The following is a 230686-nucleotide window of genomic DNA, read 5'->3' as shown; positions in this document are numbered from 1 at the left end:
CCAAAAATGGGGTGTATAGCGCAATCCCAGCATTGATGAGAGTTTTACTTTTGTTTGCCTCCACACACTCTTTAGTTCTTCAAGTTTTTCTATTGATAGTGCAACAGGCTTTTCCATATATACGTGGATTCCTCTTTTCATAGCCTCAATTGCAAGCTCAGAATTTTTATAAAAAAATGTATTAATCACAGCAATGTCAGGTTTGAGATCTTCAAACATCCTTATAGGATTGCTATAAACCACAGGTGTGAATCCCATTTCATTTACTTGAGAATGTAACCTTTCAATATTCTCTCCTTCACATCCAGGAGAGATTCCCACAATTTGGGCATGAGGGTCTTCTTTTATTCCTCTTAAAGCATATACATAGTGTCCACTACTGCCTACTATGCAAATTTTCATTTAAAATCTCCCACCTTTTATTTAAATTTTTTTTTAAAACATAATTGTCTCAAATAATGACCATGCAAAGAGCTTATGCATCGGGCGATTGGGGTGATTTATAAAATTTGAAAGAAGATTTGTTGTGTCAACGCCACTGTGATAAAGCTTTTTCCATTTTTCATAACAATCACAAACTACAACCTTTTCCTTTTTGCAAAGCTCCTTAGCTGAATCCATGTAAAGATCTAACGTTCCATTGATTTGACTTTCCATATTTAATTTTGCCATCTCAATCAAAGGCAAGCTCTTTATAGCTGGTGAAATATAAGTATTTTTCATATTGGGAGTTAAAAAAATTACTTCAATATCGTGTTTTTTAAGTTCTATAAATATCCCTGCTAAACCATCTAAATATTCATTCAAATACTCTTTTCCTTTGTTACTATCATTTAATCCATAACAAACTACCACAAGGTCTGGGTTAAATCTTAAAACATCTCTTTCAAGTCTTTGTAAGCCGCCCTGTGCTGTATCACCACTTATGCCTGCATTGACAATATTAATTTGAGCAAATGGAAACATCATTGATAAGATTTTTTTAAATTGATTATGATAGACAGCTTCAAAATCGCACACAACTTCTAATGTTCTTTTTGTTCCTTCAATGACCTCAAAACAACCGTGGGTTATACTGTCACCCAAAAAGGCAATTGTAGGTATTGGACCGGAGTGATAATTTTCATTTTTTTGTCTAATTTTTTCTACAATTCGCATCATCTAAATCCACCCCTAATTTTTATATTGATGAGTTTTATATTGTCTTAATTTTATGTGTTATTGGTTCAATAACTTCACCTTCGAACAGCTGCAGGCTCGAAGTTGATACTTCAAGTGTGAGCTTTACCTTCTTTGAAGAAAGTAAATCAGAATCTACCTTCCATCTATAAGGCTGCCAGCACCTTGTACCTATAAATTCATCATTTATATAAAGACTTACACACTGATTTATGTTATCTTCAATAAAGAATTCCACAAAACCATTTTCAAAAGATGGCATTTGAACTTCTTTTTCGTACTTTATAAAACCAGCATAAAAAGGAATGCCATTTTCAAGGTCTTTACCAAAGCAGCCTTGAGTTGGAAGTTTGTCTATATGCCAGCTATCATCAACTTTGAATACACCTGCCGTGCTGAAGATATAAATGGGTGTAAGAAGTCCATCAAAAGACCTGCTAATCTTTACACATACACAAAGCTGATTTTCCCCCAGTTTAATTAAGTTGCTAATATCATATGCCAAATTAGTATGAGAATAAAATCTTTTAAGTACAAAATCTCTTGGTAAAATAGTATGATTGTTCAAAAGCACAACCCATTCACCTTTTATACCTTCATCTTCAATTACAAGCCAGAATTTTTGGCTTGCTGCATCTATAAAAAATGAAGTAGTGTATATTGCCTCAAAGCTTGGCAATGTTATTTCTTTTGGACATCCAAAGAAACTTTTTGTTTTTAGTGGTATTGGAATTTTTGCCTCTTCTATCTGATCAATTATTGGTTTTGGTGTAACTGGAATTTTTGAAGATATTGAATACTGTTCATTTTCGTTGTTGAAAATCAACTTTAAATTCCATCTGCCGAGCCTTAAAGGATTTAAACTCTCAATTGAAAATTCCCAAACAGTTGCAAGAGGGATTTTGTACTCAAAAACTCTCTTTTCAACATCATTTTTATGGTCGTTTTTCTTAACAAAACTTTTTTCTAATTTAATTAAATACGATTGAAAAGGTTCAAAATTCATGGAAAAAGTTATTTGCTTTTTATCTAAAGAATTTTCGAAATTTATTTCCTTATCAAGTTCTTGCGATGTCAATGGAACCGAATAAATTTTGTTTATTTCATCAGGCCTGTACCGCAAGTATACTTTGCAGATCTTCTTTTCATTAGTTGGGTTAATCATAAATAAAAAGTCGTGTTCTGCGTCCTCAAAGTAAGCACAGAGAATACCACGGTCATTAGAAGATTCATATGATATACTTACAGGCTTTTTACAAATCTTGTCAATTTTTGCTACTAAATCTTCTATATTACCAATGAAGATACAACTGTTAAGAAAAACTGTATTGTTCAATTTAGAACCTGTTTTATATGCTTTTGCGATGTCCATAGAATTTACTCCAAGAAAATTGCTAATATCTTTGGCAACATCAAAATCTTCGATGGTTTGGAATGGCAAACAGCCAATAAATACAACTTTACATCCTTTCAATATTAGATCTTTTATCTTCATGTAAGCCTCTTTTTCTAAATTGGTCACAGGTGGAATGATCAATAATTCAAATTTTTCATTGTCATAATAAATCTTCTGATTCCTGCATTCCAAACTTCCTACTAATGACTGGTCAATCACATAATAGTCTACATTTTCTTCTAAAAGAATTTGCTGAATTCTACAGAAATCCATCGAAATCTTCTCTTTTACTTCTTTGTCGTTAAAACAGGTCCACTGGCTTGTAATTGGATCTACTATAAGTACATCAACTTTTCTTTTACAATTTTTAAGCATTTTAGTTACATTTTCTACATACTCAGACAATATTTTTTGATGTTTCCACCAAGGCATTTGGAAAAAGGCTGAAGGTGGGGCATCGTGTTTTTTGAGTCCATCTGCACTATAATAAAAGGCATGGGGGACAAACATATCTATTCCCTGCAATATTAGCCAGTCAAATATCCATTTCATATCTTGCATTGTCATGCTCCAGCCAATACTGTGAAAGCATTCACACAAAACCCTTTCCTTTTTATAAAAGTGAGCGGCAGATGATGCTATCTTTGGATTTGCTCTGTAGTTTTCAGATACAACCTGTGGAATGTCACCAGCCTTTTGGTGCCCTGCATCTATTCCGGGAATGTCCATAAAAGCTAATTGTGAGCTTCTCAAAATTGGCTTTTCGCCCACATACAAAAGATTGTTCTGATGACACCATTCAAGAATTTGTTTGTCGTAGCTCTCAATAAATGTGTCCACAACAAGTTTCCAAAACTGATACCTAATTTTTGAACCGGCTGTATCAAATATGTCTGTGCAAATAATTTGAGGTAATTTTTCAATAAGATTTTCCCCATATGTTTGCTCAAAAAGCTTAGGAAGCAATTTTGACCAAGGAAGTTTGCCAGCAACTGGAGCTGTTTCATCTGTAAAAATTCCTTTAATTGTTTTTCCAAACTCATGACCCAAGTATTTTTTATATTTTTCATGAGTGGTTTGAATAAACAGTCTTACAGCATCTTTATTTAGAGGATCAATAAATGTCCCGAAATATTTAAAATTTTTTAATGGATACTGATAAAACAAAAATATCTTCCACTTTCCTTTTGGTACTTTCCATTTAAGTGCTTTTGCCCCATCTCCAACAAAGTATCTTTTCCTATTGTAAAACGTAAGCCCACTTTCTTGGTAAATGTGTTCTTTGTAGATTACACCAATATAATCAATCAAATCTATGTATTCATTCCATACTATAATATTGTTCCTTATTCTATAAGCTCTTGCTAATAACACTTCACACATGGGAATTTCAATGCAAATTTCTTCATTATCTTTTGCCTCAAACACTTTATAATCTAATATAAAAGCTTGATATTCAGGATGCTGAACAACTACTTCACCAGCTGAAATTCCACTTGGATAAGGATATTCATCATAAAGCCACACTTCCATGTTATATTTTTTTGCACATTCAATTGCAACAGAAACCTTTTCAAACCACTCGTGAGAAAGATAGGGTATTTCGAGACCTTGCCGTGGATGAATGAAGAATCCACCAATTCCTTTTTCATGCATCTGAGCTATTTGATCTGCTATTTCATCATTTTCCATTTTCCCATTCCAAAACCAGAATGGTTTTATTTTAAAGTTGATGTTCATTTTTTTCACTCCAAATTGTTTTAGTTGTATTTACTTTAAAGTTATTTATTTTAATTATACACAACAAAATAAAAAGAATCAATAAAAACAAATCAAAACCTATGGGTATTTCAAACAATGCTTTCTAAAGGCACGTGGTGAAGACATATTTACCACCTAATTTATTACAGAATAGAGAATAAAAAGTTCCTACTTTCTTTAATAAGTCTTCAAGAAGTAAAGTAGGGAACTGAAACACATGGGAGGAGACCAGAGTTTTAGAATCTATGAATTTTTCAAATGGTGTCCTCCCATTCATACCTTTACCATTATGAGGTCTAAAAAAGTTCCACGTATCCTGCCACCTTTGAGCTCGTTGAATAAAGTCATCTTTGTTTTTACATCTTTCGGCATGAATCATTAAAAAATATTCGTCATCTGCTCTATGTGAATTTTCAATTACCCCCATAAGATGTTTTGCTCTTGGTGGAATAGGATTTAGTTCTACACCCAAAATAGAAAACATCTCATTCCACTCCTTTAGCTTTCTTTCACTTCCTCCGCAAAATTCTTCTCCATTGTCCAATCGGATTTTTATTGGGTTTCTTACATTATGCGTTCTTAGCCATAAAGCCACCAAGGATATAAACATAAAGCCAAAAGCAGATGAAAGTTCATAGGAGTAGGCTGTAAATCTTGCTCTTGTTGCAATGTCTATCATGTTCCACTCATAGCAAGGTAAATTGTGTTTTTTCATATGTTCATATACCTCTTCAGGAAGACTGTCTTTATCTAAAAGATGTTTTGTATCAAGTTGAAATTCAGAAAATGGAATGAGGGCTTCATAATCGTACAAACTTCTTTCACCCTTTTTTGTCTTTCTTGATTTTTTTGGTATAGCATTTCTTTTGAGAATAGACTTTATTGTATTTTCGCTTATTTTAATACCATATTTTCTGAGCAGGTAAAGAGACAAACGTCTGTATCTGAAGCCAGTTCTTTTAGATTCCTCGATAATGAGATTTTCAAGTTCAGTAGAAAGTTTTCTGGGGCAAGTTTTAGGTTTTCTTGATTTATCCTCAAGGGGACCATATATTGCTCTTCTGACAGTATGTCTTGATACACCTAATATTTTAGCAGTTCTTGATACGTTTTTGTTATTATTTTCAAACACTTTTCGGATTAATTCCCTTGCTTTTTCGGGAGATATTTTTCTCATTTCATGATATGATATAATATTCATAGTAGGCTGTCCTCCCATCCTGGTAGTTTTTTGATTTTTCTTTTGAATGGGAGATTACACTTTTTAATTATATCAAACAGGATGGAGGCAGCCTCAATTCTTTTTATGAGTTTCTCCTCACTATTTTCGCACATTCTTTCGCTGTGGTAAATATCTCTACACCTATTCGAGACAATGCTTTCTAAAATTCTTGATTTAAGAGAGTTTAGGATGATAAAATAAACTAATAAAAGGTTATTATACAAAAGAGGGTGATAAAAATTCCAGCCACCATTAAAGACATTGCTCGCTACACAGGCTTGTCAATTGCAACAATTTCAAAATACTTAAATGGAGGAAATGTGCTTGAAAAAAATAGAATATTGATTGAAGAAGCCATAAAAGCTTTGGATTTTGAAGTGAATGAGATTGCAAGAGGCTTGAGGACAAATAAGACTATGACCATTGGTGTGCTTATACCTGTATTTGAGCAATTCTTTAGCACTATTATTTCAAGTTTAGAGACAATCTTGCTTGAAACAGGCTATAGTGTTGTTGTGTGCGACTATAAAGATGATGAGAAATTAGAAAAGGAAAGATTTGATTTTCTTTATAAAAAAAGAGTAGATGCTCTTGTAGTTGTTCCTACTTCTTTGAAAGGTTCTGATATAAGAAAAATTGTAAAAAGAGATATTCCAATAATAGCAATTGATAGACCAATTCCAGATTATGAGTGTGACACAATTGTTGTAAACAATTTTGAAATTTCATACAAAGCGGTGGAAAAACTTATCACTATGGGACATAGAAAAATTGGCATAATATGCGGTCCACAAAATATTTATACAGCAAAGGAAAGACTGAGGGGTTACATTGAAGCACACAAGAATTATAACGTGGAAATAGATGAGGAGTATATAAAATTCAGTGATTATCATAGTATGGAATCAGGATTTAAAAGGATGATGGAGCTTTTAGAGAAAGAGGACCCTCCTACTGCAGTATTCATTACAAATTACGATATGACTGTAGGGAGTATAATTGCTCTGAATGAAAAGGATGTCAAAATTCCTGATGAACTTTCTGTTATTGGATTTGATAGCATTGAAATAGCAAGAATGGTAAAACCACCTTTGTCTTTAGTACTACAACCAACAGAGGAAATTGGAAAGGCTGCGTCTGAACTTATTTTAAAGAGACTAAAAGGTGATAAAAGCGATTTCCCTCTCTTTAAAAAGTTGAATGCACAACTTTTAATAAAAAAGTCTATTAGAGAGATTAAATGTTGATTTTATTGGGTTTGAGATGATTTGAAGTGTTTTGACTTATTTTTTATTAAAATCTATTTCTGATTGACAAGAAATGAGCCAAAGAATATAATAAAATAAAAGTCAAACTTTTAATTTTATCGTATAATGTAAAACGTTTAGCATATAGTGAGAGAATTTTGGTGATAAATTACCTTTCCACTTTTATAGTAAATAGAAAAATATGATACACGATTGTGACTAACTGACAATTATATAAAAGTTTATAGCAAAAAATTAGGCAAATAATTTGACAAGTTTTTAAAAAAAGAGTGTATACTAAAAACAGAATAAATGATATTATAATTATTTTTGCAAAACAAAAGCTAAACGTTTCACAATCTTTCATTCCATTTCACCAATGTAGTTTTGCATCTCAAAAATTGAAAGAAAGGAGAAATAGCAAAAATGTTAAATGAAAGATTGAATGTTTTTATAGGTGAAAAAAGATTTGTTGAAGATTACCCCAAGGTGGGTATAAGACCAACTATAGATGGGAGATATGGTGGTGTTAGAGAATCTCTTGAAGAGCAGACAAAGAGATTAGCAAAAGCTGTTGCTGAGTTTATTGAAAACAATGTGTATCTTCCAAATGGCGAAAAAGTAAAGTGTGTATTACCTCAAATGTGTATTGGTGCTGTTGTAGAGGCAAGAATGGCAGATGAACTTTTCAAAAAAGAAGGAGTAGGAGTTTCCATAACAGTGACACCTTGCTGGTGTTATGGAACAGAGACTATGGATATGACATTGGATATTCCAAAAGCTGTATGGGGATTTAATGGTACAGAAAGACCAGGTGCTGTATATCTTGCTGCAGTGTCTGCTGCTCACAATCAAAAGGGAATTCCTGTTTTTAAAATCTATGGCAAAGATGTTCAAGACAGAGACGACTTTTCAATTCCTCAAGATGTTCAAGAAAAGATTTTAAAGTTTGTAAAAAGTGCTTTGGCAGTTTCTATAATGAAAAATAAGTCTTATCTTTCAATTGGAAGTGTATCGATGGGAATTGCAGGTTCGATTGTTGATCCTGACTTTTTTGAGGACTATCTTGGGATGAGAGTTGAGTATGTTGACATGTCAGAGATAATAAGGCGAATAGAAGAAAAGATATACGACCAAGAAGAATTTGAAAGGGCAATACAGTGGGTGAGGAATAATTGTAAGGAAGGAGAAGATCCTAATCCACCAGAGAAAAGAGTTGACAGAAAAAAGAAGGATGAGGTATGGGAATTTGTAGTCAAGATGGCTATAATAACAAGAGATTTAATGATTAGTAACAAAAAGCTTGAAGCATTAGGTTATCCCGAAGAAGCACTTGGACATAATGCAATTTTAGCAGGATTTCAAGGACAGCGGCATTGGACAGATCATTTCCCAAACGGTGACTTTATGGAAACAATTCTTAACTCCTCATTTGACTGGAATGGACTTAGACAGCCTTACATACTTGCAACTGAAAATGACAGCTTAAACGGTGTATGTATGTTATTTGGGCATTTACTTACAAATACAGCTCAGATTTTTGCAGATGTTAGAACATATTGGAGTCCGGATGCTATTTACAGAGTAACCGGATGGAAACCAGAAGGACTTGCTCAAAATGGGGTTATTCATCTTATAAATTCTGGTTCTGCAGCATTGGATGGAACAGGTCAGCAAGAGATTGACGGCAAGCCTGCTATAAAGCCTTTCTGGGAAATTACCGAGCAAGAAGTTAAAAAATGCTTAGATGCAACAAGATTTTGTTATGCCAATTTGGGATATTTTAGAGGCGGTGGATTTTCGACTAAGTTTGTAACAAGAGGCGGCATGCCTGTTACAATCTCAAGATTAAATATTGTTAAAGGTTTAGGGCCAGTCCTTCAAATTGCAGAAGGCTGGACAGTAGAACTTTCTGCAAATGTTCATGAAATACTTGACAGAAGAACAGACCCAACATGGCCCACTACATGGTTTGTACCAAAACTAACTGGCAAGGGAGCATTTAAGAGTGTATATTCTGTGATGGAAAACTGGGGAGCAAATCACTGTGCAATAACATATGGGCATGTAGGAGATTTATTTATTACACTTGCGTCGATGCTAAGGATTCCAGTTTGTATGCACAATGTTGAAGAAGAGAGGATCTTCAGGCCAAGCGCTTGGAGTGCGTTTGGAACAGAAGACTTAGAAGGTGCTGATTTTAGAGCATGTAAAAATTTTGGCCCACTTTATAAAAAATAATTTTTGTACAAGGAGGTCTCTCTTTAAATGGATGAGTATTTTAAAACTATCCAAAAAGGTCCCTTTGAAGCAACTTGGGAATCTTTAAGACAATTCAAATGTCCTCAGTGGTTTTTAGATGCCAAGTTTGGTATTTGGGCGCACTGGGGACCACAGTCTGTACCAATGTATGGGGACTGGTATGCAAGAAATATCTACAGAGAAGGAGAACCACAGTATTACTACCATTGGCGAAAGTATGGGCATCCTTCAAAGGTTGGTTACAAAGACATTGTTCAAATGTGGAAGGCTGAAAGGTTTAACCCAGAGGAATTAATTGATCTGTATATAAAAGCAGGTGCAAAATATTTTATTGCTCAGGCTGTTCACCACGATAACTTTGATAACTGGAATTCCCGATACCATAGGTGGAATGCAGTAAATATGGGTCCTAAGAAAGATATTGTTGGAATGTGGTGCAGAGCTGCAAGAGAAAGAGGACTTCCATTTGGTGTATCAGAACACTTGGGTGCAAGCTTTTCGTGGTTTGCACCAAGTAAAGGACATGACACAAAAGGACCATATAAGGATGTTCCATATGATGGAAATGACCCTGCCTATGAGGATTTTTATCACCCAAATAGGGACGAGTATGAGCTAGAAAAACAGTATGGAAAGATTGTCAATTGGTACTCGCCAAACCCACAGTGGCATATGAAATGGTTTTTAAGAATAAAAGATTTGATCGACCAGTATGAACCAGACTTTTTGTATTCAGATGGTGGTGTTCCATTTGGTGAGACTGGGTTGAGTATTGTTGCGCATCTTTACAATACAAGTGCCAAAAATCACGGTGGTATAAATCAAGCAGTGTACACTCAAAAAGACACAAATCCAGAAGTCTATAAAATTGGTGTTTTGGACATTGAACGTGGATCAGCCGAAGATATTCTATCTCATCCATGGCAGACAGATACATGTGTAGGTGGCTGGTTTTATGATGTAAGAGCTGTATATAAAACCCCGCAACAGGTAATTGAAATGCTTATTGATATTGTCAGCAAAGGTGGAAACCTTCTTTTAAACATTCCGCAAAAACCAGATGGCACGTTGGATGATGAATGTCTTTATATTCTTGATGAGATTGCAAAATGGATGAAAGTAAACGGAGAAGGTATATATGCAACACGTCCATGGATAAGATATGGAGAAGGTCTGACAAAAGCTCAAGGTGGAGCTTTTCAGGAGAAAAAACTTGAGTGGACGCAAGAGGATTTTAGATTTACACAAAAAGATGGAAAAATTTTTGCCTTTCAAATGAAGTATCCAGAAGATAACAGAGCAATCATCAAAAGTTTGGGACTATCAAGTGGTATTTTTGTGAAAAAGATAAAACTTTTAGGGTTTGAAGGTGAGCTTGAATTTGAACAGTTAGAAAACGCTTTGGTCATCAAATTGCCAGAAAAATGCTATAGCACAGGATATCCACATTGTTTTTGCATAAAGTAAAAACTTTCCTTTTTCAGGGCTATTCCGAAAAAAGACGGAATAGCCCTGATGTGATTTTATATGTTCCTTAAAAATTTTTTGCCCTTAAAATCAAATTCACAATGCTCTTTGTAGTTTCTTTCAAAAGCCGTGGTGCTTCTTTGAGACATCTGTCAAGCGATGATGCCATATCAACAATAGAGAAAATTGAGGTTATTCCTTCTTTTGTGTACTCTTCAAAAGGACAATCAATAGACCCTGAAATAACAATTACCATCTTGCCAAGTTTAACTCCAAGTCTTGCAATTCCAATTGTAGATTTTCCAGATAAGCTTTGCCTGTCAAATCTTCCTTCACCAGTGATTATAATGTCTGCCCATTTAACGTGTTCTTCAGCGTTCGAAGCGCTTAGTATATAATCTATTCCCGATACATACTGAGCGTTCAAAAAAGCCAAAAGTGCAAATCCCAAGCCTCCTGCAGCACCAGCTCCGCTGGATAGCGACATGTCTTTTCCAAGATACTCTTTAGCGACATTTGCAAAATTTCTAAGTCCCATATCAAGAAGCTTTACAGCATTTTCATCTGCCCCTTTTTGAGGTGCAAACACATACGCTGCACCGTTTTCTCCGTATAATGGATTTGTAACATCGCACAGAACTGTAAATTTTACTTTGCGAACATCTTTTAAAAATTCTGAATCATCTATCTTTTTTATTTTTATCAGGTTTTCTCCGATTGGTTTTAATTCCTCTCCATTTTCATCTAAAAATTTCATTCCAAGTGCATTTAGCATTCCTGTGCCTGCATCATTTGTTGAAGAGCCGCCAATGCCTATGAGGATTTCTTTAACTTTCTTTGAAATTGCGTATTTGATGAGCTCACCAACACCATATGTTGTTGTGTAAAGAGGATTTCTTTCTTCATCTTTTAAAATAAGAAGACCTGAACATTCTGCTATTTCAATGATTGCTTTGTCTTCAAAAAATCCTATTCTGCTTTTGATCTTCCTAAAAAGAGGGTCATTTACCTCAACCTCTTCTATTTTGGCACCAAAAATTTTAGATAGAGCTGTCAAGGTTCCTTCTCCACCGTCGGCAAGCGGAAGCTGAAAAACTTCTGCGCTTTTGTCAACCTCAACAATAGCTTCTTTTATTATCTCAGATGCGACTAAAGCGTCAAATGACCCTTTATATTTATCCGGTGCAACCAAATATTTCAATAAGATTTCCCCCTCTCTTTAATGCAGAGTTTACATTTATATTTTACCAAAATTCTTGTCAGATGCTTTGTATTTTTAGATTGAAGATACTCTTGAGTCTATTTTAAAAATACTTGTCCAAGCAATTGACATTGACAATATAATGTATTAGAATATTTAATGTTTTAAAATGAGGCCCCGAGTATGAGTTGATAATATAGATTTTCAGAAAACAAAATTTCAGAAGGAGTGAAGAAGAAAGCGATGAAGACATACCTTGCAAAACCAAACGAGGTTCCAAAGAAGTGGTATGTTATTGATGCAACAGGAAAGCCGCTTGGAAGACTTGCAGCAAAAATTGCTGTGATTTTGAGAGGGAAGCATAAACCCCAGTTTACACCTAATGTTGACACAGGTGACTATGTGATTGTTATAAACGCTGAAAAGGTTGTTTTAACGGGAAAAAAGCTTGATAAGGATGGATACAGATATCACACAAAGTATCCTGGGGGACTTAAGTTCATACCATATCGCAGACTTCTTGAAAAGCATCCGGAGAAGGCAATTGAGATTGCGGTGCGCGGAATGCTTCCTAAAAATAGGCTGAGAGATAGGTTTATGAGAAAGCTCAAAGTTTACAGAGGACCAAATCATCCACATGCAGCGCAAAAGCCAGAAGTGCTGGAAATTTAGTTTTAGTTAGGGGAGGATATGAAAGTGGCACAGATAAAATACTATGCAACTGGTAGAAGGAAAACTTCTGTTGCTAAGGTTTGGCTTTCACCTGGAAATGGCAAAATTATTGTGAACGATAAGAACATGGAAGAGTATTTTCCTCTTGAGACATTGAGAATTATTGTAAAGCAGCCATTGACACTTACTGAAACTCTCGGTAAATATGATGTAATTGCAAAGGTTAAAGGCGGCGGTCTTTCTGGTCAAGCGGGTGCAGTAAGACATGGAATTGCAAGAGCGCTTGTGCTTGCTGACCCAACTTTAAGACCGGTTTTGAAAAAAGCAGGATTTCTTACAAGAGACCCGCGTATGGTGGAGAGAAAGAAATACGGTCTCAAGAAAGCAAGAAGAGCACCCCAGTTCTCGAAAAGATAAAAGAATTTTTGCAGCTCCTTTTTCCAAGGGGCTTTTATTTTTGCAATTTAGAACTTTTTCTCTTTCACCTATTGACAATTTACACTCAAAAGAATATAATAAAATCGTAATTGCCAATGGGGGCATACCAAAAAAGGTATGTCCCCATTTTGCATTTTAGGCGGATATAGACTTTCAAAATAAAATTTGGGGGTGTTTTGGATGAACTATGCAGACATTGTATGGGTTTTAATTTCAACTGCTTTGGTTATGCTGATGACACCAGCAGTAGGTCTTTTTTATGGTGGTATGGTCAGAAGAAAAAACCTTCTTTCTACAATTACCATGTCAGCACTGACTCTGGGCCTTATCAGCATTGAATGGGTTTTGATCGGTTATAGCATGGCTTTTGGACCTGATAAATTTGGTTTTATAGGCACTTTAGATTGGGCAGGACTAAAAAATGTAGGTTATAAGCCAAACCCTGACTATGCGGGTAGCATTCCACACCTTTTGTTTATGGCATTTCAGATGATGTTTGCAGCAATTACTCCTGCACTTATTGTAGGTGCTTATGTTGAGAGAATAAAATTTAGCAGTTATATACTTTTTACATTGCTATGGTCAATATTTGTTTACAATCCAGTTGCGCATTGGGTGTGGGCAAAAGGTGGATGGCTCAAAAACTTAGGAGCTTTAGACTTTGCAGGAGGTACTGTTGTGCATATCACTGCAGGTAGCTCAGCTCTGGCGCTTTCCCTTGTGCTAAGAAAAAGAAAGGACTTTGGCAAAGTTCAGATGGAGCCAAATAATATTCCTTTAACACTTGTTGGTGCGTTTTTACTTTGGTTTGGATGGTTCGGGTTCAATGGAGGTAGCAGCCTTGCTGCAAACGAGATTGGTGTCAACGCATTTGTTGTCACAAATGTTGCGGCAGCCTCTGCTGCAATTTCCTGGATGATTATAAGCTGGCTTTACAAAAAACCAAGCGCAATTGGAATTGCAACAGGTGCAGTTGTTGGGCTTGTTGCAATAACACCTGCATCAGGTTATGTAAACTCCCTTTCAGCAATTGTGATTGCTGCAGTTGCTTCCATAATATCATTTTACTGTATTAGACTCAGAGAAAGATTAGAACTTGATGAGACTTTAGATGTTTGGGCTTGCCACGGAATGGGTGGAACTTGGGGGGCGCTTGCAACAGGAATATTTGCAAGCAAGGCTGTAAATCCGGCAGGAAACGATGGGCTCTTATTTGGTAACTACAAGCTGTTTTTTGTTCAGCTTATCTCGGTGTTAATTGTTTGGGCATTTTCGTTTATTATGACCATAATAATTTCAAAATTGCTTGACAAAAGCATAGGTTTGGCTGTGACATATGAAGAGGAGACTGTTGGTCTTGACATATCTCAGCATGGCGAAGAGGCTTACAGCGGAATTTAATTTTGGGGGTGTTTTGAGATGAAAAAAATAGAAGCTATCATAAGAGAAGAAAAGCTCAACGACCTCAAGGAGTGCCTTGAAAAAGAGGGCATATACGGAATGACAGTTATGAGAGTTAAAGGAAGAGGCATACAGCGCGGTATCACCTTGCAGTGGAGAGCTGGAAGCTATACCGTGGATCTTCTTCCTAAGGTTCTGGTAATGATTGTTGTGAGTGATGAGAAGTTTGAAAAGGTGATCGACATTATTTTGGACTGCTGTTCAACAGGAAATCCAGGGGATGGGAAGATTTTTGTATCAGAGGTAAGTGAAGTTATAAGGATTAGTAGCAAGGAAAGAAACGTAAAGCTGTAGAGTTATTTTAGATTTAAAAATCAAAAGGGCTATCTTGCTAAGAAGTTTAAAAATAAGACTTTTAAAGCAAGTAGCCCTTTTATTTTTTCGAAAGTATGCTTTTATAAATCTCAAATTGCATCCTTGCCATATTTTCTGCAGAAAACTTTTCTTTTGCTTTTTTAGAAAGAAGCTGTCCAAATTCTTTGATAAGGTCTTTATTTTGCAAAAGAATTTCTATCTTTTGAGCAAGCCCTTTATAATCTCCAGCGTCAAATAAAAAACCATTTTTACCATCTTCAATCAAGTCTGGCACTGAACCCACTTTGCTTGATATACAACACTTTTCAAGTGCTGTTGCTTCTAAGATTGAATATGGGAAAGTTTCAGAGTATGAACTTATGACATTTATATCTATGCTATTAAAAAAGTCATATGGATTTTTTATACTGCCAAGTAGAAATACCCTGTCATTTAAATTGTATTCACTTATCATTTGCTTTAAAAATTCCTTTTGAGGACCACTTCCGCCGATTAAAAAAATGACCTCAGGATATTTTTTAGCTATTATATTGGCGGCTTTTATAAATACATCTAAACCTTTTACCTTGTATAACCTGCTCAAGTTTCCTATAACTATTTTGGAGTCAAATACTTTTCTATCAAAAAACTTTGATAAAAATTCATCCTTTTGCACATAATGTATCTCTTTTGAAAAGTCAAAACCATTGTACAAAAGAAAAATTCTATTTTCTTTCACCCCAAGTCCTTTTATTTTGTCAATCAATGCAGATCCCACAGAAATAAAATAGTCAAATCTTTTTAAAGAAAGTTTATTAAGAAATGAAAACACTACTCTTTTATAAAAAACGTCCTGAAAATCTAAATCAAAGTCGCTATGTACTGTTGTGATAAATGGCTTGTTTTTGATTTTTCGTTTTAAAAACATTCCAATAAAATTTGCTCTTGCACCATGACAGTGAATTATATCATAATCTTCAGCTTTAACGATATGCGCAATTCTGTCAGCCACACTCAAGTCAAATCGAGAGGATTGTTGAATAACATCTATATCAATTCCAGCATTTTTTACCTCTTCATAGAATTGCCCGTACATGAAACATATAATTTTAAGACTGACAAGATCTTTTAGTTTTGAACACAGGTTTATTATATGTGTCTTTGCTCCCCCTGTATCACCACCGCTTATAAGGTGCAAAACTTTCATTTTTGAAAAACAGACCTCCTCAACTTAAGTACCTATCGATTAGATTATATCATAACTCTTTATAAAAGGGTGAAAATGTGATAAAAATATATCATGTGGATTTGAAATGATTTTAAGGAGAAACTAAAATGAAAACAAAAAGCATTTATGTTTGCCAGGAGTGCGGCTTTAGAACCTCAAAATGGCTTGGAAGATGTCCAAACTGTTCAAGCTGGGATACCTTTGTGCTTGAAAGAATGGACCAAAACAAAAAAGAAACTATCTCTATTACAAAAGAGAATTCAGCAGTATTAAAACTTTCTAATGTCAGCACAAAAGAAGAAAGATTTTTATCTGGCATAGAAGAGCTGGACAATGTCCTTGGTGGCGGATTTGTAAAGGGAGAGCTCATTTTGCTTGGTGGTGAGCCGGGGATTGGAAAGTCAACTTTGCTTTTGCAGGTTGCAAATATATTAAGCGAAAGAATGAAGGTTTTATATGTATCAGGCGAGGAAGGAGCAAATCAGCTAAAACTTAGGGCTCAAAGGCTCAATATAGATGGGAATTTTGATGTTGTGTGTGAAACCAATTTTGATTTGATAAAAAATATTATCTTGGAAACAAAACCAGAGTTTGTTATAATTGATTCTATACAAACCATGTATATACCAGAAAACCAGTCAGCACCTGGAAGTGTAACCCAGGTCAGAGATGTGACAATGCAGCTTTTGAAAATTGCAAAGACGTATAAAATAACAGCTGTAATTGTGGGGCATGTCACAAAAGATGGTCTTATTGCAGGACCAAGGGTTTTGGAACACATGGTTGACTGTGTTTTGTATTTTGAAGGAGAGAGGTTTAACACTTATAGAGTAATCAGAGCTTACAAAAATAGATTTGGTCCTACAAACCAGCTTGGAATTTTTGAGATGACAGACGGTGGACTTGTTGAGGTAAAAAATCCTTCAAGCATTTTTTTGGAAAGCTCCTACAATGTTGAGGGTGTTGCTATTTACTCAGCAATAGAAGGAACAAGGTCTATTCTTTTAGAGATACAGGCACTTGTAACTCCAACATCTTTTGGCACGCCAAGAAGGACAGTGACTGGAATTGATTATAACAGATGCGTGATGCTCTGTGCTGTGCTTGAAAAGAAGATGGGATTTGCGTTAAATGTTCAGGATATATATGTAAATGTAGCAGGTGGATTTAAGGTTTCAGAGCCCTCAGCAGACCTTGCTATTGTATGTGCCATAGCTTCAAGTTATAAAGGGGTTCCCATTGGAGATACTGTATTAATAGGTGAAGTGGGTTTGACAGGCGAGATTAGAGCTGTGTCTAATATAGAAAAAAGATTGAATGAAGCAAAAAAGCTGGGATTTAAAAGAGCAATAATTCCAAAAAGAAATATGGAAGCGATCCAAAATGATGGTATGATTGAAGTCTTTGGTATGTCAAATATAGAGGAAGTCTTGAATTTTATATTTTAGCTAATAAAGAGAGTTGATTGGAAAATGCTTTTAGAAGAGCTCAAAAAGATGTTAATTTCCGAGGGTGCAAGTGATGTAGGGTTTTCTTTTATAAATCCATACCTTCCAGAAGAGCTAAAGATATTTAAAACATGTATAACAGTGGTTATAAAGCTTTCAGATGCTATTGTCAACGAGATTATAGACTCACCGACGTTTACATACTATCATCACTACAAAACTGTAAACAACCTCATTGACCTTTTGACTTTAAAAGGTGTGCTGTTTTTAGAATCAGAAGGATATTTTGCCATGAGCGTTGCTGCATCACAAAGTGTCCACGGTAAGGACAATGGGTTTTCAGGTGTGCTGTCACACAAGATAGGAGCGGTACTGTCTGGCATGGGGTTTATTGGCAAGAGTAACCTCTTTGTTCATGAAAGATTTGGACCACGCGTGCGACTGGGTACAATTTTAACAACATATAAACCAGAAAATGGAATTAGAAATAATATTATTAAGCCAAAATGTGGAGATTGTAATCTTTGTGTTGTGAGCTGTCCTGCACAGGCAATCTACGGAAGGACATGGTATTTAGGTATTAAGAGAAACGAGATGATAGACCCCCATGCATGCAGCAGTTACATGAAGGAAAAGTTTAAATTCATCGGTCGTGGTCAGGTGTGCGGCATATGCATGAGGGTCTGTCCTTATGGAAGTGAAGTAAAAAGATAGGCACTATCTTCTGAGCTGGTAAGTGTGGCAATTTGTTTTTTCTTTTGTTCCCTGAGCAGAAGACCCGCCGCCATCTACAGAGACTTCGATAGATGGAGCGGTGCATCTTTTGTTATCCCAGTACATGCAGTCTGATACATTGCATGTGATTCTGTCTGGCATTTTCAATACCTCCATTTTGATTTTAATTTGCAACTTTCAAGGTTTATTTTCTGCAATAAAACTTGAGTTTATTCAAAATAATAAATTTGGGTGAGAAAAAAGAATGAAGAATATTGTAATATCAGGATATTATGGACAATTGAATACTGGTGATGAAGCCATACTAAGGGTTTTGATAGATAGGCTGAGAGAATATGAAAGACAAGAAAATGAAGATTTAAATGTTGTTGTTCTTTCATCAAGACCACAACTGACAAGCAAGATTTACAGTGTAGACTCTGTCAATAGAAAAAAGATTTGGGAAGTTGTAAAAACCATAAAAAGATGTGATATATTTATTTCCGGTGGAGGAAGTCTTTTTCAAAATGAGACAAGCAACAGAAGTCTTTATTATTACCTCTTTCAAATTTTTCTTGCCAAGCTATTTGGCAAGAAGGTGTTTATTTTTTCTCAAGGGATAGGACCAATAAAAAAGTGGTATAATATTTTGATTTTCAAGCATATAATCAAACTTGCTGATTATATTACAGTGAGAGACTACGATTCTTTTGACCTTTTACACAGACTGAAGCTTAAAAACAAAATAGACTTGTCAGCAGACCCTGCATTTTTACTGAATCCTTGCTGTGAAAAAAGAGTAGAAAAATTATTGCAAACTTATAACATAGATTTGAGCAAAAAGACGATAGGAATAGTAGTAAGGAAATGGAAAAAGGAAAAGGATATGACCGACAAAATTGCACAGATTGCGGACATTCTTATAGAAAATGAAGGATATAATGTAGTTTTTATTCCTTTTCAGGGTAAGTGGGACATAATAAAGATAAATGAGATCATTTCAAAAATGAAGAATAAACCATATATTCTTTCTGAGAGTTTTCAGCCTCATGAACTTTTAGGTATTTTTAGATGTTTCGACCTAATAGTTGGTATGCGTCTTCATAGTCTCATATTTGCATCTAAAATGAACAAGAGGTTTGTTGGAATATCGTACGATCCCAAAATTGACAGTTTTCTTAAAATGTATGGTTTAAAACCGGCGGGATATGTTGATAGTTTTGATGTAAACAATGTTCTTTTAAATATCCAGTATATGCTCAATGAGTCAAAAATTCAAAAGAAAATTGAACAGATAACAATCAATATGATTCAAAGAGCGGAAAAGTCTTTTGAGATTTTAAAAGAGGCTTTATCAACAACTAGAAAAAGAAAAAACATTAATATTTTGGGTGTGAGAATTGATTGTATTAATTTTAATAAGGCAAAGAAAAAATGTATTGACTTTTTATCTTCATCTTCACCCAAAGTAGTATTTACACCCAATGTAGAGATGATAATGCTATCTCAAAGGGACGAGAAATTTAAAAAAATTTTGAATTCGAGTGATTTAAATGTACCTGACGGAATTGGGGTTGTTTGGGCATCTAAATATTTTGGAGAAAAACTGTATGAAAGGGTCACAGGTTTTGACCTGATGATGTCTTTGATGCCAGAGCTTGAGAAAAAAAGAGCAAGAGTATTCTTACTTGGTGCAAAACCAGGGATTGCTGAAAAAGCGAAAGAAAATCTTTTAAAACAGTTTAAAAATTTAGAAATTTGTGGGATTTATCATGGATATTTTAGTGAAGAAGAGAATAACACGGTTGTGGAGATTATAAATTCCTCAAAAGCAGATGTTTTGTTTGTTGCAATGGGCATGAAAAAACAGGAAGAATGGATTTACAAAAATAAAAAGAAACTCAAATGTAAGCTTATTATGGGTGTTGGTGGCAGCCTTGATGTTTTGTCAGGTGAGGTAAAAAGAGCACCCAAAATGTTCCAAAGACTTGGACTTGAATGGTTTTATAGACTGATAACCCAGCCATGGAGGTTCAAAAGGATGCTTGCACTTCCTAAATTTGTATTTGTTGTTTTGAAAAACAGAATATTTGGGGGAAGATAAATGCTAAAAAAAATTTTCAGAGTTCTATATGAATATATTGCAATAACTTTTGGTTCGCTTTTGGTTGCACTGTCGTTAAATCTTTTTCTTGTTCCAAATAAGATTGCAGCTGGTGGTTTTTCGGGTATTGCAACAGTTGTGTATTATGTTTCTCACTACAAGCTTCCTGTTGGTATGACCATGCTTGCATTAAATATTCCTGCCTTTATTCTTGGTGTTAAAACAATTGGCGTGGACTTTGGTGTAAAAAGCATTTATGGGACAGTAATACTTTCAGTGCTCACAGACACTACAACATTTGTGCCATGCATTACATATGATAAGCTTTTGGCGTCGGTGTTTGGTGGAGCGCTAATGGGGATAGGTCTTGCCATTGTTTTACTTTTTGGTGCAACAACTGGTGGCACAGAGATGTTGGCAAAGATTATTCACAAATATATTTCGTTTATTTCTGTTGGTCAGATTCTTTTAGGGCTTGATGTAGCTGTTATTGTACTTGCATCGGTTGTGTTTAAAAGCTATGAACTTGGACTTTGGGCAATTTTAACTCTCTTTGCATGTTCAAAACTGATTGATGCAATACTTGAAGGTGTTAACTTTGCAAAGGCGCTTATAATAATATCAGATAAATCTGACATAATTGCTGAAAAGATTTTAAAAGAGCTTGACAGAGGTGTGACAGGTCTTCATGGCATTGGCATGTGGACAAAAACAGAGAAAAATGTTCTGCTGTGCGTTGTAAAAAGACATGAAGTTAGTCGTGTGAAAAACCTTGTAAAAAGTGTGGATAAGCGTGCATTTGTAATTCTGACAGATGTTCGTGAAGTCTTAGGTGAAGGTTTTTCTGTTTGAGTTAAAAATGATCAATATGATATAATGTCAATATGATATAATATAAAGGAAAAAGATAGTTTGAAAAAATCATTTTAAAGGGAAAGTCCAAACCAAATATTGTATTTTTGCAAAGGAGGTTTAAGAAAGACAATGGATAGAGCAAAAGAACTTGAACTTAAAAAAATAGCAACTGAGATAAGAAAGAGCATAATTATTCAAACTGCATCTGCAGGCTCTGGTCACCCTGGCGGTTCACTTTCTGGTGTTGAAATTTTGACATATCTTTACTTTGTTGAAATGAACATTGATCCTAAAAATCCAAAGGACCCTAACAGAGACAGGTTTGTTCTTTCTAAAGGACATGCATCGCCACTTTTATACGCAGTTTTGGCTGAAAAGGGTTTCATCAGCAAAGATGAGCTTACAGGTTTTAGACAGATATATTCAAATCTCCAAGGCCATCCTGACATGAAAAAGATACCTGGTGTTGAGATGTCAACAGGGTCATTAGGTCAAGGGCTTTCTGTTGCAAATGGTATGGCATTGGCTGCAAAGCTGGATGGGAAAAACTACAGAGTTTATGTTTTGCTTGGTGATGGTGAGATTCAAGAAGGTCAAATTTGGGAAGCTGCGATGACTGCTGCACATTACAAGCTTGACAATCTGACAGCCTTTTTAGACCACAATGGGCTTCAGATAGATGGAAAAATCACAGAGGTTATGTCACCCGAGCCTGTTGATGAGAAGTTTAAGGCATTTGGCTGGCATGTTATAAAAATTGATGGGCATGATTTTAACCAGATTGAAAAAGCTGTAAATGAGGCAAAAACAATAAAAGAAAAGCCAACAATCATAATTGCTGAAACAGTGAAGGGCAAAGGCGTATCATTTATGGAAAATGAAGCTGGCTGGCATGGAACAGCACCAAATAAAGAGCAGGCACAAAAAGCTTTAGAGGAGCTACAAAAGCAGCTAGAAAGTTTGGAGGTGCAAGGATAAGATGGCAAAGATAGCGACAAGAGAAGCATATGGTCAGGCATTGGCTGAGTTTGGTGAAGTATACAAAGACATTGTTGTACTTGATGCTGACCTTTCAAAATCAACAAGGACAGAGATTTTCAAAAAGAAATTTCCTGAAAGGTTTTTCAATATAGGAATTGCAGAACAGGACCTTATGGCAACAGCAGCAGGACTTGCAACATGTGGCAAGATTCCGTTTGCAAGCACATTTGCAATCTTTGCCGCTGGAAGAGCTTATGACCAGGTGAGAAACTCAATAGGTTATCCACATCTAAATGTCAAGATTGGAGCATCACATGCTGGTGTGTCCATAGGTGAAGATGGTGCATCTCATCAGATGCTTGAAGATATAGCATTGATGAGAGTAATCCCTGGGATGGTTGTGCTTTCTCCTTCTGATGCCGCATCCACTTATGAGTGTGTAAGACTTGCAATCGAGCATGAAGGACCTGTTTATATTCGCTTGGGAAGACTTGGGGTTGAGGAAATTTACAAGAAAGGTGAACTAAAACTTGAGCTTGGCAAAGGCATTGTTCTTCAAAAAGGGACAGATGTTGGAATTTTAGCAACAGGGTTAATGGTTCATGAAGCAATAAAGGCTGCAAAAATGCTGCAGGATGAGGGATTTTCAGTATATCTTGTTGACATGCCGTGCATAAAACCAATTGACATTGATTTAATTTTAGATGTTGCAAAAGTCACTGGCTGTATTGTTACAGCAGAAGAGCACAATATCTTAGGTGGTTTTGGAAGTGCTGTTTCTGAGGTTTTAATTCAAAACTATCCTGTACCAGTAAAAATGGTTGGTGTAAATGATGAGTTTGGAAGATCAGGTAAGCCTGAAGATGTTTTGAAATATTATAAACTCACTGCTGATGAGATAGTAAGTAAAGCAAAAGAGGTTATGAAGATGAAAAAGTAAAATATTATTAATAGATAAAAAGCTTAGATAAAAAGCTGCCGCAAGTTTTGGATTGCGGCAGCTTTTTATTTTGTTGTGGTTGTGGTAAAATTTATTTGATATTACCCTATTGTTTTTATTGAAAACATACAATAAAGTGAGGAAATCACAATGGATGAAAGGTTGAGGCTCAAAGAAAAGGTTCAACATGGCAGTGCGGTGTTTCCTATAAATGTATATGAAAAAATATTTGTTCACGAAAACAATACTCTTCTACCTCACTGGCATGATGAATTTGAAATAGTATATCTTGAAAAAGGAACAGCAAGTTTTAGAGTTGATGGCAAAGAGTATTTTTTGGGTCCAAAACAGTTTTTATTTGTCAACAGTGGTTCAATTCACGGTGGAAAAGCAGAGGATAATCCCGAGCCTTATGCAATTGTATTTAGCTTAAGCATGCTCTTTTCCGAAGGTCCGGATATATGCAAAAGCAAATATTTGCAATCTATTTTAGAAAGGAAACTGCTTGTTCAAAATAGTTTTGAGGACCATTATGTCGGAGAACTAATTTCGAGCATAATAACAGTGTGGAAAGAAAAGCCAAAAGGTTATGAACTTTTGGTAAAAGGTTACTTGTTTGTTATATTTTATCATCTTTTTAATAAGGGATATATAACAGCCGATAGTACAGTCAGAGAGCTTGATTTGAGACTTGAAAAGATAAAATCCGCACTTGATTATATCAATTCTAACTATTCATCTGATCTCAATATTGACTTGCTTGCAAAGCTTACAAACCTGAGCAAATTCTATTTTTGTCGTCTTTTTAAGGAGATTACCCATCTCACACCTGTTGATTACATAAACAAGTTCAGGGTTGAAAAAGCAATAGAGCTTATCAAAAACACAAACATGAGTATTTCTGAAATTGCCTTTGAAGTGGGCTTTAATAATGTGAGCTATTTTATAAAAGTGTTTAAAGAGTATGTGGGTGTTACTCCATTCAGATACAAGAAAAATATATTGTGTTGATATAATTTTCATTTCGCTCTTCATATCGGCAGTTACATTTCTTTTATAGAAGCAATCATTTTTATTAGATTAGTTTTCTGAGTATTGAAAAATTTGATTTTTGTATTGATTATAGCAAAGTTTTTATACTTTTTTGCAAAAACGTATGAGAAGTAAGGAAGGAGGTTTTATATAATAAATTTGAGTGTTTTAGACCTCTTTAAAATTTCTACGAATAAACAATTGGTTAAAAACAAGTAGGGGGAATTAACAAAATGAAATTTACAGACGGTTTTTGGCGTGTAAAAGATGGAATAAGATTATATCATCCAGCCCATATATATGATTACGAAATTTCGAAAGACTCAACCACAATTATTGCGCCAGCTCAATTTATTACAAACAGAGGACAAACCTTACAAGGTCCTGTTTTCACTATACGTTTTTCTTCACCTTTTGAAGATGTTATAAGAGTGCAAATTTGGCACTACAAGGGTCAAAAAGATAAAAAGCCATATTTTGAATTTTATAAAGAAGAAGGATATTGCCCTTTGATAGAAGTTTTTTCGGAGAGTATAGTAATAACAAGTGGAAAGCTAAAAGCTGTTATTAATAGAAAAGGTGAATGGAAAGTAGCATATTACTACGAAGATAAATATCTAACAAGAAATGGTTATAAATATCTTGGTTACGCAATCATGCCTGATAATACTACTTACATGAGGGAACAGCTTTCTTTGAGTGTTGGAGAGTGTGTTTACGGGTTGGGCGAGAGGTTTACTCCTTTTGTTAAAAACGGACAAATGATTGATATGTGGAACGAAGATGGTGGTACGAACTCTGATCTTGCATACAAAAACATTCCTTTTTACATTACAAACCGTGGATATGGTGTTTTTGTAAATGACCCAGGACGAGTGTCATTTGAAGTAGCCACAGAGAATGTCGAGAGAGTTCAGTTTTCTGTGGAAGGTGAATATTTGGAATATTTCATAATTGGCGGTAGCAACATGAAAAATGTTTTAGAAAATTACACAAAACTCACAGGTCGGCCACAGCTTCCTCCAGCATGGTCTTTTGGACTTTGGCTTACAACCTCTTTTACAACAAGCTATGATGAAAAGACTGTTACAAACTTTATAGATGGAATGATTGAAAGGGATATTCCACTTCATGTGTTTCATTTTGACTGTTTCTGGATGAAAGATATGCACTGGGTTGATTTTGAGTGGGACAGAAGGGTTTTTCTTGAACCATCACAGATGCTAAAGCGTCTAAAAGAAAAGGGAGTAAAAATATGTGTTTGGATAAATCCCTATATATCTCAGCTTTCTAAACTGTTTGACGAAGGCAAAGAAAAAGGGTATTTTTTGAAAAAGCCAAATGGTGATGTATGGCAGACAGATGATTGGCAGCCTGGTATGGCAATTGTTGATTTTACAAACCCTGAGGCGTGCAGGTGGTATTCAGAAAAGCTCAAAGAGCTAATTAAAATGGGAGTTGACTGTTTTAAGACAGATTTTGGTGAAAGAATTCCAACAGATGTTGTTTATTTTGATGGTTCAGACCCTCAAAAGATGCACAATTACTACACCTATCTTTACAACAAGACAGTATATGAGACGCTTCAAGAAACGTTTGGCAAGGGAAATGCAGTTGTTTTTGCAAGGTCAGCGACAGTAGGAAGCCAGAAATTTCCTGTGCACTGGGGCGGAGACTGTTTAGCTTCATATGAGTCCATGGCAGAGACACTCAGGGGTGGCCTTTCACTTTCACTTTGCGGGTTTGGTTTTTGGAGTCATGACATAGGGGGGTTTGAGAGTACAGCAACACCAGATCTTTACAAGAGATGGGTAGCATTTGGACTTTTATCTTCTCACAGCAGACTTCATGGAAATTCTGCCTATAAAGTTCCATGGCTTTATGACGAAGAGGCGGTTGACGTACTTAGGTTCTTTACAAAATTAAAATGTAAACTTATGCCATACATCTTTTCAGCGGCTGTAGAGGCAACAGAAAGAGGGATTCCAGTCTTGAGGCCAATGGTCTTAGAGTTTCCGGACGATCCTGCTTGTCTTTATCTTGACAGGCAATATATGCTTGGAGACAGTCTTTTGGTTGCACCAATCTTTTCAGAAGATGGATATGTTGAGTATTATGTGCCAGAAGGGATTTGGACAAATATCCTGACAGGTGAAAAAGTTGAGGGTGGCAAGTGGAGAAAAGAAAAGCACGGCTATTTTAGCCTTCCACTTTTAGCAAGGCCAAATACTGTAATCCCAATGGGAAGTGTAGACACAAAGCCCGATTATGATTATGCTGATAATGTGGCGATGAATATTTATCATATTGATAGTGGGGAGACATTGAAATCTCAGATAAGAAATGTAGAAGGTAAGGCAGAAATTGAAATTGAAGTGAGAAGACACGGAGATGTTATTTATGTCACAAATATAAGAGATTCAAAAAAAACATGGAGTCTATATTTTGATTCTCTAAGGATAGAAGTTATATCTGGAGCAAGTGTAAAGGTCGACAGTAATGGTAGTAAGATAAATGTATATTCTGACACAGCTGTGTTAAAAGTGATTTAATTTTTTATTGCTTATGTAAAAATATTTAAGTTAAAATAAAAGTATAGTTAACTCCCATGTGGTGAAAAAATGAAAATATGGCTGACAAACCTTAAAATGCGTAAGAAGTTCATATTAGCATTTATCATATCAGCTTTTATTCCCCAAATTGTTTTGGGGATTATTCTTTTTTTAAATCTTCATGCTATAGCACTGGAAAATGCTATAAACAATACAAAAAGAAATGTTCAGGACGTGAAGAAAAACCTTTTAGATGTTTTGCAAAATGCTGTAGATATTTCAAATAAGCTTTATCTTGACAAAAAGCTTTTAGACATCCTTTCTACTGAATACAGTGATGTTTCAAAATTATATGAAGATTATACATCGTATAAAGAGTTTTCGAACTTGCTTTCTATTTATAATAAGAATATTCATCTCATAAAAGTCTATACTTTCAATCCAACATTACTTGACACTGGGGAATTTGTAAAGGTAGATAACTATATTAAGAAACAAAGATGGTTTATCCACGCTTTAAAAGAGGACGGTAAAATATTATGGGAGCTTATATTTGACAACAGCCCATTCAGACCTCAGTATTATTTTAGTTTGGTGAGGTTACTTAAAAATTCTTATGGCGAAAAAGTCGGAGTGATGGTAATTTACATAAAAAAAGAGAAAATTGATGAGATTCTTTCTCAAAATGAAAATACAATTGTTGTTACAGATAAAGGAACTGTAGTTGCAGCAAAAGATGAAAGTTTGATTGGTAAAACAATAGATATCAAAGCTTTTGAGGATGGCGATAGATTAATAGAAAATGTGAAAATAAATCAGAGAAATCTTATGGCTCTTGTTGGAACTATTGCACCAAATGAGACGGGAGGGAATTATCTAAAGGTTATTTCTTTCTTCTCTAAGAAGGAGATTTTTAAAGTACCAAATAAGGTTTCATTTTTTGCTTTTGTGGTGATTACAGTAAATTTATTAATTTCGTTATTTCTGATGCTTCTTTTTTCAAAGTTAATTACTGATAGACTAACTATATTAAACGAAAAGGTAAATCAAATTTCTCACGGAAAACTTGATACCAGCATAGAGATTTTGGGGAAAGACGAAATCGGACAGCTTGCAGAAAATGTCAAAGAAATGGCAAAAAATATCAAAAATCTTATTGAACAGGTTTATTTAGCCGAGATTCAAAAGCAGCAAATGATCACCAAACAACGAGAGATTCAGTTTGAGATGCTCTGCAGCCAAATAAATCCCCACTTTATATTCAATACTCTTGAGGCTATTAGGATGAAAGCATTTTGTAGTGGGCAAGAGGAAATTTCGCACATTGTATATCTTCTAAGTAACTTATTAAGAAAAAGCATAACAGTAAGTTCAGAGCTGATTTCACTAAAAGAGGAAATTGAATTTGTTCAACAGTTTTTGGAGATTCAAAAATTCAGGTTTGGTGATAGGATAGATTTTGATATTCAGATAGATGAAGACCTTTTCAATCAAAAGATACTACCTTTTATAATTCAGCCTCTTGTAGAGAATTCAATAAAACACGGAATCGAACCGAAAGTTGGAAAGGGTTATATTAGTATCAGAATTTTCAAAAGAGATGAAAAAATTGTTATTAGAGTTGAGGATAATGGAATCGGAATGAAAAAAGAGGAATGTGATAACTTAATAACCTTACTCAAGTCAGACCAAAAAGATGCTCATGTAGGTCTTAGAAATGTATACACAAGATTGAAATTGTTTTATGGTAATGAATTTGAGTTTTTAATCAAGAGTGAGTATGGAAGTGGAACAGTGGTTGAAATAACTGTTCCAAGCAAGGGTGGTGAATAGAATTTGTTTAAGGTGGTTCTAATTGATGATGAGCCGATAATAATTGAAGGACTTAAAAAGATATTGGACTGGCATGCGCTTGGGTTTGAAATAGTTGCAGTTGCATATGATGGAGTAGATGGTTTTTCCAAATTGCTTGAACTAAATCCTGATGTTGCTCTTATTGACATACGTATACCTGGAATTGATGGGCTTTTGTTAATCCAAAGATTGAGAGAAAAAAATATTTCAACAAAAATTATTATTCTTTCAGGTTACTCTGAGTTTGAATATGCCCGAAAAGCTGTGGAACTTGGAGTGGAGAGTTATCTTCTAAAACCTATTGACAAACAACTTCTTGAAGAGAAACTTATGGCAATCAGGGAAAAACTGGAGGAAGAATTTAAAATAAACCGGGCATTTTCAGCTGCTAAGAAACTCACAAGGGAAAAAGTAGTTGAAAAATTAGTATTGGGTACTTTGAAAGATACGGAGATAGAGTATATGAATAAATTCTTTGAACTTCAACTTCCCTGGAAAAAGTATCAGGTTGCCATAATTCAGCTGCTAAATGAAAATAGGAATTCTTGTGAGATAAATCAAACAGTCTTGCAATTAAAAGAAAAGGTGGATTTGTTTTTGAATAAAAACTCTTGCGGTTTTTCGACAATTATAAACAACAATATCTGCATACTTTTCAAAGACTTTTGGTATCCCTTCAATAGTAGAAGCATTAATATTTTAAAGGATATGCTCATGAAATATACGGACGGTCAGATTATTATTTCAATTGGAAGTGAAGTAGAAGACTATAGAAATATTAAAAAATCGTTTGAAGAAGCCAATGAACTTTTAAAAAAGAGATTTTTATTGGGCTACAAAGGTTTAATCTTTATAAAAGAAGCTATTTTTCGATATGATAAAACTGAGAAAGAGTTTGATGATAAGGAGAATGCTTATGCATTAGCAGTAGCAATTGAGTTTGAGAATTTTGAAAGGATTAACAATATATTGGAAAATAAGGCAGATAACTTGATAAAGAAAAATGCATCTGAAGATGAAGCAAAAAGCAGTTTTTACAATTTCTTTGTTGATGTTTTGTATAAACTTTCTCAGAATCAAGAATACAAACAAATTGTCGAAAAGTATCTTACACAAGAAATTTTTAAAAACTTATTTACCCAGAAGACTTTAACTGAGTTAAAAGGACTTATAAAGTATTATTTTACTTTAATTGCAGAACAAATAAAAAAACTTCATTCAGACAATTTCAAAGTTCAGGTTGAAGAGTTTATAAAAAGAAATTATTTTATTGACTTAAAGCTTGAAACATTGGCAGAAATATTTGGCTACAATTCATCCTATTTTAGTAAACTTTTCAAAAAAACATTTGGTGAGAACTTTTCATCTTTTATCGAAAAAGTCAGAATTGAGAAAGCAAAAGAGCTATTAGAAAATGGGAAGAAAGTTTCAGAAGTTGCCAAAAAGGTTGGATATGAAGATATGGACTACTTTTGTTTAAAATTTAAAAAGTATGTTGGATGTTCGCCTAAGAGCTATAAAGAAAGTTTAAAAAGAAAATAAAAGAATTTATTAAATTTATCTATAAGCCCGATTAATGGGCTTTTTATTTTTTAAAAAACATGGACAAAAGTATAGGGTATAACATGTCAAAATATTAGGGTATAAATTTTATAATTTTGACTTTAAAATTATCATTGAAAATCAAGCTCAAAAAAAAATACCGTGGAGGTTTATAATGAATAAATCAAAATTGACCAAAACATTGTGGAAACAAAGATATCTAATCTTAATGATATTTCCATTTATTGTTTGGTTAATAATATTTAGATACATACCCCTTTGGGGATGGATAATGGCATTTCAAGATTACAGACCTGGAAAACCAATTTGGCAACAAGAGTGGGTAGGTATAAGATGGTTTGCTGAGATGTTCCAGGATCCTGATTTTTATAAGGCTATGCGAAATACACTGATAATGAGCTTTATGGGATTAGTATTTGGCTTTCCGCTGCCAATAATGTTAGCTTTACTTCTAAATGAAATAAAGAATATGGCATTTAAGAGGACTGTCCAAACAATTTCATATCTTCCCCACTTTGTTTCGTGGGTTGTTGTTGCAAGTTTGGTAAGTGAGATTTTGTCCCCAAGCGGTGTTATAAATCAAGTCTTGCAAAAACTCCATTTGACAAATTACCCGATTATGTTTATGGCAGAACCACGTTATTTTTGGTGGATAGTTACATTTTCTGACATTTGGAAAGAACTTGGTTGGAACACGATAATTTATTTAGCAGCGATAACTTCAATAAATCCTGAACTTTACGAAGCTGCAACTGTTGATGGTGCAGGAAGATTCAGAAAAATGATAAATATTACCCTTCCCGGAATAATGCCAACCGTTATTGTTCTTCTTATTTTAAGCATAGGAAATATAATCAATATAGGTTTTGAAAGACAGTTTCTTTTAAGAACAGCAGCAACAAGAGAAGTTGCGGATGTCATTGACCTTTACATTCTTTCGTATGGAATTGGCACAGGTAGATATTCTTTTGGCACAGCTGCAGGTGTTTTCAAATCAGTAGTAAGCCTTACACTTTTGGTTTTTGCAAACTGGCTTTCCAAAAAGACAACTGGCTATAGGATGATGTGACAGAGTTTAAAGATTTTTTGAGGAGGATCTTTTGAAATGGGAAAGAAGACAGCAGGTGATATAGTATTTGAAGTTTTTAACTACACAATAATGATAATTTTGGCAATTATAACTTTGTACCCATTTTTGCATGTCCTTGCTGTATCATTAAATGACCCTTACGATGCAATAAAAGGTGGGATAACTATCTTTCCCAGAAAATTTACATTAGTAAATTACATAGAGACTTTAAATTATCCTCAAATTCCATGGGCTGTATTTATAACTGTATTAAGAACAGTGGTTGGAACAGCATTAGGAGTACTTTCGTCAGCTATGGTTGCCTATGTTATAAATCGAAAAGATTTTATTGCAAGAAAACCTGTTTCGATAATGTTTATTATTACTATGTACATTGGTGGGGGACTTATACCTGAATATATGCTCATGCGAGGTCTTGGACTTATGAACAATTTCCTTGTTTACATTCTGCCGGGGCTTATAAGTCCGTTTAATGTGATTGTCATAAAATCTTATATGGAGGGTATTCCTTCCGATGTTGAAGAGTCTGCAATGATAGACGGTGCTAATGATTTTTTGATATTCTGGAAGATAATATTGCCACTTTGTGCACCTGTAATTGCAACTATAAGCTTGTTTATTGCTGTGGGACATTGGAACTCATGGTTTGATACATACCTTTATTGCTCAAGTGAACCAAAGCTTACAACCCTGCAATATGAACTTCAAAAGATTTTATCAAATGCAGCAGCTTCATCTCAGGTAGATTACTACAGTAACCTTGACCCAAACAGAACAATGAAAGTAACTCCTCATTCTCTCAGAATGGCAATGACCATAATTGTAACTATGCCAATATTGTTCGTTTATCCTTTTGTTCAAAGATATTTTATTCATGGGATGACAATTGGTGCTGTAAAGAGCTAAGAAAAATTTGCGGCTTTTAGCTGGAAAAAACCAGCTTTTAGCATAAAACAAAAATAAGGAGGGTTAAAAGAACTATGAGGAGTTCAAAAAGGTTACTTTCGATTTTATCAATTGTAGTGGTTATAAGTTTTATATTAGGAATTGGCATTATTGGAAATGCTGGAAGTTCAAAGCTTGTGAAGCCACTCAAACCAACACCCGAAGCAAAAAAGCCAATTACTCTCACTATGTACAGTGCTGAAACAAACCCAAATGACGATGGATTTAAGTCACCAGTTGCACAAAAGATAAAAGAACTTACAGGTGTTACATTAAAGATTGAGTATGCCATAGCTCAAGGTGCTGGTCAACAAAAAATTCAGCTAATGGCTGCAAGTGGTGATTATCCAGACCTTGTGTATGCAAAAGGAGACTTACAACTTCTTAAAAATGCTGGTGGTATTGTACAGTTAGATAGTTTAATAGAAAAGTATGGTCCCAACATTAAAAAAGCATATGGAAAAAATCTCAAGAGGCTTAGATGGAGTCCTCAGGATCCGCATATATACTGTTTGGGGATAACAACAGATAATGATGCAACACTTGATGTAAATGGTGGATTTATGGTTCAGCACAGAGTAGTAATAGAACAAAATTATCCCAAGATTAGAACAATAAAAGATTTTGAAAATGTAATAGTAAATTACTGGAAAAAACATCCTACAACAGACGGACTTCCAACCATTCCTTTGACACTTAGTGCTGACGATTGGCGAACGGTTATTTCTGTTACAAATCCAGCTTTTCAGGCAACAGGTGCACCTGACGATGGAGAGTTTTATGTTGACCCAAAAACTTTGAAAGTGATAAGACATTATAAACGTCCAATTGAAAAAGAATATTTCAAATGGTTAAATCACTTATGGAACGCAGGAATTCTTGATAGAGAGACATTTGTCCAGAAAGACGACCAGTATAAAGCTAAAATAGCATCTGGAAGAGTTCTTGCTTTAATTGACGCAGGTTGGGCAGTGGGTGAACCAATCACTGCTCTCAAAAAAGCAGGCAAATACGAATACACATACGGCTATTATCCTGTTACAGTTAATGAAAAGATAAAACAATGTCCGCCTGATGTAAAAGTTGGATACACAGGTGGCTGGGGTGTTGCTATAACAGTAAAGTGCAAAGATAAGGTGAGAGCAATTAAGTTCCTTGACTGGATGTGCACCGAAGATGCTAATATCTTAAGACAATGGGGTATTGAAGGTGTTCATCACACATATATAAATGGTAAGAGAGTATTTACACCAAAATATGACCAGATGAGAAAAACTGATCCTACATTTGGAAAAAAGACTGGGATAGGTCCTTACATTTACCCGTTCCCGAGACTGCCTAATACGTATATTGATTCAACAGGAAATCCAATTGCACCTGACACGAGAAAAGAAGATATAAGAAAGAACTATAGCGATGTTGAGAAGAAAGTATTGTCTGCATATAAAGCAGAGATTTGGAAAGACTTATTCCCAAAATCAAATGAGTATCCAGAAAAAACATGGGGTTATCTCTGGATGATTTCAATTGATGATCCTAATATCAAAACAATTAACGATAAAATCTGGAATTATACACTTTCGACCATTCCAAAAGTTGTAATGGCAAAAGAAAAAGACTTTGATAAGGTATGGAACGAATTTTTGGATGGTTTTGAGAAGCTTGGAAACAGCAAGGTTGAAGAATATTATACAAAAAGAATCAAGCAAAACATTGAATTGTGGACAAAATAATAAAATTTGCCACAGGAGGCTGCTTTTTCTAAAGTCAAAAAATGAGAAAGCAGCCTCTTTAATTTTTTTACGTTATGTATTATAAAATATAATTATAATCTCACATTCTAAAGAGGGAATTTTTAATGCTGCAGGATATATTAAAAATCATATTTGCAATCTTAGCAGGTGGAATTATTGGTATTGAACGTGAAAACGTCCACAGACCGGCAGGGTTCAGAACACACATTTTAGTCTGTGTTGGTTCAACACTTGTTATGATGACGTCTGAGTATATCTATGATATTTATTACAAAGGGCATGCAAACATAGATGTTGCAAGGCTTGGCGCTCAGGTCATCTCAGGAATTGGCTTTCTTGGTGCAGGTACAATAATAAAAGATGGCGCAACAGTAAAAGGTTTGACAACTGCAGCAACTCTGTGGGCTGTTGCTTGTATTGGGCTTGCAATTGGAATTGGTTATTATAAGGGTGCATTTTTAGCAACAGCAGCAGTGTATCTTACTTTGATTCTATTGAAAAAATTTGAAGTAAGATTTGTATCAAAAGGAATTTTAAGGACAATTACTGTTGAGGGACAAAACTTGAAAAGTTCTATTCAAAAGATAGACTCAATTTTGACTGCACATTCAGTTACAATTAAAGATATTAAATTTATGCATGAAGAGACTGAAAAGGTTTGTTATAAGGCTTTAGTTTTACCGGATACCAGCGTCAATCAGCTTATAACAGACCTATATCTGATTGAAGGTGTGAGCCGCGTAACTTTTGAGTAAAAAATACTTTTAAAAAAATTGTAGTGTGGTATAATTATCAATCAGAAAATTAAAAAGTATAAAGAAAAGAAATGGAGGCAGGGCAGAATAAGGTGACAAAGGAGGACCAGAGCAAAACACCCTTATTTGATGCTGTAAAAAGACATATTGAAAAGAACATAATACCGTTCCACGTTCCAGGGCACAAATATGGAAGAGGTCTTAAAGAGTTTACCGATTTTGTTGGACAAAACGTCATGCTAATGGACTTAAACGGTATGGAAGACTTAGACAACGCAAATAACCCAATAGGAGTCATCTATGAAGCCGAAAAACTTTTTGCAAGCGCGTTTGGTGCCCAGTATGCATATTTTTTGGTAAACGGTACAACATCGGGTGTTCAAACAATGATAATGTCGGCGTGCGAACCTGGAGATGAGATAATACTGCCTCGAAACGCACACAAAAGTGCATTTGGCGGGATAATTCTAAGCGGGGCTATACCTGTGTATGTGCAACCAGAGGTCAATGAAGAGCTTGGGATTACAATGGGTGTTACAATTGAGAATGTAAAAAAGGCAATCCTGAAACACCCTCATGCCAAAGCAGTTTTTGTTATAAACCCCACATATTATGGAATTGCAAGTGATTTGAAGTCCATAACAAGGACAGCGCACAAGTTTGGAATGGCTGTTTTGGTAGATGAAGCGCATGGTGCACATATGGGATTTCATAACGATTTTCCGCTCACTGCAATGGAAGTTGGAGCAGATATGAGCGCAGTTTCAACACACAAAACAGGTGGGTCGCTAACGCAAAGTTCAGTACTTCTTCTTAGAGGGCACAGGATTCAACCAGAAACTGTAAAGCAGGTACTAAATCTTACTATGACAACAAGTTCATCTTACATTTTGATGTGTTCTATAGACGTTGCGAGAAAACAGCTTGCAATGTATGGTGAAGAGATGTTAGAAGAAACTTTGCGACTTGCCAGAATGGCAAGAGAAGAGATTAACAAGATTGAAGGGCTTTATGCATTTGGTAAAGAGTTGATTGGAACACCGGGAGTTTATGATTTTGATGAGACAAAACTTGGGATAAATGTCAGAAGACTTGGTATAACTGGATATGAAGCTGAAAGAATTTTGAGAGATGAATATAACATCCAAGTGGAGATGTCTGACCTTTACAATATACTGGCTATAATCTCTTTGGGAGATACACAGGAGAGTGTGGAAAAGCTAATTGAAGCTCTTCGCGATATGGCTAAAAAACTTGGTGTCAAGGATGTAAAGACACCAACAATAGTTTTGCACTCACCACAGGTGATTGTGTCGCCAAGAGATGCCTTTTACAGCTCTAAAAAGGTTGTTGATCTTGACAATGCAGTTGGTGAAATTTCGGGTGAGATGGTCATGGCGTATCCGCCTGGAATACCACTTATTTTGCCGGGTGAGAGAATTACAAAGGACCTTGTTGATTATATAAAACTTTTGAAAGAAGAGGACTGCCAGCTTCAGGGCACAGCCGACCCTTATGTCAATACAATAAGGGTACTTGGAACAGCTGATTAATAAAGAGAGCACTTTTTGGATATTTTAAAAACATATTTGGAAGAGAGTGAGGACAGGTTGCTCAGTCCTTTAGTATATGCTTATATTGGAGATGCAGTATATGAGTTGTTTGTAAGAAACAAAATAGTAGCTGAAAATCCAGATTTGACCCCTTATCTATACTATCTTAGAACTACCATGTATGTGAAAGCTTCGAGTCAAGCAATGGCTATAAAAAAAATATATGAAGAGCTTGATGAAGATGAAAAAAGAATTGTAAAGAGAGGAAGAAATGCAAAACCAAAAACGATTCCTAAAAATGCTAAATTGAGTGATTATAAATATGCTACAGCCCTTGAAGCTTTAATCGGTTATCTCTATCTAGAAAATAACATTGAGAGATTGAATTATATCCTTTCACAAACGTATAATATAATAACTGAAGAATGCAGCAATGCTAAAAATAATTATTGACAGTACAAGAAAGGAGTTTTTCAAATGATTGCAGGATTAATAATTCTGCTATTGGTTATTTTATTTATACCTTTTTTAGTAAAAGCAGTTGAACACAATTTAGAATATTTCTTATTTGTAATGGGTATTATTGGTGTTATTATTTCTAAACAGATGAATTTAAAGTTATTTGAACACATACTTCAAAATAAATTACTCTACTATATAACTTTTGCAGTTTTAATAGCAGGAATGTTGTTTTTCTTCTTTAGAAATAAAATTAACAGATTAATAGATGTGCTGACTAATAAAATTTCAATTCAAATATTTACTTTTATTATAATTGTTATCTTGGGTTTAAGTTCAAGTTTTATTACTGCGATAATTGCTTCATTATTATTAACCGAAATTATGCATCATACACCGCTTGAGAGAAATACCAAATTAAAAGTTATTGTATTAGCATGTTTTGCAATAGGATTTGGAGCAGCATTAACGCCAGTGGGTGAACCATTGGCGACTATTACTATTTCAAAGCTCAAAGCTGATTTTTTCTATTTAGCAAGGGCAATTGGATTTGAAATTATTATCACAATATTACTTATGGCATTTTTGGCAGCCTTGATTGTTAAAAAGGCAAATAAAGTTGATAAAGATGAATATATAGAAAATACAGAAGGTATTAAAGATGTTTTTTTGAGGGCATTTAAGGTTTTTGTATTTGTGTTTGCACTTGAGCTTTTAGGAACAGCTTTCAAACCATTGATAGATTTGTACATTATAAAGTTGGATGCAAAAATTCTTTACTGGGTAAATATGATTTCTGCTATAGTGGACAACGCAACCTTGGCAGCAGCTGAAGTTTCTAAAGAAATGACGAATGAACAGGTGAGGGCGATTATTCTTGGAATGATTATAAGCGGAGGAATGTTAATACCTGGTAATATCCCAAACATAATATCAGCAGGGAAATTTAAAATAAAAAGCAAAGAGTGGGCGAAAATTGGAGTTCCAATGGGTTTGATTTTAATGGTCATTTATTTTATTATGGTGTTTATAGTTAAGGTGTAAGAATTTGAGTTTTTAGGATTTAATATTAGAAAGGAAGATTTAGTTATGTATAACATTGATAAAATACTGGAAATTATTCCTCATAGATACCCTTTTTTGCTTGTGGACAGAATCATAGAAGTTGAAGAAGGAAAGAGAGCAAAGGGAATTAAAAACGTTACAATTAACGAACCGTTTTTTCAAGGACATTTTCCTTCAAATCCTGTGATGCCGGGTGTTTTGATTGTTGAGGCAATGGCCCAGGTTGGAGCTGTTGCAATGCTTTTAAAAGAAGAGTTTAAAGGGAAAACTCCATTTTTTGCAGGTATTGACAAGGTTAGATTCAAAAAAGTTGTAAAGCCCGGTGATGTTCTTGTGATTGAGACAGAGCTAATATCTCTCAAAGGTTCAATTGGCAAGGCAAAAGCAGTAGCAATGGTTGACGGCGAGGTTGTATGTGAGGGTGAGCTGCTTTTTGCCATAAAATAAAAAGGTAACCAGCCTGATTTAAGGCTGGTTACCTTTATCTTTTTATTATGTTTCAGAAGTTTTCTTTTCAAGATGAAGTTTTGCTTTTATTACCCTCACATCTTCTCCAAACAGATGCAAAAACATAAAATATTCCTGAAGTCTACCCATTATGAACTGAGAATAAACTGTGACAAGTCCGTCAAGGCTATAGTTTGTGGTTATGATCATTTTTTTGCCTGACAAAAATCTTTTGTCCAGCAAACTTTGAAAGACGCCATGACAAAATTCAGCGTTTTTCCCTTCATTTCCAAGGTCATCAATAATCAAAAGGTCTACCTCTTCAAGGCTTTTGTATTCTTCGTCACTTACCTCTTCATAGAGACGAAGCATTTTTGAATATTTATCTTTTAATATCTCAAAGAAAGAAATACTATCTAAAAATATTACTGTTTTACCTTTGTCAATTACCTCTTTTGCAATACAGTGAGCGAGAAAAGTCTTACCAAGGCCTGTTGGACCATAAAACAACAGATTCTTCTGGTTTGGTTTATCAAAATTTTCTACAAACTCCTTCACCTTTTCAATTATCTTGACCATATTCTTATAAGGTGACAATCCTTCTTTCAAATCAACTTCTTTTGAGTAATAGTCCAAGTTAAATTTGCTAAAGTTATGGTCTTTTAAGATTTCCTTTAGCTTACTTTGTTCATACAGAAGTTCAATGAAAAGCTGGGTTCTGCATTTGCAAACTTCAACTCTGTCTTCTAAAACTACAAAACCTGTGTCCTGACAAGTTTTACATAAATAGTCTGGCTCTAAATAGTCGCTCGGGTATCCCATCTCAATTAAAAGTTTTGTCCTTTTTGAAATAAGCGTATCTAAAATTTTGGAGTATTTAGCTATTTGCTCTTTATTTTGCATAAGCGACGCTTTTGACAGCTTCAAGCCAGCTAATTTTATCTTGTCACATATATCGGCAAACTCTTTTGATTTTGTATAAAGTTCATGGATTTTTCTTTCTTTTGAAAGTTCTGCATTATAGCGTCTTTGCTTGTATATTCTATCTATTGTCTCCAATATCTCTTTTTTATTGGTCATCATCTGCATTACCTCTCAAAGCTTTTTTGTAAAGTTCTTCTAACGCAGTGTATGTAGATGGATCTCTTTCTTCACGTAGGCTTTTCTTATTTGAGGACTGTTTTTTGCTCTTTTCTTTCTTTTGAGCATTTTCAAGTTCAAACTTTTTGATTGATTCTAAATCTTTCAGACCTGCCTCATACCACCTTTTTATTATACCATTTACATAGCTTACTGTAGGATTGTTTACATTTTTCACAAGACTCAAAGCATACATAATAACATCTTCTGGCACTTTCCAGTCGTTTATCCATACATTCATAATTTCATCTTCCACCTTGGTCGGAGCTCTGTTGTATATTCCAAGGTACTGAAGAACAAGCCTTTTTATTCTGCTTGTATCTTCTTGTGACCTTATATATTCTTCAGCCTTTTCAATGCTATCAATGTTAAGTTCTTTCCATTTGATTGCCATTTGCTCAAGAAATTTCAGATTTTTGTTGTTCTTATTTATTGTAACATAGTTTATTAAAAGGTATATGACCTCAATAGGCAGTTTTAGCCAGTCATAAATTTCAAGCAAAACATCAATATCACTTTTGTTAAATGTCCTGCAGTACTGTTTTTGAGCAAATTCAAGGAGATTTCTAAACTTTTCGTCTGTCTCAAAAAATCTGGACAAATCCTCTGTTGTGTAAACTGGAGGTGAAATAGAGTTTTCGACCTTTTCATGTGCAAACATATCATCCAAAAAGTCAATAGAGAGATTTCCGTCAACGTCTTTAGAAAGCCTAATTAAGTTTCTCTGTGCCCAAAATTCAAGTGCTTTTACAACATCACTCTCAAGAAGATTTAGTTCCTTTGCAATCCTATCTATTTCAACTGCTTCAATTTTGTTCTGAAAAAGATATTTAAGGTATATGTATACTTTCACAAATTCCCCGTCTGAAAAAGGCATGTGATTTTTAATAAAATCAAAGCCTATTAAAACAAAGTTTTGCTGTTTAGGCATAATAAATAGCATTCCCATATATAAAATTGCCCCCTTTTTGTGATACAATAATTTTATCACAAAACTTCATTTATTTTTATACCAGCAAAATGCAATTATTGTATATGGAGGAATTGGTTATGAAGTTTAAGGTTGTTCTTTTATCCCACACACCAGAGCCTGAAAAGGTTGTTGCAACTGCTGCAAAACTTTGTTATTCTAATGCAACCATTGAGAATATCTTCGAAAGATTAGATAATGAGACAGTTAAAAACTTTCTGAATTTTTTGGTAGAGGTGGGGCATCAGTCACCCTTAGAACATGTAAGCTTTACATTTGGGATAGAAGGAGTTTCAAGGTGCTTTACACACCAGCTTGTCCGTCACAGGATTGCTTCATATTCACAGCAGTCTCAGCGGTATGTCAAGATGGATGGATTTGATTATGTCATTCCGCCAAGCATAGAAGAAGATGAAGAGCTTAAAAATATTTTTATAGATACTATGAATCAGATTGCCCAGGCTTATGCTGTTTTGTCCGAAAAACTCAAAAGAAAGCACACTGAAAAATTTAAGATATATGGGATTTCAGAGAAAGAGGCTTTAAAGAAAGCAGAGAAAATGGCAATTGAGGACGCCAGATATGTTCTTCCGAATGCCTGTGAAACAAAGATTATCATGACAATGAACGCAAGAGAGCTTTTACATTTTTTTAGCGAAAGGTGCTGCAACAGAGCTCAGTGGGAGATAAGGGCAGTTGCTGACAAGATTTTAGAGCTTGTCAAAAACGTTGCGCCAAACATATTCAAATTTGCAGGACCTAAATGCATAAGACTTGGCTATTGCCCGGAGGGGAAGTTCTCTTGTGGAGGGTTTGAAAAGGTGAGAGAAAAATATCTTGGGAAAATGAGGGAGGAACATGAGAACTATTGAAGGCAAAAATCCTGTGAAAGAGGCGCTCAAAAGCGGAGCTAAGATAACAGAGGTGTATATCTCAAATTCGGCAAAAGACAAGGAAACTGCTCAGATAATAGACCTTTGTAGACAAAATGGAGTTGTAGTAAAATTTGTTGACAAGCACAAGATATACAAAATGGCGCAGACAAAAAATCCACAAGGTGTCATTGCCATTGCACACGAGTTTGAATATTGCGACATAGATGACATCTTATTTGAAGCAAAGAAGAGTGGTGAGGAGCCTTTTTTAGTTTTACTTGATGGCATAACCGACCCACAGAACTTTGGGTCTATTATAAGGTCTGCACATTTGTGTGGTGTACATGGAATTGTAATTGAAACAAGAAATTCATGTCCTGTAACACCAGCTGTGGAAAAGGCTTCTGCAGGTGCTGTTGAGTATATGAAGATTGCACGGGTTGTTAACCTAAGAAGGACTATTGAAGAGCTGAAAGAGAAGGGTATATGGGTGTTTGCCGCAGATGCAAATGGTTCAAAACCTGTTTATGAGTGTGATTTTACTATTCCAACATGTGTTGTGATAGGTTCTGAAGGAAAGGGCATCACCAGACTTGTAAAAGAAGGTGCTGACTTTTTGATAAAAATCCCACAAAAAGGATATGTCAATTCGTTTAATGCATCTGTTGCGGCCGGTATCATATTTTTTGAGGTTTTGAAACAAAGACTTAAAGAAGGAGAAATCAAAGGTGCACTTGATGGTTGATGGATACAACTTTATAAACGCATGGGATTACTTAAGGAAAATTGCTGAAGATGATTTGGACAGCGCACGAAAAAAGTTAATCGACATTTTGGCAGATTTTTCTGGTTATAAAGGGTATAAAATTACAATTGTGTTTGATTCGCACTTGGTTAAAGGGGCTATGCGTAAAAAAGAAACTTTTAGCAATGTGGAAATAGTATTTACAAAAGAGGGAGAAACAGCTGACAACTACATAGAACAGTATGTTTACAAGAATAGCAAAAACGAAAAGATTGGGGTTGTAACCTCAGACTATTTAGAACAGCTCATAATCCTTGGAGATGGTGCTTTGAGAATACCTCCAAGAGAACTTATATACGAGATTGAACATTACAGAAAAGAAATTGAGAAAAAGGAAAAAGAAAAGATGCATAAAAGTAGCAAGTTAGAAGATACTTTAGAGGACGATATTATTCGCAAACTTGAGAAATTCAAAAAAAACCTGAAATGAGCTTGAAAGAAGCTTTAGCGATAATATATAATTATTGTGATAGGTTTTTCTTTGAATTCTTAACAAGGCTTAAAAACTTAAGGAGGCATATTGCCTTGACATTACAAAAATGGCTTTTGAATTTTAAAGAATGTTCAGATGAGGAATTGGTTAAATATTCAAGAGAAGGCGTGAAAGAAGCTCTTGAGGAGCTTCTTTCAAGGTATCAAAACTTTGTGAAGGCAAAGTGCAGAATGTACTTTTTGATTGGAGCTGATAAGGAGGATATTTATCAAGAGGGTATGATAGGTCTTTTTAAAGCTGTGCGTGATTTTGATGAAACAAAATATCCTTCATTTAGATTGTTTGCAGAGATGTGCATTACACGTCAGATGATAACTGCAATCAAAACTGCCAGCAGGCAAAAACATATTCCTCTTAACACCTACATATCACTTAACAAGCCTGTGTACGAAGAAAATGACGAAAGGACGCTTATTGATACGTTAGCGGACGCGTTCATTTCTGACCCGGAAGAGGTTATGATTACAAAGGAGGAGCTTGAAAACGCTATAAATGTTATTACTGAATGTCTTTCTCCTTTTGAGTTCAAGGTTTTAAGCCTTTACCTTGAAGGAAGGAGTTATCAAGAGATTGCTGATATGATTCACAAAGATGTAAAGTCAATTGACAATGCTCTTCAAAGGGTTAAAAAGAAGATTGAAAAGTACTTGGCTCCAGCTGATAAATGAACAAAGAAGGATGGCCGGCAGTCTATTTATTGCCCGGTCATCTTTTTTGTTTATTGTAAAAATTTCGAACTATATTATAATATATTTGTCTAATTTTTTTGAAGGAGGGCAAAAGAATGAAAAAAATCTCATTTGGGACAGATGGTTGGAGAGGAATTATAGCAGATGATTTTACTTTTGAGAATGTAAGAATTGTGGCTCAGGCTATATCTGAATATGTTTTAGAAACCTATGAAAACCCGACAATAATAGTTGGCTATGACTATAGATTTCACTCAGAAAATTTTGCAAAGGTATGTGCTGAGGTTCTAAGTAGCAATGCAATACACGTTCTTCTTTCAAAACAGCCGATTCCAACACCGGCTGTTGCACATGCTGTTGTTAAAAAAGGTGTAAGCGGAGCAATAATGATAACAGCTAGCCACAATCCGTATTACTACAATGGAATAAAATTTATTCCACACTATGGAGGTCCTGCCAACACACAGATTACAGATAAGATAGTGAAAAATGTGGAAAGGATTCAAAAAGAAGGCCTTGGCAGTTTAAATCCTGATGAAAAGCTCATTGACTACTTTGACCACAAGGAAGAGTATATAAATGATGTTTTGAACTTGATAGACAAAAAGGCATTTGAAGGGAAAACTTTAAAAGTTCTTGTAAATCCTATGCATGGGTGTGGAATAGGGTATGTTGATGAAGCGCTCAAGAGACTTGGGTGTGAGGTTAAGGTAATTAATAACTGGCGCGACCCACTTTTTGGAGGACATCTGCCAGAACCTAATTTGGAGAATATGAAAGACCTTTTAGAGGTTATAAAGAGCGAAAAGTTTGACTTAGGCCTTGCAACAGATGGGGATGCAGACAGGTTTGGTGTTGTAAATCCGGACGGGGAATATATTTCGGCAAATGAAGTAATCTTTATGCTTGCAGACTATTTGATAAAAACGCGTGGGAAAGCATCGTCAATTGCAAGGACAGTTGCAACAACTTCTATGCTCGACAAAATTGCAGAGAAGCACAATATGCGTTGCATTGAAACACCTGTTGGGTTTAAATATATTGCAGAGTGTTTGATGAAAGAAGATAGCCTAATCGGTGGAGAGGAATCTGGAGGGCTTTCCATAAAAGGGCATGTGCCTGAAAAGGATGGGATTTTGGCTGACCTTTTGGTTGCAGAGGCAGTTGCAAAGCTTCAAAAATCTCCAAAAGAAATTTTAAGGAGCATTGAATCTGAGTATGGAAAGCTTTATAATAAAAGAATTGATGTTAGAACAACTCATCAGAAAAAAGAAGAGGCCTTGGAAAGAATAAAAAATTTCGGCAAAAGTGAAGTGGCAGGCTTGAGGTGCTTGGAATACAGGACACGAGATGGTCTAAAGGTTATCCTTGAAAATAGTTCGTGGTTTTTGGTAAGACCATCTGGCACAGAAGACCTTATAAGAATTTATGGTGAAAGCCCAGATGAGCAGAAATTAGAGGAAATTTTGCTTGATGTGAGAGGCTATCTTGGATTGTAGAAAATGCAACTTGAAATGTAATAAAGTTGTCTGCTTGATGAATATATAAATTTACAAAAAGCATATTTTTGGAGGTAATTCTGATAATGACCAAGTTAAAAGTTGCTGTTTTATTTGGAGGAGTTTCAACAGAACACGAAATATCCATAGTTTCGGCAAAATCAATTATGCAAAATATGGACAAAGAAAAATACGAAGTAATTCCAATAGGTATAACAAAAGAAGGAAAATGGCTCTTGTACACAGGCAAAATTGAAGATTTGGATAGCAAGTGGACTCAGTTTTCTATAGAATGTTTTGTCTCTCCTGATAGAACCAAAAAGGCACTTGTAAAAGTAAAAGATAACGAGGCTACTTTCATCGACATTGATGTGGTATTCCCGGTTTTGCATGGACTGAATGGTGAGGACGGGACAGTTCAGGGACTTTTAGAGCTCTCTGGCATACCATATGTAGGATGCGGTGTTCTTTCGTCGGCTATATGCATGGACAAAGCGTTTGCTAAAAAGCTTGCGCTTTTAGAAGGAATACCACAGGGGCATTTTTTGGTTGTATACAAAAACGAATATTCAGCTAAAAAAGATTATTTCATAAGAAGAATAGAGAGTGAGTTTTCGTATCCTGTTTTTGTAAAGCCTGCAAACTCAGGCTCGTCTGTGGGTATATCAAAAGCGAAAGATAGAGAAGACCTTGTTTTGGCAATACATGAGGCTTTTTTGTATGATACAAAGATTTTGATTGAACAGGCTATAAACGCTCGGGAGATAGAATGTGCAGTTTTGGGAAATGATGAGGTATTTGTGTCTGAGCCGGGAGAAATAATTCCGTCAAGAGAGTTTTATTCGTATGAGGCAAAATATATTGATAATTCATCAGAGCTCATCATCCCGGCAAGACTTCCAAAGGAAGTTACTGAAGAAATAAAAGATTTGGCAGGAAGGATTTACAAGATTTTTGAGTGCTGTGGAATGGCAAGAGTGGACTTTTTTGTTGATAAAGATACGAACAAAGTGTATTTCAACGAGGTAAACACAATACCTGGTTTTACAAGTATTTCGATGTATCCAAAACTTATGGAGTTCAGTGGCATTCCATATTCTCAACTCATTGATAAACTAATTTCTCTTGCCATTGAGAAAAATAGACAGAAAAAAAGCATAAAATACAGCAAAGAGGGCTGAAATAGCTATGGATTTGCGACCGATCGGTATATTTGATTCTGGTTTGGGCGGACTTACTGTCTTCAAAGAGATTGTAAGTCTTATGCCAAATGAGAGCATTGTGTATTTTGGCGACACGGCAAGAATTCCATACGGTTCTAAGTCTAAAGAGACAGTTACAAAGTTTGCAATGCAAAACACAAGGTTTTTGCTATCAAAAAACGTCAAAATTGTTGTTGTGGCATGTAACACTGCATCTGCATATGCATATGAAGCTTTAAAAGCAAAATTTGACGTTCCCATTGTTGCAGTAATTGAACCTGGAGCTGAGGCAGCAGTAAGATCAACAAAAAATAAAAAAATAGGAGTAATAGGAACAGAAGGAACAATATCAAGCGGTGCTTTCGAAAAAAAGATATTAGAGCTTGATAATAGCATAAAGGTTTTTTCAAAGCCGTGTCCTCTTTTTGTTCCGCTTGTAGAAGAAGGATGGACAGATAAAGAGGTAACTTATCTTGTTGCGAAAGAGTATTTAGAAGAGTTTAATGAAAAAGCAATAGATACTCTTGTTCTGGGATGCACACACTACCCTTTTTTACAGGATGTTATAAGAAAGGTATTGCCTAACGTTATGCTAATAAATCCTGCACTTGAGACAGCCAAGCAAGTGTTTGAACTATTAAAAATGAATGATATGTTAAACAATTCCAGCGAAGAGCCAACATATTATTTTTATGCAAGTGACAATCTAAAAAAATTTGAGTCTGTAGCTTCAATATTTTTGAATGAAAAAATAAAATGTGAAGAGAAAATAGACATAGAGAGATACTAAAAATAGCCATTTTTGGGGTGTGGAAGTATGAAAAAAGACGTCCTGATTTACGTAAAAGGCACGCAGGAATACCCCGTAAACAGCTTTGAAAATAGCATAGAGTTTTTCACAGAAGGAAAGTTTTATAAAAAAGGTGAAAGTTATTTTGTGACATATAAGGAAAGTGAACTGACTGGGCTTGAAGGTACCACAACAACTTTTAAGATTCAACCCGACCTTATAACTTTAGTCCGCTGGGGTGATGTTACATCAACCTTTATATTTGAACCTGGTAAAAGACACATCTCCACATATATAACCGACCAGGGAGTTATAATGATTGGGATTTATACAAAAAGAATGAAAGTTGACTTGGACGATAGCGGTGGAGAGGTTTTGGTTGAGTATGCCATAGATTTAGATTCGCATATGATGTCTGAAAATGACTTTTTACTTAAAATCAAAGAGGCAGGTGTAAAAAATTGAATTTAGTAAAACTTGCAAAACAGCAGATTCAAGATGTAGTTCAAAATGCCATAAAAAACTGTATTGATAAAGGAATATTTGAGCTTGACAGCATTCCAGATATAATGATTGAAAAGCCGAAGGAGAAATCTCACGGCGATTTTGCAACAAACATAGCAATGGAGCTTACAAGAAAACTTAAGAAAAATCCAAGAGAGATTGCAAATGGCATTGTTAACGCAATTGATTTATCAAATACTTTCATTGAAAAGGTTGAAGTTGCGGGCCCAGGGTTTATAAATTTCTTTTTCAAAAAAGACTGGCTTTACAAAGTTGTGGATGTGATTTTGTCTGAAGGTGACGACTATGGAAAAGTAAATATTGGAAATGGCAAAAAAGTGATGGTTGAGTTTGTCTCGGCAAATCCGACTGGCCCTATGCACATGGGGAATGCCCGCGGAGGCGCGCTGGGGGACTGTCTTGCAAACCTTTTAAAATGGGCTGGATACAATGTTACAAAGGAGTTTTATGTCAATGATGCTGGAAACCAGATAGAAAAGTTTGGACAGAGCCTTGAGATTAGATACAGACAGCTGAAGGGTGAAAATGTAGATCTTCCTGAAGATTGCTATCATGGTGAGGATATAATCGAAAGGGTAAAAGAATATTTAGATGAGCACGGGGATGATTTGGAGAATTTGTCTTCGGATGAGAGAAGAAAAAAGCTTGTTGACTTTGCCCTAAAGAGAAATATTTTGCTTATGAAAGAGCACTTGAGAAAATATGGCATAGAATATGATGTATGGTTTCATGAAAGTAGCCTTTATGAGAGTGGAGAAGTTTTTGAGACAATTGAGGATTTAAAATCAAGAGGATACACGTACGAAAAAGATGGGGCGCTGTGGTTTGCAGCATCAAAAATAGATGAGAGCTTGAAAGATGAGGTTTTGATAAGAGCAAATGGGATTCCAACCTATTTTGCAGCTGATATTGCTTATCACAGAAACAAGTTTGAAAAAAGAGGCTTTGACATTGTGATAGACATTTGGGGTGCTGACCATCACGGGCATGTTGCAAGAATGAAAGCTGCAATGAAAGCGCTTGGGATTGACCCAGAAAAGCTTATAGTTATCCTTATGCAACTTGTAAGACTTGTAAGAGGTAAAGAAGTTGTTAGAATGTCTAAAAGGACAGGTAAAGCAATAACTCTAATTGACCTAATTGATGAAATTGGTAAAGATGCAGCAAGGTTTATGTTCAATACAAAATCAGCAGATACTCACATTGAGATAGATTTAGACCTTGTGACACAACAGACACTTGACAACCCTGTATTTTATGTCCAGTATGCTCATGCAAGAACATGCGGAATCATTAGAGCTTTGTCAGAAGAGGGAATAGTGTTAGATAAAAGTAGAATAAAAGTAGAGCTTTTGCAGCAAGAGGAAGAGCTTGAACTTTTGAAAAAGCTTTTAGAGCTTCCTGAAGAAATAGAAATGGCGGCAAAGAACTTAGACGTTAGCAGAGTGACAAAGTATCTTTTAGACTTAGCATCTATGTTCCATGCTTTTTATAACGCGTGCAGAGTTAAAAATGAAAATGAAGAACTGATGTTTACAAGGCTTTCTCTTGTTGAGTGTGTAAGAATTGTCATAAATAACATGCTAAGACTGCTTGGAGTTGACGCTCCAGAGAAAATGTAATTGCTTTCGATGTCTCTTGCCCATTTTTTACAAAGGGGTAAGAGACTTTTTTATTATTTTTTACGAAAATCTGATTAAAATTATTTAATCTATTGTTTGTTTTTTAAAGTGTGTGATATAATTTGAATAGTAAATTAAAAAAAGTTCGATTGGGATTTTAGGATATGGATTTTATTGGATTGCTTATAAGAAACGTATTTTTCTCTTTAATGGAAATTTTTAAAGGAAACACAATAAGAAAGAAACTAAGAATTTTGTCACAAAATAGCAGAGATTCTCAAGAAAAAATTGAAGATGTTCAAAGAGAAGAGCTCAAAAAGCTGTTGTTGTATTGTATTGAACATGTCCCAGCATATAAAAGGTACGACTATCTCAAAAAAGAGATAGAATCTTGTCCGGAAAAGGCTTTAAAAGAATTTCCCATCTTGGAGAAAAAAGAGTTTTCAGAAAACAGAGATTTTTTCTTGTCAGAAAAAGCAGATCTTTCAAAGTGCATCTTAAATAGAACAGGCGGGTCTACAGGTGAGCCTGTTAAGTTTTACATGGATAGAGAAACTGTTGAGTGGTATGAAGCAGCAAGGTATTTAGGGCTTTCGTGGTGGGGAATAAATATTGGTGACAGGTGTCTGATGCTTTGGGCATCAAGAAATGACATTGGTAGTGTTAGGAATTTAAAAAGTAGGATTAAAGAACGAATTCTAAAAAATAGACTTATTATTTCTTCATGGGATATAAACGAAAAGACTGTCAATGAAATTGCAAAAAGAATCAAGAGATTCAAACCTTTGTATATATATGCATATCCTTCTGCAGTATATAAGCTTGCATACCTTTTAAAAGAAAATGGTATAGATTTGAATTTGAAACTCAAAGGGGTTGTAACTACAGCTGAAAATTTATATGAATATCAAAGAGATTTAATTCAAGAAGTTTTTAAGTGTCCTGTAATAAACGAATATGGGGCAAGGGATGGCGGAATAATAGCGTATGAGTGTCCAAAAGGTAAGATGCATTTGATGACCTTGACAGGATTTTATGAGTTTGTGGATATCGAAGGATTAGAGAATGAAAAGAGGAAATCAATCTTGGTAACAGATCTTCACAATTATGTAATGCCAAGGCTAAGATATAGACTTGGCGATGTAATAACACTTGATGATGAAGACTGCACCTGCGGAGTAGGATTTCCAACTATTAAGGAGATAGATGGTAGGATTGATGAGATATTTGTCACAAAGAATGGAGATGTTTATGACAGTCACTTTTTCAATATATTAGCAAGAGAGATGGAAGGTGTTCTGCAGTATCAACTTGTTCAGCATGATTTAGATAATATGACGCTGAAGATTGTAAAAGGTAATGGATTTAGTGAGAGAGAGGTTGAGAAGTTTATAAAAAATATTAAAGGCAAGTTTGGAGATATTTCGATAAAAGTAGATTATGTAAATGAAATTGAATGTGGTCCTTCTGGAAAGGTTAGATATATAGTGAGAGAATACAAAATTCCAGCAAAGAAGGTTTTGATTTAATTTTTAAAAATAGTAGTTTCTGTAATTACCACATTTACTTTTGATTTGTAATTGAGCCACTAAATTTTAATTTTCAATAAAAAATTTTGTAGAAAGGGAGGACGGTTGTAAGATGAATCTAAGAAGGCCAAATGCAAATGAAGCAACAGGTACGTTTAACCGCTCAAAAGATGTTGTGCCAATGTCAGGAATTTGTACAAGATGCGTGGATGGGTGTCAGGGAAACTGTGAAATCTTTTTGGCCTCTTTTAGAGGAAGAGAGGTTTTATACCCGGGACCTTTTGGAGAAGTGACTGCTGGTGCAGACAAAAATTATCCTGTTGATTATTCGCATCTCAATATTCAGGGATATGCTGTTGGAGCAAAAGGGCTTCCTGAAGGAGTTGAACCTAATCCAGATACAGCTATTTTCCCTAATGTTGATACGACAACTGAATATGGTTGGGAAAAGAAAGTTAAAATGAAGGTTCCTATATTCACTGGAGCTCTTGGTTCTACAGAAATTGCACGCAAGAATTGGGAACATTTTGCTGTAGGTGCTGCAATTTCAGGTATCACACTTGTTTGCGGAGAAAATGTTTGTGGAGTTGACCCTGAACTTGAACTCACATCAGATGGAAAAGTTAAAAAGTCCCCTGAAATGGATAGAAGGATAAATACTTATAAAAGATTTCATGAGGGCTGGGGCGAAATATTAGTTCAAATGAACGTTGAAGATACTCGCCTTGGTGTTGCAGAATATGTTATTGAAAAACACGGGCTTGATACAATTGAGCTCAAGTGGGGTCAGGGTGCAAAGTGTATAGGCGGTGAGATAAAGGTAAAGAGCTTAGAAAGAGCTTTAGAACTCAAAAAGAGAGGATACGTTGTTTTGCCCGACCCAACTCAAAAAGATGTTCAGGAAGCATTTAAAAGAGGTGCTATAAGAGAATTTGAAAGACATTCCAGACTTGGATTTGTTGAAAAAGAAAGCTTTTTGAAAGAGATTGAACGGCTCAGAAGACTTGGATTTAAGAGAATAACACTCAAAACAGGAGCATATTCAGCTGTTGAACTTGCAATGGCACTAAGGTTTGGTGCTGAGGCAAAACTTGATTTAATAACAATTGATGGTGCACCAGGTGGCACAGGCATGAGCCCGTGGCCAATGATGAATGAATGGGGTATCCCAACATTCTATTTGGAAGCTCTGGCATATCAGTTTGCTGAAAAGCTTGCAAAGAAAGGTTTTAGGGTTCCAGACCTTGCAATCGCAGGTGGTTTTTCAACAGAAGATGGTGTGTTCAAAGCAATTGCAATGGGTGCACCATATGTAAAAGCTGTTTGTATGGGAAGAGCTTTGATGATACCAGGTATGGTGGGCAAGAATATTGAAAAGTGGTTAAAAGAAGGTAATCTACCAAAAACAGTATCCAAGTATGGTTCAACACCCGAAGAAATATTCATAACATATGAAGAGCTGCGTGAAAAGTATGGTGATGAGATAAAGAATATACCTCTTGGTGCAATTGGTATCTATACATTTGTTCAAAAGTTCAAAACAGGTTTGCAGCAACTTATGGCAGGGTCAAGAAACTTCAGAATTTCTACAATCTCAAGAAAAGACCTCATCGCTCTTACCGAAGATGCTGCTAAAATATCAGGCATTCCGTATGTGATGGATGCATACAGGGAAGAGGCAGAAAGGATACTTGAAGAATAAGGCTTTTTTACTCATTGTTAGGATGACACAGGATGAAAGGCTGCGGGAATAAAGACAATCCTGCAGCCTTTTATTACATTTAATACCAGTAGACACAACAGTAAAAAGTATTTATTTAATTTATAGCCTAAAGAGAAACAAAATAGTCATGTTTAACAAAACAAAAAATAAATATATAAAAATATTTATTGAACTGAAAAGTATTCTATAACCCCATTGATAGTGTTAGGACGCACATGTAGCAGTCTATTTGATGTTCAATATGCATTTTTAGATGCTAAAGAATTATTAGAAAATATTTCACTGAAGTATGAAGAGATAGAAAACAATATAATCTGTGCTGATGAGTGGCAAAAATCAGATGTAATATACTATCCGTTAGAAATAGAAGAAAAAATTATTTCACTTACTCTTGCAGGGCGTGTCGGTGAGATAAAATCTATACTTGATATGCTTTTTGAGAAAAACTTTAGAGAAAATAATCTCAGTAAAAATCTGAAGATTATTTTTCTAAATGAGCTTTTGGCTACATTCATTAAAGTACTCAACAGGTGTGATAGTTCGATTGCTTCGACTTTGGAACTAAAACAGCTATTTGTTACAAAAGAAAAACAAGACTTAGAAGCAGTTTTTGAAGAGATTGCTAAAAAGTTTTTTGAAATTTCTAAAATAATGGACCAGAATAAAAAAAGTCACAATGAAAAGCTGTTAGAAAAAATATTAGATTTTATACATTCAAATTTATATAACTCTCAGATGAGTATATCTTTTGTGGCTTCACAATTTGACCTTTCGAACTCTTATTTTTCATTCTTTTTCAAAGAACAGACAGGTATGAAGTTTAGCGATTACATCGAAAAACTGCGAATTGAAAAGGCCTGTGAACTTTTAAGAAAGGGTAAATATAACATTGATGAGGTTGCAAAAATGGTAGGATACACTAATGCACATACATTCAGAAGAGCTTTCAAAAAAGTAATAGGAATCTTGCCGAGTGAGTTTTGTGAAAGACTAAGAGAAGTTTAAACTAAAAAGAGTTTATTGAGAAGCTGAGGCTGTCTAAAAACAAAATTTTAAAATTCTTATTTCGCAATATATAGGTAAAACTAAATAAATCAAAAACTATATATTTTAAGAAAGGGGCTATCCAATTATCTTTTTGGACAGCCCCTTGTTTTTTCTATAAAACTGTACCTTGATTTTAAAAAGTGAATGCACCTTAAACTAAGAAATTGTTGCCCTTTCTAAATAGTTGAAAGTTGATAAAACATAGCTCTTACTGTAACTTAGGAATCAAAAAAAATAAACAAAAAAAGAGGAGGCTAAGTTTGATGTTTGGTAAAAAGAATTTAAAAGTCTTGAGGTTCTTAATTATTTTTGTAGTGTTTGTCCTTGTGGTTGGTTCGTTAGCAATAAATCCTAAAGAGAGCTTGGCAGCTACAAAACCCACTATCACATATTTTGTCCAGATGGATGCAAAAGTTGCAGTTTCGTATGATAACTATAGTAAGATTGCGGCATATCAACTTCTTATGAAAAAGCTAAATGTGAATATTCAATTTATCCATCCTCCAATGGGAGGTACTGCTGCCCAAGACCAGCTGAATTTAATGATTGCATCCAAAAAACTTCCTGATATCATTTATTGGAATTGGGTGGATAGTTATCCAGGCGGTCCTGTAAAAGCTTTACAAGACAAGGTAATTATAAGACTTAATGAATATGTGGACAAATATGCTCCAAATTTTAAATCATATTTGTCAAAACATCCTGATGTGAAAAAGATGATAGTGACAGACGATGGTGATTTGTATTGTTTTCCCTATTTAAGAGAGGACCCTGAGATTCAAGGTACTTTTTATGGACCAATTGTAAGAAAAGATTGGTTGAACAAATTAAAAATTAATCCACCTGAAACTGTGGATGAATGGTACAAGATGTTAAAAGCTTTTAAAGTTAACGACCTCAATGGGAATGGTAAAAATGATGAAAGGCCGTTTTCTATTAGTTTAGGCGGTGCAACAAGTCCAAGACGAGCTTTTGATTATTGCAGCTTTTTAGTAGGTGCGTGGGGTATCAAAACTGATTTCTTTGTCGAGAATAATAAGATTCAATACGGTCCTTTAAAGCCTCAATATACAGATTTTATAAAGACACTTCAAAAGTGGTGGAAGGAAGGGTTAATTGACCCAGATGTACTTACTATGAACAGAGATATAATCAGAGCAAATATTCAGAACGATTTAATAGGTTCATTTTTAGGTTTAATTGGTGGAGACTTAGCTTTCTTTGTAAATCTAAAGAAAGATTTAATGGGTGTTAAGTATCCTGTTCTTAAGAAAGGGCAAAAACCAGAGTTTAGCCATCGTGAACCCCAGTTTGCAAAAAGTGGAGCTGCTATTACCACGTCCTGTAAAAATATTCCGCTTGCAATGAAGGTTCTTGATTGGGGATGGAGTAAGGAAGGATTTATGGCACTCAATTTTGGCGTGTTAGGAAAAAGTTATGTTATAAAAGATGGACGTCCGGTGTACACTGATGAGGTTATGAACAACCCACAGCTTGATAGGCCTTCTGCACTTGCAAGATATGCATGTGCTTCGTTTGGGGGGCCATTTATTCAGGCAAAAGAAAATGCTCTTCAGATAGGCTTAGGGCTCCCACAACAAAAAGAAGCAAGTGAGAACTGGAGATATGCATCTAACAAAAAACTTTTGCCTATTCTTTCATTTACATCTGATGAAGCAAAGAAACTGGCAGATATTATGAATGTTATTAATACTTATTATGATGAGATGTTTGTAAGACTTATGACAGGTAAACTCAACGATGTTGAACAGCTGAGAAAAGGATTGAAAAGAATGAGGATAGACGAAGCAATAAAGATATATCAGCAAGCTTACAACCGTTACATCAACAGAAAGTAACGGTATTGGGACTGTCTTTACTTAAAAGAAGACAGTCCCTTCTGGAAAAATTTAATATTTATAGTATGTTTGAAGTATTTCAAAAAGAGAGAGGTGAACATAGTGGAAGTTACATTCTCAAAAAAAGAAACTTTTCAGACTCGCTTTAAAACTTTTTGGAAATCAATGAAAAAGACTAAGTATCTTCATCTATTGGCTTTACCAGGTGTTCTTTATTACATAATTTTTCATTATATTCCGATGTATGGAGTAATTATTGCATTTAAAGATTATAACTTTAGAAAAGGTATTTTGGGTAGTGAATGGATAGGGTTAAAACATTTTATAAGATTTTTCGAAAATCCGTTCTTTTGGAGATTAATAAGAAATACAGTTCTCATTAATGTTTATCAAATAATATTTGTATTTCCTCTGCCAATATTATTTGCTCTTTTTCTAAACGAACTTCGCGACGGCTTTTATAAGAGATTTGTCCAAACAGTTAGCTATTTACCTCACTTTATTTCTCTTCCTGCAATAATCGGTATGATGGTAATGTTTTTATCACCAACTGATGGTGTTGTAAATATGATACTTCAGAAGATGGGGCTGCCAACAATATATTTTATGGCTGACCCAAGATGGTTTAGACCTCTTTATATTATAAGCGATATATGGCAACATTTGGGATGGGGAGCAATAATTTATATAGCAGCGCTTAGTAATGTAAATCCGGAACTTTATGAGGGCGCTGTAATAGATGGAGCAACAAGAGTACAAATGATGAGGTATATCTCAATACCATCAATAATGCCTACCATTGTTATTATGCTTCTTTTGAGAATTGGTCACATTATGTCGCTGGGTGCAGAAAAGGTTTTACTTATGCAAAGTCCTCTTAATTATGAAACCTCAGATGTTATAAGTACATATGTCTACAGAAGGGGTCTTGTATATGGTGAGTATAGCTATACAACTGCAATAGGATTTTTTAACTCATTGATAAATCTCACAATTCTCATTATAGCAAATAAGATTACAAAAAGAGTTACAGAAACAGGACTCTTTTAGTGGAGGCGAAATTCTATGGTGAAAGATAATTCGCTATCAACCAAAATTTTGACGTTAATTGTCCATATTACTATGATATTTGTGTTAATCGTAACTTTATATCCTGTGCTAAATGTGTTTGCTTCATCTTTAGGTAGTGCAGATGCAAACAACAGAGGAATAGTTACTATTTTTCCAATTGGTTTTACGTTAGATTCATACAAGATGATATTTACAGCGGGGGCAGTACCTCGAGCATTTAAAAACTCAGTTATTTATACTGTTGTAGGGACTTTGATAAATCTTATTTTGACTACTTCATTTGCTTATCCACTATCAAGAAAAAGTTTGCCGCTGAAGTCCTTTTATACTTGGCTTGTTATCATAACTATGTATTTTTCAGGTGGCTTAATTCCCCTTTTTATATTAGTAAAAAATTTAGGATTATATGACACAATGTGGGCATTGATATTGCCTGGAGCAATTAACACAACAAACCTTATCATAATGCGAACATTTTTCCAAAATATTCCACATGAATTAGAAGAGTCTGCTTATCTTGATGGAGCAAATGAATTTATTATTTTTACAAGGATAGTCTTACCACTTTCAAAAGCAGCACTTGCAACTGTAGGTCTTTATTATGCTGTGGGGCATTGGAATTCTTGGTTTAATGCAATGATATTTTTAAGTGACCAAAAAAAATTTCCTTTGCAGCTTGTTTTAAGAGATATTATAATGCTTGCACAGACACTTCAGCAAGCAGCTGAAGCAGGTGATTTGAGTGCAAGGCAAGAGTTGGGTTTGATCAACGCAAAGGGGGTGAAATATGCAACACTTTTTGTTTCAATGATTCCAATGTTGGCTGTTTATCCATTTGTACAGAAATATTTTGTTAAAGGTGTTATGATAGGTTCATTAAAAGATTAATTAAAAGATTAAAATCTGCAAAGAGGGAGGATGGAAAGATGAAAGGTAAAAAAATATTTGCGATTTTTCTGACAATTACTTTTTTAGTATCTATTGTAACTCTGGGATTTTCATTTGGAAAAGCAGCTACATCTAAAAAGCTAATTACAATTACTACTCATACAACTTCGAGCCAACCACCAGCAGTTACAGATTTGTATAAAAAGAAATTGAGAGAAAAATTTGGCATTGATTTAAAAACAATATATATTCCTCAAAGTGACTATGTTACAAAAATGTCTTTGCTTTTTGCAAGTAATATGGCACCAGACTGGATACGTGCTTTAAGGCCTGAGTATAATTTAAATGAATGGATTGCAGCAGGATATTTGATTGGTTTTACCACGGATGAAATAAAAAAGAAATGGCCTAATTACCTAAAAATATGGACAAAGGAAGAATGGGATTACCTCTATAAAATAGTACGTTACAGTGATGGCAAGGTTTATTCTTTCCATGGTAGGCGCATAGCACCAGTGGATATGGCTTTCTTGTACAGAAAAGAGATATTTGATAGATATAATTTAAAGTTTCCAACCACAGTTGATGAGTTTTATAAAACATGTATATTCTTAAGACAGAAAACAGGTAAAGTTGTTTATCTGCACGCAAATGCAGTTTCTGGTAATTTAAGTCTTTGGGCTTTTACTGGGATATTCTTAATGTATGGTTTGCCTGAACTTGCACCAAGACAGATTTCTTATGTAGACCCACTTACCAAGAAATTTGTACCTTTTGCGTTCAATCAAAATAATTACCGTCAAGCTTTAATTTTAATAAATAAACTTTATAAAGCAGGTTGTATATGGAAGGAATATGCAACAGCAACTCGTGATCAGTTAGATAAGTTCAGAACCCAAGGGCAAGGAATAATTATGTGGGCATATCCTGCAAATATAGGAACTTACAACAATCTGTATAGAAATACAGATAAGGATACAAACTGGGTATGGTCTAAGGATACACCAACAGCATATCCTGGAAAAGCGTACTTTTTCAAGAGAAATCCTTTGCACTTTGCAGATGGTCATGGGTTTAATTCAAGCATCAGCAAAGAAAAGTTAGATAGACTTCTCCAATATTTGAACTGGGCTCTTAGTGAAGAAGGTCAGATATTCCATACTTATGGTGAATATGGTGTTACTTATAAAAAGGAAGGAAACAAATACGTATATATGGACCATATTCAAACTCCAACCAATCCATCGGGTAAATATAGCTTACAAGACTATGGATTTCCATTTGCAGCACCGAACGGGTTTATGGTGGCATATCCTCAGGCTGTAGAAACATATGCTCCTATATATGCAGAACTTGCAAAAACGTTTATGAATAGGCCAAAGTATTACTACATCAGGGAAGAACCTATGATGTATACAAAAGAAGAAATGGCAGAAAGAGCTGAGTTAGAATCAAATATTATGGCAGTTGTGGATGAATATTGCATGAAGTTTGTAACAGGTCAGTTAGACCCAAGTAATAACAAAGATTGGCAACAATATCTGAATGTTCTCAATAAAGTTGGTCTACAACGCTTGATAACAATTAGGATAAATGCATACAATAGAGCTAAGAAGTAAGAGATACAAAAACAAATAAAGGGGCTGTTGTTTAAATACAGCCCCTTATTTTCTCATTATCAAAAGTATTAAAAATGGCAGGGGCGGAGGGACTCGAACCCCCAGCCAACGGTTTTGGAGACCGCTACTCTACCAATTGAGCTACGCCCCTACACTTATTTTATTATAAGGGAAGAGATGTAGAATTGTCAATATCTTTTTAGGATGCACTTTTGAAAAGTCAAAGAAAAAACCAGATATAATAGGAATAAATAGAAGTTAAAGATAATAATGGTTTGGTTTTAAGTGAGATTTGTGATATAATTTATTTGAAATTCACAATTATTATAGGAGGGAGTAATATTGAATACCACATCAGAACAACAGAAACAAATCAATATAGCATACATTGGTGGGGGCTCACGCGGCTGGGCTTGGAGGTTGATGACTGATTTAGCTTTAGAGAAGGATTTGAGTGGTACGGTGAGACTTTACGACATTGATTTTGAAGCTGCTAAGACAAATGAAGTGATAGGCAATAAGCTTTCAAACAAGCCTGAGGTAGTAGGGAAATGGCAATATGTTGCTGTAAAAAGTTTGGATGAAGCATTATATGGTGCAGATTTTGTTATCATTTCAATTTTGCCTGGGACATTTGAAGAGATGTATTCGGATGTCCATGCTCCTGAGAAATATGGTATATACCAGTCTGTAGGTGACACAACAGGACCAGGTGGTCTTATCAGAGGACTTAGGACTGTTCCTATGTATGTTGAATTTGCAGAAGCTATAAAGAGAAATTGTCCAGATGCTTGGGTTATTAATTACACAAATCCAATGGCTATATGCTTAAAAGCTCTATATGAGGTATTTCCTAAAATAAAAGCTTTTGGCTGCTGTCATGAAGTTTTTGGTACACAGAAGCTTTTGACAGAGGTTGTAAAAGAATTTTTGGGAGAAGAAAGAGAAATCTCAAGAAGAGAAATTAAGGTGAATGTTCTTGGTATAAATCATTTTACGTGGTTTGACAAAGCATCATACAAAACTCATGATTTATTCCCTCTTTACAAAGAATTTGTGAACAAGTACTATGAAGAAGGTTTTGAAAAAACAAAAGGATTGTGGGAAAAAGATTATTTTGCTTCTGCAAATAGAGTAAAGTTTGACTTATTTAAACGCTTTGGACTTATCGCTGCAGCAGGTGATAGACACTTGGCTGAATTTGTTCCTTACATTTATCTTACAGACAAAGAGACAGTTTATAAATGGAAATTTAACTTGACGCCTGTGGAATGGAGAATTAAGCACAGAGAAGAGTTGATTAAACTTAGCAAAGAATACGCATCAGACCAAAAAGAAGTTCCATTGAATCCTTCAGGTGAAGAAGGAGTTATGCAAATGAAAGCTATTTTAGGTTTAGATACGCTGGTGACAAACGTGAATTTGCCAAATATGGGTCAAATACCAAACCTTCCAATAGGAGCTATAGTTGAGACGAATGCAGTATTTACTCATGATGATGTCAGACCTGTTTATGCAGGAAAGCTGCCTTCAGATTTGGCAAGTATAATGATTAGGCACATCAGCAATCAGGAACTTATAGTTAAAGCAGCTTTAGAAAAGGATTTGAACCTTGCAAAAAGAGCATTCTTAAATGACCCTGCAGTTGAAAGACTACCGCAGAGCAAAGCTGAGCAGCTTTTTGATGAGATGATAAATAACACTAAAAAGTATTTGGCATATTTAGGCTTGTAAAGATTACATCAATTTCAGAAATAACCATCAGGGGCTTGTAAGATGTCTCATAACAAGCCCCTTTATTGTCATATTTGAAGTTTGAGATTCTAAATTAATAACTCTTCAAATCTGACAAAATCAAAAAAGAGTTTTGCTTATATTTATTTAATGGTATAATATGCAAAAGAAAGCGTTATTAATATTAACTGGAATTCATTTATGGCTTATAAAGTTTATTACATAACACCTACATAATACAACAAAGAAGGTGATTCAGATGGAAGCAAGGATACCTAAGGTTTACACATATGCAGATTACCTTGAACTACCACAAGACGCAAGAGTAGAGCTTATTGATGGTATTATCTATGATATGAGCCCTGCACCTTCAAGAGTGCACCAAGAAATTGTAATAGAGCTTGCAACATTGATATAGAATTATCTCAAATCTTCTAATAAGTCCTGCAAGTTATACACAGCTCCATTTGATGTAGTTCTAATAGAGGAAGGGCAGGACGAAAAGCAAGCAACAAACGTTGTTCAGCCTGATATCTCAGTCATATGCGATAAGAAAAAACTTACCAAAAGAGGCTGTGTTGGAGCTCCTGAGATGATAATTGAGGTTGTGTCAGAATATAATCCATCTCACGACTATATATGAAAGCTAAACCTGTATAATAAGTTTAAAGTTAAAGTTAAAGAATATTGGATTGTGAACCCTAATAATCAAACAATACTTGTATACAGGCTTAAAGACAATGAAGATTACCTGCCACCAGAAGCTTACACCTTCAATGACAAGGTCAAGGTTGGTATTTTTGAAAACCTTATAATAGACTTTTCGCAAATCAAAGAGGTGTTGTAAGTAAAGGAAGCTGCAGCAATGAAATTGAACAATTTGTTTGAGAATATAAACATAAAGGGTAACCACTCCTAAGATAGTGGAGTAGTTACCCTAAATTTTTACAGTTTCTCAGGTAGCTGTAAAAAATGAATTTGCAATATTATTCCAAATCTCAAAACCCTTGAAAACAACTGGCGCGCCCAGGAGGACTCGAACCCCCAACCCTCAGATCCGTAGTATGAAGAATTACAATTTACCAAATAGCACCAAATAGCATATTGCTTGATAACACTGAATTTTATGACTTGTAAATTGTATCCAACTCCCTCGGATGATATTAAATTTTATCTGTATAGGTGTCAAATAGGTGTCAAAATTAAAAAAAGAAAAAACGAGCTTTATATTGCATATTTATAACATTCATTCATTGGTAAGATTTTTCATTAAATCATTAATTTCCCCAATAGCTTTCTGTTTTGTGTCAAACAATACATGCGAATAAATATTCAATGTGGTTGATATATCACTGTGTCCCAGCAGCTCTTGAACAACTTTAGGGTTAGTGTTTGCTTCTAAAAGTCTTGTTGCAAATGTGTGTCTTAGAGCATGGAAGTTAATATTAAGTCCTGCTTTTTCTGTAATACGGTAAAATGTCCGCAGGAAGTTTCTTGGCTCAATAGGTGTTCCAACTTTGGTTGTAAAGACAAAACCACTATCTACGTAGCTACTACCTGCTTGTCTTTTTTCTTCTTCCTGCAATAGTTTGAAATTAACAAGTTCTTGATAGGCAACATCTGGCAGTGGAATTATTCTTCCAGAATTTTCGGTTTTAGGTTCTTTAAGAACAAGAACAGTTTTAGTTTTAATTTCTGACTGCTCATTCCTGTTTTTTATCCTGCGGACAGAATTTCTAATAGTAATTCTTTTGTTTTCTAAATCGACATCTTGCCACTTCAAAGCCAAAATTTCTCCCAGTCGCATTCCAGTACTCAAGGCAAGAACAAAGGCAGGTTTCAATCTTTCACCTTCAAGTACCTGCAGAAATCTTTTCTGTTCTTCTATTGTCAAAACTTTCATTTCCTTTTCTCTGGTGTTTTTTGGTAAGGTGGTTGCTTCACTGACATTTCGTACAATGAGTCCGTTTTTAATTGCTTGATTTAAAGCTGAATGTAGGATGACATGAATATCCTTGATTCTTTTTGTCGAAAGACCTGCTTTATGTTTTTCATTGTAAAGCATTTGTAGATGTTCTGGACGCAAATCTTTGAGGTTATATTTTTCAAGTACAGGATTTATGTGATTTTTTATTATGCTTTCATAATCATCAAAAGTTGATTCACTAATTTGATTTTTTTTGTACTGATGCAGCCAGATGTTAAGCCAATTTTCAAGTGTAATATTATTGTCAGTTATTAAAATTCCTTGTTTAATTTCATTTAGTGCTTGATTTATTTTTTCAGCAACTTCCTGCCTTGTTTTGCCGTAAAAGAATTTCTTTTTTTGATTTCCTTTTTCATCATAGCCAACAGTAATAAAGCCACACCATCTTCCATCTTTTCTTTTGAAAATACTACCTTCACCTTTACCGCGCCTTCCCATTCTTACATCTCTCCCGGTGAAAAAGGTTTTACAATTTAAAATTTCTTACAAAAAATGATATCAGAAATAATGTTCCTGTCAACCCCTCTTTCATCAACCAGAAATAAAAGAGTTTGTCTATAGCTTATTAAGGCAGAGGACTGATTTCCTCTGCTTTTTTTATTTTGAACCAAATTTTTTTGAGGAGGGTTAAGGGAATGGTAAAGAATTATTTGATTACATTAACTTTGAATAACAAATATTTAGATAAAATAGAATCATACAAAAAGTTAGCAAAAAATTTTTTAAATTTGCTTAGAACTTTTTGTAAAAAAGAGAAAGTAAATTATGCGGTATATTTTTCTTTTTCAAAATCAAAGATTGAAAATGGGGTTAAAAAAACTTCAAGACCCCATTTTCATCTAATTTTGACAACAAATAAAATAAACAAGATAAAAAATTTTATAACAAGGTATTGGAAATATGGATTTGTACATTTCAAAAATGTATTCCATTGTTTATTTGAAGCTATGCGATACACTATTGCCCAAGAAGAATGGGCTTTTATTCAAGGCGACAACTGCGCATACAAAATGGAAATATTAAACATTATTGAGAATAATTATAATTCATCTGAAAAGGAGATTGCATCTGTTGTTGAAACTCAAAAAGGTGGGAAACTTGAATTGAAATTTAATAATATTAGGGATACTGGTAATGTTGATAATCCTGGAGTATTATACGAAGTAGTTATTGCGTATGGTATTCTTGTGCCGCATAGGAAGTGGTATTATGACACAAGTTGATTTGTTTTAAGGGATAATTAGGTGTTTTAGCTGGTTGTTAATCAAAATTGTGATTTACAAAAAAACAGGATTAGCTGGCAAGAACAGCAGGCTTTTCATGTGGTTAAGATTGTGCTAAAATAAAACCGAAAGCTTCAGCAGGAGGCTTTTCGTTATTACTCCTGACAAGGGAGAGGTTTTTCGTTACTGCCTGCTGAGGCTGTTTTTTTTAATTTTCAATTGGGGCAGTATTTCAGTTGATTTGGTGATTGAATTTTAGCTTCTGTTTGGTTGCTTAAAAAAGTTGTATCGGTGGCATGGGAACTACTCGACTATTGGAGAAGGTATGATGGAGAAAGTTTTAAAAGTTTAAAGAAACTTTCGGAGCAACTTAATCAACCAATGCAGAAAATAATTCAAGAAGCTCTTGAGGAATACAAAAAGAAGGTCATACTTTCAGCAACTGCGGAAGCTTTTATAGTTCTCAAAGGAAACAGTAAGCTGTGGCAGGAAGAAATTGAAGAAAGGCAGCTGTGGGAAAATACATTGGGAGATGGGATTGAAAAATGAACCCGGCAAGAGGCTAAATATGGCTCATAGATTTAAATCCTAGTCTCTTTTGCAGAACCAGGAGATATCAGGTCAATTTCCAAAGAAAAGCTCGTAAAGAAGATGGAGTAATTACTAAAAAAATGAAAGAACAAAAAAAAATCCTCTTTAGCTGTAAAGATAGGCCACGGCAAGGGAGTGTTTTGAACATGAATTCAGTGAAGAAAACATATCGAAATGATGTCAACTCATCACCAGAAGCACAAGGTAAGATACAGCATTTTGTAAAAGAGCTAATCCAAGAAACTGAAAGCAAGGAAATAGATAAAACAGTTGAAAGATTTATAAGGAAACACAAAAATATTCTGTTAGAGCTTGCTAAAGGGTAAAGATTAGTTATAGTTAACTGGTGTTCGTTATTAGAAATAGTCAAATCCAATTGCAAAGGGTTTTGCAAATGTGCCCATTAAACAAGGCTGGATAAAAAGTTCAAATCAGATACAGGGCATACTACAAAACTATTGTGATGCCTTGGTTTGCAGGTAATAGGCAAACCCGCAAATGGCTTTTTAGGCGGACACAGAGTACAGAAAATATCAAAAAGATGGGAATAAGCATTGCAAACGATTACATTAGGCTTATAAAAACCAAAAGCTACTAGGTGAGAAAGAAGCCAGCCAAAAAGCCCAGCTGAACTTTGCCCGGTAGTCGAAAACCTTGAGAGCACTGGCTTTAAAACTATTGCAAAAGTCTGAAATTGGGCGTATAAAAAAGTGGTGAGGAAAACTGGACTTAAAATATGTCTACAAAAAGTAAAAATAGCAAATTATAGCTAAAAATGTAATTCTTATTTTTGTGTGGGATAATAAAGTCAAGAGCCCACCACCTCCAGGGTCTTAAGCTCATAGGGTATTACAAGGGGAATATTGTACATTCATCACCATCTTGTAGGAGGGGTAGTGTTTTCTGAGTATAAAAGTGACGAAAATGCCATCTACAAAAATGTAAAAAACATTCGAATATGCTCAAAAGTAGCCCTGGGAGTTGAATTTCCTAGGCTTTTTTGGTTTTCAGCTGATAACTTCTAACCGGCGGAATCTGGTGTTCCAATGTCTAAAACGGAAAGGAATAAAGAAAGAGTAAAAGAGAAGTACAGACATATTGTACTGGTGTTCGCTGTTGAAAATGTTTCAACCTAATTGAAAAGAAAAGACAAACATTCTTGCGCTAATTAGCAGACAATGATAAAATATAGGTAACATGATAAAGATAGGTGAAAAAAATGGGCATTGAAAGAAAAAACCTTTTATACAAAAGTGCTGTTGAATATGCTGACTACACAATCAACCATGTTTTAGGGTGTTCTCACGGCTGTAGATATCCCTGTTATACCTATTTAATGAATAAGAGATTTGGGAAAATTAAGAGCTACAGCGAATGGATTCAACCCAGAGTGGTAACTAATACATTGGAACTTTTAAACAAAGAGCTTCCAAAGATTCATGATAAGATTGACCATGTGAACTTGTGCTTTTCAACTGACCCATTTATGTTTGGACAGCCACATATATCAAAACTCTCTTTAGAAATAATTGAAATTTTAAATGATTAGAATATCCCAGTAGAAACATTAATAGCTGCTTGCAAAATGGGTGGTGATTGAAGGTAACAGATGCCAATACTAACATGAAATACAATTAAGATATAAAAAGAAAATCGAAATAATAACCAAATATTATCAATAACAACAAAAATAATCAGCAATAAACATATGACAAAAATTAACAATCTCAAAAAAGACAATAGTATCCTAAACTTTCTAAACTCTAAGCTTTAGAAGGTTAAGGAAAAACTATAAATTTTTTGTAGGTCAATGATTAAAAAGCTGTAATTTAAAGCAATAAGTTTTTTGAGTTTGTTAAACTTTTTGATAGTTAATTTAGAACAATAAAGCTTAATATTGTGAGCAAGGATAAACAAAAAGCGAATAAGTAATAGCAGAGAGCAAGAAATCAGAGAAAATAGAAATATTGGTCATAAATGCAGATGGTATCAGAGCCTATGTAGGATTTTAGATGGTAAATAATTTGCTCCACAGCGACACGTTTATTGTAGAGGTCCAAAAACTCTTGAGAATTTCTGCTCAGGCCTGAGAAAGACCGAAAACCATCTGGATAAGTATAAAACATTCTGCCTGATTTAGAGTTAGTACAAGGCTGGGGGGCAAGAACAGGTGCGTTTGTCATCTTTGTAAGAAGACATAGGGCAGACCCATTTAAAACGCAGGGAGCGATTTTTACCCTGACATTTGCCTTCAGGTGTAAAAGGTTCATCGACCTTTTTGCAGATAGGGACACCATCTTCAGATATAACGATGTTGGGGGCTGAAGTAGGTATAGTATTTTTAGAGGCTCTTGTAGGCAGAATAATAACGATTTTGGAGAAGTTGAAGGTATTTTTTAAAGTTAAGAGATGTTGTGTGAATCCAGGGCACTGTCAGCGATGAAAGTGGAAAAATTTTTGGGAATATAAGAGAATAAAGTTTCGAGCGAAGGGATTAAAGCTTTAGAGTCGCAGATACTTTTATGCTCTATAGGGTCAGAAGAAGTAGAATCAGAGTTAAACAGAGGTACTAAAGCTAAAGGGATACCGAGAGCGTTGGTTATGACAGCAAATTTTAAAGCCCAGCAGAAATGACCATTTACGAACATAAGACGGATATTAGAATTAGCGTTAGCAGTTTTAGGCAAGGAAGAATAAACAAAAGAGTAGATTTTGTCAGAGGACAGGTCAGGGTTAGCTTTTGAGGTATTTTTCAAGAGTGATTGAATGAATTTAGGGTTATTTTCACGAACCTTTGGGACGATACCGGTTGTATCGAAGATTAAGATTGAAGCAAGTTTAGGGCATTGTTGAAGAGAAATACTGTGTGCGTGGATAGAGATATTTTGGAAAAGTTTATGGATTTCGCTGTTAAAGATTTTTCTGAAGCGAGAGAAAGTGGAAAGAGAGGGGACATTGCCATTTAGGTTACAGAAAGAACGAAGTTCATAGGAGCTAAGAAGAACTGCGCAAAGCTGAGTAAGGGTATTGGAGTTTGAAAAATTTTTGGGACAAAAAAACAGAGAAGCATAGATTCTAAGGAGAAGCATCTATGCTTGCCAAAGTGTTTATAGTTAGCATTGTAGAAAGAAGAAGGTATGTAGTTAGATAAGTCGATGAATTTATTAAATAAGCCAAAGAGGCTTTCAGGCTTGTAGAGAGCCGAAGCCTTTAGGTGGGAGAATAGATCTAGGAAAGAAGGTTGTTTAGGTTTGTTGTTGAACATTTTGGGCCCATCCTCATAGTAGAAAATTTGTTTTATATAATCATATTTTACTACAACTATGAGGAGGGTGACCAGACTTTTTTGAATCTTTATAAAGCTTGATAACGCTCATATTGAGCGTTTCTAAAAAAGGCTAAATAAATGATAAATTTTAAGGAGGTACTAAAAAATCATGGACATGAGAAAAGTAATAAATGAAATAAGTAAGGAAAGCGAAGTGGTAAAACAACTTCTTAACATTGTTCAAAATGCTAGGTTTATTGGTTATGCTATTGATGTTTCTTACTCCTTCATGACTGTTCTTACAAATGATGCATGGAAAGAAAGAGCAAATGGTTTGCCACACAATAGCTTTTTATTTGCCGCTTCACCAAGATGGTTGATTTATGACAAGGACACAAATGATTTTAACATTGATCCCACCAAAGAAATACCAGAGATTATATTACTCCGTGTGACAGAAGAATATGAATTACCGAATGAGGATGTTTGGTTAATGGCTAAAATTGATAAATTTAAGAACGTAGGAACTCGTGAATTAAAAGAGGATTTGAGTTTTGATGATTTTTCTCGAAATGAAATACAATATGCTGGCTTAAAATGCCGAATTCTTGGTACATTCTATCCTTCTGAGAATAATTCATTGGAATTTGGCTCTGATTTGGAAAATTACTATGGTGCAAAAATTTTATTTGTTTTTAAACCTTCAAATGAAGGTTTAGAAAGCATTATAAATTTTGCTGTTATGAAAAAACAAAATGAAGTTCTCCAAAATGCGTCTTTAGTTCCAATTGGTTATGTTCGATATACTTCTACATGTCGTTTACAAAATCAAGAACCTTCTAAAGCACGAGTATACATCAATCTTGATGACTTTATTAAAAGGAGAACAGCATTATTCGGTATGACTCGAACGGGAAAATCAAATACTGCTAAAATTTTAATTAAAGCTATTCGCGAAGCTGCTCAGAAGTCTGGACTAAAAGTATCCCAAATAATTTTTGATATTAATGGTGAATATATATATCCTAACAAACAAGATGAAAATAAGTCAATTTCTGTCGAGATAGAAAATTGTTTTGTTTTAACTCTAAATCCGAGAGCTCTAAGTAGTGAAAATCAAGAAATTCAACCGTTAAAGTTTGATATGTTAAAGAATTTAAGTCTTGCCCATGAACTTATTCGGGCATTAGCAGAAAAAGAAGGAGCATTAAGTTATTCAACAGACGCACAAGCATTCCTTAACGTTGATATTAGCGCATACGAATATGATTTAAAAAATGGACAGCCTGAAGAAAAGAAAAGGGCTAAAAGAATACTTGAAGTTTACAAATTAATTTTGGCAAAAAGTTTAGATGAACCAAATGTTGAATTTGATAAAAATGTTTTTGGTCAGACAGTATATTCCGAGATGGAAAATATTCTTAGTAGTACAGATGATAACCAAGATGAAAAAGGTAGAATAAAACAGGACCTAAAAGAAAGGTTGGAACGTTTGCAACGTCTAAGAGATATAACAAGAAAGAGCAGTTTCACAATAGATGAATTTGACTTTATTTTGGACACAATCCATTTCATTTGTACCAAGTTAGGTAAAAACATAAAAACCTCTAGCGGAAACAATCTTTACCGAGGTGATTTTGAAACACTTGTAAATTTCGCTGTAAGACGAAATTCTTCAGGACAAACTATTCTTGGTTATTCTTTACTGCGAAAAATTCAAATAAAAGATTATCACCAGAAAGATAAAAGCAATTATATTCAAACGATAATTGAAAAAGTTAGGAATGGAGATGTTGTTCTAATAGATATGGTTTACGGTAACGAACGAATGAGAAAAATTATAAGTTCTAAGATTGCTTACGAAATATTTAACTACAATCAGCAAATTTTCACAAGAGCAGAAGAACCACCATACGTCATTTTTTACATTGAGGAAGCCCATAATTTAATTGGCAAAGACATGGATGTTACAGATATATGGCCAAGAATTGCAAAAGAAGGTGCTAAATATAACATAGGTCTTGTCTATTCAACACAAGAACCATCAACTATAAACAAGAATATTCTTGCAAATACTGAAAACTGGTTTGTTACACATTTAAATAATGAAGAGGAAATTAAAACTGTTGCCAAATATTATGATTTTGCTGACTTTAAAGAATCTATTTTGTTAGCGAAGGATGTGGGTTTTTGTAGAATGAAAACTTTATCTTCTCCTTTTGTTTGTCCTGTTCAAATTTATAAATTTTCAGATTTTACATTAAATAGATAGTATTTGCACAAAAGAGAGGTGATGAACTTATGCCTTATAAAGGTGAATTTTCGAACAAAATAATGCATGAGCGCTTGATTAAAAATCCTGAATTTCAAAAGAGACTTAAAGAGTTAAGAGTGGCTTATGATACTCCAAATAGAGACATAACCTCGGAAATTAGACAAATGTTTAGAATAATCGATACTGAAGATGCTTCAAAAAACGTGAAAATCGTTTTTGCGGTAGATGGATCATATACTGACATTCCCATAAACAACAATATTCCTTCTGCAAGAATAGGTATTGCTAACTTTTGTGCATCAGTTGTTAAGTTAGATGAATTAAAAAAAAGTGCTCAATATGAATTTCTAGATCCCCACGAATTCAATGACACTTACACTACTGGTTTACTTACTTTTGTTGGTCCTCTTGCTAATATAATTGAAGAGGGTAAAACTACAACATCTCAATCTATTCGCTATGCAATTTATAAATTCATGTGCAACAAACCATTCGATGAAACATTACCTTTAATTAACACACTCTATACAATTTTAAAAGAAGGTAATGACAAAACTGTTGAATCATTTAATTGTCCAAATCCAGAGTGTAACGAACACATTGAATGGGACTTAGAAAAAGACAATATTAATCCAAAAAAATGTCCTGGGTGTGGGGAAGAGGTGTATTTAACTGATTGGTTACGACTGCATGAAGCAGTTGAAGAAGATTTTGAAAGCACCTCAATACTTTCGCGCTTAACGCAAGTTGTGGAACATTTACTCGTATTTAATCTTATTCAGACTTGTTTAAGTAACCAAACATTAGTTTCTCTACCTTTTTCAATGGCCTTTATTTTAGATCGTCCATTGGCAATATACGGCGAACCAGCAAAGTTACATAGATATATTTTGAAATATTACCATAAGCTGATGCAAAACAAAAATACTCCTTTAATAATTTTTGGATTAGCTAAAAGCGGCAGACTAAAAGACCACTTTGAACTGCTTGAAAGGAGAATGAAAGAAATAGGAGAAGAGATTCCTAAAAATGCAGTTATGTTAGTAAGTGATGCATATAGATTTAAATATATTCAGCAAAGACCTAAGCGAAATGAATATTTTGGTCAAGAAATTAGCTGGGGACAGGATTTTTTGTTCTATTCTAAGGAAGCCAAAAAATTTGTGGTTTCTCTACCTTATTCCGTCGATGAGAAAAAGAAAGAATACTATGAAAAAATGATTTTCAATATTGATTCATACTCAACACTTCCCACTGTTTTGGATTTGATTAATAAGATAACTACTGACTTATACGAAGATGCAATATTGCCTGTTGCGTTAGCCCATCGTTATGCTTCTATTAGCTTAAAACCGAGCAAACAAATATTGGAGATGTTTGCCAGAGAGCTTATAAAATAGCAAGAGGTCTGCTTGATACCTAAGCAGACCTTTTATTGTTTGTTGGCAAGACAATATTATTATAAAACAATAATTCTATAGCCTCTCGATTTTTGTTTGCACTATATCGAACATTAATTAATTCAAATGGTACCTTATTTTTATACATTTCCATAATTTGTGGAGAATTGTCATAAGTTAATATCCATTTATAGTCTCTAAGTTCTGTAATTAAAAATTCGCACAAAAATTGATGATCTTCATGTTTATAAAAATTCATATAAAGTTCGTTGCCTTTTTGATAATACGGGGGGTCTAAAAAAATAAAAATTTCCTCTGGAGAAAAATTTTGTTTTATCTCTTTTAAAAAATGTAAAGCGTCAAGATTAAAAATCTCTATTTTCTCTCTTTGTTCAGCTATTTTAAGAATACTCTGAATAATTTTTTCTTTATTAAAACGGCAATCAATTTTGTACTTTCCCTCTTGCTTGTAACCACCGATAGGTCCTGCTTTCAATATACCAGAACGATTGACCCGATTCAAAAACAACGTGGCAAATCCTAACTCCAGGACATTATGTGTTGTTTTAAATTTCTTTTTTACATCAATGTATGTGTTAATGTCTACTTTACATTTTCTTATTTTACCGCATAGTTGTTCAGTAAAATAAAGCATTGAATACCAAAGTGAGAAAATTGCGGGGTCTATGTCGTTTAACAAAATCTTTTTCACCATCCTCTCGTACAGAAGAGAAAGAGCAAGACCACCGCCACCTGCATATGGTTCAGCATATATACAATTTGTAAGGTTGTTTTGCATCAATACTTTTTTCATAAAATCACTTAAAAAAGTTTTTCCGCCAGGGTATCGTAAAGGTGAACATGTTTTTCGCATAAATATTGCCCCTTTCACAATTATTATAACTCATATTTCAAAATTTGGCCATAGTAAAGTCCTCTCTATACAACAAATAAAGCAGAGGTGCCCCTTGCCTGACTACTTTGAAACAGACTCTTTTAACAACTTACCTGCTTTTAAACCCTGGTACTTTTACTGGGGGATGATTTATTTCCCAGTTCCAAACACAATTTGTGTACTTCTTCGAAATTAATATGTTAGGAGCTCCTTGTTGTACGAAACTTTTTATCAGCTTTGCACACAGCTTTTTACCCTTAAGGAACTTAAAACCTCACCAATACTTTCTAAACCTTTAGCTTTTCTTAAAGACTCTTTGGAGAATCTTCTCATCTCAAGGTATACCTTGCTGTCCCTCTCTTCATGAGCAACTTTTTCGGTTTTCTTGGCTGCTGGCATGGAAAGAGGGTTCAAGTTTTTAAGCTTGTTCACAATCTTTGTAAAGACAAGCTTTTTTGTCTTTCGCAAAAGCGTTATTAAATAAGCAGTCTTGTCTTTTACTTTGAACTTAAAGTAGGGCAAAGACAAAAGCTCAATTACAGCTTTTATCTGGTATGTTTTTATAGCAATGTTAGTTAATGCATTCTTCAAATCAATATCTTATCTTCTGCAAACTCCAAAAATTCTTCCACCTCTAAAAGTTTACTTTTCCTGCCACACCTTGCCCTATTTCTCTCATATACAACTTTACCCCTTTGAGCAAAGTATTTTTCAAATGTACTCAGGTCAGTTTTCATTTGTTGTTTTGTTCCTCGTTTTACTTCTCGTGAAAATTGTGCTTGCATTTCTACCCAATCTCCTTGCTATCTCTCTTGTCGTAAAGCCTCCCTCTAATAGCTTTTCTATTGCTCCTCTTTCTGCTTCACTTAGGTGTTTAAATCTTCTTCTCTTTGTGGTATTATTATCACAGGCCATAGCTTCAAACCTCCTGTGTATGGTTTTGACTTTTCAACTAATATCATACACAGTTTGAAGCTATGGCTTCAATATTTTATTCACCTGTTGCATTTAATTTTACAACAAACAGGCAAAAGTCTTAGAAAGTACTTCAAGAAAAGCAGAAAATTGATTCTTAAAAGATATGAGAAACTTAAAGCTCAGCAGAGAGAAGAATTAGAAGTAATGTTTTTATATGCACCGAAATTAAGGACAGCTCACAGATTTGAAAGAAGAATTTAACGAAGTATTGGAAAGTAAGACATGTGATGAAGCAAAGGAGAAGCTCAAGAAATGGATAGAGATGGCAGAGTCAAGTAATGTAGAAGAATTCCAAAGGTGTTTACAGGTATTTAGAAATTGGTTTTCAGAGATAGTGTGTTAGCACGAAAATAGATTGCATTCAAAAATGATTTTGAACATAAACAATAGAAGATTCTCAATCATTTAATAAGAAAAAAAGACAATAACAAACTAACCGATGCTAAAAAGGCATCAGCTGGAATTATTATAAATTTAATCAGAGACTATAAATAATTTTGTGTAAAGTATAAGAACCTCCTTCTTGGTAAGAATCAGAATATAACAAAAATATCCAAGAAGGAGGTTTTTTGTTATGGAGAATGTTTTAACAAAAGAGCAGCTCTTAGAGTTTATAAGAAAAAATAATATTCAGAGTGTAAGTGATATTTACGAAAGTTTAAAAGACCTGTTCAAAGATGTACTTCAAAGCTTTTTAGAAGCAGAAATTGAAGAAACTCTGGGTTATGAAAAATATGATGTTAAAAACAAACAAACTACTAACTCTCGAAACGGATATACTCAGAAAACCGTAAAAACAAAATTTGGAGAGATGGAAATTGATATTCCAAGAGACAGAGAAGGTGAATTTGAACCCAAGATAATTCCTAAGTATAAAAGAGATATCTCTGAAATTGAAGATAAAATAATAGCTTTATATTCCAGAGGGATGACAACAAGAGATATTCATGAACAAATAAAAGATATCTATGGCATTGAAGTATCTGCTGAGATGGTAAGCAAAATTACAGAGAAAATTATTCCTGAGATAAGAGAATGGCAAAACAGACCATTGGAAAAGATATATCCGTTTATTTTTATGGATGCAATTCATTATAAGATAAAAGATGAAGGCAAGATTGTAAATAAGGCTGCTTACGTTGTTTTAGGGATTAACATTGAAGGATATAAGGATGTTTTAGGAATATGGATAGGAGAAAGTGAAAGTTCTAAATTCTGGCTTGGAGTTTTGAATGATTTAAAGACAAGAGGAGTAGAAGAAGTCCTGCTGTTTTGTGTTGATGGCCTTACTGGTTTAAAAGAGGCAATAGAAGCAGTGTTTCCAAAGAGTGATATTCAAAGATGTATAATCCACCAGTTGAGAAATTCATTTAAGTATGTTTCGTATAAACACATAAAAGAATTTTCAAAAGATTTCAAGAGAGTATACCAGGCAACAAATGAAGAAGAGGCATTTGAGAATTTTTGTCAAATAAAAGAGAAATGGGGGAAACAATATCCTTATGCATTTAGAAGCTGGGAAAGCAACTGGGAAATGCTGACCTCGTTTTTTAAGTTTCCCCCAGAGATTAGAAGAATAATTTATACAACAAACATTATAGAAGGTGTTCACAGACAGTTTAGGAAAGTTACAAAGTCAAAATCAGTATTTCCAAATGATATAGCTTTAGAAAAGATGCTTTATCTTGCGACTAAAAATGTTGTAAGAAAATGGACGCAAAGATACAGAAACTGGGATATGATATTAAACCAGCTTTTAATAATGTATCCTGAGCGGTTGAGAGAATATATAAAGTAGAAGCAATCATTTGTTCGTGTTTTTTTTAACTGCTTCTATAGAAGCAGTTAAAAAAACAAATAAAAAAAAAGATAATATAACCCAGTATTAAATTTTCTCCATGAAGTTAAAAATTTATGCATAAAAAATATTAAAATGGAAATACTAAAAAATAGAAAGTTGGCAATTAAATTTTGAATGATTACTTACCAAGAAGGACGGCTTATCTTAAATACACAAAATTATTTACACACCCTTTAATCAAGATTTAAACTGATTGGGGGCTTATAACTTCTAAACCAAACTTTTTAGCTTCGCTGATAAGTCGATTAACACGAATTATCTCTTGTTTCTTTCGAACTTCACTAAAAACTTTTTCATCATAGTCAGTGTCATTCTTAAGCATATTATAGATTATAACCAGTAATTTTCTAGCAAGAGCTACTATTGCTTTCTTTGCCCCTCGGCGCTGCTTTACTTTCCAATACCACGTAGCAAGGTATGAATCTCTTACGCGAGTTAGACTCCATGCAACTTCACACAGTATCCTCTTGATGTAGGTATTACCCTTTGTTACTCGAGTGGACTTTTTTTCCTGCACTTTCATTATTGCCAGGACTTAATCCTGCCCAGGAACAAATATGTTCTGCAGTTTTAAATTTGCTCATATCTATGCCAATTTCAGCAATTATTGCAGCAGCCGCCGTTTTATCTATACCTGGTATGCTATCCAATTGCTCAATCTGCCTTTTAAATTTTTCAAGTTCAGAATTAATATTTCCTTCTATTTCACTAAGATGTTCATATGTCTCATCTAAATGCTTAAGCAGAAGCCTTAAAAATTCACGCTGATGTCTGTTCATCCTGCCATTTACCGACAGTTTTATCTCTTGCAATTTATTACGTGCTCTTGTTTTTACATAACTTTCAACTTCTTCTGCGGTTATACTGCTGTGTTCTGCTATGTGGTTTATTATTGCTCTTCCAGATACACCAAATATATCTGTGAGAAAATTTGAAAGTTTAAAACCACAGCTTTGAAGATGCTTTTCAATGCGGTTTTTCTGTGATGATAGTTCTTCTATTATGCTTTTACGATATCTTGTAAGGTCTCTTAATTCTCTTACTGTTTGCGGTGGAATAAAACTCCCATTTAAAAGTCCTGCCCTCAAAAGAGTTGCAATTTATTTTGCATCTTTCATATCAGTCTTTTTGCCAGGAACATTTTTCATATGCCTTGCATTGGTAACTATAACTACCATAGTGCCGTCCAAAGCACTTTCCAAAATATTATAAACAGGTTGCCAGTAGACTCCTGTGCTTTCCATTGCAACATGACGGCAGTTTTCTGATTCAAGCCATGCTTTTAATTCTTCAAGCCCTGGCAGTAAAGTGGAAAATGTTCTTATTGTTTTTTGGGGTTTATCGTCATGGACAGAGCCTTTAAGCAAGCAGGCTACAACAGTTTCTTTGTGAACATCCAATCCACAACAAATCTCAAGTAAATCTTGCATATTATTATCTCCTATTCTGAATTTATTACAGGGATGATTACCTGAGAAAATAAGAAGTTTAGCACCCGTGCTGTTCCCATATCAGGATAATATGGGGCGACAATTGGCTGTGCTCAAAGGTAATCAGGTTAGGTTAATGATCGAGGTATTATATCCATCAACAATAAATCAACCTTTGCCCTGTTAACTTTAGTTTAACAAAAAACAAATCTTTTGCAACCTTTTCTTAAGTCTATTTTCATCAATGGTTGTGCTTTCCTAAGCATGAATGGTTAATGATAAAATAAAATCATCAGAAATGACACTAAAAATTCCCCACCTGCCACTTAAAAAGAAGCCTTCTGTAGTGTAGAATGGAAAGTATGGGAAAACTACAGAAGGAGAAGATAACAAGAAAATGTTGGGGGTTGCAATGCACACAACAATCTACACACTTTTCAAACGGGGATACAACAAAAGTCGAATAGCAAAATTGTTAAACGTGGATAGAAAAACTGTTAGAAAAGTAATTCATGACATTGAACAGAGAGGAGAAGTCGAGAGAAAATCAAAAGGTTCTGTATTAGATAATTACAGGGAGTTCATTGAGGCAAAGGTTAATAAAGGACTTTCAGCAAAGAAAATATATCAAGATCTACAAGCGGAATTTGGTTTTGAAGGAAGCTACTCGAATGTAAGAAGATATGTCCAAAAGGTAAAACAAAAGATAGCAAATTCAAAGGTGTACATGGTTTTAACAACACTGCCTGCAGAAGAAGCTCAAGTTGATTTTGGATATATAGGTAAGATAAAAGTTGATGGTAAATTCAAAAAAGCATGGGTATTTACAATGGTTTTAAGTTATTCAAGATATATGTATGCAGAGATAGTATTTGACCAGACAGTTGAAACATTTATACAGTGTCATAAGAACACATTTAAGTATTTTGGTGGAGTAGTAGAAGTTGTGAAGATAGACAATTTAAAAGCAGGGGTATTGAACGTTGATTTTTATTGATGTGCAGATACAAAAGGACTATGCAAGTTTTGCAAGCCACTATGGATTTTTACCTCAGCCATGCAGGGTATACACACCGACTGATAAAGGCAAGGTAGAATCGGCAGTTAAGTATGTTAAGCAAAACTGTTTTTCTGGGGAAGAATTTAAGGATATTGATGAGGCGAGGGAGCATTTAAAAAACTGGCTTGACGATGTAGCAAATGTGAGAGTACATGGCACAACTAAGAAAGTTCCCAAAGAAGTTTTCATCTCAGAAGAGAAAGAAAAGTTAATAGCTCTTCCTATTGAGGAATACCACATATCAAGGAGTTCAATTCATAAAGTAGCTACTAACAGTCATCTCATATACAAAGGGAACTATTATTCAGTGCCATATGAGTATGCAGGATATGAAGTAGAGGTAGTTGAGATGGGCAGTTTTTTGAGGGTGTTCTTTGAAGGTAAAGAAATAGCCCTTCATCAAATTGTCAAAAACAATGAGAAGGGCAAATACGTAACCAACAAAGAACACTATCCCTCGTCTAAGAATATAACAATTGAGGATATATTGTCAAGACAGAGGGGTAAAATGTCAGAAATTGGCAATTGGGCGCTGAAGTTTTTTGAGGAATTTATTAAGCAAGAAGGATTTAAAAAGTATGATTACAGGAGCATAAGTGGGATAATAGCACTAAAAGAAAGATATGGAGCTGAGGCAGTAGACAATGCGTGTAAGAGGGCTTTAAAATTTGGAGGGTTGAGCTACAAGGTTGTTAAGAATATATGCGAAAAAGGGATAAGCGATTTGCCCGAGTATGAAGATGAGAGCTATATTAATGAGGAAAGTACAGAGCTTTACAGGGATATCAGGGAATACGACAAATTGCTTGAGATGGGAGAATTGCAAAGATGAATGATCTTTTGTTGGGGAAGCTAAAGGATTTGAAATTATCTGGGGTAATAAAGAGTTTTGATTTAAGGGTAGAGGAAGCTATTAAGAATAACTTTTCGTATCAAGAGTTTTTTGAGATATTGATAAATGATGAAGTGAGTAACAGGAGAATAAACAGTAATCAAAAGAGGATAAGCAAAGCGAGGTTTCCATGGCACAAGACATTAGAAGAATACAATTTTAGTTATCAGCCTTCAATTAATAAGAGGTTTATATACAATTTGGCGACCTGTGAATTTGTCCGCAAGAAAGAAAATGTGGCCTTCATAGGACCGCCAGGAACGGGAAAAACACATCTTGCAATAGCGATAGGACTTAAAGCCGTAGCACTTGGATATAGAGTTTTGTTTACCACAGCAAATGAGATGTTAGAAGAGTTGTATATTTCAAGAGCGGATAATTCGTATCAACAAAAGTTAAAAAACTATGTTAATGTGGATTTGTTAATAATAGATGAGCTGGGCTTAAGGAAATTTAATCAAAGCAATGTAGATGATTTTTATGAGATAATTAGGTTGTTGAATAAAAGAGATTAACATAAAAGATAATAAATAGATATATAAAAAGCCATCCTCCTTGAGGTAAAATTATAGGAAGAGAAGACAAAAAACACATAACAAAGGAGGATGGCAATGACTAATTTTATTAAAACACAAAATCAAAAATTATTAAAGATACTTATGACAGTTGAGAAAGTAATAAAAGCTCTGGGATTAAAGATAAAAAGCAGCAGAAGTAAAAGACCAAAGAAGTTTAAGTTAAGCCATATAATAGCTTGTTTTGTTTACAAAGTCAAAAACAAGATAAACAGCTTCAGGAAATTAGAATACAAAATAAACGAAGATGAAGAATTTAAAAAAGCTATAGGGAGATAGAGAAGAGCTTTTGACATTTCATATTTTTCGAAATGGGCAAAGGTAATTGAAGAAGAATATATAGAAGAAATAGCAAGAATTTTAGCAAGAAGAATAGAACCGCAGACAAAAGTTTGTGCTATAGATTCCACACCTTTGAGAAGCTCGAGAGGTGACAAAGAGGCAGAAGTAGGAGTATGTATTAGTTTAGGTTTTTACAATGGATATAAATTACATGTGTTAGCAACAGTTGAAGATGAGGTTATACCAATAGTATGGTGGTTGACACGTGCAAATGTCCATGACAGTAAAGTAGTAGAACTTTTGTATTGATCTAAGATATTTGGACCTGATGTGATATTAGCGGATGCAGGTTATGATTGTGTAAAGTGCTTTGAGGTGGCAGATAGACTTGGGATAAAGTTTGTAGCGGCGGTAAATAAGAGAAATAGTAAGGGTTTCGGTAATGTAAAAAATATTTTGAGGATAAAAAATATGGAATTTTTAAGAAGTGAAGAAGGACAAAGGTTATATAAGCAAAGGACAAAAATTGAAAGATTATTTGGGAAATTAGAAGGAGAATACAATTTAGAACAAGTAAGGTTAAGAGGTTTTAGAACATATAAGAGGCATGTGGACTGGATAATGATTACTTATTTGATAGAGGTCTATATTCAAAAAATTGGAAACTGTTAATTTTCTTTTAAATATACGTGGAATAATTTGTAATCCTATATAGTAACATTAATGGTATAATTATTTATTCAACAACTTGAGATAATATCAAAGAGGTATGAGAGAGGATCGATAATAATAACTACAAACAAGGTATTTGAAGAGTGGCTGAGGATATTTTATGATCCAGTTTTAGCGACAGCGATTTTAGATAGATTTGTACATCACTGTCATTTTGTAGTTATCAAAGGTGAAAGTTATAGGATGAAGCAAAGGGAGGGTGCTATAAAAACTTTAACAGATGATTCCAAGAATGAGTCAAATCAGTTAAATAATGATAATTAAATTTTTTTGAAAACAGGTGGGGAAAAAATGTTATCAAAAGTGGGGAAAAGGTATTGACAATAACAATTATCAAAAAACTTTTTTATGGGGCTGAAAATTTAAAAATTCGCGATGTGATTGATGTTGCAGTTGTCTGCAGAGAGAAGGGCAATGAGTTAAAGCAGTATTATCCACTAATTTGTTCTAAGATTAACCTTCTCGAACACCGGTGGGGGAAACTAAGGTTAAAGTATTTTGAGGAAGTCAATCAACTTAAAGTATTCGAAAGAACTTTAGTGGAACAAGCACCTATATTGTTTGAACAATTCTTGAGGGATTTAAACAAAGCAAAATTATTTAACCAGTTCAATTCTAGAGAGTCAACTACCAGCCGCCTATAGAGGCGGTGGCTTGCCGGCAGGGGTGAACTGCCGGTGAGTTTGCCTTCTGCCAGGTAGTTGAACGTGGGTCATGTTGCTGCAGCGGGCCCTGACGTTCCGGGACGACACTCCCAGTCCCGGGAGACAGCGGTGCAATCCCGTAGCCTTACACAGGGTGCTGCAGTACGCCTCAGGGAGACCTACCAAACTAAACCAGCGGCCCGGATCATAGGGCCCACAAAAAACCAGACAGCGCATTCAACCCCGGCATAAAGAAGATGGAGCCTTCTGTGCTGAAAAGTGATAAAAATTACCACAGCCAAAACTGTGGTTTTTGTTTTTTGTGTGGTATAATAAAAGTGTAAGTGAAAAACTTTCAAATGTGAAAGGTGATTCTGCTATGTTGTTTACAGTAGTAGTGAGTAAAGAAGACAATTGGTACGTAGCTAAATGCGTGGAGAACAGTGTAGCTTCACAAGGAAAAACTATCGAAGAGGCAATAGCCAACTTAAAAGAAGCTCTTGAACTTTACTATGAAGGGGAAGAAATACAAAAGCCACAGATGCCACCGCTGATAACTACCATAGAGGTGGCTGTGTAAATGTCTTCCAAGTATCCAGTACTAAAGCCACAGGAAATAATAAGAGCACTCAAAAAATTGGGTTTTGAGGAAGTATCACAAAGAGGCAGTCATCTCAAGCTAAAGAGGGAAAATCCTACAAGGATTGTGATTGTTCCAATACATGAAGAAGTTGCAAGGGGAACGCTAAAAAGTATTCTGGAACAAGCAGGAATAAGTTTGGAAGAGTTTTTACAACTCCTGTAGGGAGTGAAGACATGGCCCAGAAGATGCGAATTCAACAAACAAAAAAGAAGTTAGCCACAGATAGTTTGCATGAAAGTTATCTGTGGCTTTTCGTTTTTTCAGGGGACGGAAAAAGTAAAAGCTACTGACAGGAGAAGGTGTTTGTCAAAACAGGCTAGCATGTGGATGTCCAGGTAGTTACACACTAACATGGGTCTGTTTTAAAAATTCCAGAAAAAGGGCTTGACAGGAAAAGTAAAGGTGTGGTATGTATAATAATAAGCCGTACTATGCCTAAAAGGTTGTTAATACAAAAAGTTCATTTTTGTTCGGTATTTTTGTTCGGTGGAAGAAAGCAAAGCCCCAGGTTGTCAAAAGCCTGTGGCTTTAATTTTTTTGTGGAAAAAATTTTTTGTCAAAATAGGTCACTTTTTTGGGAGTTGATGCTATAAATTATATTGAGGAGCAAAAAATCAAGTTAAGGGGGCGATAGATTATGAACATGAGAAAATCTATAGCGATTGTGGTAATGGTTGCGTTTGTAATGAGTTTGGTGTTAACGGGAAGTGGTAGTTTAATGCAGCAGGCAACTGCAACGGCTACTTCTACTACTACGAAGGCTGCTACTGTTCAAACAGGTGCAACAGGCTCCATCAAGGCAGGGGATTTTGTAACACAACTTTTGCAGGGTGCTAAGATTTCTGTGGACAATGGAGACTACTGGGGAAAAGCTGTCAAGATGGGTATAATTCCATCGGAGGTTAAGAAGGACAGGACATTGACGAGGGCACAGGCAGCATACATTGTATGGAAGTTCATAAATGCTGTCCCAGAGCTCAAGGACAAGAACATACCGGTAAAAGTTGAATATCTCTCACCAGTAGATTACACATTCTGGTCCAAAGGTGAAGTTGGTGCAAACTTCAGAGGTGCGTAGGTACCTTGGTACAGAAACCCCTATCATGGTGATAAGCCAATTTACACGAATGCTTACAGGGTAATAAGAACATATAACATTGTAGTGATTGACAAATACTACAAGGATGGTACAGTCAAAACAGTACATGTGTGGAACAGACTCAGAGATTATGACCCTGCAAAGGACTGGGTAAAACTGTTGCAAAGATTCATGAAAGAACAGCCAAACAAGGTTAAGTTTGATTTTCCACAGGAGAGAACAAAGGCTTTAGTGTGGGACATAATGCCAGTTATCTTTTTCAATCTTGATCCAAACAAACAACTGCCTGCAGGTAAAAAAACATATACCCTATACAGAGTAGTTCCAGGAGATGTTCTGTATCCTGCTTATGGTAAGGAATATCCTGGTGCGTACTATTTCTATTATCCTTATCAGTGGGAAGGAAAAACAGAGTATGCAATAGCTAGTTTTGCATTTCTACAATTTGGCAAGTATAAGAGCAAAAATCCGGAAGATTGGAACTTAACGGCAGAGCTTAACCCGATATTTAATGAATCGTTGAACCGCTGGTTGATGAGCTTGCCAAGACAGTATCCGCTTGACTATACAAGGTTCAAATACATTTGTGTAGACTTCAAGTCTGTACCGAAACTTTACCAGGAACCAATGCTCAGACTTGCAGACCTTGGTATAATCACACCTGATGTGAATATTGATAAGAATGTGTTCAAGACAAAGTTTGTGGAGGGTTCATTGTATTTTAGTGGTAAAGTAAAACAACCCAAACTTCCAGCACCAGATATCAGATTTAATGCGGGCAGGGTACTAACACAGAAAGAAGCAACTGAGATGATAGCAAGGGTATTTGATGAGTCCAGAAGAAAAGTAGTTGATGAAATGACATTTGATTACAGCAAGGAAAAGAATCCTGAGGTAGTAACAAGATATGGTCAAAGCTTGTATGATTCTGCAGGGAATCCCGACGATATGACAAAAATTTTGATGTTCCAGCATACTGGTACATCAATAACACTCAGGGTTGATGAATTATGGCAATTGTTCTACGCACAATACTTGATGGAGAAGTATCCTGATGCACCAATGCTCTTCACAAATGTGTATTGGAGAAATGTACGTTATAAGACACCGGATAAGATGTGGTATAAATTGCATATTGGATTTGTTTATACACGAGATGAACCAACTCCATGGTTTGGAGCAGTTGGACTGAATAGTGGTGTAAGTGTTCCAATAGCATTGGTAAATGGTGTAAGAGTATCACAAAAAGCAGAAGAAGAATATTTAATCAAAAAGAGAGATATAATTGGTTACTACAGTCAAAACAGTAGCAAGAGGTGATGGAGAAGTGATTAAAAATAGAATATTATCAGGGGGCAAGAGACTGAAAAAGTCTCTTGCTCTCTTTTTATCTCTTGTTTTTATACTGGAGCTTATATTGCAGGTAGTACCTGTTCAGAAAGTTTTTGCAATAAACTATAGTGCTATTGGCAACAATTACTATGAAGGTGGCTTTGACAGTTATACAGGGTACGACAGAGTCGCAAAAAAAGAGGTTACTGTATATCATTATGATATTGAGAGAGATATGGGATTTAAAGCTTACATTGATACTGGTTATGGTAGCTATGATCTCAACGTAGAATTAGCGGTAGACTACAGGAAGGCGGTTTATGGGTTGCCGACAGACGTTATTGGACCAAAAAATGACCCACAGGAATGGAAAGCATCATCGGTCGGCTACTGGTTTATAGATTCATCGGGGAAAATAGTACCAGTAAAAGACATTAGCAATCCACCAGCAGGAACTAAACGTGTTGTTTTCAAATACATGGGCTACGGCCCGGACGGTAAGCCTGTAAGAGACCCATACTGGCCAGACGAAAGTATTGAAGACCTCAGCTGGAATGACCTGACTGCAAACACTATCCTGCTTGTAAGTGATCCAAGAGTTAAATCAAAATATGTACAGTTGCTTAATCAAAATACTCTCGCAGGTTTGAAGGATTCAAAAACTCTGGAGGCTATATTTACTGAAATTATCAACGGTACTATAATGCGTTCAGATGGTACTATTGTTGGTAAGTTGAGAAACTACAGTACAAGCCAAACAATTAATGGCAGATACTCATATGAACTCATTAGTAAACTTGGCGGTAAAGTAAATAAGTGGAACTACAAAGACTATGTTGTGTTATTGGGTTCTCCAAAAGAACTTTACGTCACTGCGTATTTCTTCTTTTTGAAAAACGGAAATGTGTACGCTGTAGGTTTCTCAGGAGCAATAGGAAAGTTTTTACCAAGACAATACAAAGACGCTCCTGAACTGAGTGACGTTCAAACAACTGCAGCTACTGTAAAAGAAGTTAAAGGAATAGATCAGAATGGAAATGAAATAAATCTCCCAATAAAAAACGGTAAATACTGGGTAGATACCAGTATAGTCTAACAAATAAAAGTTACATTTACTTTGCATGGCAAGTTTTATGATGCTTACCAAATCTTAAAAGAAAATAATGCATTAGACTGGTGGTATACACGAAAAGATGTAAAAGATTGGATGACTGTTGCGAACTATTTAAAGTTATCGTATTCTCAAAATGGGCAAACTGTAACAAAAGATTTGACGGACGAATATCTCTACTTTGGCGGAATCTATACAGGTGATGATAGATATAAAGGAGCGCCAGAACAGAATATTGACCTAAGTGATTTAAACACAGCTTACTGGTGGGATGATTGGTTAGACCATGACAATAGAGACATATATCTTCCTACAACCGAGTTAAAGCCTGGTACTAACACATTATCATTTGCTGGGAAAGTAAGGGTATTTTTCAATGCTGGTTACCATACAGATGCTGTTAATTCCAAGAGCGTGAGTATACAGTTTTTAGTAACCGGTCTGCCAAAACCAACAGTACAGGCGAAAGTTGAACCTGCAGATACTAAAATCGCTTATTACAATGGGCAGTACTATTTAGATGGCGAAGTACTCAACCGGGCAACTTTGGACGAGAAGGTAGGAGCAACAGCGAGCGTTGACACCAGCCAGCTCTTCGCAGGAGTAAAAATAAAACTGTGGGAGTTCAAAGTATATAAAAAGCGATATGACCCTGTGCAGGGAAGTTATGTCCCGGTTGAAGTTAAGAACTTCACAATAGATACAGCTAACAATCCGAACATAACGCTTTCTGAGGACAAAGGTACATGCACTTTTGCTCCTGCTTCCAACATGGCAGTGTTCACTGAAAACATCAAGAATGTACGAGTTGGTACAACGTACACACCGGCGTACTATGTAGAAGCAAGATATCAGACAGAAGATGGTAGATGGTCTAAATGGGCAAGCACGTACACACAGGCAAAAATAACTGTTACAGAACCACTTACAATTACCAAAACAGCTGACCCAGCCAATATTGCAATAGGCGATGTTGCAACATATACAATCACAGTCAAAAACCTTATTGATAAACCACTGCCAAATGTGAGAGTGTATGATGCACTAACTTTCAGGACCAGCAGTGGTAAACCGACAACAATGGCAGTTGTTAAAGTACTTTCGCATAGTGGAAATTATACACCCACAGATGCATGGTCAGGTATATGGAATATCGGAACAATCAATGGTGGCGAAGAAGTAACACTCACAATGGAAGTAAAAGGTAATATAACAGGACAGGCAATCAATACAGCTAGCTTCTTATTTTTTTACCATTTGTATTGAATGTAAACATCTTTCAGATATTGATACTACTGATTTTAGGCTTACTTTAAACGATTTTTTGTAATACACACAATTGTTCGGTATTTACAAAAATGTTGTATAATTAACCTGCAGGGCTTGAGACAACAAGGATAGAAGTGTAATACAAAAAAGTGTAAACACAATAAAAACCTTGATGCTGCTGATTTCATTCAATTTCAAAAAGGCAAATTGTAATACAGATTGTTTTACTGAACAACTAATTGTGTATTACAAAAATACAAAATAAATAGGCTTAAAGCCTTGAAACTACTGGGCTGAAGTGTGTAAACACATTTTTGTAAACACCATCAAGCCCTTGATACACCTGTAATACAGCCTGTTTAAATGGCATAATTGTAATACACATGCAATTTTAAAAAGACATTAAAGATGCTATACAATTGGCAATCAGCCATGGAAAATCAACGTTTTTAAAGTCTTTTAGTTTGAGTGTAAACATGGACAAAGCCTTGATAGTTCAAGACTGTATAGCATCTTGTTGAGGGAATTGTAATACAACAAAAAGATATGGTGTATACAAAAAGGGTTGCAAAAAGCTATCAAAGCCTTGATAGTTCTATGTTAGACCTGTATTACAAAGATGTTAAGGGAGGAGATTTATTGTGTTTGATGAAAAGTTCATAAGGGAAAACATAATAGCGGATGATGTAAAAAAATTATCGGATGCGGCAGCACATCTTGAAAGTGCAATATACGACCATCAGAGCATTCCTCTATGGAGTGCAAGGTAGATATAATCGCTACGCAGAACTTTTAAAGCTGCCCAAAATGGAACTCCAAATAGATAGGTTCGAATGCTCTTTCGAAAACAACATACTCACACTCACCATATATGACATTCCACCACTTTACAAAAAACTGCCCAAATCAGCATACACCGATAAATGGTACTCGGTTGTGCACAGAGCAATAAGGTCCTTACCAAACCCACCAAGATTCGAAAAAGCTTTCATCTTCTTTGAGTTTTACATTCCCGCACCTGCTCTGAAAACAGACAGCGATAACAGAATGCTCAAAACCATCATCGACGCCCTGGTACGCGAAAATGTCATCCCAGACGACGATATACATCACATGGCTTTCGGTGCTTGCGGTAAAATCAGCAACGAACAAAAAACTGTCATCACCGTCTTCCCAGTCAAAGACTTCGATGAACTCAAAAATACCCTGCTAAAAACTTTTTAACACCCTTTAGTTTTGCCAGTTACAAAATGCCTACCCAACCTGTAATTAGCAATAAAATTTCCAGTAAAATTATGGCATTCAGGAATAAAGCAAGGCTGTTAAATAATTAACAAGGAATTCCATATGGAGGATTCCACGAACGAAAATTTTGGTTGAATCAAAATGGAAAGTCAACATGGGATTCCATAAAACTTGAAAACCGCTTGTACCAAGACTTTTAACCCCCTCCACGAAACAGTTTTTAGCGGGAATGAGGGAACTTCCCGCAAATTTCGGCGGGAAATTTTGTGGTTTTCAGGGGGTATGTTTAAGGCTTATTGTCCAGTAGAAAAACCAGAGATTGGCTGGAAATTTCAAATGGCAGTAGAATGGTAATACAAGCATAAAATGGTGGTCAAATTACCAGACGTCCAAACATGTGATTTAGTTGTCGCCTGCGAAGTAGTTTATGCAGTAGCCAATACAATGCAGTGAGGTAATGAACAGGCGGTGATGCGATGAAAGCACAAATTGGGTAAGGTATGCAGTAGCTGTAGCAGGGGACGTGGATATAGCAGGTAAGTGGATAGTAGCAGTTTTGTGGATGAGAGAAAGTGCGCAGTAACAAAGTATGCAGTAGCAAAGGTAGGAACATGGATGTGGCAGGTTCAATGAATGATGGCAGTTTTGTAATGATGGGAAAGTACGCAGTAGCAAAAGTGGCAGTAGCAATTGCAGTAGCACAGGGTAATGGATGTGATTTAGCAATGCAGAGTGATACACTGCCAAAATTTGCAGTAGAAACACGCAGTAGCAATGAGCAGTAGCAATGTCATGAAGACAGGCTGCTGCTGGACAATAAAAATACTGGCAGGGTTCAAAATTGCAGTAGCTACTGAATGGGACAACTACTGGCGATAAAAGTGGACTACTGAGACTGTTACTGAGTGTGAGAAAAATGCAGTAGGAGTTACTACTGGTTGGTTTTCTACTGAGCAGTTTTGGAGACTACTGGGCTTTTGTACGATAAAAAGTGCAGTAGAGAATGTCCAGCAGTAAAATGCGCAGTAGCAAATTTGGCAGTAGAATATGCAGTAGCTGCCCGTCGGTTTGCGGGCCTGCTGCTACGTTGTAACTGTTGTACAAAACAATTGCTTGGAAAACAAATGTGGCATGCAATGTAGAACTGCCACTTGGAATAGAATGTGGAGGAGGGGGGATATATGTAGTTACAATAAAGGGCACAGCGAACGTGCGGGCAAAACTGAACTTGAGCACGCTAAGGTAATCTGCAACATTGCAAGCAAACAGTACGTACCCTGTGATACTGCTACGTTTAGGCACAACTAAAAAATGAACTACTGGACAGGCACTTCTGAACAATGAGCATGTCGCGAAGCAACTGAAACGCCTGGCTTTTCGAAAACAAGAAAAACTGAAAAGGGCTTTTGAGCGGGGTTAAAGAATCCACAACTGCAAATGGTATATAGAAACAAGTTGTAAACGCTTTCACAAAGAAAAGTAAACAAGTAACAACTTACAGTACACTAAGACTGCGTTCAAAGCTCATTGCGGACTCGGACATGTCTTATAAACCTTAAAAATACTGCACTTGCAAGGCTACCCTGAACCTGAAAAAGGCTTTGACTGCGAGTGTTTGTTGCAGAAACGGACATGAGGAAGAAAATAACGGATGTAAACGGTTTTCGCGGGGTGTGTAAATAATTTTGTGTATTTAAGATAAACCGTCCTTCTTGGTAAGCAATCATTCAGAATTTAATTGCCAACTTTCTATTTTTTAGTATTACCATTTTAATATTTTTTATGCATAAATTTTTAACTTCATGAAGAAAATTTAATACTGGGTTATAATATTCTCTTTTTTATTTGATTTTTAAACTGCTTCTATAGAAGCAGTTTAAAAACACGAACTGATGATTGCTACTTACTTTATATAGTCTCTCAAACGTTCAGGATACATTATCAAAAGCTGATTCAATATCATATCCCAGTTTCTGTATCTTTGCGTCCACTTTCTTACAACATTTTTGGTCGCAAGATAAAGCATCTTTTCTAAAGCTATATCATTTGGAAACACTGACTTTGACTTTGTAACTTTCCTAAACTGTCTGTGGACACCTTCTATAATGTTTGTCGTATAGATTATTCTTCTAATCTCTGGGGGAAACTTAAAAAACGAGGTTAGTAAATCCCAATTGCTTTCCCAGCTTCTAAATGCATAGGGATATTGTTTCCCCCATTTCTCTTTTATCTGACAAAAATTTTCAAAAGCTTCTTCTTCATTTGTCGCTTGGTATACTTTCTTGAAATCTCGTGAAAATTCTTTTATGTGCTTGTACGAAACATACTTAAAGGAGTTTCTCAACTGGTGAATAATGCATCTTTGAATATCACTCTTTGGAAATACTGCTTCTATTGCCTCTTTTAATCCTGCAAGTCCGTCAACACAAAACAACAATACTTCTTCTACTCCTCTTGTCTTTAAATCATTCAAAACTCCAAGCCAAAACTTTGAACTTTCACTTTCTCCTATCCATATTCCTAAAACATCTTTGTACCCTTCAATATTAATTCCTAAAACAACATAAGCAGCTTTGTTTACAATCTTGCCTTTATCTTTTATCTTGTAATGAATTGCATCCATAAAGATAAACGGATATATCTTTTCTAACGGTCTGTTTTGCCATTCTCTTATCTCTGGTATTATTTTTTCTGTAATTTTGCTTACCATCTCAGCAGATACTTCAATTCCATAGATATCTTTTATTTGTTCATGAATATCTCTTGTTGTCATTCCTCTGGAATATAAAGCTATTATTTTATCTTCAATTTCAGAGATATCTCTCTTATATTTGGGAATTATCTTGGATTCAAATTCACCTTCTCTGTCTCTTGGTATATCAATTTCCATCTCTCCAAATTTTGTTTTTACAGTTTTTTGAGTATATCCATTTCGAAAATTTGTGGTCTGTTTGTTTTTAACATCATATTTTTCATAACCCAACGTTTCTTCAATCTCAGCTTCTAAAAAGCTTTGCAGTAGGTCTTTAAATAAGTCTTTTAAACTTTCGTAAATGTTACTTACACTCTGGATGTTATTTTTCCTTATGAACTCAAACAATTGTTCTTTTGTTAAAACATTTTCCATAACAAAAAACCTCCCTCTTGGATATTTTTGTTTATATTCTGATTCTTACCAAGAAGGAGGTCCTTATACTTTACCCAAAATTATTTAAACTCTCAAATTACCAGCCAACTCTTTTCTTTTTTTTAGTGGATGGTTCAATATTGACATTTAATGATATCAAGTGCTTGATTTTGACCCGTAAAAATTATTGTTTTTGGGCAACCTCAGAATGAAAGTGGGTTATTAGTAATTTCCCTTAAATGTGGTATTTATATTATTAAATGCACGCCAGATGAAACTAAAAAGATAGACATCATAATACCTTCACCTATTGGGCCATAAAATATCTCTTTAAAAACTTACTACGAATGTCCTCTTACCCTTTTAAAGATTCTGCAAAAGTGCTATATACTTGATAGCTATTAAGTGCGTGATACAGTAAATTTTTGCGCCTTAGCAGTTTTTCGTATAAGTAAACATTTTCTTTATTTGGTTCAAATATCTTTTCTACTTTTCCTGCCATGTGCTCAAAGGCTTCCCTGTGCGTTTTGTAATATCCCATACAAACAGCTGCACTCATTGCTGCTCCCAAGGAAGTTGCTTCAACATTTTGATACTTGACTATCCGTTTATTAAAAGCATCTGCTTGCATTTGGTTGAACAAATCAAACGTTGTCATACCGCCTGCTACACTAATATTCTGGATGCTACCTATGTTTTCTTCAATGATTTTCATATTATCCATCAATTCCAAGCATATACCTTCTAATATTGCTCTTGCAATTTCACTCCTTTTTGTCCCAAGGGTAAGATTAAATATTACACCTTTCGCAAAAGGATTCCAATATGGAGCTGCACTTCCCTCAAAATGTGGCAAAATCAAAACTCCATTAGCTCCCACCGGCACATTCTCTATCTCTTTGTCCATCACTTCAAAGGCCTTTTCACCTGCCCAACTATAAAACTGCTCTTTGAACCATCTGTAAATAGACCCTGTTGTAAACATTCCTGCTTCACAAATCCACTTTCCAGCAACTGCGGAAGCACTACAAAGCGTTCTAATCTCTTTATCGAAAACAGGATTATCAGAATATGCAATTATAAAAGATCCCGTTCCCGTATTTACTTCAGCATGCCCCGGCTCAAGAACATTAAGTGCCAAAGCGGCACATTGTTGGTCTCCACCAGCTATGATTACCGGCGTACCGGTTTTCAAATTACTAATTTCAGCGATGTCTTGAGACAATGCTCCCGCAACCGTACCAGGCGGAATCAACTCACAGAGAAGAGATTTGCTAATTCCTGTTTCTTGCAATATTTCCTCATCCCATTTAAATTCTTTAATATTCATAATCATAAGACGAGAAGCTTGTGTCCAATCTGTCACAAATTTCTTTGTAAGTTGATAGACGATATAATCCTGCACTCCTATCAATTTGTATGCTTTTTCAAAAACCTCTGGAACATTTTCCTTCAACCATAACATCTTAGGAAGAGAAAAATAAGGATCTATTCGCAAACCTGTCTTTTTGTATATCACTTCCTTACCAATTGCTTTTTCAATTTTCTCGCACTGTTTTACACTTCTTTTATCTTGCCACATGATAGCTTTATAAAGGGGCTCACATCTTTCATCTACTGGAATAACAGAGGCTCTTTGAGATGTGACTGATACGCTAAAAATCTCTAAGTTGTTATCCTTCAGAAAATCTTTGGTTTTTTTAAAACATTTTAACAAGGCTTCCTTCCAAGTATTAGGGTCTTGTTCAACACGTGAGTCGTAAAACTCCATACTATACTCTTCCTGTGCCTTAAACTTTATTTCACCCTGAAGGTCATAGATGATAATTCTTAAACTCGAAGTTCCTACATCAATTGTTAGAATGCCTTCCAATTTCAGTTACCCCCCTGCTTCAATCTGATGCTTTTTATTTTTATAAAAAGAAAGAAAAAGGTAAAAATAGAGTACAACCACCCCCCTTTGGGGCACTATTTATAAAAACTAATTAAAGTAAACTTCTCTTAATGTAGACCAGGCAATTTGCTTGCGAATATGTTAAGTATTAACACCATAATAAACGCTATTACCCCTGCAATAGTGCCACCTACTGTCCATGCTTCCATAGTTTTCTTTATATCGAACTTAGAAAATCTGTTAACGACCCAGAACCCAGAGTCATTTGGTAATGATAAACCTATTCCTCCTGCGCAAATTGCAAGACCAACTAAAACTGGCGAGACACCCAATTTAGCAGCTAGAGGACCAAGTATAGAGGATGTGGTTACCAATGCAACTGTAGTAGACCCTTGGGCAGCCCTTAACAATTGACTCAAAACAAATGCTAAAACGACCATCGGAATATTCATGCGTGAGAATGTTTCAACAACATAATTTCCTATACCACTTTCATTTATAATTTTGCCAAAAGAACCACCAGCACCTGTTATTAACAAAATCATCCCTGCGGATGTTGCCGCACGTGAAATAACATTTTCTATAGAATCTTTGAGATATGGTTTCATTGCCAATATTGCTACTATCACACCAATTAAAAGTGCAATATTCTTATCGCCAAGAAACGAAAAGAACACTGACATAGCCGAATTCTTCGGAAGAAGGACTGACAAAACAGTACCTAAAAGGATCAATACAATAGGTAAGAGGAGAACAAAGAGCGAGAGAAATAATGATGGCTGTTTTCCGTTTGAAGTAATTTGTTCCTCATTTCTGAAATCCCCTTTGACTTCATCTTCAGTGAAAGGATACTTTTTGCCAAGGTACAGCCCATACAGCCACCCTCCGATCAGTGCTGCAGGAAGAGCAACTATGATACTGTAAAATGTAAATACACCCATATTAACACCCATATTGCTTGCAACAGTTACTGGTCCTGGAGTTGGAATAACAGTTGCATGAGTAACTATCAAACCTACTGCTAAAGCTGTTACAAAAGTAATAAAGGAAATTTTTGTTTTTCTTGAGATTTGCTTGATGAGTGATATCAAAATAACAAACGCTGCATCAAAGAAAACAGGGATAGAAACCAGAAAACCTGTTATATTGACTGCCAATGGAGAATTCTTTGAGCCTACTTTTTTGATGAGTCCATTTGCAATTTGTTCAGTGGCTCCTGCTTCCGCAAGAATCTGTCCTAAAATTATACCTAGACCTATTACAATGCCTATTCCTTTTAGAGTACTCCCAAAACCTTCTGCAATGTTTGAAGCTGTTTGTGATAAAGGCATTCCCACCAACCACGCTGTTATAATACCGGTAATAATTAAGGATAAAAACGGGTTTAACTTAAATTTAATAATTGAGACGAGCACAAATGCCATCGCAAGAACGAAGATGACTAAAAGCATAGGTCCAGTTACCATTTTCCATTCCTCCTTTACTCTTTATTTTTTTTTAGCCTTTTGCATAAACACTCGAGGTGAGTGTTATCAAACTCTTCAGAACTTCAAAAAAGTCTTCCTTCCTCCTCATGGATAGAGTATAATTAAATTCGTACATCTCCCTTCTGTCTACAAGCTTAGTAATAAGTCGAGGTGGAGAGACTCGTTGAAAAATCATAATCTCCAAGTATTCAGCCGCTTAGGCAATACAACAATCCTTTTTGTCACTCCACCTCGCCTTTTTTTAAAGCAAAATTTACTTTCTGATGAATTCTATGTTTCATAAAACAACTTTATATGTTTCTTTGTCACTTCTTTTACACATTCAATAACTTTTAAGGAAATATTCGAAAAATGAACTTTATTTTTGTTTTCGTTGAGTATCTCAGCTATTTTATCCAATGTGTAAATCGAAATCTCAGTATTAATATTGATTTTGGCAATACCATTTCTTATACATTCTTTCAATATCTCTTCTGGCGTGCCAGAACCACCGTGCAATACCAATGGTATTTGTACTCTTGATGCAATCTCTTTTAAGATATCAATGTTTATTTTTGGTTCTCCCGTGTACAACCCATGAACAGTACCAATAGACACTGCTAAAGCATCAACTTGAGTCAACTCTACGAACTCTTCAGCTTCTTTAGGGTCAGTATATATTGTTGTTTCTTCATTATCACTTTCACTACTTCCTTCTCCTCCTGCTATGCTACCTAACTCAGCTTCCACACTTACTCCTACCGCATGGGCAATTTTAACAACTTCTTTTGTTTTTTCAACATTTTCTTTGAATGGGAGGCTAGAACCATCAAACATCACTGAAGTGAATCCTGCTCTTATAGCTTTTACTATATTTTCAAAAGTCTTGCAATGATCAAGGTGCAAAACTACAGGCACTTCTACATTTTTGCTCATTACCTTAACTAACGAATAGACTTCATCAAATGACATATTGGCAAGATAACGTTCTCCGAATGCAACAACTACAGGAACTCTTAGCTCTGCAGCAGCATCAATTACACCTTTTATCGTTTCATAATTATACACGTTGAAAGCACCTATTGCGTATTTGCCTTTTCGAGCCTGGGGAAGAATAGAATTAAGATTAACCATCATTTCTTCACACCCTCCAGCCATTTCTTGAACTCTTGGTTTTCCAAAACCTCTGGATTCACAATAAATCTTGCTTTCTGCCCTTCAATAAACTTCTTGACATCCTCCATTAAAAGCTCAGGTGATCTTGTAAGTGCTTCTTTGGTTGTTCCTGCTAAATGACTTGTAAGAGTAACATTGTCCAATTCTAACAACTCACTGTCCGAAGGAATAGGTTCTTCCCAGAACACATCCAGTGCTGCTCCTGCTATTCTCTTTGTCTTTAGAGCCTCTATTAATGCTTCTTTATCAATTAGACCTGCCCGTGCAGTGTTAATAATGTATGCTGTTGGTTTCATCAATGAAATCTCATATTTGCCAACCAAATTTTTATTCTCTTCTGTGAGGCGTGCATGGAGAGTAATAAAATCACTTTCTTTGAACAAAGTCTCTTTGTCTACTGGTATACATCCGCATTCTCTAATTTCCTCTTCACTTACATAAGGATCGTACACAAGTCTTCTAACTTCAAATCCAGAGAGTTTTTTTGCTACCAGTCTACCAATATATCCAAAACCAATAATACCAACTGTTTTGCCTTTTAGTTCCGGAATCCAATCAGAATTAGAAAATTCTTTCCGCCACTGGCCATTCTTTATTGCATAGTGGGCTCTCGCAATGTTTCTACATTCTGCCAAAAGCAAACCTATTGCAAAGTCAGAAACAGCTTCTGCATTTCTTCCCTGGACATTGAACACTAAAACTCCTCGTTGGGTTGCTTCTTTTACGTTTACATTTTCTAAGCCTGCTCGCGAAACCCCAATAATCTTTACCTTTGGCAAGTAATTGAATGTTTCTTTGGAAATGGGAACAAATAAACCAAACAACATTGAAACATCTTGCCCTTTTTCCTTTATTAAAGGAACTACTTCCTCAATCTCGGGCCCTTTCTTTTCTACTTCCAATCTTCTTCTTTGTAAATTGTCCCAATTATTTTCCCAATCTCCTGTAATTATTTCTTCCACATAATCAGATAAATATTTTTTAGCTGCTGATTCAAAATCTTTACCCGGTATCATTGCGTCTCCAATTACCATTATTTTCATTTTTTTACTCATTTGAAAATACCTCCTTTGCTATGATTATTTTTTATATAAAGTTTCCATACGGAAACGCCGATGGAAACTCTACTTTCTCTTATTTTTTCTTTTTTGCGACTGCTAATCTTGATTTATTCACATTTACAATTGCTTCACTTCCTAACTTTAAAACTAGAGAAACATAGAGAATGTCTATAATCACACATTGCACAATTCTTGAAACCATCGCGTCAGATCTGAATTTAGTCTCTTTGGTAGCACTTAGAAAAACCACATCTGAAAGTTTTGCCAAGGTAGAATTCGGGTAACTTGTAAACGAAATTACTTTTGCTTTGTTTTCTTTTGCAAGTTCTATTGCATCAATTATTTCTCGACTTTCTCCTGAGTGTGAAATCGCCAAAACGGCATCTTTTTCTGTCATATGGCTACACATTATGCTCATAATATGAGAATCACTACAATATATGGTATTTATGCCTAATCTTAAAAACTTGTGAAATGCGTCCTTTGCTATTGCTCCTGATGCTCCCACTCCAAAGAAAAAGATTCTTTTTGCATTAGCCATTATCTCTATAGCTTTTTCTATTGTGCTATCTTCAATTAACTTATCTATATCTCTGATAGCATCAATTGTAGATTGAATTACTTTCTGTTTTATCTCATTAACACTATCTTCACTACTTACATCCTCATAAACGGCTCGGGGAGTCACATCAACAATATCTTGAGCCACTTTTACCTTAAAGAGCTGATATGAATCAAAACCAAGTTTTCTTAAAAATCTCATTACAGTAGCTTCACTTGTTGAACACTTTGCTGCGATTTCGCCTATTGACATTAAAATAATTTCATTTCCATGTTCTAAAATCCAATCTGCAATTTTCTTTTGAGTTTGAGATAAAGTATTATATTTTGTTCTTATTAAGGTAAATATATCCATCGTAAATTTACTACTCCTTTGTTAGCATAGTAGTAATATTTCTTCTCTTTATAATAATTCGACACTTTTTCAAAAAATCCTTCTTGAAATAAAAAATTTTTAGCAAGTAATAATCACTAAGTAAAAAAGTAAGTTATACAACCAAACAAGAATTGCATCAAAAAAACATAAAGGGGACTGTAACTAGAATTGAGAATATCGGAAAAACTAGCAACCCCTAAATAACTCTTTACTCGTCTGTATCCATAAAAACATTGTAATTTGCAATTAAAAAATGATATAGCCTGTCGAATAGAATAAATTAACAGAATAAACAATAAATAGAGTATAGATAAAAAGCTATCCTCCTTGCGTTAAAAATTATGATGAACACTCCAAAAGAAGACATAAGGAAAATGACAAGTACCATTTTTATTAAACCACAAAAGCAAAATTTTTGAAGATTTTGATGATAATTGAGAGAAAGCAATCAAGACATCAGGGATAAAACTAAAAAATAGTAAGAGAGGAAAACCCAAAAATACAAGCTACATCAAATAATAGTTTGCTTTGTTTCCAAAGGGAAGAACCGGATAACCAGTTTCAGGGAATTAGAATGCAAGATAAATGAGGATAAAGAATTTAAACAAGCGATAGTGATAGAGAAAAGTACAGATCATTCATTTTTTCGAAATATGCAAAGATAATTGAAGATAAATACATAAAAGGCATAGAAAGGATTTTAGTGAGAGAAATGGATCCTGAGACGAAGGTTTGTGCTACAGATTCAACACCTTTGAGGAGCTGCAGGAATGCTAAAGAGGCAAAAGTAAGAGTATGTATTAGTTTAGGTGAGACTTGTCAAGAATTTTCTGTTTCCATTTCATAGCGCATATTGTATAGCTGTAATATATTGTAACTACATTTTTTAACTCACCCCGTTGTGCTTATTTGTCTGATGGTTGCATAATGACATCATTTTATAGCCTTTGCTTATGACTATAGCATGATATTATTTTGTAGTCAACTATATTTTAATGTCATATTGCAACTATTTTATGTTGTTGGCATTTTGATATAATTTTGATATCAGAATAGATATGAGGTGATAAAATGGCTGACTATAAGAAAGCATATACATTACGAATAGATGAAACTTTGCTTGATAAGATTAGAGTAATCGCCGAGAAAAATAAACGCTCAATTAATGCTCAAATTGAATATTTGATTCAACAGTGTGTCGAAGAATTTGAAGCTGAGCACGGTGAGATAAAAATTGAAGAAGAAAATACTGAATGACTTTTATCTTCCGGATAATGCATACCAGAAAAATAATTCAAAATCATAGTTTGCAAGTAACGAAAGGAGTTGGCAGGATGATAAATACAATTGCAAAAGATGAGATGAAAAGAATACTGCTGGCATACCAGAAACTTGAATTGTTGCAGCCTGCTCCTATTCCCAATGGAGTTTTTATAAACGACTTTACTGAAATCTGGAGTCCTAACTATTTCACAGATTGCAGAGTCTATCTTGGAATTTATGATTACCAGGAAGTAAAAGAGGCTTTTGAAAAAATTTATAACCAGCAATATGACCATCCCGAAAAAGAAGATGAAAAACAAAACAGAAAACAAAAACTTTACTGGTTCTATTTCGATATTGATGAGAACGGGAAATATAAAGATGACAGTTTAAAAATTTCTTCAACTTTGTGGGCTCTTAAACAACTGGAACTGGAAAATACAAACAAAAGAAGGCTGTCAGAAACTGCGGAGAAAAAAGATGAAGAAAAGCAAACTGAAGATTATGATCTTGGTAAAAATTTACAGAGTTTGCTCAAAACTTGAAAGATACTTTTGAACAGTTAATTAAAAATCAGAAAAATATTAGAGAAATCTATATGAATTTACTCCAGAAATTTTGTTACGATATTTATCCAGTCAGGAACAAAGAATTTACAAATTCATTCGGTGTTACATGGCTTAATTCCAAAAAAGGCAAACAACACGAACAAAGAAGAAAAGTCGAGATAGAAAACGAAATAGAGGAAGAAATTGAAACGCCACTGCAAGACCTTTTTGCCAGTTTTTATCTAAAAGACATTGAAGAAGCACTTAAACGCCTTGAGAATGATAATCTAAACCCTGTCTTGTTTCGCTTCTTTACTGAGTAACAGCAAAAAGAAGACCTTACAGAACTATCAAACCTTAAAAAATACACCGCTGCCAGATATATAACCCCTGCCAGATGGATACATCCTGAAAAGATAAATTTGAACCTTATGCAACAAATAGCTGTTAACCTCATTTTCAGCACAATCGAAACTGAGAAAATATTTTCAGTTAACGGTCCACCGGGTACCGGTAAAACTACTCTTCTAAAAGATATCATAGCCAATATCATTACACTCAGAGCGCTTGAACTTGCTAAGTTTCGCTCGCCAGAAGAATTATTTTAAGGGCTCGTGGGTGATGTAAATTCTGTCAATTCCGCTTTAAAAAACTTCAATATTGTAGTTGCTTCTGCCAACAACAAAGCTGTGGAAAATGTCACCAAAGAAATACCAGTTCTAAATTCAGTTGACCAATCCTGTCTTGAAAAATATGAACTCCATTATTTCAAAGATGGAGCCGAACTGGTATACGACTACAGAGGGGAAAACAATGAAAGCAGTGAGAAAACTGAATCTTTAGTATCAGTTGAAAATGGGCAGCAATGCTGGGCATTGATTTCAGCAGTTTTGGGTAAAAAAGAAAACAGAGAAAAGTTTTTCAGTGCTCTGGAAAAGTATATTAATGAATTATTTTCTTCTATACCGCCAGTCAAGTGGGAACAGTGTAAAAGAAGTTTCAATCATGTCTTCAAGAAGTTTAGACATGTCCAGAAACTTTACAGGACTATGGAACTTTTTCTGAAACTCGAAGAAAACAGGTTTAAATTTACCCGTATGATAGCTGCTGCGGGGAAGATTTGCCTAAAAAAATTTTTTGCCAGATATTTTCCCGATGACATGAAACTTCCTTCCTCAGAGTTCTGGTCCCAAAATGAGCACGAAATTCACAAATCATCTCCATGGATGAGCAGGTATCTCAATGATATACGCAATGAAGTTTTTGCAAGAGCTCTTCAGTTACATCAGGCAGCTATTGCTGCAAACAAAGAGAAGTTCGGGGAGAATTTAGAAAAATTCATTAAATATATGAGAAAAAACGAATCACTGCCTGCAGAAAAGGCAAAAGAACTGTGGCATACTTTCTTTATGATTGTTCCAGTTGTCTCAACAACATTTGCGTCGCTGAGCAATATGTTTAAAGATGTTGACGACGAAATCATTGACTGGCTGATTGTTGATGAGGCTGGGCAGGCACTACCCCAGCATTTTATCGGCGCACTCCTCAGAAGTAAAAGAGCAATAATAGTGGGAGACCCTCTACAAATTCCACCTGTTGTTAAAATACCACCATTTGTTATTAATGATGTGTTCAAAGCATATGGGATTTTCAAATGGAGACAGGAAGACAGTAATTCCAGTACACCACGTATAACTGAAACTGATTCCGTACAAATTGTAGCCGATAGAGCCAACAAATTCGGTGCAAAGATTGGCGATATGTGGGTTGGGTGTCCTCTGAGAGTACATAAGCGTTGTACGGAACCAATGTTTACAGTAGCGAATAGAATTGCTTATAAAAACCTTATGATTTTTGATGTGAATAAACCTGAAGGATTGCAAACTGTTTTTAAAGATAGCTTCTGGGTAGATGTAAAGGGTAAGTGTGTTTACAAGCATTATGTAAGAGAACAGGGAAAAGTAGTGAAAGCTATCGTACAAGAATTTTTGCAGCGAACCTTGACAACTCAAAATGAGGTTAAATTAACAGAAGAGCTTTTTATCATTTCGCCTTTTAAAGCAGTCAAAAGTAGTATATCTTCTATACTGAAAAGAATGCCTCTGTATAACACAAATTTAAAGAAAGAAGAATGGGAGAATATAGTTAATGAAATAGTTGGCACAATTCACAGTTTTCAGGGCAAGCAAGCCAACAATGTAATCATATGCCTTGGTGCCGATGAAAGTAATGAAGGAGCTGTAAGATGGGCATCTTCAGAACCGAATATTTTAAATGTGGCGCTGACCAGAGCTAAATATAGAGTCATAGTAATAGGTGATAAAGACCTGTGGGGAAAGCATAAATATTTTGATACACTCTTAGAAGAACTAGGTGAAAAAGTGATTGAGTATACCACAGAAAAAGATCTGGTCAACAAGATTTTTGCTTAGGAAACATGTATGATGATTTGCCACCAGAAGCTGTCGAATTGTTCTCAATTGTGAAGACTCTCGATGGCGATAAAATTAAAATGTTGCTCAATATCGCTAAGACATTTGTCCGGCAGGAGAACTAAAATTCTTTTTCCTGTAGTTATTAATTTTTTCAGTATTCACTGAATAATGTATCTACTCATTGAAATTTTAAACTTCATGAATTATAATATGATTAGAGTAATTGGCGAAGAGGTGTTTTAGATGATACAGGCAACGTCAAAGATTACTGGAAGGGGTCAGGTACAACTACCAGCTGAGATAAGGAAAGTTATTGGTGGGGAGATAGGGGACACCGTACTTTTCACGATGCAGGACGATGGCAAAGTTGTAATTGAAGTGATAAAGAGGCGAAAACTATCAGAGTTGGGCGGTTCTCTGAAGTCATCAGTTGCATTCACGGACTTGGAACATGAAGCAAATAGCACAAAAGAAATGTGGGTAAACAAAAGAGTAAAGGGGACGCAGTAATGAAAAAAGTTTGGATTGATGCAAATATTATTTTGAGATATCTTCTGAAGGACCACGAGGAGTTTTTTCGAAAAGCTCAGAAGATTATGCTTGAAGCGGAGCAGGGGAAGTTAAAACTGCTTGTTGCCCCAATCACGATTGCAGAGGTTGTATGGACTCTTGAGTCGTTTTATAAGACACCAAGGAGGGAGATAGCTGATGTTCTAAGTGCTTTCATATGCTCTGATAGTATTGAAGCAGAGGAAGGGGATGTTGTTCTTTTTGCACTCAAAAGTTACAGAGAAAGCAATGTTGATTTCATTGATGCATATCTTTCTCATCACATGGCAAAGTTGGGGAACAACAAGATATTCACTTTTGATAAGAAACATTTTTCACGACTTGACGTAGAAATTTTGAGTACAGATCAAGAATAGTGAGAAATGTTTTCCATAGAATTAACTCCTTTAGTACTTGTTTGATAGCCTTATTTTTAATGGTTTCAAAAATTTCGTTTTTCTTTAAAATCGTGAGCCCATTTTGGTGATTTTTCAATACTGATTATATAGTGGACACTAATTTATTTTAACTCCTGAGATAGATAATAGAATTACAAAAGGATCTGGTGAAGAAAGGCATGTGAGCCATGTATTAGCTGATAAGATGAGTTCAAGACCAGGAGGATGGAGCGAAGAAGGAGCAGAGGTAATGATAAAGTTATTGAGCTTGAAGTATAATGGTGTAAACTTAAGAGAGGAATATTTAAATGAGATTTGTCAGAAAGCAGAAAAGAGAGACAAAAGGGAAAGAGTGGTGAAAGAGATTATGAAAAAAAATATTAAGAGGGTATAGAAGCAGGTTGAGGAGACAAGGAGTAATATACCAATTCTGGAGAGAGGAAAAATTGATTTGTTGTTTAGAGTATTAAAAACCTTAAGTTCTGGAGATCTCTTAAATGCAATCGTATTTTAAAAAAATTTCCCTACAAACTCTTGACACTATCCAACGACTAACGATACTTGACAGGGAGGATTAAGATGTGCTATATTATTAACAAGCCTTATTGTGCCCATCTGATTGTTAATACAAAAAGTTCATTTTTGTTCGGTATTTTGTGAAGTAAATTAGGGCAAAGCAGCATAGAAGCTCCAAAGGAAAACAATCCTTTGGGGCTCTTTATTTTTTTGACAGATTTATTTTAGGTGCAAGCAAATTATGTGCTCTATTCAAATATACCGGAAGATATTAAGTTCCAGGTATAAACGGATGAAAAGGTTGCAGAACAGTTTAAACGAAGTAAAACTTTTTTAAAGATAACAGGGTGGTTTAATGATGCTTTACCCAATTTTTTGCTTGATTATTGAAAAGATTTAGTAAATGAATAAAAAACGCATAAGTAACAAGAACTCCAGGTGGGAAAGAAGGTCTGTACGAATCGAGAAGAGAAGCTCCTTTTGAAGAGACTTCTCTTTTTTTATTTTTAGAAACTGTATTTCCTACTGGAGGTAGAGAAGTAATGGAAATGAGAGATATTCAACATCAAAAAGAAGAAATTGAAAGAGTAACTTACACCATACACCATAAAGGAAATTGCTGAAATATTAGGAATAAGTTGCAAATTGGCAGCAAGATTAGTTCATACGAAAACTTTTCCAAAAATCCAAATTGGACGTCGTATGGTTATTCCAAAACAATCATTTTGGGACTGGCTAAAAAACAATCCAGAAGTAAAAATATAAAGTGCAATTGCTCCAGAAGCTTTTGAATCAAGGGAATGGGAGGGAAAACTCTCCCATTTATTTTTTTTAGGAAAAAACACAAATTAAGTTGAGAATAATCTGCTGGTACATATTGATAAATGAATTTATTCTCATTTTTAGTGTTTCAAAGTTATTGTAAAAAAATCATCTCAAAAGCAAAGGTCTGTATTCTGAGAGAGACACCCACCCAAATTAACTTTTTCTCATCACACTTCTTGAGGAATTCCAAAAAATTCAAAATCAATTTTCAAATAAATTTGTAAGTGATGTTACAGGAGAGAAGATTTTCAGAAGCAACTAGTTTAGGAAGCTTTTCATGGTTGTCGTACTTGCCAAACTGGCGTTTTTATATGGTTACAGGCTTAACAAGTGGGTTCGCGGACTATTTACTTTTTTGTGTCTGAATGAATGAAGCATATTGCACTTTTAGCGGGTTTGTCTCAGATTTTAAATAAAATCTTCAAAGGAGGGATATTTATGGAAATAATAAATCTTCAGAAACAAAGAGAAAAAATCAAAAGAGCTACTTATAGCATAGAAGAAGTTGCAAAACTGCTGGGAGTGAGTTATAAGTTGGCTTCAAAACTTGTTCATTCCAAAGGATTCCCAAAAATCCAGATAGGCCGTAGAATCCTTATTCCAAAGGACTTGTTCTGGGAGTGGTTAAAAAACAATCCTGAGATAAAAATTTAAGGGAAGGCTTATTGTAACCTTCCCTTTTTGTTTATGCATGATTAATTCCATACACATTCGGCTATCTTCATGCTAGTTTTAGTTAATCCAAAACTTATTTCGTGTAGGTGTCAAATAGGTGTCAAAATGCTATTTGTAAATTTTTCTCAAGTCTCAGAACCTTTGATTTATCTGGCGCGCCCAGGAGGACTCGAACCCCCAACCCTCAGATCCGTAGTCTGATGCTCTATCCAATTGAGCTATGGGCGCGCATCTGCTTTTCAATTGTTAAATAAAAAATAAAGCCCTTTTTTACAGGGCCTTATTTGCTTTTTAACTGGTGCCGAGAGCGAGACTCGAACTCGCACGGGCATAACGCCCACTACCCCCTCAAAGTAGCGTGTCTGCCAATTCCACCATCTCGGCACCTCATTGACTTTGCAATATATATTATAAAGAGCTCTTTTGAGTTTGTCAATAACATTTTTCAAATTTGCTCTGTACTTTACTCAGCCGCTTTGCAGAGTTGGGATGTATCTTTAACTTCCACAACAACCTCTTGAGCCTGAACAGGTGCTACAACTGCTACTTTTTGCACCGCTTCCTGCGGATAGCCCAATGTTTATTTTTGAATAATCTCTTGTGACATCATTTGACGCACATTTTGGACAACTGATTTTAAGACCATTAGAGATTTCTGAAATGGACGCTCTTATTTCAAAAACTTCTTGGCAGCTGTTGCAAACGAATGTGTAAAACATCTCTTTGGTCACCTTCATTCAAAAATTTTTATCATCTAATATAGTATAGTGCAAAAGTGCTCTAAAATCAATAGGACTAAAAACTGGATGCTCGAATAGGTGTAGAGATATTTACCACAGCGAAAGAATGTGCGAAAATAGTGAGGAGAAACTCATAAAAAGAATTGAGGCTGCCTCCATCCTGACATGAATATTAATTAAAAAGTGTAATCTCCCATTCAAAAGAAAAATCAAAAAACTACCAGGATGGGAGGACAGCCTACTATGAATATTATATCATATCATGAAATGAGAAAAATATCTCCCGAAAAAGCAAGGGAATTAATCCGAAAAGTGTTTGAAAATAATAACAAAAACGTATCAAGAACTGCTAAAATATTAGGTGTATCAAGACATACTGTCAGAAGAGCAATATATGGTCCCCTTGAGGATAAATCAAGAAAACCTAAAACTTGCCCCAGAAAACTTTCTACTGAACTTGAAAATCTCATTATCGAGGAATCTAAAAGAACTGGCTTCAGATACAGACGTTTGTCTCTTTACCTGCTCAGAAAATATGGTATTAAAATAAGCGAAAATACAATAAAGTCTATTCTCAAAAGAAATGCTATACCAAGAAAATCAAGAAAGACAAAAAAGGGTGAAAGAAGTTTGTACGATTATGAAGCCCTCATTCCATTTTCTGAATTTCAACTTGATACAAAACATCTTTTAGATAAAGACAGTCTTCCTGAAGAGGTATATGAACATATGAAAAAACACAATTTACCTTGCTATGAGTGGAACATGATAGACATTGCAACAAGAGCAAGATTTACAGCCTACTCCTATGAACTTTCATCTGCTTTTGGCTTTATGTTTATATCCTTGGTGGCTTTATGGCTAAGAACGCATAATGTAAGAAACCCAATAAAAATCCGATTGGACAATGGAGAAGAATTTTGCGGAGGAAGTGAAAGAAAGCTAAAGGAGTGGAATGAGATGTTTTCTATTTTGGGTGTAGAACTAAATCCTATTCCACCAAGAGCAAAACATCTTATGGGGGTAATTGAAAATTCACATAGAGCAGATGACGAATATTTTTTAATGATTCATGCCGAAAGATGTAAAAACAAAGATGACTTTATTCAACGAGCTCAAAGGTGGCAGGATACGTGGAACTTTTTTAGACCTCATAATGGTAAAGGTATGAATGGGAGGACACCATTTGAAAAATTCATAGATTCTAAAACTCTGGTCTCCTCCCATGTGTTTCAGTTCCCTACTTTACTTCTTGAAGACTTATTAAAGAAAGTAGGAACTTTTTATTCTCTATTCTGTAATAAATTAGGTGGTAAATATGTCTTCACCACGTGCCACTAAAAACTGGATGTATTTTAATTTTCCTGCATAATAGATGGCGGTGTATACACTCTTGTTGAAAGTTCTTTGTCCAAAAACAGAAGTCCGCTTGGGTCTTCTTTTATGAATTTTAGCTTTCTTAAAATCTTGTCCATTGTTTCTTCTTCCTCAGCTTGTTCGTTTATAAACCATTGCAAAAAATTGTGGGTGGTTAGGTCTTTTTCATCCAAAGCTGCCTTTGCAATCTCATGAATGGAAGAGGTTATAAACCGTTCATGTGAAAGTGCAAGTTCAAAAACTTCTGTAGGTGATGAATAGTCTATCTTTGGTTGCTTGAGTTCTTTTAAAATTACTCTTCCACCTATTTTGTTTATATAGTTAAATATCAATCTTGCATGGTCAAGCTCTTCTTTTGTTTGGACCATGAAAAAGTGAGCAAAACCGTCTAAATTTTGTGAAGCAAAATATGCTTCCATTGCTGTATAAAAGTATGCTGAGAATAGTTCTCTGTTTAACTGTTCATTTAACATCTCAAGGATTTTTTCACTTCTCATCTGGACTGCACCTCTCATATTTTAAATTTTGATTTACAGTCATATTAATACCCTTTCAAATATAAAAAATAACACTATATTTTTCGCTAACATGTGGTATAATTAATATAAAAAGATGGCATCGACAAAATAGTCGAGCCATACTTTTAAGATTCTTAAAATTTAAAAGTTTAAAACTGAAAAAATTAAAAAGCTGCCCTGATTTTTAAAGAACAGGGACTGCATATGAGCTTGGGAAACAAAATTTTTTTCAAGCAAAGAAAAGGCAGACTCTGTTCTGCCTTTTTTAGTTTTATGTGGAGGTATTTTGAAGTGAAAATAGGTTTTTATGGGGCATCTAAAGCTGGAATTTCTCTTGCGCTTTATTTCAAAGAGCATGGGCTTGAGATTACAGGGTTTTATAACAGAACATATGAAAAAGCCTCAAAAGCTTCTTCCATGACAAAAACGCAGGTATTTGAAAGTCCTGAAGATCTTGTAGAGGCTTCTGATGTGATTTTTATAGCCATTTCTGATACATTCATAGAAGAAGTTTCTAAAAACCTTTATTCACCGCATTTGTCACAAAAGGTGATTGGTCACTTGTCAGGTGCACTGACCTCAGATGCTATTAAAGCCAAGTGCAGAGGGAAATTTTCTCTTCATCCTATTCAGACTCTAAGAGGGCAGCCTGAAGATGTTCAGCTCTTAAAAAAAGCAGTATTTTCTTTAGAAGGGGATGATGAAGGCGAAAAGATTGCCAAGATAATTTTGCAGAAAATAGGGAATAAATATATAGAGCTCAAAAAAGAGGACAAAGTAGTTTATCATCTTGCAGCAACAGTTGCTTCAAATTACCTTATAGCTCTTTTGAACTTTTCGTATTTGCTTTATAAAAAAATTGGACTTGAAGATGAGGTCATTTTTTCTATAATAAAGCCTCTTTCTTCTGCATCACTTGAAAATTTTTTAAAGGATAGACTTAACTGTTTGACAGGACCTGCCGCAAGAGGCGATATTTTGACACTTCAAAAACACTACAATGCTTTGCCAGATGAAAAGAAAACTACTTTTTTAGAACTTTTAAAGCTTGCGGCAGATCTGATATTTGAAAAGGGAGATAAAAGTGTCTGCGAAAAACTTCAACAATTTATAAATGTAAAAGGTGGTGAAAAAAAATGAATAAGGTGACAACCAAGACGCTTTTTGAAAAAAAGCAAAAGGGCGAAAAGATCACCATGATTACTGCTTATGACTATACATTTGCCAAAATATTTGATAGCTGCTCTGTAGATATCCTACTTGTTGGTGACTCTCTCGGTATGGTGATCCTTGGCTATGACTCTACAATTCCTGTTACTATGGATGATATGGAGCATCATGTAAGAGCGGTTAGCAGAGGTGCAAAATATTCTATGGTTGTTGCTGACATGCCGTTTTTGTCATACCACACGACAATTGAAGAAGCTGTGAAAAATGCAGGAAGGTTAATTCGTGCAGGGGCATATGCAGTCAAGATGGAAGGCTGCGACGATGTATATGATAAGATAGAAGCTGTCATAAAGGCCCAGATACCTGTTATGGGACATTTGGGGCTGACACCTCAGTCTGTGAACATCTTTGGAGGCTATGACCTTCGAGCAAAGGAAGAAGCTGAAGCCAAAAAACTTGTGGAAGATGCTAAAAAGCTTGAGAAAGCTGGGGTATTTGCAATTGTGCTTGAAAAGGTACCATCTCATGTTGCAAAAGAGGTTCAAAGAAGCTTAAACGTCCCTGTAATTGGGATAGGGGCAGGACCATACTGTGATGGTCAGGTGCTTGTGTGCTATGACATGCTTGGCATGTATGAAGATTTCAAGCCAAAGTTTGTAAAAAGATATGCTGAAGTGGGGAATATGATCAAAGATGCTGTGACAAGGTACATTGAAGAGGTTAAAAAAGGAGAATTTCCAGGAAAGGAGCACAGTTACTGATGGTTGTTGTGCAAAAAATTCAGGAGATGAAAGAGATTGCAAAAAAACTCAAAAAAGAAGGCAAATCAATAGGTTTTGTTCCAACAATGGGGTATCTGCACGAAGGACATTTGAGCTTAGTAAGGCTTTCTAAACAGCAAAACGATATTACCATTATGAGCATATTTGTAAATCCTATTCAATTTGGACCCAATGAGGATTATGACAGATACCCGCGCGACTTTGAAAGAGATAAAAGCCTTGCCGAAAAAGAGGGTGTTGACTATATATTTTATCCGTCGGTAGAAGAGATGTATCCAGAAGATTTTAAGACAGTTGTGTCAGTGAAAAAAATAACAGAAATAATGTGCGGAAAATCAAGGCCGGGTCATTTTGACGGTGTTGCAACAGTCGTATTAAAGCTGTTTAACATTGTAAATCCAGACAGAGCATACTTTGGTCAAAAGGATGCTCAGCAGCTTGCAGTCATAAAGCAGATGGTAAAAGACTTAAATCTTGACGTTGAGATAGTTCCATGTCCGATTGTGCGTGAACAAGATGGTCTTGCAATGAGCTCAAGAAATGTATATCTTTCTGAAGAGGAGAGAAAATCTGCAACCGTTTTGTACAGAGCTTTGAATTTGGCAAAAGAGATGATTGAAAAAGGCCAAAAGGATGTATCAAGCATAAAAAGGGCTATGGAAGAGATGATTTTAAAGGAGAAATACACAAAGATTGATTACATTGAGTTTGTAAACAATGATACGTTTGAGATAATCTCAAAAGTTGAGGGAAAGGTTTTGATAGCTCTTGCAGTCTTTGTTGGAAAGGCAAGACTTATAGACAACATTGTGGTGGAGGCGAAATAGAAAAGATGTTCATTGAAGTTTTAAAGTCTAAGATTCACAGAGCAACCGTTACAGAGGCAAATCTAAACTATGTGGGTAGTATCACAATTGATGAGGAATTGATGAAAGCAGCTGGAATATATGAAAATGAAAAAGTGCAGGTTGTGAATATAAACAACGGTGAAAGATTTGAAACTTATGTGATAAAAGGGGAAAAAGGTAGCGGAACCATTTGCCTAAATGGAGCAGCAGCACGTCTTGTGCAGGTGGGCGATAAGATAATTATAATGGCATACTGTCTTCTTACCATGGAAGAGTATTATAATCACAAACCAAGGATTGTGTTTGTAGATGATGAAAACAAAATTGTAAGACTTTCGGATAAAGAAGAGCACTCTGAATGTATTTGTTAATTAATTTTAAATTGCAGAGGTGGGGGGAAAAACAAATTTTTCAATCCCCACCTTTATTTTTTAATAAAATTTCTGTTTTTTGCATAAACTATATCTATTGAAGTGCTAAAATTGAAAATGTAAGAATGAAAAGAAGAAATCCACTCAAGGTTATAGTCTCAATTTTTGTTATTCTGATGCCTTTAATAACCATTTCAGGTATATCAAACCACAATAAAAATCCTTATCTTATATATGTTTCAATTGATGACAGCAGACTGTATGTCTTTAAAAATGGAATTTTATACAAATCATATCCAGTTTCACCTGGAAAACCTTCAACTCCCACTCCAATTGGTACATTTAAAATAGTATCAAAAGACTATTGGGGAGAGGGATTTGGAGGAAGGTGGATGGGGCTAAATGTTCCCTATGGCAAATATGGAATTCATGGAACAATATATGAAAGTTACATAGGAGCTCATGTAAGCAAAGGCTGTATCAGAATGCTGAATAAGGATGTAAAGGAACTCTTTTTATATATTCCTATTGGAACAACAGTAGTAATTTCAGAAGGTATATATGGAGAGTTTAGAAACGGTTTTAGAACAATTTACCCTGGTGATACTGGCGTGGATGTTATGGCAGTTCAAAGAAGGCTTAAAGAACTTGGTATTTACTATGGCGATATTGATGGCAAATACGGACCTACACTGGAGTATGCAATTAATTTATTTCAGAAGAAAAACAAGCTTCCTGTGACTAACAAAATTACACCTTATTTGCTAAGAAAAATGGGTTTTTATTTATTTGAATAAAAGGGGCTTAAAAATAAAAAAATAATCTGTGTAGATTTTAAAACACAAAGATGTAAAACTTAAAAAAAAGGGAGGTTTAAAGAAAATGGCTAATATTACCTCAAAAGAGCTCATGTTTTTAGAAGACAATATTAAGATGATGCAAAATTCTATCAACTTTATTGCAGGAGTTTCTGATCAGATTACAGATGTATCTTTAAAGAACCTGTGCCAGCAATGTGTAAACCACTACAAAAGTGACATAAACATATTGTCAAGATTTATTGAAAATCCAAACATTCAATAACAAAAAAGGGAGTGATAGTCATGAAGACACTTTCAGACAGAGATATTGCTTTTTCGCTTTTGAACTCTTTAAAGCTTCAGGCAACAGCTTTAACAAACTTAGTTTTGGAGAGCACAAACAATGCCCTCAGAAGAGAAGCTATGTCAGTTTTGACCAGAGTATTTGACCATCAAAAACAGATTTTTGACTTTCTCTCGCAAAAGGGCTGGTACCCTGTTGAGATGGCAAAGCAAGAGGATATTACAAAGGCTCAAAGGGATGTTCAAACAATTCAGAACAATATCCAAATGGTCTCGATGTAAAAAAACTCGTTTAAAGGGCAGACCTGCAAGTATTTTCCAAAGTCTGCCCTTTTTGAATTTTTAAAAACTTTTTTTCATGACAATCCATTTACCTTGAGGGTCTTGTGACATTCCAATTTGATAGAATCCAAATTTTTTATAAAGTTTTATCGCAGGTAGATTATCTGGTCTGACTTCTAATTTTACTTCTTTTACTCCTTTTGATTTTAAAAATTCAAGTCCTGCTTCAACAAGTTTTTTCCCTATACTTTTTCCTCTATAGCTTTTTAATGTTCCAATAGAAAGAATTTGTGCAGAGATTTCACTTGCATATCTTGTTTGAAATCTGAAAAAGTCAAGCTTGTTAGAAAGAATTTTCCATATAGGTCTTATGCCAAAACCATACAGTCCTAAAAGCCATTTGATGGTCCACTTTAAAAACGAAAGGGTTAAGATTGCAGCTATCCACACCCTTTTGATGTCTCTGACAACACATATATACCCTGCAATCTTTTTATTTTCTTCATCTTCATAGACCAAAAAACCATGAGGCTCTGCAATGAGCACCACTTTGAATATGTCTTCTATAGCAGAGTTTTTGATTTTGTTCTCAAAATAGAATTCAATGCTGTCAGAAAAAGCTTCTCTGAAAATTTGTGCGATTTGAGGAAGGTCAGAAAGCTTTGCACATCTTATCATATGACTCACCTTGCTGAAAATAATAAATCTTTTTAATAATGATTTGCTGCGTTGTTATATAAATTATACCCGTTTTTAAAGAAGAAAGAAAGAAAAATAAGAGTTTTGTAGGGGTTGCTTTCCAAAATATTACAGAAAAAATTTTTTAAAAAGGGCACGTGGTGAAGACATATTTACCACCTAATTTATTACAGAATAGAGAATAAAAAGTTCCTACTTTCTTTAATAAGTCTTCAAGAAGTAAAGTAGGGAACTGAAACACATGGGAGGAGACCAGAGTTTTAGAATCTATGAATTTTTCAAATGGTGTCCTCCCATTCATACCTTTACCATTATGAGGTCTAAAAAAGTTCCACGTATCCTGCCACCTTTGAGCTCGTTGAATAAAGTCATCTTTGTTTTTACATCTTTCGGCATGAATCATTAAAAAATATTCGTCATCTGCTCTATGTGAATTTTCAATTACCCCCATAAGATGTTTTGCTCTTGGTGGAATAGGATTTAGTTCTACACCCAAAATAGAAAACATCTCATTCCACTCCTTTAGCTTTCTTTCACTTCCTCCGCAAAATTCTTCTCCATTGTCCAATCGGATTTTTATTGGGTTTCTTACATTATGCGTTCTTAGCCATAAAGCCACCAAGGATATAAACATAAAGCCAAAAGCAGATGAAAGTTCATAGGAGTAGGCTGTAAATCTTGCTCTTGTTGCAATGTCTATCATGTTCCACTCATAGCAAGGTAAATTGTGTTTTTTCATATGTTCATATACCTCTTCAGGAAGACTGTCTTTATCTAAAAGATGTTTTGTATCAAGTTGAAATTCAGAAAATGGAATGAGGGCTTCATAATCGTACAAACTTCTTTCACCCTTTTTTGTCTTTCTTGATTTTTTTGGTATAGCATTTCTTTTGAGAATAGACTTTATTGTATTTTCGCTTATTTTAATACCATATTTTCTGAGCAGGTAAAGAGACAAACGTCTGTATCTGAAGCCAGTTCTTTTAGATTCCTCGATAATGAGATTTTCAAGTTCAGTAGAAAGTTTTCTGGGGCAAGTTTTAGGTTTTCTTGATTTATCCTCAAGGGGACCATATATTGCTCTTCTGACAGTATGTCTTGATACACCTAATATTTTAGCAGTTCTTGATACGTTTTTGTTATTATTTTCAAACACTTTTCGGATTAATTCCCTTGCTTTTTCGGGAGATATTTTTCTCATTTCATGATATGATATAATATTCATAGTAGGCTGTCCTCCCATCCTGGTAGTTTTTTGATTTTTCTTTTGAATGGGAGATTACACTTTTTAATTAATATTCATGTCAGGATGGAGGCAGCCTCAATTCTTTTTATGAGTTTCTCCTCACTATTTTCGCACATTCTTTCGCTGTGGTAAATATCTCTACACCTATTCGAGAAATTTTTTAAAAAGGATATTGACAAAAAATCTTTTATAAGTATAATAAATAATGTCGACGGCGGGAGACAGAAGATGCCGAAGACAAAAAGAAAGAGAGGTTCCTCGGTAGCTCAGCGGTGGAGCATCCGGCTGTTAACCGGAGGGTCGTAGGTTCGAATCCTACCCGGGGAGCCAATTTTATTAAGGGCCTTTAGCTCAGCTGGTAGAGCGGCCGGCTCATAACCGGTTGGTCTGGGGTTCGAATCCCTAAGGGCCCACCAATTTCAAAAATAAAAAGCAAGTCTTTTAAAGACTTGCTTTTTTTGTTTTATTCTTGATTTTTTTCATGCTCTTCATGATTTCGAGCTAAGTTTTCAAAAAGCAGTCTGTATACCGTCTCAGCATTTTTACTCCAATTTTTACAGATCCTCTTTGCAATTTCAACATGTGGTACATTTACTTTTATTTCGAACAAAATACTATTTCCTTCACGCAGAGAGCATATAACTATGTATTCGGTAGAGCTAAGTATTTTGTAATCAGAATAGATTTCTGTATTAAGTTTGATCTTTCTATAATTCTTCTTTATGTATTCTTCTACTTCTTCGGCTGTAGCTTTTGGAAGCAAATCTAAAAGAATGTTTAAAACATCTCTGCCAGTTTGTGATATCTCGATGTAAGTTCTAATCTCGTCATCGTATTTATGAATTAGCTTTTGAGCCTCAAGTTCTTTAAGATACTGTTGGTATTCAAAAAAGTTCATGTATTTTGTTGAAATGACAAACTCGTCAAGCTGCTGGACAGGAATGGGGATGTTTATCTTGCTCAAAAAAAGTAAAAGTATGAGCTTATTTTGGGCAAGGGTATGTATTTCGTTAAATTCATCAGACATCTTTTTCCACTCCTTTTTTACTTTTAAAGCCGCCATATTGTGTTTGAAAATATGGCGGCTTGTATATTTTTGTTCTTTTTAAAAACTGGCATCTTACCTTAAATTAAATTCTCCCAGTGTTTTCATTCTCTCAATTTCTTTGATTATGATATCATACAGGTTCAAATCTAAAGTGTTGCAGATTGAGGCTAAATAAAACAATGTGCTTCCAATTTCTTTTTCAATCAAATCTCTACAGTTTTCACAAAGCTGTCCTTCAACATGTGTTTTGAGGTACTTTTTTGCTTCTTTCAAGCTCACATCTATAGGAATTTCCTGTTTTTTAGCATTTATTCTTATGCATCCACAGTTTGTGACCGATTTTATTATGCTTCTATTGACACGTGCTGCTGATTCGGAAAACTTTGTGAGGCTGTCAAGTATACTTTTGTTTCGTATCAAAAGTTCATCAACCACATATTGGAAATCGTCTATGAAGATATCCTTCAACATTTTTCACTCCTAAAAAAACAACTTTAGTTTAATTATAAATTTCTTCAAAATCAAATGTCAATAGAATTTTAAAGATGGCTTTTCATAACAAAAACAAAGTAGTAAAATATTAAAAACAGCATTTTTGCGAAGGAGGAAATACCATTTAATGAAGATTAGCTTTTCAACAGTAGGATGTCCTAACTTTACCTGGGATGAGATCTTAGCTGCTGCCAAAGATTTTGGATATGACGGTATTGAACTGAGAGGACTTGGAGATGAACTTGAAATATATAGGGCAGAACCTTTTGCTCTTGAAAACTTGCAACTGACAAAAAAGAGGTTAAAAGAACTGAATTTGGAGATTTCATGTTTGGCAACATCATGTTATATATTCGATAAATCTTACCAGGAAAATACCTTAAAGTCTGCAAAAGCGCACATAAAACTTGCAAAGGAGCTTTCTTGCAAATACATAAGAGTTCTGGGAGATAGATGGATAACACCTGGGGAGGATGTCGATAGAGAATTTGTAAAAGACATGCTTTGTACATTGTGCGACATGGCAAAGGAGTATGATGTTGACATTTTAATTGAGACAAATGGCGTTTGGGCAGAGTCAAAAAGGCTTGCTGATTTGCTTGAAAAGGTGCCATATCAAAATGTTGGTGTTGTGTGGGACATTCACCATCCTTATAGGTTTTTTAATGAGGATGTTGAGAAAACCGTTAACAACTTGAAAGATTTTATAAAGCATGTTCACGTGAAAGACTCAAAAGTTGAAAATGGCAAGCTTGTGTTTAAGATGATAGGCGAGGGTGATGTGCCTATTGAAAAGGCGATAAATCTTCTTTTGCGACATGGCTATAGCGGTTATCTTTCTTTTGAGTGGGTGAAAAGATGGTTTTCTGACCTTGAAGAGCCAGGAATTGTATTTTTGGAGTTTATAGATAAGATAAGAAAATAGTAAAATAAAAAATAAAAGCCTCCTTACAAAAGCCCAAAAATAAAGGCTTTAAGAAGGAGGTTTTTGTTTTAGGTTAATTTCTGAAGTGTATTTTCCTTTTGAAAAAGAAACCAGGTTTTAAATAAAGTGTTAGAAGATTTAACAAAACAAAATTGCAAAAATTACTTAAATTTTAGTAAATTATCAGGAAGATTGTGCTTACGTCTTTTTGCATAGAAAGTTACTTTAAAAATTTAAGAAAATTAAAGAAAGATTAAGATATTAAGAGAAAAAACAAGTTTATTTTCAAAAATCAACAATTATTGAGTAAAGAAAAAAAAAAAAGACTTTGACACGAGAATAAAAAAAAAATAAAATAAGGCTAAACTGAGTTGAAAAAATAGAAATTTACATATTTACAGTATTGAATTACAATAAATAGAACTTCGCTACGCTTGGAGGCGATAAAATGTAAATTAATGAAAGAGAGCTTCTATTATTTAGAATAGCACAGTGAGGGAGATTTGAGAAGAGCTTTATATTTCTTTTCGTAACGAAAATAATAAAATTGAAAAATTCAATGATTGAGTATTATCGCAAATTACCCCATTTTTATTTTCAATTTCTAATTCTTCTATTTCCATATAAGCATTCATTGATTGCAGTAAAGCAACCACCTAAATAATTTTTTTGTCAGTAATAAAAATCTTAACAACAATTCTCATGTTGAGAAAATATATTTTTTTATCGACTATCCATTTTTACTCTTACTTTCTTCTCATGTGATTCTTTTACTGATAGTTGAATGAATGTGTTCAAATAAAGATTAATGGTCAGAAGGAGGATTTGCAATTTTAGCAGCTTTAAAATTCTACATTTTTTTTCACAAATATAACCAGCATTTAAAGTAAATATTTTTATTTAGAGTATTTTGGAGTTTTGGCAAATTAACTTTATTTTTATTGAGAAAGGCAAAAAATAAAGAAATCTGTTTTCTTTCTGTGAAATAGGGAAAGTTAATCTGGGTCGTTATTATTTATACTTCTAAGTACTTTAAGTTTATCACCAAATAATTATTTGGTGAGGAAAGGAGAGATTTTTGTGAATTGTAATGTACCTAAACCGTTAATAATGTCAATCGATGTTACCTACAAGTGTACGATGAGGTGTTTACATTGTTTCAACGGAAGTAATGAAAATGAATTAGAACCAGAATTAACAGATGAAGAATTACTTTATTTAGCAGATCAAATTGTTGATATAATGCCCAATGTCATTTGTTTTTGTGGTGGTGAACCACTTATTAGAAGAGAAATTCTCTATTTGTGTTGTGAAAAAATAGTCAAGAGAACAAATGGATATACAAAAGTGAATGTAGTTACAAATGGTGAATTAGTAAATAATGAGGTAGCAAGAAATTTACGGAAAGCCGGATTTAATCTTGTTCAGGTTAGCCTTGATGGTGCAAAACCTGAAACACATGATTGGCTTCGAAATAAGATAGGAAGTTTTAACAAGGCTGTCAATGCTATAAAAAGTCTTGTGGAAGCTGGGTTATACGTTGGTGTTGCTTATACACCAACTTTAAAAAATATTCCAGAAATTGATGAAGCGATAAAATTATGCGAGCAATTAGGTGTTTGTGAATTTCGCGTTCAGCCTCTAATGGTAATGGGAAGAGCGAAGAGAAATTTAAATGGGTATATTCCAACCTATAGAGATTATCAAATTCTTGCAACAAAGCTAAAACAGTTACAAATGCAACAAATAGCAAAGAAAGGAATGAATGTAGAATGGGGAGATCCGGTAGATCACCTTATAAGATCGAACTATAGAGAAAGTGGTTATAATCCATTTATAGGAATAGATGCATATGGATATTTGAGAATATCTCCTTATTTACCATTGACTTTTGGAAATATAAGAAGACATACAATTTTAGAGTATTGGAATAGTGGTTTGTCAAATGTTTGGAGTTTACCAATTGTTAAGTGGATTTCGAAGCAAATTAGAGCTACAGAAGATTTGGATCTTTCTTCCAAAGGATTTAAAGAGGTTTATTGGGAAAAGAGTGTAGATATTGACCTTATTGAAGATTATATTTCAGAAGTTAAGCCAGAACAATTTTTCGCAAAAAATTAGTAATTTTTGGAGGGACAAAATAAAGATGAAAATTCAAGAAAGAATTCTTACTGATTCTGATATCAATGAAATAATTGAGATTCTCAGGAGAGTAAACTTTGAAGAGAATTTTAATTATTTGAATCCTTTCATAAGCAAACACACATTTAATGAACTCATATTAAGAGAAAGTTTTTTCAATTGTACAATTTTTGTATATGGTGAGTTTATTGACGAAAAACTGAGTAAAATTGCATATTATCAATTACCTGATGTAGCAACTTTGTCAAAGAGTGCGACATTGTATTTGTTAGGATGTGAGAATACAAGCACACCAATAAATATGTTTTTATATAATTCAATCTTGAACTTGACAAAGGTATTTCCTGATATAAGTAAAATTAAAATCAATATAAAAAGTAATATGTCAAATTTAAAATCGTTGTTAAAATTGATGAATGATATTGGATTTAAGAAAGAAATTGAATTAAAAGAAGAGTTCGATGATGCGGACTTATTAATATATTCGTATTTTATAAATTGAAGGTGACAAGTATGGATGGAAAAATACAAATTACAAATATCAGATGGGAAATAGAACCAAAATGTAATCTAAATTGTCGTCATTGTTTTGTAGGATCAAAGTTAGATAAATATAAGGAAATGGATTTTGAGACAGCTAAAGTTGTTGTTGATATATTAAGTGATTGCGGAATAAAAGAAATAATTTTTTCATCGAAAGAACCTTTAATGTATAAAGATATTGATAAGCTTATTTTTTATTGTAATGTGAAAGGAATACATACGGAATTGGTCACTAATGGAACATTATTACAAAATACTTTGTTTGCTGAAAAAATTGTATCTAGTGGTGTTGGGACTATCAGTATTAGCATAGAAGGTATTACGAAAGATTCAAACGATTACATTAGGGGTGAAGGAAACTTAGATCAGGTATTAAGAGCATTAGGTAATCTGAAAAATATAATGGAATATAAAAGGCAAATTATCATTGGAATTCAAATGTCACTAAATAGAAAGAATAAAAATGAAGCTGCTCACGTACCTGAATTTTTTAATCGTCTGCCAATTGATATTCTTGTGATTGGTGGACTTTCTTTAGATGGGAATGCAAAAAACAATAGTGATTTATTACTATCTTCGGATGAATTCATACAGATATGGGATGTAATATTAGAAAATTATTTAAAATTAAAAGATAAAAAATATTATCTTACATCTAAATCGTTATTTCCAACTGAGGCAGTGTACTATAATTGCTTGTTTGGCTCTGACTTTTGTCCAGTAATACCAAAATGCGGTATATTAAAAGAACACTACTCTCTTTTGCCAAATGGCGATATAGTTCCTTGTGTAGCTCTTTTAGACAAGATAAATGATGTTGGAGAATTTCCACGTATAAATATTCTTGATAAAATTTTGAATGAAGAGAAAATCAACAAGTTGGAAAACTTTAAAATTCAGTTAGAAAATTTGATAAAAGAAAATAGGCCTCATGTTTGTCGTGAATGTTATTACAAAGAGGATTGTAGGCCTTGTCCAGTAAACATTATACAACAGCAATTTAAGGAAGAAATCTCAATAAGGTGTTCAAGAGCTAAGGGAAAAATAAAAGAAATATTTAATTTGATTAGAAGACATTTTGATGAGTATTATCTTTCAATTAGAGATAATACATTGTTGACGATTCAAAATCAAAAAGTATCTTTAGCAAGGTATTATGAACAAGGTGGAGTATACAGAAAAGAATATGAACTTGAGCCATTGCAGATTAATGCTTTGCAGAAAATTTTTAATTTTAAAGAGATAAGCTTAAAGGAATTGTTATATGATTTTAAAAATTACGAGATGTTACTAAATTTTATTGAGCCGTTAGTGTTTGATAATTTTATTATGGTAAGGAGGAGCTAAAGATGATAGATATTATGAAAAGTATTCCGAAGTTTGATGAGCAGAATCTTCTTTATAAAAGGTTAGAACAAGATGGTAGTCTTACATTTTTGAGCAAAAAGCATCCAGAAACTCAGCAAATGAAGCTAAATGAAACAGCAAGATTTATTTTAGACAAATGTGATGGTTATCATACTATAGGTGAAATTGTGAACGAAATATTAAAAGAATATAAAGGTGCAACCAAAGAAAGAGTGATAGAAGATGTTATTAACATATTGCACAGTTTATGGAGATTTGGTCTAATAAGATGGCTCAATGAAAACCCTCTACTTAATCTTTTTTATCAAGAAAGATGTGAAAATTGTGTTTTTAAAATGTTATATGAAGATGAAGTAATAGATGTATTGCAAAGATTAAGAGAGTCACCACACTTTGTTAATCCTTATATTGACGAAAATGTATATTATGCTGAGATGTTACTACGACAGAGAGTGTTTATGTTTATGGAAATGTTTTTTTCGTTAACTGTGGATGGAAAGAATGTTTTAACTATTTCATTTTCTCCTCTTTTAAAAGTAGAAGTTAATTCAGCTACAGTTGGATATTTTTATTGTGAAGATTATTCCGTTGAATTAGAAATAATTATGAAATTTCTTCAATGGTGTGTTAAAAAAATGAGTGAAATTAATTATCTCCTGCGTGATATTAGAAGATTGTTCTTTTGCTTAAAAAATGACAATGAAATATTATTTGAAAAACTTGAAAAATGGAATTTCAGATATGCTGGTATCTTAAAAGAAGAACTCGGCCGACATACTCCTGATATTATAATTTTTCACTTTGATATCAAAAAGTAAGAGAGGGGGGTAAAAATCATGAATAAAGTATATGAATCACCTACAATTTCGCCAGCCTCAGATGTTCAACCTACAATGACTTGTGTAGTAACTGCACCTATTTTAGCAGTAGCTGCCGGATTTGTGGCAGTTTATTTTACTGCTGTTTTTGTACAAAATAATGCAGGATTGGCTGTAAATGCAGCTGCCGTAGTAAATGCGGCTGCCGTAGTAAATGCGGCTTACTATGTTAATGTTTCACACAAATGTTGATATTACAAAAGAAGCAAAAGGAGTATGTCGGCCATTTAATTTTTTATACGAAGAAAATCTTTGTTTGAAGTACTTTTAGAATTTTTCTTTTAAAAATTCAAAGTAGCAGTTTCTGTAATTAATAAAAATAAAAAGTATAGGAGGATAATTGGAACAATGAATTATATAAAAATGAAACCTTCATATTCATGGGGATGGTTATTCCCTTTCCATATTTTCATGTTGACATTTTTTGTGTTTTTATTATGCGTATACCTACTTATAGTAAAGGGACTACCTCAAAAGACTTATATTTTTGTGTCAGTATTAATCACATCTATATTAAGTTGTTTGATTGCAGTCTTAGGAATATTATATACTATTTTTTTCTTCACTATGAATTATAAATTAAATCCAGACCAGTTAATATTAAAATGTGGATGGCACAAAAAAACAATTTATTATAACCAAATAGAAAAAGTAACTATTGAAAATTTAAAAGCCAATTTTCTTGCAGATACTCAAAGTGTTTTTAAAGTGCCAGGCTATGCAATAGGTAAAGTGTATTATTTTGGTATGGGTTATATATATATGTGTGCAACAAGAGTAAACAAAAATATTTTGGTAATCTATTTAAAAAACGGTGAGAAGGTAGGGATTACTCCCAAGAATTTGGAAGAATTTAAAAATATTTTAATTGAAAAGGCAGGTTTGAATTAGGGAGGAATAGGAGTGTATTCCATTTATATTGCAGCTTTTATCTCTACATTAATGGCTTTTGTATTTTGGGGTGGGTTTATTTACTATTACTTTTTTGAAAAACTTGATAAATATATTTTTTTAGGTGTAATAAGTGCTTTGAGTTGTCCAATTGTAAATTTATTAGTGAAAGCTCCATTACTTAAGATTTTAAAAGAGGTTTTTAATGTTCATGGAAATACAACTTTAAAAGCTCCCGTTGGATATCTAATAATTTTCCTATTTCTCCCAAGTATAACAGAAGAAATAATAAAAATTCTACCTTCTTTTTTTCTAAAACTTTATAATGTTGATTCAAAAACTTTACTAAGGATTGCCTATATTTTAGGTTTTGGATTTGGTATTGGTGAGATATGGTATATTGCCTTTGGTATTTCAAAAAATCCTTCTATGGCAGGATATTCGTTTTATTATTTTGGTGGTTTTGCAACTGAGATGTTTCTTTGTGTTATAATTCATACTGGACTCACAGTTGTAGCACTAACTGGCTTGAAGAAAGATATAAAAAGTTTTTCTTTTTTAAATTTAGTTTTTGCTATTTTGTTACATACAGCAGTGAACATAAGTGCTTTTTTGTATCAGCTGAAGATTCGCATAATAAATGAGAAAATGGATGAATTTTTATTAATGTTTTGGCCTGCAATATTTGTAATTTTATTTGTAAATATTATACTTAATAAAATACGAACTTTGGGGTGATACTTTTGAGAAATGTAAGTTACAATTATATAATCTATAATCAAGGACATAAAATTGGTAGACAATTTATTAACCTCAAGTTTCAAAATGATCAACATATATTTTTTGATTCAAAGATTGAAACTCTTTTAGGTATCGAAGAAACAAGGTTAATTATAAATGGGAATAATTATTTGCCTCTTTCAGCTCATACTAAAAAAGAATATGGACAGGATAAAAAAATAATTAATATTACTTATACGACGCCAGGCAAGATTTTAGTAGAAGAGAATTATTATAAAGAAAAGTGTTTGTGGTTTACAGGTAAGGTATATGATAAGCTTCAGATCTTATTTTTATTAAAGAATTTATACGAAAATTTAACTTCATGTAATATGAAAAGATTGTATATATTTATTCCAGAAATGTTTACTATTGGTCAAATTATAGTCAAAACATCGAGTGCAAATAATTGCAAATTTTTAAAATATTATCTCTGGCAACCTTATTACACAATTTGCGAATATAGTAAAGATGATTACTCTTTAATTTACTATACTGATGGGAAAACAGTTATAGAAAGAGTGAGTTGAATATGAGATGTATTGGAGAAAAATTAGCTAAAAAAGTTTTTGTTGAATATTTAAAAACTATGTTTCCTTATGTTAAGGGATATAAGTTTCAGATCTTTTTAGTATTGTTGTTTTCATCTTTATTAGCAATATCGAATCTAATATCTCCAACAATAAGTAAAATGCTTGTTGATAGAATATTTGCTGCTCACGACAAGAATTTATTAATAAGATTGTTAATTTTAATGAGCTTAGCATTTGTTATAATTGCAACTATAAACCTTTTAAATAGCTATTTAATGGCAAGATTAACTGCTTTTTTAAATTACAGAATCAAAATGGATTTTTTTAATAAACTTCAACACACATCATTGGTATTTCATATGTCTAAAAAAAGTGGTGAAATCCAGTACAGAATGTTTTATGATACCGAATTTATGGTAGATTATTTTTTGAAATTGATTATTAATATGCCAATGTATACAATTTGGGTAGTATTGATTTTGTATTTAATGTATAAGTGGTCACCTATTTTAATGTCATTAGTAGTAATAGTATTTATGTTCCAGGTCATACTTATAGTGAGGTTTAGAGAACCAGTAAAGAAAGCAGTATTTAATAAAAAAAATATAGAACAAAATACTGTTTCAGAAATTAACGAGCATTTCAATGCAATAGAGTTAATTAAAACTTTAAGTTTAGAAAAAATAGCTTTTGAAAGGGTAAGCCACAATATGAAGAATCTTATTTATGCTATCGTTAAATTAGTATTTATTCAATCAATGTATCAAACAGGAACCAGTTTGTTGAACCAATTGTGGTCATTTGGTACTTTATGGTTTGGGGCAAATCTTGTATTTTCAGGTAAGATAACTGTTGGAACCTTTATGGGATTTTATATACTTGCAGGACTTTTATATCAACCAATCGTCTCAATGACCGGTATTGTGTTAAGCTGCCAAGAATTGAAAGTTGCTTATCTAAGATTTGAAGAGTATTATAAAAGTCCGTTTGTTTTAATAGAAAAAGGTGGTAATAAGCCATTTAGATTTGAGGAAACTTTAGAAATGCGAAATGTTTTTTTTGCTTATGAAAACAATTATCCAGTTCTTAATAATGTAAATCTAATTCTTAAACCAGGATGTATTGTTGCATTAACAGGAAAGAGTGGTTCAGGTAAAAGCACATTTGCAAGAATTGTTTCAAGATTACTCAAACCTCAAGTGGGGGAAATTTTGATAGATGGAGTTAATATCGAAGAAATTAACATAGAAGACTTCAGAAAAAATGTTGGATTTTTACTACAAAATGCATTTATAATTAATGGTACATTATATGAAAATGTAACCCTTGGAAATGACAATTACTCATTAGATGATGTAAAAAAAGTTATTGCTGAAGCTGGACTTACTGATTTAATTGCTAGAGATCCAAAGGGGCTAAATATTGATATTGGTATTCGCGGAGCACAAATATCCTTAGGTGAGGCTCAACGTATAGCACTTGCAAGAATATTACTAAGAAAACCTAAAATTGTAATACTAGATGAGCCGACATCTTTCCTTGATCCTGAGACAGAAGAAATAATTCTGAACTCAATCGTTAAATTAAAACAGAAAAATTCATTAATTCTTGTAATAACTCATAAAGCTTCTACGTTATCAATAGCAGATAAAATTTTAAGGTTTCAGAATGGAAGTATTGTAGAAATTTGAAGATGTAACTAATCAAGGGGCTATCCATAACTTTTTTGGACAGCCCCTCTTGCTTATTTTATTTACCATTACTGTTCAAAAGATGAAGTTTGAACTTGTCATGTATAGCTCTGACTGCTTTTTCAGCATCCTTTTCGTCAATCAAGACTGATATCTTTATCTCGGATGTCGAAATCATCTCGATGTTGATACCTGCATCATAAAGAGCTTCAAACATCATTGCAGCAACGCCTGGATTGTTGACCATTCCAGCACCAACTATAGAGACCTTTGCAACATTGTCAGCATATGTTATATCCTTTGCGCCAATTATGTGCAGATTCTTTGTCAAAACATCAAGTGTCTGCTTCAAGTTGCTCTTTGATACTGTAAACGATATATCCTTTGTTTTTTCTCTTCCAATTGACTGCAAAATTATATCAACATTTATATTTTCTTTTGCCAAAAGTGAAAATATCTGAAATGCCTTGCCCGGAATATTTTCAACTCCAATCACTGCAACCCTTGCAATATCCTTGTCACACGCAACACCGGATACTAAAAGCTTTTCCACCGAATTTACCTCCTTTACAATTGTTCCTTCATTGTCGTTGAAAGATGACCTAACAACAAGGGGAATATTGTATTTTTTTGCAAGCTCAACAGACCTGTTATGAAGTACCTTTGCACCAAGTGTGGCAAGCTCTAACATCTCATCATAAGAAATTTCTTTGAGCTTTGATGCGTTTGGAACAATTCTTGGGTCTGCTGTATAAACACCGTCAACATCTGTATATATTTCGCACTTATCAGCTTTCAAAGCTGCAGCCAAAGCTACAGCTGTTGTATCAGATCCTCCACGCCCCAGCGTGGTTATATCATCATACTTATTTATTCCCTGAAAACCTGCAACAACAACTATGTTCCTTTTATCAAGCTCTCTTTGGAGCCTTTCTGTGTCAATTTCAATGATTCTTGCATTTGAATAATGGCTATCTGTCTTTATTCCTGCCTGCCAACCAGTCAGCGAAATGACAGGATACCCAAGCTTTTCAATTGCCATTGCCATAAGTGCAATCGAAATCTGTTCACCGGTAGAAAGGAGCACATCCATCTCTCTTTTTGAAGGATTTTCGTTTATCTCTTTTGCCTTTTCAATAAGCTCATCTGTTGTATCGCCTTGAGCTGAGACAACAACCACAACCTTGTTTCCTTTTTCATACTCGCTAATTGCCCGCTTTGCTGCTCTAAATATTCTTTCTTTGTCTGCAACAGATGTTCCACCATACTTTTGGACAACTATTCCCAAGATATTTCCCTCCCTTGTGAAATCAATGGTTTAAAATGAAACTTATCAATACCATTTTGATACTATTATATTACACTTTTGAGTAGTTTGCTTTATCTTTTTAAGCTTGTGCTCTGAACAGAAAAAACTGTTGCACCGCTATTGTCAGCTTCCAAAATCATAAAGTCCCAGTTAGCCACAAGATCCATGCTGGCAAGTGCATTTTTGACGTTCTGTTCAAAGATTTCATAATTCTCATCAACAAGAGCGATTATAGAAGGTCCTGCGCCAGACAAGAACGCTCCTTTTGCGCCAGCTTCTAAAGACAGGTTAACAATTTTATCAAAGTCAGGAATGAGCTTTTTTCTGTACGGCTGGTGAAGCCTATCCTGTGTTGCAGCCGGTAAAAGCTCATAGTTTCCTGTTGTGATTGCACTTGCAAAAAGCGTTGCTCTGCCAATGTTAAACACGGCATCTTTGAACTCAATGTATTTTGGCAGAATATTTCTTGCATATTCTGTTGATAGCTGAAAATCAGGAATAAACACTGCAAACTTGAGTCTTGCTGGCACAACAAACTTGATATAGTTTACCTTTTTATCTTCCAGTACTGCAAACACAAGTCCACCAATCATTGCTGGTGTTGAGTTGTCCGGATGCCCCTCCATCTTTGCAGCCAAATAAATCATCTCTTCTTCAGAAAGTTTTCCGCCGCACAGTAAATTTGCAGCATAGATTCCGCCTGAGATACAAGCGGCAGAAGAACCAAGTCCGCGCGTTAGTGGAATTTCGTTTATAAGGTTTATCCTAAGCCCTCTGGGATACCAACCAACCTCATCAAACACTGTCTTCATAGCTCTGAACACAAGGTTGTTTTCATCCTTTGCAATTGATGGGTCATCCGGTGATGAAGTAATTATAAGTCCTTTTTCAATCTCTTCAACTTCAATGATGTTGTAAAGCTTGAGAGCAACACCCATACAGTCAAATCCGGCACCAAGGTTTGCCGACGATGCCGGAACCTTTACAGAAATCATTTTTTCAACTTACCTCCAGACATTTTAGCTTATATGTTTTCATCATATCTAATAATAGACAAGACCTTTTCTACAACAGAAATCTTTTCAAGCTGAGAAATCTTTTCTTTGAACTCACTTTCTTTCATCTCATGTGTTACAAACGCAAATTCGTTTGTGCCTATCGGTCTATGTGTGTTTACTATCATGCAGTCATTGAATATGAGAGAAACAGCATCTTTTGCCTTGGTGTAGTCTTTGTATTTGACTCTTACAAAGAATCTGCAGGATGTATTTTCAATGTCCACAACTTCAATATCCCCAGAGATTGCCCATGTGTAGACATAAGACTTATCAATGTGTTTTACAATGTCTATGATGTCGCCAACAACAGCACTCGCTGTTGGAAGCTTTCCGGCGCCTTGGCCGTAAAACATCACATCACCAATTGCATCGCCTTTTACTAAAATTGCATTGAACACATCATCCACATTTGCAAACGGGCTTTTGTAAGATATCATAAGGGGCGAAACTCTTGCAAATACTTTTTTGTCGTCAATCTTTTTACTCATTGCAATGAGCTTTATTGTACATCCAAGCTCTTCAGCATACTCCATATCCTCTTTTGTTATCTTGGATATCCCTTCTGTATAAATGTTTTCATAGTTTACATAATGGGAGTATGCAATAGATGATAGAATTGCAATCTTTCTACATGCATCATGACCTTCTATATCGTTGCTCGGATTTCTTTCTGCGTATCCTTTTTCCTGAGCTTCTTTTAGAGTATCTTCAAACGAAAGTGAATACTTTTTCATCTGAGTGAGAATATAGTTTGTTGTACCGTTTAAAATTCCTGCAATTTCTGTAATTTGATTTCCTGCTAAACAGTTTTGAAGAGGTCTTATAATGGGAATTCCTCCACCAACACTTGCTTCAAAAAAGTAGTTTATATTGTTCTCTTTTGCAATCTTCAAAAGTTCTGGACCGTACTTTGCAACAAGTTCTTTGTTAGATGTTACAACGTGTTTACCATTCAAAAGTAGCTTTTTTGTATAAGTGTATGCAGGTTCAAGCCCGCCTATTGTCTCAACAACAATTGAAACTTCGGGGTCGTTCAATATGATGTCAAAATCTTTTATCATCAAATCTTTTGCAGGGTGGTCAGGGAAATCACGAATGTCAAGAATGTATTTTACCGATATTTCTTCTCCTGCCCTTTTTGCAATTGATGATGCATTTTTTGTTAAAACTTCCCAAACACCTGATCCAACAACGCCAAATCCCATTATTGCAACCTTTGCCAACTCTTTTTCCCTCCTTTTTCAAAACCTTTTAATACTCTTCTCTTCCCAAAATCTCAATTTTTTTAACACCATCAACCTTTTCAATCTCAAGGATCAAATCTTTAACAGACTTTGTCATCCCAGATGTTCTGATAGAAATTGAGACAGTTGCAATCCCGCCAAGAGGGATGTTTTGATTGATTGTAAGAATGTTTGCATTCGTCTCAGAAATAATGTTTAATATCTTAGACAAAATCCCAGGGATGTCTTTTAAAACAAGAGCAAGAGTTATAATTTTGCCACGTGAGCTTTCAAAAAATGGAAATATACAGTCTTTATATTTGTAAAAAGCACTTCTTGAAATACCAACCATTTTTACAGCTTCATTTACAGCCTTCACTTCACCCTTTTCTAATAATTCTTTTGCCTTGACAACTTTCAAAAAAACTTCTGGCAGAACACTTTCTTCAACTATATAATACGTGGCATCTTTCTTTAACATAATTGTTGTTCACCTATAAAAGACAAATGTTTTTATGGAATGGATTTTAACATATGCTTTTAAAAAATTCAAGTATAAAAATAAAATTTATTTTGCATATTAACTTTTAGAAAGGAGAATATGGATAAGATGATAAAGCTTTCAGATATAATAACGAAATATAGCATTTTGATGTTTGTGCTCAGTGGTATCTTAATATTTGTACTTGACTTAAAAGAGTTAAAATCAAAAAATTTACAAAGAGAAGTCAAGCTTGCTAAAACAACAGCAGTAATTTTGATAACTATAGGAATTTTGATGTTTATAGTAAGAGTTTTTATCTGAAAGTGGTGAGAGTAATGGGGTTTATTGAGATAATAAAACGAAGAAAGGAAAGGGTTAGAAATAGCCAAAAGAAAGAGACAAAGGAATATATTTGCGCGCAGGAAAAAATTTATATATCTATTGATGATAACCTAAATTATTTAAGAGAGGTACTCATTGATAATGATGATATTGTTATAAGAGAATTTTTTGCAGGTGATATAAAATGTGCAACTGTGTTTATCGATGGGCTTGTTAAAAGGGAAATTATAGACAGAGATGTGATAAAGCATCTTATGGTAGAGGTACAATTATTTGATAAAAATATTTCTCAGAATGAAGCCTACAGTAAGATACTAAATACCCTTCTTGCTACATCTGATATTAAAGAGGTAACAAGTTTTAAAGATGCTATTTTAGACCTTTTATGTGGAGAGACGCTACTGTTTATTGACAAATCTGACAAAATAATTAGAATTTCAACACGTAATTTTCCAAATAGAGGAATTCAACAACCAATATCTGAAAATGCAGTAAGAGGACCTCGAGATAGTTTTAATGAGGTTGTGAGATTTTCGACAGCTCTTATCCGAAGAAGAGTAAGAGATACAAGGCTTAGGGTAAAGAATTTAAAACTGGGGAGAAGGTCGAAAACTGATGTGTATCTTATATATGTAGATGACATTGTGGACAGGGAAATTTTAAATGAGGTAAACCAAAGACTTTCAAAAATTGATATTGATGCAATAATGGAGTCTGGGATGATAGAACAACTTATAGAAGACGACATATTTTGCTTATTCCCAACAATTCAACACACAGAAAGAGTTGATACAGCAGTTGCTGCTCTTTATGAAGGAAGGATTGTAATTTTAACTGACAATACAAACTTAGCACTTATTGTTCCCGCGACATTTGCTACATTTATACAACATTCTGAGGATTACTATGAAAGATGGCATATTGCAACAGTTATACGAATTTTAAGGGTTTTTGCAGCAGTCTTAGCCATGACATTACAAGGGTTTTATATATCGATATCCTCATTTACCCCAAGTATGATACCACCTGACTTAGGTCTGTTTATTGCAGCCACAAGAGAAGGTGTGCCAATACCAGTATTTTTAGAGGCACTTTTTTTGGAGTTTATGCTTGAACTTCTAAGAGAAGCAGGCTTGAGACTTCCAGGACCAATAGGACAGACAATAGGCATTGTAGGTGGGCTTATAATAGGACAAGCTGCTGTGCAAGCAGGAATTATTTCGCCTATAATGGTTATACTTGTTGCAACAACTGCAATTGCATCGTTTGCTATCCCGGCATATAATTTTTCTATTTCCCTAAGGCTTTTTAAATTTGTTTATATTCTTGTCTGCGCCGCTTTGGGACTTTATGGATTCATACTATTGAGCTTAATAATTATTGGTAATTTAGTAAAAACAAAAAGTTTTGGAATTCCATATTTATCACCTTTTGTCTCATTTGAGATTATGGATTACAAGGACGCTATTGTAAGACTTCCAACAAGATATCTTTGGTCAAGACCAATATTTGCCTCAACTCAGCAAAAAATAAGGATGCTTTATGAAAGAACCCCAGATTATGCATCGGCAGGTGAAGATAAAAGATGATAATAAACGACAATGACAAAATTTCCAGTTTCCAGTGTTTTGTGTTGTTGGTATCTGTCATGATAGGAATTGGTATAATGTTTATGCCTGCGTCTGTTGCAAAAGCATCAGAACAAAATGGATGGTTTGTTGTGATGCTTGGTGGAATATTATCTTTTTTAGTTTTTCTTCTAATATTTAGAGTTACTATGATAAACCCTGATTTGACTATTATTGAACTTTTAAATAAAGCGTTTGGGAAGATTTTGGGAACTGTACTTTCATTTATATATGTAGTTTACTTTGTAATATTTTCTGCTTTTGAAACAAGGCTTATTGCAGAGACAGCCAAGGAATTTTTATTTACACTCACACCGAATGAAGTTTTGATTATTTCATTTCTTTTTACTTGTGCTTATATTTCAAGATATGGAATAGAAGTAATTGCACGCATGTGTGAAGTTTTAATGCCGGGGATTGTGCTTATAATTATTGTTTTGAGCTTTTTTGTATACCAAAGGCTTGACTTTTCAAATCTTCTTCCTGTTTTAAACATTCCTTTTACAAAACTTATTAAGGGTATTGGTACAACAATTTTTAGCTTTCTTGGTTTTGAAGTATTTTTATTTTTTATGCCATATGTGAGGCGAAAGGACAAGCTAATCAAGAGTGCTTTTTTTGGATTTCTTGTTACGATTTTGCTCTACGAGGTTATAGTAATCTTTGCGACAGCTGATTTTGGTTCAAAAGTAGTACAAACCATGGTATGGCCGACACTGAATCTTTTTAGAGATGTGACAGTTTTGGAAATAGTTATTGAAAGACCTGAAAGTATTGTTGTTTCCCTATGGATGATTACAACCTACACCACAGAGATTATATTTTTAATGACAACAGGGTTGATTTTGGCAAGGATTTTTAACACGAAAGAACATAATTTCTTTGTATTCATTCAGCTGCCATTTATTTATATATTATCATTGATACCACAAAATATAGTAGAGACACAAAGATTTATGGATTATTTTAGCTACTTTTTTGCGTCTTTTACTGTATTGTTATTACCTTTAATAACTTTCGTTACTCTCTCAATCAAAAAGAAGGTGAAAAAATATGAAACATAGCAAAAAAGCGGTATTAGGTACTTTAATAATATTTTCAATACTTTTTTTGTCAGGTTGCTGGGATAGGGTTGAGATAGAAGACAGAGGTTATATTCTTGCACTTGGTGTTGACAAATATGACCCAAGTGATTTGAACAAGTACGAAACAAGTGAATATATTAATCTTGACAGAAACACTCAAAAATTTTCTCCAGAACAAAAAAAGCCAGATATAAAAACTAACCAGAAGGGTATTGACCCACAAACAAAAAGAAAGGTAAAACCCCCTCTTCCAAGTAGTAAAAATCAATACAAGTTTGCAGTGACAGTACTTTTCCCAAACCTCAGAACTATAGGAAAGGATTCAAAGCAAGATGAACAAATGAGATTTTTATTTGTAAGACCTACAAATAATGTTGTTGGAATTAGAAACTATCTTGAGAGAGAGATAAACAAAAGGCTATATTATGGATATTTAAAAGTAGTTGTTTTTGGAAAAGACCTTGCTAAAGACCCTGCACTTGTAAGAGAGGCTTTAGATGGACTTAATAGAGAAAGTGATATTCCACAGAACACATTTTTACTTGTTTCTGAAACAACAGCAAGGGATATCCTTAATACCATGCCACTTGTCCAACCTGTAACTGGTATTCATCTTTTTGAGATATCAAAAAGCGCTTCAATTTATGGTAGGGTTATTGATACCCCATTGAGTCAAGTTGTAAATAGTTTTATAAATTCAAACTGTGCAGTTATCTCAAGAGTAGAGCCTGGAATTGAAACATTGAAAATAGCTGGTGCCGCTGTATTTAAAAACTTTAAATTTGTAGGGTGGATGAATGAAAAGCAGCTTCAAGTCTATAAGCTTCTGATGGGAAAAGCTAAGCATACATTTATTGACGATTTAAAATACAAATCTTCCTATATTCCGTTTGTGACAACAGAGATACAGGTAAAGAAAAAAATAAAGGAAGATAAAGGCAAATTAAGGGTTATATACAACTTACGAATAGAAGGTGAGGTTCCTGAATTTGTTTTCAAAAGTGATTATAAAGTTTTGGATGATCCTATGAGAAGGTATATACAAACTGAACTGAATAGAATAATAAAACAAAGGTCACAACAACTATGTTATATGTTAAATGTAAAATACAATGCAGATGTATTGGCAATAGGTGATTTCATATCTAAACACAGACCAAAAGAATGGGAAAAGCTAAAGAAAAACTGGGATACTGAGCTAAAGAAAATTAAAATAGAAGTCATACCGGATGTGAGACTTAGAAGAAGTGGAACAGTATTTTAATTTTTGTGTATAAAAAGTGTTTTTAGAGTAAATGCTAAAAATAGAAATAAAACTGAGAGAGGTAAGAATATATGTCAAAAAGAATTTTCTTTTCTAAACATTATATTTTGCCTATAATTTTTTCAATAATAATATTTACAATAATTTATGGATATTTGAGCTTTGAACAAATTGATGGTTTACAAAGAAATCTATCAAAATCAGTTTTAAGACTTCATATCTTAGCAAACAGTAACTCAAAAGAAGACCAGAAACTAAAGATTTATGTGCGGGATAAACTTGTAGAATTTTTGTCAAGAAATATTGATTTTTCAAAGAGTAAATATGAGGTTATAAAACAAATCAGTAATAAAAAGTTGCAGATTGAAGATTACCTTGATAAGACTATAAAGGAAAGAGGGAAAAATTATGATGTGAAGGTAAGTATTCAAAGAGATCTGTTTCCAAATAGGGTTTATAGCAATTTTCTTTTCCCCTCTGGCATATATGACTGTGTTAGAGTTTTTATAGGCAACGGTAAAGGAAAGAACTGGTGGTGTGTTATATTTCCGCCTCTTTGCATAGTAGACGAGGCAAAGTTAGAGTTTCCAACTGAGGCTAAAAAAGAGCTCAAAAGTTCACTTTCCAGAAAAGAGTATTTGATTGCAACAAGTTATGGAAGCATAGATAAGATGCCTGTAAAGCTGAGACTCAAAATATATGAGATTTTAAAAACAAAATTTTACAAAGAGGCATGGTTTAAACGAATCTTTAGAAGTATATAGAATTCAGATTACAGTATTATATAGTATTTCGGAAAGCTCTTTTGGCAAAGCTTTTTGAAAGCTTGCTGAAGGAGCTTTTTATTTTTTGACATTTAGAGTATTTAAAAAATATAGTCTTTTTTGATATACTTAATAACGTAATAATCAAAAATCTCAAAGTAATAGGAGGAAGATTTAATGAACCTGAAAGAGAAATTCAGACATGTTTTGAACTTTCCCAAAGAGGGTATAGATTTTATTGACATAACAACAGTTTTGCAGGACAAGGACGCGTTCAAATACGCTATAGACTCTTTAGTAAATTTGGTCAAAGACCTTGACTTTGAACTTATTGTTGGACCTGAATCAAGAGGGTTTATATTTGGTGCGCCTGTTGCGTATGTGCTGAACAAAGGGCTTGTTCTTGTTAGAAAAAAAGGTAAACTTCCTTACAAAACAGTCTCTGTTGAATATGAGCTTGAATATGGAAAAGATGTACTTGAGATGCACATTGATGCTATAAAACCTGGTCAGAAGGTTGTGATAATTGACGACCTTTTGGCAACAGGTGGTACAACACTTTCAAACATAAAGCTTGTTGAGAAACTTGGTGGTGAGGTTGTGGGTATTGCATACCTTGTTGAACTCACATACTTGGGTGGAAGAGAGAATTTAAAAGGATACGATGTCAGGTCTGTTGTACAGTTTGAATCTTCTTTGATATAAAACAAGTGGACCTAAATAGAGGTCCATCGAGGTGAATTTAGATTTGAGCGACAAGTTAAATGAGCTTATAGAAAGGGTAAAAAAGTATGCATCAGAAGAAGATATAAATCTTATTAAAAAAGCATTTGAATTTGCACAAAAGCATCATGATGGACAGTCAAGAAACTCTGGCGAGCCATATATAGTGCATCCTCTTGAGGTTGCACTGATTTTGGCAGATTTAGAGCTTGACATTGCATCAATTGTTGCTGGACTATTGCATGATGTGGTGGAGGATACTTCTGCGTCTTTAGAAGATGTAGAGAGAGAGTTTGGAAAGGAAATAGCTGAGCTTGTGGATGGTGTCACAAAACTTGGCAAGCTTGAATTTACCAGTAAGCTTGAAAGACAGGCAGAAAACTACCGCAAGATGCTTATTGCAATGGCAAAGGATATAAGGGTCATTTTGATAAAACTTGCAGACAGGCTCCACAATATGCGAACCCTCAAGTACCTTCCTCCTGAAAAACAGAGACAAAAAGCTCAGGAAACAATTGACATATATGCTCCGCTTGCCCACAGACTTGGAATTTCAAAGATAAAGTGGGAGCTTGAAGATTTGTCCCTGCGCTATCTTGACCCTGAAGGCTATTATGATCTTGTTGAAAAGATTGCAAAAAAGAGGGTAGAAAGGGAAGAGTATATAAAGAAAATTATTTCGCTTATTTCAGAAAAACTCAAAGAGGCAAACATTGAGGTTGGTCAGATAGACGGAAGACCAAAACATTTTTACAGCATCTATCGTAAAATGAAAGAGCAAGGTAAAACTTTAGAAGAGATTTATGACCTTTTTGCTATTAGAATCATTGTAAATTCAGTAAAAGATTGTTATGGAGTTCTGGGAATAATTCATACATTGTTCAAACCCATGCCTGGCAGGTTTAAAGACTACATTGCAATGCCAAAACCGAACATGTACCAGTCACTTCACACAACCGTGATAGGACCTGAAGGTGAGCCTTTTGAAGTACAGATAAGAACATTTGATATGCATAGGACAGCCGAGTATGGTATTGCTGCTCACTGGAAGTACAAAGAAGGAAGAATTAAATCAACTGATGAAGATGAGAAGTTTGCTTGGCTTAGAGAACTTCTGGAGTGGCAGAAAGAGCTCAAAGATGCAAAAGAGTTTATGGAGTCGTTAAAAATAAACCTGTTTTCTGATGAGGTTTTTGTATTTACTCCGAAAGGCGATGTTATAAGTCTACCACAGGGTTCAACGCCGATAGACTTTGCATATGCAATTCACAGTGAGATAGGCAACAAAATGGCAGGAGCAAAAGTAAACGGCAAGCTTGTCCCCATTGATTATGAGCTCAAAAATGGTGATATTGTTGAGATTATTACATCACCCAATGTCCATGGTCCAAGCCAGGACTGGCTCAAGATTGTCAAAAGTCCTCAGGCAAAAAGCAAAATAAACGCATGGTTTAAAAAAGAGAGAAAAGAAGAGAATATTCAAAAAGGCAAAGATATATTGGAAAAGGAACTCAAAAAACTCAACCTTCCTTTACAATTTGCTCTAAAAGAGGATGTGCTGCAGGCGGTTTCGCAAAGATATGGCTATAGAACCCCTGAGGACATGTTTGCTGCACTTGGGTATGGTGGTATTACAGCTACTAAAATAGCACTGAGGATAAAAGAGGAGATAAAAAAATACATTAAAGAAGATGAGCAAAAAGAATTTCAGATTGAAAAGCCAAAACCTGCGAAGGCTTCTTCAAATAACGGAATACTTGTAAAAGGTGTTGAAAATGTTCTTGTGAGGTTTGCAAAATGTTGCAACCCGGTACCTGGCGATAAAGTTATAGGATACATCACAAGGGGAAGAGGCGTTTCAATCCACAGGCGTGACTGTCCAAATGTTGAACAGTATTTAAAAGAGCCAGAGAGGATTGTTGAGGCTGAGTGGAACGTTACGAAAGATGCAAAGTTTGACGCTACAATAAACGTTCTTGCAAACGACAGGACAGGAATACTGATGGACATAACAAACTTGCTTGGTGAGAACAAGATTTCGGTTAAGGCTATTCAGGGAAGGACCACACGAGACAGGATTGCCAATATCAATCTTACTGTTGAAATAAGTTCAACAGAGCAGCTTGAGAAGATTATTAGAAAGCTGAGGAAAATTGACAGTGTATTTGAGGTCCAGCGTGTAAAAGGAGGCTAAAGAATTTGAGAGCTGTTGTTCAAAGAGTAAAAGAAGCTTTTGTAATAGTTGACGGCAAAGAGGTTGGAAGAATTCAAAGAGGTCTTTGTTTGCTTGTTGGGGTTGCACAGGATGATACAGAAGAGGATGCTGATTATCTTTGTGAAAAGGTTGCAAACCTTAGAATATTTGAGGATGAAACCTCGAAGTTTAACCTTTCTTTGATGGACGTAGGCGGTGAAGTTTTGGTTATCTCAAACTTTACAGTAATGGGCGATGCAAGAAAGGGAAGAAGACCAAATTTCATGTTTGCAGCAGAAAAAGAAAAGGCAGAGAGGTTGTATAACTATTTTGTTGAAAAGCTCAAACAGAAAGTACGAAAGGTTGAATGTGGAGTTTTTCAAGCACACATGGAGGTAAGTATATTAAATGACGGGCCTGTGACAGTTTTACTCGACAGTAAGAAGATTTTCTGAGCAGGTTTTTTCGAGAAAGTAGAGGGGGTAAAGAACTTGATGTTTTTAAAATGTATTGAAGTTGGGGATGTGGTGACAAACTGTTATGTATTTGGAAAAAAAGAGGTTGTCATTATTGACCCAGGAGATGATGCAACAAAAATTGAAAACATTATTGTTGAAAATGACCTTATTCCACGAGCTATACTTTTGACGCATGGACATTTTGACCATTTTTTGGGCTGCAGCTATCTAAAACAGAGGTTTAAACTGCCAATTTACGCGCACAGGGTCGAAAAGGAGATCCTATCAAATCCAGCATATAACCTGTCGTATCTAATTGGTTCAGAAGTAAAGATAAACTGTGATGGGTACTTTGAGGATGGAGATGTACTTGAGTTTGCCGATTTTTCATTGAAAGTGTTACACACCCCTGGCCACACACCTGGTTCGAGCTGTTTTTTGTATGATAACATTTTGTTTTCTGGTGACACGCTATTTAAAGACTCTTTTGGCAGGTGTGACCTTCCACTTGGGGATGAAAGACAGATCTTTGAGTCTATAAAAGAAAAGCTTTTGGTGCTTCCAAGGAACACAAAGGTTTATCCTGGGCACGGTGTGCCAACTACCATTGGTGATGAGCTTAAGAATTTTTAAATACATATGCTGACTTATAGCACAAAATAATGCTATAAGTTTTTTATTTTTATTGCACAAAAAATCATTTTTTGCTAAAGGGGTAGAACACAATTTGAGAATAACATATTTTTCAAACAGCCAAAAGTTTTTGTATGATTTTCAACACATAATAAGAGCATTCTATCCTAGTGCTGAAGTAAAGTTTGGACATGGTGGGGATATTCATTTTGAGGCATATTTTGAGGAAATGAAAGTCTTTCTGAAGCTTCAAAAAGGGAATAAGACTATTCAAAAAGATTTTCTGCTCGTTGATGATGAACATGAGTCAAAAAAAATATTTGGGAGAAACATTTATGACCTTTTAAAGGATGAGACAAAAAGAGAGCTTCCCTGGGGGATTTTAACAGGAATAAGACCTACAAAGATTGTGTACCCCTTGTTGGAGCAGGGTCTGAAAGAGGAAGAGATATACAAGTTCTTGCAAGAAGGATATTATATTTCTGAGAAAAAATCAAAACTTCTTTTAAAGGTTGCAAAGAATGAAATGAGCGTTTTAAACAGGCTTGATCCTTTTTCGGCTTGTTTGTACATAGGTATTCCAATATGCCCGACTAAGTGTCTTTACTGTTCTTTTTCATGCCACGAGATGACAAGGCAGGTAAAAAGTTTATTAGGAATGTATACAGATAGCCTCATTTGTGAACTTGAAAAAACATATCAAAAGATAGAGGAAAACAGAAATAAGATTGTTGCAATTTATTTTGGCGGTGGAAGTCCTGCAGTGCTGGGCATAGAGAATATAAAAAAGATTTTCACAAATCTATTTGAGAATCTTGAAAAAGACCATATTCGAGAAATCACATTTGAGGCAGGAAGGCCGGACACAATTGATGTATCACTGCTTGAACTTTTAGCAGATCAAAGCAAAGAGCTAAATATCAGGCTTTGCATAAATCCTCAAAGTTCAAATGACAACACTTTGAAAATAATAGGCAGGAACCACACATTTGAGGATATAAAAAGGGCATTTGCGTTGGCTAAAGAATATGGATTTAAAAATATAAACAGTGATGTGATATTAGGGCTTCCTGGTGAAGATGAGAATGATTATAAAAAGACAATTGAGGATGTTTTAAAGCTTTCTCCTGCTTCAATTACCGTTCACACACTTTCCATAAAAAGGGCAAGCCTTTTAAGATTCAAATGGAATGAATATGAGTTTATGGATGAGGAGACTGTAAATAACCTTCTTAATTGGACACAATATATCTTGGAGGAGCACGGCTACATTCCATACTACATGTACAGGCAGAAGAATATGATAGGAAACTTTGAAAACGTTGGATACTGCAAAAGGGGATTTGAAGGGCTTTACAATGTGATGATAATGCAGGAAAAGCACAATATCTATGCATGTGGTGCAAAAGCTGTGTCAAAATTTGTGTATGAAGACGACAGGATTGAAAGGATTTTTAATCCTGCTGACATAAAGCTCTACATTTCAAGGATTCTGAATGTTGATGTTTGAAAAGGGGGAGTGGCTTTTTGCTTTCCCAACAGCTTTTAAAAAGCTGCAGAATATGTCCGCGAGAGTGCGGGGTAAATCGGATTGAGGGCGAGACTGGTTTTTGCAAAATTGTAGGTGGTATAAAGGTGTCAAAAGCCTTTTTGCATTTCTGGGAAGAGCCATGTATCTCCGGCAAAAACGGGTCTGGCACAGTATTTTTTTCTGGGTGCAATATGGGCTGTATATTTTGCCAGAATTATGAGATAAGCCAGATGAGGTTTGGAGCATTCATAGATGTAAATAAACTTGCTACTATCTTTTTGAACCTTCAGTCAAAAGGTGCTCACAATATAAATCTTGTGACGCCAACCATTTACGTTCCATATATAATTGAGGCAATTGACATTGCAAGGGGAAAGGGTCTTAGAATTCCCATTGTGTACAACACATCTTCATATGAAAAACCAGAAACCATAGAGCTTTTGAGAGGATATGTGGACATATTCTTGCCAGACCTTAAATATTTTGATGATGAGATTGCAAAAAAGTATTCCAATGCTCCTCGGTATTTTGAATTTGCATCAAAGTCAATATTAAAAATGTTTGAGCTTGTTGGAGATGTTGTAATAGAAAATGGTATAATGAAAAGAGGTGTTATAATTCGCCATTTGGTACTTCCAATGCACACAAATGATTCTATAATGATTTTGAGCTGGATTAAAGACAACTTGAAAGGCAAAGTTATGATAAGCCTTATGAGCCAGTATTATCCTATGTATAGGGCTAAAGAGTTTAAAGAAATTTCAAGAAGGATTACAAAAAAAGAATATCAAGAGGTTGTAAACTTTGTGCTGGAAAATGGTCTTGACTATGGATACATTCAGGATTAAGAAACGGCAACAGACAAGTATACACCTGATTTTGACTTGGAAGGCACATGAAAATTACAAGAGAGGATGGGCTTCTAAATGATAAAGACACTCATTGTATTTGGAACAAGACCTGAGGCAATAAAGATGGCACCACTTGTAAAAGAATTACAGGAAGATTCTAATTTTGATGTTAAAGTATGTGTCACAGCACAGCACAGACAGATGCTTGACCAGGTACTTGAGATTTTTGATATAAAGCCTGGTTATGACCTTGACATAATGAAATACAACCAAAGCTTATTTTCTATAACTTCTGATGTGCTTTTGAGATTTGAAAAGGTTTTGGAGAAAGAAAGACCAGACATTGTGCTTGTCCATGGCGACACAACAACCACATTTGCATCAGCACTTGCAAGTTTTTATTTTAAAACAAAGGTAGGACATGTTGAGGCGGGTTTGAGAACATATAATAAATATTCACCTTTTCCAGAAGAGATGAACAGAAAGCTTACGGCAGCGCTGAGCGACCTTCATTTTGCCCCCACAAAAAAGGCGAAGTTAAATTTGATGGCAGAAGGAGTAAAAGAAGAAAGCATCTTTGTGACTGGTAACACTGTGATTGATACACTTAAATTTACTGTGAAAGAAGACTATGTGTTCAAGGAAGATAGTCTAAACAATATAAATTTTTCAAAGAGAGTAATTCTTCTCACTGCCCACAGGAGAGAAAATTTTGGAAAACCGCTTGAGAATATTTTTGAGGCTGTCCTGAAGATTGCAAATGAGTTTGACGATGTAGTTTTTGTATATCCTGTACATCTAAATCCGAATGTCAAGAATGTTGCGTACAGGATTTTAAAAGACCATCCAAGGATAAAACTGATAAATCCAATTGACGTTGATGATATGCACAACCTCATTGCAAGAAGCTATTTGGTTTTAACAGACTCTGGTGGGCTTCAGGAAGAAGCACCGTCTTTGGGGAAACCTGTTGTTGTTCTGCGCGACACAACAGAAAGACCAGAAGCTGTTTTAGCAAAGACAGTTGTAGTTGCAGGGACACAGAAAGAAAGGATAATTCAGATTGTTACAAAACTCTTAACAGATGAAGAAGAGTATCTTAAGATGGCAAAAGCTATAAACCCTTATGGTGATGGAAATGCCTCAAAAAGAATAAAAGAAGCACTTTTATTTTATTTTGGGAAAAGCAGTAAAAAACCTGAGGAATTTTGTGGAAGCGATATGTTTGTGTAAGAAATGTGCTTTAAAAATGGCAATTTGTTGCCGATTATATCTTTGAAAAACACAAATTCTAAGCGCGTTTTAAGGTGGGATAAAAAATGTTTAAAAACATAAAAAGAGTGGTTTCTATTTTAATTTTGATTTCATTTTTATTTTCCAACTTTAACATTCAATCATTTTCACAAACCCTTTCAACATCTTTAAATATAACTGTGCAAAGAGATAATAGTGGAGTTTATAAAATAACAAGAAATTCTATTTCTATAATATGGAATCCCATTGAAGATGCAGTATTATATGAAGTTTACGCTGCATCTTCAAATTCCCAGGTAGATTTTCAAACGGTAACCCAGAATACATACTGCGATATAACAGGGCTCAAAAGCGCCACAGTGTATAAAATAACTGTAGTTGCCAAAAATGAAGATGAACAGATTATAACTTCGCAATCAATTTATGTTATAACAGAGTTTAAACTTTATGCTCAGCCAGAACCAGACCCAGAAAAAGAAGAGGATATACCTCTTGGCTCAGGCGGTGAACATCCAAAACTTTTAATAACCTTTAACAAAATCAATGTATCGGATGATTTTCAACCAGACATTGGATTTAGGGGTTACAACGTTTTTGTAGGAAAAAGCCAAACAGCATCAGATGCTAATCAGTATTATGTTGATAATAATACAAATGAAATTTACAAGTATCAAAAGGAAAACAATATTACAATTCCTATAAAGCTTTATAAAGAAGGTGTTCAGCAGTTTGCGCAGGAAATCAACCAAACAGTAAATATGACTGTTTATGACAAGTATGATGGAATTGACACATATGAACTTGTGCCAGGTACAATATATTACATTCTTATGAATCCGAAAATGGATAGTACAAAAGTGATTTACAAGCCTCTTACAAACATTGCATGTCCTACGCTTATGCAAGTCAGTGCTGCAAAGATAGGTGAGATAGAAAAAGATGGGAAGACTTTAGCTTTAGTAAGAGTTCAGTGGCGAGGTGTTGACCCTGGAAACTACAAACAAGATGAGATAAGATATCGTGCATATTATGCGACAAGCGCGAATGAGCTTCCGAGGGACAACCTTCCACCACAAAACATATTTGCAACAACCTCATATAACCAGAACGAAGCATACATTCCTGGTCTTTCTATGACCACAAAATACTATTTCATAAGAGTAGAAGCCATTTTTGCAGATGGTACAAGAATTCCTTCTGCTCTCATAAAAGTTTCTGTTACAGAGCTTGGTGATATTCCACCAACACCTAAAAACTGCAGAGCTGAAACTATTTCACAGACAGAGATTGAGGTTTCGTTTGATAAACCCGTTTCAGACGACTCAAGTTATGTATATCAGATTTGGATTTCAACAGAATATAAAGATGTTCTTGATGCAAATGGAAATCCTACTGTGTACAAGCTTGTTTATAGTTCTTCTACATATAATCCAAACACAGATGGTCTTTTGCCAAGTGATTTAATTTTAGATGGCACAAGGTATAGATATAAAATATCAAATCTTCTACCAAATACAGTTTACTATTTCAAGATTAGAATAATAAACACTACTAATCAGAAAAAATCTGACTTTTCGCTTGTATTTGTTGGGACAACAAAACCTATTGCCATTTTAAATGTGCCACCTGTTGATGACAATTTTGTAAGACAGATTGTACCTTCTGAGACAGGTATAAGGATTTACGTGTATCAGGACGATCTACTCTCAAAGATTCATCAAGCGATAGTAGATTATGTATCGCAATCAGCTTACTTTTCTGGGAGCTTGACAGTTTCTGAAAAGGTATACTATCAGGTATATGTTTGTGAGTCCTCTTGGGATGAAAAGAATGTAAAGGTTTACTTTGAACTTCCATCAGAGAATATTTCGAATTATATTGATATATCAAATCTTAAAAGCAATACTCCTTATTATATCAGGTTTAAAGTAAGAGTTTATCTTGACAAAGACTATCTTTCAGAATTTAGTAAGGCATATGTTGCTTTAACAAAACCTCAACAGGTGCCACCTACTATTTCACAGCCAGAGATTCCTAAAAATTTCATGATTGCACCTGAGGATGATGCAGTGACCCAGACCTCTGTGAAGCTCAGATGGGATACAAAACCAGGTCAGTCATATGTCATTTTGCAAACTTCAAGAACGTTAGAGAGCAATAAACTCAGCGTAGATGAGGTCAAGGATCACTTTGTCAAAACACTCAGACAAAAGGTTGAAATCTACAGGCAGGTATCTGATTCAACTTTTGTAGTCGAAGAGGTTGTATATGACGTGTATTCGCAAAACTCTCCTGTTGGTGCAAGGATATATATTGATGTCACATCTCCTGTGACATTTAAAAACCTTGCTCCAAACACACTATACTATTTTTCTATAAAAGCTATAGAAAATGGCAGAGAGTCGCTTTGGGGAAGCATTGCCGTGACAACATCATCAATTGAAAAGCCTGAAAATTTGATAGTAATATCAAGAGATTCGAGCGGACACGGACTTACAATCCAGTGGAACGGCAATCCAAATTACGGATATCAGATTTTTGTAAGGCAAGAAAATAGTACTGTGTATACCTTGGTATATTCTGGTTCAATTTCGCCTGCTTCTGTAGTGTCGTCAAAAGTTGCTGTATATAAATATTACATTGGGAATTTAAGTTCAAATACCCTGTATTACGTCAGGGTGAGAAGCATTCATATTCCGACTGGAAAGGTTTCAATTTTTGCAGAGGTTTTAGCGCGAACAGTTTTTAACCAAAGCGACTTTGAAAATCAGCAGCAAAAGCTCAAAGAAGAAGAACAAAACAGAATAAGGGATATTCAAAATCAGAAACAGGTTACTATTGTACTTGAAAATAGTTCTGATAAGTACTATCTTTATATCAATGACCAAAATGCTTTGGATGAAATTCAGCGAATCAATTCGAACGAGTTTGTTATAGACTTTACAAAAGCTATTTACTCTACTGCTAAAGGACAGGTTTTATTTTCTTACAAGGTGGCAGATGCACTTGAGAAGTTACAGAAAAGTTTTGTTTTGAAATACAAAAGTAGTATGTTAAAACTTCCACCGGGTGCTTTGAATGTTTCTGAGGTTGAGAATATTTCAAAAAGATATGGAATTGACAAAGGATTGGTGATGATTTTAATAGAACTTTCTTCAGTTTCTGCTTTGCCACCTTCATATGGGTATGACATTGACTCTGATGTGATAACATTTAAGGTAACTGCCAGATTTTACCAAAATGATGAACAAGTTGTATCAAGCTTTGCAAAACCTGTAAATATTACATTGAAGCTTGCAAGTTTGTCTGGTCAAGCAAACCAAACAAGGGCTATATATGACTTTTCGAATAGCAGCTTTGTAACCAGTTTTTCAATTGACAGTCTTTCAAACAGTATAACCTTTAATGTTGAAAAGCCTGGCACATTTGGAGTGCTGAAAACTCAGACTGTGTCAAGTTACACTCTCAGCAAGTACAAAGATGATATAGCATATGTTGTTCAAAAATACAACTTAAATGAGCTTTACAGTGACTTTAATAAGAACCTTTCACAGGATTATGCAACCAAACTCATAACAAGAGTATTTGGTATTGATATTGAAAAAGTCAGAAACGGGAATCTGACAAGGCAAGAAGCGATATATATCCTGGCGAGGGTGTATGAACAGAAGACATCATCTTCGATTGACAACGTTGTTATTACAAAGTCAACAAGCTTTGTGCCCGATGGGAGGTACAAAAAGTTTATCCTTGCTATAATGTCGCTTGGGATTGTAGATAACGATTTGGACCCTTATGAGACAATAAAGCTTGATGAGTTTGTTCACTATATAGTTAATCTTGAAAAGATTTTGAAATATTAAAAAACGGGTGAGTGAAAAGATGAAATCCATCGCAATTAAAATAGTTTCGATTTTCCTTTTAATATCTTTTTTGATTGCTTTGGTTCCCCAAAATCTAATAGCACAGCCTGCAATTGTTCTTCCTGCACCTCAGGGTTTGAATATAGCAGTTGTAAATAATCTTCCGAGGATGGAAGTAGCTCAGGATGGAACTATAACACTTTATTTTTCTTGGCAATACAGTTATTCTGACTTTGATTACTTTGAGCTGTATCTTGGTGATGACCCCACAAGATTTCCTTATGGATATACCATATACAAAAATGACCCAAACCTCACAGTTTCAAATGGCAATTATACTTATAAAGTTCAGAGTCTTCCGAATGGGCAAAAGATTCCAAGCGGAACAATTTTTTATGCCAAGGTAAGAAGTGTGAGAGTTTTACAGGAACAGACAGGAAATGTTGTTTATTACTCTTCGTATTCAAATACAATTGTGTTTTTGACACCTATTTTTGTTGAATGTTATACAAATGCTGAAGATGCCATTGATATAGTGTGGGATGATGTTTACTATTCTGGCAAAAGAATAGATTATGACATATATGTGTCAAAAGACATAAGCTTTACAACTCCAACGAAGTATCAGATAGATGGTGACAGGATAACCTTACTTCAGAGCCAAAAACCGGGTGGAAGAGTTGAAATTCTGCCAGGCAGGAAACTCAAATATACAGCAGCAGGACTTTCGCCAAGTAGCCTTTACTATGTAAAAGTTTTGCCGAGAAATTTGCCTCAAGAAGTTATCTGGCGTGACCCACAGACATACACACCACCAAATATTAAGGTAATCGGTGAGGCGGCAACATACATTCAGGCGGAGGCTCAGAGAATTGCTGACAATGTTGTGTGGTTAAGGTGGGCAAAGGTATCAATTGCCGAAAACGAATATGAAATTTACAAAGGTAGTAAAGATCAGATACCTACTTTAATTGGTACAGTTTCGGCGAACGAGTTTTTTGCTGTTGTTAGTATCACAGATGATGTGTTTTTCAGAATACAGGTTGATGTTTTTGATAGTTTTGGCAGAAAGGTGTCTATCAGATCAAAAGACTTGTATGTTCATCCATATACACTGCCTTTTGCACCACCTGCGGCAGAAAATTTGACTGCTTTTCCGAAGTCTCAAGATACAATCTCTTTAAGATTTAAAATACCAACAGATAAAGATGTTGTGTATGATTTTTATTACAAAAAATATTCGGATAGCAATGTTGATTTTACTCTTTTTGTATCCAATTATCAGATGAAAAGTTCTGATGAGGAAAAGGACGAGAACAATCTTCCCACAGGATATTATAGGTTTGACATCACAGGTCTTGAAAAAAACACTGTTTATGTTTTAAAGGTTGTGGTGAAGAAGAGGTTTTATGATTATGAACAGGGGACATACATTTACAAGGAATCAACCCCTGCTTTGACAATTTCATATACTACTTCTGGCGACATAACTCCGCCAACCACTCCAACACTTTTGTCTGTTGTATATACAACTTACGATTCTGTAGTTTTGTCATGGCAGCCTGTAACTATTGCAGGTATCCAGCCGCCGACTGTAGACAGGAGCATCTTCTATGAGGTCAACTTTGCAGTGTACCAGGTTGGAATGGATATAACTAATCCAGAAAATCTTGATATAGCAAGTTTCCAAAAGATATCACTTTCTGACTATCAGGTAGATCAATCAGGCAAGATAGTTTTCAGGGTAAGCAGTCTCTTGCCAAACACAAGGTATGTATTTTTTATAAGAGCTGTGAGAAAGATTGACAGTAGTGTATACTATTCATTACCATCCAATGTTGTAATGGCAACAACGCTGATAAAATATGAGGTGCCGCTACCTTCTTCTGTTCCAGTTGTTGAAAATTTGAGCGTTGTGACAACAACGTATAATTCTGCTCTGCTTTCATGGAGCTATATAGAGAATGTATATTTTGAAGTTCAGTTATCAGAAGACATTAAAAACTCAAATGCATGGCAGATTGCATCTGACAGTTTTAAACCTTCTTTAAAAGAGATTGATTATACCACCGGCCTTTGTTATTTCACAGTTCAAAACTTAAAACCTGATACGCTCTACTATTTTAGGGTTAGGGCATATATCATCAAAGACAATCAGAAAGTGTATTCAGAGTTTAGCAGTCCTGTTTTTGGCAGAACACAAAAGGTTCCTCCACCGAAAACTCCAGTAGCTTTTGGTATAAAAGACTACGGGAAAGACTACGCCATTTTTGTTTGGGAGATTGCCGAGACGGGAAGAAGATATGTTATTGAGGTAGCTGACAATATTTCATTTTCAAACTCCCAGAAGTACACAACCGGCCCAGATACAACTGAATATAAAGTAATCGGCTTGAAACCCAATACAAGGTATTGGGCAAGACTTTTTGCTATAGCTTCTGATGGTCAGCTATCTCAGTCGACAGAGATTATCTCTTTTGTTACTAAAAAGGATATAAGCGAGTATACAGGTGTGTTCGATTCTGTTCAGGATACAACTCTGCCTTTTATAACTGTAGAAGACCCTGCAAGTGGCAGGATGATAATAGAGATTACCTATAGATATGTCAATGAGTCTTTGGACTCAAAGCCTGTTTTAATTGATTTTACAAAGAGAACAAGTTCATCTATTTTTCAGTTTGTGATAAAAATAAGATACGATGTTTTAAAAGCGCTGGTTAAGCTCAATAAAGATTGCATTGTCACATTAGATGGAGCAACTTCGCAGTTCAATTTTGCTGCCATCGACAGTAGCGACATAGATAAACTGACAGTGTTTGGCGTATCACCATCAAGTATTTATACTGAACTGACATTTATAAGAGCATCTGACAAATATAATGTAAAAGATGCTATCTCTGAAGTGTATGATATCAGGTGCACAGCTTCAAGCTTTACAAAGCAAGTAGGAATATCATATTTTCAAACGCCAGTTAAAATTTCGCTAATAAACAGAGAACCGTGGTCAGTCGCAATACCATATGTTTTTGATTTGACCTCTCTTTCTTGGAAAGAACCAGAAAACGCTGTGTTTGCAAGTGACAATAAAAGTGTAACTTTTAATTTGCAAACACCTCAGGCAGTTGTGATTGTAAGAAAAGGCTTTTACAAAGATATAATTTCAAGCAGCTATGCAACAAAACTTTACAATCTTTTTAAGACTATTGCCAGCGATGATACAAGCGATACAATAGGAATAAAAAACGCTGTCTCAAAACAGGAACTTGCCTCTTTTTTGGTATATTTTGCAGAGAAGAAGAGACTCTACAGGTTTGAGATAATTGATGAGTATATTAAAAAAGCGTACAAGGCAGGACTAATTGAAAATACTCAGGACAATTCTGTTCTTACAAAAGAAGCCGCTGTAGATATGATGGTAAAGTTTTATGAGATTTACACTGGCAATGAAATCTCAGTAGACGATGTTGCATGGACAAAACTTTCTGCTGATGACAGATACTTGTTGTCTTTGAAAAAAGCATACAAGATGGGTTGGCTTTTTGATTATGTTACGTTCAATCCCAAAGAGACAGCAACAAGAGAATATGTTTTAGCATTCTTCTATCATGTTGTTTCGAATATATGATAAGAAATTTTGTGGATAAGAAGGTGAAGAGATCAAGATGAAAGGTTTTCGAAAAGCTCTTATTTGTTTGATTTTAGCAGTGGTCATTTTATGGCAACAAAAAGTGTTTGCAGCAGATGTATTTTGTAAGGTTGAATACTACGTTAATGGAACGAACAATATGCAAGTTGTGCTATATTCAAAGACAAACAAGAGCTACTATGTAAAGGGATTTACAAGAGATTCAGACAGACAGCTAACAGTTTATTTTTCTGACAAAAAAACTTTTTCGTCTGAGTCAAATTCGGTTTTGATTCCGCAGAGCATGTTTATCCTGCCGGTTAGAGTAATTCTTATGCCTTCTGATGGTTCTTTGCTGTTTAGTGACATTAAAAATTCACCGTACAAAGACCACATTCTTTTTCTTGCAAGCATTGGAAAGATTGATGGATATAAAGATGGCACTTTCAAACCGAAAAATATTGTTACCCGTCAGGAGTTTGTAAAGTTTTTTGTAAATGTATTTGATATAAAAATAGAAAAGAACATCAGAAAGTATTCTTTTTCAGATATTCAAAACTGCTGGGCAAAATCTGAGATAGAAACTCTTTATAAGATGGGAATTATCACAGGGATAAAAGATAAACAAAATAGGCTCGTTTTCAAGCCGAACGATGGGGTCACTTATGAGCAGGCATTTGCAATTTTGGCAAGGTATCTTAAACTTAAATCTACCTCAAAAAATGATTATAAGTCGTGGGCAAATCAGTATATAAATGCTTTTGTGGACAATCGACTTATAAATGCCGACGAGATAAAAGGTTTAAAATTAAATAGTTTTGCAACAAGAGAGTGGGTTGCATACATTTTGAGCAAGGCTGTATTTAAGTAGAAACAGTAACTTTGCATAATTTTGATATTGATAAAATTCAAAATGGGTGTATAATTATTAAGGTATGTTTATAAATTAAACCAACGAAAGGGGATATTTATATGTATAAAAAGGTTATAGCTTTGGTTTTGCTAATAGCACTTTTTATCCCGTTTTTAAGCGGATGTACTTCAAATGACCAAAACATGACAACCTTAGAAAAGATAAAAAAGACAAAAGAGTTTGTTGTTGGTATGGACAACACATTTCCACCAATGGAATTTACTGATGATAACAACAACACAGTGGGATTTGATGTGGACTTAGCAAACGAAATAGCAAAAAAGCTTGGTGCAAAGCTAAAGATTGTTGCTGTTGACTGGAGTGGAATCCAGAGCGCTTTAAAGTCCAAAAAGTTTGATGCTATTATTTCATGCTTTAGTATAACAGATGAGAGAAAGAAAGCTTTCAATTTAGCGGGGCCATATCTTTACATTCGTCAGGTTATTGCTGTGAAAAAGGGCGACAGCTCAATCAAAAGTTTTGAAGATTTAAAAGGGATTAAGATAGGCGTTCAAGCAAACACAACAGGTGACAATGCTGTTCAAAAGATGAAATTTATAAACTATGAAAAGGATGTCACACGATACGAAAGAATAACTGATGCTTTCAACGACCTTGACATTGGGAGAATAAAAGCAGTTGTGATAGACAGTGTTGTTGCTTACTATTATAAAAAACAAAATCCTGAAAAGTTTGACATAGCACCTGCACAGCTTGAAAGAGAACCTGTGGGAATAGCTCTCAGAAAAGAGGACAAGGACCTGTACAACGAAATTCAAAAGATTTTAGACCAGTTAAAAAAGGACGGGACTATTGCGAAAATATCTGAAAAATGGTTTGGAGAAGACATTACAAAGTAAAATAGAGGTGGCATGAGTTGACAGAAGTAGTCATAATAAAATACTTTCCTGTTCTTTTGAAAGCAAGTGTTGTTACAATTGAACTTACTGCGATTGCAGTTACAATTGGGCTTGTGTTTGGACTGGTTGCAGCTCTTTTTAGAATTTCTAAAATAAAGCTTTTGAATTATATTGGCAGCTTTTATGTATGGCTTTTCAGAGGCACACCACTGCTTTTGCAGATATTCTTTATTTACTATGGTCTTCCCAAAATTATACCTGCTCTGACACTGCCGGCGTTTTTGGCAGGTGCAATTGCTCTTATTATCAACTCAGGTGCTTACACTGCAGAAATAATAAGGGCAGCAATTTTGTCAATTGACAGAGGCCAGTACGAAGCGGCAAAGGCTCTTGGCATGACTTACCTTCAGACCATGAGATATGTAATTGTTCCTCAAACGTACAAAAGGTTAATACCGCCAATTGGCAATGAGTTTATTGCGCTTTTGAAAGACTCTTCACTTGTGTCAACAATAGGAATGGTTGAGCTTATGCGCGCTGCACAGCTAAAAGCGTCTGCAACAGGAAGGGATGCAGAGATTTATATAGCTGCGCTTGTGATATATTTGGCTCTTACCACAGTTTTTTCTACAATATTTAATTGGCTTGAAAAGAGGCTGGGAAAGTATGAACAACGGTAATGCAGTAAATAACAATAGTAAAAAGATAATAATTGCAAAAGAGATTGTTAAATATTTCGGGCACAATCTTGTGCTGGACAAGGTGTCCTTGGAGGTAAACAGAGGAGAAGTTGTGGTTATAATAGGACCATCGGGGTCTGGCAAGAGCACTTTCTTGCGCTGTCTTAACCATTTAGAGAGAATCAATTCAGGGTATATTGAAATTGACGGGTTTGTCATCGAAGACAAGGGGCTGCATGAAAAACACAAAAAACATAGCTCAAAAGAGATAGCAAGATTTTGTTCACAAATAGGTATGGTATTTCAAAGATTTAACCTGTTTCCTCACATGACAGCACTTGAGAACGTGATAGTTGGACCTGTTGTTGTAAATAAAATGAAAAAAGAAGAGGCAGTGGAGCTTGGGCTTGAGCTTCTTGAAAAGGTGGGGCTCAAGGACAAGGCAAATTCATACCCTTCGCAGCTTTCTGGTGGACAGCAGCAAAGAGTTGCAATTGCCAGAGCTTTAGCTATGAAGCCAAAAGTAATGCTGTTTGATGAACCGACATCTGCACTTGACCCTGAACTTGTGGGTGAGGTTTTGAATGTTATGAAAGAGCTAGCAAGGGAAGGTATGACAATGCTTGTTGTGACTCATGAGATGGGATTTGCAAGAGAGGTTGCAGATCGAGTTGTTTTTATGGATAAAGGGAAGATTGTGGAAGAAGGATTGCCTGAAGAAATTTTCACAAATCCAAAACAAGAGAGGACAAAACAGTTTTTACAAAAGATACTGTAATTGTGGTTTGGTTAAAATGTTTTAAATTTGATAGAAATAATAAGAGGGCTGTCTTTTGTGTTTTAGTGGCAGCCCTTTTTAGCTTGATAGAAAAGATTTTTATACAGAAAGGAAGAAAAAACTTGAGTGGGAAACGAAAGATTTTAGCAGATGCCATTTTGCTTTTTGTTACAATGGTATGGGGAAGTTCGTTTGTACTCATGAAAAACACAGTTTTAGATATGAACCCAGTGGCATTTTTGGCTATAAGATTTACACTTGCCTGGCTGATAGTTTTAGCAATATTCTGGAAAAATCTAAGAGAGTTGAAATTAAGGGAAGTTCTTTATGGTAGTATCATTGGATTTTTTCTATTTGCTGGGATGTTATTGCAGGTTATAGGCTTAAAGTTTACATATGCGTCAAAATCAGCTTTTGTAACTGGGCTGACTGTCATCTTGGTTCCTGTATTTGTAGCTCTGATTGAGAAAAAGATACCCAAAATTAACGTAACAGTTGGTGTAATATTGGCTTTTGCTGGACTTTGGCTTTTAAGCGGTGCAAAGTTTTCAAATTTTAATTTTGGTGATTTTCTTACCCTTCTTGCTGACCTTGGGTTTGTGTTTCAAATTATCTTTATTGACATATTCACCGCAAAAGATAATATAAATACAATAAACATTGCAATTTTTCAGCTGATGAGCGCAGCTTTTTTATATATAATATTTTCAATGATATTTGGTCTCAACCTTACAAATATTAAAATAAATCTAATAGCTATTGTTACTATTTTGATAACAGGTATTTTAGGGACAGCGTTGGCGTTTACTGCTCAAGTGTTTGTCCAGAAATACACAACACCCACTCATACAGCACTCATTTTTTCTGCTGAGCCTGTTTTTGGTGCAATTTTTTCTGCCATAATACCGTCTGGACCAAACAACACAACTGAGATTTTACCTTTGATTTCTTATGTAGGATGTGGTTTAATCTTAATTGGGATGGTTGTAGCTGAACTGAACTTTGACAAAAATCTTGATATGGAGTTGAGTTAAAAAATGGAGATAGTTTTCTTAGGTGGTGCTAAAGAGGTTGGTGCGTCTTGTGTTTTAATAAAAGCTGGTGGCAAGAACATCTTAATTGACTCTGGTATAAGAATGAAAGAAGACAAGCTCCCAAACTTGCAACTTCTTCGCGAGCTTGGCGGTGTTGATGTTTGTCTTATTTCGCATGCTCACCTTGACCATATAGGAAGCCTTCCTCTAATTGCAAGAGAGTATCCTCATATTTTCTTTTATGCAAATCAGCCAACAAAAGATTTGATAAAGGTACTTTTGTATGATAGCTTGAGGATAATGGAGATTGCAGAGGATGAAATACCTATTTATGCTGAGAAAAATGTAGAAGATTTGCTTGATAGAACCCTTACCTATGGATTTAACTATACATTTGAACCCATTGAAGGGATTAAGGTAACATTTTTCCCGGCAGGCCATATCCTTGGTGCTTCCATGATATTTATTCAGACTCAAGAAGGCAGCATACTTTACACAGGCGACTTTTCAGCAGACAGACAGTTGACTGTTGACAAAGCTTCAGTTCCCAAAATTAGACCTGATGTTGTCATATGTGAATCAACCTATGGTGACAGGCTTCACACAAACAGAAATTTTGAAGAAGAAAGGCTTTTTAACACAGTAGCAGAGGTTATATCTCAAGGTGGAAAGGTTTTAATTCCTGCTTTTGCGATTGGAAGAGCTCAGGAGATTATTCTTATCCTCAGAAACTATATGAAAAAAAGAAAGGTCAGTTTTAATGTTTTCATTGATGGAATGGTAAGGGAAGTTATAAGAGTTTATAGAAATAACCCTACTTATTTGTCTTCGCGATATTACAAGAGAGTGTTAAAAGGAGAAGAAATATTTTTCGCAGATAATATAAATGTTGTATCTGACAAAAAACAAAGAGAGGAAATAATTTCTTCTTCAGACCCATGTGTTATAATCTCAAGCTCGGGTATGCTCACAGGAGGACCTTCTGTTTTTTATGCTGAAAAGATTGTACAGAGTCAAAATGCGCTGATTGCAATAACAGGGTATCAAGACGAAGAAGCGCCTGGAAGAAAACTTCTTGAACTTGCCGAACTTCCGGAGAATGAGAGAAAGATTGAGCTAAATGGCAAAGAATATGAAGTAAAGTGCAGGGTTGAAAAGTATGGGCTTTCAGCACATAGCGACAGAGATAGAATACTTGGATTTTTGGCAACGCTCAGACCAAGGACGGTCATTTTTGCACATGGCAGTGAAGATGCAATTTTGCAGATTTCGGATATGGCAGTAAAGGAGCTTGAAGCAAATATAATTGTTCCGCAAAATGGTGAGATAAATTCAATTTCAATTGAAAAGCCAAGAAAGCAGCTATCATTTTTCAATGTTAAGAAACTGAACAATCAAGAACTTTTAAATGAAGAGAACTTGAAACTTTTGTGGCAGTACCTTGTAGAGAATAAACAAGAGTCAAATCACATAACTGCTGAACATGCCATTTTGATTTGGAATGGAAAAGAATTTTTAGAAAAAGATGAAGTAAATAGGGTATTTGAACTCTTAAAGAAGTCGGTTTATTTTGAACAAAACCCCAGAAAACCCTACCTATTTAGAATTTTATCTGCCCAAGAGGTAGAAGAAAGGTTAAAGCCAAAGCCTATGGAGCAGAACAAAATGCGAGAGCTTGCATTTGGAATGTTTTCAGAATATGGACTGTATAAGGTTGGTATGGATATTGAAAACAAAGTGGTTACATTTTACTTTCACTTTCCAGCAGTTTCAAAAAAGATTGAAGAAAAAATAAAAGAATTTGAAAACTTGACACTCTGGAAGGTTGATATAAATCCTAATGTCAATCTCACGTATGCTTCAGAATATATTAAAAATGTTCTAAAAGGTTATAATGTAAATTTGTTGAAATTTTCATATAATCCAGTTATAAACGCTATTGTGGCAAGAATAAAAGAAGATTTTGAAGAAATGAAGACAGTATCTGAGAAATTTTTAGAAGAAACTGGAGTTAGCCTGATATTTGATGTGGAGGGCAAAAAACAAGAAGAAAAGATAGATTTGCAAAAGCCAAGGATGGAGCAAAACAAAGCACTTCTTTTGATTGACCTCTATTTTGAAAATGAAAAAGATAAAATTTACAAAAAAAGTATTAAAGAAGGTGGAAAATATATAGAACTTTCGTTTGTGACACCTTTTGTGGGTGAGAGGTATAAAGACAAGATTGAGGAACTCTCAGAGAAAACCGGCTGGGATATAAAAGTGTCTCAGTCAATAAATCAGGTTGAGATGATAAATATACTAAAAGAGATATTGTCGAAATACAGTATAGAGATTCAAAAAAATCCCAGCATTTATCCTTCAACAAGAGAGGTAAAGATAAAACTAAGTGAAGGGGTACAGGAAGAAATTTTAAAAAAAATATCAGATGAATTTTTTGAAAGGACGGGATTTTACATTAAAATTTAATGAATTTCTTATAGGGATATAATAGGATGGCTTAAAATTAGAATATAAAAGGGGTTGGGGCTAAGAAATCCCAACCCTGCCATTATTCTTTTTTAAATAACATTTCCTCAATTATCTCAGCTGCATCTTTTACAAATTTGGGGCAAACCTTTTTAAATAAACCATTTTCTTCGGCATACTTTCTTCCCTCAGGTGTGCTGATATCACAATCCAATAATTCTTTGCATATTATAGTCTTGTTTCTTTCTTCAAACTTTTTTACGAATTCCCTAACCTTTGAGTATGCATTTGCTTTTGATTCTTTGTCTTGAGGCTCCGAACTTCCGTATTTTAATCCAATCAACATCAAAGCGCCTGTAACTGCTCCGCATACATGGCCTAAGCTTCCTAAACCGCCACCAAAAGGGCAAGCAATCTTTGCTGCGTTTTTTTCGTCCAGGCCGAGCTCAGTACTGTAAGTGGAAAAGACTGCCTGAGAACAAGTAAATCCACTTAGGAATTTTTCCTTGGCAAGTTCACTTCTGTTCATTTAAATGCTGCACCTTCATCAAAGATTTGCTATATTTTGTTATATTATAGCATACACATTTTTAAAAAACAGCTCTTGACATTATTCGAATAATCGAATATAATTTGTTTGAAAGGGGTTTTGGTATGTTAGAAAAAAGTTACAAAAAAATGGCAGAGTATTTTAAGGCACTTTCTCATCCAACACGAATAAAGATAATAGAGTTAGTAGCAGAAAAAGAGAGATGTGTATGTGAAATGATGGAGATATTAAACCTTGATCAATCTCACATTTCCCGTCATTTAACTATTTTGAGAAGTATGGAAATAGTAGAAGACAGAAGAGAAGGCAATAGAGTTTTTTACAATCTAAAAGATAGAGAAAGTTTGGATTTGATACAGACTGTTAAGAAAAAGTTTTTTGATTAGAAACTGAGTGATTTTTTTTGACAAATATATTTGATTATTCAAATATACTTATAATTCGCATATTTAAAAACTCAGAAATTTTTAAGTTTTCGAAGGGAGATGATAATTTTGGCTAAGAATTGGTATCCTATCATAGACAAAGAAAAATGTATTCAGTGTTATCAGTGCGTAAATTTTTGCCCTCATGATGTCTATGAGATAGGTCAAGATGGATATCCAAATGTAAAAAATCCTGATAATTGTGTTGAGTTTTGTAGAGGATGTCAAAAAATCTGCCCTAATGAGGCTATAAAGTATTTTGGAGAGGAGAGGTGAAAGATATGAAAAGAGGTTTGTTGCTTTGTGTTTGCCAAGGAACATGTCCTTCATTTCATAAGATGGATATTTTCGAGGTGTTAAACAGTTTAAGAAGAGAAGGCATATTTGAATGGGTAGGATTGCATCCACAGCTTTGCTCTGATGATGGTGATAAGTATTTGAGAGAACTACTCAAAGGTGCCGAGATAGATCAGCTTTATGTGGCAGGCTGCGATCCAACAATGCAAAAGAAAATGTACCGTGATGCTTTTGAGGCGATAGGTTTTCCAAAAGAAAAACATATAGGTGTTGAAATTAGGAATATGGACACTCAACAAGCAATTGATGCCATTAAAAAAGCGGTTGAAGAAAATAAATAAAAATTTTATTAACAAGCTGTCCGAAAAAAGAGCGGACAGCTTATTTTTTGAATTTCAAAATAAAAACATCCCTACTGTTTGTAGGGATGTCACTAACTTTAATAATTCCTCTTTTATTTAGCATAAAGTTTCTTTTTCAAAAATAGAGCAACATTTACCAAAAGAAGCATAACAGGAACTTCAATCAGAGGACCAATAACTGTTGCAAAGGCTTCACCAGACCCTAAACCAAAGGTTGCAACAGCAACTGCAATTGCAAGTTCAAAGTCATTGCTTGCTGCTGTCAGACCAACAGTTGCACTCTCAGGATAAGGATATTTTCTTTTATATGATGTAAAGAATGTTATCAAAAACATTATAACAAAATACAGCGAAAGTGGTATTGCTATTCTCAATACATGAAGTGGAAGTGTAACAATATACTTTCCTTTTAATGAGAACATCACAATGACTGTAAAAAGCAGTGCTACCAAGGTTATTGGACTTATCTTGGGCACAAAATTCTTTTCGTACCATTCTCTGCCGTTTTTTCTGACCAAAAAAATTCTTGTCAATACTCCAGCTATAAAAGGAATACCAAGATAAATAAACACCGAAATTGCTATTTCTTTCATTGAAATATGCAAAGCAATTGCAGATGTGCTTATTCCAAAAAGTGGAGGAAGTATCTTTATAAACACATATGCAAGTACTGAATAGGTCAGAACCTGCCAGATTGCATTGAGAGCAACAAGCCCTGCAACAAAATCCCTGTCACCATCTGCAAGGTCATTCCACACAAGGACCATTGCAATGCATCGAGCCAAGCCTACCAATATTACTCCTATCATATAATGTGGATAATCTCTCAAAAGCAAGATGGCAAGCAAAAACATGACAATAGGTCCTATAAACCAGTTATATAAGATTGCTATTCCAAAAGGTTTTTTACCTGCTTTTGTCTTTCCTATCTCTTCATATCTTACTTTTGCAAGAGGAGGATACATCATCAAAATTAACCCAATAGCAATTGGAATTGACGTTGTTCCAATGCTAAGTCTATTTAACACATTTGCAAAGTTTGGGAAAAAGTACCCTATCAGAACACCTACAATCATAGCAAGCAAAATCCAAACTGTCAAAAATCTGTCCAGAAATGACAAACCTTTTTTCTGCTCCATTTTTATTTTCCCTCCCCATAATATTCTTTTTTAATTCGTTCAAGCAGCTCCAATACCTTTTTTTCTATTTCATCTCTTACTTTTCTAAATTCTTCAATAGGCTTTCCTGCTGGGTCAGGTAGTCCCCAATCTTCTTTGACCTTGCATGGGATAAACGGACACTCAACACCACATCCCATTGTGATTAAAAAGTCTACCTCTTTGGGGATATCGAATATTGTCTTTGGGAAATGTGAAGAGATATCAATTCCAACCTCTTTCATGACCTCAATGGCAAGCGGGTTTACCTCTTTTGCGATATCTGTTCCTGCACTGTATACTTCAATCAAATCTTTTCCATAGTGTTTAGCAAAACCTTCTGCCATCTGGCTTCGACATGAATTGCCAACACATACAAAAGCAACACTTGGTTTCATTTTAAATATCACTCCTTTGCACTTTTGTTAAAACATGCTCACACTCTTTGCCTTTTTCTTTCAACTCTTTTAACCGAATTAGATCCTTTCCGAAAATCTCTTGCTGAGAAAACTTTTCCTTTAGAAATTCAATTAACTTTTCATTTTCTTGTAAAAACCTTTCGTTCATACTGTAATATATCCACTGTGATTTTTTTGAAGCCGATAAAACACCAGCCACTTTCAGTTTGTTTAGATGCCTTGAAGTATTAGACTGTGTTGTGCCCAATATTTTTTCTATGTCGCACACACAAAGCCTCTGTTCCAAAAGTAGATTGATTATTCGAAGTCTGCACTCATCACCAAGAATTTTTAAAATTTCAGCTAAGTTCATAATTACCTCTCCTCATTCTATGATTATATGCAACTACACTCATATATAATACAAGATTGACACTTTTTTGTCAATATAAAATGTGGTAAAAGAATTTAATAGAGAGGAAAAATATTTCTTTAGTATGTGTGCAAAGAATATAAAACATAGTATAAAATTTTCATAGAACTTAAAATAGAAAATACATCCTTGCAATGTGAAGAATAAGAGAATAATATAAGATGATCAAAAAAGAAAAACAAAAAGCTAAAGACAAACTCAAAGAAGGAACAAAATGTTTTACAATAGTATAGCAAAAATCAATGGCACAAAAATTTTTTTAAAGCTTTATTGGTTTATCATAGTATATTACTTCTTATAGCTAAAAAGTCTTGCTCATAGGAGTAAGTTCAAAAAAAGTGTGTTACATGGTATTCATAATCTCTAAGCGTTAATTCACTTCTCCCTTCAGCACGCTTGTAAAACAGGAATTGCTGTAAGGCTTCCCGCCAATCCATTTTAATAACGCTTCTTTTGGACATAATAAAACCACCTCTCGCATTTTTATTGCGATTGGTGGCTATGGCTTGCCGTTTGGTAGTCCTGTGGCAATGTGCAAATCCTGTGGTATACATTCACCAAAGGACTTGGTGCTTTTTAATCCCGATTTCCAACTTTTACTACCACCTTTCAATCCTTGATACATCCCACTTGGCACGCCCGGGGGGAGTCGAACCCCCGACCACAGGATTCGAAGTCCTACGCTCTATCCTCTGAGCTACGGGCGCATATATTTTATAACACAATTTAAATTATAAAATCAAATCAATGAATTTGCAACCTTTTTAAATATCTTAAAATATTGATATTAATCTTAATTTGCAAAACATCAAAATCATTCAATCCAAAGAAAAGTTGTAGTATAATAAGAACAAGTTCAACGTTAATTAACAACGCATAAAAAAATGATATTCTTGAGGGGATAATAAATGTTAGAAATTTTTGAGAAATACTTTGGAAAGCATACCAGCTTGTCTGAAAACACCAAGTGGGGAGAAGAAGTTTCAAATCAGAAAACTTTTGATGAGCAAAGAGAAATTGTAGATAAATTGTCGTCACTTCTTTACCTGAATTTAAGCCTAATATTCAAGGAAGCTAAAAAATTTGAGAGTGACCATGGTGAATTTAAAGAAGAGATTATAGCTGGAAATTTAAATGGTATTCACTCAGAAGCTGTATTTTTAAAACCAATGAATTTGAATCCACCTTATCCTGTGGTGGTTATTTTGCATGACCATGGTGGATTTTATTATTATGGTAAAGAAAGAATATACAGGCAAGACAATACCCAGACTTTTGTCAATGAATACCAGAAAAAATTTTATTCATCATTGCCGTGGGCGTTAGAGTTTGTAAAAAACGGATTTGCTGTATTTTCTCCCGATGCATTTTATTTTGGAAAAAGAAGGCTTCCTGCTGAGTTAATTAGTCTTTTAACAGATGACAACTTAATAGATAATCTTTTGAATTATGAAAAAGGTTCTTATGAGTACATCCGGATTTTCAATAAAATATCCTCACAGCTTGAACCTATGATGTTTAAGAATATCAATCTATATGGTACAAACTGGCCAAGTATTTTGTTAAACGAAGACTTGGCATGGTTTAACTATCTCTTGCAAAGAGAGGATGTAGACAAAAACAGAATTGGTCTCATGGGATTTTCCTTAGGGGGTTTTAGGACACTTTTTTTAAGTAGCCTCAGAAATGAAATAAAATGTAGCATCATCATTGCATTCATGTCAGAGTTTAGAAGAATGCTTGGCAAAACTGCGAGACATACTTTTATGGTTCATATTCCTGGTTTTACAAGGGTTCTTGACCTGCCTGATGTTGCAGCTTTGATTGCTCCAAGAAAACTCTTTATTATGCAGTGTGAGTATGATAGTCTCTTTCCAAAAGATGCAATGCAGTCTTCTGTAGAAAGAATAAAAAGTTACTTTATGAATTTTGATTGTGGTAACCAATTTGAATACAAATTTTATCCAAATGGGCATGAATTTAATTTAAATATGCAAAAAGATGCTTTGGAGTTTATGTCAAGGAATTTATAAAATCTTCAAATGAGAGGAGGTCACAACAGTTGAAAATAACAATGCAAAAAAGGTATAATTTTGACCAGGTGATATTGAATGTTGCTAAGTGTGCAAAAAGTTAAAGAGATATATTCTATCTGCCGAAGAACACTAATAAACTGGGAGAAGGAAGGGTTAATAACACCTCTCAGGACACCGAAGGGAAGGAGAAGGTATAAAAAAGAAGACATAGAAAAACTACTTGGCATGATAAAGGAAAAACCAAAACCAACCGTTGTTTTGTATGCAAGAGTCTCCACTAAAAACCAAATTAGAAGACTTGAGGAATACGCCAAGTCTCAAGGTTGGCAGTATGAAGTTATATCTGAAATAGCCAGCAAAGTAGATGAAAACAGGAGAGGACTATTAAAACTTTTGAACAGAATCAAAAGAGGAGAAGTTACAAAATTGGATTTAAATATCTTAAGTTTTTCATGGAGAGCTTTGGGGTAGAACTGGTAGTGTTAAATGGCAGAGAAAATGAAGAAGATATAAACAGAGAACTGGCAGAGGACTTAATAGCGATAGTAACATCTTTTGCAGCGAGGATTTATGGACAAAGAGGTGCTAAAAGACATGGTAACAGTTCAGGCGAAGTTAGTGTTCGATAGAGAGGAAGACAAAAAGGCAGTATTAGATCTTATGAGAAGATGGTCCTCTTGTATGAGGTATGCATACAAGAGGTTACTGGAAGGGCATAAAAGGAATGAACTCAAAAGAGAACTGCAAGGAATTTTTAATCTTAATTCCCGATACGTTGATGATGCAATAATGAAAGCAAACAGTGTTTTAAACTCATGCAAAGAAAGAGGAGAAAATCCTGAAAAGGTCATTTTTGGTGGCAGGCAACTTTTTGAAAAACTAAAGAGGCGGCACATAAACGGCAAGGTATATAGGAAACTTCAACGAGAGTGGCAGGAGAAAAGGAAGGGGAATCTGTACTCAAGAGGAGACAGGAGCAAAAAGGGGAATCTCAATACAAGGATTGAGATAGACGGGAACTTCACAAAACTCAGGATTAACGTAGGAAAAAGAGAGTACGTATATGCGACGATACAAGCTGGATGGAAGATGAAAGGTAAGACATACATGGATAGGAACCTACTGCTACAAGCAATAAGCAGCTTTAGTGGACCTTATTCTGTAGAACTGAAACTCAAAAACGGTGTAGTATATGCCTACTTCACCGTTGAAGAAGTTTTCCCCAAGCCTGCGATAACGAGAGCAAATGGAGTTATAGGGATAGACACTAACGCATATCCAAAGAATGTTGCATGGGCAGAAACAGATGAGTACGGACAGTTTCTGGGATATGGCAGAATACCACTTGAGAAGCTTGAGAGTGGAAGCTCAAGCAAGAGAGAGTATTACAGGTGGCAGTATGCACACATGATAGTACAAATGGCGAAAGAGAAGCAAAAAGCGATAGTGATTGAGAACCTTAGCATACAGGACAGGGGCAGAAGAGGCGACTTTTCAGGTAGAAAATCAAGACGGATAAGGCACTATTTTGGAAGCAGATTACTTTTGGAGAAGGTAAAACTTCTGGCAAAACGGGAAGGAGTAGAGGTTATAGAAGTAGACCCGGCGTATACTTCTGTGATAGGGATGTTGAAGTATGCACCGCAGTATATGGTGAGCAAGGATATTGCGGCAGCGTATGTAATAGCGCGAAGAGGACTTGGTTTGAGAGAAAGGATACCGCACAATTATATGCTGCTTCTTAGTAGGCTTGATGTAAACAACCTGGAAGAGCTAAAAGAGTATGTAAGGAAGGTAGTCAAGAACAAACATCTGAGGAAAAAACAACTCAAAGCGATAGATAGAGCGATAAAGTTTTTACAAAGCTCTGGGAGTGAGCCAGGGAGGCTATCCGTGCCTCTGGATGGAACAAGCGCGGGTAGTCGTGGCAAAAAACACAATCCCTGGCAAGTTCTTAGGGTAGCGGTGGTAACGCCACTCTCCCCTGACAGAGTCCTGCGTGATATGTCTGTCTTGAAATCGCTTTTGATTTCAGGGCAAGTGGGGAAGACCTGTAAGGGCGTAAGTTCCTGCTTCTTGGGGCAGGGGCTATGGCTTTCCCAAATACCGCCTGCTGGGGCTGGGAAAGCCTGAAAGGCGGACTACAAATACCCCAGCCGCCAATACTGTGCAATTTTGCACAGTTTGGTTGACCAGGCTTTTATAATGGGCAAAATAAAGCTGAAAAAATTTTTGCATGGTGGAGACTACAATCCAGACCAGTGGACAGAGGATGTGTGGGAAAAGGACATTGAATATATGAAATACTATAATGTAAATGCAGTTTCTATGCCAATATTTTCATGGGCACAGCTTCAGCCAAATGAAGATGAATTTACATTTGAATGGCTTGACAAAATAATTGATAAGCTCTATTCAAATGGTATTCATGTTATCTTGGCAACACCTACGGCTTCTCAGCCAGCATGGCTTTCTAAAAAGTATCCTGATGTGCTTCCTGTTGATATTCATGGAAGAAAGAGAAAACATGGAGCAAGGCAGAATTACTGCCCAAACAGTCCAAACTTCAAAAATGCAGCAAGAAGAATTGTTGAGGAGATGGTAAAAAGGTATAAAGACCATCCTGCAGTTATAATGTGGCATATCAGTAACGAATATGGTCCTTACTGCTACTGTGAAAACTGTGCAAAAGCCTTTAGAGAGTGGCTAAAAGAAAGATATAAAACATTGGATGAGCTCAACAAAAGATGGAACACAGCTTTCTGGGGACATACATTTTATGATTGGGATGAGATAGAAGTTCCCTCATATCTGAACGAAGAGTTTGAATATATGCCTGGAAGGCAGAAAAGCTCATTCCAGGGACCTTCGCTTGATTACAAGAGGTTTATGTCAGACAGCCTTCTGAATCTTTATAAAATGGAAGTTGAGATTATCAAAAAATACATGCCAGATATCCCTGTTACAACAAACCTGATGGGCCCATTTAAGCCTCTTGACTATCACAAATGGGCAAAACATATGGATATTGTATCATGGGACAATTACCCATCGATAAAAGATTCTCCAAGTTCTATTGCTTTCAAGCATGACCTCATGAGAGGGCTCAAAAGAGACCAATCGTGGATTTTGATGGAACAAACACCGAGCCAGACAAATTGGCATTGGTACAACTCTGCAAAAAGACCTGGTATGATAAGGCTTTTGAGCTATCATGCAATTGCACATGGAGCTGACTCTGTGCTGTATTTCCAGTGGAGACAGTCAGTTGCTTCGTGCGAAAAGTTTCACTCTGCGATGGTTCCGCATGTTGGACACCTTGAGACGAGGGTGAGCAAAGAGCTTAAAAAGATTGGCGATGAACTTTTGCGCTTAGATGAGATTTTGGAGTCAACAACTAAGAGCGAGGTTGCACTATTATTTGACTGGGAAAACTGGTGGGCGCTTGAAGAGAGTATGGGATTTAGAAATGATATATCTTACCTTGAACATATAGATGCTTACTATAAAGCGCTGTATAAGCTAAAAACAAATGTGGATGTTGTTGACCCGAAAGAAGATTTAACAAGGTACAAACTTGTTGTTGCACCACTTTTGTATCTTCTTGATAAAGAGACTGCAAAGAATATAGAAAATTATGTAAAAAACGGTGGAATATTTATTACAACATATTTATCAGGACTTGTTGATGAAAATGACAGAGTAATTCTTGGCGGCTATCCGGGTTGGTTTAGGAAACTCTGTGGTATCTGGGTTGAGGAGATTGATGCGCTTTTCCCTGATATGAAAAATGCAATTATACTTGAAAAACCTATTGGCATGCTTGATGGCAAATACGAATGTGATTTTATCTGTGACGTTATTCACCTTGAGGGTGCAAGGGCGCTTGCTTACTATGAGCAGGATTATTACCGCGGAATGCCAGCTGTTGTTGAAAATAATTATGGAAATGGAAAGGCGATTTATATTGGAACAAGACCAGAACAAAGGTTTATAGAAGGTCTTGTTAAGTTCTACGCTGAAAAGGCTGGTGTACAACCAATATTACTTGTGCCGGAAGGTGTTGAAGTAACAAAAAGAGAAAAGAATGGGAATGAATATGTGTTTCTTTTGAATTTCAATGGTTATGATGTAAATATTGAGCTTAAAGATGAGTATTATGAGCTTATAACACAGAAGATTTTGGGCGGAAAAGCTACTCTTGCCCCGAAGGAGGTTATGATACTGAGAAGATTAAAAGATTAAAAACTGCAGATGTCTCCCTTGATAACTTACAGTAGAGATGTCAGGTGTATGGATGTTGCAAAAGTATTCCAATATTGAGGCCACAAAGAATAGTAAGAGGTCCTTTTCTCTTTATAGCTGAGGGAGGGGGGTCTCTTATTTTTTTCTTGAAATAGAATATATATTCGGTTATTATATAGGTATAAATCAACTACACATAGTTTTTTAAAAAAGAAGTGATTTATATGGATATACTTGAAAAACTTGAGGTTCTTGGTGCTGCTGCAAAGTATGATGTTTCGTGCGCGTCAAGCGGAAGCAAAAGGGAAAAACATTTTGGAATTGGCTCAACATTTTCTGCAGGTATTTGCCACAGCTGGACAGATGATGGGCGTTGTATCTCCCTTTTGAAAGTTCTATTTACAAATGAATGTATTTTTGACTGTGCTTACTGTATTAACAGAAGGAGCAATGATATAAAAAGAGCAACATTTACACCCCAGGAAATTGCTGAGCTGACCATAAACTTTTATAAGAGAAACTATATAGAGGGTCTTTTTCTGAGCTCTGCCATCAAAAATTCTCCTGACTGGACAATGGAGATGCTTTTTCGAACAGTTTGGCTTTTGAGATATAAATATCAGTTCAATGGATATATACACGTTAAAGCTATTCCCTATGCATCACTTGATTTAATAAAAAAAACTGGATTTTTGGTTGACAGAATGAGTGTCAATATTGAACTTCCATCTGAAAAGAGCTTAAGGCTTTTGTGTCCCAATAAAACAAAAGAGAGTATATTAAAGCCTATGGAGTTTATAACAAAAGTAGCTGAAGAAGAGAAAAATTTTGTATCGGCTGGTCAAAGCACTCAGATGATAATTGGTGCAACAGATGACAGTGATTATAAAATAATCAACTTAAGCCAGCACCTTTACAAAAAGTTTAAGCTCAAAAGGGTATACTATTCTGCATACACGCCTGTAAATCACGATCCAAGGATATTGAAAGTGGACAGTCCACCGCTTTTGCGTGAACACAGACTTTATCAGGCAGACTGGCTGATTAGAGTTTACAACTTTTCTGCTGATGAGCTTTTTAAAAGCAAGGATGAGAACCTTGACCTTGAGGTTGACCCAAAAGTGATGTGGGCGCTGAGAAACCTTGATAAATTCCCAATTGAGATAAATAAAGCAAGTTATGAACAGCTGATAAGAGTGCCTGGCATTGGAATAAAAAGTGCAAAGAGAATAATTAAAAACAGGGTATTTCATTCTTTGGATTTTGAGGATTTAAAAAAGATGGGTGTTGTTCTAAAAAGAGCAAAATATTTTATAACTTGCAACGGCAAGGCATTTGAAAGGTTTTTAATTGATTTGCCACCTGAGAAAATAAGGCAAAAACTTACAGATAAAAATTCTTTGCAAAAACCTCAGCAGCTTTCGTTTTTTGATAGGGAAGTATTTACATCTGTGATAACAGGGGAGATTTAAAAGGTGTACAAAATATTTTTGTATGACGGAACATTCGAAGGTTTTATGTGTGCGGCATTTCATATAATTTCTGAAGGTATAGATAAAGATAGAGCTATAATTGTTTCAAAAAATGAATACCAACCGATGTTTATAGATAGTGTAAGAGAGGTTCAAAATGATTTCAAAACGTTTTTGGAAATGAGGAAAGGCATAATTGAAAAAACTGATTGCAGTGTTTTCAAAAAGATTTACTATGCATTTTTGTCAGATACTGAAGACAAAGAGAGTTATATTTTGAGATATCTATTTTTGTTACTTACCCATGGCAAAAAGATAAAGTATCTTTACAGTGATGATATAGCAAACGCAGTTGAAAAGATGGCAAAAAACGTTAGCAGGGAAATAGGAAAATACATGGGGCTTATGAGGTTTTGTGAGACAAATGAAGGATTTCTTTATGCCAAGTTTGAACCCAAAAACGACATTATAAAACCAATTGCATATTTTTTTAAAAATAGGCTGAATGAATTTTGCTGGGTCATCCATGATGTGAAGCGAAACAAAGTTGCTATTTACGATAGAAAAAAAGTCCAGTTTTTAATTTGCAATAACTTAAAATTAAAAGTAACTCATCAAGAAGAGATGTTTCAGATGCTGTGGAAGAAGTATTTCAAATCTATGGCAATCGAAGAGCGAAAAAATCTAAAACTTCAGCAGCAGAACATGCCCAAAAGATATTGGAAGTATCTTGTAGAAAAAAATTAGGTGTACATCCTTCTTTTCGGATGTACACCTTTTTGTTTTGAACATAAGCTTAAAATTTTATTTCTTCTTTCCTTTGTGAGGCTGCTGAGGAATCTTTTTTATCTCTATTTCTATTTTAGAGTTACCTTTGCCAGGAATTGTGATTTTCTTTTCTTGCATTGGCTGAACATACTTTTTGGGCATATTGAGAGAGTTTTTAATAATGTTTTCAATTTTTGAAAGAACATCTGTGTAAAGACTTTTTATTTCGGAGATAGTATTAACTTTTGCCTGATACAAGCCTACAACTTCATTCAATAAGCTGACTATTTTATTGTAATCACTGCTCTTAGCTATCTGATGATATTCGTAGAGTTTGACTTTTATCTGCTTATCGATGGTATTTATCTGGTACACCTTTTGGCTTACTGTTGGTTGAATCTGGTCGACAAGTTGTTTTATTTGATATACAGCCTGGTCAACTGCCTGTTGCTGCTGGTTTTTATAGACTTCTTCATATACTTTTAGTTCATTGAGTTTTTGAGTTAGTTGATTGTTAAGCTCTGCTACTTTGGATGACGAGAAATTCTTCTTTTTGAGTTCCTTTTGAAGTTGTGATATTGCCTTGTTTACATCATTAATTATCTTGTTCATTTCCTGAGTAAAGAAGTTCTTATCATATCTTTTAGCAGCTTGAATGTAAGCATTTATCTTTGCCCTAAGATGATTTACCTCAGCATTAATCTTGTTAAACTTTGTTCTTAGTTGATTGATTTGCAAAATGAAGTTATTAATAGCCTTTTTCTGCTCTTTTGAAAGTTTCTGTACTTCTTGGATATTTACATTATCATTTGAAATAGGTGGAATTACTTCAGTAGTTGAATTTGTACTGTAAGTTGAAGAATATGTTGTGGTTGTGGTTGTCGAATTTTGAGTATTGTAAGTCTGAGAGTAAGTAGTGTTCTCAGTGGTTTGATAAGTTTGTACTTGAGTTGTGCTATAGGCTGAGCTTGTTACAGTCTGAGAAGATGAAGTAGCTGATGTATCTTGGTCAGCATATACCGGAACTAATAAGAGAAAAGTAAAGACGAAAACTAAAATTAAGCTTATCAGTTTTCTTTTCATTTTTTTATTGCCTCCTTGTAAATTTTTTCTTCTATTTTTATATTACCTCATTTGTTTAGATTTTTCGTTTCTCAATTATTAAAAAAGTGTGTAAATTTTTAATAGACAAATTTTATAATTTGGTGTAACATTTCAAAGGGAAATTTAATTTTGCAAAGGCCAAGAGGGTGAGGAATATGAACACAAAGTATGATGTCATTATTGTAGGGGCAGGACCATGTGGGATATTTACGGCATATGAGCTTGTGAAAACTTCTTCTGTGGCAAAAGTTGTGATATTTGAGAAAGGAAGAGATATCGAGTCAAGAGAGTGTCCAAAGAGAGTTACAAATGTTTGTAGTGGCTGCAAACCCTGCAATATAACAACTGGATTTTCGGGTGCAGGTGCATTTTCAGATGGGAAGTTGTCGCTTTCACCAAACGTTGGTGGCAGAATTCAAGAATTTGTTGGGCAAAGCAAGGCAGTAGAGCTCATAAAGTACGTAGATAGCATATACCTTGAAAATGGGGCAGACACTAAGGTATATGGTACAAATAGTCAGGTGATTGAGGAAATAAAAAGGAAGGCAACTGTTGCGAACCTCATGCTTGTTGAAAGTCCAATAAGACATCTTGGCACCGAAGAGGCAAAAAAGATATACAAAAGACTCCAGGATTTTCTCCTCAGCAATAACATTGAGATAAAATTCAGAACACCTGTAAAAGACTTGATTGTGGAAGATGGAAAAGCGGCAGGGGTTGTTGCTGAGGATGGCAGTATATACTATGCAAAAAATGTTGTTATATGTGTGGGACGTGAGGGTGCGAGCTGGCTTTCGAAGATAATAGAAAAGTACAATATCCCGTGTGAGAATAACAGGGTTGACATAGGTGTGAGAGTAGAGACACCAAATCATATATGGAAGGGTATAACTGAGCATCTTTATGAGAGCAAGTTCATATACTATACAAAAACATTTGATGACAAGGTAAGAACATTTTGCATGAACCCGGGTGGGTATGTTGCTGTTGAGCACTATGACAACCTGGCAGTAGTTAACGGTCACAGCTACAAGAATATAAAGAGCGACAACACAAACTTTGCTCTGCTTGTATCAAAACATTTTACAGACCCATTCAAAGATAGTATAAAGTATGGCAAATACATTGCAGAACTTGCAAACATGCTCTCAGGAGGCAAAGTACTTGTTCAAAGGTATGGTGATTTTATAAGAGGTAGAAGATCAAACGAGGAGAGGATAAAAAGAAACTCTGTTGTACCAACACTTACTGATGCTGTTGCCGGTGATTTGAGTTTGGTTTTGCCCTACAGAATAATGCTTGATATAAAAGAGATGATTGAAGCTTTGGACTATGTCGTGCAGGGTGTTGCATCGTTTGATACGCTGCTTTACGGTGTTGAGGTTAAGTTTTATTCAAACGAGGTAAAAGTCAAGAACAATTTTGAGTGTTTGACAATTCAAAACCTTTATTTTGGTGGCGATGGAGCAGGTATTACAAGAGGACTTATGCAGGCGAGCGTGAACGGAGTTTTGATTGCCCGCGAGATTGCAAGCAAATTATAAGTTCATTTGTTTAAGTTTTTGAGGTGGTCTTAAAAGAGCTAAAAGGCCACCTTTTTGTTTTGTTAATTTATTTAGATTAAGATATAATAAATAGAGAAAGGAAGTGCTGCTCAGAATGGTTGACCTTCATGTTCACACAACATTTTCGGATGGAACGCTTACTCCTCAAGAGGTTGTAAAGCTTGCTAAAGAAAAAGGGCTTTTTGCTATTGCAATAACCGACCATGATACAACAGATGGTGTAATACATGCCATCGATGAGGGAAACAGGCTTGGGATTAAAGTGGTGAGCGGTGTTGAAATAAGCGCTGATTTTGAGATAGAAATGCACATTTTAGGGCTTTTTGTAGATATTAACAATGAATTCTTGCAGCAAAAGCTAAAGATGCTTGAAAGGTTCAGGAAAGAAAGAAACCCTAAGATAATTGAAAAGCTCAGGAAAATGGGATATGACATTTCGATGGATGAAGTAGAAAAGTTATCTTCGGGTGAGATGATAGGAAGACCTCATATTGCCCAGGTACTTGTCAAGAAAGGATACTTTTCCACCACAAAAGAGGTGTTTGAAAAGCTTTTAGGTTTTGGCAAACCTGCTTATGTGAAAAAGGATAAGTTAAAACCTCAGGAGGCTATTGAGGCAATAAAAAAAGCAGGCGGACTTGCTATACTGGCACATCCTCACAAGTATTTATATCTGGATGAGGGAAGTGAAAATGTATTTTTGGAGCTAAAAGAATATGGGCTTGACGGGCTTGAGGTTTTCCACTCAGATCACAGCCAAAAAGAAACAAATATGCTTTTGGAAATTGCCAAAAAACTTGACCTTGCTATCAGTGGTGGAAGCGACTTTCACGGGGAAAACAAACCAGAGATTTGTATAGGAGTTGGGAAGGGAAATTTAAAGATAGATGATGAAATTTTCTACATGTTAGAAAGCAGGGTACTCAAACCATGACAAGAAAGGCGTTATTTGTTGCCAGTTTTATGATGATAGGAATTGTTCTGGGCAGAAATATAAAAAAAATTGAGGTACTTGTATTTTGCCTTTTGCTAATTTTAGGAGCGCTGTGTGCTACCTACTATTTTCTTCCTCAGTACTTTAAAAAGGAAAAGTTTATGTTTATTTTATGTTTTCTTTTTCTCACGCTGCAGCTTTTCAGGACTTATTACATTTTCAATATTCTTGAGCCTCAAAAAAATCTGGATGGGAAACATGTTTATATTGTTGGCAATATCTGCTCATTTCCCGAGATAAGCGATAAAAAGACTTCCTTTTACCTTAAAACAAAACTAAATTCAAAGGCTGTTGTTATTAGAGTCACAACAGAGTCTAAAAAAAGTATTTTTTATGGAGATACTGTAAAAGTTTCTGGAAAACTTAAAATTCCAAAAGGAAAGACAAGTAAATTTGGTTTTGATTACAGAGAATATTTGAAAGGCAAAGGTGCTATTTATACACTTTACTCAAAAGACATAGAGGTTATCTATCAAGGAAAAAATGTTCTCAATCTTCTCAATAGATTTTCTACACAGTTAAATAACCTCATAGATAGCTCTTTTGAAAATGATATATCTTCGCTTTTAAAAGGTTTGATTCTTGGCAACAAATCTACAATTCCAGATGATGTGTACAAAGACTTTCAGCGAAGCGGACTTGCTCACCTTCTTGCAGTCTCTGGTGGAAATGTAGGGGTGCTTTGCGCTTTTGTTGAGATTTTGTTCAGAAGAATATTAAAGATATATGGTAAAGGAGTAAACTTTTTAATAATAGGTGTCATAGTTATTTTTGCTATTGTCACAGGGATGTCAGCATCAGTTGTTAGGGCTTCGATTATGGCGATAATCTTCTATGCTGGAAGGATTATTTACAGAAATCCTGATACGCTCAATAGCCTATCTGTATCAAGCGTTTTGATGCTGCTTGTAAATCCGCTTTTTCTTTTTGACATTGGGTTCCAGCTGTCTTTTTTGAGTGTTCTTTCAATAATTCTGTTTTGTAAAGGGATATATGAATATTTTGCGAAGTTAAAGATACCAAGAGGTATATCTTCACTTATTGCAGTTTCAATTTCTGCTCAGATTTTAATATTGCCGTTGATAGCTTATTATTTTTCTGAGATCTCAGTTATTTCATTCTTGACAAACATAGTTGCTGTACCAGTTGCAGGTGCTGTTGTACCGGCTGGGCTGCTGTATTGTCTATTATTGGTTTTCAATATAGATATATTACCATTTAAATGGTTTTTAGAAGTCTGTGTGAACGTGCTAATGTACCTTTCAAGATTATCTTATGTAGGATTTTCGCATGTAAAGGTCATTTTATGGGATGAAAAGCTAATATTTTGTTACTATCTTGTTGTGGCATCTTTAATTTTTAGAAAATTTATAAACAGGCAACTAAAATATGTGATATATTTGAGTATTTGTGGACTGCTTGTGGCATTTATCTTACAGACACTTATAAATTACAACAGGCTCATCATAAACGTGATAGACGTAGGGCAGGGAGACAGTAGCTTTATTACATACAAGGGATTTTCAATGCTGATTGACACAGGGCCTGAATATGAAGATTTTAGCAGCTTGAAAAGAATTGTTCTTCCGTATATACTCAAAAGAGGAGTAGCAAAACTTGATGTTTTAGTCTTGACACACAAGCACAGCGACCATATGGGGGACTTTGAGTATCTGCTTTATGAGATGAAAGTGGACACAATTGTAACATCAAAAGAGGTATATTTTGAAAATGCTCAAAAGTTCAAAGGGCAAAAGGTTGTGTTAGTAGATAGCTTGAAAGTTTATCGCTACAAGGATTTAAAAGCCTATTTTATCCCACCAGTAGAGGAAGATGAAAATAGTTCTGTTGTTGTGAAGCTGACCCTTGGCAATTTTTCTATGCTATTTACAGGTGATGCCTCATATGAGTCTGAAAAGGAATACGTAAAGAAATATAACTTGCAGACAAAGATCTTAAAGGTGGGACACCATGGAAGCAGCACAGCAACATCTGAAGAGTTTTTGGAAAATGTAAAGCCAACATTTGCAGTAATTTCTGTAGGGAAAGACAACATCTTTGGGCATCCTTCGAATGAGGTCTTACAAAGACTCAAAGACAGAAACATTAAGGTGTATAGAACAGATTTAAATGGAACCATAGACATTATAGTTGACAGAAATAAGATGATGGTAAATCCGTATATTGTGAGGTGAAATATTTAAAATGGCTGAGAAAACAAAAGAGATTATAAAAGAATTAAATTCGCAACTATTGAAAAAAGATTTTAAGAAGATTTACCTTTTTTATGGACAAGAGATATTTTTGATTGATGAATATACCAAGCGTTTTAGCCATGCCATAGTAGGTGGAAATTTAAACAACATAGTAAGATTTGACGGCGAAACTGCAAATTATAACGATATAATAAACGAAATGTTTTCAATATCTTTTGATTTAGAGCCAAGAGTGCTAATCTTTAAAAACTTTTTCAAGTATACATCTACAAACTCCAGCTTAAATCTTTCTGCTATCATAGATAATCTCAAGAATTTTAAAAGTGACAGTACTTATATAATCTTTAAAGAATACGAAGCAAAAGAAAACAAGCTATTTTCAGCCCTCAAACAAATAGCATTTTCTGCAGAGTTTGTGCAACCTTCTATGCCAGATTTAGTAAAGTGGGTTCAAAATGTAATGTCTAAAGAAGGAAAAACAATCTCTGATAATATGGCCCAGGAGATTATTCTTCATTACAACAAAGATATGATGCTAATTTATAACTATTTACAAGTTCTCATTTCATATCTTGGCAAAAGAAGCAAGGTTACTCATGATGATATATTAAAGACCTTGACAGACAACCCACAAGACCATATATTCCAGATGCTTGATGCTTTTGCGACAAAGGATTTAGAAAGTGGGTATAAGTACCTGAGAGAGCTGTATCAGCTCAGGACAAGTGTCAGCAAGATTTTGGCTTTGATTTTACGACATTTTAAGATACTTGGAATGTTAAAAGAGATGCAGGAGACAAACAAAAAACAGATTGCAAAGCAGCTTGGTATTTTAGAGTTCTTTGTTGACAAGTACAAAAAACAAGCAGAAACCTTTACCCTTGATAAAATAAAAACTATAATTCAAAAGACCATAGAATACGAGTACATGATAAAAAGAGGGCAAATTGATGATGAGACAGCGCTTGAAGTGCTTTTGTATCAAATTGTAAAATAAAATATAAAAAGGCTATCCATTGAAAAGAGACTGGACAGCCCTTTTTTGTTATTGAGCTTTTGATTCTGGCTGTGGTGAAGACAGAGCAGCGTACTTGTTGATTAGTTTCATAAGTCTTGATTTCTTTCTTGAAGCATTGTTCTTATGAATTACGCCTTTTGCAGCTGTTTGGTCAATGAGCTTTGCAGCTTTTGAGTAAAGTTCTTTTGCCTTTTCGATGTCACCGCTAAGCAGTGCTTTTTTGACCTCTTTTATAGCCTTTTTCATTTTAAATTTTTGAATCTTATTTTCAATAGTTCTACGTCTTATAACCTTTATCTTCTTTTTAGCAGACTTTGTGTTTGCCAAAACTTTTCACCTCCACTCAAAATTTAAGACTAATTGCTATTTTATCACGACAAAAACAAAATTGCAACAGCTCAAAGTAGCAAAGAAAATAAAGCAAAAGGGGCTGTCCAAAAAGATAATTGGATAGCCCCTTTCTTAAAATATATAGTTTTTGATTTATTTAGTTTACCTATATATTGCGAAATAAGAATTTTAAAATTTTGTTTTTAGACAGCCTCCTATTATAGTTTTAAAGACTCTATCACACTTTTTATTACCTGAGCAGAGTTTTTAAGCTTTTCTTTTTCCTCATCTGTCAGTGGTATATCAAATACTTTTACAACTCCGCTTTTGTTGATAATTGCAGGAAGGGAAATTGCAACGTCTTTTACACCATATACGTCATCAACTATTGATGATACAGGCAGTATAGAATTTTCATCTCTGATTATAGCTTCAACAATTCTTCTAACAGCCAATGCAATGGCGTAATATGTTGCTCCTTTTCTTTCAATTATTTCGTATGCAGCATTTTTTACTTTGTTGAATATTTGCTCTTTTACTTCAGGTGAGCAATTTTTCCCGCATAATAGACACTCCTGCATAAAATTCACGCCGCCTATATTTGTAAGAGACCAGGCAGCAATTTCACTGTCTCCATGTTCGCCCAATATATATGCATGAACATTTCTCACATCAACCTGGCAGTGTTGTGCCAAAAGGTATCTAAATCGTGATGAGTCTAAGACTGTTCCAGAACCTATAACCTGATTTTTTGGCAGGCCTGAAACTTTATACATTACATACGTGAGAACATCAACAGGGTTTGTTACCATTAAAAGTATTGCATCATGCGTATATTTGATAATATTTTCAATTATCGACTTTGTAATTTGTGCATTTTTATAAGTCAAATCAAGCCTTGTTTCACCAGGCTTTTGGTTGGCACCAGCAGTGATTATTATTATATCAGCATCTTTGCAATCTTCATAATCACCTGCCCATATCTTGACGGGTTTTACAAAGGATATTCCGTGATTTAAATCCATGGCTTCACCTTCGGCTTTTGCACGGTTTACATCAATTAAAACAAGTTCTGTTGCAAGCCCGGCATCTACAAGAGCAAAAGCAGTTGATGAGCCTACAAAGCCAGTTCCAATAATTACAATTTTACCCGGTTTTCTCATAAAGTTTTTCCTCCCAAGCCCATTTGTTTTCTATCATAATTTTACCCTCAAAAAGATAGTTCAAAACACACAAAAATTTTTATGCCGCTCAATAGAATAAATATTAATGAACCAAAATGTACTAAAATGAAAACTTCAAGATATTATCCTTCATTTTGAGCAATGCACCAGCCGAAAATTTGAGAAAAACTTTAATAAGTATAAACAGATACATGCATACAATTCAAACGATTGACAAAAAATTGATATTTTCAGAAAATTAAACGCACATAAATGTATTGATTATGCAAGCACATAGTGCTATAATTATCAACGAGAATTTTGAAATTAATAATTTTATAAATATTCAAACAATTGCATAAATGTTCATTAATTGTTTAATAAATTAATTACTGAAGGAGAGATTGTACGTGGCAAGATACATACTCAAAAGGATAGTGTGGTCTATTGTATCATTATTCGTCATAGTTACTGTTACATTTTTTCTTATGAGAATGATACCAGGTGGTCCATTCACGGGTGAAAAGACTTTGCCTGAGCAGATTTTGCAAAACCTGAACGAGAAATATGGACTTAACAAACCGCTTGGAGTGCAATATTTCAAATATTTAAATAGCCTTTTACACGGTGATTTGGGAATTTCAATGAGAAATCAAGGTAGAACAGTTAATGAGATTATTGCAGAAACGTTTCCCATTTCTGCTAAGGTGGGTATTTTGGCTATAATTTTGAGTTTGCTGATAGGGATACCGCTTGGTATCTGGTCTGCCGTACATCAAGGTAAATGGCAGGATAATTTGTCTATGATTATAGCAACCATTTTCATTACGATACCTGGATTTGTACTTGCTGTAATTTTAATGTATATCTTTGGTGTAAAGCTTCAACTTGTACCTATAATGGGATTAGATGAACCTAAAAGCTATGTTCTTCCTGTTGTTACACTGGCAGCATATCCAATATCTTTTATTGCAAGGCTTATTCGAAGCAGTATGCTTGAAAGTTTATCACAGGACTATATTAGAACTGCACGCGCAAAAGGACTTTCAGATTTCATAGTCATATACAAACATGCGCTGAAAAATTCTTTGATACCTGTTGTTACGTATTTGGGTCCTTTAATTGCAGGTATACTTACTGGTAGTTTTGTTGTTGAAAAGATTTTCTCAATCCCAGGAATGGGGAGGTTCTATGTTGATAGTATATCTAACAGGGACTATTCGCTTGTGATGGGAACCACAATATTTTATGCAGCATTTTTGATATTTATGAACCTAATTGTTGACATTATCTATGTATTTATAGACCCGCGTATAAAACTTGAGGACTGATTTTAAGGGGGAAAAGAAGATAATGGAGAGCGTATCAAAAGAACTTTTTGTACCAGTTCCGAAAGAAGAGAGGCAGCAAGAGACAATTGTCAGGCCAAGCATGAGCTACTGGCAGGATGCATGGAGAAGACTTAAGGCTAATAAAGTAGCAATGGCATCAATGTGGACAATAGTGTTTTTTATTTTGCTTGCCATAATTGGTCCAATAGTTATGCCATACAAATATGATCAGCAGATTAGAGGGCATGAAGCACTGCCACCGTCACTTACTCATTTATTTGGAACTGATGAGCTTGGTAGAGATTTGTTTGTAAGATGCTTGTATGGTATGAGAATCTCTCTTTCCATAGGAATTGTTGCAACAATTATAAATATTGTGATTGGTGTTTTATATGGGGGCATCTCGGGGTATATAGGTGGCAGAGTTGACAATATAATGATGAGAATAGTTGATATCCTGTACAGTATACCTTTGATGATTTACGTAATTCTTCTTTCAGTATCGTTAAAGCCTGCTTTGGAAGCTCTTTTTGATAAGTATTCATTTTTGAGCGGACTTCAGACAGTGGGTGCACCACTTGTTTGTATATACATTGCATTGGGACTTACTTACTGGATTTCGATGGCGAGGATTGTGCGTGGAGAGATATTAAGCTTAAAACAGCAAGAATATGTTACAGCCGCAAAAACAATTGGTGCAAGTGGTTGGAGGATTTTGCTCAGGCACCTGATTCCAAACAGCATGGGGTCAATTATAGTCACTGCTACGCTGCAGATTCCAAGTGCCATTTTTACTGAGTCTTTTTTGAGCTTCATTGGTCTTGGTGTTGATGCACCTGTTCCATCACTTGGTTCTTTGGCATCAGATGGTGTTAACGGTTTTATATCATACCCTTATAGGCTATTTTTCCCATCGCTTTTGTTGTGTTTGATAATACTTGCATTCAACTTGTTTGGGGATGGGCTCAGAGATGCACTTGATCCAAGAATGAGAAAGTAACTTTTTTCAAACATAATTTTCCAGAATTTGAGGTGAAAAGAGTTGGCTGAAAAATTGTTAGAAGTAAAGAATTTGAAAACGTCATTTTTTACTCATGTTGGAGAGGTTAAGGCAGTAAACGATGTTTCGTTTGATGTATATGAGGGACAGACTGTAGGTATTGTAGGTGAATCTGGAAGCGGTAAAAGTGTTACCTCAATGTCCATCATGAGACTTATTGCACCGCCTGGAAAAATAGTTGACGGTCAGATAATATTTGAAGGTAAGGACTTACTTAAACTTTCTGAAAAAGAAATGAGAGACATAAGAGGAAACAAAATCAGTATGATATTTCAGGACCCTATGACATCTTTAAATCCTGTTTTTACAATCGGAAATCAGTTAATAGAAGCGATAAAGATACACAACAAAGTTTCAACAGCTCAGGCTAAAAAAAGAGCGGTTGAGATGTTAAAGCTTGTTGGTATTCCAAGTCCTGAGCGAAGACTTTCACAGTACCCGCACGAGTTTTCGGGTGGTATGCGCCAGAGAGTTATGATAGCGATGGCTCTTTCGTGCAACCCCAAGCTTTTAATTGCAGATGAGCCAACAACTGCACTTGACGTTACCATCCAGGCTCAGATATTGGACCTTTTGAAAAAACTTCAACAGCAGCTTAAGATGTCAATTATACTTATTACTCATGACCTTGGTGTTGTGGCAGACATATGCCAAAAGGTGATTGTAATGTATGGTGGAATTATTGTAGAGGAAGGAACTGTTGATGATATATTTTACAACCCCAAGCATCCGTATACATGGGGGCTTTTGAGGTCTGTTCCCAAGATGCATTTAGGGCTTAAAAAAAGGCTTGTGCCAATAGAAGGACAGCCACCAGATTTATTGAAGCCTCCAAAAGGATGTCCGTTTGCGCCAAGATGTGAATATGCAATGAGAGTGTGTTTGGAAGTAAGACCACCACTTTTCGAAGTTGAGGATGGTCATATGTCAAGGTGCTGGCTTAATCACCAGTATGCTCCGCAGAGCTTGCTGGAAAAGGCAAAAGCTGCAAATGAATAAGTAAGTTGCAATTTTAGAGGTAGGTGGAAAAGTTGAATGAGGTTTTGATTGAAATAAAAAATCTAAAAAAATATTTTTCAGTAAAGATGGGATTGGGGAAAAAAGCATATATAAAAGCGGTAGATAACGTGAGCTTTTTCATAAAAAAGGGTGAGACGCTGGGACTTGTTGGTGAAAGCGGCTGCGGCAAGTCTACAACAGGAAGAACCATCATAAGGCTTTATGAGCCAACAGGCGGGCAGATTATATTCAAAGGAGAAGATATAACAAAAAAGGACATGCTTCCTTATAGAAAATCCATGCAGATGATTTTCCAGGACCCGTATGCCTCACTAAATCCAAGAATGACAGTTGGTGATATTATAGGCGAGCCACTTGAAATACACAATATTGCTAGGGGCAATGAAAAAAAAGAAAGAGTTCAAGAACTTTTAAGACTTGTAGGACTCAGTAGTGAACACGCAAGCAGATATCCGCACGAGTTTTCTGGAGGACAGAGACAGAGAATTGGTATTGCAAGGGCTTTAGCTGTTGAACCAGAGTTCATTATATGTGATGAGCCTATTTCGGCACTTGACGTGTCTATTCAAGCACAGATTGTAAACATGTTAGAGGATTTACAACAGCAACTTGGTTTGACATATTTGTTCATTGCACATGATTTGTCGATGGTAAAACATATAAGCAGCAGAGTAGGAGTAATGTATTTAGGAAAACTTGTAGAACTTGCAGAAAGTAATGAACTATACAGTAATCCTTTGCATCCGTATACACAAGCACTGCTTTCTGCAATACCAATACCTGACCCGAAAGTCTCTAAAGAGAGGACAAGGATTATATTGGAGGGAGATGTTCCAAGCCCTCTAAATCCTCCAAGTGGTTGCAGGTTTAGAACAAGATGCAGGTATGCGTTTGACAGGTGCAAAGAGGAAGAACCAGTACTTAAGGATGTAGGTTCTGGTCATTACGTAGCCTGCCATTTGATGGACAGAAAATAAGGCAGGCTGCGTAAAGATATATAAACAAAATTTTATGTGAGGAGGAGATTTGTTTATGAAAAAGCGTATTGTGGCTACTTTTATTTTAGTTGCGTTCCTTGTGACAGGGTTATTTTTAGGTACAAATTACAAAAATGCAACAGCTGCTTCATCTAAACAGGTGCTTACTTATATTAATGGTGCTGAACCAAGATATCTTGACCCAGCTTTAAATACTGCGCTTGATGCAGCAAATATTATTATTAATGTTTTTGAAGGCTTGACAAGGGTTGATGTAAAAGGAAGAACTGTCCCAGGAATGGCAGAAAAATGGACAGTATCAAAGGATGGACTTACTTATACTTTCTATATAAGAAAGAATGCAAAGTGGTCAGACGGTAAACCTGTTACAGCATACGATTTTGAGTATGCTTGGAAAAGAGCATTAGATCCGAAAACAGGTTCAGAATATGCTTATCAGCTTTTCTACATCAAAAATGGTCAAAAATTCTATGAAGGTAAAGCAAAAGCATCTGATGTTGGTGTCAAAGCTTTAAATGCTACAACTTTACGGGTTACATTGGAAGCACCAACACCATACTTTATTGATCTTACAAACTTCCCAACATACTTCCCAGTAAGAAAAGATATTGTTGAGAAGTATGGTGATAAATGGCAAACAGATCCAAAGACATATATTGGAAATGGTCCATTTAAAATGACAAAATGGGTTCATAATTCTTATATTGAACTTACTAAGAACACCAATTACTGGGATGCAAAGTCAATTACTTTACAAAAGATGGTGCTTAAATTATCATCTGATAACAATGCTAATTTGATGGCTTTTACTGCAGGGCAAGTTGATGGTGCCGAAGGTATACCAACCGAAGAAATTCCAAGACTTAAAAAAGAAGGAAAACTTAAAATAGCACCTTTATTAGGAACATACTACTATGATGTAAATTGCAAGAAAGCACCTTTTAATGATAAGAGAGTAAGAGAGGCTTTATCACTTGCTATTGATAGGACACGTATTGTAGCTCTTCTAAAAGGTGAACAAAAGCCAGCAACAGGTTTTGTTCCATATGGTGTTAAAGGAATTTCTAAAGATTTCAGAAGTGAAGCAGGTAATTACTTACCAGTGAATGCTGATTTAGCAAAAGCAAAGAAACTGTTAGCTGAAGCAGGGTATCCAAACGGAAAGAATTTCCCAGATATTGAGATTATTTATAATACTGATGAAGGACATAAAAAAGTTGCCGAAGCTATTCAAAATATGTGGAAACAACTTGGAATAAATGTTAAACTTTCTAATATGGAATGGAAAGTATTGCTTGAAAGAAGACAGAAAAAAGACTATATAGTAGCAAGAGATGGATGGGTTGGCGATTATAACGATCCGATGACTTTCTTAGATTTGTTTACCTCATATAGTGGCAATAATAACACAAATTGGAGCAATAAGCAATATGATTCTCTAATAGATAAGGCTAAGAAGACCATTGATGCTAAACAAAGAATGCAGTATATGATACAAGCAGAAAAAATATTGATGCAAGACCATGCAATAATTCCAATCTATTTCTATACAAAAGTTTATCTTCTGAGAGACTATGTAAAGAATTACTATATTTCTCCACTTGGATTTAACTACTTCATGTATGCCAAGATTGTAAAGTAAGAAAAAATAGAGTAAAATTATAAGGGAAGGGCAATATATTTACCCTTCCCTTTTTATTTGGAAAAACGCCAATATTTGCAGTACAATGGAGGTGATTTGTATGATGAAACAAACATGTAAGTTAGTAAGAATCTCTGCAGTTATTACTTTGGCAATATTTCTTGTATTTACGTTAGCAGGATGTTCAAGCAGCAGTGATGATATAAACAAAAAAGTTAGAATTGTACTTGTTGGAAATTTCATTGGTGATGAAAACGCTCAAAAGCTGATTTCAGAGCTTGAGAAAAAATCTGGTGATAAAGTTTACATTGATCAGATACTTTACACAGGAAACACTCCTAAATCCGAGCAGGAGTTTGCGTTTATGCAAAAACTTATGGTAATGCTTGCTGCGGGCGAGGGAGATATTTATATTCTTGACAAAAAACTATTTACAAACTATGCCCAAAATGGAGCGTTTTACTCCTTAAAGTCTTTTGTGAGCAAAAATAAACTGGATAAATTTGTAGATGATACATGTTATGTTAAAGAGAAAGACAAATCAACAAAAGATTTATATGGTCTTCAAGCAGACCAAGTTTTATTGCTCAAAAAATACGGGTTTGAAACCAAGAATAAGTATATAGCCATTTATGTCAGAAGCAACAAGTTCTCACGTGCACAAAAAGTCCTGTTAGCTCTTTTAAATAGCAAGTAAATACCCTGCCAAAAGAAATATACCGTAAAAGATACTGTTTTCTGATGCATCAAAGTATGGTGAGTGCAAAGGATTTTCTCCTTTGCTTTTTTCTTTTATACCGAGCCTGAAATAAACCGAAGGAACTTTTTGACAGTAAAATGCAAAGTCTTCCGCTGTAAAGCTTGGGATTGCTTTTTTTACATTTTCAGGACCAAGAAGTTTTTTTGCTACATCAATGAATTCTTCTGTAATTTGCTGGTTATTTATTAAAGGTGGATATTGGAATTGATAATTGATATTTACCTGACAATTATATTTTTGTGCAGAAGATTTTGCAAGGTTTTTTATGTTTTTGCAGATAAAATCCTGCATATTGCTATCAAATGTTCTTACAGTTCCTTTTATTTTACATGTTTCTGAAATGACGTTAAATGTTTCTCCACTGTTTATTGAAGAAAACGAAATGTGAAAAGGAGATAGTTTGTTAGAGAATGCACTGAAGAAGTTGTTGCCACTTTGAATAAAATCAACAGCAGGATAAATTGGATTTTTAGTTACTTCTGGCATTGCAGCATGACCGCCTTTTCCAATAAACTCAATCTCAAAATCATCCACGCTTGCCATTATAGCTCCACTTGAAACCTCAATTGTTCCAACATCAACACCTGGCCATACGTGAAATCCCAATAGCTTTATCACCTTTGGATTTTCAAGCCCGCCTTCTTGGATTACTCTTTTTGCACCTCCTGGTCCTTCCTCAGCAGGCTGAAATATAAATTTGACACATCTTTCAAATCCCATATCAGCAAGAACCTTTGCTGTCCCCAGTACCACTGCCATATGAAAGTCATGACCGCAGCAGTGTCTTGGCTGGCCTTCTACTAAAATTGCATCCATGTCACTTCTTATTCCAATGCACTCATCAGACCTATTTATAATTCCAATCACGCCTGTTTTTGCTGTTGGAAAGTTTTCAATGCCCCACTCTGAAAGTCTTTCCGTTATATATTTTTGTGTCTTAAATTCTTCATACGAAAGTTCGGCAAGTCTATTTAAATCTCTTCTGATGTTAATGAAAAGCTCCATATTTTTTCTGATAGTATCTTTAAGTTTTTCAGTACAAAACTCCACTTTTCATACCTCCTCTTTTTGGTAAGCTGAATTCAAAACCTTTTGAATTTTCTGCATAGCTATTTGAAGTTCATCTTCACTGCAATCTAAAAAACTTATTCTAAAAAAGTTTGTAGAGGCAGGTTTGTGATAAAAACATGTATGGGGCTGCACTAAAACCTTTTGTGATTTAAGTTTATTATAAACAGTAGCAGATGATATCGTTGGTGGAAGATAGAAAGAAACAAATATTCCCTGAACATCTTGAGTAAATAGTCTGTCGTCTATTTGCAGGTCTTTTGCCAATCTTAAAAATAGCTTTTGTCTTTGGTTTATGTATACTTTCAAGTTTTCTATGTGCTTGTCAAAGAAGTTTTTCAAAAAATAATAAAAAGATACCTGTATCAAAAGCGATGTTGAGATATCTGCCATTGACTTGTAGTATGCAACCTCTTCGGAAAGATGCCTTGGTGCCACAACAAATCCAATTCTCAGTGCAGGCATTGTAACGGTTGAAAAGCTCTTTATGTAAAACACCCTGTCGTGTTTGTCATATGCTTTGATTGGTAAAATTCCTTCATCCACCCCTATATCGCTTAAAAAATCATCTTCAATGATATAAAAGTCATATTTTTGTGAAATCTCACACAGATACTCCTTGTACTCTTTGCTGTATGAAATCCCGGTTGGATTTTGCGAAAAAGGAATAATGTATATGGCCTTTGGTAAAAACTTTTTAATGTAATCTTCTATATTTAGCATCTGGTCAATGTCAAGACTAACAATGTTCAGGTGCATATTGCTAAATATATGGTATGCACCGAGATACGAAGGATTTTCTAAAAATATTGTATCGCCGGGCTTTAAAAAACTTTTTGTTGTAATCTCAATTCCCTGCTGAGCACCTGATACAATTGTGAGCTCTTGAGGGCTTGTAACAATCCCAAGCTTTTTAAGATATGTCTCTACCAAGTACTCCTTTAGAGGATTTTTAAAATGTTCGATATAATCGAAAATCTGTGGTGAATACTCTTCGATTGCGCAGTTTAAAGAATCTTTGAACCATTCGATAGGATATAGGTTATATGGAAGCTTTGATGAAGCCAAATTGATATAACCTTGAGCATCTACAAGGTTTTCTTCCTCAAAAATGATTTTATCTTGATACTCACTGTATACAACGTAATAACCACTTCCAGGGGTTGCTTTGATATAGCCTTCATTTTCAAGCTTGCTCAGCGCCTTTGTAACAGTTGAAAGATTCACATTTAACGTCTTGCAAAGATTTCTCACAGACGGAAGCCTCTGCATATAACTAATCTCACCTGACAAAATCTTTTGCTTTATATCTTCATAAAGCTGAAGGTAAAGAGGCTTTTTTAAATTCTTGTCAATCTGTATCGATACACTCATCATTCATCCCGTCTTTACACACAGTTTATTTTAATTATAATAAAGTGGACAAAAGACTTCAACAAATTATATCGATACGGAGGTGCTAAATTATGAGCGAGGTTGTAAATGAGAGATATGAGCTCAACAAAAACCTTGCGCAGATGCTAAAAGGCGGTGTCATCATGGATGTGACATCTCCAAAAGAGGCTGAGATTGCTGAAAAAGCAGGTGCTGTTGCTGTTATGGCTCTTCAAAAAGTTCCGGCAGATCTGCGCAAAGAAGGCAAAGTAGCAAGAATGGCTGACCCGAAAATAATATTGGAAATTAAAAGTGCTGTTTCAATACCTGTTATGGCAAAGGTAAGAATTGGACACTTTGTTGAAGCACAGATTTTAGAAGCACTTGGTATAGATTATATTGACGAAAGTGAAGTTTTAACTCCTGCTGATGAGGAGCATCACATTGATAAGTGGAAGTTCAAAGCTGCGTTCGTGTGCGGTGCAAGGGATTTAGGCGAAGCTCTGAGGAGAATTCAAGAGGGAGCTTCTATGATAAGAACAAAAGGTGAAGCTGGGACAGGAAATGTAGTTGAGGCGGTAAGACACCTTCGCAGAATAAATAAACAAATTAGCTATGCTGCATCGCTAAATAGAGATGAGCTTTATGCATATGCAAAGGAACTTGGAGTGTCCTATGAACTTTTGAAAAAAACAGCCGAGCTCAAACGTCTTCCTGTTGTCAACTTTGCGGCGGGTGGAATTGCAACACCAGCTGATGCAGCTTTGATGATGCAGCTTGGTGCAGATGGCGTATTTGTCGGCTCTGGCATTTTCAAGAGCAAAAATCCTGAGAAAAGAGCAAGGGCAATTGTGATGGCAACAACATATTACAATGACCCAAAAATCTTGGCAGAAATATCATACGACCTTGGCGAAGAGATGGAAGGTATAGATTTGAGAAGTCTTTCTGAGCATGAACTTTTGAGTCTCAGGGGGAATTAAAAATTGAAGACAATAGGAGTATTAGCTTTTCAAGGCGGAGTTATAGAACATGTGAAAAAGATAGAAGAGCTTGGGGCAAAGCCTCAGCTTGTCAAGAAAAAAGAGGATTTAAAAGACCTTGATGGTTTAATTTTGCCTGGGGGAGAAAGTACTACAATTGGAAAATTTTTGATTGAAACAGGCTTAAAAGATCAGATTTTAAACTTAATATATGAAGGTATGCCAGTTTGGGGAACATGTGCCGGTGCAATTTTGCTTTCTAAAAATATCAAAAACCAGGGAAGTGGTGTTCTTCCCGTTCTTAACATAGTGATAGAAAGAAATGCCTATGGAAGCCAGCTTGACAGTTTCAAAAAAGAAGTTTTTGTCCCAAGATTCAACATAGCCACAGAGTGCATTTTTATAAGAGCGCCGAGGATTGTTGAGGTAGCAGAGGGTGTTGAGGTCTTAGCAGAGCTTGAAACTCCAATTGCAGTTTTGCAAAAAAATATCTTGGCTACAACATTTCATCCGGAGCTCACATCTCAAAATTATTGGCATTCTTTCTTTGTGGAGAATATGGTAAAATAATTTCTAAAGGTTTTCTTTTTCTTTCTCTTTTTTTCTTTTAATACTTTCTATTGGTTCAAAAAACAGACAAAAATCAGTACAGTATTTTGATGGTGGACAAACGTGAGTTTTTAAGCAGTATCCTTCTTTTTGATATTTGCAGGGATACCAGCAGCTTATAAAACTCATGTTTAGTCCCTCCTTTCATTTATATTTTTTGTTGTTTTTTAAGCAAAAATTATGCAATATTTAACTTAGAAGGGGAAAATAGTTTATGATATTTAATATTGGTATTGATGTTGTTGAAGTGGACAGATTCAAAGATATGAAGAGATTTGATGAATTTTTAAAAAGGGTGTTTACTTCCTGTGAGCTTGAATATATAAAACAGAAAAGATATAATCCTGAGACAATAGCAGGGTATTTTGCTGCAAAAGAAGCAGTTGCCAAAGCACTTTCAACAGGAGTTGTTTTTTGCTTTAAAGACATAGAAATACAAAAAGGAAAAACTGGTTGTCCAATGGTGAAGCTTTATAACAGGGCAGAGGCTCTTTGTTTTGAGCTTGGAATTAAAAATATTGTGGTGAGTATATCTCACCAAAAATCAGTTGCAGTTGCAGTTGCCATTGCTGAAAAATAAAAAAAAAGAAGGGATGATAAATGTTTATTTTGAACTCATCCCAGATGAAGGAAATTGACAGGAAAGCTTCGCAAGAAATAGGGATACCTGAAGTTGTGTTGATGGAGAATGCTGGTTTTTGTGTTTTTGAAGAGATAAGAAAGGATTTTGAAACTCTTGATGACAAAAACATTGCAGTTTTTTGCGGAAAAGGCAACAATGGCGGCGATGGATTTGTTGTTGCAAGGTATCTTGCCCAGGTTTGTCCAAATGTAAAGGTATTCTTATTCGATGAGAATGTGACTTTGACATCCAAAGTTTTCCTTGATATATTGAAAAGGCTGGAAGTCGATGTTAGCATTTTGTCAGAAGAACTATTATTATCTCTCAAAACCCAGAGATTTGACATAATAGTTGACGCAATCTTTGGAATAGGTCTTTCAAAGGAGATTGATGGACTTTATAAAGAGGCAATTGAGTATATAAATGGTAGCGGCGCTTATGTATATTCGGTTGACATTCCAAGTGGAATTTGCTCTGATTCAGCTCAAGTTAAAGGCTGTGCTGTTAAGGCTAACAAGACAGTAACGTTTGTTTACCCTAAGATAGGGAATATTTTGTACCCAGGTAGCTATTATTGTGGAAAGGTAATTGTTAAAGATATAGGTATCCCTGAAAAGATTATCAAAGATATCAAGGTAAAAATTCTAACAGCTGAGGATTTAGATATATCCAGATTTTACAGGTTTCCCGACTCTCACAAAGGCGATTATGGCAAGGTGGGAATAGTTGCCGGGTCAAAGTATTATCCTGGTGCGGCGGTTCTGTGCAGCAATGCTGCAGTACAAAGCGGCTGTGGACTTTGCTACTTAATAACACCCCAAGAAGCGCTTTATTTTCAGAATTTAAGAAAACCGGAGATAATAGTGCTGCCTCTTGAGGGCAAAGAAGGTGTTATATCTTTTGATAGTTTTGTAAAATTTAACGAATACCTTGCCAAGCTTGATGTTTTGGGGTTTGGCTGTGGGCTTACAAGGGATTTAGAAGTTGAAAAGATATTGATTCATATTTTAGAAAATTTCCAAATACCTATTGTAATAGATGCAGATGGACTAAATACTCTTTCATCAAGCCCAAAAGCAAGAGAACTTTTGGCAAGCTATAAATCTCAAAAAGTTTTAACTCCGCATTATATGGAAGCTGCAAGAGTACTTGATGTTGATGTAAAAGATGTTGCTAAAAGTCCCATTGATGCTGCAAAGAAGATTGCAAGTGAATTTAGAGCTATATGCGTCCTAAAAGGTTCAAGGACAATAATTACAGATGGTGATATGGTTTTTATAAACGTCCTTGGCAATCCTGGCATGGCAAAAGGCGGAAGCGGAGATGTTCTCACGGGTATTATTTTGTCTATGATTGCTCAAGGATATTCTGCTTTTGAGGCGGCAAAACTGTCGGTATATCTTCATTCTCTTTCGGCAGATATCTTGCTTGAAAAAAAGACAATGCAGACAATTTTGCCCTCAGATATTATAGAGGGGCTCAATAGTGCTATTAGGAGACTAATTGAAGGTTAAATATAAAGAATGAGGTTTTTGTATAAAAAACTCTGGCTGTGTATAGTAGTTATGCTGCTTTTTGAACTTTCTGGATGCAAAAATACTGTTCAACGTCCTGCTTTAAAAATTTTTTCCGACTATATTGCAAAAGGTTATGTGGAAATCTCTTCAAAAGATGGTGTTTCAAAGTACTCGTTTTTAGAAAAGAGAATTGATGGGAGGGTTGAGGCGGAGTTTGTAAACGGCACAAGAAAGATAAAATTGACAAAAGAGGACGGAAATGTTTTGATGGATGGCAAAAACATAAAAAGTATTGCCCAGGACATATTTTTGGACTACTATATAGATAAGCTGATAAATGCCGAAAAGTACTCAATTGTAGTTCAGCAGAATCAAACAATTGTTACGTTAGAACTGAAAGATGATATAAGGTACCTCCATTTCTACTTTGTATACGACAAACTGGAAAAAATAGGAGTAATATATCATGATAAAAGGTTTATGAAAACCATTTACTTGAAAGAATACAAAAAGTATAGAAAGGGATGAACAAATTGTCGCTCTACAACAGGGTGTGGGCAGAGATTGACCTTGACAATTTGGTGTACAATCTTGAAAATATCAAAAAAAAGATTTTACCTCAAACAAAAATAATGGCTGTTGTAAAAGCTGATGCATATGGGCACGGAGCGGTTGAAATTTCAAGAGTACTTGTAAAAAATGGTGTTAGTATGCTTGCTGTGGCAATAATTGACGAGGCATTGCAGTTGAGACATTTCAATTTTGATGTTCCAATTTTAATTTTAGGTTTTACTCCTTTTGAACTTTCTGAGCAGGTTGTTGAAAATGATATTAGCCAGACAGTTTACACGTATGAGCAGGCATATTATCTTAGCCAGGCAGCACAGAAGATAGGAAAAAATGCTAAGATACATATCAAAGTTGATACTGGAATGGGAAGAATTGGATTTCTATGCTGTGATGAAAGTATACAGACAGTTCTAAATATAGCAAAGTTACCAAACATCGAACTTGAAGGAATATTCTCTCATTTTTCATCTGCAGACGATCCAGATTCTGATGATTTTACGCATGAGCAGTTTATGAAATTTGAAAAATTTGTGAAAGAACTCAATAAAAATGGGGTATACTTTAAATATAAGCACATTGCAAATAGCAGTGCGGCAATCCGTTTCCCCCAGTATCAACTTGATGTTGTAAGGCTTGGTCTTATCCTATACGGGCTTTATCCAAACAGTAGCTTGAAAGAGCACATAAGTATCAAGCCTGTGATGTCTGTCAAGGCAAGAGTTATCAATGTAAAAGAGGTGCCGGAAGGTTTCCCAATAAGCTACAACAGAAGATATATAACTACACGCAAAAGCAAAATTGCTACCATACCTATTGGTTATGCAGATGGTTTTACGCGTATTGGAAGTAGTCAAAGATATGTTCTCATAAAAGGTGAGTTTGCCAAGGTTATTGGGAATATATGTATGGACCAATGCATGGTAGATGTGACCGATATTGAGGATGTCAAGATTGGCGATGAGGTTGTCATTATAGGAAAACAAGGAAAAAATGAGATTTTGGCTGACCATTTGGCTGAGCAGATTGGCACTATAAACTATGAGATTGTGTGTTCATTTAGCAAACGAATCCCACGGGTTTATATAAAGGATGGGCGAGTTGTCAAAATATTAAACTATATCTTATGAAAAATTTACATTGATTTATTCTTTTCAAAAACCGTATAATTGATAATAAGCTCATCCGCTTATTCCTACATGTTTTTTATATTTTGTTTTGCAAGGGGGAAATGAGATGCCGCAAATACGATTTGTAAAATTCCTTTTGCAGTATAAAAGTAATTCTTATGATGATGGTTTTACGAGGACAGCTTTTGAAAAAAGAAAGCAGAAAAAGATTGAAAGAGAACTTGAAAGTTGTTATAAAAAATATGCAGAGCTAAATAGAAGCATTGCAAACGAATGGCTTGCACTTGATTTTGAAGGACTTTTAAAATATGAGAATATAATTTATGATGATTTTGGGTATGATTTTTATAGAATAGAAGAAAGTAGGATAGCGGAGAGTGGCGAAAGTGATACAACAAAATCAAAATCAACCACCACTTGAAATCAAAAGGGGAGACATATTTTATGCTGACCTTGCTCCTCATGTTGGTTCTGAGCAGGGTGGCATAAGACCAGTTCTGGTAATTCAAAATGATATAGGGAACAAATACAGCCCAACTGTGATTGTGGCTGCGATAACTTCACAGATTGGCAAAGCCAAGTTTCCAACCCATGTTGAGATTCGTGCGGGTGAGTTTGGTCTCAGCCGTGACTCTGTCATTTTACTTGAGCAGATCAGAACAATTGACAAAGTGCGGCTCAAAAATAAGGTTGGCAAGCTTTCTGATGAGGTTATGGAAAAAGTAAATCAGGCAATTCTTATAAGCCTTGGGTTAATTGAATGGACAGCGGAGGGATATGATTGGAAAAAGAAAGAAAGTGCAGGTTTAAAAAAGGCGTAAATTTTTTGATACTTGTTCTGGTCGCAGGAGTGCTGAGCCTGGGGGTTATATTTGCATCTACACAGTCAATTGACAGCAATGCTCTTGTCACATACGGTTTTTTAAAAAAGCAGGTTGACCAGTTAAAGGCGTACATAGACAATAAAATAAATGAATTAGATAAAAAGATTAAAGATACAAATACTTCTTCAGATCAAGCACAGGATATTTCAAAGCTTCAAAGCCGCGTTGCGAATTTGTCTTCTGAGATTGAAAAGTTAAAATTGCAAACTGCACAGCTTGATGCCCAATTAAAAAATATCTCAAGTTCTTCAGGAGTAAAAAAAGGTGACTTTATATATACCAAAGGTTATGAGGTTATAAAGGTTCCGAAAAACAAAACCATCTTGTTTGATGCATCAACAGAGTTTGTGGTGCGGGTTGGAAAAGCTATTTCAGTTTTGCCAAAAGGTGCAACAATTATTGATTTGACAAGCGCAAAAGATATAGGAGCAAACCAGCAACTTTTATTTAACCATTTTTATTTAGTAGCAAGAAGTGATGGCAGAGGATTAAAAGCACTGGATGATGTGTGGGTAATTGTAAATGGTGGGTACAAAATCAAATAAAAAAGGGGAAGAATATTATGAAAATAGATATTTTTGTTGCGGCAACAGCCGGTTTTTTGTCTTTTTTCTCACCCTGTATTTTGCCGCTTATTCCTGTGTATGTCCTATATCTTTTTTCTCAAAAGGGTAGCAGGTTAAAAAATAGCCTTTTGTTTGTTCTGGGATTTTCAATTGTCTTTGTTGTACTTGGAGTGCTTGCTGCAGTGGTAGGCAGTGTTTTTTCTGGGTACAGTTTTGTGCTAAAAAAGATAGCAGCAATAGTTATTGTTTTGATGGGTCTGGTGATGCTTGACTTGTCACCAGATTTTTTAAAAAGGATTTTTATACCTATACAGGGTAAAAGTAATTTGAATATTAACGCTTCACCATTAATCTTAGGAATGGTTTTGAGTATAAGCTGGAGCCCATGTGTGGGACCAGTTTTAACCTCTATTTTGAGTATGGCGGCTATTTCAAAGACTCTTTTAAAAGGAGCGATGCTGCTTTTTATCTATTCGATGGGTTTTGCCGTGCCGTTTTTGATCTCAAGCTTTTTAATAGATAGGTTAAAAGCTTCTTTTGGCATGTTGAATAGGTACAGCAGGGCAATAGAGTATTTTACAGGTGCGCTTTTGATTGCATTTGGCATGCTTGCATTTTTTGATAAGATAAATTTTTTCAGGTAAAAAATAGAAAATTTCAAGAAGAGGTGAATATTTCATGTTGAATAATAAAATCAAAAATGTTATCTTTATATTGATAAGCGCCATTTTGATTGGGCTTTTAGTATACCAGATTATGTCGCGCTCAAAAGAGAACGCAGCTGCCGAAGGTATAGTCAATTTCAAGCTTGTATCAGTGGATGGCAAAGAGTATTCATTATCAGATTTTAGGGGTAAAAAGGTTGTGCTCAACTTTTTTGCGACATGGTGTCCACCCTGCAGGGCTGAGATACCCGATTTTGAAAGATTTTATCGCGAAAACGAAGATGTTGTTTTGATTGGCATTAATATTCAAGAAGATAAAACAACAGTTGAAGAGTTCTTAAGTTCAATGGGAGTGACGTACCCAGTACTTCTTGACAGAGATGGAAAGATTTCTGCACAATTTGGGATTGAAGGAATACCCACAACATTTTTGATTGACGAAAAAGGCAAGGTAATAGCGAAAAATGTTGGTATGATGACTTATGATCAACTAAAAAAATTTGCTGGAAAGTAAAAAAATATTTTTAAAAAGGGAATGGAAAAGATGCTGTATGGTGAGAGGCTTCTTTTTGGGAATATGTGGGTTGAAGTTAATGGTTCGCTTGCTTCAGTGGGAATAACTAAAAATTTGGAAATAGAACTTGGTGATATTGTTATATTTGAGTTTTTCAAGACGTCAGGGTATATTCAAGAAGGAGAAGAGTTTGCAAGAATTGAGTCAATCTACAAGACGTACACCTTGAAATCCCCAGTGAGTGGTTATATAAGGTGGGTAAACCGTGAGCTTCCTTTTGATCCTACCTTATTAAATTTATTACCAGAAGAAACAGAAATAATTAGTATAGACATCCAGCAACTTGTGTGATATAATAATGCAAGCAAATTATTACATACAAAGGGGTTGAATATGCCGATGAAGTTTTCTAAAAAGCTAATTGCAATAGTTGTTTTAATTACATTTGCTGTAGCTTTAATTCCATTTTATTCACATGCTGCCGACTTCCCTGTCACAGTCAAGGATGGAAAAGGATATAGCATAACTGTAAAGCAAAAACCTCAAAGGATTTTGTCGCTTGCGCTTCAGACAGATGAGATTTTGCTCAATATGGTGTCTGCTAACAGAATTGTAGGACTTTCTATATTTGCTGATGACAAGAACAATTCGAATGTTGTGAATCTTGCTAAGAATGTAAAAGGCAGATATTCGAGCAACGACATTGAAAAAATAATTGCGGCAAAACCTGACCTTGTGATAGTGCCTTATTACATTGACAAGTCAAAGTACGACCTTTTGAAGAAAGGTCTTAAGTGTCCTATATATGTCAGCTTAAATCCAAATTCAATTGAAAATATTAAACAGGAGATAATAAATCTTTCAAAGCTAACTGGTGAAATCCAGAAAGGCCAGGCTCTTATAAAGTACATGGACGATAAAATAAATTTTGTCCAGAAAAAGGTAAAATACTTGAGAAAGAAAAAATATGTGCTTTTCTACACATACTACTTCAATTCCACATATGGTAAAAATACGACTCAGCATGAGATAGCAAAATATGCAGGGGTTATAAATATAGCTGCTGTTGCGGGATTGAAAGGTTGGCCAACTATTTCAAAAGAGCAAATTTTGGAATGGGACCCTGACATCATTGTTATTCCATCTGCGTCGTACAATCCCAAAAAGACTTCTCAGCAGTATGTAGAGGAGTTCAAAAAAGACCCTGCTTTCAAAAACTTGAAAGCTGTGAAGAACAACAGCGTAATTATTCTTGATGATAGGCACGTTCAAACAGTTTCGCACTATATTGTTGAAGGTATTTATGACTTAGCAAAAGCTGCATATCCGTATCTTTTTAAATAAGGTTTTTATAAGTGGTGGTATAGTTGAAAAAGGTTTTGATTATTTTAGCTTTTCTGCTTTTTGCAGTATTTATAATATCCATAGGGGTGGGAAGTGTTTTTATCCCTCCCCTTCGTGTTTTAAAGGCGCTTTTATTTATGATAGGATTAAATAAAGGTTCTGTAAACAGCCTTGATTTGACTATTGTAAGTCAGATAAGACTACCAAGAATATTAATTGCAATGGTTGTCGGGATGAGCTTAAGCGTAGCAGGTGCATTGGTTCAAGGACTTTACAGAAATCCTATGGCAGATTCAGGTATTATTGGGACATCAAGTGGTGCAAGTTTAGGTGCTATTGTTTGCATAGCCTTTTCGCTCAACACCATAAACATATTTTATTTACCATTGTTTGCTTTTGCAGGTGCGCTTTTGATTTCGTTTTTAGTGTATAGGCTTTCAACCAAGAACAACAAAACGCCCATTACAAACCTCATTTTAATTGGTATTGCAGTTTCAACCTTTGTGTCTTCCATAAACTCTTTGATTCTTTCAAACATAAATCAGTATCAGGTAAGCGAATATATTTTTTGGATGCTCGGTAGTTTAGACGGTCGAAGCTGGGTGCATGTGAAGATTAGCTTAGTTCCTCTTTGTATTTTGATACTGTGCTCATTGCTATTTGCAAAGAGGATAAACATTTTGATACTTGGAGAGGAAGAAAGCTTTACAATTGGAGTAAATCCAGAAAAGCTGAAAAAAACCTTGCTTTTTCTTGTTTCGCTCATAACAGGAATAGCGGTTTCTGTCTCAGGACCAATCAGCTTTGTTGGGCTAATTGTCCCCCACATGCTCAGACTTATTGTTGGAAGCGATTATAGAAGGCTGATACCTGCTTCAATTTTAAGTGGTGGAATATTTTTGATTGTGTGTGATACAATTGCAAGAGTATTGTTTTCACCGGTTGAAGTAAAGGTTGGGATTATAACCTCTTTAGTGGGGGTACCATACTTTCTGTACCTTCTGAAAAAGCATGAAAATGAGGTGAGTGTATAGAATAATGCCTCTTTTTGTTGAGAACCTTAAATGCGGCTACTCTTATCCCATTGTTGAGGTAGACGGAAGGCTTAAGTTCGAAGAAGGGAAAGTCTATGGATTTGTTGGACCAAACGGAAGTGGTAAAAGTACACTGATAAAGGCTTTAGCAGGACTTGTCAAAATTTTTGAAGGAAAAATCTATTTTGATAATATGCAGCTTAGCCAACTTTCTGATATAGAAAGGGCTAAGCATATCTCGTATATGCCACAACATGTATTTTCAAACTTTCCTTTTACAGTCCTTGATGTTGTTATGATGGGGAGATTTCCTTATGAAAAGAGTAAATTTTTAAACAGCAAAGAAAGTAGAACAATTGCAGAGAAGAAAATAAAACAGGTTGAACTTTCCAGTAAAAAATTTTCGAGCATATTAAGGATATCAGGTGGTGAGAGGCAAAGAACTTCTTTTGCTCGTGTACTTGCTCAGGATACTAAAGTTTTACTTTTGGACGAGCCGAACTCAAATTTAGACATCTCTCATCAGGAAAAGATACTTAGGCTTGTAAGAGAAGAAGCGTTTTCTGGGAAGATAGTCATAATGGCAATTCATAATCTGAAGATGGCAGCAAAAGTGTGTGATAGCATCATTATGATGAAAGATGGCAGAGTTGTGGATATTGGAAGACCTGATGAGGTTTTAACTCAGGAGAATATAAGAAAAGTATATGAAGTTGATGCAGTTGTTTACAAAAATCCTTTCGGTATATTTGACATAGAGCTTATCCAGACAGACGTTCCAAAAACTTTTCATGTACATGTTGTATCAGGAGGTGGAAGTGCACAGCTTCTTTATAAGATGCTAATTGAAATGGGATGCAGGGTGACAACAGGTGTTCTTTCCACAAACGATACAGACTTTGAAACAGCTCAACTTTTTTCCATCTATACAGTTTTTACAAAACCTTTTATGCCAATTGGAGAAAAAGAGTACATCGAAAACATTCAGCTTATCAAGAAAGCAGACCTGTGTGTGCTGTGCAACATTCCATTTGGTGTTCAAAACTTAAAAAACTTAGAGGCACTTAAATTTGCTAATCATCTTTGTATAATTGAAGAAGAGGATATTTCAAAACGTGATTTCACAGGTGGTTTGGCAACTAAACTTTACAATTGCTTGAGGGAAAAAGCGTTAGTTTTTTCAAGCATTGAGAGCTTGCAAGATTATATCTTAAAAGAGACAAACGATAAAATGTCAAGGGGTGATTTAAAATGAATCCACACAAGGCATGGTGGATAGATACAAACTTTGAAACTGTAAAGAAAAACTTGGAAGCAAGAAACTTTGAATGTTTTGTTATCGAGAAAAAAGAAGATGTTGTGCCTCTTTTAGAAAAGCTCATTTCAAAAGGCAGTGTGGTATCTTGTGGCGGGTCGATGACACTTTTTGAGTGTGGTGTGATAGATTTTCTGAGAAATGGCAATTACAACTTTTTGGACAGATACAAAGAAGGTATAACACCTGAGGAGCTTGGTGAGATTTACAGAAAATCTTTCTGGGCTGACTACTATCTTATGTCAACAAACGCAATAACACTTGACGGAAAACTCATAAACATAGATGGAAATGGCAACAGACTTGCAGCGCTTCTTTTTGGTCCTAAAAATGTAATAGTGATTGCCGGTAAGAACAAGCTTGTTTTAAACGAAGAGCAAGGTTTGCTGAGGGTAAGGAACATAGCATCTCCTATGAACTCAAAAAGACTTTCTCGAAACACACCATGTACTCAGGATGGAAAATGCCATGATTGTTTAAGTTTTGAGTGCATCTGCAGCCATATTGTTGTAACAAGAAGATCTCCTGCAAAAGGAAGAATCAAGGTTGTGCTTGTCAAAGAAGACATGGGTTTTTAAAGATGGTGTTGTAATATTTTAGAAATATTTGTGTAACAATTCTGTAAAAAAGGGTTGACAGAATAAAGTTACTTGTAATAAAATAATACCATCAAAATAATAAACTTCATAGGCTGAATGTCTGAGCAAATTGTAAAAATTGCTCAGACAGCGGGAGAACCAAAGTAATTCAGGGGTGAATCGGCAAAAAAGAATTTGCCGTAGGGATAGCCTTCTTGTCCCGAACCCGTCAGCTAATCCCGTAAGCCTCAAGAAGGGAGTTTTTGTATGAATCTAAAAAGTTTAATAGCTATAATTCTTGGAATTTTTTTGATGTTTTTTTCTGCAAAGGTCTTTGCCCAGTCAGCCCAGGCAAAATCTACAATAAATATAAGAAGCGCACCTTCAACAAGTAGTAAGATTTTAGGAGTTTTCCCCAAAGGGTTTAAAGCCCAAGTTTTGTCAAATGCAGGTGGATGGGTAAAGATTTCGTATGATGGAATTGTTGGGTATGTAAAGTCTGATTACATAACTATTACAAATGAAAAAAGGAGTGCAGTTTCAAATACTTCAAGGGCAAGTGTTGCAAAAACGGCTGCTAAAGCTGCGCAAGCTACAGTTTTAAAAGACAATGCGCGCTTAAGAAGTGATATGTCAACCACATCAAAGGTGCTAAAGACATTAAAAAATGGTAGCAAGGTGTATGTCCTGTCAAGAGAACAAAATGGCTGGGTGAAGGTAAAGACGCTTGATGGCACAGTAGGATATATGGCTTATTACCTTTTGAAGATGCCATCGCAGCTTGTATCAAAAACAGTGTCACGTGGTGGGTTTGAAAGAAGTCAAGCAGAAACTTTTACAAATCTTAGCTTGGCACAGAGAATTTTGGAGTTTGCTCAAAGATTTCGTGGTATAAGATACTCATACGGTGGAACATCGCCATCAACTGGTTTTGACTGTTCAGGATTTGTTCAGTTTGTGTTCAAAAACTTTGGAATAAATTTAGAAAGAACAGCAGCTGACATGGCAAAAACAAATGGTGTGAGAGTTTCATATAGTGAAATTAAACCGGGAGATTTGCTTTTCTTTGACACAGATGGCGGGAAAAATTATATAAATCATGTTGGCATATATTTAGGCGGTGGCAAGTTCATTCATGCATCAAGTGCAAGGGGACGTGTAACAGAAACTGACCTAAATTCATATTATGGAAGATTTTTTATGATGGCAAAAAGAGTCATAAGATGAAAGTAAAAAGGGGCTTTTTCCTGAAAATCAGAAAGGAAGAAGCCCCTTTCAAGTTTAAAAGTGCTTTTTACTTTTTTATCAAAGGCAAAATCAGGTTTTTGACATCTTCCTCGTTTTCAATGGTAGCGTCAACTTTCTTGAGCTGCCAAACCTCATTATGAGAAATTTCTTCGCCCGGTGCAACAAGGTAAAGTGGACTTAAAGTTTCCATCTCAAGCATGAAATCGGTTGTATATGTTTCGTAAGAACATCCAAAGTCAGGGTACTCTGCACCGTCTATGTGTTTGTATTGTTTTATAAACAAGTTTCCATCGTTTAAATAACAAGCCCATCCATCCAAATTTGGATATCCAATCTTAAACGGTGGCTTGCAGTTTTTGTCCTGTTTTAGAATAATAAAATCCTCTCCCCACAAGACTCTGTGGTCGTTAAGTTTTGTGTATGGCCACATGACCAGAGAATAGCTTGGCAAAAGTCCAGTATCAATCTTTGGAATTGGCATGACCTCAACTCCACCAGGTGCCATTACAGAAAGCGCCCAAATTGCGAACTTAACTTCAAAAAGACCATTGTTCTTGATTTTATACGTTACATAAGCTTCTGGTTCGGTTGGGTGAAACTTAAGTTCAATAGTTTTTTGCAAAAATGTAGTGGTTTCTGTGGGCTGTTTTAGAATTATACCGTTTTCAACAATTTCAAAATCAATTTTTTGGTTATCAGGGAAATATGTGCGCTCAATAACTTCCGGACTGTGCCACAGTCTTGTTCCGCCATATATTCTCCACTCATCACCCCCAACTTTTCCTGCCTGTTCTTCTACCACGCAAAAGACATTTTTGTCACCTTCAAATGAAAAATGAATTATTCTTGGACCCACATCTGTTGTGACAATCGCTTCAACTTTGCCGTTAGAGATTTTATAACAGTTTTCCCAGCCCATATATTCGACTTTTTTTACCTCAACCATTTTTAACCTTTTCCCCCTTCTCAATTTATTTTGAAAAATATACAGGGTTAGAATATAATTAAATTATACCTTATCAGGTTGTATTTTCACAAATCAAAAAACAAAAAAGTTGTGTAAATTCATTTTTTCTTTGACAATTTTTTGATGGTAAAAGGGAGAGAAAGGGCAGAGAAGATGCTAAAAAAGTTCAAGCCTGATATGATATGCAAAAGTATATTGGATATTGACCTTGAAACTCTTATAAAAAAAGGAATAAACTATCTCATTATCGACATAGACAACACCATAGTTGCGTGGGGTGAATTTGAGGTAAGAGACGAGATTATTGAGTGGCTTGAAAAGGCTCAAAAGATGGGATTTAAAATTTGCCTTGTTTCGAACAACCAGAAAGATAGAGTAAAAAAAATAGAAAGTATGCTTGGCATTCCTGCCATCTATAATGCTAAAAAGCCTTTGAAATCTGGATTTTTAAAAGCATCGCAGTTGCTTCATCAGGGCAAGAAAAATCATCAAACAGCTGTGATAGGTGACCAGTTTTTTACAGATGTCATAGGTGCAAAAAGGTTAAAACTCTTTGTGATTTTGGTAAGGCCAATGAAAGAAAAGGAGTTTTTTGTAACAAGGATAAACAGGATTTTTGAAAAGAAAATATTAAAGTACTACGAAAAGGATGAGAGGGAATGAAAAAGCTTTTTTTGATTGGCAAGAGCTTAAAACACTCAATTTCACCTTTTATTCATAACAGGATTCTATCTGAGTTTGACATTGATGCAATTTATTCAAATTTAGAACTTCTTGACACTGAAATGCTAAAAGAATTTGTTGAGATGGTGAGAAAAGATGAGGATGTTGTTGGATTTAACATAACAATTCCATACAAGGAAGATATTTTAGAGTTTTGTGATGAAGTCTCAGAAGATGTCAGAATAATAAAAGCGGCAAACACTGTGAAAAAAGAAGATGGGAAGCTTTTGGCTTACAATACAGACTGGATAGGTTTTAAAAGAAGCTTGGAGGATAGGGGGGTTGATGTGAAAGACAAGAAGATATTGGTACTCGGTAGCGGTGGTGCAGCAAAAGCTTGCATCTATGGACTTTACAGGATGGGAGCAAAAGAAGTATTTGTTGCAAACAGGACATATGAAAAGGCAGAAAAGTTAAAAGAGGTTTTTCAAGACATTTTAAAAATCCTTCCAGTAGAATGGCTAAGAAGATATGAATTTAAATACGATATAATTATTAACACAACATCTGTGGGAATGTTTCCGAATATTGAAAGCAGTCCTTTTGACTTTGAAAACTATGTGGCTGGTGTACCAGTTTTTGTATATGATATGATATATAATCCTCTTAAAACTGCTTTTTTAAAAGAAGCTGAAAAAAAGGGGATAAAGATTGAAAATGGACTTAAGATGCTTGTATACCAAGCAATTGAAGCTGAAATGATTTGGTTTGATATTGTAAATCTTTCTCCAAATTTTTTACTTGAAATCCTAAATGATACCGAGAAAAATTTTGGCTTGGGAATATATAAGGTTATAGGGTAGGTTATTAAGACATATAAGAGGGATGTAAGTTGGAAGTGGGTTGCTCAATTAAGAGAGGTATGTAACAAAAAACGATAAGTCGCATATTTCTCCCAAATATGTTAATATAATTTGCAATAACCTTTATATTATTGGAAAATCATTTTTTCAACAAGCTATTACATCCCCTGAAAACACAGAATATTAACACTTTCGGGAACTATATCCTAAAACTTTTTCTTGTTAGAGCAAAAATCTATAGTAATAAGATAACAAAAAGAGAAATACCAGTAATAAAACAACAATGTACTCAAAAATATTTTTACATGTTTTTATGAATACTTTCATTATTTGTCTCCATTTTAGTAATCACCCAGATTTTATATAAAATATGGTTTACTACTTGAGCACATAAAGTTGCAAATATTTTTGTAATTATAATTGAATTTGACAGATATAGCCTTGAAAGTTTTATAATTACAATTGAGAGTAGCAATGAGATAATATTTGTAATGGCGGACTTTGCTACTTTTAGTATTATTATACGTCCTTTTGTTCTATTTTCAAATGTCCACTTTTTGTTCATCAAAAAGGCATTTGGTGAAGACATATTTACCACCTAATTTATTACAGAATAGAGAATAAAAAGTTCCTACTTTCTTTAATAAGTCTTCAAGAAGTAAAGTAGGGAACTGAAACACATGGGAGGAGACCAGAGTTTTAGAATCTATGAATTTTTCAAATGGTGTCCTCCCATTCATACCTTTACCATTATGAGGTCTAAAAAAGTTCCACGTATCCTGCCACCTTTGAGCTCGTTGAATAAAGTCATTTTGTTTTTACATCTTTCGGCATGAATCATTAAAAAATATTTGTCATCTGCTCTATGTAAATTTTCAATTAATCCCATAAGATGTTTTACTCTTGTTGCAATATCTATCATGTTCCGCTCATAGCAAGGTAAATTGTGTTTTTTCATATGTTCATATACCTCTTCAGGAAGACTGTCTTTATCTAAAAGATGTTTTGTATCAAGTTGAAATTCAGAAAATGGAATGAGGGCTTCATAATCGTACAAACTTCTTTCACCCTTTTTTGTCTTTCTTGATTTTTTTGGTATAGCATTTCTTTTGAGAATAGACTTTATTGTATTTTCGCTTATTTTAATACCATATTTTCTGAGCAGGTAAAGAGACAAACGTCTGTATCTGAAGCCAGTTCTTTTAGATTCCTCGATAATGAGATTTTCAAGTTCAGTAGAAAGTTTTCTGGGGCAAGTTTTAGGTTTTCTTGATTTATCCTCAAGGGGACCATATATTGCTCTTCTGACAGTATGTCTTGATACACCTAATATTTTAGCAGTTCTTGATACGTTTTTGTTATTATTTTCAAACACTTTTCGGATTAATTCCCTTGCTTTTTCGGGAGATATTTTTCTCATTTCATGATATGATATAATATTCATAGTAGGCTGTCCTCCCATCCTGGTAGTTTTTTGATTTTTCTTTTGAATGGGAGATTACACTTTTTAATTATATCAAACAGGATGGAGGCAGCCTCAATTCTTTTTATGAGTTTCTCCTCACTATTTTCGCACATTCTTTCGCTGTGGTAGATATCTCTACACCTATTCGAGATCTCACAAATTTTTTTTAATTGCACAATTAATTTAACCATAGTATAATAAAAAGTAAGAAAATGTGTAAATTTATTTGCAAAAGGTTCACAAAAATATATGAAAAATATTCGAGGGGGTACAGGTGATTGAATAAATTAGAAAAATTCATAAAAGAAAATGTGGGAATGTTGGTAGGCGGAGCTTTAGCTCTTATTTTGATTCTGTTTATTTTAGAAGTTGGAATTGTCAAAGCTATACTGATAACAGTAGTTGTCATTGTTGGAATAATATTAGGTAAAAAGTTTATAACGTATGATAAAATAAGAGATCTTCTGAAAGATAAGAATTAAAATAACCGAAAGTTCAAATAGAGGGGTAGGTGTATCAGAGTGAAAATCTTAATTGTGGATGATGCTGTTTTTATACGAAAGGTTTTAAGGGGAATATTACAAGAATTAGGAGAAGAAGTAGTGGGAGAAGCTTCAAGTGGAAACGAAGCTTTAAGAATGGTTAAAGAATACAGACCTGATGTAGTGACTTTAGATATTACTTTGCCGGATATGAGTGGATTAGAACTCTTAAAAAAGATAAAAGAAATTTCATCCTCTACGCAGGTTGTAATGATTACAGCAATTAGTAATCATGAGGTTGTAAAAGAGGCGATGAAAGTTGGAGCAACAAATTATATCACAAAACCATTTTCCCGTGAAAAAGTTGAAGAGGTTCTGAAGAAAGTAGAAAAAAATATTCAAGCGTTGTCTCAAATTGAAAGAAATATGACTGACGAGAAAAGTATAAGTCAGAAAGAATTAAGTCAAGCAAGAATTGAAACACTTGGTGTAGAGAATGAAAGCAAAAATGAAGAAGTTGCTAAAATAGATAAATTTGCAAAAGTTGAAAGTAAAGATAGTAAAAGTAAAATTGATACAACTGAAAATTTAAATACTTCAGAATTGACCCAAGATCTCTCAGAAAAAAGAAATGAAACAAATAATCAGCAAGAAATCAGCGAAACAGTTTCAGATTTGATAGAGACAGAGGTAGGTGTGTCAGATGAGTTTCTTGAGGATGAAAAAGAAGGAAGTACTACAGGTGTTTTTTACGACGAAGACAAAGGTGAGGAGTTAGAAGTTGGTGTTGTAACTAATATAGAATTTGAGCAGAAGGGTGGAGAAGATATTCTTTCAATTTGTATAAATAAAGAATTAGCTTACAATGTAGGTAGAATGAAATTAGGGAATGGAATAATAGTTACTCTCGAAGAATGTTTTGTATTGTCGAGTGTCAAACATGAATATATATTTGAGAATAGTCTTATCGAGAAAGTTGAAGTAAAGGAAATAAATGAGAATGCATACGTTATGATTTTTACTAAAGCTAAAAAATTTGATATACGTGAAAGGGAAGGAAAGATATCGATAATTTTCAAAAAGAGCAAAGGAGTTATTTCTTACAATAAAAATAACAAATTCATAATGATAGATAATGTGCTACCTTCTAATATTCAAGTAGATACTGTTTCCGAGAAAGAATACATCATTAGAATATCCACTAAGGATGTTGTATATAACGAGGGAGAAACTAAAGTAGAAGATTTAATAGTAGACAGATATACAGTAGAGAAGAGTGCAAACGGATATGATGTGAAAATTGTTTTATATAAGGAAGCAAGATATGAAATTATTGAAGGAAGAACATCGGTTGGAATAAAATTTGTGGAAGTAAATATTTTGAAAGATGTGGTAGTACATCATTCTGAACAGGAAACATTAATAGAACTTGTGACAAACTCAAATAGTGTACCTGTAGTGTTAGAACATGATGCAGAGAATGGTGTTGCTTATGTATATTTGCAAGGTTATAATGTATCAAAGTCGTTACTTGAGAAAAACTTTGAATTTGAAGAGGAGTATCTTGAAAGCCTTAAAATAGTTGAAGAAAGGGAGAAGGGGCAATCGTATCTTGTTATTTATTCACCAGTAAAAAGAATTTCAGTAGTAAAAGAAAAAGGCAAGACATTTATTTCGATAAAGCCTAAAAAAGCTTTTATACTCTATAATGTGTTTCAGGAATGCATTGTATTTCAAAACATACTTCCTGAAGAAATTGAAATTAACCATAACCAGATTCAAAACACAATCGAGTTTCAAGTTAATAACAAATATGTAATTTTATTGAAAGACCCTATTTTAGACAAAGAAGAATATAATACATTTAGTTCCATAAAAGTAGAGAAAACAGGGATGAAATATATAGGAACAATTGTTCTCAAAAGCAAAAGCAAAATTGAAGTTGCGTTGTCGAATGATAAAAATTCGACAAATCTATTTGTTATTCCATATAAAAAGTTGAATAAAATCAAAGCATTTGAATATGAAGGAAGTGGTCCTAAGGCATTTTTAACTCTCAAGGGTGAAGGAGAAATAAAATATATTGCAGAAAGGGACAAAGAAAAAGGTGCTGTTACAATAAGAGTTTTAACTGCTTCATTGTGCAACATTGAACAGCCAATAGTTGAGTTCAGAGAGGGCTGTATTGAACGTATAGAGTTTTATGAGCAGGAGGAAGATGTTGTAATAAATATTTTTAGTAAAGCAGAGGATTTTGATGTAAGGTTGGAAAATTCAGATATAATTGTTGAGTTTGAGGCACAAGTTGTAACATTTACTCCAGTTATTGAAGATTATATGGTTGTATTTGAATTGCCTTTGATAAATTATGATGATATAGATATTGAAAAAAATGAAGAAAATAACATGTTGGTTGTTAAAGTGAACAGGAGAGATATTTATATAGAAAAAGGGATCAAGTATTTACAAACCGGGATTGTCAAAAGGTATCAAGTAGTTCAGGAAAATGGTTATAAACTATTAATTGATACTACTGACGAGATTAGATACTCTTTAGAAAGGAAAGAGAGTAACATATTATTTGTAATAGAAAAATGCCCTGTTCTTGAAAAGGTTGAAGTTAATGAACAAAGTGATGAACTGGTACATGTTAGTTTGTATTTTAACAGAGGAGGAATTAAACCTCAGAAGATTGAAAAAATTGACGGTAGACTTGAAATCTTGTTAGGAGAAGTATTAACTAAGGATAAAAATATTGTTTGGAATACCGAATCAAGGAGAATTATTAGAAATATCGACTATATAATTAACGAAAAAGTGCTTGTCTTATCCATAGAACATGCTTATGCATTGTGGCAAATAATCGCAGAAAACAATGTTATAAAACTTACTTTTGAGGTGAAACACTGTGAAATTTTAATAGAAGATGAATATATTAAAATACAAAATGTTGAAAGTGATAAAGTGCAAGTCTTGAAATTTGAAGACAATGGTTTACTGATTGTAATAGTACCACAGAATGCAGCTTTTCTAACTTCTAATTCCATCAAATTTAACTCAGAAAATGTTTTATATACTGCAGTTGAGCAAGACATAAATCAAACAGTTTGGAAAATTTACGTTTTATACAAATTGAACATGACATTTGAGTCAGAAATCAGCAATAATGACGTAATAATAAAAGTAAATACAAAGAGAAACGATTTTGTGGGGAGAGAGTTAGAAGCAGAAAGAAATTAAGAAAAAGAGGGGAGATTATTTTGCCAAGTGAAAGAAAGAGAATTGGAGATGTTTTAGTAGAGGCAAAGATAATTACACCTCAGCAACTGGAAGAAGCACTTAAAATTCAAAAGCAGACCAATAAAAAATTAGGCGAGATACTGGTTGAGAAAGGCTATATAACAGAAGATGAGCTAATAGAGATTTTAGAATTTCAGTTAGGGATACCTCACATAAAATTAGATGTATATCCAATTGATCCTAAGGCTGTTGAAATGATTTCTGAGTCAATTGCACGAAGGCATACCGTTTTGCCAGTAAGTTTTGACGAAGATGGTAACTTAATTGTAGCAATGGCTGATCCTCTCAACATATTTGCAATGGAGGATATTGAGATTTATTCAGGCAGAAGAGTGCGACCACGAATTGCCAAGGCATCCGATATTAAACGTGCAATTGAAAGATTCTATGGTAAGCAAGAAGCTTTAAAAGCAGCTGAAGAGTTGCAAAAAGAAAGTAGCGAAAAGGACAGCCAAGCCAAAAGAGCTACTATTACTCCTCGATTCCAACTTGGTTTGGAAGATGGAACTGAAGGACCTATTGTAAGGCTTGTCAATTCGATTTTTGAACAAGCTATTACATCGCGTGCAAGCGACATTCATATTGAACCGTTTGAGAACGAGATAAAAGTGAGATACAGAATAGATGGTGTATTGTATGATGTGTTGAAGTTAGATATTGGGATATTATCATCATTGGTGGCAAGAATTAAAATTATAGGTAATATGGACATTGCGGAAAAGAGAATACCCCAGGATGGGCGAACGACTTACATTTTTTCGGATAAAATATATGACATGAGAATCTCCTCTTTACCATGTGTTTATGGTGAAAAGATAGTTGTGCGTGTAATAGACAAAAGTGCATTTGTGCGTTCTAAAGCTGAGCTTGGCTTGACTGAAGAGGACGAAGAGAAATTTAACAAGCTGATTGCTGCGCCACATGGAATAATCTTGGTATGTGGTCCTACCGGTAGTGGTAAATCTACTACGCTTTATACTATTTTAAACGAACTTAATACAGGAACACGCAACATAATAACTGTTGAGGATCCTGTCGAAAGTACCATAGAAGGTATTAATCAAGTAGAGGTCAATACCAAAGCAGGGCTAACATTTGCAGCGGCGCTGAGATCAATCTTGCGACAGGACCCAGATATAATTATGATTGGTGAGATCCGAGACAGAGAGACAGCTGACATGGCAATCAGGGCTGCTATTACAGGACATTTAGTGTTGTCAACCATTCATACAAATGATGCAGCAAGTGCAATTACAAGGTTGGTTGACATGGGGATAGAAAACTTTTTGATAAGCTCGTCGTTGGTAGGGGTAATATCACAGAGATTGGTAAGAAAACTGTGTTCATATTGTAAAGAGCCTTATGAGCCATCAGAGGAAGAAAAAATTCTTCTTGACATAAAGCAAGATGAGAATGTAAAATTATACAGAAAGAGAGGATGTCATATATGTGATAGAAAAGGTTACTATGGTAGAACAGGTGTATATGAAATTCTGATTGTGACAAAAGAGTTGAGAAAACTTATAAACAAAAAAGATGTCAGCAGTGAGGAAATAAAGGAACTTGCTGTCAAACAGGGGATGAAGACACTGCGACAAGCTTGCAGAGAGAGAGTTTTGAATGGAATTACATCAGTTGAAGAATATCTGAAGATTACTTACGCACTTGAATAGTATTATGAGTAAGTACAAGAGGGGAGATTAGGGGAAGGAGGAAGCAAATACTCATGGATATTAATTCAATTCTCAAAGAAGCATTTCTCAAGGAGGCTTCAGATATACATATTACACCAGGTGTTCCTCCAATTTATCGAATACACGGCAGATTAGTACGGACAGATGATTCAATTCTGACCCCTGAGATGGTGGAGGAGTTCGTGCGACAGATCACCAACGAAAACCAGTTTAAAATTCTTGAGCAGAAAGGTGAGATAGACTTTTCTTACGGCATAAAAGGTGTAAGCAGATTTAGAGTAAATGTTTATAAACAAAGAGGGTCATATTCTATAGCTTTTAGAATAATTCCAGTAAATATACCACCATTTGAGACACTTGGTCTTCCACCAGTTTTGAAAGAATTTACAAAATTGAATAAAGGGCTTGTTTTAGTTACAGGTCCAACCGGTTCGGGTAAGTCAACAACACTAGCATCGCTGATTGACATAATCAACAAAGAAAGAGATGTGCATATAATCACATTAGAGGATCCAATAGAGTATTTGCATAGACACAACAAGAGTATTATCAATCAAAGAGAGATAGGTAGTGACACGCTCAGCTTTGCAGACGCGCTGAGGGCGGCTTTGAGAGAAGATCCTGACGTAATCCTTGTTGGTGAGATGAGAGATTTGGAGACAATTGCAATAGCTTTAACAGCTGCTGAAACAGGACACCTAGTGTTTTCCACACTTCACACAATTGGAGCGGCAAAGACAATAGACCGTATCATTGACGTTTTTCCACCGTATCAACAGCAGCAGATAAGAATTCAGCTATCAACTGTTTTGCAGGGAGTAGTGTCTCAGCAGCTTTTGACCCGTCGTGATGGTAAAGGCAGGGTTGTTGCAACAGAGGTAATGATAGTAAATCCGGCCATAAGAAACCTCATTAGGGAGGCTAAAACGTATCAGATTCAATCAATTATTCAGACGCATCAGCGACAGGGCATGATAACAATGGAGCAGTCACTCATAGACTTGTACAAACGAGGGTTTATTACCCGTGAAGATGCGTTCAACTATGCTACTGACTTTGATTTTATGCAAAGACTGCTCAGTGCATAAGTTTTCCAAATGCTTTTAGGTTTGCGTAGTGTGACTAATAAATTTGGTGTGTTAAGGAGAGTAGTGGGGAATGCCAGAGTTTGTTTACAAAGCGGTAGATAGCAATGGTAAAAATGTTGAGGGGACAATATTGGCAGACACAATTGAGCTTGCAGCAGAAAGTCTTAAGAGACGTCAGCTGTATATAATAGACTTGAGAGAAAAAGGAGTATGGCAGAAAGATATATCAGTTCAGTTGCGAAAAAAGATACCTATAAAAGACTTAGCAGTGTTTTGTCGCCAGTTTGCAACAATGCTTATGGCGGGTATACCAATGGTAAGTGCATTAGATGTCATTGCTGAGCAGTTTAAAGACAGATATTTTGGAAAGGTATTAGAGGATATACATAAGAAAGTGCAAAGTGGGTCAATGTTGTCGAGAGCGTTGGCAGAAAAAGCTGAATGTTTTCCATCAATTTTGGTAAACATGATTGAAGCTGGTGAGATGTCAGGTTCTGTTGATCAGGCACTTGACAGGATGGCTACCCACTTTGAAAAAGAGTTAAAATTACGTCAGAAAATTATAAATGCCTTGATATACCCGGCAATTGTTATTCTTGTAGCAATAGGTGTATTGATAATAATGCTTACATTTGTTGTACCCACTTTTGTAGGGATTTTTAGCGAACTTAATGTTGAACTGCCTGCAACCACAAGGTTCATAATCTCCAGCTCCAATTTTATGAGAAACAATTTTATTTTAATAATAATAGTATGCATTTTGTTAGTGGTAGCTTACAATGTAATTAGAAAAACCGACAAAGGTGGATTTTATATTGATAAGTTCAAACTTCAAATTCCAGTCATAGGTAAGATTATCCTTGGGCAAATTGTAACAAGGTTTACAAGAACGCTTGGCACGATGACAGCAGCTGGTGTTAGTATAGTGATAGCTCTTGAGACAACAAAAAATGTCATGACAAATGTATTTGTTGAGAAGAAGTTTGAAGAAGTTATCGAAAGGGTACAGAGGGGAGAGGGTTTGAGTTATCCTATTGCTGAGGTGGGGATTTTCCCAAGGCTTGTTGAAATTATGATAAGAACCGGGGAAGAAAGTGGTAATTTGGAATACATGCTTAACAAAGCAGCAGATTACTATGAGAATGAAGTTGAAAATCAGGTAACAAGGCTAACATCAATATTTGAGCCAATAATGATTGTGTTGCTTGCTATCATGGTTGGTTTCTTGCTGGCTTCAATAATCTTGCCGATATTCAAATTGTATGGAAGCGTTGGTGCGTAAAAAAAACTTAAAGATGTATAAAAAGGCAGGGGAAATTAAATTGAAAAGAAAAGGATTTACCTTAATTGAGGTGGTGGTAGTGGTTGCTATCCTGGGTGTGATTATTGCTATAGCCGTTCCCCAGGTTTTAAAGAATATAAATAAGGCAAGAAAGTCAGCCGATATACAAAATGCAAGGCATATTGCATATGCGTTTTACCTTTTCGAGGAAGATAGCGGGAAAAGTTTAAATGTGCTGATACCTGATAACAATTTTCACAAAATTGACTCAGATGTTGTAAGTTTAAGTCCTCCATATAGTATAAAGCTCAGCGATTATATTTCAGGAGGCGTGCCAAAACCAGTTTACCGGCGTTCCTACTATTTCTACTATAAACTTGATAGTGTGCTAAGAGTTTATAGTGGTGATGGAACAAACTTTTATGAGCTTTTTCCAAATGTTGATCCTGGTTACTAAAAATTTAAAAAACAAGAGGAGGCGATTTGAAAGATGATGGCTTGGCTTGTAAAGCAGGTTAACAGCAAGCACAAAGGTTTTACATTAATTGAGATGGTTATAGTTGTTGCGATAATTGCAATCTTGATTGCAATTGCGGTACCTCAAGTATTAAAACAGATAAACAAGTCAAAAATTGAGGCTGATAAGGCAAATGCAAAGAATATTGCAACAGCTATTCAGCAGTGGGTTTCAGAGGGAAATGTGTTGAATGATACAACTGACTGGGTGAAAATAGAAAATAAAGTCCCTGTTAGCACTGGTAACGGTATAGTAGATTACTTGGGCAGTGGACTTCCAAAGACAAAATTAAAAAATGGAGATTTTTATTATAAATATGATGGGACTAATCAAGTATTGAGAATAGGTGCTGAAAATTCTTCTGGTACTATTGTGGAGCTCTATCCGTCTCCAGATCCAAACTACAAGTAATATATGTTAATTGTTTGTAATCTTTATTTCATTTTGAAGGAGTATACTAAAGATGTTAGAGGCAATAGTGGGAACGTTGGGATTGGTTATTGGTAGCTTCCTGAATGTATGCATATACAGAATACCTCGAGGGGAATCAATTATATTCCCCTCGAGTCATTGTCCAAATTGTGGAAAAAGGATAAGATGGTTTGATTTAATCCCTGTCTTAAGCTTTATTATCCTGAAAGGGAAGTGCAGGTATTGCAAAAGTCCAATTTCACCTTTATACCCGGCTGTTGAAACTGTGTGTTGTTTGCTTGCAATAGCAAGCGCAAGAGTGTATGGTTTGAGTGTATCAGCTTTTTTATTATTTTTGATAGGCTGTATCCTGATATACATTTCAGTTGTAGATTTCAAAACTTACGAGATGTGCGTAACAAGTATTCTTTTGCTTGCCATTTTAAAGTTTGGGTTTGAGGTGAGTTTAAAAGGGGTTTCAAAAACCTCAATGACGTTTGTGGTGCTTGGACCAATTTTAAATGCGCTTTTGGTAGGGCTTATATACTTATTTACCCGTGGTTATGCAATGGGGTTAGGGGATGTTTTGCTTTTGATGGCAGGAGGTGTAGGATTTACAATAAGACAGGCAATTGTGTGCAATTTCGTTGCATTTTTTATAGCATTTTTATATGTTTTAGGTTTGAAGTTTATTCAAAGCATTTTAAAGGGAAACAAGAAAAAGAGGGAGATTCCGTTTGGTCCGTTTATATCAACTGGCATATTTGTGTCAACAGTGGCAGGTGAAAGGATTGCTGATCTTTACTATCAGCTAATAATAGTGAGGTAGAGTTATGATGTATGTTATAAAAAATCTGATGGAGGAACTTGTTCAAAAATACTACGAGAAGATAAATGATGAATTGGGTGTTTGCAAATGCGAAAAATGCAAAGCCGATGTAATGGCATTGGCTTTGAATAGGCTTCCACCTCGGTATTGTGTGACTGAAGATGGTAAGATGTTTGTGAAATTAAAAGAATTAGAAATTCAATTTGAAGTAGATATAATTGCTGCGCTGGCAGCAGCGGCTTATGTTGTAAAAAATAATGTGAGACATGAAGAAAGGGATTGTAGTGATGAAATGTAGGGGATTTTCTCTTAGTGAAATGATAATTGTAATAGTTATAATTGCTATATTAATAGCTATTGGAATACCTGCATATCTATCATCTGTTCGTCGTGCAGAAGTTCGAAATATTGCAAATGGGTTGTCAGATATGATTTCTATACTGTATGAGTACGAAGATAAAGAAGCAGTTTATTACAAATATTTTGTTAAAATTAATAATTATGTTATACCAGATCCAACAACAGGTGAAAGGTGTTTACAGATTCAACTGATAAAATATGTGGGGGGAACAGAAACAGTTTTAAAGGAATTAAAAAGCAAAGCTGTTGAGTTAAATTCTGATATAATTGTTACAGGCGCAGGAGCAGTTGCTACATATTTGTATTATGACAAAAATGGAACATTATGGCGATTCTCAGGTTCACCAGGTTTACGAGCAAACGAAAGTCATTATCAAAATGCAAATAAAGAATTAGTGGTACAAATAAGAGGGGCAACAAGTGGTTATCAGAAAAGAGTTATTATTAAAGCGTTGCCTCCGGGGAGTGTTGAAGTTAAATGAGATTTAATTTAGAAATAAAAAGCATTACAAAATTAAAGGGTTTAACCCTAGTTGAGTTAATAATAGCTGTTGTAATTGTAGCAATCATACTCGGTGCAATTTATTCCTTTTTTATTCAGAACTTTAAAGTTGCACAGGAGAACATTAATATAGCAAGGATTGAAGGTGAAGCGAAAAGATTGAATGATCAGGTAAAACAATGGCTGTCAATGTCTGACCAGTCTACTATTAAGTATATGGTTGTTGGTACAACTAAACAAGTAATAATGGATGTTTATCAAAATGATTTGCCAGCACTAACTGCACGACCTGATTTTAGAATTAAGCTTATATATGATTCAAATTCAAGGAGCATTAGCATTGAAAAGATTTATTTGACATCCTCAAGTGGTTCTTCGGTTCCGTCACCTGCAGCGTTTATCTTCTTAAATGGTCTTGTAGAAAGATTTGATTGTGTCTATGTTTCAGATTTGAAGATAGTAATAGAATATGAGGTTGTAATAAATAAACGTGGAGCTAACCGAATAACCAGAGTGTACAAAGTTGAACATGTTTTTAGGAATTTTTAGTCAGAAAAATGCTTATAATGTATTTTATATGAATCGTAGAGGTGATTTATAGTGAGCGAAAAAGTTGTTGTTGAGATTGGAAAAAACTACATTAGAGTGGTTGAGGGGAAATATCACAATGAGGTAATTGAAATTGATAGATTTTTTGAAAAAAATCTTGACGATAATATAATTAGAGAAGATATTAAAGTTGATGATGTACTTTTGCAGATAGAGCTTAGAAGCTTTTTCAATCAAAATAAGGTTGGTAAGAAAAATGTGAATGTAATATTTTCAGGGATTTCTAACATTTTGATAAGAGAACTGGAGATGCCTTATGTTACCGATGACAAAGTCTACAATATGATATGCCATGAGGCAAGACAATATTTCCCAATTAACATAGATAATTATGTACTTGATTATAAGCAATTAAGAATATTTGATGAAGGAAAAATTAAAAAGCAAAAGGTACTAATTGTTGGTGTACATAGATTCTTAATCGAAGGAGTAATAAATGCTTTTAGAAATTCAGGAATAAAAATATCTAAGATTGATATTGAACCAAATTCTATTGTCAAATTATTCAAAATTGAAAGAAAGCTGAATAAACAAACAGATGATAATTCATATTTAATAGCAAATATCACCCGAAACGGGGTTTCTACATCAGTTGTTGCAAATAACGAGCTCTGTGCCACAAAACTTTTTCCGCTTGTTCAGCTCGAAGAGATGTTTAAGGAAAATTCAGAACAATCTTATGATTATGAATTTAGCTATATTGAGGATCTTATTTCTGAAAGTATAATCAAGTTTTATGACTTTGTACGAACGAGAGAAGAACCGATAACGAATATTAAAAAAGTATATCTAACAGGAGAGGTATGTCAACATATTGATATCAGTGATATTTTAAAAAAGAGAATTAATATGGATGTAGAACTTGTAAGCGGGTTTAAGTCTATCAAGAAAATTGGAACACAAGAAAAAAGTGTAATGTTTAGTTATGTAACAGTTTTCAGTGGGTTAATCTAAAAGACACAAGGTATGGATATTATATGGTAAAGGAGGCAAGAAGTAGTGCCAGTTTTAAAAGATATAAATTTATTAGAGGCATATAGTAAGCAATATAAAGTAGACAATGAAAAAGTAAGCGGTGTATTGATAATTACTTTATTATCGGTAATTGGGATATGTGTTTTAATATCAGTATTTATCTTTATTCAGATAATTTCATATTCTATGAAGATCAGCAGCACTATAACCGAGATTAACTCTAAAAAAATAATTGTAAACAAGATACAAAAAGATTTAAGGATAAAAGAGGCATATGATATGAAAATTGGGTTTATTAATCAAAAGAAGAATGAAAACCTCAAATTAAAGGAATTACTTACAACTCTTGAAAAGTTAACCCCAATAGATCTGACATTTGAGATGCTGCAGATAGAAAATAACAAACTTAATTGCAGAGTAGCAAGCAAGAATGTTGAGAGTGTGGTTCAGTTTGTTTACAGCCTATCTAATGATCCACACTTTGCAAATGTAGTATTTAATGGTGCAAATGATGTAGAAGGTATCAAAAAAGCTGATGTGAGTGCTGATATAAGATAAGAAGTTTTAAGAATTTTAAGATCAATTTAATGAAGGTGGTGAAAGGTAGCAATGAGTTATAAATTGAGCCGTAGAGAAAAAAATTTACTGATTATTGGGTTAATAGTGATAATTGGATTTGTTTTTTATTCATTTGTATATAGTAACTTGTCTCAAAGATTAGAGAATTTAAAAACACAGTATGAAACCCTTACTGCAGAGCTTTCAAGGTTGAATATGATAATAAACAATTATAACGCACACAAGGGAGAAATAGAAAATGCAAAAAAGGAGTATGCTAAATTAAAAGATATTATTCCGCCAAATCAGAATGCTTTGTTTTGTGTTGTAGATTTAAAAAGACTATTAGAAACAGTGAAGATTAGTACTTCTTCATATATGTTTGAGCCTTCACAGAAAATTGAGCTTGGAAATACAAAAAATATGGGTGACCAGTTTTATCCATATTATTTGTCATCACGGCAAACATGGAATTGTGAATATGAAAATATACACACAATTCTTGATAAACAACCGAATTTTGCGCCTTTATTTACCATTGATTCTCTGAACATGACAAAGGCAGAAAACAAGTTAATGGTAAATGCAGTGATAAAATTTTATGGATTTAACGACCCGCAAAGCCCAGCGCGTGAGTTTGTTTTGAATAAGACAATTAAGAAAAGTCCAAGTGGAAAAAATAATTTATTTAAATAAGGTGAGTTAACATGAAGCTAAAGGGTTTTTCGTTAATAGAGGCTATAGTTGCTGTTGCTATATTTGCTATAATATTGGTTCCAATTGGAATTGCATTTAACCAGTCGATAAGGGTAACCTCAAAGTCAAAAGAGAATATGGATATTGCTCAGGTTTTGAACAAAGCAATGGAAAAAATGTATGCTGAAATGGCAAATGATGTTAGTCATTTTACAGATACAGTATATTTTTTGCCAGATTATAGTGGCAATGAACTGCAATATGGCAATGATAGATATAGAGTAAAGTATACAGTTAAAAGGTTAGAAAGTGATTTCGACTTAATTCTTACAGCTGACTCTTCAAATACAGTATCAGTATATCAAAAAGTTTATGATGCAACATATGGTGGAGTAAGATATGACTATAGGTTTTCTCTTCCATCAGGTTTAAGCGGGATAGTGAATATAGAAGTTTATAAAGAAACAAGCGGAGTGAACCGGGCAGAGTACAAATTCAATAATATACCATTAATAATTGAAAGACCCAATTTTAAGATATATTTTATTGACAACTCATCTGCGGTTAATTGTAATATTAATGGCGTATTTGAGATGAGTGGAGGTGTTCTTACATCAAATTATACCGCTCAAAGTTTAGAGGTATGGTCTAAGAGCTTTTCAGTAAGTTCTGCGGCATCTCCTCTACCAAGTCCGACAGCAAGTTCTGCTATTAATTTTACAACGCAGAGGACCACTGTAAGATTTATTTCGTACAATGATTCAAAGTTTTACCATCAGCTTTTTGAAGTAACAATGGAGATTTGGGACGAAAAAAGGAATAGAAAAGTGAGAGATTATAAATTTATGGTGAGGGGGTAAAAGGAGATGCCACAAAAATTTATCGGGTTAAAGGAAAGATTATTTGTTAAAAAGGTTAACGGGTCTGTTTTGATTGTTGTAATAATAATAATTGCCATTTTGAGCACGGTATTACTGGGGACGATGTCGGCTGTGTTAGCATCGCTGAACCAGAGCACATCTATATATCAGAAATCTGCAACAGGTTATGGAGCTGAAAGTGCGGCAGAGGAGTTTTTATATTATTTTAATCAATTATTGGAGGCTGCAAAGGATATAGCATATGATTATTATTACAAAGCGGATGGGACACTGGAAAATACAAGTCCTGGTAGAGTAAGATTGTTATTGGGGGACGAGAGTTACGAACCGGGGAAGATATTAGATGATTTGCGACACGGGAGGATAACTCAAGATGTAGCAAAGGACAAGGTGTATAAAGGTATGGAAGCGATAATAAAGGATGAGGTAAGTCGGTTTATGAATGATGTGGGCAGTGATGCTTCTGTAAAGGTAGAATCTTTACCGTTGATGGAGTTTAAGAAGATATCTGACTTGGTGCAGTTATGGATAAAACCCCATTATGAGGGTTTGACTGGATATAAATTTGATGGTATTACAGTTAATGCATGGTCAGGTGCGACAGGAAGTTCTCTACCTGACGGTTATACCATTTACATTGATGTTTCTAAAACAAGAGCTGTAACTTCGTCAGATAAAGAAGTAAAAAGAACATTGCGATTAGACTTTAAAATACTTGGTAACAGTGGAAGTTCACAAAACATAATCTTGAATCCTTCACCAACTACAGTTCCTTCATCACCGCTTGATTACGCAATATTTTCAAAGGGTGCTCTTAATACTAACAAAAACCTTACTGTCGAAAATGGAAGTGTGTATTCAGGTGGTGACCTAACGATAGACGGTGGTGCGGCGTTTAATATTGATAATTTGATATCAAAAGGTGAGATGGTGATAAACCAAGATAGTGACTCGCGATGTAGAGACAATAATATAAATGTGAGAAACATAATTTATGTAGAAAAAAACTTAAAAACAAACAGAACATATCCGCGTTTGACAAATATTCGAGCAAGAATAATTTATGTTGTTCAGGATATACAATTATATGGTGCAGGAAATTATGAATTTAATCAATTGTTTACAGATAATAATGTCGTTTTAGCTGGGTCTGGAGTGAATATGGTAATTTCTGGATTAGCAAGTATAACAGGAAGACTTGAGATTACTGATGGGGCAACAGTTACCTTGCAAAATAACAGTGTACTTTACTGTAATTCATTGGTAGTACGCAATGGTTCCCGCTTGATTCTTGAAAATGGAGCAAAATTATATATAGCAACAACTCCCGATGCCTCCACGATAATATCAATACAAAATAATGGTGGGACAATTTTGTATTCTTCTTCTTTTTCATATCCACCTACGCCAGCTGAGATAGATGAGATAAGAAATCGGGATTATACAAGTGGTTTGCTAACAACACCATTGCCAGCTGATAGTGTAGGTAGTAACCAACTTGGCAGTACTGCAGATACATCTCAGACGCCTCCGCAGATAGTAATATATGGTGAATCCTATATTAATGATAATGAAGCAAGAATAGAGATATCAGCCAGATTGGGATTACCAATTGTTGATTTCTCAACACTCCAGTTGCATTTAATTTCAAGAGGAAACATTACATTTGTGGGTGGTGGCTTAACCATTATGAATGGTTCAATTATTTCTCTTGGTAGTACTTTTAACATTAACACTATGGGAAATCCATATGCAGGACTCACGTTGAAGTATCAAATGCCAAGTCCACCCATTCAGCAAGACATTGAGAGTAATACAGGTATTCAACCATCTCAAGCAATATTCACACAAAATGATGCTATTGAAAGGAAAACTTTATATGACATTTTAAGACGAAACATGGTTACAAGGTAGTAGGTATGAAAATAATAAATTTGTTTATATCAATAAAAATACTTAAAAAGATGGATGTGGAAGCAATTAACAGCTTTAATATAAATTAGTTATCACCATAATACGAAAGTTTAATAATATGTCTGAAAAACATCAAGTTTTGTGAGTTAATAAAGTCTAAGAAAGTGAAATTAATAAAAAAGCTGTGGCATATATCGAAAGGGCAAACCTGTCGAAAGGCAGGGGCGCAAAGCCATGGGCCTGTCGGAAGTAAAACTTCCTATGGTTGCCAGGCTGCCGAAGATATGCCGAGTGATTATTTGTGAATATAATCCTTGGCTAATGGCATCTGGCAACCGTCAGATGCCTTTTTTATATCCATTGTTATTTGGGGTTTTAAAGGGTTAATGAGTTATTAATGAAAAATAAAAGCACAAAGGGAGTGAATAGTATGATTAAAATAAATAGAATTATTTTTAATCCAAAAATACTAAAAACTAATATAAGAGGAAGCACCTTAATTGTTGTAATAATAATAATTGCCATTTTGAGCACGGTATTACTGGGGACGATGTCGGCTGTGTTAGCATCGCTGAACCAGAGCACATCTATATATCAGAAATCTGCAACAGGTTATGGAGCTGAAAGTGCGGCAGAGGAGTTTTTATATTATTTTAATCAATTATTGGAGGCTGCAAAGGATATAGCATATGATTATTATTACAAAGCGGATGGGACACTGGAAAATACAAGTCCTGGTAGAGTAAGATTGTTATTGGGGGACGAGAGTTACGAACCGGGGAAGATATTAGATGATTTGCGACACGGGAGGATAACTCAAGATGTAGCAAAGGACAAGGTGTATAAAGGTATGGAAGCGATAATAAAGGATGAGGTAAGTCGGTTTATGAATGATGTGGGCAGTGATGCTTCTGTAAAGGTAGAATCTTTACCGTTGATGGAGTTTAAGAAGATATCTGACTTGGTGCAGTTATGGATAAAACCCCATTATGAGGGTTTGACTGGATATAAATTTGATGGTATTACAGTTAATGCATGGTCAGGTGCGACAGGAAGTTCTCTACCTGACGGTTATACCATTTACATTGATGTTTCTAAAACAAGAGCTGTAACTTCGTCAGATAAAGAAGTAAAAAGAACATTGCGATTAGACTTTAAAATACTTTCAAGTAGCCCTAATAGTCTGGAAAGTGTTATATCGATCGGAACTACAACTCTTGCGTCTTCAATATTTAACTTATTCGACTATGCACTATATACTAATGGGAACTTTGTGGCAAATGTCAACTTTACCATAATAGGTGGGAATGTGCATACAGGTGGTGATTTACAATCACATGGTGGTCTGCAAACTGACATTAATAATATAGTGGTAATGGGTGAGTTATCACTGGGTGTGAACGGTAATCCACAAGTTCGCGAAGACAATGTAAAAGTTAACAATGTAACTTATATTAGATCAAATTTGAGAAGAACAGGTGTTGGAGATAGAAATATTAGCTTGCAGATGGGTATAACGTACGTGGGGGGAAATGCGGAATTATATGGTAGAGGTAGATATGAGTTCGATGAGTTATACTGCGATGGGGATGTCATAGTTAAAGGTAGTATAGCAAATGCGGTAGATGTTGTAATAAAGAAAATAGGAGTAATCAGGGGTGCGTTAAGAATACAGGATCAGGGGACAGTTACAATAAAATCTGGTGCGGTAGTATATTGCGATTCGATTCAGTTTTTGAACAATCCAACTACGTTGGTAATAGAAAATGGCGCAACCATTGTGACGAGGATGCCGCCTGACTACAGTCGGATTGTTAATTCAGGTGGAATTATAAATGTAGCACCTTCTATTCCATATCCACCTTTACCTCAAATAATAAGTGATATAAGAAATTTTAATTTTCCTAATAGTACAAGTATACCATCGATAACACCCCATGACTCAGTTCCACCAGCATCAATTGACAGTGCTGCAGATATTTCAAAGTCACCTCCGCAGGTTGTAGTTATTGGAGAAAATTGTGATGCTGGTGAAATTGAAGTTGAGGTTCGAAACAGGTTAGCAAGCATGGGCGTTTCACCAGTTCCAAGTCCACTCCAATTGCATGTTTTTGCAAGAAACAACATTACTATTTCAGTGGGAACGAGAATATTAAATGGTCAATTGATTGCGTTAGGCAATACTCTTAATATAAATAGTTCGGGCGGGAGTCCATTTGATGGTGTTATATTAATATATGGCTCACCGAGTTCACTCATTCAGAATCAGGTAACAAATAGTACTGGATATGTTCCGCCTGTAACAATTTCCAGCCGAAGGGATACAATTCAAAGCGGTACTTTGTATAGGGTAGTAAGAAGAAGTATTGTTGTTAAATAATACAAAAGAATTAATAAAAAATATATCTTTTTTTTAGGATTATCTAAAATCAAAAATTTACTGTATCCAATACAGGTTGTTTTAGTTTATTTACCTGATATTCCCGTCTTTGTTAAGATACATTTCGAGCGTATTTAAATTAGTTATTAACTAAGGATTTTCCACTTGTATTACTTCATATAAAATTACACTTGCCCCCTACCTGATTAATACAACTTTTTATAATACCACTTTTTATTTCATTTTAGTGTTTAAATTTTATATCTTTGTGGTATAATTATTATAAGTTATGAACACAGTATTTTTTTGCATACTTAATTTTGTTTGTAACAACTAAGTATGTCCTTTATCTTGAGTCTCATGATACTATAGCAAAATTTTAATAGAATTTAGTAAAGTACATATAGTTAGTCATATAACACAATGTGAAAAAAAAGTTTTGAAAATTTTGTTTAAATAATCTAAACTAAAAAGTAATGAAATATTGAGCTATTCAGACAAGGATTTGACTATTGGGTTGTTAGTTGGAAATTTTTTTGGAATAATTATTGATTCTATAGTTTGCTTGTAAGAAGATAGTAATACAAGAAAGTTGATTATTATCTTTACTCATTGAAGTTTCAGTGAATTGAAAAACTTTAATTGGTACTGAATTCAAACTATATCCGAATTTTGCCATATAAACTTTATTTTTGAAACATTAAAGTTCACCTATTTCCCCTTATTTGATAACTGCGAAAGTAAATAATATTTTGACTTATAAGCTTTGCTTATGCAGCTGTTCGAGATTAAGTCATTCATAAAATGTGAATAACTGTTATTAAAATACATCATGCGAAAATTACAAAATATGGCTAAAATAAACTAAGTATAGTACTTATTATGCAAAGGAAATGCAAAGGATAGGTTCTTATGAGAATTCTTAACGATGAGCAGAGCATGTGTAGAAAGTTTCGAAAAAGATTATAGAATTAAGTTAAGAATGTTAGAAAATTACTTATGTAACAAATTAAGGAAGGAGAACTACTAAATTAATATTTTTAAAGACCTTGCAAAGTTTTTTGTAAGAGAGTTTTTTGGTTTGATTTTTGTTTAATTATAAACATTCTTGTGAAGAGTTTACATTTTAACTGCCTATAAGGAGAAGGGGGGATTTTTTTAAAAAATCTTTAAAGAGTGTGGAAACGCTCATTTTGAGTGTTTTTGCAAGTGGCTAAATTATATTATATGTGAGAGAGGAGGTATATATAACATGAAAAAACTTATTTTTGCTTCTCTGACTTTATTTGTATGTATATCTGTTTTGCTAATGTCAGTTGTTGTGTTTGCAAGTGTACTCCAAATTATACCAACCAAGGACAAAAGTGAGATTTTGCGTTTGCCAAATAGCGTGGCAGTTGATTCAAAAGGGTTTATAATTGTAGCTGATACAGACAATTGTAGGATAGTTAAATTTGATCATACTGGTAAGAAAGTTTTTTCAATTGGTATGAAGGGTAATCAAAAGAATCAGTTTTCATACCCTGCAGCAGTTACATGCGACAAGAATGGCAATATATATGTAGCGGATACAGGAAATTCAAGATTAGTTAAGTTATCCCCAGATGGAAAGTGGATTGCTTCATGGGAAAAGGTTAAAGCAAAGCAAGGTAAATTACAGGCACCTATGGGAATTGCTGTAGATCTCAAAGGTTATATTTACGTTAGTGATTATTCACTAAGTAAAATTGTTAAATATAACAGTGAGGGGAAATTTGTGTCTGAAATAACAAAATTAAATACAAATGGAGATAAATTAAATTTTCCTCGCGGTATCGCTGTTGATTCAGCTGGAAATCTATATGTAGCTGATAGTGGAAACAATAGGATTGTTGTTATAAACCAAAAAGGCAATGTTGTATCTATATATAACAAAATCAATAATTATTTCAAACTTCATCACCCATTAGGTATTGCAATTGATCAAAGTGGCGAGAATATCGCAATCACGGATACTGATTACCATCGAATTATTTTATATTCTATAAAGACGAAAAAAGCTTATACCTGGGGAAAAAATGAGAAAAACAAATTTATTTTGAATTATCCGACTGGTGTGTGTTTTGACTTAAAAGGAAATATTATCTTTGCAGATACGTATAATAGCAGAATATTGAAAATTGTAATTAAAAAATAACGAAGTTCAAGTAATAGATTTCTCTCAAAAAATGATTAAGATAATTATATTCTGAAGACTTGTTTACTATGAAAACTGAAATAGGAAATAGAATTAAAGGAAGGAGACCAGAGTTTTTAATTAAAAAACTTTGCATATGGTCTCCTTCCGTTTATTTTTTACATTTGCAAGAATTACGGTGACAATACTTAAAAAACCTGAAAATGTAAGCATAAATAGAAGCAGTTAGTGGTATTCAGAAGGTTAACCGCAAATATTTGCGATTGTTACTATATTTTTCTTGCTTTTTCTTTGTAAGCTTAAATTACTTTTTTAATTGTTTAAAAATTATTATGCGCTAAAATTTAACTTAGATTTACACATTCTTGTTTTTCAGTAAACAGCATTTCGTTTGAGAATAGATTTTATACTATTTATGGTGATTTTTATACTATTTATTTAAAAAAGATAGAATGATAAACGTTTATAGTCTCATGAAAGTTCTACTAGTTTTTTTAATGGTGAGATTTTCAAGGGCAGAAGTAAGTTTACTGGTCGTATCCTCAGAATAACCATGTATATTTAATATAACAGAGTTTTTTAAAATGCCCAATTCATTGGAAGTTTTAGATATGTTTTTGTTATTTGCTATCTGTCACTTTTCAAAATAATTCTCATGTTTTTTATAAAAGATTCTTGAGTTTGTGGGTTTAGTTTAAACATAACAAAGCAAACTATTTTACAATCCTTATAGTTTTTTAATATTTTGCAGAAACGCTCAAGATGAGCGTTATCAAGCTTTATAAAAATTCAAAAAAGTCTGATCACACTCCTCATAGTTGTAGTAAAATATGATTATATAAAAAATCTTCTACTATGAGGAGAGTTCCAAAATGTTCAACAACAAACCGAAACAACTTTCATTTTTAGATTTATTTTCCCACATAAAGGCTTTGGTTTCAAGTGGATAGCTTCTACACTGACCTGTTTATATCTTTAGTTGTAAATGGAAACCTTGTCAAGAATTTTGTGTTTCCGCATCAATAGCGAATATTGTAGAGATGTAATATATTGTAACAACATTTTTTAAGAATAGGTACTCCGTTTTTCCACTTGCCGCTGACATACTTGTGACATAAGCAGGATGTAATGCAGAAGGGAATGTAAGTCATGTATTAGCAGAGAGGATGAGTTCAAGACCAAGAGGATGGAGCGAAGATATAGCGGAGACCATGGTAAAGTTATTGAGTTTAAAATACAATGGTTTTGAACTTATAAATGTATATTTAGAGAAGATAAAAGCCAAGAAAGCAGAAAGGCAAGAAGTTAAAGAAATAGCAAAAGGAATTATAAAGAACGGGAAAAGAGTACGAAAAGGTACGGAAAAGTGGAATAATATACCAGTTATAGCAAATGGTAAAGTTAACCAGTTACGAAGAGCATTAAAGTCTTTGATTAGTTGTAGCCTCTATAATGCAGGTATATTCTGATAAAAATTTTTTCCTACAAACTCTTGACACTATCCGTTGAAAAAGATTAGTTGACATATTACTGAGTTAATGATATAATTCATTCTAAAAGAAAGTAGGATTAAACATAAAAAAATTGGATATGAAGTGGGTAGTCGAAAGGGCAAACCTGTCGAAAGGCAGGGGCGCAAAGCCATGGGCCTGTCGGAAGAAAAACTTCCTATGGTTGCCAGGCTGCCGAAACTACTCGAGGTGTAAAATATTTGATGAGTGGTTCAAAACGGCGTCTGGCAAGGCGCCGTTTTTTTAGTACATGTAAAAAAATTAAAAAAATAAATAATTATGTATATTCTTCTGTAACACTGAAAAAGCTATCCCCTAACCCCCTCTTTTAACATACATTACACTAGGCATTGGCTGCCATTGATTGGCAGCCAATGTTTAGCCTTGTATGAACAACAAAAAATTTATTATCACTTCCTAATTTAATCAATAAAATATAACAATTATTTTCAAGTCGAATAAATTTATGTGGTTTCCACTTAACAACTTAATATCATGTTGTATTTTTTTGACTTTCAATAGAGCAAAATAATACAAATTATTAGAGGCATTTATACTATAATTTTGCAATAAAAAAAATATCAGAAATATGAGTATATCTAAGTAATCGAAAATATTTAAACTGTACTGCATTTTAGACAATTAAACAAACAAATTAGACAAAAAAAATCAATTGTCATCTATCCATTTTAGTTATATAATTAAAATCGAAATAAACTGAATGAGGAGGTTAGAGATTTATGAAGCGTTACAGAAGAATTATTGCCATGGTTGTAACCTTCATATTTATTTTAGGAGTGGTATATGGAGTTAAACCATGGCAAGAGGTTAGGGCTGGTTCGTTTAACTATGGGGAAGCTTTACAAAAAGCTATCATGTTTTACGAATTTCAAATGTCTGGTAAACTTCCGAATTGGGTACGCAACAACTGGCGTGGCGACTCAGCATTAAAGGATGGTCAAGACAATGGGCTTGATTTGACAGGTGGTTGGTTTGACGCAGGTGATCACGTCAAGTTTAACCTTCCAATGTCATACACTGGTACAATGTTGTCATGGGCAGTGTATGAGTACAAAGATGCATTTGTCAAGAGTGGTCAATTGGAACATATCTTAAATCAAATCGAATGGGTTAATGACTATTTTGTAAAATGTCATCCAAGCAAATATGTATACTATTACCAGGTTGGGGATGGAAGTAAAGATCATGCATGGTGGGGACCTGCTGAGGTTATGCAAATGGAGAGACCTTCATTTAAGGTCACCCAAAGCAGTCCTGGATCTACAGTAGTAGCAGAGACAGCAGCTTCCTTAGCAGCAGCTTCAATTGTTTTGAAAGACAGAAATCCCACTAAAGCAGCAACATATCTGCAACATGCAAAAGAATTATATGAGTTTGCAGAAGTAACAAAAAGCGATGCAGGTTACACTGCTGCAAATGGATATTACAATTCATGGAGCGGTTTCTATGATGAGCTTTCTTGGGCAGCAGTTTGGTTGTATTTGGCAACAAATGATTCAACATATCTCACAAAAGCTGAGTCATATGTCCAAAATTGGCCCAAAATTTCTGGCAGTAACACAATTGACTACAAGTGGGCTCATTGCTGGGATGATGTTCACAATGGAGCGGCATTATTGTTAGCAAAAATTACCGGTAAGGATATTTATAAACAAATTATTGAAAGTCACTTAGATTACTGGACTACAGGATACAATGGCGAAAGGATTAAGTATACACCAAAAGGATTAGCATGGCTTGATCAATGGGGTTCGTTGAGATATGCAACAACTACAGCATTTTTGGCATTTGTTTATAGCGATTGGGTTGGCTGTCCAAGCACAAAAAAAGAAATATATAGAAAATTTGGAGAAAGCCAGATTGATTATGCGTTAGGCTCAGCTGGAAGAAGCTTTGTTGTTGGATTTGGTACAAATCCACCAAAGAGACCGCATCACAGAACTGCTCATAGCTCATGGGCAGACAGTCAGAGTATACCTTCATATCACAGACATACATTATATGGAGCGCTTGTTGGTGGTCCAGGCTCTGATGATAGCTACACAGATGATATAAGTAACTATGTGAACAATGAGGTTGCATGTGATTATAATGCAGGGTTTGTGGGTGCATTAGCAAAGATGTATCAATTGTACGGTGGGAATCCAATACCAGATTTCAAAGCTATTGAAACTCCAACAAACGACGAATTCTTTGTTGAAGCTGGTATAAATGCATCCGGAACTAACTTTATTGAAATTAAAGCGATAGTTAATAACCAAAGTGGTTGGCCTGCCAGAGCAACAGATAAGCTTAAATTTAGATATTTTGTTGACCTGAGTGAATTAATTAAAGCAGGATATTCACCAAATCAATTAACCTTGAGCACCAATTATAATCAAGGTGCAAAAGTAAGTGGACCTTATGTATGGGATGCAAGCAAAAATATATACTACATTTTAGTAGACTTTACTGGCACATTGATTTATCCAGGTGGTCAAGACAAATATAAGAAAGAAGTCCAATTCAGAATTGCAGCACCACAGAATGTACAGTGGGATAATTCTAACGACTATTCTTTCCAGGATATAAAGGGAGTTTCAAGTGGTTCAGTTGTTAAAACTAAATATATTCCACTTTATGATGGAGATGTGAAAGTATGGGGTGAAGAACCAGGAACTTCTGGAGCAACACCGACACCAACAGCAACAGCAACACCAACACCAACGCCGACAGTAACACCAACACCGACTCCAACACCAACATCAACTGCTACACCAACACCGACACCAACACCGACAGTAACACCAACCCCGACTCCGACACCGACTGCTACACCAACAGCAACGCCAACACCAACATCGACGCCGAGCAGCACACCTGTAGCAGGTGGACAGATAAAGGTATTGTATGCTAACAAGGAGACAAATAGCACAACTAATACGATAAGGCCATGGTTGAAGGTAGTGAACACTGGAAGCAGCAGCATAGATTTGAGCAGGGTAACGATAAGGTACTGGTACACGGTAGATGGGGACAAGGCACAGAGTGCGATATCAGACTGGGCACAGATAGGAGCAAGCAATGTGACATTCAAGTTTGTGAAGCTGAGCAGTAGCGTAAGTGGAGCGGACTATTATTTAGAGATAGGATTTAAGAGTGGAGCTGGGCAGTTGCAGGCTGGCAAAGACACAGGGGAGATACAGATAAGGTTTAACAAGAGTGATTGGAGCAATTACAATCAGGGGAATGACTGGTCATGGATGCAGAGCATGACGAATTATGGAGAGAATGTGAAGGTAACAGCGTATATAGATGGTGTATTGGTATGGGGACAGGAGCCGAGTGGAGCGACACCAACACCGACAGCGACACCAGCACCGACAGTGACACCGACACCTACACCAACACCAACGTCAACACCAACTGCTACACCAACAGCAACGCCAACACCAACACCGACGCCGAGCAGCACACCTGTAGCAGGCGGGCAGATAAAGGTATTGTATGCTAACAAGGAGACAAATAGCACAACAAACACGATAAGGCCATGGTTGAAGGTAGTGAACACTGGAAGCAGCAGCATAGATTTGAGCAGGGTAACGATAAGGTACTGGTACACGGTAGATGGGGACAAGGCACAGAGTGCGATATCAGACTGGGCACAGATAGGAGCAAGCAATGTGACATTCAAGTTTGTGAAGCTGAGCAGTAGCGTAAGTGGAGCGGACTATTATTTAGAGATAGGATTTAAGAGTGGAGCTGGGCAGTTGCAGGCTGGTAAAGACACAGGGGAGATACAGATAAGGTTTAACAAGAGTGACTGGAGCAATTACAATCAGGGGAATGACTGGTCATGGATGCAGAGCATGACGAATTATGGAGAGAATGTGAAGGTAACAGCGTATATAGATGGTGTATTGGTATGGGGACAGGAGCCGAGTGGAGCGACACCAACACCGACAGCGACACCAGCACCGACAGTGACACCGACACCTACACCAGCACCAACTCCAACCCCGACACCAACACCAACTGCTACACCAACACCAACGCCAACACCAACCCCAACCGCGACACCAACAGTAACAGCAACACCAACACCGACGCCGAGCAGCACACCGAGTGTGCTTGGCGAATATGGGCAGAGGTTTATGTGGTTATGGAACAAGATACATGATCCTGCGAACGGGTATTTTAACCAGGATGGGATACCATATCATTCGGTAGAGACATTGATATGCGAAGCACCTGATTATGGTCATTTGACCACGAGTGAGGCATTTTCGTACTATGTATGGTTAGAGGCAGTGTATGGTAAGTTAACGGGTGACTGGAGCAAATTTAAGACAGCATGGGACACATTAGAGAAGTATATGATACCATCAGCGGAAGATCAGCCGATGAGGTCATATGATCCTAACAAGCCAGCGACATACGCAGGGGAGTGGGAGACACCGGACAAGTATCCATCGCCGTTGGAGTTTAATGTACCTGTTGGCAAAGACCCGTTGCATAATGAACTTGTGAGCACATATGGTAGCACATTAATGTATGGTATGCACTGGTTGATGGACGTAGACAACTGGTATGGATATGGCAAGAGAGGGGACGGAGTAAGTCGGGCATCATTTATCAACACGTTCCAGAGAGGGCCTGAGGAGTCTGTATGGGAGACGGTGCCGCATCCGAGCTGGGAGGAATTCAAGTGGGGCGGACCGAATGGATTTTTAGATTTGTTTATTAAGGATCAGAACTATTCGAAGCAGTGGAGATATACGGATGCACCAGATGCTGATGCGAGAGCTATTCAGGCTACTTATTGGGCGAAAGTATGGGCGAAGGAGCAAGGTAAGTTTAATGAGATAAGCAGCTATGTAGCGAAGGCAGCGAAGATGGGAGACTATTTAAGGTATGCGATGTTTGACAAGTATTTCAAGCCATTAGGATGTCAGGATAAGAATGCGGCTGGAGGAACGGGGTATGACAGTGCACATTATCTGCTATCATGGTATTATGCATGGGGTGGAGCATTGGATGGAGCATGGTCATGGAAGATAGGGAGCAGCCATGTGCACTTTGGATATCAGAATCCGATGGCGGCATGGGCATTAGCGAATGATAGTGATATGAAGCCGAAGTCGCCGAATGGAGCGAGTGACTGGGCAAAGAGTTTGAAGAGGCAGATAGAATTTTACAGGTGGTTACAGTCAGCGGAGGGAGCGATAGCAGGAGGCGCGACAAATTCATGGAATGGCAGATATGAGAAGTATCCAGCAGGGACAGCAACATTTTATGGAATGGCATATGAACCGAATCCGGTATATCATGATCCTGGGAGCAACACATGGTTTGGATTCCAGGCATGGTCGATGCAGAGGGTAGCGGAGTATTACTATGTGACAGGAGATAAGGACGCAGGAGCACTGCTTGAGAAGTGGGTAAGCTGGGTTAAGAGTGTAGTGAAGTTGAATAGTGATGGTACGTTTGCGATACCGTCGACGCTTGATTGGAGCGGACAACCTGATACATGGAACGGGGCGTATACAGGGAATAGCAACTTACATGTTAAGGTAGTGGACTATGGTACTGACTTAGGAATAACAGCGTCATTGGCGAATGCGTTGTTGTACTATAGTGCAGGGACGAAGAAGTATGGGGTATTTGATGAGGGAGCGAAGAATTTAGCGAAGGAATTGCTGGACAGGATGTGGAAGTTGTACAGGGATGAGAAGGGATTGTCAGCGCCAGAGAAGAGAGCGGACTACAAGAGGTTCTTTGAGCAAGAGGTATATATACCGGCAGGATGGATAGGGAAGATGCCGAATGGAGATGTAATAAAGAGTGGAGTTAAGTTTATAGACATAAGGAGCAAGTATAAACAAGATCCTGATTGGCCGAAGTTAGAGGCGGCATACAAGTCAGGGCAGGCACCTGAGTTCAGATATCACAGGTTCTGGGCACAGTGCGACATAGCAATAGCTAATGCAACATATGAAATACTGTTTGGCAATCAATAATTAAGTAGGTAAATGAAAATTTAGCGGGGTAGCACAACTATAAGTATGGT

The 230686-nt window shown here is 35.0% G+C and carries 202 protein-coding genes, 6 tRNA genes, 14 pseudogenes and 3 riboswitches (1 of these 225 only partly in view); of the genes and pseudogenes, 174 read left to right on the top strand and 48 right to left on the bottom strand.

Annotated features, from left to right (window positions below):
• The 4 genes from ATHE_RS10435 to ATHE_RS10420 form a co-directional block, all read right to left on the bottom strand.
• Positions 1 to 402, bottom strand: the beginning of a protein-coding gene (locus tag ATHE_RS10435; RefSeq protein ID WP_015908432.1) for a Gfo/Idh/MocA family protein. The gene continues 588 nt to the left of window position 1, outside the view; the window shows 402 of its 990 coding nt (coding positions 1-402); the start codon lies at positions 400 to 402; its stop codon lies off the left edge, out of view.
• Positions 403 to 435: 33 nt separating this feature from the next.
• Positions 436 to 1161: an SGNH/GDSL hydrolase family protein gene (locus ATHE_RS10430; RefSeq protein ID WP_015908431.1), complete on the bottom strand. Its 726-nt coding sequence runs from the start codon at positions 1159 to 1161 to the stop codon at positions 436 to 438.
• Positions 1162 to 1195: 34 nt separating this feature from the next.
• On the bottom strand, positions 1196 to 4315 hold the full coding sequence (locus tag ATHE_RS10425) for a glycosyl hydrolase (RefSeq protein ID WP_015908430.1): 3120 nt from the start codon (positions 4313 to 4315) through the stop codon (positions 1196 to 1198).
• A gap of 124 nt (positions 4316 to 4439) precedes the next feature.
• Complete coding sequence (locus ATHE_RS10420) at positions 4440 to 5537, bottom strand: IS481-like element ISCbe2 family transposase (RefSeq protein WP_015908429.1); 1098 nt, start codon at positions 5535 to 5537, stop codon at positions 4440 to 4442.
• 251 nt (positions 5538 to 5788) lie between these two features.
• On the opposite strand from ATHE_RS10420, the gene ATHE_RS10415 reads away from it, so the two are divergent.
• The 3 genes from ATHE_RS10415 to ATHE_RS10405 all read left to right on the top strand — a co-directional run bounded on the left by ATHE_RS10415 (position 5789) and on the right by ATHE_RS10405 (position 10534).
• Complete coding sequence (locus ATHE_RS10415; protein ID WP_015908428.1) at positions 5789 to 6805, top strand: LacI family DNA-binding transcriptional regulator; 1017 nt, start codon at positions 5789 to 5791, stop codon at positions 6803 to 6805.
• A 426-nt stretch (positions 6806 to 7231) separates the two neighbouring features.
• Positions 7232 to 9046, top strand: a complete 1815-nt coding sequence (locus ATHE_RS10410; RefSeq protein WP_015908427.1) for an L-fucose isomerase — start codon at positions 7232 to 7234, stop codon at positions 9044 to 9046.
• A 27-nt stretch (positions 9047 to 9073) separates the two neighbouring features.
• Positions 9074 to 10534, top strand: a complete 1461-nt coding sequence (locus ATHE_RS10405; RefSeq protein WP_015908426.1) for an alpha-L-fucosidase — start codon at positions 9074 to 9076, stop codon at positions 10532 to 10534.
• Between the two features lie 67 nt (positions 10535 to 10601).
• Here the strand turns inward: ATHE_RS10405 and ATHE_RS10400 are convergent, their stop codons facing one another.
• The gene (locus ATHE_RS10400; protein ID WP_015908425.1) at positions 10602 to 11735 is read right to left on the bottom strand and encodes a glycerate kinase; all 1134 of its coding nucleotides are present in this window, start codon (positions 11733 to 11735) and stop codon (positions 10602 to 10604) included.
• 243 nt (positions 11736 to 11978) lie between these two features.
• Here ATHE_RS10400 and rplM point away from each other — a divergent pair, with 243 nt between their 5' ends.
• From rplM to ATHE_RS10380, 4 genes are all read left to right on the top strand, one after another.
• Positions 11979 to 12407, top strand: coding sequence for a 50S ribosomal protein L13 (gene rplM, locus ATHE_RS10395; protein ID WP_013291114.1), 429 nt, complete (start codon positions 11979 to 11981; stop codon positions 12405 to 12407).
• A 24-nt stretch (positions 12408 to 12431) separates the two neighbouring features.
• The gene (rpsI, locus tag ATHE_RS10390) at positions 12432 to 12824 is read left to right on the top strand and encodes a 30S ribosomal protein S9 (protein ID WP_015908424.1); all 393 of its coding nucleotides are present in this window, start codon (positions 12432 to 12434) and stop codon (positions 12822 to 12824) included.
• A 201-nt stretch (positions 12825 to 13025) separates the two neighbouring features.
• On the top strand, positions 13026 to 14246 hold the full coding sequence (locus tag ATHE_RS10385; RefSeq protein ID WP_015908423.1) for an ammonium transporter: 1221 nt from the start codon (positions 13026 to 13028) through the stop codon (positions 14244 to 14246).
• Between the two features lie 18 nt (positions 14247 to 14264).
• Positions 14265 to 14600 carry a P-II family nitrogen regulator gene (locus tag ATHE_RS10380; protein ID WP_015908422.1) on the top strand — a complete coding sequence of 112 codons (336 nt, stop codon included), beginning with the start codon at positions 14265 to 14267 and terminating at the stop codon, positions 14598 to 14600.
• Between the two features lie 79 nt (positions 14601 to 14679).
• On the opposite strand, the gene ATHE_RS10375 is transcribed toward ATHE_RS10380, so the two are convergent.
• Complete coding sequence (locus tag ATHE_RS10375) at positions 14680 to 15807, bottom strand: glycosyltransferase (RefSeq protein WP_015908421.1); 1128 nt, start codon at positions 15805 to 15807, stop codon at positions 14680 to 14682.
• A gap of 128 nt (positions 15808 to 15935) precedes the next feature.
• On the opposite strand from ATHE_RS10375, the gene radA reads away from it, so the two are divergent.
• Positions 15936 to 17276, top strand: coding sequence for a DNA repair protein RadA (gene radA, locus ATHE_RS10370; protein WP_015908420.1), 1341 nt, complete (start codon positions 15936 to 15938; stop codon positions 17274 to 17276).
• 24 nt (positions 17277 to 17300) lie between these two features.
• Positions 17301 to 17990 carry a 4Fe-4S double cluster binding domain-containing protein gene (locus ATHE_RS10365; protein ID WP_015908419.1) on the top strand — a complete coding sequence of 230 codons (690 nt, stop codon included), beginning with the start codon at positions 17301 to 17303 and terminating at the stop codon, positions 17988 to 17990.
• 3 nt (positions 17991 to 17993) lie between these two features.
• Here the strand turns inward: ATHE_RS10365 and ATHE_RS14340 are convergent, their stop codons facing one another.
• Complete coding sequence (locus tag ATHE_RS14340) at positions 17994 to 18152, bottom strand: DUF1540 domain-containing protein (RefSeq protein ID WP_013429637.1); 159 nt, start codon at positions 18150 to 18152, stop codon at positions 17994 to 17996.
• 103 nt (positions 18153 to 18255) lie between these two features.
• On the opposite strand from ATHE_RS14340, the gene csaB reads away from it, so the two are divergent.
• From csaB to fabZ, 16 genes are all read left to right on the top strand, one after another.
• A complete protein-coding gene (gene csaB / locus ATHE_RS10360) occupies positions 18256 to 20094 on the top strand; it encodes a polysaccharide pyruvyl transferase CsaB (protein WP_015908418.1) in 1839 nt (612 codons plus the stop codon).
• Positions 20095 to 20946 carry a YitT family protein gene (locus ATHE_RS10355; RefSeq protein WP_015908417.1) on the top strand — a complete coding sequence of 284 codons (852 nt, stop codon included), beginning with the start codon at positions 20095 to 20097 and terminating at the stop codon, positions 20944 to 20946.
• Between the two features lie 132 nt (positions 20947 to 21078).
• On the top strand, positions 21079 to 21927 hold the full coding sequence (locus ATHE_RS10350; RefSeq protein WP_015908416.1) for a transketolase: 849 nt from the start codon (positions 21079 to 21081) through the stop codon (positions 21925 to 21927).
• 1 nt (position 21928) lies between these two features.
• Complete coding sequence (locus tag ATHE_RS10345; protein ID WP_015908415.1) at positions 21929 to 22870, top strand: transketolase family protein; 942 nt, start codon at positions 21929 to 21931, stop codon at positions 22868 to 22870.
• Positions 22871 to 23020: 150 nt separating this feature from the next.
• Positions 23021 to 23881: an AraC family transcriptional regulator gene (locus tag ATHE_RS10340; RefSeq protein ID WP_015908414.1), complete on the top strand. Its 861-nt coding sequence runs from the start codon at positions 23021 to 23023 to the stop codon at positions 23879 to 23881.
• Between the two features lie 254 nt (positions 23882 to 24135).
• Complete coding sequence (gene yicI, locus ATHE_RS10335) at positions 24136 to 26454, top strand: alpha-xylosidase (RefSeq protein ID WP_015908413.1); 2319 nt, start codon at positions 24136 to 24138, stop codon at positions 26452 to 26454.
• 69 nt (positions 26455 to 26523) lie between these two features.
• Complete coding sequence (locus ATHE_RS10330; protein WP_015908412.1) at positions 26524 to 28287, top strand: cache domain-containing sensor histidine kinase; 1764 nt, start codon at positions 26524 to 26526, stop codon at positions 28285 to 28287.
• Positions 28288 to 28299: 12 nt separating this feature from the next.
• Positions 28300 to 29850, top strand: a complete 1551-nt coding sequence (locus ATHE_RS10325; RefSeq protein WP_231503439.1) for a response regulator transcription factor — start codon at positions 28300 to 28302, stop codon at positions 29848 to 29850.
• Positions 29851 to 30025: 175 nt separating this feature from the next.
• The gene (locus ATHE_RS10320) at positions 30026 to 30940 is read left to right on the top strand and encodes an ABC transporter permease (protein ID WP_015908410.1); all 915 of its coding nucleotides are present in this window, start codon (positions 30026 to 30028) and stop codon (positions 30938 to 30940) included.
• Positions 30941 to 30976: 36 nt separating this feature from the next.
• Entirely contained in the window at positions 30977 to 31867 is an 891-nt protein-coding gene (locus tag ATHE_RS10315) for a carbohydrate ABC transporter permease (RefSeq protein WP_015908409.1), read from the top strand.
• Between the two features lie 74 nt (positions 31868 to 31941).
• On the top strand, positions 31942 to 33639 hold the full coding sequence (locus tag ATHE_RS10310) for an ABC transporter substrate-binding protein (RefSeq protein WP_015908408.1): 1698 nt from the start codon (positions 31942 to 31944) through the stop codon (positions 33637 to 33639).
• A 125-nt stretch (positions 33640 to 33764) separates the two neighbouring features.
• On the top strand, positions 33765 to 34415 hold the full coding sequence (locus ATHE_RS10305; RefSeq protein WP_013429649.1) for an MgtC/SapB family protein: 651 nt from the start codon (positions 33765 to 33767) through the stop codon (positions 34413 to 34415).
• Between the two features lie 92 nt (positions 34416 to 34507).
• Positions 34508 to 35968: an aminotransferase class I/II-fold pyridoxal phosphate-dependent enzyme gene (locus ATHE_RS10300; protein ID WP_013429650.1), complete on the top strand. Its 1461-nt coding sequence runs from the start codon at positions 34508 to 34510 to the stop codon at positions 35966 to 35968.
• A gap of 15 nt (positions 35969 to 35983) precedes the next feature.
• Positions 35984 to 36421 carry a Mini-ribonuclease 3 gene (locus ATHE_RS10295; RefSeq protein WP_015908406.1) on the top strand — a complete coding sequence of 146 codons (438 nt, stop codon included), beginning with the start codon at positions 35984 to 35986 and terminating at the stop codon, positions 36419 to 36421.
• Between the two features lie 24 nt (positions 36422 to 36445).
• A complete protein-coding gene (locus tag ATHE_RS10290; RefSeq protein WP_015908405.1) occupies positions 36446 to 37471 on the top strand; it encodes a DUF1646 family protein in 1026 nt (341 codons plus the stop codon).
• Positions 37472 to 37516: 45 nt separating this feature from the next.
• Complete coding sequence (gene fabZ / locus ATHE_RS10285; RefSeq protein WP_013429653.1) at positions 37517 to 37939, top strand: 3-hydroxyacyl-ACP dehydratase FabZ; 423 nt, start codon at positions 37517 to 37519, stop codon at positions 37937 to 37939.
• Between the two features lie 45 nt (positions 37940 to 37984).
• Here fabZ and ATHE_RS10280 read toward each other — a convergent pair whose 3' ends face one another.
• On the bottom strand, positions 37985 to 39022 hold the full coding sequence (locus ATHE_RS10280; protein ID WP_015908404.1) for an ATP-binding protein: 1038 nt from the start codon (positions 39020 to 39022) through the stop codon (positions 37985 to 37987).
• Positions 39009 to 40028, bottom strand: a complete 1020-nt coding sequence (locus ATHE_RS10275) for a DnaD domain-containing protein (protein ID WP_013429655.1) — start codon at positions 40026 to 40028, stop codon at positions 39009 to 39011. The genes ATHE_RS10280 and ATHE_RS10275 overlap by 14 nt, the downstream gene beginning before the upstream one ends.
• A 101-nt stretch (positions 40029 to 40129) precedes the next feature.
• Between ATHE_RS10275 and thyX the strand changes: the two genes are divergently transcribed.
• The 16 genes from thyX (at position 40130) to ATHE_RS10195 (ending at position 58285) form a co-directional block, all read left to right on the top strand.
• Positions 40130 to 40921: an FAD-dependent thymidylate synthase gene (thyX, locus tag ATHE_RS10270; RefSeq protein ID WP_015908403.1), complete on the top strand. Its 792-nt coding sequence runs from the start codon at positions 40130 to 40132 to the stop codon at positions 40919 to 40921.
• On the top strand, positions 40908 to 41669 hold the full coding sequence (rlmB, locus tag ATHE_RS10265) for a 23S rRNA (guanosine(2251)-2'-O)-methyltransferase RlmB (protein ID WP_015908402.1): 762 nt from the start codon (positions 40908 to 40910) through the stop codon (positions 41667 to 41669). Before thyX ends, rlmB begins: the two co-directional genes overlap by 14 nt.
• On the top strand, positions 41653 to 42159 hold the full coding sequence (locus ATHE_RS10260; protein WP_013429658.1) for an NYN domain-containing protein: 507 nt from the start codon (positions 41653 to 41655) through the stop codon (positions 42157 to 42159). The genes rlmB and ATHE_RS10260 overlap by 17 nt, the downstream gene beginning before the upstream one ends.
• 95 nt (positions 42160 to 42254) lie before the next feature.
• A complete protein-coding gene (locus tag ATHE_RS10255) occupies positions 42255 to 42890 on the top strand; it encodes an RNA polymerase sporulation sigma factor SigH (protein ID WP_041727185.1) in 636 nt (211 codons plus the stop codon).
• A 116-nt stretch (positions 42891 to 43006) separates the two neighbouring features.
• Positions 43007 to 44410: a phosphoglucomutase/phosphomannomutase family protein gene (locus tag ATHE_RS10250; RefSeq protein WP_015908401.1), complete on the top strand. Its 1404-nt coding sequence runs from the start codon at positions 43007 to 43009 to the stop codon at positions 44408 to 44410.
• 86 nt (positions 44411 to 44496) lie between these two features.
• A complete protein-coding gene (locus ATHE_RS10245; protein WP_015908400.1) occupies positions 44497 to 45591 on the top strand; it encodes a D-alanine--D-alanine ligase family protein in 1095 nt (364 codons plus the stop codon).
• A gap of 7 nt (positions 45592 to 45598) precedes the next feature.
• On the top strand, positions 45599 to 46402 hold the full coding sequence (gene murI / locus ATHE_RS10240; protein ID WP_015908399.1) for a glutamate racemase: 804 nt from the start codon (positions 45599 to 45601) through the stop codon (positions 46400 to 46402).
• A 27-nt stretch (positions 46403 to 46429) separates the two neighbouring features.
• Entirely contained in the window at positions 46430 to 46867 is a 438-nt protein-coding gene (locus ATHE_RS10235) for a DUF1934 domain-containing protein (protein ID WP_015908398.1), read from the top strand.
• A complete protein-coding gene (argS, locus tag ATHE_RS10230; protein WP_015908397.1) occupies positions 46864 to 48549 on the top strand; it encodes an arginine--tRNA ligase in 1686 nt (561 codons plus the stop codon). The genes ATHE_RS10235 and argS overlap by 4 nt, the downstream gene beginning before the upstream one ends.
• 164 nt (positions 48550 to 48713) lie before the next feature.
• Positions 48714 to 50078, top strand: a complete 1365-nt coding sequence (locus tag ATHE_RS10225) for a phenylacetate--CoA ligase family protein (protein WP_015908396.1) — start codon at positions 48714 to 48716, stop codon at positions 50076 to 50078.
• A 112-nt stretch (positions 50079 to 50190) separates the two neighbouring features.
• Positions 50191 to 51780, top strand: coding sequence for an FMN-binding glutamate synthase family protein (locus ATHE_RS10220; RefSeq protein ID WP_015908395.1), 1590 nt, complete (start codon positions 50191 to 50193; stop codon positions 51778 to 51780).
• A 222-nt stretch (positions 51781 to 52002) separates the two neighbouring features.
• Entirely contained in the window at positions 52003 to 52806 is an 804-nt protein-coding gene (locus ATHE_RS10215) for a helix-turn-helix domain-containing protein (protein WP_015908394.1), read from the top strand.
• 305 nt (positions 52807 to 53111) lie between these two features.
• Complete coding sequence (locus tag ATHE_RS10210) at positions 53112 to 54707, top strand: type 2 periplasmic-binding domain-containing protein (RefSeq protein ID WP_015908393.1); 1596 nt, start codon at positions 53112 to 53114, stop codon at positions 54705 to 54707.
• 102 nt (positions 54708 to 54809) lie between these two features.
• A complete protein-coding gene (locus ATHE_RS10205; protein WP_015908392.1) occupies positions 54810 to 55757 on the top strand; it encodes an ABC transporter permease in 948 nt (315 codons plus the stop codon).
• A gap of 15 nt (positions 55758 to 55772) precedes the next feature.
• Positions 55773 to 56666 (top strand): carbohydrate ABC transporter permease, encoded by an 894-nt coding sequence (locus ATHE_RS10200; RefSeq protein WP_015908391.1) that lies wholly within the window; start codon positions 55773 to 55775, stop codon positions 56664 to 56666.
• A gap of 38 nt (positions 56667 to 56704) precedes the next feature.
• Positions 56705 to 58285, top strand: a complete 1581-nt coding sequence (locus ATHE_RS10195; protein ID WP_015908390.1) for an ABC transporter substrate-binding protein — start codon at positions 56705 to 56707, stop codon at positions 58283 to 58285.
• A 75-nt stretch (positions 58286 to 58360) separates the two neighbouring features.
• Here the strand turns inward: ATHE_RS10195 and ATHE_RS10190 are convergent.
• Positions 58361 to 58436 (bottom strand) — tRNA-Trp (locus ATHE_RS10190).
• Between the two features lie 188 nt (positions 58437 to 58624).
• On the opposite strand from ATHE_RS10190, the gene ATHE_RS10185 reads away from it, so the two are divergent.
• Complete coding sequence (locus ATHE_RS10185; protein ID WP_179121871.1) at positions 58625 to 60019, top strand: alpha-glucosidase/alpha-galactosidase; 1395 nt, start codon at positions 58625 to 58627, stop codon at positions 60017 to 60019.
• A 259-nt stretch (positions 60020 to 60278) separates the two neighbouring features.
• A pseudogene (locus ATHE_RS10180) lies at positions 60279 to 60866 on the top strand (Uma2 family endonuclease).
• A 399-nt stretch (positions 60867 to 61265) separates the two neighbouring features.
• Here ATHE_RS10180 and ATHE_RS10175 read toward each other — a convergent pair.
• A complete protein-coding gene (locus ATHE_RS10175) occupies positions 61266 to 62444 on the bottom strand; it encodes a site-specific integrase (RefSeq protein WP_015908387.1) in 1179 nt (392 codons plus the stop codon).
• 197 nt (positions 62445 to 62641) lie between these two features.
• On the opposite strand from ATHE_RS10175, the gene ATHE_RS10170 reads away from it, so the two are divergent.
• From ATHE_RS10170 to ATHE_RS10155, 4 genes and pseudogenes are all read left to right on the top strand, one after another.
• Complete coding sequence (locus tag ATHE_RS10170; RefSeq protein ID WP_015908386.1) at positions 62642 to 63229, top strand: rolling circle replication-associated protein; 588 nt, start codon at positions 62642 to 62644, stop codon at positions 63227 to 63229.
• A 291-nt stretch (positions 63230 to 63520) separates the two neighbouring features.
• Complete coding sequence (locus tag ATHE_RS10165; RefSeq protein ID WP_041727420.1) at positions 63521 to 63778, top strand: hypothetical protein; 258 nt, start codon at positions 63521 to 63523, stop codon at positions 63776 to 63778.
• Positions 63779 to 63966: 188 nt separating this feature from the next.
• Positions 63967 to 64146 (top strand): hypothetical protein, encoded by a 180-nt coding sequence (locus ATHE_RS10160; RefSeq protein ID WP_015908384.1) that lies wholly within the window; start codon positions 63967 to 63969, stop codon positions 64144 to 64146.
• Between the two features lie 893 nt (positions 64147 to 65039).
• A pseudogene (locus ATHE_RS10155) lies at positions 65040 to 65363 on the top strand (radical SAM protein); the annotation flags it as partial.
• Positions 65364 to 65590: 227 nt separating this feature from the next.
• Here the strand turns inward: ATHE_RS10155 and ATHE_RS14335 are convergent.
• A pseudogene (locus tag ATHE_RS14335) lies at positions 65591 to 67085 on the bottom strand (transposase).
• Between the two features lie 172 nt (positions 67086 to 67257).
• On the opposite strand from ATHE_RS14335, the gene ATHE_RS10145 reads away from it, so the two are divergent.
• Together ATHE_RS10145 and ATHE_RS10140 are read left to right on the top strand one after the other, a co-directional pair.
• A complete protein-coding gene (locus ATHE_RS10145) occupies positions 67258 to 69360 on the top strand; it encodes an ATP-binding protein (protein ID WP_015908381.1) in 2103 nt (700 codons plus the stop codon).
• A 29-nt stretch (positions 69361 to 69389) separates the two neighbouring features.
• On the top strand, positions 69390 to 70763 hold the full coding sequence (locus ATHE_RS10140) for a DNA double-strand break repair nuclease NurA (RefSeq protein ID WP_015908380.1): 1374 nt from the start codon (positions 69390 to 69392) through the stop codon (positions 70761 to 70763).
• Between the two features lie 19 nt (positions 70764 to 70782).
• On the opposite strand, the gene ATHE_RS10135 is transcribed toward ATHE_RS10140, so the two are convergent.
• The 3 genes and pseudogenes from ATHE_RS10135 to ATHE_RS15480 all read right to left on the bottom strand — a co-directional run.
• The gene (locus ATHE_RS10135; protein WP_015908379.1) at positions 70783 to 71655 is read right to left on the bottom strand and encodes a DNA adenine methylase; all 873 of its coding nucleotides are present in this window, start codon (positions 71653 to 71655) and stop codon (positions 70783 to 70785) included.
• Positions 71656 to 71889: 234 nt separating this feature from the next.
• Positions 71890 to 72249, bottom strand: coding sequence for a hypothetical protein (locus ATHE_RS10130; RefSeq protein WP_015908378.1), 360 nt, complete (start codon positions 72247 to 72249; stop codon positions 71890 to 71892).
• 2 nt (positions 72250 to 72251) lie between these two features.
• Positions 72252 to 72573: pseudogene (locus tag ATHE_RS15480) on the bottom strand (transposase); the annotation flags it as partial.
• Between ATHE_RS15480 and ATHE_RS14120 the strand changes: the two are divergent.
• The 3 genes from ATHE_RS14120 (at position 72529) to ATHE_RS10115 (ending at position 74434) form a co-directional block, all read left to right on the top strand.
• Positions 72529 to 72837 carry a transposase gene (locus ATHE_RS14120; RefSeq protein WP_143287405.1) on the top strand — a complete coding sequence of 103 codons (309 nt, stop codon included), beginning with the start codon at positions 72529 to 72531 and terminating at the stop codon, positions 72835 to 72837. The pseudogene ATHE_RS15480 and the gene ATHE_RS14120 sit on opposite strands and share 45 nt — an antisense overlap.
• A gap of 7 nt (positions 72838 to 72844) precedes the next feature.
• Positions 72845 to 72979 (top strand): transposase, encoded by a 135-nt coding sequence (locus tag ATHE_RS14330; protein ID WP_157678162.1) that lies wholly within the window; start codon positions 72845 to 72847, stop codon positions 72977 to 72979.
• Positions 72980 to 73210: 231 nt separating this feature from the next.
• Positions 73211 to 74434 (top strand): IS256-like element ISCbe6 family transposase, encoded by a 1224-nt coding sequence (locus ATHE_RS10115; protein ID WP_015908377.1) that lies wholly within the window; start codon positions 73211 to 73213, stop codon positions 74432 to 74434.
• 247 nt (positions 74435 to 74681) lie between these two features.
• Here ATHE_RS10115 and ATHE_RS10105 read toward each other — a convergent pair.
• Positions 74682 to 75927, bottom strand: a pseudogene (locus tag ATHE_RS10105) (IS110 family RNA-guided transposase).
• Between the two features lie 412 nt (positions 75928 to 76339).
• Here ATHE_RS10105 and istA point away from each other — a divergent pair.
• From istA to ATHE_RS14640, 14 genes and pseudogenes are all read left to right on the top strand, one after another.
• Positions 76340 to 77819: pseudogene (gene istA / locus ATHE_RS10100) on the top strand (IS21 family transposase).
• Positions 77816 to 78370: pseudogene (gene istB, locus ATHE_RS10095) on the top strand (IS21-like element ISCsa9 family helper ATPase IstB); the annotation flags it as partial. The pseudogenes istA and istB, both read left to right, overlap by 4 nt.
• Positions 78371 to 78490: 120 nt before the next feature.
• A pseudogene (locus ATHE_RS10090) lies at positions 78491 to 79408 on the top strand (transposase).
• A gap of 78 nt (positions 79409 to 79486) precedes the next feature.
• Positions 79487 to 79732 (top strand): annotated as a pseudogene (locus ATHE_RS14325) (ATP-binding protein); the annotation flags it as partial.
• A gap of 53 nt (positions 79733 to 79785) precedes the next feature.
• Positions 79786 to 80112 carry a hypothetical protein gene (locus tag ATHE_RS10085; RefSeq protein WP_015908376.1) on the top strand — a complete coding sequence of 109 codons (327 nt, stop codon included), beginning with the start codon at positions 79786 to 79788 and terminating at the stop codon, positions 80110 to 80112.
• 379 nt (positions 80113 to 80491) lie between these two features.
• The gene (locus ATHE_RS10080; protein ID WP_041727417.1) at positions 80492 to 80692 is read left to right on the top strand and encodes a type II toxin-antitoxin system HicB family antitoxin; all 201 of its coding nucleotides are present in this window, start codon (positions 80492 to 80494) and stop codon (positions 80690 to 80692) included.
• Complete coding sequence (locus tag ATHE_RS10075) at positions 80693 to 80917, top strand: type II toxin-antitoxin system HicA family toxin (RefSeq protein ID WP_015908374.1); 225 nt, start codon at positions 80693 to 80695, stop codon at positions 80915 to 80917. It abuts the gene before it with no gap.
• A gap of 481 nt (positions 80918 to 81398) precedes the next feature.
• Positions 81399 to 81833 (top strand): hypothetical protein, encoded by a 435-nt coding sequence (locus ATHE_RS14115; protein WP_143287952.1) that lies wholly within the window; start codon positions 81399 to 81401, stop codon positions 81831 to 81833.
• 84 nt (positions 81834 to 81917) lie between these two features.
• Positions 81918 to 83174 (top strand): hypothetical protein, encoded by a 1257-nt coding sequence (locus ATHE_RS10070; RefSeq protein ID WP_049760258.1) that lies wholly within the window; start codon positions 81918 to 81920, stop codon positions 83172 to 83174.
• Positions 83140 to 84282, top strand: coding sequence for an Athe_2463 domain-containing protein (locus tag ATHE_RS10065; RefSeq protein ID WP_041727178.1), 1143 nt, complete (start codon positions 83140 to 83142; stop codon positions 84280 to 84282). Before ATHE_RS10070 ends, ATHE_RS10065 begins: the two co-directional genes overlap by 35 nt.
• A gap of 21 nt (positions 84283 to 84303) precedes the next feature.
• Positions 84304 to 85563 (top strand): DUF11 domain-containing protein, encoded by a 1260-nt coding sequence (locus ATHE_RS10060; RefSeq protein ID WP_015908372.1) that lies wholly within the window; start codon positions 84304 to 84306, stop codon positions 85561 to 85563.
• A 644-nt stretch (positions 85564 to 86207) separates the two neighbouring features.
• Positions 86208 to 86336 (top strand): hypothetical protein, encoded by a 129-nt coding sequence (locus ATHE_RS15155; RefSeq protein WP_015908371.1) that lies wholly within the window; start codon positions 86208 to 86210, stop codon positions 86334 to 86336.
• Positions 86337 to 86373: 37 nt separating this feature from the next.
• Positions 86374 to 86790: a hypothetical protein gene (locus ATHE_RS10055; protein ID WP_231503350.1), complete on the top strand. Its 417-nt coding sequence runs from the start codon at positions 86374 to 86376 to the stop codon at positions 86788 to 86790.
• A 593-nt stretch (positions 86791 to 87383) separates the two neighbouring features.
• Complete coding sequence (locus ATHE_RS14640; RefSeq protein WP_143287406.1) at positions 87384 to 87596, top strand: hypothetical protein; 213 nt, start codon at positions 87384 to 87386, stop codon at positions 87594 to 87596.
• A gap of 1118 nt (positions 87597 to 88714) precedes the next feature.
• On the opposite strand, the gene ATHE_RS10045 is transcribed toward ATHE_RS14640, so the two are convergent.
• The 6 genes from ATHE_RS10045 to ATHE_RS10020 form a co-directional block, all read right to left on the bottom strand.
• Positions 88715 to 89938, bottom strand: coding sequence for an IS256 family transposase (locus ATHE_RS10045; protein ID WP_015908369.1), 1224 nt, complete (start codon positions 89936 to 89938; stop codon positions 88715 to 88717).
• A 355-nt stretch (positions 89939 to 90293) separates the two neighbouring features.
• Positions 90294 to 91811 carry an FGGY-family carbohydrate kinase gene (locus tag ATHE_RS10040; RefSeq protein ID WP_015908368.1) on the bottom strand — a complete coding sequence of 506 codons (1518 nt, stop codon included), beginning with the start codon at positions 91809 to 91811 and terminating at the stop codon, positions 90294 to 90296.
• A gap of 128 nt (positions 91812 to 91939) precedes the next feature.
• Positions 91940 to 93298: a GntP family permease gene (locus tag ATHE_RS10035; RefSeq protein ID WP_015908367.1), complete on the bottom strand. Its 1359-nt coding sequence runs from the start codon at positions 93296 to 93298 to the stop codon at positions 91940 to 91942.
• Between the two features lie 291 nt (positions 93299 to 93589).
• Positions 93590 to 94435 (bottom strand): class II fructose-bisphosphate aldolase, encoded by an 846-nt coding sequence (locus tag ATHE_RS10030; protein WP_015908366.1) that lies wholly within the window; start codon positions 94433 to 94435, stop codon positions 93590 to 93592.
• The gene (locus tag ATHE_RS10025) at positions 94432 to 95529 is read right to left on the bottom strand and encodes a 2-hydroxyacid dehydrogenase (protein ID WP_015908365.1); all 1098 of its coding nucleotides are present in this window, start codon (positions 95527 to 95529) and stop codon (positions 94432 to 94434) included. The genes ATHE_RS10030 and ATHE_RS10025 overlap by 4 nt, the downstream gene beginning before the upstream one ends.
• 79 nt (positions 95530 to 95608) lie before the next feature.
• A complete protein-coding gene (locus tag ATHE_RS10020; protein WP_015908364.1) occupies positions 95609 to 96451 on the bottom strand; it encodes a MurR/RpiR family transcriptional regulator in 843 nt (280 codons plus the stop codon).
• Positions 96452 to 96899: 448 nt separating this feature from the next.
• On the opposite strand from ATHE_RS10020, the pseudogene ATHE_RS15045 reads away from it, so the two are divergent.
• The 10 genes and pseudogenes from ATHE_RS15045 to ATHE_RS09980 form a co-directional block, all read left to right on the top strand.
• Positions 96900 to 97283, top strand: a pseudogene (locus ATHE_RS15045) (ISNCY family transposase); the annotation flags it as partial.
• A gap of 260 nt (positions 97284 to 97543) precedes the next feature.
• Complete coding sequence (locus ATHE_RS10015) at positions 97544 to 97729, top strand: TA system antitoxin ParD family protein (protein WP_015908363.1); 186 nt, start codon at positions 97544 to 97546, stop codon at positions 97727 to 97729.
• 77 nt (positions 97730 to 97806) lie between these two features.
• Entirely contained in the window at positions 97807 to 98280 is a 474-nt protein-coding gene (locus tag ATHE_RS10010; protein WP_015908362.1) for a hypothetical protein, read from the top strand.
• On the top strand, positions 98277 to 98606 hold the full coding sequence (locus ATHE_RS10005; protein ID WP_015908361.1) for a hypothetical protein: 330 nt from the start codon (positions 98277 to 98279) through the stop codon (positions 98604 to 98606). The genes ATHE_RS10010 and ATHE_RS10005 overlap by 4 nt, the downstream gene beginning before the upstream one ends.
• Positions 98607 to 98897: 291 nt before the next feature.
• Positions 98898 to 100715, top strand: coding sequence for a DEAD/DEAH box helicase (locus ATHE_RS10000; RefSeq protein WP_015908360.1), 1818 nt, complete (start codon positions 98898 to 98900; stop codon positions 100713 to 100715).
• A gap of 246 nt (positions 100716 to 100961) precedes the next feature.
• Complete coding sequence (locus ATHE_RS09995; RefSeq protein WP_015908359.1) at positions 100962 to 101228, top strand: AbrB/MazE/SpoVT family DNA-binding domain-containing protein; 267 nt, start codon at positions 100962 to 100964, stop codon at positions 101226 to 101228.
• Complete coding sequence (locus ATHE_RS09990; RefSeq protein WP_015908358.1) at positions 101228 to 101644, top strand: PIN domain-containing protein; 417 nt, start codon at positions 101228 to 101230, stop codon at positions 101642 to 101644. The genes ATHE_RS09995 and ATHE_RS09990 overlap by 1 nt, the downstream gene beginning before the upstream one ends.
• A gap of 157 nt (positions 101645 to 101801) precedes the next feature.
• Positions 101802 to 102179 (top strand): annotated as a pseudogene (locus ATHE_RS14495) (UPF0236 family transposase-like protein); the annotation flags it as partial.
• Positions 102180 to 102826: 647 nt separating this feature from the next.
• Entirely contained in the window at positions 102827 to 102946 is a 120-nt protein-coding gene (locus ATHE_RS14315; protein WP_231503348.1) for a hypothetical protein, read from the top strand.
• A 498-nt stretch (positions 102947 to 103444) separates the two neighbouring features.
• Positions 103445 to 103660 (top strand): helix-turn-helix domain-containing protein, encoded by a 216-nt coding sequence (locus ATHE_RS09980; protein ID WP_015908356.1) that lies wholly within the window; start codon positions 103445 to 103447, stop codon positions 103658 to 103660.
• Between the two features lie 172 nt (positions 103661 to 103832).
• Here the strand turns inward: ATHE_RS09980 and ATHE_RS09975 are convergent.
• The 3 genes from ATHE_RS09975 to ATHE_RS14310 all read right to left on the bottom strand — a co-directional run bounded on the left by ATHE_RS09975 (position 103833) and on the right by ATHE_RS14310 (position 104400).
• Positions 103833 to 103909, bottom strand: a tRNA-Arg gene (locus ATHE_RS09975).
• Positions 103910 to 103977: 68 nt separating this feature from the next.
• Positions 103978 to 104065, bottom strand: a tRNA-Leu gene (locus ATHE_RS09970).
• A 113-nt stretch (positions 104066 to 104178) separates the two neighbouring features.
• Positions 104179 to 104400: an FmdB family zinc ribbon protein gene (locus ATHE_RS14310; RefSeq protein ID WP_079504027.1), complete on the bottom strand. Its 222-nt coding sequence runs from the start codon at positions 104398 to 104400 to the stop codon at positions 104179 to 104181.
• Positions 104401 to 104664: 264 nt separating this feature from the next.
• Between ATHE_RS14310 and ATHE_RS09965 the strand changes: the two genes are divergently transcribed.
• Positions 104665 to 105762: an IS481-like element ISCbe2 family transposase gene (locus ATHE_RS09965; RefSeq protein ID WP_015908355.1), complete on the top strand. Its 1098-nt coding sequence runs from the start codon at positions 104665 to 104667 to the stop codon at positions 105760 to 105762.
• Positions 105763 to 105776: 14 nt separating this feature from the next.
• On the opposite strand, the gene ATHE_RS09960 is transcribed toward ATHE_RS09965, so the two are convergent.
• Positions 105777 to 106295, bottom strand: coding sequence for a ferritin (locus tag ATHE_RS09960; protein WP_013429749.1), 519 nt, complete (start codon positions 106293 to 106295; stop codon positions 105777 to 105779).
• 312 nt (positions 106296 to 106607) lie between these two features.
• On the opposite strand from ATHE_RS09960, the gene ATHE_RS09955 reads away from it, so the two are divergent.
• The 7 genes from ATHE_RS09955 to ATHE_RS09925 all read left to right on the top strand — a co-directional run bounded on the left by ATHE_RS09955 (position 106608) and on the right by ATHE_RS09925 (position 110872).
• On the top strand, positions 106608 to 107456 hold the full coding sequence (locus ATHE_RS09955) for a Rossmann-like and DUF2520 domain-containing protein (protein ID WP_015908354.1): 849 nt from the start codon (positions 106608 to 106610) through the stop codon (positions 107454 to 107456).
• Positions 107453 to 108247, top strand: a complete 795-nt coding sequence (gene panB / locus ATHE_RS09950) for a 3-methyl-2-oxobutanoate hydroxymethyltransferase (protein ID WP_015908353.1) — start codon at positions 107453 to 107455, stop codon at positions 108245 to 108247. The genes ATHE_RS09955 and panB overlap by 4 nt, the downstream gene beginning before the upstream one ends.
• Positions 108247 to 109095 (top strand): pantoate--beta-alanine ligase, encoded by an 849-nt coding sequence (panC, locus tag ATHE_RS09945; protein ID WP_015908352.1) that lies wholly within the window; start codon positions 108247 to 108249, stop codon positions 109093 to 109095. The genes panB and panC overlap by 1 nt, the downstream gene beginning before the upstream one ends.
• A gap of 5 nt (positions 109096 to 109100) precedes the next feature.
• Positions 109101 to 109487: an aspartate 1-decarboxylase gene (panD, locus tag ATHE_RS09940; protein WP_015908351.1), complete on the top strand. Its 387-nt coding sequence runs from the start codon at positions 109101 to 109103 to the stop codon at positions 109485 to 109487.
• 125 nt (positions 109488 to 109612) lie between these two features.
• Positions 109613 to 110284 (top strand): L,D-transpeptidase family protein, encoded by a 672-nt coding sequence (locus tag ATHE_RS09935; protein ID WP_015908350.1) that lies wholly within the window; start codon positions 109613 to 109615, stop codon positions 110282 to 110284.
• Positions 110285 to 110369: 85 nt separating this feature from the next.
• Positions 110370 to 110570 carry a hypothetical protein gene (locus ATHE_RS09930; RefSeq protein WP_013402742.1) on the top strand — a complete coding sequence of 67 codons (201 nt, stop codon included), beginning with the start codon at positions 110370 to 110372 and terminating at the stop codon, positions 110568 to 110570.
• A 20-nt stretch (positions 110571 to 110590) separates the two neighbouring features.
• Positions 110591 to 110872, top strand: coding sequence for a spore coat protein (locus ATHE_RS09925; RefSeq protein WP_013432084.1), 282 nt, complete (start codon positions 110591 to 110593; stop codon positions 110870 to 110872).
• A gap of 60 nt (positions 110873 to 110932) precedes the next feature.
• On the opposite strand, the gene ATHE_RS09920 is transcribed toward ATHE_RS09925, so the two are convergent.
• Positions 110933 to 111550, bottom strand: coding sequence for a GNAT family N-acetyltransferase (locus tag ATHE_RS09920; RefSeq protein ID WP_015908349.1), 618 nt, complete (start codon positions 111548 to 111550; stop codon positions 110933 to 110935).
• A gap of 145 nt (positions 111551 to 111695) precedes the next feature.
• The gene (locus ATHE_RS09915) at positions 111696 to 112796 is read right to left on the bottom strand and encodes an IS481-like element ISCbe2 family transposase (RefSeq protein ID WP_015908348.1); all 1101 of its coding nucleotides are present in this window, start codon (positions 112794 to 112796) and stop codon (positions 111696 to 111698) included.
• A 276-nt stretch (positions 112797 to 113072) separates the two neighbouring features.
• On the opposite strand from ATHE_RS09915, the gene ATHE_RS09910 reads away from it, so the two are divergent.
• Both ATHE_RS09910 and ATHE_RS09905 read left to right on the top strand, forming a co-directional pair.
• Positions 113073 to 113147 (top strand) — tRNA-Asn (locus tag ATHE_RS09910).
• A gap of 10 nt (positions 113148 to 113157) precedes the next feature.
• Positions 113158 to 113233: transfer RNA gene (locus tag ATHE_RS09905), tRNA-Ile, on the top strand.
• Between the two features lie 47 nt (positions 113234 to 113280).
• Here the strand turns inward: ATHE_RS09905 and ATHE_RS09900 are convergent.
• Entirely contained in the window at positions 113281 to 113844 is a 564-nt protein-coding gene (locus ATHE_RS09900; protein WP_015908347.1) for a DUF4364 family protein, read from the bottom strand.
• A gap of 93 nt (positions 113845 to 113937) precedes the next feature.
• Positions 113938 to 114336 (bottom strand): nucleoside triphosphate pyrophosphohydrolase family protein, encoded by a 399-nt coding sequence (locus ATHE_RS09895; protein WP_013291047.1) that lies wholly within the window; start codon positions 114334 to 114336, stop codon positions 113938 to 113940.
• A gap of 148 nt (positions 114337 to 114484) precedes the next feature.
• Between ATHE_RS09895 and ATHE_RS09890 the strand changes: the two genes are divergently transcribed.
• The 10 genes from ATHE_RS09890 (at position 114485) to ATHE_RS09845 (ending at position 124108) form a co-directional block, all read left to right on the top strand.
• Positions 114485 to 115282, top strand: coding sequence for a sugar phosphate isomerase/epimerase family protein (locus tag ATHE_RS09890; protein WP_015908346.1), 798 nt, complete (start codon positions 114485 to 114487; stop codon positions 115280 to 115282).
• Between the two features lie 1080 nt (positions 115283 to 116362).
• A complete protein-coding gene (locus ATHE_RS09885) occupies positions 116363 to 117403 on the top strand; it encodes a radical SAM protein (protein ID WP_015908345.1) in 1041 nt (346 codons plus the stop codon).
• A gap of 25 nt (positions 117404 to 117428) precedes the next feature.
• Entirely contained in the window at positions 117429 to 117926 is a 498-nt protein-coding gene (locus tag ATHE_RS09880; protein WP_015908344.1) for a hypothetical protein, read from the top strand.
• 11 nt (positions 117927 to 117937) lie between these two features.
• A complete protein-coding gene (locus tag ATHE_RS09875) occupies positions 117938 to 119314 on the top strand; it encodes a radical SAM protein (RefSeq protein ID WP_015908343.1) in 1377 nt (458 codons plus the stop codon).
• 2 nt (positions 119315 to 119316) lie between these two features.
• The gene (locus ATHE_RS09870; protein WP_015908342.1) at positions 119317 to 120153 is read left to right on the top strand and encodes a PqqD family protein; all 837 of its coding nucleotides are present in this window, start codon (positions 119317 to 119319) and stop codon (positions 120151 to 120153) included.
• Positions 120154 to 120171: 18 nt separating this feature from the next.
• The gene (locus tag ATHE_RS09865) at positions 120172 to 120405 is read left to right on the top strand and encodes a hypothetical protein (protein ID WP_015908341.1); all 234 of its coding nucleotides are present in this window, start codon (positions 120172 to 120174) and stop codon (positions 120403 to 120405) included.
• Between the two features lie 156 nt (positions 120406 to 120561).
• Positions 120562 to 121104 carry a PH domain-containing protein gene (locus ATHE_RS09860; RefSeq protein ID WP_015908340.1) on the top strand — a complete coding sequence of 181 codons (543 nt, stop codon included), beginning with the start codon at positions 120562 to 120564 and terminating at the stop codon, positions 121102 to 121104.
• A gap of 12 nt (positions 121105 to 121116) precedes the next feature.
• Entirely contained in the window at positions 121117 to 121842 is a 726-nt protein-coding gene (locus ATHE_RS09855; RefSeq protein WP_015908339.1) for a hypothetical protein, read from the top strand.
• Positions 121839 to 122414 carry a hypothetical protein gene (locus tag ATHE_RS09850; protein ID WP_015908338.1) on the top strand — a complete coding sequence of 192 codons (576 nt, stop codon included), beginning with the start codon at positions 121839 to 121841 and terminating at the stop codon, positions 122412 to 122414. Before ATHE_RS09855 ends, ATHE_RS09850 begins: the two co-directional genes overlap by 4 nt.
• Before the next feature lie 2 nt (positions 122415 to 122416).
• The gene (locus ATHE_RS09845) at positions 122417 to 124108 is read left to right on the top strand and encodes a peptidase domain-containing ABC transporter (RefSeq protein WP_015908337.1); all 1692 of its coding nucleotides are present in this window, start codon (positions 122417 to 122419) and stop codon (positions 124106 to 124108) included.
• Positions 124109 to 124166: 58 nt separating this feature from the next.
• Here the strand turns inward: ATHE_RS09845 and ATHE_RS09840 are convergent, their stop codons facing one another.
• From ATHE_RS09840 to ATHE_RS09825, 4 genes are all read right to left on the bottom strand, one after another.
• A complete protein-coding gene (locus ATHE_RS09840) occupies positions 124167 to 125396 on the bottom strand; it encodes an aspartate kinase (protein WP_015908336.1) in 1230 nt (409 codons plus the stop codon).
• A 92-nt stretch (positions 125397 to 125488) separates the two neighbouring features.
• Positions 125489 to 126412 (bottom strand): homoserine kinase, encoded by a 924-nt coding sequence (gene thrB, locus ATHE_RS09835; RefSeq protein ID WP_015908335.1) that lies wholly within the window; start codon positions 126410 to 126412, stop codon positions 125489 to 125491.
• 29 nt (positions 126413 to 126441) lie between these two features.
• Complete coding sequence (locus ATHE_RS09830; protein ID WP_015908334.1) at positions 126442 to 127698, bottom strand: homoserine dehydrogenase; 1257 nt, start codon at positions 127696 to 127698, stop codon at positions 126442 to 126444.
• Positions 127699 to 127726: 28 nt separating this feature from the next.
• Complete coding sequence (locus ATHE_RS09825) at positions 127727 to 128179, bottom strand: ACT domain-containing protein (RefSeq protein ID WP_013402750.1); 453 nt, start codon at positions 128177 to 128179, stop codon at positions 127727 to 127729.
• A gap of 129 nt (positions 128180 to 128308) precedes the next feature.
• Here ATHE_RS09825 and ATHE_RS09820 point away from each other — a divergent pair, with 129 nt between their 5' ends.
• The 20 genes from ATHE_RS09820 (at position 128309) to ATHE_RS09725 (ending at position 155131) form a co-directional block, all read left to right on the top strand.
• Positions 128309 to 128503, top strand: a complete 195-nt coding sequence (locus tag ATHE_RS09820) for a CLC_0170 family protein (RefSeq protein ID WP_015908333.1) — start codon at positions 128309 to 128311, stop codon at positions 128501 to 128503.
• Positions 128504 to 128517: 14 nt separating this feature from the next.
• Positions 128518 to 130113 carry a spore germination protein gene (locus ATHE_RS09815; protein ID WP_015908332.1) on the top strand — a complete coding sequence of 532 codons (1596 nt, stop codon included), beginning with the start codon at positions 128518 to 128520 and terminating at the stop codon, positions 130111 to 130113.
• Positions 130110 to 131216 (top strand): GerAB/ArcD/ProY family transporter, encoded by a 1107-nt coding sequence (locus ATHE_RS09810; RefSeq protein ID WP_015908331.1) that lies wholly within the window; start codon positions 130110 to 130112, stop codon positions 131214 to 131216. Before ATHE_RS09815 ends, ATHE_RS09810 begins: the two co-directional genes overlap by 4 nt.
• Entirely contained in the window at positions 131206 to 132501 is a 1296-nt protein-coding gene (locus tag ATHE_RS09805; RefSeq protein ID WP_015908330.1) for a Ger(x)C family spore germination protein, read from the top strand. The genes ATHE_RS09810 and ATHE_RS09805 overlap by 11 nt, the downstream gene beginning before the upstream one ends.
• A gap of 71 nt (positions 132502 to 132572) precedes the next feature.
• Positions 132573 to 133265 carry a stage II sporulation protein R gene (locus ATHE_RS09800; protein WP_015908329.1) on the top strand — a complete coding sequence of 231 codons (693 nt, stop codon included), beginning with the start codon at positions 132573 to 132575 and terminating at the stop codon, positions 133263 to 133265.
• Between the two features lie 177 nt (positions 133266 to 133442).
• Positions 133443 to 133970 carry an adenine phosphoribosyltransferase gene (locus ATHE_RS09795; protein WP_013429776.1) on the top strand — a complete coding sequence of 176 codons (528 nt, stop codon included), beginning with the start codon at positions 133443 to 133445 and terminating at the stop codon, positions 133968 to 133970.
• 31 nt (positions 133971 to 134001) lie between these two features.
• Positions 134002 to 136182 (top strand): RelA/SpoT family protein, encoded by a 2181-nt coding sequence (locus ATHE_RS09790; protein WP_015908328.1) that lies wholly within the window; start codon positions 134002 to 134004, stop codon positions 136180 to 136182.
• Between the two features lie 5 nt (positions 136183 to 136187).
• The gene (dtd, locus tag ATHE_RS09785; RefSeq protein WP_015908327.1) at positions 136188 to 136637 is read left to right on the top strand and encodes a D-aminoacyl-tRNA deacylase; all 450 of its coding nucleotides are present in this window, start codon (positions 136188 to 136190) and stop codon (positions 136635 to 136637) included.
• A gap of 39 nt (positions 136638 to 136676) precedes the next feature.
• Positions 136677 to 137273 (top strand): MBL fold metallo-hydrolase, encoded by a 597-nt coding sequence (locus tag ATHE_RS09780; RefSeq protein ID WP_015908326.1) that lies wholly within the window; start codon positions 136677 to 136679, stop codon positions 137271 to 137273.
• A 52-nt stretch (positions 137274 to 137325) separates the two neighbouring features.
• Positions 137326 to 138783 carry a coproporphyrinogen III oxidase gene (locus ATHE_RS09775; RefSeq protein ID WP_079504026.1) on the top strand — a complete coding sequence of 486 codons (1458 nt, stop codon included), beginning with the start codon at positions 137326 to 137328 and terminating at the stop codon, positions 138781 to 138783.
• Positions 138784 to 138800: 17 nt separating this feature from the next.
• A complete protein-coding gene (locus ATHE_RS09770) occupies positions 138801 to 139652 on the top strand; it encodes a radical SAM protein (RefSeq protein ID WP_015908324.1) in 852 nt (283 codons plus the stop codon).
• A 78-nt stretch (positions 139653 to 139730) separates the two neighbouring features.
• Complete coding sequence (wecB, locus tag ATHE_RS09765; protein ID WP_015908323.1) at positions 139731 to 140888, top strand: non-hydrolyzing UDP-N-acetylglucosamine 2-epimerase; 1158 nt, start codon at positions 139731 to 139733, stop codon at positions 140886 to 140888.
• Positions 140889 to 140974: 86 nt separating this feature from the next.
• Positions 140975 to 144772 (top strand): fibronectin type III domain-containing protein, encoded by a 3798-nt coding sequence (locus tag ATHE_RS09760; protein WP_015908322.1) that lies wholly within the window; start codon positions 140975 to 140977, stop codon positions 144770 to 144772.
• Positions 144773 to 144791: 19 nt separating this feature from the next.
• The gene (locus ATHE_RS09755) at positions 144792 to 148397 is read left to right on the top strand and encodes a fibronectin type III domain-containing protein (protein ID WP_015908321.1); all 3606 of its coding nucleotides are present in this window, start codon (positions 144792 to 144794) and stop codon (positions 148395 to 148397) included.
• A gap of 37 nt (positions 148398 to 148434) precedes the next feature.
• Positions 148435 to 149268, top strand: coding sequence for an S-layer homology domain-containing protein (locus ATHE_RS09750; protein ID WP_015908320.1), 834 nt, complete (start codon positions 148435 to 148437; stop codon positions 149266 to 149268).
• 101 nt (positions 149269 to 149369) lie between these two features.
• Positions 149370 to 150170, top strand: a complete 801-nt coding sequence (locus tag ATHE_RS09745; RefSeq protein WP_015908319.1) for an ABC transporter substrate-binding protein — start codon at positions 149370 to 149372, stop codon at positions 150168 to 150170.
• 17 nt (positions 150171 to 150187) lie between these two features.
• Entirely contained in the window at positions 150188 to 150850 is a 663-nt protein-coding gene (locus ATHE_RS09740) for an amino acid ABC transporter permease (protein ID WP_015908318.1), read from the top strand.
• The gene (locus ATHE_RS09735) at positions 150837 to 151628 is read left to right on the top strand and encodes an amino acid ABC transporter ATP-binding protein (RefSeq protein ID WP_015908317.1); all 792 of its coding nucleotides are present in this window, start codon (positions 150837 to 150839) and stop codon (positions 151626 to 151628) included. The genes ATHE_RS09740 and ATHE_RS09735 overlap by 14 nt, the downstream gene beginning before the upstream one ends.
• A gap of 122 nt (positions 151629 to 151750) precedes the next feature.
• A complete protein-coding gene (locus tag ATHE_RS09730; protein WP_041727409.1) occupies positions 151751 to 152662 on the top strand; it encodes a DMT family transporter in 912 nt (303 codons plus the stop codon).
• A gap of 3 nt (positions 152663 to 152665) precedes the next feature.
• The gene (locus ATHE_RS09725) at positions 152666 to 155131 is read left to right on the top strand and encodes an MBL fold metallo-hydrolase (protein WP_015908315.1); all 2466 of its coding nucleotides are present in this window, start codon (positions 152666 to 152668) and stop codon (positions 155129 to 155131) included.
• Between the two features lie 82 nt (positions 155132 to 155213).
• On the opposite strand, the gene ATHE_RS09720 is transcribed toward ATHE_RS09725, so the two are convergent.
• Positions 155214 to 155660 carry a C-GCAxxG-C-C family protein gene (locus tag ATHE_RS09720; RefSeq protein ID WP_015908314.1) on the bottom strand — a complete coding sequence of 149 codons (447 nt, stop codon included), beginning with the start codon at positions 155658 to 155660 and terminating at the stop codon, positions 155214 to 155216.
• Positions 155661 to 155785: 125 nt separating this feature from the next.
• Between ATHE_RS09720 and ATHE_RS09715 the strand changes: the two genes are divergently transcribed.
• The 3 genes from ATHE_RS09715 (at position 155786) to ATHE_RS09705 (ending at position 156744) form a co-directional block, all read left to right on the top strand.
• The gene (locus tag ATHE_RS09715) at positions 155786 to 156067 is read left to right on the top strand and encodes an ArsR/SmtB family transcription factor (RefSeq protein ID WP_015908313.1); all 282 of its coding nucleotides are present in this window, start codon (positions 155786 to 155788) and stop codon (positions 156065 to 156067) included.
• Between the two features lie 108 nt (positions 156068 to 156175).
• Positions 156176 to 156382 (top strand): 4Fe-4S dicluster domain-containing protein, encoded by a 207-nt coding sequence (locus tag ATHE_RS09710; protein WP_013429793.1) that lies wholly within the window; start codon positions 156176 to 156178, stop codon positions 156380 to 156382.
• A gap of 5 nt (positions 156383 to 156387) precedes the next feature.
• A complete protein-coding gene (locus ATHE_RS09705; RefSeq protein WP_015908312.1) occupies positions 156388 to 156744 on the top strand; it encodes a hypothetical protein in 357 nt (118 codons plus the stop codon).
• A gap of 113 nt (positions 156745 to 156857) precedes the next feature.
• Here the strand turns inward: ATHE_RS09705 and arsB are convergent, their stop codons facing one another.
• The 4 genes from arsB to ATHE_RS09685 all read right to left on the bottom strand — a co-directional run bounded on the left by arsB (position 156858) and on the right by ATHE_RS09685 (position 159460).
• A complete protein-coding gene (gene arsB / locus ATHE_RS09700) occupies positions 156858 to 157904 on the bottom strand; it encodes an ACR3 family arsenite efflux transporter (RefSeq protein WP_015908311.1) in 1047 nt (348 codons plus the stop codon).
• Positions 157905 to 157906: 2 nt separating this feature from the next.
• A complete protein-coding gene (locus ATHE_RS09695) occupies positions 157907 to 158320 on the bottom strand; it encodes an arsenate reductase ArsC (RefSeq protein ID WP_015908310.1) in 414 nt (137 codons plus the stop codon).
• Position 158321: 1 nt separating this feature from the next.
• Complete coding sequence (locus tag ATHE_RS09690; RefSeq protein WP_015908309.1) at positions 158322 to 158693, bottom strand: ArsR/SmtB family transcription factor; 372 nt, start codon at positions 158691 to 158693, stop codon at positions 158322 to 158324.
• A 691-nt stretch (positions 158694 to 159384) separates the two neighbouring features.
• A tRNA-Arg gene (locus ATHE_RS09685) sits at positions 159385 to 159460 on the bottom strand.
• Between the two features lie 201 nt (positions 159461 to 159661).
• Here ATHE_RS09685 and ATHE_RS09680 point away from each other — a divergent pair.
• The 6 genes and pseudogenes from ATHE_RS09680 (at position 159662) to ATHE_RS09655 (ending at position 167253) form a co-directional block, all read left to right on the top strand.
• Complete coding sequence (locus ATHE_RS09680; protein ID WP_015908308.1) at positions 159662 to 160786, top strand: alpha/beta hydrolase family protein; 1125 nt, start codon at positions 159662 to 159664, stop codon at positions 160784 to 160786.
• 78 nt (positions 160787 to 160864) lie between these two features.
• Positions 160865 to 161418, top strand: a pseudogene (locus tag ATHE_RS09675) (IS607 family transposase).
• A complete protein-coding gene (locus ATHE_RS09670; protein WP_015907403.1) occupies positions 161384 to 162922 on the top strand; it encodes an IS200/IS605 family accessory protein TnpB-related protein in 1539 nt (512 codons plus the stop codon). The pseudogene ATHE_RS09675 and the gene ATHE_RS09670 overlap by 35 nt, the downstream one beginning before the upstream one ends.
• 72 nt (positions 162923 to 162994) lie before the next feature.
• Positions 162995 to 165034, top strand: a complete 2040-nt coding sequence (locus ATHE_RS09665; protein WP_015908307.1) for a beta-galactosidase — start codon at positions 162995 to 162997, stop codon at positions 165032 to 165034.
• A gap of 224 nt (positions 165035 to 165258) precedes the next feature.
• Positions 165259 to 166506 (top strand): putative DNA modification/repair radical SAM protein, encoded by a 1248-nt coding sequence (locus ATHE_RS09660; RefSeq protein WP_015908306.1) that lies wholly within the window; start codon positions 165259 to 165261, stop codon positions 166504 to 166506.
• A 3-nt stretch (positions 166507 to 166509) separates the two neighbouring features.
• Positions 166510 to 167253, top strand: coding sequence for a TIGR03915 family putative DNA repair protein (locus tag ATHE_RS09655; protein ID WP_015908305.1), 744 nt, complete (start codon positions 166510 to 166512; stop codon positions 167251 to 167253).
• 57 nt (positions 167254 to 167310) lie between these two features.
• On the opposite strand, the gene ATHE_RS09650 is transcribed toward ATHE_RS09655, so the two are convergent.
• A complete protein-coding gene (locus tag ATHE_RS09650) occupies positions 167311 to 168357 on the bottom strand; it encodes a hypothetical protein (protein ID WP_015908304.1) in 1047 nt (348 codons plus the stop codon).
• 176 nt (positions 168358 to 168533) lie between these two features.
• Between ATHE_RS09650 and ATHE_RS09645 the strand changes: the two genes are divergently transcribed.
• The 4 genes from ATHE_RS09645 to holA all read left to right on the top strand — a co-directional run bounded on the left by ATHE_RS09645 (position 168534) and on the right by holA (position 174150).
• Positions 168534 to 169922, top strand: coding sequence for an NAD(P)/FAD-dependent oxidoreductase (locus tag ATHE_RS09645; protein WP_015908303.1), 1389 nt, complete (start codon positions 168534 to 168536; stop codon positions 169920 to 169922).
• A 115-nt stretch (positions 169923 to 170037) separates the two neighbouring features.
• On the top strand, positions 170038 to 170877 hold the full coding sequence (locus ATHE_RS09640) for a PHP domain-containing protein (protein ID WP_015908302.1): 840 nt from the start codon (positions 170038 to 170040) through the stop codon (positions 170875 to 170877).
• The gene (locus ATHE_RS09635) at positions 170874 to 173132 is read left to right on the top strand and encodes a DNA internalization-related competence protein ComEC/Rec2 (protein ID WP_015908301.1); all 2259 of its coding nucleotides are present in this window, start codon (positions 170874 to 170876) and stop codon (positions 173130 to 173132) included. The genes ATHE_RS09640 and ATHE_RS09635 overlap by 4 nt, the downstream gene beginning before the upstream one ends.
• Positions 173133 to 173142: 10 nt before the next feature.
• Positions 173143 to 174150: a DNA polymerase III subunit delta gene (gene holA / locus ATHE_RS09630; protein ID WP_015908300.1), complete on the top strand. Its 1008-nt coding sequence runs from the start codon at positions 173143 to 173145 to the stop codon at positions 174148 to 174150.
• 48 nt (positions 174151 to 174198) lie between these two features.
• Here the strand turns inward: holA and rpsT are convergent, their stop codons facing one another.
• Positions 174199 to 174498, bottom strand: coding sequence for a 30S ribosomal protein S20 (gene rpsT, locus ATHE_RS09625; RefSeq protein ID WP_013291003.1), 300 nt, complete (start codon positions 174496 to 174498; stop codon positions 174199 to 174201).
• A gap of 221 nt (positions 174499 to 174719) precedes the next feature.
• Positions 174720 to 175664 carry an L-lactate dehydrogenase gene (locus ATHE_RS09620; protein ID WP_015908299.1) on the bottom strand — a complete coding sequence of 315 codons (945 nt, stop codon included), beginning with the start codon at positions 175662 to 175664 and terminating at the stop codon, positions 174720 to 174722.
• A 410-nt stretch (positions 175665 to 176074) separates the two neighbouring features.
• Between ATHE_RS09620 and ATHE_RS09615 the strand changes: the two genes are divergently transcribed.
• From ATHE_RS09615 to ATHE_RS09590, 6 genes are all read left to right on the top strand, one after another.
• The gene (locus ATHE_RS09615) at positions 176075 to 176995 is read left to right on the top strand and encodes an ABC transporter permease (protein WP_015908298.1); all 921 of its coding nucleotides are present in this window, start codon (positions 176075 to 176077) and stop codon (positions 176993 to 176995) included.
• 22 nt (positions 176996 to 177017) lie between these two features.
• Positions 177018 to 177995: an ABC transporter permease gene (locus tag ATHE_RS09610; RefSeq protein WP_015908297.1), complete on the top strand. Its 978-nt coding sequence runs from the start codon at positions 177018 to 177020 to the stop codon at positions 177993 to 177995.
• A gap of 42 nt (positions 177996 to 178037) precedes the next feature.
• Positions 178038 to 179054, top strand: a complete 1017-nt coding sequence (locus tag ATHE_RS09605) for an ABC transporter ATP-binding protein (RefSeq protein WP_015908296.1) — start codon at positions 178038 to 178040, stop codon at positions 179052 to 179054.
• Between the two features lie 32 nt (positions 179055 to 179086).
• Positions 179087 to 180052, top strand: a complete 966-nt coding sequence (locus ATHE_RS09600; RefSeq protein WP_015908295.1) for an ABC transporter ATP-binding protein — start codon at positions 179087 to 179089, stop codon at positions 180050 to 180052.
• 55 nt (positions 180053 to 180107) lie between these two features.
• Positions 180108 to 181715: a peptide ABC transporter substrate-binding protein gene (locus ATHE_RS09595; RefSeq protein ID WP_015908294.1), complete on the top strand. Its 1608-nt coding sequence runs from the start codon at positions 180108 to 180110 to the stop codon at positions 181713 to 181715.
• Between the two features lie 100 nt (positions 181716 to 181815).
• Positions 181816 to 182412 carry a type 2 periplasmic-binding domain-containing protein gene (locus ATHE_RS09590; protein WP_015908293.1) on the top strand — a complete coding sequence of 199 codons (597 nt, stop codon included), beginning with the start codon at positions 181816 to 181818 and terminating at the stop codon, positions 182410 to 182412.
• On the opposite strand, the gene ATHE_RS09585 is transcribed toward ATHE_RS09590, so the two are convergent.
• Together ATHE_RS09585 and ATHE_RS09580 are read right to left on the bottom strand one after the other, a co-directional pair.
• The gene (locus ATHE_RS09585) at positions 182398 to 183525 is read right to left on the bottom strand and encodes a M20 family metallopeptidase (RefSeq protein WP_015908292.1); all 1128 of its coding nucleotides are present in this window, start codon (positions 183523 to 183525) and stop codon (positions 182398 to 182400) included. The two genes, ATHE_RS09590 and ATHE_RS09585, sit on opposite strands and share 15 nt — an antisense overlap.
• 3 nt (positions 183526 to 183528) lie before the next feature.
• On the bottom strand, positions 183529 to 184917 hold the full coding sequence (locus ATHE_RS09580; RefSeq protein ID WP_015908291.1) for an aminotransferase-like domain-containing protein: 1389 nt from the start codon (positions 184915 to 184917) through the stop codon (positions 183529 to 183531).
• A gap of 92 nt (positions 184918 to 185009) precedes the next feature.
• On the opposite strand from ATHE_RS09580, the gene pdxS reads away from it, so the two are divergent.
• Both pdxS and pdxT read left to right on the top strand, forming a co-directional pair.
• Positions 185010 to 185900, top strand: coding sequence for a pyridoxal 5'-phosphate synthase lyase subunit PdxS (gene pdxS / locus ATHE_RS09575; protein WP_013429831.1), 891 nt, complete (start codon positions 185010 to 185012; stop codon positions 185898 to 185900).
• A 3-nt stretch (positions 185901 to 185903) separates the two neighbouring features.
• A complete protein-coding gene (gene pdxT, locus ATHE_RS09570; protein WP_015908290.1) occupies positions 185904 to 186470 on the top strand; it encodes a pyridoxal 5'-phosphate synthase glutaminase subunit PdxT in 567 nt (188 codons plus the stop codon).
• Positions 186471 to 186473: 3 nt separating this feature from the next.
• Here the strand turns inward: pdxT and ATHE_RS14795 are convergent, their stop codons facing one another.
• Positions 186474 to 186638 carry a hypothetical protein gene (locus ATHE_RS14795; RefSeq protein ID WP_015908289.1) on the bottom strand — a complete coding sequence of 55 codons (165 nt, stop codon included), beginning with the start codon at positions 186636 to 186638 and terminating at the stop codon, positions 186474 to 186476.
• An 85-nt stretch (positions 186639 to 186723) separates the two neighbouring features.
• Here ATHE_RS14795 and acpS point away from each other — a divergent pair, with 85 nt between their 5' ends.
• The 15 genes from acpS to ATHE_RS09495 all read left to right on the top strand — a co-directional run bounded on the left by acpS (position 186724) and on the right by ATHE_RS09495 (position 198472).
• Positions 186724 to 187089, top strand: a complete 366-nt coding sequence (gene acpS, locus ATHE_RS09565; protein ID WP_015908288.1) for a holo-ACP synthase — start codon at positions 186724 to 186726, stop codon at positions 187087 to 187089.
• 20 nt (positions 187090 to 187109) lie between these two features.
• Positions 187110 to 188645, top strand: coding sequence for an NAD(P)H-hydrate dehydratase (locus tag ATHE_RS09560; RefSeq protein ID WP_015908287.1), 1536 nt, complete (start codon positions 187110 to 187112; stop codon positions 188643 to 188645).
• Between the two features lie 9 nt (positions 188646 to 188654).
• A complete protein-coding gene (locus ATHE_RS09555; protein ID WP_015908286.1) occupies positions 188655 to 189176 on the top strand; it encodes a hypothetical protein in 522 nt (173 codons plus the stop codon).
• On the top strand, positions 189173 to 190345 hold the full coding sequence (gene alr, locus ATHE_RS09550) for an alanine racemase (protein ID WP_015908285.1): 1173 nt from the start codon (positions 189173 to 189175) through the stop codon (positions 190343 to 190345). Before ATHE_RS09555 ends, alr begins: the two co-directional genes overlap by 4 nt.
• 106 nt (positions 190346 to 190451) lie before the next feature.
• Positions 190452 to 190766, top strand: coding sequence for a hypothetical protein (locus tag ATHE_RS09545; protein WP_015908284.1), 315 nt, complete (start codon positions 190452 to 190454; stop codon positions 190764 to 190766).
• On the top strand, positions 190723 to 191166 hold the full coding sequence (locus ATHE_RS09540; RefSeq protein WP_015908283.1) for a type II toxin-antitoxin system PemK/MazF family toxin: 444 nt from the start codon (positions 190723 to 190725) through the stop codon (positions 191164 to 191166). Before ATHE_RS09545 ends, ATHE_RS09540 begins: the two co-directional genes overlap by 44 nt.
• Entirely contained in the window at positions 191127 to 191774 is a 648-nt protein-coding gene (locus ATHE_RS09535; RefSeq protein ID WP_015908282.1) for a hypothetical protein, read from the top strand. Before ATHE_RS09540 ends, ATHE_RS09535 begins: the two co-directional genes overlap by 40 nt.
• A gap of 17 nt (positions 191775 to 191791) precedes the next feature.
• Positions 191792 to 192439, top strand: coding sequence for a cytochrome c biogenesis CcdA family protein (locus ATHE_RS09530; protein ID WP_015908281.1), 648 nt, complete (start codon positions 191792 to 191794; stop codon positions 192437 to 192439).
• Positions 192440 to 192473: 34 nt separating this feature from the next.
• Positions 192474 to 192974, top strand: coding sequence for a TlpA family protein disulfide reductase (locus ATHE_RS09525; RefSeq protein WP_015908280.1), 501 nt, complete (start codon positions 192474 to 192476; stop codon positions 192972 to 192974).
• Between the two features lie 30 nt (positions 192975 to 193004).
• Complete coding sequence (locus tag ATHE_RS09520; RefSeq protein WP_015908279.1) at positions 193005 to 193325, top strand: glycine cleavage system protein H; 321 nt, start codon at positions 193005 to 193007, stop codon at positions 193323 to 193325.
• 42 nt (positions 193326 to 193367) lie between these two features.
• Entirely contained in the window at positions 193368 to 194318 is a 951-nt protein-coding gene (locus tag ATHE_RS09515) for an ABC transporter substrate-binding protein (protein ID WP_015908278.1), read from the top strand.
• 23 nt (positions 194319 to 194341) lie between these two features.
• Positions 194342 to 195352 carry a FecCD family ABC transporter permease gene (locus ATHE_RS09510; protein WP_015908277.1) on the top strand — a complete coding sequence of 337 codons (1011 nt, stop codon included), beginning with the start codon at positions 194342 to 194344 and terminating at the stop codon, positions 195350 to 195352.
• A gap of 4 nt (positions 195353 to 195356) precedes the next feature.
• Positions 195357 to 196607: an ABC transporter ATP-binding protein gene (locus ATHE_RS09505; RefSeq protein WP_015908276.1), complete on the top strand. Its 1251-nt coding sequence runs from the start codon at positions 195357 to 195359 to the stop codon at positions 196605 to 196607.
• Positions 196604 to 197245: a lactate utilization protein gene (locus tag ATHE_RS09500; protein ID WP_015908275.1), complete on the top strand. Its 642-nt coding sequence runs from the start codon at positions 196604 to 196606 to the stop codon at positions 197243 to 197245. The genes ATHE_RS09505 and ATHE_RS09500 overlap by 4 nt, the downstream gene beginning before the upstream one ends.
• 101 nt (positions 197246 to 197346) lie before the next feature.
• Positions 197347 to 197508, top strand: a riboswitch (cyclic di-AMP (ydaO/yuaA leader).
• Between the two features lie 4 nt (positions 197509 to 197512).
• Complete coding sequence (locus ATHE_RS09495; protein WP_015908274.1) at positions 197513 to 198472, top strand: C40 family peptidase; 960 nt, start codon at positions 197513 to 197515, stop codon at positions 198470 to 198472.
• Positions 198473 to 198539: 67 nt separating this feature from the next.
• On the opposite strand, the gene ATHE_RS09490 is transcribed toward ATHE_RS09495, so the two are convergent.
• The gene (locus ATHE_RS09490) at positions 198540 to 199439 is read right to left on the bottom strand and encodes a hypothetical protein (RefSeq protein WP_015908273.1); all 900 of its coding nucleotides are present in this window, start codon (positions 199437 to 199439) and stop codon (positions 198540 to 198542) included.
• Between the two features lie 174 nt (positions 199440 to 199613).
• Between ATHE_RS09490 and ATHE_RS09485 the strand changes: the two genes are divergently transcribed.
• Together ATHE_RS09485 and aroE are read left to right on the top strand one after the other, a co-directional pair.
• Positions 199614 to 200123: a YqeG family HAD IIIA-type phosphatase gene (locus ATHE_RS09485; RefSeq protein WP_015908272.1), complete on the top strand. Its 510-nt coding sequence runs from the start codon at positions 199614 to 199616 to the stop codon at positions 200121 to 200123.
• Positions 200120 to 200986, top strand: coding sequence for a shikimate dehydrogenase (gene aroE / locus ATHE_RS09480; RefSeq protein ID WP_015908271.1), 867 nt, complete (start codon positions 200120 to 200122; stop codon positions 200984 to 200986). Before ATHE_RS09485 ends, aroE begins: the two co-directional genes overlap by 4 nt.
• Positions 200987 to 201287: 301 nt before the next feature.
• Here the strand turns inward: aroE and ATHE_RS09475 are convergent, their stop codons facing one another.
• On the bottom strand, positions 201288 to 201575 hold the full coding sequence (locus ATHE_RS09475; RefSeq protein ID WP_015908270.1) for a GtrA family protein: 288 nt from the start codon (positions 201573 to 201575) through the stop codon (positions 201288 to 201290).
• Positions 201529 to 202430: pseudogene (locus ATHE_RS09470) on the bottom strand (IS481 family transposase). The gene ATHE_RS09475 and the pseudogene ATHE_RS09470 overlap by 47 nt, the downstream one beginning before the upstream one ends.
• Before the next feature lie 299 nt (positions 202431 to 202729).
• Here ATHE_RS09470 and ATHE_RS09465 point away from each other — a divergent pair.
• From ATHE_RS09465 to ATHE_RS09370, 20 genes and pseudogenes are all read left to right on the top strand, one after another.
• Entirely contained in the window at positions 202730 to 202933 is a 204-nt protein-coding gene (locus ATHE_RS09465; RefSeq protein ID WP_013429850.1) for a DUF2273 domain-containing protein, read from the top strand.
• Positions 202934 to 202972: 39 nt separating this feature from the next.
• Positions 202973 to 206173, top strand: a complete 3201-nt coding sequence (locus tag ATHE_RS09460; RefSeq protein ID WP_015908268.1) for a response regulator — start codon at positions 202973 to 202975, stop codon at positions 206171 to 206173.
• 20 nt (positions 206174 to 206193) lie between these two features.
• Positions 206194 to 207906 (top strand): GspE/PulE family protein, encoded by a 1713-nt coding sequence (locus ATHE_RS09455; RefSeq protein ID WP_015908267.1) that lies wholly within the window; start codon positions 206194 to 206196, stop codon positions 207904 to 207906.
• Between the two features lie 53 nt (positions 207907 to 207959).
• Positions 207960 to 209015 (top strand): type IV pilus twitching motility protein PilT, encoded by a 1056-nt coding sequence (locus ATHE_RS09450; protein ID WP_015908266.1) that lies wholly within the window; start codon positions 207960 to 207962, stop codon positions 209013 to 209015.
• A gap of 70 nt (positions 209016 to 209085) precedes the next feature.
• Positions 209086 to 210297 carry a type II secretion system F family protein gene (locus tag ATHE_RS09445; RefSeq protein ID WP_015908265.1) on the top strand — a complete coding sequence of 404 codons (1212 nt, stop codon included), beginning with the start codon at positions 209086 to 209088 and terminating at the stop codon, positions 210295 to 210297.
• Between the two features lie 40 nt (positions 210298 to 210337).
• Positions 210338 to 210754, top strand: coding sequence for a type II secretion system protein (locus ATHE_RS09440; protein ID WP_041727170.1), 417 nt, complete (start codon positions 210338 to 210340; stop codon positions 210752 to 210754).
• Positions 210755 to 210787: 33 nt separating this feature from the next.
• Entirely contained in the window at positions 210788 to 211225 is a 438-nt protein-coding gene (locus ATHE_RS09435) for a prepilin-type N-terminal cleavage/methylation domain-containing protein (RefSeq protein WP_015908263.1), read from the top strand.
• 52 nt (positions 211226 to 211277) lie between these two features.
• Entirely contained in the window at positions 211278 to 212054 is a 777-nt protein-coding gene (locus tag ATHE_RS09430; RefSeq protein WP_015908262.1) for a prepilin peptidase, read from the top strand.
• 7 nt (positions 212055 to 212061) lie between these two features.
• Complete coding sequence (locus tag ATHE_RS09425; protein ID WP_013429858.1) at positions 212062 to 212352, top strand: late competence development ComFB family protein; 291 nt, start codon at positions 212062 to 212064, stop codon at positions 212350 to 212352.
• The gene (locus ATHE_RS09420) at positions 212342 to 212896 is read left to right on the top strand and encodes a prepilin-type N-terminal cleavage/methylation domain-containing protein (protein WP_015908260.1); all 555 of its coding nucleotides are present in this window, start codon (positions 212342 to 212344) and stop codon (positions 212894 to 212896) included. Before ATHE_RS09425 ends, ATHE_RS09420 begins: the two co-directional genes overlap by 11 nt.
• Positions 212893 to 213465, top strand: coding sequence for a prepilin-type N-terminal cleavage/methylation domain-containing protein (locus tag ATHE_RS09415; protein WP_015908259.1), 573 nt, complete (start codon positions 212893 to 212895; stop codon positions 213463 to 213465). The genes ATHE_RS09420 and ATHE_RS09415 overlap by 4 nt, the downstream gene beginning before the upstream one ends.
• A gap of 51 nt (positions 213466 to 213516) precedes the next feature.
• Positions 213517 to 214479, top strand: a complete 963-nt coding sequence (pilM, locus tag ATHE_RS09410; protein WP_015908258.1) for a type IV pilus biogenesis protein PilM — start codon at positions 213517 to 213519, stop codon at positions 214477 to 214479.
• A 45-nt stretch (positions 214480 to 214524) separates the two neighbouring features.
• On the top strand, positions 214525 to 215058 hold the full coding sequence (locus ATHE_RS09405) for a PilN domain-containing protein (RefSeq protein ID WP_015908257.1): 534 nt from the start codon (positions 214525 to 214527) through the stop codon (positions 215056 to 215058).
• A gap of 51 nt (positions 215059 to 215109) precedes the next feature.
• Positions 215110 to 215754, top strand: a complete 645-nt coding sequence (locus tag ATHE_RS09400; protein ID WP_015908256.1) for a hypothetical protein — start codon at positions 215110 to 215112, stop codon at positions 215752 to 215754.
• 11 nt (positions 215755 to 215765) lie between these two features.
• Positions 215766 to 216614 (top strand): type II secretion system protein, encoded by an 849-nt coding sequence (locus ATHE_RS09395; RefSeq protein ID WP_015908255.1) that lies wholly within the window; start codon positions 215766 to 215768, stop codon positions 216612 to 216614.
• A gap of 6 nt (positions 216615 to 216620) precedes the next feature.
• On the top strand, positions 216621 to 218549 hold the full coding sequence (locus ATHE_RS09390; RefSeq protein ID WP_015908254.1) for a tapirin: 1929 nt from the start codon (positions 216621 to 216623) through the stop codon (positions 218547 to 218549).
• Positions 218550 to 218740: 191 nt separating this feature from the next.
• Positions 218741 to 218830: riboswitch (cyclic di-GMP riboswitch) on the top strand.
• 149 nt (positions 218831 to 218979) lie between these two features.
• A complete protein-coding gene (locus tag ATHE_RS09385) occupies positions 218980 to 220929 on the top strand; it encodes a tapirin (protein ID WP_015908253.1) in 1950 nt (649 codons plus the stop codon).
• Positions 220930 to 222181: 1252 nt separating this feature from the next.
• Positions 222182 to 223105 carry an NHL repeat-containing protein gene (locus ATHE_RS09380; RefSeq protein WP_015908252.1) on the top strand — a complete coding sequence of 308 codons (924 nt, stop codon included), beginning with the start codon at positions 222182 to 222184 and terminating at the stop codon, positions 223103 to 223105.
• A gap of 1121 nt (positions 223106 to 224226) precedes the next feature.
• Positions 224227 to 224574, top strand: a pseudogene (locus tag ATHE_RS09375) (UPF0236 family transposase-like protein); the annotation flags it as partial.
• Between the two features lie 131 nt (positions 224575 to 224705).
• A riboswitch (cyclic di-GMP riboswitch) is annotated at positions 224706 to 224795 on the top strand.
• A 561-nt stretch (positions 224796 to 225356) separates the two neighbouring features.
• Positions 225357 to 230636 (top strand): glycoside hydrolase family 48 protein, encoded by a 5280-nt coding sequence (locus tag ATHE_RS09370; protein WP_015908250.1) that lies wholly within the window; start codon positions 225357 to 225359, stop codon positions 230634 to 230636.
• Positions 230637 to 230686 lie beyond the last annotated feature (50 nt).

This window comes from Caldicellulosiruptor bescii DSM 6725 (assembly GCF_000022325.1).
In the GTDB taxonomy this organism is placed as follows: domain Bacteria; phylum Bacillota; class Thermoanaerobacteria; order Caldicellulosiruptorales; family Caldicellulosiruptoraceae; genus Caldicellulosiruptor; species Caldicellulosiruptor bescii.
This window is presented reverse-complemented; position numbering and strand designations above follow the sequence as displayed.

What these genes read in the sequence shown, in the direction of transcription:
- ATHE_RS09865 (WP_015908341.1), top strand. Translation starts at nt 120,172, where the DNA reads ATGAATAAAGTATATGAATCACCTACAATTTCGCCAGCCTCAGATGTT.
- pdxS (WP_013429831.1), top strand. Translation starts at nt 185,010, where the DNA reads ATGAGCGAGGTTGTAAATGAGAGATATGAGCTCAACAAAAACCTTGCG.
- ATHE_RS09395 (WP_015908255.1), top strand. Translation starts at nt 215,766, where the DNA reads ATGAAGCTAAAGGGTTTTTCGTTAATAGAGGCTATAGTTGCTGTTGCT.
- ATHE_RS10045 (WP_015908369.1), bottom strand. Translation starts at nt 89,938, where the DNA reads ATGGAAAATGTTTTAACAAAAGAACAATTGTTTGAGTTCATAAGGAAA.
- ATHE_RS09660 (WP_015908306.1), top strand. Translation starts at nt 165,259, where the DNA reads ATGGATATACTTGAAAAACTTGAGGTTCTTGGTGCTGCTGCAAAGTAT.
- ATHE_RS09870 (WP_015908342.1), top strand. Translation starts at nt 119,317, where the DNA reads ATGATAGATATTATGAAAAGTATTCCGAAGTTTGATGAGCAGAATCTT.
- ATHE_RS09520 (WP_015908279.1), top strand. Translation starts at nt 193,005, where the DNA reads ATGCTGTATGGTGAGAGGCTTCTTTTTGGGAATATGTGGGTTGAAGTT.
- panC (WP_015908352.1), top strand. Translation starts at nt 108,247, where the DNA reads ATGGTTGTTGTGCAAAAAATTCAGGAGATGAAAGAGATTGCAAAAAAA.
- ATHE_RS09995 (WP_015908359.1), top strand. Translation starts at nt 100,962, where the DNA reads ATGATACAGGCAACGTCAAAGATTACTGGAAGGGGTCAGGTACAACTA.
- ATHE_RS09925 (WP_013432084.1), top strand. Translation starts at nt 110,591, where the DNA reads ATGAAGACACTTTCAGACAGAGATATTGCTTTTTCGCTTTTGAACTCT.
- ATHE_RS09860 (WP_015908340.1), top strand. Translation starts at nt 120,562, where the DNA reads ATGAATTATATAAAAATGAAACCTTCATATTCATGGGGATGGTTATTC.
- ATHE_RS09690 (WP_015908309.1), bottom strand. Translation starts at nt 158,693, where the DNA reads ATGAACTTAGCTGAAATTTTAAAAATTCTTGGTGATGAGTGCAGACTT.
- ATHE_RS09990 (WP_015908358.1), top strand. Translation starts at nt 101,228, where the DNA reads ATGAAAAAAGTTTGGATTGATGCAAATATTATTTTGAGATATCTTCTG.
- ATHE_RS09445 (WP_015908265.1), top strand. Translation starts at nt 209,086, where the DNA reads ATGCCAGAGTTTGTTTACAAAGCGGTAGATAGCAATGGTAAAAATGTT.
- ATHE_RS10025 (WP_015908365.1), bottom strand. Translation starts at nt 95,529, where the DNA reads ATGAGTAAAAAAATGAAAATAATGGTAATTGGAGACGCAATGATACCG.
- ATHE_RS09525 (WP_015908280.1), top strand. Translation starts at nt 192,474, where the DNA reads ATGTTGAATAATAAAATCAAAAATGTTATCTTTATATTGATAAGCGCC.
- ATHE_RS09400 (WP_015908256.1), top strand. Translation starts at nt 215,110, where the DNA reads ATGAGTTATAAATTGAGCCGTAGAGAAAAAAATTTACTGATTATTGGG.
- ATHE_RS10200 (WP_015908391.1), top strand. Translation starts at nt 55,773, where the DNA reads ATGGTGAAAGATAATTCGCTATCAACCAAAATTTTGACGTTAATTGTC.
- ATHE_RS10220 (WP_015908395.1), top strand. Translation starts at nt 50,191, where the DNA reads ATGAATCTAAGAAGGCCAAATGCAAATGAAGCAACAGGTACGTTTAAC.
- ATHE_RS09620 (WP_015908299.1), bottom strand. Translation starts at nt 175,664, where the DNA reads ATGAGAAAACCGGGTAAAATTGTAATTATTGGAACTGGCTTTGTAGGC.
- rlmB (WP_015908402.1), top strand. Translation starts at nt 40,908, where the DNA reads ATGAGAACTATTGAAGGCAAAAATCCTGTGAAAGAGGCGCTCAAAAGC.
- ATHE_RS10275 (WP_013429655.1), bottom strand. Translation starts at nt 40,028, where the DNA reads ATGGGAATGCTATTTATTATGCCTAAACAGCAAAACTTTGTTTTAATA.
- ATHE_RS09745 (WP_015908319.1), top strand. Translation starts at nt 149,370, where the DNA reads ATGTATAAAAAGGTTATAGCTTTGGTTTTGCTAATAGCACTTTTTATC.
- ATHE_RS09845 (WP_015908337.1), top strand. Translation starts at nt 122,417, where the DNA reads ATGAGATGTATTGGAGAAAAATTAGCTAAAAAAGTTTTTGTTGAATAT.
- ATHE_RS09490 (WP_015908273.1), bottom strand. Translation starts at nt 199,439, where the DNA reads ATGGTTGAGGTAAAAAAAGTCGAATATATGGGCTGGGAAAACTGTTAT.
- ATHE_RS09715 (WP_015908313.1), top strand. Translation starts at nt 155,786, where the DNA reads ATGTTAGAAAAAAGTTACAAAAAAATGGCAGAGTATTTTAAGGCACTT.
- ATHE_RS10195 (WP_015908390.1), top strand. Translation starts at nt 56,705, where the DNA reads ATGAAAGGTAAAAAAATATTTGCGATTTTTCTGACAATTACTTTTTTA.
- ATHE_RS10365 (WP_015908419.1), top strand. Translation starts at nt 17,301, where the DNA reads ATGCTTTTAGAAGAGCTCAAAAAGATGTTAATTTCCGAGGGTGCAAGT.
- ATHE_RS10345 (WP_015908415.1), top strand. Translation starts at nt 21,929, where the DNA reads ATGGCAAAGATAGCGACAAGAGAAGCATATGGTCAGGCATTGGCTGAG.
- ATHE_RS10010 (WP_015908362.1), top strand. Translation starts at nt 97,807, where the DNA reads ATGATAAATACAATTGCAAAAGATGAGATGAAAAGAATACTGCTGGCA.
- ATHE_RS09385 (WP_015908253.1), top strand. Translation starts at nt 218,980, where the DNA reads ATGATTAAAATAAATAGAATTATTTTTAATCCAAAAATACTAAAAACT.
- ATHE_RS09965 (WP_015908355.1), top strand. Translation starts at nt 104,665, where the DNA reads ATGAATATTATATCATATCATGAAATGAGAAAAATATCTCCCGAAAAA.
- rplM (WP_013291114.1), top strand. Translation starts at nt 11,979, where the DNA reads ATGAAGACATACCTTGCAAAACCAAACGAGGTTCCAAAGAAGTGGTAT.
- ATHE_RS09895 (WP_013291047.1), bottom strand. Translation starts at nt 114,336, where the DNA reads ATGTTGAAGGATATCTTCATAGACGATTTCCAATATGTGGTTGATGAA.
- wecB (WP_015908323.1), top strand. Translation starts at nt 139,731, where the DNA reads ATGATAAAGACACTCATTGTATTTGGAACAAGACCTGAGGCAATAAAG.
- acpS (WP_015908288.1), top strand. Translation starts at nt 186,724, where the DNA reads ATGATATTTAATATTGGTATTGATGTTGTTGAAGTGGACAGATTCAAA.
- ATHE_RS10310 (WP_015908408.1), top strand. Translation starts at nt 31,942, where the DNA reads ATGAGGAGTTCAAAAAGGTTACTTTCGATTTTATCAATTGTAGTGGTT.
- ATHE_RS10375 (WP_015908421.1), bottom strand. Translation starts at nt 15,807, where the DNA reads ATGAAAGTTTTGCACCTTATAAGCGGTGGTGATACAGGGGGAGCAAAG.
- ATHE_RS09820 (WP_015908333.1), top strand. Translation starts at nt 128,309, where the DNA reads ATGATAAAGCTTTCAGATATAATAACGAAATATAGCATTTTGATGTTT.
- ATHE_RS09725 (WP_015908315.1), top strand. Translation starts at nt 152,666, where the DNA reads ATGGAGATAGTTTTCTTAGGTGGTGCTAAAGAGGTTGGTGCGTCTTGT.
- ATHE_RS10145 (WP_015908381.1), top strand. Translation starts at nt 67,258, where the DNA reads ATGGACATGAGAAAAGTAATAAATGAAATAAGTAAGGAAAGCGAAGTG.
- ATHE_RS10420 (WP_015908429.1), bottom strand. Translation starts at nt 5,537, where the DNA reads ATGAATATTATATCATATCATGAAATGAGAAAAATATCTCCCGAAAAA.
- ATHE_RS09485 (WP_015908272.1), top strand. Translation starts at nt 199,614, where the DNA reads ATGCTAAAAAAGTTCAAGCCTGATATGATATGCAAAAGTATATTGGAT.
- ATHE_RS10280 (WP_015908404.1), bottom strand. Translation starts at nt 39,022, where the DNA reads ATGATGACCAATAAAAAAGAGATATTGGAGACAATAGATAGAATATAC.
- ATHE_RS09880 (WP_015908344.1), top strand. Translation starts at nt 117,429, where the DNA reads ATGAAAATTCAAGAAAGAATTCTTACTGATTCTGATATCAATGAAATA.
- ATHE_RS10410 (WP_015908427.1), top strand. Translation starts at nt 7,232, where the DNA reads ATGTTAAATGAAAGATTGAATGTTTTTATAGGTGAAAAAAGATTTGTT.
- ATHE_RS09580 (WP_015908291.1), bottom strand. Translation starts at nt 184,917, where the DNA reads ATGAGTGTATCGATACAGATTGACAAGAATTTAAAAAAGCCTCTTTAC.
- ATHE_RS09875 (WP_015908343.1), top strand. Translation starts at nt 117,938, where the DNA reads ATGGATGGAAAAATACAAATTACAAATATCAGATGGGAAATAGAACCA.
- ATHE_RS09935 (WP_015908350.1), top strand. Translation starts at nt 109,613, where the DNA reads ATGAAAAGAAGAAATCCACTCAAGGTTATAGTCTCAATTTTTGTTATT.
- ATHE_RS09695 (WP_015908310.1), bottom strand. Translation starts at nt 158,320, where the DNA reads ATGAAACCAAGTGTTGCTTTTGTATGTGTTGGCAATTCATGTCGAAGC.
- ATHE_RS10055 (WP_231503350.1), top strand. Translation starts at nt 86,374, where the DNA reads ATGGAACTCCAAATAGATAGGTTCGAATGCTCTTTCGAAAACAACATA.
- ATHE_RS10250 (WP_015908401.1), top strand. Translation starts at nt 43,007, where the DNA reads ATGAAAAAAATCTCATTTGGGACAGATGGTTGGAGAGGAATTATAGCA.
- panB (WP_015908353.1), top strand. Translation starts at nt 107,453, where the DNA reads ATGAATAAGGTGACAACCAAGACGCTTTTTGAAAAAAAGCAAAAGGGC.
- ATHE_RS10355 (WP_015908417.1), top strand. Translation starts at nt 20,095, where the DNA reads ATGCTAAAAAAAATTTTCAGAGTTCTATATGAATATATTGCAATAACT.
- ATHE_RS09450 (WP_015908266.1), top strand. Translation starts at nt 207,960, where the DNA reads ATGGATATTAATTCAATTCTCAAAGAAGCATTTCTCAAGGAGGCTTCA.
- ATHE_RS14310 (WP_079504027.1), bottom strand. Translation starts at nt 104,400, where the DNA reads ATGTTTTACACATTCGTTTGCAACAGCTGCCAAGAAGTTTTTGAAATA.
- ATHE_RS10380 (WP_015908422.1), top strand. Translation starts at nt 14,265, where the DNA reads ATGAAAAAAATAGAAGCTATCATAAGAGAAGAAAAGCTCAACGACCTC.
- ATHE_RS10350 (WP_015908416.1), top strand. Translation starts at nt 21,079, where the DNA reads ATGGATAGAGCAAAAGAACTTGAACTTAAAAAAATAGCAACTGAGATA.
- ATHE_RS10175 (WP_015908387.1), bottom strand. Translation starts at nt 62,444, where the DNA reads ATGGGAAGGCGCGGTAAAGGTGAAGGTAGTATTTTCAAAAGAAAAGAT.
- ATHE_RS10290 (WP_015908405.1), top strand. Translation starts at nt 36,446, where the DNA reads ATGATTGCAGGATTAATAATTCTGCTATTGGTTATTTTATTTATACCT.
- radA (WP_015908420.1), top strand. Translation starts at nt 15,936, where the DNA reads ATGAAAACAAAAAGCATTTATGTTTGCCAGGAGTGCGGCTTTAGAACC.
- ATHE_RS09555 (WP_015908286.1), top strand. Translation starts at nt 188,655, where the DNA reads ATGAGGTTTTTGTATAAAAAACTCTGGCTGTGTATAGTAGTTATGCTG.
- ATHE_RS14340 (WP_013429637.1), bottom strand. Translation starts at nt 18,152, where the DNA reads ATGCCAGACAGAATCACATGCAATGTATCAGACTGCATGTACTGGGAT.
- aroE (WP_015908271.1), top strand. Translation starts at nt 200,120, where the DNA reads ATGAAAAAGCTTTTTTTGATTGGCAAGAGCTTAAAACACTCAATTTCA.
- ATHE_RS10315 (WP_015908409.1), top strand. Translation starts at nt 30,977, where the DNA reads ATGGGAAAGAAGACAGCAGGTGATATAGTATTTGAAGTTTTTAACTAC.
- murI (WP_015908399.1), top strand. Translation starts at nt 45,599, where the DNA reads ATGGATTTGCGACCGATCGGTATATTTGATTCTGGTTTGGGCGGACTT.
- alr (WP_015908285.1), top strand. Translation starts at nt 189,173, where the DNA reads ATGAACAAATTGTCGCTCTACAACAGGGTGTGGGCAGAGATTGACCTT.
- ATHE_RS09645 (WP_015908303.1), top strand. Translation starts at nt 168,534, where the DNA reads ATGAACACAAAGTATGATGTCATTATTGTAGGGGCAGGACCATGTGGG.
- ATHE_RS09415 (WP_015908259.1), top strand. Translation starts at nt 212,893, where the DNA reads ATGAGATTTAATTTAGAAATAAAAAGCATTACAAAATTAAAGGGTTTA.
- ATHE_RS14795 (WP_015908289.1), bottom strand. Translation starts at nt 186,638, where the DNA reads ATGAGTTTTATAAGCTGCTGGTATCCCTGCAAATATCAAAAAGAAGGA.
- ATHE_RS10320 (WP_015908410.1), top strand. Translation starts at nt 30,026, where the DNA reads ATGAATAAATCAAAATTGACCAAAACATTGTGGAAACAAAGATATCTA.
- ATHE_RS09430 (WP_015908262.1), top strand. Translation starts at nt 211,278, where the DNA reads ATGTTAGAGGCAATAGTGGGAACGTTGGGATTGGTTATTGGTAGCTTC.
- ATHE_RS09545 (WP_015908284.1), top strand. Translation starts at nt 190,452, where the DNA reads ATGCCGCAAATACGATTTGTAAAATTCCTTTTGCAGTATAAAAGTAAT.
- ATHE_RS09635 (WP_015908301.1), top strand. Translation starts at nt 170,874, where the DNA reads ATGACAAGAAAGGCGTTATTTGTTGCCAGTTTTATGATGATAGGAATT.
- ATHE_RS10080 (WP_041727417.1), top strand. Translation starts at nt 80,492, where the DNA reads ATGTTGTTTACAGTAGTAGTGAGTAAAGAAGACAATTGGTACGTAGCT.
- ATHE_RS10140 (WP_015908380.1), top strand. Translation starts at nt 69,390, where the DNA reads ATGCCTTATAAAGGTGAATTTTCGAACAAAATAATGCATGAGCGCTTG.
- ATHE_RS09560 (WP_015908287.1), top strand. Translation starts at nt 187,110, where the DNA reads ATGTTTATTTTGAACTCATCCCAGATGAAGGAAATTGACAGGAAAGCT.
- ATHE_RS10160 (WP_015908384.1), top strand. Translation starts at nt 63,967, where the DNA reads ATGAATTCAGTGAAGAAAACATATCGAAATGATGTCAACTCATCACCA.
- ATHE_RS09435 (WP_015908263.1), top strand. Translation starts at nt 210,788, where the DNA reads ATGATGGCTTGGCTTGTAAAGCAGGTTAACAGCAAGCACAAAGGTTTT.
- ATHE_RS09755 (WP_015908321.1), top strand. Translation starts at nt 144,792, where the DNA reads ATGAAATCCATCGCAATTAAAATAGTTTCGATTTTCCTTTTAATATCT.
- ATHE_RS09810 (WP_015908331.1), top strand. Translation starts at nt 130,110, where the DNA reads ATGATAATAAACGACAATGACAAAATTTCCAGTTTCCAGTGTTTTGTG.
- arsB (WP_015908311.1), bottom strand. Translation starts at nt 157,904, where the DNA reads ATGGAGCAGAAAAAAGGTTTGTCATTTCTGGACAGATTTTTGACAGTT.
- ATHE_RS09930 (WP_013402742.1), top strand. Translation starts at nt 110,370, where the DNA reads ATGGCTAATATTACCTCAAAAGAGCTCATGTTTTTAGAAGACAATATT.
- ATHE_RS09530 (WP_015908281.1), top strand. Translation starts at nt 191,792, where the DNA reads ATGAAAATAGATATTTTTGTTGCGGCAACAGCCGGTTTTTTGTCTTTT.
- ATHE_RS10235 (WP_015908398.1), top strand. Translation starts at nt 46,430, where the DNA reads ATGAAAAAAGACGTCCTGATTTACGTAAAAGGCACGCAGGAATACCCC.
- ATHE_RS09680 (WP_015908308.1), top strand. Translation starts at nt 159,662, where the DNA reads ATGTTAGAAATTTTTGAGAAATACTTTGGAAAGCATACCAGCTTGTCT.
- ATHE_RS09505 (WP_015908276.1), top strand. Translation starts at nt 195,357, where the DNA reads ATGCCTCTTTTTGTTGAGAACCTTAAATGCGGCTACTCTTATCCCATT.
- ATHE_RS09960 (WP_013429749.1), bottom strand. Translation starts at nt 106,295, where the DNA reads ATGAGAAGTGAAAAAATCCTTGAGATGTTAAATGAACAGTTAAACAGA.
- fabZ (WP_013429653.1), top strand. Translation starts at nt 37,517, where the DNA reads ATGTATAACATTGATAAAATACTGGAAATTATTCCTCATAGATACCCT.
- ATHE_RS10075 (WP_015908374.1), top strand. Translation starts at nt 80,693, where the DNA reads ATGTCTTCCAAGTATCCAGTACTAAAGCCACAGGAAATAATAAGAGCA.
- ATHE_RS09825 (WP_013402750.1), bottom strand. Translation starts at nt 128,179, where the DNA reads ATGTTAAAGAAAGATGCCACGTATTATATAGTTGAAGAAAGTGTTCTG.
- ATHE_RS10020 (WP_015908364.1), bottom strand. Translation starts at nt 96,451, where the DNA reads ATGGATATATTTACCTTAATAAGAACAAAATATAATACTTTATCTCAA.
- thrB (WP_015908335.1), bottom strand. Translation starts at nt 126,412, where the DNA reads ATGATTTCTGTAAAGGTTCCGGCATCGTCGGCAAACCTTGGTGCCGGA.
- ATHE_RS10015 (WP_015908363.1), top strand. Translation starts at nt 97,544, where the DNA reads ATGGCTGACTATAAGAAAGCATATACATTACGAATAGATGAAACTTTG.
- ATHE_RS09980 (WP_015908356.1), top strand. Translation starts at nt 103,445, where the DNA reads ATGGAAATAATAAATCTTCAGAAACAAAGAGAAAAAATCAAAAGAGCT.
- csaB (WP_015908418.1), top strand. Translation starts at nt 18,256, where the DNA reads ATGAAGAATATTGTAATATCAGGATATTATGGACAATTGAATACTGGT.
- ATHE_RS10210 (WP_015908393.1), top strand. Translation starts at nt 53,112, where the DNA reads ATGTTTGGTAAAAAGAATTTAAAAGTCTTGAGGTTCTTAATTATTTTT.
- ATHE_RS10245 (WP_015908400.1), top strand. Translation starts at nt 44,497, where the DNA reads ATGACCAAGTTAAAAGTTGCTGTTTTATTTGGAGGAGTTTCAACAGAA.
- ATHE_RS09610 (WP_015908297.1), top strand. Translation starts at nt 177,018, where the DNA reads ATGGAGAGCGTATCAAAAGAACTTTTTGTACCAGTTCCGAAAGAAGAG.
- ATHE_RS10385 (WP_015908423.1), top strand. Translation starts at nt 13,026, where the DNA reads ATGAACTATGCAGACATTGTATGGGTTTTAATTTCAACTGCTTTGGTT.
- ATHE_RS09370 (WP_015908250.1), top strand. Translation starts at nt 225,357, where the DNA reads ATGAAGCGTTACAGAAGAATTATTGCCATGGTTGTAACCTTCATATTT.
- ATHE_RS09915 (WP_015908348.1), bottom strand. Translation starts at nt 112,796, where the DNA reads ATGAATATTATATCATATCATGAAATGAGAAAAATATCTCCCGAAAAA.
- ATHE_RS09890 (WP_015908346.1), top strand. Translation starts at nt 114,485, where the DNA reads ATGAAGATTAGCTTTTCAACAGTAGGATGTCCTAACTTTACCTGGGAT.
- holA (WP_015908300.1), top strand. Translation starts at nt 173,143, where the DNA reads ATGGCTGAGAAAACAAAAGAGATTATAAAAGAATTAAATTCGCAACTA.
- ATHE_RS10430 (WP_015908431.1), bottom strand. Translation starts at nt 1,161, where the DNA reads ATGATGCGAATTGTAGAAAAAATTAGACAAAAAAATGAAAATTATCAC.
- ATHE_RS09640 (WP_015908302.1), top strand. Translation starts at nt 170,038, where the DNA reads ATGGTTGACCTTCATGTTCACACAACATTTTCGGATGGAACGCTTACT.
- ATHE_RS09805 (WP_015908330.1), top strand. Translation starts at nt 131,206, where the DNA reads ATGAAACATAGCAAAAAAGCGGTATTAGGTACTTTAATAATATTTTCA.
- ATHE_RS09800 (WP_015908329.1), top strand. Translation starts at nt 132,573, where the DNA reads ATGTCAAAAAGAATTTTCTTTTCTAAACATTATATTTTGCCTATAATT.
- ATHE_RS09815 (WP_015908332.1), top strand. Translation starts at nt 128,518, where the DNA reads ATGGGGTTTATTGAGATAATAAAACGAAGAAAGGAAAGGGTTAGAAAT.
- ATHE_RS09720 (WP_015908314.1), bottom strand. Translation starts at nt 155,660, where the DNA reads ATGAACAGAAGTGAACTTGCCAAGGAAAAATTCCTAAGTGGATTTACT.
- ATHE_RS09500 (WP_015908275.1), top strand. Translation starts at nt 196,604, where the DNA reads ATGAATCCACACAAGGCATGGTGGATAGATACAAACTTTGAAACTGTA.
- ATHE_RS09920 (WP_015908349.1), bottom strand. Translation starts at nt 111,550, where the DNA reads ATGATAAGATGTGCAAAGCTTTCTGACCTTCCTCAAATCGCACAAATT.
- ATHE_RS10340 (WP_015908414.1), top strand. Translation starts at nt 23,021, where the DNA reads ATGGATGAAAGGTTGAGGCTCAAAGAAAAGGTTCAACATGGCAGTGCG.
- ATHE_RS09380 (WP_015908252.1), top strand. Translation starts at nt 222,182, where the DNA reads ATGAAAAAACTTATTTTTGCTTCTCTGACTTTATTTGTATGTATATCT.
- ATHE_RS10170 (WP_015908386.1), top strand. Translation starts at nt 62,642, where the DNA reads ATGGTAAAGAATTATTTGATTACATTAACTTTGAATAACAAATATTTA.
- ATHE_RS09735 (WP_015908317.1), top strand. Translation starts at nt 150,837, where the DNA reads ATGAACAACGGTAATGCAGTAAATAACAATAGTAAAAAGATAATAATT.
- thyX (WP_015908403.1), top strand. Translation starts at nt 40,130, where the DNA reads ATGAAGTTTAAGGTTGTTCTTTTATCCCACACACCAGAGCCTGAAAAG.
- ATHE_RS10225 (WP_015908396.1), top strand. Translation starts at nt 48,714, where the DNA reads ATGGATTTTATTGGATTGCTTATAAGAAACGTATTTTTCTCTTTAATG.
- ATHE_RS10115 (WP_015908377.1), top strand. Translation starts at nt 73,211, where the DNA reads ATGGAGAATGTTTTAACAAAAGAGCAGCTCTTAGAGTTTATAAGAAAA.
- ATHE_RS09595 (WP_015908294.1), top strand. Translation starts at nt 180,108, where the DNA reads ATGAAAAAGCGTATTGTGGCTACTTTTATTTTAGTTGCGTTCCTTGTG.
- ATHE_RS09390 (WP_015908254.1), top strand. Translation starts at nt 216,621, where the DNA reads ATGCCACAAAAATTTATCGGGTTAAAGGAAAGATTATTTGTTAAAAAG.
- yicI (WP_015908413.1), top strand. Translation starts at nt 24,136, where the DNA reads ATGAAATTTACAGACGGTTTTTGGCGTGTAAAAGATGGAATAAGATTA.
- ATHE_RS09795 (WP_013429776.1), top strand. Translation starts at nt 133,443, where the DNA reads ATGAACCTGAAAGAGAAATTCAGACATGTTTTGAACTTTCCCAAAGAG.
- ATHE_RS09750 (WP_015908320.1), top strand. Translation starts at nt 148,435, where the DNA reads ATGAAAGGTTTTCGAAAAGCTCTTATTTGTTTGATTTTAGCAGTGGTC.
- ATHE_RS09475 (WP_015908270.1), bottom strand. Translation starts at nt 201,575, where the DNA reads ATGTCTTCACCAAATGCCTTTTTGATGAACAAAAAGTGGACATTTGAA.
- ATHE_RS09705 (WP_015908312.1), top strand. Translation starts at nt 156,388, where the DNA reads ATGAAAAGAGGTTTGTTGCTTTGTGTTTGCCAAGGAACATGTCCTTCA.
- ATHE_RS09780 (WP_015908326.1), top strand. Translation starts at nt 136,677, where the DNA reads ATGTTTTTAAAATGTATTGAAGTTGGGGATGTGGTGACAAACTGTTAT.
- ATHE_RS10305 (WP_013429649.1), top strand. Translation starts at nt 33,765, where the DNA reads ATGCTGCAGGATATATTAAAAATCATATTTGCAATCTTAGCAGGTGGA.
- ATHE_RS09650 (WP_015908304.1), bottom strand. Translation starts at nt 168,357, where the DNA reads ATGAAAAGAAAACTGATAAGCTTAATTTTAGTTTTCGTCTTTACTTTT.
- ATHE_RS09495 (WP_015908274.1), top strand. Translation starts at nt 197,513, where the DNA reads ATGAATCTAAAAAGTTTAATAGCTATAATTCTTGGAATTTTTTTGATG.
- ATHE_RS09665 (WP_015908307.1), top strand. Translation starts at nt 162,995, where the DNA reads ATGGGCAAAATAAAGCTGAAAAAATTTTTGCATGGTGGAGACTACAAT.
- ATHE_RS10330 (WP_015908412.1), top strand. Translation starts at nt 26,524, where the DNA reads ATGAAAATATGGCTGACAAACCTTAAAATGCGTAAGAAGTTCATATTA.
- ATHE_RS09670 (WP_015907403.1), top strand. Translation starts at nt 161,384, where the DNA reads ATGGTAACAGTTCAGGCGAAGTTAGTGTTCGATAGAGAGGAAGACAAA.
- ATHE_RS09900 (WP_015908347.1), bottom strand. Translation starts at nt 113,844, where the DNA reads ATGTCTGATGAATTTAACGAAATACATACCCTTGCCCAAAATAAGCTC.
- ATHE_RS10425 (WP_015908430.1), bottom strand. Translation starts at nt 4,315, where the DNA reads ATGAACATCAACTTTAAAATAAAACCATTCTGGTTTTGGAATGGGAAA.
- ATHE_RS10035 (WP_015908367.1), bottom strand. Translation starts at nt 93,298, where the DNA reads ATGGTAACTGGACCTATGCTTTTAGTCATCTTCGTTCTTGCGATGGCA.
- ATHE_RS09425 (WP_013429858.1), top strand. Translation starts at nt 212,062, where the DNA reads ATGTATGTTATAAAAAATCTGATGGAGGAACTTGTTCAAAAATACTAC.
- ATHE_RS10030 (WP_015908366.1), bottom strand. Translation starts at nt 94,435, where the DNA reads ATGATGGTTAATCTTAATTCTATTCTTCCCCAGGCTCGAAAAGGCAAA.
- panD (WP_015908351.1), top strand. Translation starts at nt 109,101, where the DNA reads ATGTTCATTGAAGTTTTAAAGTCTAAGATTCACAGAGCAACCGTTACA.
- ATHE_RS09515 (WP_015908278.1), top strand. Translation starts at nt 193,368, where the DNA reads ATGCCGATGAAGTTTTCTAAAAAGCTAATTGCAATAGTTGTTTTAATT.
- ATHE_RS09760 (WP_015908322.1), top strand. Translation starts at nt 140,975, where the DNA reads ATGTTTAAAAACATAAAAAGAGTGGTTTCTATTTTAATTTTGATTTCA.
- ATHE_RS10405 (WP_015908426.1), top strand. Translation starts at nt 9,074, where the DNA reads ATGGATGAGTATTTTAAAACTATCCAAAAAGGTCCCTTTGAAGCAACT.
- ATHE_RS14115 (WP_143287952.1), top strand. Translation starts at nt 81,399, where the DNA reads ATGAGAAAATCTATAGCGATTGTGGTAATGGTTGCGTTTGTAATGAGT.
- ATHE_RS09420 (WP_015908260.1), top strand. Translation starts at nt 212,342, where the DNA reads ATGAAATGTAGGGGATTTTCTCTTAGTGAAATGATAATTGTAATAGTT.
- ATHE_RS09590 (WP_015908293.1), top strand. Translation starts at nt 181,816, where the DNA reads ATGATGAAACAAACATGTAAGTTAGTAAGAATCTCTGCAGTTATTACT.